Origin of the sequence: Aestuariirhabdus litorea (assembly GCF_003864255.1) — a bacterium.
GTDB lineage: Bacteria > Pseudomonadota > Gammaproteobacteria > Pseudomonadales > Aestuariirhabdaceae > Aestuariirhabdus > Aestuariirhabdus litorea.
In genome coordinates, this window is sequence record NZ_QWEZ01000001.1 from 448,481 (window position 1) to 675,812 (window position 227,332).

Sequence of the window (227,332 nt, forward strand, 5' to 3'; positions counted from 1 at the left end):
CCTCGTCGGGGCCGATCACCGTGCCCCGGGCGCTGCCTGACCAGATCACACTGGCCCCCGCCTTGCCCAGCGGCCCCAGTGCGGCCTTGCCGTAGCGGGCGTAGGCCTCTCGTCCGGAGCACTGGGTGCCGTCGGCGTAGTTGGCCTGATCGCGAAAGCTCAACAGGTTGAGCATCACCACCGGCACCCCCTTGGGGGCCTGGGCGATCACCGTCTGCAGTTGTTGGGGGCGGGGATCGATATAGGGCATGGCGGGCTTCCTCGGGCGGGTGGCTGGGCGGGTTTGGGTGGACGAAACAGTGCTAGCGGGCCAGGCTATAGCAGCGTTGAACAGAGCGGGTCGCGGTCCGCCCGTTGGCGTCTCGTCGCCTGCCAGCTTACCCCCTGGGGGCGTGGCGATCAAAAGTAAAGGTGAAAAGGGCTCGTTAGCCGGGGGTGGCCAGCTTGAGGCCAATGATGCCGGCAACGATCAGCCCCAGGCTCAACACCCGCAGGCTGCTGGCCGGGTCATCGAACAGCAGTATGCCCAGCAGGGCGGTTCCTACCGCTCCTACCCCCACCCACACCGCGTAGGCGGTGCCCACCGGCAGCGACTTCATGGCGATGCCCAGCAGGCCGAGGCTGATGATCATCGACACCACCGTGCCCACCGTGGGCCACAGGCGGGTAAAGCCTTCGGTGTATTTGAGGCCGATCGCCCAGCCGACCTCGAACAGGCCGGCGATAATCAGGAGGGTCCACTGCATGGGGTGTCTCCAGGGTGCGGGGGTGGCTTGCCCGCTGGATAGATACCCGCCGCCAGACGGGGTGGTATGGGTGCCGCTCTCCCCTGAATCTCGCACGGGGTGAGGGGAATGGCAAGGGTGCGCTCTTCCCAGGCGTCCCGCTTGCCAGTAGGCTAGAGCCATTGGCCCGGCACGGGACGCCGGGACAGGGGGAGCAAGCATGCGCGGAGAGCGACGTTCGGCCGCGGACAAAAACTACAGCCGTAGCCTGAACCGGCGCGAAGCCTGGCAGGTGATTAGCGAGATCTGGCCCTACCTGTGGGAGTTTCGCCGGCGCATGGCGCTCGCCTTTGTGCTGCTGGTGGCCGCCAAGGTGGCCACCGTTACCATGCCCTGGGCCCTGAAGCAGATTGTCGATGGCCTCGACGCTTCCCGCCAGAGCCTGCTGGTGGTGCCGGTGGCGCTGCTGATCTTCTACGGCCTGCTGCGTTTTTGCGCCGCCTTCTTCAACGATCTCAGGGACACCGTCTTCAGCCGGGTCACCGAACGGGCCATGCGGCGCATGGTGCTGCGGGTGTTTCGCCACCTGCACCGCCTCGACCTCGATTTCCACCTCTCACGCCAGACCGGCGGCATCTCCCGCGACATCGAGCGGGGCGGCAACGGCTTCGGCTTCCTGATGCGGATGCTGGTATTCAATATTGTGCCGACCCTGATCGAGATCACCCTGGTCGCGGCCATCCTGCTGATCAACTTCAGCCCCTGGTACGCGCTCATTATTCTCGCCTCGGTGGCGGTCTATATCGGCTTTACGGTCTGGACCACCGAGTGGCGCACCCGCTTCGTGCGGGAGATGAACGAGCTCGACAACCGCACCAACAGCCGCGCCATCGACAGCCTGCTCAACTACGAAACGGTCAAGTACTTCAATAACGAGGAGGTGGAGGCGAGCTACTACGACCAGAACCTGGCGGAGTGGGAGACCGCTCGCCTCAGGACCCGCCTCACCCTGATGCTGCTCAACGGCGGCCAGGTGCTGATCGTCTCCGCCGGCATGGTGGCGCTGCTGTGGCTGGCGGCCGGGGAGGTGGTGGCCGGCACCATCACCCTGGGCTCGCTGGTAATGATCAACGCCTACGTGCTGCAGCTGTTTTTGCCCCTTAACTTTCTCGGTACCGTGTACCGCGAGGTACGGCGGGCGCTGACCGATATCGAGAACATGATGGGACTGCTCAGGCGCGAGCCCCAGGTGCAGGATGCCCCCGGTGCCACCGACCTGGTGGTGAGCCGCGGGCGCATCGAGTTTCGTGAGCTGGGGTTTTATTACCACCCCCAGCGGCCCATCCTCAAGGGGGTCAGCTTCACCATTGAGCCCGGCGAGCGGGTGGCGATTGTGGGCCCCAGCGGGGCGGGCAAATCGACCCTGGCGCGGCTGCTGTTCCGTTTTTACGACGCCACCGAAGGGGCGATCCTGATCGATGGCCAGCCGCTGGCCTCGGTGACCCAGCAGAGCCTGCGCCGGGCGATCGGTGTGGTGCCCCAGGACACGGTGCTGTTTAACGATACCCTGGCCCGCAACGTCGCCTACGGCGATCCGTCGGCGCCGCCCGATGCGATTGCGCGGGCGATCGACATGGCCCACCTGCGCCACTTTGTCGAACAGCTGCCGGAGGGGGATCAGACCCCGGTAGGGGAGCGCGGGCTCAAGGTCTCCGGCGGCGAGAAGCAGCGCATCGCCATCGCCCGGGTTATCCTCAAGGATCCGCCGATCCTGGTCTTCGACGAGGCCACCTCGGCGCTCGACTCCGACGCCGAGCGCGCCATCCTCGAGGCGATGCGCGAACTGTCCACCAACCGCACCACCCTGGTGATCGCCCACCGCCTCTCCACTATTGTCGATGCCGACCGCATCCTGGTGCTGGACCAGGGGCGCATCGCCGAGAGCGGCAGCCACCCCCAGCTGATGGCGCAGGATGGTCACTACGCCCGCCTGTGGCGGCTGCAGCAGCGGGAGGCGAAAGGGGCAGTGGTGGCCGAGCGCTGATGGGGCTGTTGTTTGCCCGCAACCCAGGCGCAGGTTGCCAGGGATGCAAGCTGCTAAAAGGAAGGTAAAAGGTGATGGTTTTCCCCGTTTGTTCCGGATCGATCGACAGCCATTGCCCGCCACAGCCTGTATACTATGACGCCTGGCGCGTATGGACCCGAGCCTGAACCCTGTAGAGATAACGATGTTTTCGGCACTTAAAAAGTCGGTTCACAGTAAACCCCGTTTTCCCGAGATCCAGGCCAATGTGCTGGCCGGCTTAACGGTGGGTGTCATTGCCCTGCCGCTGTCGATGGCGCTGGCCATCGCCAGTGGGGTGGCGCCGCAGTACGGCCTTTATACGGCGATCGTGGCGGGCATTGTGATCGCCCTGTCGGGGGGCTCCAAGGTCAATATTTCCGGTCCTACCGCGGCGTTTGTCGTGGTGCTGTTGCCCATTGTCCAGCAATACGGCCTGGGTGGCCTGCTGATGAGTGGCCTGATGGCCGGGCTGATTCTGGTGCTGATGGGGGTGGGCAAGCTGGGCCGCTTGATCGAGATCGTCCCCTATCCGGTCACGGTGGGCTTTACCGCCGGTATCGGCGTGGTGATTGCCACCTTTCAGGTCAAGGATTTTTTGGGCCTTCATGTGGAGGCGACGGATGGTCACTACCTGGACCGGGTGTGGCTGATCGTCCAGGCACTGTCCAGTATCCGTTGGCAGGAAACCCTGATTGCGCTGTTGACCCTGGGGGTGCTGTTGCTGTGGCCAAGGCTCCGCTCGCGCATACCCGGCCACCTGGTTGCGCTGCTGGTGGGTAGCCTGGCGGCCTGGCTACTGGCTCAGCTGGTGCCTGGCTTTTCGGTGGCCACCATTGGCAGCCGTTTTTCCTTTGAACTGGGTGGGGTGACCGGCAGCGGTATTCCTCCTCTGCTGCCGGCGTTCGATTGGCCGTGGCATTTGCCCGGTGCCGATGGCCAGCCGATTGGCTTCAGCTTCGACCTGGTGCGCGAGCTGTTGCCCGCCGCCATTACTATTGCCATTCTGGGGGCGCTGGAGTCGCTGCTCTGTGCGGTGGTGGCCGATGGCATGTCCGGCAAGAAGCACAATCCCAATGATGAACTGATCGGGCAGGGCATTGGCAATCTGGTGGCCCCCTTCTTCGGGGCCATACCCGCCACCGCCGCCATTGCCCGCACCACCGCCAACATCAAATCCGGTGGCAGCCTGCCGCTGGCCTCGGTGGTCCACGCCCTGTTTATCCTGGTGAGTATCCTGCTGCTGGCCCCGATTCTCTCCTACATCCCCATGGCTTCCATGGCCGCGTTGCTGATGATGGTGGCCTGGAACATGAGCGAGGCCCGTCACTTCATACGCACCGCCAAGGTCGCCCCCAGGGATGATGTGGTGGTGCTGCTGATCTGCTTTTCACTGACGGTATTGTTCGACATGACCCTGGCGGTGGCCGTGGGGATGGGGTTGGCCGCGATGCTGTTTATCAAGCGCAGTATCAGGCTCACCCAGAGCGCCACGGTGGAGCGCGACCATGCGGGTTATGAGCTACCGGCCAGCGTGACCCTCTACGACATCAACGGCCCCCTGTTTTTCGGCAGCGCGCAGAAGGCGCTAAAAACCCTCTCGGAGGTGAGGCCGGAGGTGCGGGTGGTCGTGCTCGACATGACGGAGGTGACCATGCTGGATATGAGCGCCATTATTGCCATGGAGTCGATCCGCAACGACCTGCAGGCCAGGGGCACCGGCATGGTCATCAATGGCCTGCAGTCACGCATGATTCTGAAACTGCGCCGCGCCGGCATCCGTAAGCAAAGCGGCAGGATCGCCTTCTCCAGAACCCTTGAGGAGGGGTTGGCCAAAGCGCAGGCGATGCACTGATCGCCCTGGTGGAGCCAACTGTGAATACGGTGGCCTACCTGATCCACGAGCACCTGTGGGAGAGCGCGAAGGCGCAGCCACAGGCTGAGCCGGCGGTTCTGGGGGCTGGTTACGATGAAGTGGCGCAACCAGTTGGCCTCACTGCAGCCACTTAAGGAGCGGATAAAGGAGCAGTGAGGCCAGCCTGCAACGGGATCGCTCTAGCGGCCCGGCGCACAAAATAGCAGCCTTCAGGCGCCCTCTCAGGGGGGACTGAATCCCAGCAATGCCGAGCGCAACACCTGCTCGCCGGCCCCCGGATCGAGGGTGCCAACGCGCTTGCCGTCGGGGGTAAACAGTACCAGTACGGTGGTGCCCACCTTCTGTTGGCGGGTAAAGGCCCGCCCTTTGGGGCTGTTGACATCGACCACCAGAAACTCCATCCGGGGTTCAAAATCGGCGCGAATGCGGTTGAGCAGATCCATCGCCTCGATGCCTCCAACGGTGTTCTTGTCGTGGGTCAGCACCGCCACCGCCGCCCCCTGGCCGATACGGGTGAGGTCATCGCTGAAGCCTTTGGGCAGCAGCGCCACCGCAACGGCCAACACCGCGCCTACCAGCAGCAGGATAACAAGAGTAACCAGTCGTGAGTTGCCGCGTTGGGGGGAGGTCATGGAGGGCTCCTGTGGGTTCAACTGTGAAGGAATACCATTACTCTACAGGAACTCTGCAATGACTGTGTATAGGGCAGGGGGACAGTCATGGCGATAACGATCGAGGCAATCGTTGCAGAGGTAGACCTTTCCGAGGGCCAGTTTATTTTATATCGGCTGATATTGCTCGCCTAGGGCGCCCGCTGGTGAGCAAAGGGGAGTGCCGATGGCGCAGGATCGCAGCTATCGACCCCTGTTATCGTCCTCAGGAAGTCAGCCCCCCTGGGGCGGGTCTTCAGCGGTTGCCGGTAACTGGATAGAGGTTTGATTGCAAAAAGTCTATCGTGGTTATAGAGCTAATCGTCTTTAGCTATCATAAGGTCATCGTTATCCTGTGCAAAAGCCTGGAGGAAAAACGATGAGAACCGGTATCAAAACCTGCACCTTTGCGATGACGCACTTCTGCGTCGCCTTTTCGGTGGCCTGGTTATTGACGGGTAGCTGGGTGGTGGGAGGGCTGATCGCCCTGGTGGAGCCGGCCGTGAATACGCTGGCCTACCTGATCCACGAGCATCTGTGGGAGAGCAGGGGCAAATCAGGCAGCCGCTCCTCCAGGCTGGTAGCGGGATGCGCCTGCTGAGTGGCGCCCCGCTCAGGCCGCACCGCTTTGGCGATAAAAGCCGATGACCGTCTCCACCCAGCGTTCGGGGTCGCTGAGCTGGCCGAAGTGACCCACCCCGGGCATCAGGCTCAATTGCGCCTGGGGACAGACCTTCTCCTTGAGGTAGTACGCCATCTCCACCCGGGCGACGGCGTCGTCGGTGCCCCAGCAGAGGTGGATGGGGGTGCGGGTGTGGCGCAGAGCCTCCAGCCAGCGAGGGGCTTCCAACCGTCGCCGGTCCAGCAGGTAGCGGATCACCCGGTGATGGTTGCGATGTCCATCACCGAGCTGGATATTTTCCCACAGGTGCTCGAGATCAGCGTCGCTGAGACCGTCATTGCCATGGGCGCTGCGTACCTGGCTGGCCATCACCCGGTAGCTCGACCAGCGGGCGAGGAGGGGGCCCAGGGGGGAGAGCAGTAGTCGCTGGGTCAGGCGCAGTCGCGCCAGGGCGAGCACCATGCTGCCGTTGGTGAAGGTCACGCTGTTGAAGCCTTCGCTGAAGCCCGCCGGCAACAGCGCGCTCAGCTCCCGCGCCAACAGCTCGGTGGCGACGCTGGTGCCCATGTCGTGGGCCAGCAGGTGGCCTCCCTGCACCCCCAGGGCACGCCACACCTCCAGCGCCACATCTGCCTGCTCGTAGAGGCTGTAACCGTAGTGGGCAGGCTTGTCGCTGAGCCCATAGCCGATGAAATCAAACAGTACGATACGATCGAATCGCGCCAGCAGGGGGGAGACCACCTTGTGGAAGGAGTAGGAGGATTCGGGGAAACCGTGCAGCAGGAGCAGGGTTCTGTCCGGCGGGGCTTCGGGATCGCCCAGCTGCTTGAAAAAGACCCGGTGCTGGCCAATGGGGGTGTAAAGGTAGCGGCCAGCATCGGCCCAGGCTTGCAGTTCCGGTGACATAACCTCTCCTTTGGGCGGCGTCGGTGGTTAAACCATTGTGGCATGAACCAGCGCTGGGGGCATACCGTCCACCACTTGATCGCTATCGGCACCGTGTAAGGCGGGCATCCAGTGGGCTGAGCCACGCCGCTTCGCCATCTGTTAATGCAGGTATCCAGTGGGCTGAGACACGCCGCTTCGCCATCCGTTAAGCAGGCATCCAGTGTGCTGGGACGCGCCGCTCCTGGCCATCCGTGGCCACGCGGCATCCGACCCACAGGGATGTGGGGAGTGCCTGTATTGACGAAAGATAGCCGCAGGAGCGCAGCTATCGGCCCGTCCATCCTTTGGATCGCTATTGGCATCTGCTAAGGCGGAAATTCAGTAGGCTGGGCCACGCCAAGGCTGGCACCCAGTGGGCTGAGCCACGCCGCTCCTGGCCATCCATGGCCACGCGGCGTACCGTACGTCCTGTACATAAAAAAAGGCGCCCGAGGGCGCCTTAAGGTGTGGCCAGTTACCTAGCCGTTTTGTTTCACTCGCTCAACCCAAAGGCTGTGGTGCTGTTCGGCCCAGGCTTCGTCCACCTCGCCGGAGACCATCCCCTCGAGCGCACCCTCTACCCCCAGGGTGCCCATGTAGATATGGAACAGCGAGCCGCAGAACAGAACCACGGCCGAGATCGCGTGGATCAGGTTGGCGTTCTGCATGGTTTCACGGATCTGCCCGTAGTTGGGGAAATCCAGCACCAGGCCACTGCCGCTGACCACCAGCCCCAGCAGGACCAGCACCCAAAACCAGGCCTTTTCGCCGCCGTTGGTGAAATCGGCGGGCGCGTGCCCCTTGCCGATCATGCCGCCGAGGGTGGCAAACCACTTCATGTCCACGAGGGTGAAGAAGTTGTGCTTCAGCCACTTGATCGCCATCACCACAAGGGCAAGGCTAAAGAGCGGGCCCAGGTAGTTGTGAACATTCTTGGCCAGGTAGAGGAAGCTGGCGAAGGCATCCTTACCCATCATCGGAATCAGCACCGACTTGCCGTAGAGAATGCTCAGCCCGGTAACGCCCAAAAGCAGAAAGGTGATCGCCATGAACCAGTGGATGGTCCGGTCCATGCGGCTCCACCGCTCGATGGTCTTGCCGGAGCGTTCGGGCATGCGGTTGGTACCGATCAGCAGGTAGACCAGGGTCAGGGTGACCAGGCTCAGGGAGAGCGCCCAGGCGCCCCCCGGAGAGACCCACTGGTTGCGCCATTCGAGCCACCAGGTTCCCGACTCATTGATCAGCTGACCGCTTTCGGTGCCCTTGATCTGTGTAGCGCCGATGGTGCCGTGGCGAACATGGTCCCAGAACGCCGTGGCGGAGTCAGGGCTGACCGCCGCCAGGGTGTAGGGGACCAGGGGAGCCAGCAACAACACCAGCGCACAACAGACGAGCGCGAGGTTAACGCCGCGTAAGCGGCGTTTGATCCCCGGGTTCTCTGCTTGTGTTGATGATTTCATAAGCATCATTCCCGTAATGGGGGTTAACGGCAGAGCCGTTAACCCTTGGCTTTTAACCCTTGGCTTTGCGACCGTAGGCCATGGACTGGCCCCAGGCACCGGCATTGGAACCGCGATAGGTTACCCGCTCACGGAAGATGTCGGAGACATCGTTCGCATCACCGGCCAGCAGCGCCTTGGTTGCGCACATCTCGGCGCAAGAGGGCAGCTTGCCCTGGGCAATACGGTTGGCACCGTACTTCTCCCATTCGGCCTGGCTGTTGTCCTCTTCCGGTCCACCGGCGCAGAAGGTGCACTTGTCCATCTTGCCGCGAACGCCGAAGGCGTTTTCCATTGGGAACTGGGGCGCGCCGAAGGGGCAGGCCATCAGGCAGTAACCGCAGCCGATGCACTGGTCCTTGCTGTGCAGCACGATGCCGTCGTTGGCCTCGTAGATACAATCCACGGGACACACGGCGATGCAGGGTGCATCGGTACAGTGCATGCATGAGACGGAGATGGAGGCTTCATCCGGCTCGCCGTCGTTGATGGTCACTACGCGGCGACGGTTGATGCCCCAGGGCACCTCGTTGGTGTTTTTGCAGGCGGTAACGCAGCCGTTGCATTCGATGCAGCGCTCTGAATCACACAAAAATTTCATTCTAGCCATGATTTATGTTTCCTGTGCTATGCGGCTGCTTACGCCGGCAGAATTCGACAGAGACTCACCTTGGACTCCTGCATCTGTGTCACAGAGTCGTAGCCGTAAGTCATCGCGGTGTTAGCGGATTCGCCCAGTACGTAAGGGTCGGCACCCTCAGGGTACTTGCTGCGCAGGTCCTTGCCTTCGAGCACACCACCGAAGTGGAATGGCAGGAAAGCAACTCCGCGTTCGACGCGACGGGTCACAAGGGCTTTCACCTTGATCTTGGCGCCTTCCGGAGTCTCTACCCACATATCCTGTCCGTCACGGATGCCGGCATCGTTGGCATCGGCCGGATGGATCTCGGCGAACATCTCCTGCTGCAGCTCAGCCAGCCAGGGGTTGGAGCGGGTCTCGTCACCACCACCCTCGTACTCCACCAGACGGCCGGAGGTGAGGGTAACCGGGAACTGCTGGGTGAAGTCCTTGTCCTGGATCGACTTGTAGAGGGTCGGCAGGCGGTAATGGGACTTGCGGTCATCGTAGGTGGGATACTTCTCCACCAGATCGCGACGGCTGGTGTACAGCGGCTCACGGTGGACCGGCACCTTGTCGGGGAAGGTCCAGACCACGGCACGGGCCTTGGCGTTACCGAAGGGGGCGCAACCGTGCTTGATGGCAACACGCTGGATACCGCCGGAGAGGTCGGTCTTCCAGTTCTTGCCTTCGGCGGCGGCCTTCTCCTCGGCGGTCAGGTCATCCCACCAGCCCAGCTGCTTAAGCAGCTTGTCGGAGAACTCGGGGTGTCCATCCTTGATATCGGAGCCGACGTTGTGCGAGCCGTTGGCCAGCAGGCTGACCCCATCGCGCTCGACGCCGAAACGGGCGCGGAAGGTGAGACCACCCTCGGCCACGGTCTTGCTGTTATCGTACAGCAGTGGCGTACCCGGGTGCTTCTGCTCGGGGGTTCCCCAGCAGGGCCAGGGCATGCCGTAGAAATCGCCATCGGCGGGACCGCCCTCGGCCTTGAGGGTGTCGAAGTCGAAGGTGTGCCAGTTCAACTGGTGTTCCTTCAGACGCTCGGGGCTCTGGCCGGTGTAGCCGATGGTCCACATACCCTTGTTGAACTCGCGGGTGATGTCTTCCACCAGCGGCTCCTCGCCGTTCACCTTGATGTGCTTGCACAGTTCGTTCTCGAAGCCGAACTTCTTGGCAAACTTGTACATGATGGTGTGGTCGGGCAGTGACTCGAACAACGGCTCGATCACCTTGTCACGCCACTGCAGCGAGCGGTTGGAGGCGGTCACGGAACCGTAGGTTTCGAACTGGGTCGAAGCCGGCAGCAGGTAGATACCGTCCTGACGGTCGGGAAGGATCGCGCTGACGGTCGGATAGGGGTCGATGATGACCATCATATCCAGCTTCTCCATCGCCTTCTTCTGCTCCAGTCCCCGGGTCTGGCTGTTGGGGGCGTGGCCCCAGAACACCATAGCCCGCAGGTTGTCGTTCTGGGCGATATTGGCCTTGTCCTCCAGTACCCCATCGATCCAGCGGGAGACAGGAATACCGGCGGTGTTCATCGGGAACTTGGGCTTCTCGGCGGTACCTTCGTAGGCCTTGCGGTTGTCGAAACGACCCTTGACCCACTCGTAATCCAGGTCCCACACCTTGCTCCAGTGCTTCCAGGCACCGGCGGAGAGGGCGTAGTAGCCGGGCAGCGAGTGCGACAGCACGCACATATCGGTGGCGCCCTGCACGTTGTCGTGACCGCGGAAGATGTTGGCTCCGCCGCCGGACACGCCCATGTTGCCCAGGGCCAGCTGCAGGATGCAGTAGGCGCGGGTGTTGTTGTTACCGATGGTGTGCTGGGTACCACCCATGCACCAGACGATGGTGCCGGGCTTGTGCTCGGCCAGGGTCTGGGCAACGCGGCGCATCTGCTCTTCGCTGACGCCGGTGATGTTCTCTACCTCGGCGGGGGTGAACTTCTTCACCTCCTCACGCACCTCGTCCATGCCGTAGACGCGCTGCTCGATAAAGGTCTTGTCTTCCCAGCCGTTCTCAAAGATGTGCCACAGCAGGCCGTGGATGAAGGGAACGTCGGTACCGGGACGGATCCGCACGTACTCGGTGGATTTGGCCGCGGTACGGGTAAAGCGGGGATCGACCACAATCACCTTCGCCTTGTTGCGCTCCTTGGCGTGCAGGATATGCTGCATGGCCACCGGGTGCGCCTCGGCGGGGTTGGACCCGATCAGGATCATCGCCTTGGAGTGGTGCATATCGTTAAAGGAGTTGGTCATCGCACCGTAGCCCCAGGTGTTGGCCACACCGGCTACCGTGGTGGAGTGACAGATACGCGCCTGGTGATCCACGTTGTTGGTGCCCCACAGGGCAGCAAACTTGCGGAACAGGTAGGCCTGCTCGTTGCTGTACTTGGCGGAGCCGAGCCAGTAGACGGAATCGGGACCGCTCTCTTCGCGGATCTTCATCATCTTGGCGGTGATTTCGTCCATCGCCTCGTCCCAGGAGACGCGCTGCCACTTGCCGCCGACCAGTTTCATCGGGTACTTCAGGCGACGCTCGCCGTGGCCGTGCTCCCGTACGGAGGCACCCTTGGCGCAGTGGGCGCCGCGGTTGAAGGGATGGTCGAAAGCCGGCTCCTGGCCGGTCCATACCCCCTCCTGAACCTCGGCATAAATGCCGCAGCCGACGGAGCAGTGGGTGCAGATGGTGCGCTTGGTTTCAACCGGCTTGTTGCTCATGCTGGCGGCCTCGGCCTTCTGCATCATGCCGGGGCTCAGCAGTTGGCTGGCCGCCAATCCACCGGCCGCAACGCCACTGGCGCTGAGGAAGGAGCGGCGGCTGATGCCGCCGGCCTTGGCCTGGTCCTGCCCGCTTGAGGGGCTTACTTTGGTCAATTTCATTAGGATGTTGCCTCGTGTTAATCCGTGATCAGAACCCGATACGCCGCCTAGATACGGGCGGTGTCGTAGTAGGCCTTGACGTGATCTGACTTGCGATAACGTCCTGACTGCTGCTTTTCAAGCGGTTGCTCTGCAGCGGCTGCGGTGCCTGAGGCTCCGACAACAGCGGCAGCACTACCGGCGACGGCAACACCTTTCAGAAACTCGCGTCTCTGAAGTTGCTCCTGGCTCAGTGGTTTCTTGCTCATCGTGCTCTCCCCTTCGGGTTTGTCGTTATTGTGGTTGATTAAAACGGTTGATTTCAGTTTGCATCAGTGCTTCACCCAGCTGCCCTACGGCAATATAGAAGCTGGCATTGTTGGCGTTCTGCAGGTCTTCAAAGAAGCGTAGTATCCATCCCTGAATATGGGAGCGGAAAAAACGCTGTTGTTGTTCGTTTGAGTGCTCTTGCACCAGATAGGCCATCACTTCGCAGAGGGCGGCGACATGGTCTTCGGGCTCGTGGGTCTGCTGCTGGCGTTCAAACCCGAGCTCGGCCAGGTCCTGGCGCAACTTGATCAGCGGCTTCTCCATCATGAACCCGGTCTGGTACCAGGAGCCGAAGGGCAGCAGTTCGCCCCGGCCGATACCGATAAAGAGGCTCTGGTATTCCTGGCTCACGCTGGAGGCCTGGCTGTGGGACGCACTCTGCTGCAGGGTGCTGTAGGCATGTTCGATGGGGCTGCGGGCGCTGTCGATCTCGATTCCCGCCAACAGGTTCAAAAGCTCCTGGGAGGCGGGGGCTCGCAGCAGGGCGCCGAGCAGGGCATAGCCTTCGGCGCGCAGGCTGTCCTCGGCGCTCAGTGCCGGGGGCTGGGTGGTGGGCTCCAGGGCGCCGTCGGTGGTGATGATCTCAGCGCTCATGGCAGTAACTCCGAATCCTGTTTCATTAAGGCTTTAACCCGGCAATCGCCGCAGCGCTCCAGCAGCTGGGCGTTGCTGCCCTGGAACATGGGGCTGTCGGCGAGCTTGAGCTGCATCTTGCGGAACAGGCTCTGGGTGGCGAAGGGGGTGCCGCAGTCGACGCAGCACAGCGGGCTGTCCTCGTGCAGGGTCTGCTGGCTCTTGCGTGCGCTACGGTCGAGCTGGTAGCCGCTGCGCAGCTCCAGTACCTGCTCGGGGCAGGCGCTCACGCAGAGGTTGCACTGCACACAGTTGTGCTGGGTGAAGCGCAGGCGGGGTTCGTCGCCACCGGATTGCAGGGCCTGGGTCGGGCAGACGCCGGCGCAGGACATGCAAAGGGTGCAGTTATCACTGTCGATATTAAGGCCGCCCATCGGAAAACCGCTGGGCATGGCCAGCTCTGTGGCGGGCTGGGCGTTGGCCTGGGCCAGTTGGTCGATGGCCTGGTAGAGGGCCTCGCGACGCTTGTTATCGGGCAGGTAGGCGGCGCTCGACAGCGGTGCCAGCGGCTGGGCCAGCAGGCGGGGCAGAGACTCACCGTCGTGCTGCTCCACCAGGGTGATGCGTGGCTCCTCGATCCCCAGTCCACGCAGCAGGGCCCCGGCATAACCCAGTTGGGTGTTGAGGGCGTTGCGGGCGGTTTCGGGGTAGTCGGTCGGCGCGATGATCACCACCTGGGGAGCGCCCCAGGCCAGCGCGCTAAACCAAGTTTCGAGTCCGGCACAGTTGATCTCTTCCAGCTCCAGGGTGACCCGCGGCTCGGGGACTGTGGCCAGCAGGGCGGTCCCCTGGGCATCGTGAATCACCAGGGGGCTCGGTTGTCCGGCCTGCTGCAGCTGGTCACGTAGTTGCTGCAACAGCTGTTGGGGCGGGCTCTCCAGCAACTCGATGGCACCGGTGGGGCAGGCACTGGCGCAACCGCCGACACCGTGGCAGAGGTGGTGGTCCACCTCGATCTGGCCACTCGGGGCGCTGATGGCGTCGGCCGGGCACACCTCCAGGCAGCGGGTACAGCCGATGATGCCGCTGTTGCTGTGGGCGCAGAGGTCGCTGTTGACTCGCAGGTAAACGGGTTTGCTGAACTCGCCGACCAGTTGGGGAAGCTCCTCCAGGGCTCGCTCCAGGCTGGCCTGGTCCGGGCAGTGAAAGTAGCCGGCGGGGGGCTTTTCGCTCGCCAGCTGGGGGGTACGCCCCAGATCAAGCAGCAGGTCGAAGGCCTTCAGCTGGCTGAGGCTGGCCAGGGAGTTGCCGGTCAGGCCGCCGGGCAGTGAGACCTGTGCGTCAAAATGACCCAGGTAACCCCCGACGGACTGCAGTTTGTGATGGTGGATCGGGGCCTTGATCACAAGGCCTGCCGCACGTTCCATGTCGGCGTCGAGGCTGGCGGGCATCGCTTCGCTGATCAGCAGGGTACAGTGCAGGGCGCCCTCCAGCTCAGCCGCCGCCAGGCGGGCACGGTGCTCGGGCCCCAGGATCAGGAGCTGGCCAGAGCTCCGGTAGGTGATACTGCTGGTTGCAGGTTCAAATTGATGGGCAACTGAACCCTTGGGTTGGTGGATAACTGCAGTCATAGATCCTCGTCAGGCTGGTTAGAAGGCGCGCGCTTCTCTTTATATTTCGAATGGTTTGCCAGCCCGGCCTATCTATAGCAAATCCGGAACCGGCTCTGTGGGGATAAAAGTCCCGTTAAATCCTAAAGTGTCTGAAGATTATCGGGTTTCGTTGTTGGCTTTGCATACTTTTGTCCTCTCTGGTCACTAATGCCCGTTTGGGGCGGGGGGGTGGGACGGGTCCCGGGTGGAGGTGTTGTCGACAGCCTTCGGGGTGGTCTCCGATTGAGCGGGCACCGGCGGCGGCTCCACGGCGGCTTCAGAACCGCTCTCCAGCGCCTCGGGCGGATCGCTCTCGAGCGCTTCAGGTCCATCGCTTGCCTCAGTTGCTTCAGTCGTCGCTTCATCCGCTTCCTCTTCCTTTTCCGCTTGGCGCGGATGGGTGTTGTCGGGGTCGCGGTTGATCCACTGCTTCAGGTGTTCGCTGATGGTGTCGCCGAGGGGCTCGAAGACGCTGAAGTCATCGTCGTAATCGTCGAGCTTGTCGGTGATATTGAAATGAGCCTGGTGAAACAGCTGCTTGAGGGCCTTGCGCCGTAGCTCCTCGCTGACCCCTTCGCTGAGAAAGTCGGCGTAGCTGTCGTCACCCTGGAGGCTGGAGAGCTCCGGCATGTCGGCGTCGGTCTTGGGGGGCGGTGGCGGTTCGGCCGCCTCGGCAGTGGCTGTGGGCTCGTCGGTGGCGGGCAGCTGATCCTCTGCCTGCGGCGGGAGGTCGGTCTCCTGCGCTTGCAGTTTGCGCCGGCTCCAGCGACGGGCAAAGCCCTCGTTGTCGCGATCATCACTCATCGCGGACCCTCCGCATCGCGGTTAAAGCGGCTCTGTCCGCCGGCTTCGGTGGAGGGGGCTTCTTGCCGGTCGCCGCCTTTACCCTTGCCGCCCTTGCCGCGCAGGCGGCGCTTGCCGGAGTTGCTCTCATCCTCGCCATGGCGCGCCATAAAGGCTTCGATCCAGCACTGGATCGCCACCGGCATGGGGGCCGAGAAAACATCCTCTTCGCCGCCGTCCATATAGGAGGCGGCCAGATCCTGGCTGGCGCTGATAAAGCGGGGAAGCAGGGTCTCATCATCGTCGGCCAGCTCATCGATGTCGCACATAACAAAGAGCTTGGGGGCGCGGGAGCTGAGGTTCATGCGGTAGGCGGCGCGCTCATCCCGGTGCAGTTGTAGTTGCAGGGTGGCGCAGGTGGTGGCGTTGACCGGTGAGGCGTCGGCCGGGTGCAACTCGCACGACCAGCTGGCGGTGAGCCAGGGGCCAACCTGGCGTTCGCTGCGGATCATCGCCACCTTGAGGGGGTAGATCTCATCGGTTGGGGAGGGCTGTGGTTGCACGGGGTTCTCCTGCTGGATAAGGGGATTGACGGCTGGATATCCCGTTTGAGCATGCAAAGGATGTTCCTGAAAAAATCACCCAATAGTGGAGAGGGGGTTGGGACGTTTTGGGGCAGGGGGCATCGTTTTTGTGGGTAGGTGGGTCATATTGACCCAGTTTTGTGGCCCGAATGAGCCCCTTCGGGCAGGGTACGTTTTTTGCTGTTACCAGGCTAAGAGAGGGGTTATCCCCTGACCAGACCAGCCCGGAGCAACCCCTGCCATGAATGCGAAACCGCCCTACCGTCCACGCATGAGCCAGTCGGGCCTTGAGGCCACTCATCGAATCCTTGCCCTTGATGAGCAGGGGGCGGAGCGGGAGATCCATATTGCCGGTGAGCGGGCATTGACGATCTACATCGACAAGGTAGAGCTGCTGACCCTGATGACCATGGGGCGCCGTCCCGAGGAGCTGGTGCTGGGCTACCTGTTGAACCAGGGCATTATCGAGCGCCTGGAGCAGGTGCGTACCATCCAGGTTGAGTGGGATGTGGAGGCGGCCGCGGTGGTGACCGATGGGTCCATCGAGGGGTGGCAGGAGCGGCTGGGACGCAAGACGGTGACCACCGGCTGCGGGCAGGGCACCGTGTTTGCCAGCATGATGGACCGGTTTGACGCCATCCAGCTGGCATCCCATCGTTACACGCAGTCGATGATCTACGGATTGCTGGACTCCCTTGCCCGCCACAACGAGATCTATCGCCAGGCCGGTGCAGTGCATGGTTGCGCGCTGTGCCGGGGCACAGAAGTGATCGATTTTGTCGAGGATGTGGGGCGCCACAACGCGGTCGATACCCTGGCCGGTCGCATGCTGCTCGACGGTCTTACGGGGGAGGAGTTGATCTTTTACACCACCGGCCGCCTGACCTCGGAGATGGTGATCAAGGTGGCGCAGATGGGGATTCCCCTGTTGCTGTCGCGCTCCGGGCTGACCCAGATGGGGCTGGAGATGGCGCAGCGGGTGGGGCTTACCATGATCGGCCGGGCCAAGGGGAAGCACTTTCTGGTGTTCAATGGCCAGCAGGCGATCGAGTTTGACCAGCGCCCCGAGGATCGCCACCCGCGGGCGGGGCGTACGCACAGGGAGGAGGGATGATGCCGCAACAACAGGGGCAGCTGGTGGCCGAGCGGCCGGGGGAGCGCGGCGGAGGCGAGTTCCTCAATATCAAACAGGTGGCGGATTTTCTGCAGCTCAATGAGAAGAAGATCTACTCCATGGTCAGCGAGGGGGTGATCCCGGCCACCAAGATCACCGGCAAGTGGTTGTTTCCCAAGCGGCTGGTAGAGCGCTGGCTGCTGGAGTCCTGCCATGGTGGGGTGCTCGCCGACCGCCTGCTGGTGGTGGGCAGTGGCGACCTGCTGTTGCAACAGGCGTTGTCGCGCCAGCAGAGGGATATGCAGGATGCGGGTCTGGTCTCCATGTCGGTCACCGGTACTCGCCTCGGGCTGGCGATGCTCGACCGTGGTCGTGCCGACCTCTGCGTGATGCATTGGGGGCCCGCCGTCGAGAGTCGGGTGCGCCACCCGGCGCTGTTGCAACGCTACCGCAATTTCCGCCAGTGGGCCATGGTGCGCCTGTTTGAGCGCGAGGTGGGGATCGCCGCCAGGCCGGGTGTGGAACCCACTTCCGCAGCTGCCTGTCTCGGTCGCGGTAGCCGTTGGGCGCTGCGCCAGGGGGGCTCCGGGGCGCGTCGCCTGTTTGACGAGCAGATGGCGATTCACCACCGCTCCCTGGATGAGCTGGAGGTGGGGGAGGCGGCGCTTAGCGAGTGGGAGGTGGCGGTTCAGCTCAACGAGGGGCGGGCCGATTACGGAATTCTATCCCGCGCCTGCGCCCGCCAGCTGGATCTGCCCTTTCTGTCGCTCGGTAGCGAGGCGCTGGATATGGTGGTGCCCCAGCCGATCTATTTCCGTGTGCTGGTGCAGCAGATGATGGCGCAGTTCCGCACCCAGCCCCTGCAGCAGCAGGCGGCCTATTACGGGGGCTATGACCTGGGCCGTTGTGGGGAGATTCTGTGGACCCCCTGATGTTCGCGGGAAATTAGCGGCCGGCGTCAGTCGGTGTCGCTTGCCCAGGCCTGCAGTTTGCGCTCGAGGGTTTTGCGGGAGATGCCCAACTGGCGGGCCGCCTCGGACTTGTTGCCGCGGGTCTGCTGTAACACCTGCTCTGTGTGGTGGCGAATCACCCGCTCCAGGTCCCAGTCTCCGGGGTAGCCGGCACCGGGGGTGGTGAGCGGCGGGGCTTTCTGTTGGCGCAGGTAATTGAGGGGCAGCTTGCCGAGCAGCAGGCAACGCTCGATAAAATTGCGCAACTCGCGGATATTGCCGGGCCAGTCGTGTTGCTGCAGTTGGCTGAGGTCGGCGTGGGAGAGGGGAATCTCGGGCACGCTGAGCTCCATCGACAGCTTGCTGACAAAATGGTGCACCAGCGGCGGGATATCCTCGGGACGCTCGCGCAGCGGGGGCATGGTGAGGGTCAGTATATTGATGCGGTAGTAGAGATCCTCGCGGAAGTTGCCGTTCTGCGATTCCTTCTCCAGCTGGCGGTTGGTGGCGGCGACGATGCGAACATCCACCGGGATCTGTTTTTCGCCCCCGACCGGGCGGATACAGCGCTCCTCCAGCACCCGCAGCAGCTTGGCCTGCATGCTCAGCGGCATCTCGCCGATCTCGTCGAGGAAGAGGGTGCCGCCGTTGGCGTGCACAAAGAGTCCATCCCGCGCCTGTTGAGCCCCGGTAAAGGCGCCACGCTGGTGGCCAAACAGCTCGCTTTCCATCAGTTCCGGGGCGATCGCACTGCAGTTGATGGCGACAAAGGCCCCTTTGCGGCCGCTCTGCAGGTGGATGGCACGCGCGGCCAACTCCTTGCCGGTGCCGGACTCCCCTTCGATCAGGATGGTCGAGGGGGTGGGGGCCACGCGGCTGATGATGCCAGAGACCTCATTGATGGCGGCGCTGTCGCCGATCAGTTCGGAGTTGGCGAGTTTCTCCTGCTGCCAGGGGGAACGCAGGTAGCTCTGGCGCTCCTTGCTGCGGCGCTCCAGGCAGAACTGGACCGAGCGCATCACCTCGTTAACGGTGCAGGGTTTGTGCAGCAGGTCGGCGCCGCCGGCCCGTAACACCTGGATCGCCAGCTCCGAGTCGCGGCGTTGGCTGAGGCAGATAATGTCGGAGTGGTCGCTGTAGTGGCGTAAAATTCCCTCCCAGTCCTCGGTGAGGGAGGAGAACAGGTCCAGATTGACGATAATCAGGTCGAAGTGACAGCGCTTGAGCAGGGCGCGGGCGGTTTCCAGATCGGTGGTTTGCTCCAGCAGGCCGCTGCTCTGTTTGAGCGACTGCATGACCGCCTGCTGATCCTCTGCGGTATCGAGCAGCAAGATGGAGGAGATACGCGTATTGCACACCGGGATGCGGTGGAGGTTGTCCGCCGTACTCTCAACGATGGAAAATGGCAGCAGTTGGGCCACGTATCTAAACCTTAGCTTGTCGGGACCGCGGTAGGCGGTCACTGTGGTTGGGGGCCTGGGTTGTTGTCGGATTCATCCCGGCGGTGGTGCTCAGATCCCTCTGGCTGATCTGTTTGTGATCAAAATTGGTCAATTAACCCTATGCCATTCTGTCTCGGTCGTCCATAGGGCTGGGTCAATATGACGCGATACTCTATGGGGCGTTATGACCCAAATGGTTATAAATGGGACCCCTTTGCCTATGCCAGCGCCGCGCGGGCGGCCGGGTCAGTGTTACCTCTTTATACCGAGGGCGCGCAAGGCTGGGCATCCGACTTTGGTCTAAGGGTATGACCATTGATCTGTGAAGCCCGGGGGGGGATGGTGATCCACTGACCCAGATCGCTTTTCCGGCGGCAGGCGGGGTGTCATACTGGCACCCAAAGGTGCCCCCGCAACGGGTGTTGCGCCACCATGAATAATAAAACCCAAAGCAAGAGAGAGGAGGGTTCGTTGGACAACCCAGCTGTAGCAGTCGACGGTGTGGTTCTGGCCGGAGGGGAGGCCCGCCGGATGGGGGGCGAGGACAAGGGGTTGGTGACCCTGGCCGGAAAGACGATGATCGAGCACGTGATTGACCGGTTTGCCCCCCAGGTAGCGGGGCTGCGCATCAATGCCAATCGCAATCAGGCGCGCTACCAGGCGCTTGGTTTCCCCGTGGTCAGCGACCGCCAGTTGGGCGAATTCCCCGGTCCGCTGGCGGGTATGGCGGCGGGCCTCGCGGCCAGTGAAGCGGAGTGGGTGGCTTTTGTTCCCTGTGATGCTCCGTTATTGCCGCTGGACCTGGTGGCACGCCTGCAGCAGGCGTTAGAACAGGAGCAGGGGGAGATTGCGGTGGCCCATGATGGGGAGTACTGGCAGCCGGTGTTTGTACTGATGCGCCGCTCGCTGCTGCCCTCCCTCGAAGCCTTCCTGGCGGGTGACGGGCGCAAGATTATGCACTGGTTCCAGCAGCAGAAGCTGGTGCGGGTCCTGTTCGCGGACCAGGTGGGTGCTTTCGAAAATATCAACACCCCTGAACATTGCCAGCGTATCGAACAGCAGTTGGTGGAGGCCTAGGTCATGATTGAGTGTACGATTCCCCTGGTGGGATTTATTGCCCACAGTGGCACCGGCAAAACCACCCTGTTGTGCAAGCTGCTGCCGCTGCTGCGACTGCGGGGGCTGCGGGTGGGGATGGTGAAGCATGCCCACCACCGTTTCGAGATGGACACCCCCGGCAAGGACAGCTACGAGCTGCGTAAGGCGGGGGCTGAGCAGATGCTGATCTCCTCGCGCCAGCGCTGGGCGCTGCTGAGCGAGAACCTTGAGGAGGAGCCGCGTCTCAACGAGCTGCTGGCCAAGTTTGACCAGCAGCGCCTTGACCTGATTCTGGTGGAGGGGTTCAAGCCCGAGCCCTACCCCAAGATTGAGTGTCACCGCCCCTCCATGGGCAAGCCGCTGCTCCATACCCAGCACCCCAATGTAATTGCGGTGGCCTGCGATGAACTGCCGGCTGAGGGGATCGGTGACCTCGATCCCCTCGATCTCAACAACGTCGAGCAGATTGCCGATTACATCTGCCACCACTTCCTCCCCCAGTAACCCAACCCCTCGATAAGGATCTCCCCGCCATGAGCGATCACCCTCTCAACAGCTGTTGCAATGCTCAGGGCGAGCTGCCCGTGGACCTGGGCCGGCAGGCGATTCTGGAGCAGGTGGCTCCGCTGGCAATGGTGGAGAGCGTGCCGCTCATCCAGGCACTGGGTCGCGTACTGGCCGAGGCGGTGCACTCGCCGATCGCGGTGCCTGGCCACGACAACTCGGCGATGGATGGTTTTGCGCTGCGCTTTGCTGATCTCGCCGCAGCGGGGGAGACTCGCCTGCAGCTGGTGGGTGAGGCGCTGGCGGGACACCCCTATCTCGATGCGCTGCCGGCCGGTGGCGCTGTGCGCATCATGACCGGCGCCATGATGCCGGAGGGGGCCGATACCGTGGTGATGCAGGAGATCGTCCGCTGTGAGGCGGATGAGGTCACCATTCCCGAGGGGATCAAGCTGGGACAGAACCGTCGTCGCGCCGGTGAAGATATCGCCTGTGGTGCGGTGGCTTTAGCCAGTAACACCCAGGTCAAGGCGGCTGAACTGGGACTGCTGGCGTCGCTGGGGGTCGAGCGGGTGCTGGTGAAGCGGCGCCTGAGGGTGGCGGTGCTCTCCACCGGCGATGAGATCCGTGCCCCGGGCAGTGCGCTGCAGCAGGGGCAGATTTACGACAGTAACCGCTTTAGCCTGCACGGCTTGCTGGAGCCCCTTGGCGTCGAGCTGATCGATCTGGGGATCATCCCCGACCAGCCGGCGCTGCTGGAAACGGCCTTTACCGAGGCCGCCGCAAGCGCAGACCTGATACTCACCTCCGGCGGTGTGTCGGTGGGAGAAGCCGATTACGTCAAGGATACTCTGGAGCGGGTGGGGGCGATCCATTTCTGGAAGATGGCGATGAAACCGGGACGCCCCCTGGCCTTCGGTCGTATTGGCTCATCGGTTTTCTTCGGCCTGCCGGGAAACCCGGTGGCGGTGATGGTGACCTTCCTGCAGTTTGTGCTTCCGGCGATCCGCAAGCTGCAGGGGGTCGAGCGCTGGCAGCCCTTGACGCTGCCGGCGACACTGAGCGAACCCCTTAAAAAGCGCGCCGGGCGTACCGAGTTCCAGCGCGGGGTTTTCCACCGTAACGAAAGGGGCCAGCTCTGCGTGCGCAGCACGGGCACCCAGGGCTCTGGGGTGCTCAGCTCCATGAGCCGCGCCAACTGCCTGATCATTCTGCCCGCTGAGCTGGAGCAAGCGGAGTCCGGGGCGATGTTGGATATCCAGCCCCTGCTGCTCTAACTAGCCTCCGGGTTAGCGCGCCGCTTTTTGTACCCGCTGCCGCAACCCGATATGATCGCTGTAAAGGGGGCGCTGGCCCCCCCCCTCCATTGAGCTGTTACGGAACCCGCTATGATCACCAAGTTTCTGGTTACCGCCGCCATCATTATCGGCGTGGTACTTTACCTGCGCCACCGCGGCCAGGGCGCGGCCAGTGCCGCCCCCGCCCTGCCCCCGGGGAGCGCGGCAGCCCCCTTTCCGGTTCCCTTTCGCTGGCTCTCCTACGCGCTTGCCGCCCTGGTGACCCTGGGGGCGGCCGGTTACCTGCTGTACGACTACCACGACAGCCATCGCCTGCTTTCGATTCGGGTGGTGAATCCGGTCAATGGGGAGGAGGTGGAATACAAGGTGCTCAAGGGCAAGCTGGAAAATCGCCGCTTCGAAACCGTTAATGGACAGCAGATTCGGGTATCGGACAGCGAGCGGCTGGTGATCGAGGCGATCGATTAGCGAGCCGTCCCAGAGAGGCGACGCAATGCGCAACAGGGATACCGCGATAGACCCGGACCTGCCCTGCCTGCTGGCGGACATCGGCGCCACCCATGCGCGCTTTGCCCAACGGCGCCCCGGTCATGACGCCCTGCACCAACATCGGGTGCTGCCGATGGCGGAGCTGGCCTCCCTCGATGCGGCACTGCAGCGCTACCGCGAGCAGAGTGGTGAACCCCTGCCTCGCCAGCTGGTGCTGGCGATCGCCGCCCCGGTCAGTGGGGACGGGGTGGCCATGACCAATAGCGGCTGGCGATTCAGTATCGACGCGCTGCAGCAACGCTGGGGCTTCCGGGCGCTGCGGGTTTGCAACGATCTCTGCGCCCAGGTGCTGGCGCTGGCCTCCACCGACCCCCAACAGTTCCACCCGCTGGGCGGGGCGGGGCAGCGCCGGTGCGGGCAGCCGCTGGTATTGCTGGGGGTGGGCAGCGGCCTCGGGGTGGGTGTCGCTCTTCCCTCCGCTCGGGGGTGGCTGGCCCTGCCCAGCGAAGGGGGACACAGCGATTTTGCCCCGGCGGATGAACTGGAACGGGAGCTGCTGGCGCTGTTGTGGCAGCGCTATCCCCACCTATCCTGCGAGCGTCTGCTGTCGGGCCCGGGGCTGGTGCTGCTCCACCAGGCACTGCAACTGCACGCTGGCAGGGCAGTAGAGGCGATAACACCGCACCAGCTGGGTGCCCGGGCGCTGGCGCAGGCGGGGGAGGAGCGGGAAACGGTGCTTCGCTTCGGTGCAATGCTGGGATCGGTGGCTGGAAACCTGGCCCTGACCCTGGGGGCGGGAGGCGGGCTCTACCTGGGCGGTGGTATAGTAGAAAAACTCTACCCGTTGCTGCAGGCGAGCGGGTTTCGACAACGTTTCGAGGACAAGGGGCGTTACCGGGAGTACCTGCAGCAGATTCCTACCCGGGCCCTGCTGGACCCGGATAGTGGGCTGAAGGGCGCCGCGCTGCTGGCACAAGGGAGCGGGGCGCTGGTGGGAGAGGCCGCCCAGGGTGGCCCCACAACACAGGAGTGATGAACGCATGAGCCGAACAGAGGACACCCGGGCCTTGAGCCTGCTGTCGCAGACGCCGGTACTGCCGGTACTGGTGATCGATAACTGGCGTCACGCCGTCCCCCTGGCCCGGGCGCTGCTGGCCGGTGGCATTTCGGTACTGGAGGTGACCCTGCGCACCGACCAGGGGCTTTCCGCGATCCGTGCGATTCGCGATGAGGTGGGTGAGGTGGTGGTGGGGGCCGGTACCCTGACCCGTCCCGCCCAGTTTGCCGAAGTGGCGGCCGCCGGCGCCCAGTTTGCCATCAGTCCCGGGCTTACCCCGGCGCTGCTGGAGGCGGCCCGGGAGCAACCCTTGCCCTACGTGCCGGCGGTGGCCAGCGCCTCGGAGCTGATGATGGGGATGGAGCGCGGATTTCACCTGTTCAAGCTCTTTCCCGCCGCCAGTTGCGGTGGCACCGCGATGCTCAAATCCCTGGCCGGCCCCTTTCCCGAGGCGCGCTTCTGCCCGACGGGGGGAATCGGCGCCGACAACTTCTGCGACTACCTGGGGCTGCCCTCGGTGGTGACGGTGGGGGGCTCCTGGGTCGCGCCGGCTTCGCTGATCGCCGGTGAGGCCTGGCAAGAGATTGAAGCCCGCGCGCGCCGCGCCTGTGAGGCGGCTCGCGAGGCGGGAGTGTACCCCCAATGATGCAGACCGACACCGAACTGGCCCCCTGCGACCTGATCCTCTTTGGCTGCGTCGGCGACCTCTCGCTGCGCAAGCTGTTTCCCGCCCTCTACCATCTGCAGGCGGCGGGGCTGCTGCATGAGCAGTCGCGCATCATCGGCCTGGCCCGCAAGCCCCTCGACGACGAGAGTTTTGCCGCCCAGGTGGAGGCGGCGGTGCGGCGCGCGGTCGGCAGTGCTTTCAAGGAGAGCCACTGGCAGGCGCTGCTCAAGCGCATCCGCTACCTGCGCCTGGAGCTGTCGGAGCCGAAGGACTACCTGGCGATCAAAACCCTGGTGGTCGACCTTTCCCCCACGGTGATCTATTACCTGGCGACCCCGCCCGAGCTTTACGGCACCGTCTGCGAGAATCTCAACGCCAGCGACGCCATCGTCCCCGGCGGACGCATCGCGCTGGAGAAGCCGGTGGGGCACGACCTGGAGAGCTCGCGTTGCATCAACGATACCGTGAGCCGCTACTTCAGCGAGTCGCAGATCTACCGCATCGATCACTATCTGGGTAAGGAGACGGTGCAGAACCTGATCGCCTTGCGCTTTGCCAACAACCTGTTCGGCTCGCAGTGGGACCAGAACCACATCGATCATGTGCAGATCACCCTCGCCGAGGAGGTGGGGATCGAGGGGCGCTGGGGCTACTACGACCGGGTCGGGCAGATGCGCGACATGGTGCAGAACCACCTGATCCAGCTGCTGTGCATGGTGGCAATGGATCCCCCCACCCAGCTCACCGCCGACAGTATCCGCGACGAGAAGCTCAACGTGCTGCGGGCACTGCGGCCGATTACCGCCAAAAACGTGGCTCGCCGCTCGGTTCGGGGCCAGTACCGGGCCGGACAGATCGACGGGGTCCCTTGTCCCGGTTACCTGGAGGAGCAGGGGGGGCGAAGTAACAGCGATACCGAAACCTTTGTCGCCCTGCGGGTGAGCATCGACAACTGGCGCTGGTCGGGGGTTCCGTTTTACCTGCGCACCGGCAAGCGGCTGGCCGACAAGGTGTCGGAGATCGTGATCCACTACAAGTCGCAACGGCACTACATCTTTGACCCGCGCCAGCGCTCAATGGTGCAGAACAAGCTGATTATCCGCCTGCAGCCCGACGAGGGGATTCGTCTGCGGGTGGCCACCAAGGAGCAGAGCCTGCAGCAGGGGATGGCATTGCAGTCGCAGGCGCTGGACTTGGACTTCGGCGGTGGCCAGCAGGGACGTATTCCCGATGCCTACGAGCGGCTGCTGCTGGAGCTGATGCGGGGCAACTCCTCGCTGTTTGTGCGCCGCGACGAGATCGAGGCCTCCTGGGAGTGGTGTGATAACCTGATCGACGCCTGGCACCAGTGCCAGACGCCGCTGGAACCCTACGCTGCCGGTAGTTGGGGCCCCGACTCCGCTGACGCCCTGATATCGGGGCGCGGTCGCGCCTGGCACCAGCGGGTCGATTAGGCCCCAGAAAGAGCCCTACAGTAGCTGGCTGCGGGCCAGGGCATTGTGGATCTTGCGGCTGCGCTGGGCCAGCGAACGCAGGTCCCCCAGGTTGGGGATCTCGCCCTGGTTGAGGCGAATCTCCCACTCCTCCAGCTCCCGATCGAGGTAGTCGAGCAGCTTCTTCGAGCAGCCCCGGCAGGTGCCGGAGCAGATCTCCGCTTCGCTGAGCCCGAAGGGGATCTGGCGGCGGATCTCGTCGATCAGCGCTCGCATCGCTGCGGGGGTGCGAGGGCGGGAAGTGGCAGGGGAGGTGTTAATAACCGTACCCGACTGTGCAGTGGTCGATCGCCCATTGTAGCTTCAATTCCGCCTGCTCGCACCGGCCTGGGAAGGCGGCATTCGGGGGCTGTACTGCTGCTGGATCAGGGCGCGCAGCTCCGGCAGGCAGGAGCCGCAGTTGGTACCCGCCTTGAGGGCCTGGCCGAGGGCGTCCACTGAGTTGAGCCCCCGGGTGCGGATCGCCTCCAGCAGGGTGTTCTTGCCCACCCCGAAGCAGGCGCAGACAGTGGCGCCACCGCAGCGGGTTCCCTGGGGGGGCAGTCCACTGAGCAGCGCCCGGCGTTGCTCGGGCTCCAGTGGCTCTGCGTCCAGCAGCGCGCCCAGCCACTGGGTGTCCGGCAGCTCGGGATCGGGGTCCACCCACAGCAGCGCCTGCAAGCGACCCTCGCGCAGCCGAGCGAGGCGGTACACCCCTTGCGAGCGATCCTCGTACTCAATCCACTCTTGCGCAGCCCCGGTCTCAGCCTCCCCCCCCAGCCAGCGACGGGCGGTGGAGGGCCAGTCCGGCTCTTCGCCGCTTCCCGCCAGCATCAGCCGCTCGCCACGGGCCTCACAGATGCGCGTGCGGTAGTCGGCGCTGTCCGCGGCAGCGGGCAGCGGATTGCGGCTCAGCAGTATGCCGTACCAGCGGGCATCCAGCGCTTCGATCGCCACCGGTGTGTGCTTGCTCTCGGGTTGACCCGAGAGGGGGTCGGTGGCGGGGTTGACCAGCGCCCCCACCCTTCCTTCGCGGGCGAACTGGTCGTTCCAGTGCATGGGGACAAAGAGCTCCCCCGGGCGCATCTGGTCACTGAGGGCCACCCGCGCAAGCAGGCGGCCCCAGCGCGAGCGCAGGCGTGCAATTTCCCGGGGGCGCAGCCCGTAGCGGGCGGCATCGTCGGGGTGCAGGCTGACCTCGGGCTCCGGGCGGTGGCCCGAGAGGCTGGGGCTGAGGCCGGTGCGGGTCATGGTGTGCCACTGGTCCCGAACCCGTCCCGTATTGAGCACCAGGGGGTAGGCGTGGTCGCAGCGGTAGTGGGGCGGGCGCGGCTGGATGGGGACGAAGCGGGCACGGCCGTTGTCGGTATCGAAGCGGCCGTCGTCGAAGCGCCGTGCACTGCCGGCCGGGGCTTCCATGCTGACCGGCCACTGGATGGGGGCCAGCGCCTCATAGCTCGTTGAGTTGATATGGGCCAGCGGCCCCAGGTTAAAGCCTCGGGGCAGGACGTCGGGGCGGTTGTCGAGGACGCTGAGGGCGGCGTGTTCGCGGAAGATCTGCCAGGGGGCCTGGTAGTCGAAGGCGGCGCCGAAGCCCAGTCGCCGCGCCAGCTGGCAGATGATCCACCAGTCGGGCCGCGACTCGCCGGCGGAAGGCTGCAGGGGGCGCTGGCGACTGATGCAGCGCTCGGCGTTGGTGACGGTGCCATCACGCTCCCCCCAGGCAGTGGCGGGAAAACGGATATGAGCGCTGGCGGCGGTGTCGGTCCGGTCCATGCAGTCGGAGAGGATCACCAGCTCGCAGCGCTCGAGGGCGGCACGCACCCGGTCGGCGTCGGGGAGGCTGTCGACCGGGTTGGTGGCCATGACCCAGACCGCCTTGACCCGCCCTGCCTCGATCGCCTCGAACAGCTCCACCGCTTTCAGCCCGGCCTGCTCGGGGACCCGCTCGCTGCCCCAGAACTGCGCCACCAGTGCACGGTGGCGAGGATCCTCAAGGTTCATGTGAGCGGCCAGCTGGTTGGCCAGCCCCCCCACCTCGCGCCCGCCCATGGCGTTGGGCTGGCCGGTGAGGGAGAAGGGGGAGGCGCCGGGGCGGCCCACCCGGCCGGTGGCCAGGTGCACATTGATGATGGCATTGACCTTGTCGCTGCCGGCGCTCGACTGGTTGACCCCCTGACTGAAGGCGGTGAGGGTTTTGGGAGTCTCGGCAAACCAGCGGAAGAAATGCTCCACCGCCGCCACCTCCAGCTCACAGGCCGCGGCCACCGTGGCGATATCGGGGGCGCTGGAGCGGGCCGCCGCGAGGGCGCTGTCGAACTGCTCGGTGTGGCGGGCGATGTAGTCCGGGTCGATCGCCTGCTGCTCGGCCAGCCAGTTGAGCAGGCCGTTGAAGAGCAGGGCATCGGTACCGGGTTTGATCGGCAGGTGCAGGTCGGCGTCGTCGCAGCTGGCGGTTCGGCGTGGGTCGATCACCACCAGCCGCTTGCCCGGATGTGCCTGTTTGGCGGCGCGGATGCGCTGGAACAGAATGGGGTGGCACCAGGCGGCATTGGAGCCGGTCAGCACCACCAGGTCGGCCAGCTCCAGGTCCAGGTAGCAGGCGGGCACGCTGTCGCTGCCGAAGGCGCGCTTGTGGCCGACCACCGCCGAGGACATGCAGAGGCGGGAGTTGGTGTCGATGTTGGCGCTGCCGATAAACCCCTTCATCAGTTTGTTGGCGACGTAGTAGTCCTCGGTGAGCAGCTGGCCGGAACAGTAGAAGGCGACGGCGTCGGGGCCGTGCGTCTCGATGATGGCACCGAGGCGCTCAGCCGCGGCGTCCAGGGCCTGCTCCCAGTGGCAGGGTTGGCCGTCGAGTTCAGGACGAAGCAGGCGCCCGCGGGTGGAGAGGGTCTCCCCCAGGTGGCTGCCTTTGGAGCAGAGTGAGCCGCTGTTGGTGGGGTGGAGGCGGTCTCCCTCGATGGTGGCGACTGCGCGGCTGTCGAGGTCGGCGGGGAGGCGCGCGTCGATCCCGCAGCCGGTGCCGCAGTAAGGGCAGGTGGTGCGCACGCAACGGCTGGCCGGCGTTCGGTCGGAGGCATCGGCACGGACCGGGGTAATAAGGGCGCTCATGCGGCCTCCTCGGCGGTAACGGGGGGGCGTGTCCGCTGCAGGCGCTCGCAGCAGGCCTGGCCAAAGATGAGCTGCGCCCGCAGCGCACTGAGGTCTTGACCGGTGCGCATCAGTTCAAAGTACCAGGGGCCGTCGGCTACCTCGCCATAAAGCACGGCTCCCACCAGGCGGTTATCCCGCAGCAGCAGCTTGCGGTAGATACCCCCGGCCGGGTCCCGGTAGACCAGGGCCTGCGGGGGACTGTCGGTGGCGGCTGGTTCCAGCTCCCCGAGGGAGAAGAGCTGGATACCGGAGACCTTGAGGCGGGTGGGCGGCGGCGTGAAGCGATAACGGCCGGTGCCGATCCCGGCCAGCTGGTTGGCGCAGACCCGGGCCTGCTGGAACAGCGGCTCCACCAGGCCGAAGGTAAGCCCACGGTGTTCGACACATTCACCGACGGCGTAGATCCGCGGGTCATAGGTTTGCAGGCAGTCGTTGACCAGAACCCCTTGCCGGCAGGCCAGGCCGCAGGCCGCGGCCAGCTCGATATTGGGCCGGATGCCGGTGGTAACCACCAGCAGGTCGGCGGCCAGGCGCTGGCCATCCTCCAGCTCCAGGGCGGCCACTTTGTCGGCTCCATCCGCATCAGTGTGATGGCGCACCGCCCGGCTCCGGCCTGCCAGCACAAAGCGGATGCCGCGGGACTCCAGCTCCCGTTGAAGCAGGGCGGCGGCTTCGGGGTCGAGCTGGCGGTTGAGCAGGTAGGGGGCGCGGTGCACCAGGGTGACCCGCATCCCCAGGCAGTTGAGGCCGTGGGCGGCCTCCAGTCCCAGCAGGCCACCGCCGATCACCACCGCCTCGTTCCCCGCACGGGCGGCTTGGGTCATCTGTTCCACGTCCGCCAGGTCGCGAAACCCCAGTACCCCCTTCAGGGGGTTGCCCCCGGGGCTCAGCCCCTCAAGCTCGGGGAGGGCGGGGAGCGAGCCGGTGGCGATCAGCAGGCGGTCGTAGTGGATCTGCTGGCCGTTTGCGCACTGCACGCGGCAGCGATGGCGATCGATGCGGGTGACCTGGTAACCGGTGCCGGTCAGCAACTCGATCCCCTGCTGGTGGTACCAGTCGCGGTCGTGCAGGCGGATCTGCTCCAGCTCGATCTCGCCGGCCAGTAGCGGGGAGAGCAGGATGCGGTTGTAGGCCGGACCGGGTTCGCGCCCGAGCAGGGTGATACGGTAGTGGTCGGGAGCGATGGCCAGCAGCTCATCGAGGGTGCGGGTTGCGGCCATGCCGTTGCCGATCACCACCAGTCGCGGGCGCTCTCCCTGCCGCGCCGGGGAGCGGCTGCCGGGCGCCTGCATCAGGCTACCACCTCGACCCGGTTATCCCTGAGGCGCACCGGGTAGGTGGGCACCCGCAGGTTGCTGTCCTCCTGGCAGACGCCGGTGCTGAGGCAGAAGTGGTGCTTGTAGAGGGGGGAGGCCACGCTGGTCACCTCCCCCAGCTGGGCGATCAGCCCACGGGAGAGCACATTGGCCCCACCCACCGGGTCGTAGTTGCCGATCGCGAACAGCTGGTCGCCCTGCGCCAGGCGAAAGAGCGCCACCTGGTGTCCGTTTACCAGCGCGCAGACGCCGGTATTGGGATCGATGTCATCCAGCAGGCAGACCGCTTTCCAGTTCATAACCGCTCCTTGCTTATCCGTTAAATAAGAGACTAACTCGCTTGTGCGATCAGCTGCTCGCGTTCTGTGGCGCTGGCGGGACGGCGCTGGTGACGCTCCTCGACAAAGGCCAGGTGATCGTCGGTGGCGTCGCTGTTGATAAAGTGGCTGAAGCGTTTGAGCTTCTGCTCATCCGCAAGGGTGGTGGCCCATTCGCACTGGTAATTGGCAATGTTATGGGCCATCTCCGCCTCCAGATCAGAGCCGAGTCCAAGGCTGTCCTCGAGGATCACCTGGCGCAGGTAGTCGAGCCCCCCCTCCAGGTTTTCCATCCACACCGAGGTGCGCTGCAGGCGGTCGGCGGTGCGAATGTAGAACATCAGCAGGCGGTCAATGGTGGCGATCAGGCGGTCGTGGTCGAGGTCAGTGGCAAAGAGGTCGGCATGGCGGGGCTTCATGCCGCCGTTGCCGCAGACATAGAGGTTCCACCCGTTCTCAGTGGCGATCACGCCGATGTCCTTGCTTTGGGCTTCGGCGCATTCGCGGGTGCAGCCGGAGACGGCAAACTTGAGCTTGTGGGGAGAGCGCAACCCCTTGTAGCGATTCTCGATCTCGATCGCCAGCCCCACGCTGTCATTCACGCCGTAGCGGCACCAGCTGCTGCCAACGCAGGATTTAACGGTACGTACCGATTTGCCGTAAGCGTGGCCGGTTTCAAAACCGGCGTCGACCAGCACCCGCCAGATAGCCGGTAGCTCGTGCAGCTGGGCGCCGAACAGGTCGATGCGCTGGCCACCGGTGATCTTGGTGTAGAGGCCATACTCGCGGGCTACCTCCCCCAGCACGATCAACTTGTCCGGGGTGATCTCGCCACCGGCAATCCGTGGCACGATCGAGTAGGTGCCATCTTTTTGCATGTTGCCGAGGTAGAGATCGTTGGTGTCTTGCAGGCCGATATGGTCGCGCTTGAGTACGTACTGGTTCCAGCAGCTGGCGAGAATGTTGGCGACGGTGGGCTTGCAGATTTCGCAGCCCTGGCCGGAGCCGTGACGGACCAGCAACTGGTCGAAGGTGGTGATCTCGCCGACCCTCACCAGGTGGTAGAGCTCCTGGCGGCTGTAGGGGAAGTGCTCGCAGAGGTCGCGGCTGACCGCCATCCCGAGCTCCTCCAGTTCATGGTTGACCAGCGAGCCGAGCAGCTGGGCGCAGCCCCCGCAGCCGGTGGCGGCGCGGGTCTCCCCCTTGACCTCGGCCAGCGAGCAGCAGCCGGCGTCGATGGCGGCGCGAATATCCCCTTTGGAGACAGCGTGGCAGGAGCAGATCTGCGCGCTTTCCGGCAGCGCACCCACGCCGAGTCCGGTCTGGGCATCATCGCCACGGTAGGGCAGGATCAGGGCGTCGGGGTGCTCCGGCAGTGGAATGGCGTTGAGCAGGTACTGCAACAGGGTGCCGTACTGCTCGGCGTCCCCCACCAGTACCGCCCCCAGCAGGTGACGCCGGTCGCTGCTGACCACCAGCTTTTTGTACACCTCGGCGGGTTCGTCGAACCAGGTGTAGGTACGTGCCCCCGGGGTTCTGGCCTGGGCATCACCGATACTGGCAACATCGACCCCCATCAGTTTGAGTTTGGTACTCATGTCGGCGCCGGTGAAGGCGGCTTCTGCTCCCGTAATATGAGATACCGCCACTTTTGCCATCTGGTAGCCGGGGGCTACGAGGCCGAAAATCTGCTGGTTCCACAGTGCACACTCGCCGATGGCGTAGATATCGGGGTCGGAGGTCTGGCACTGGTTGTTGATGCAGATACCGCCGCGCTCGCCGACCTTTAGTTCGCAGTCACGGGCGAGATCGTCCCGTGGGCGGATGCCGGCGGAAAAGATCACCAGGTCGGTTTCCAGTGCGCTGCCATCGGCAAAGGCCATGCGGTGCTGGTGCTGCTCGCCGTCGACGATGGCGGAGGTGGCTTTGGAGAGATGCACCCCCACCCCCAGCGCCTCAATCTTGTGTTTGAGCAGGGCGCCGCCCCCCTCGTCGAGCTGCACCGCCATCAGGCGGGGAGCAAACTCCACCACGTGGGCTTCCAGCCCCAGGTCGGTCAGCGCCTTGGCCGCCTCCAGCCCCAACAGACCGCCGCCTACCACCGCCCCCACCCGCGCACCGCGGTCACCGCAGGCGGCGATCGCCTCCAGGTCCTCAATGGTGCGGTAGACAAAGCAGTCCGGGCGATCGTTGCCCTCGATGGGAGGAACAAAGGGGAAGGATCCGGTCGCCAGCACCAGTTTGTCGTACCCCAGCACCCCCCCCTGGGCGGAGTGCACTTGACGACGTTCGCGGTCGATCTTGACTACCCGGTCGTTGAGGTGGAGCTGCACTCCCGACTCGCGGTAGCGGGCTGCGCTGGTCAGGGCCAGGGGCTCGGCACTGCGCTGGGCAAAAAACTCCGTCAGGTGAACGCGGTCGTAGGCGGGGCGGGGCTCTTCGCAAAAGCTGGTAATCCGGTAAGACTCCGCTCCATCGCTGGTCAGCAGGGCGTCAATAAACTGGTGCCCAACCATGCCGTTGCCAATGACAATGATTCGCTGCGGTGAGGTGTTGTTCATTGAGGGTCCCTGCCATGTTGGAGTGGTGGGTGATACCCGGGGGGGTTCACCCGTTTCGGAGCTCACATAGCAGGATGCGTACCAGTTGATTGGCTTGTTTTTAAGGTGCTGAAATTAAAAGAAAAATTTAAAAGCGAAAGATTATCGCCTTATTGTGGGGCCGCTTCAGTGAGGGGGTGGGCTCCGCTGTGGTGCAACGAGACGTGAGGGAGGGTTCGGTTTGGTGCGCTACTTCGGTGCCATCAACGTGCACCGGAGTGCACGTTTGCGGGGCGTTGCCGACCAGGGAGCCCAGGAGGCGGAGAGGATCAAGGGGTGGTGTCAGACCGATCGGCGTCGTCTGTGGCGCCCTGCAACTCTTCGTTGATGTAGCGCTGTACGTAGCCGAGGCCATTGCGGGTGGTGCTGAAGGTCCAGGCGATAAAGAGTACGCCGGTAACAATAAAGGCGAGGGCAAACTGCGGCAGTAGCAGGGCGGGGATCAGGGCGCAGGGGATCGCCCCCAGAATCATCCACTTGCCGCGCTGGCGAATATTGTTGAGTAGCGCCTGCCCCGCCTCAACCGTGGTGACATCGGAGCCCTGGAGGGACTGGCGCACAACCTCGTACTCACGCTGGCGTTTGGTTGCCATACGGCCAAAGGGATCATTTAACTGCATTTGCTGGGTTTCCCGGGGGTTGGGTGTGGATGGAATCAGTGGTTCGGCTCGAGATTGTACTCGCCCCGGGCCAGGGCATCAAAGTAGCGCTCCAGTTGACCGCTGTCGCGCAGTTTTGCCAGCCCCCGGTTGAAGGCATCGATCAGCGCCTGGCTGCGTGGGTGGTGGCGGTAAATCAGAAGCTGGTCACGATGGCTGCCGAAGGGCTTTTCGTGATGGGTAAAGAGGCGCTGCTGCTGCGGGCTGAAGAGTTGGCGAATCTGGTAGTAGCCCACCTCCCGTAATTGGGGAAAGAGTTCGAAGCGGCCGGCCAGCAGCTTGCGAAAGCCAACATCGTCGGAGGGGCCGCGGTCGAGGGTCACAATCCCGGCGGTTTCCGCTTCCCGGAACTCGGGGGTGTACATATAGCCGACCGTTCCACCGATGCGGTGGTAACGCAGGCTGGCGAGGTCGCTCCAGTCGAAGGGGGTGGTGACCCGATGGAAAAAGACCCAGGGCGATTCCCACACCACGTCACTGGCGATCAGGTAGCGGCTGCGCTCCTCGTTCAGCTCCCAGCCTACGGTGCCATCAAAGGTGCCGTTCTTGGCCAGCTCCAGCGCCCGGCGGGCGGGGAAGAACTGGTACTCGACCCGGACCCCCTCCAGGGCAAAGGCCTCGCTGACGATGTGGGAGCCGATGCCATCGTGTTTCTGGGTTTCGGAAAAATAGGGTGGCCACTCGCTGTTGGAGAGGCGAACCACCTCGCTGGCCTGGGCCCTGAGGCTGGGCAGTAGAAGCAGCAGCCCTATTAGCGCCAGCAGGGGGCGCAGGTACCACTGCACTCGTGCCGGGGTGCGCGGGCAGCGGGCGAACAGGCGGGGGGCTAGCCGGGGGAACATGGTGGTGAACTACTTCTGACGCAGGTTTCCATTAAGCCTATGTAGGCCCGGGGGGAGCGTCAAGCCGGCCATTCGAGGGGGACAACGTCCCGCGGTCTCGGTGGGGACGGGTGCGGGAGGGCACACAGGAGGCCGGCTGCCACCGCCGTTGGGCGATGGCAGCTGGGGAGGGTTACTGACCCAGTACGTTGTCGATGGCTGCCTGGGCGCAGGCCTGGTCGAGGTGACCGCCGGGGGCACCGCCCACACCGATGCCGCCGATCTTCTCGTCACCGGCTTTCAGGGGCAGGCCACCGCCCAGCATCAGCAAGTTGGGGTCCATATCCCGCAGGCCATCGAGCTCGGGCATCTTCTTGATCAGCGCCGCCAGGTCGCCGCTGGGACGTCCCATGCTGGCAGAGGTAAAGGCCTTCTTGCGGCTGCTCTCCAGGGTGTGGGGGCCGGCCTTGTCGGCGCGCAGCTGGGCACGGGTCAGGCCCGCGGCGTCCACTACGGTGACGCTGACGCTGTAGCCTTCGGCGGTGCAGCTTTTCATGGCGGCGTTGGCCAGTGCCTGTGCGGTGTCCAGCGGCAGGTAGGTCTGGGTGGGCAGCTCGGCCGCGGAAAGGCTGAGGGAAGCGCCCAGGGTGGCGCAGGCAAACAGAGCAGTAGCGGTCGTCTTCATATTGGTATCCTTATGGTGGTTGATTGTGTTCGTCGCTAGGTTACCCCCCGATCCTTGCCCCAGGATTGCGGCAAGATTACAGATTGGTAAGGTTGCTCGTTCCCCCGCTGCCGGCGTGGTAATTTGGTACCCGGGAAACGCCAGGAAACCGCCATGAAGCTGCTTTTGATCGAAGACGACGACACTATCGCCCGCTATGTCTGCAAGGGGTTGCAGCAGTCGGGTTATGGGGTGGATCGGGTCGGTGACGGTGAGGAGGGGCTGGCACTGGCGATTGAGGCGGAGTACGACCTGGCGATTGTCGATCTCATGTTGCCGGGGCGCGATGGACTGTCGGTGATCGCCGAGCTGAGGGCGCGCGGAAGTGCCATGCCGGTACTGGTGCTGAGCGCCAGGCGCTCGGTGGAAGATCGGGTTCGGGGGCTGGAGACCGGCGGCGACGACTACCTCACCAAACCCTTCTCCTTCTCCGAACTGCTGGCGCGGGTGCAGGCGTTGCTGCGGCGCAGCCAGGCGGTGGCGCAATCCGCCTCGCCGGCCCGCTTGGGGTTGGCGGACCTGGAACTGGACAGCCAGCGCAAGAGCGTGACCCGAGGCGGGCAGAAGATCCACCTGCAGCCGCGGGAGTTCCAGTTGCTGGAGTACCTGCTGCGCCATCCGGGGAGAGTGGTGACCAAAACCATGATACTGGAGCAGGTGTGGGATTACGGTTTCGACCCCCAGACCAATGTGGTGGATGTGCTGGTGTGCCGACTGCGCAGCAAGATCGATAAGGGGTTTGAGCCGCGCCTGCTGCATACCCTGAGGGGGGTGGGTTATGTCCTTAAGCTGGATTAATCGGGGGCTCGCCTCGATTCGGCGCAACACCGCCCTCGACCTGACCCTGCGTTACGCGGCGGTGTTCCTGCTGTGCGTCTGTGCCCTCTTTGTGATTGTGGACCGCCTGCTGGCCAGCTCCCAGTTGGAGCAGGACCAGCGCCTGCTGGATACCTGGCTGGAGAACTACCAGCGTCTGGAAAGCCAGGTCGGATTGCACAAACTGGAGCAGGTGATCGAGCGCGATGCGGCCTTTTTCCAGCGCAGCGCGATGCGTCTCGAACTGCTGGATGGTGGCGACAACCGCCTGGTGCTGGTGCAACCCGAGGGCTGGACCCGCACCACCAGGCTGGAGCCGCAGGGCGGGGGCTGGTTCAGCCAGCAGGTGACACGAGAGAGTGCTCCCCCCATTGAGCTGTTAACCGGTTCAGTGGCGCTGGGAGAGGGACGCAGACTCCAGCTCGGGCTTTCGGCCGAGCCCCGTGAGCAGCGCCTGCAGGCCAATCGCCAGCTGATGGTGCAGGTGATGGCGCCACTGTTTCTGTTGGGGTTACTGCTCAGCGCCTATTTCAACTGGCGTGCCCTGCGCCCGGTTCGGGATCTGGTTGAGACGGTGCGTACCGTCAGGGCGCGGGAGATGAGCGCCCGGGTGGTTATTCGCAACCCCAGCAGCGAGCTGGGGGAACTGGCCCAGCTGTTTAACGAGATGTTGGGGCGCATCGAGGGGCTGATCAACGCCATGCAGCAGTCTCTCGACTCGGTCGCCCATGACCTGCGCACACCGCTGGCGCGTATGCGCCTGAGCCTGGAGAGCGCCCTCACCCGAGACCCGCGGGAGGCCGGCCGCGCCGAGGGGTTGCGCGAGGCCCTGCTCGATTGCGCCGAAGAGAGTGAACGCATCGAGGGGATGCTGCGCCTGCTACTGGATCTGTCGGCGGCCCAGAGTGGCACCCTCAACCTGCAGCCGGAGCCGGTCGATCTGGTGGAGCTGTTGCAGGAGAGCCAGGCACTCTATGAGGACGTGGCCCAGGACAAGGCGATCCGCCTGCGGCTGGAGGCGCCCGCTCACCTCCGTTTCAGCAGCGATAGCGTGCGCCTCAGGCAAGTGCTGGCCAACCTGGTCGACAATGCCATCAAATACACCCCGGCCGGGGGCTGGGTGGAGATCGGTTGCCGACAGCAGGGCGCGGTGGCCGAGTTATGGGTGGCCGACAGCGGCATCGGCATCGCCGAAGCGGACCAGGCGCAGATCTTTGAGCGCCTTTACCGCGCGGACCAGAGCCGCCATGAGCCGGGCATGGGGCTGGGGCTGAGCCTGGTGAAGGCGTTGGTCGAAGCGTTGGGGGGGACGGTCTCCGTCAGCAGCCAGCCGGGGCAGGGGAGCCGCTTTCGGGTGCAGCTGCCAGCACCGCCTGTGGCGGGGCCCGAGGGGGCCGAGATGGGGGGATCGAGCAGAAAATGATCGTATCCGGCGCCGCTTTAGGCTATGATGCGCGCCACACGAGCCTCGGGCTTGATGACATTCTTCCCAGTAAGCGCGGTTTTCTACCGCCAGGACACACCACCCTATGACGTTTTCCTCCCTCGGTCTGGCCGAGCCGCTGTTGCGTGCGGTCGCCGACAAAGGCTATTCCTCCCCTTCCCCCATTCAGGAGAAGGCGATTCCTGTTGTACTCAGCGGCCACGACCTGATGGCCGCCGCCCAGACCGGTACCGGCAAGACCGCCGGCTTTACCCTGCCCCTGCTGCACCGTTTGGCCGAGGGCAAACCGGCCCGCCCCAACCATGTGCGTACCCTGATCCTCACCCCGACCCGCGAGCTGGCGGCCCAGGTGGGTGAGAGCGTCAGCGATTACGGGCGCTACCTTAACCTGCGCTCAACCGTGGTGTTTGGCGGCGTCAAGATCAACCCGCAGATGATGGCCCTGCGTAAAGGGGTCGATGTGCTGGTGGCAACCCCCGGCCGCCTGCTCGATCTCCACAGCCAGAACGCGGTCAAGTTTGACCACCTCGAGTGCCTGGTGCTGGACGAGGCGGACCGTATGCTCGATATGGGCTTTATTCACGATATCCGCCGTATCCTCAAGCTGCTGCCGGCCAAACGCCAGAACCTGCTGTTTTCGGCGACCTTCTCCGAGGAGATCAAGCGCCTCGCCGGGGGCATCCTCCACAACCCCCAGAGTGTGGCCGTTTCTCCCCCCAACAGTACCGCTGAGCGGGTGGAGCAGTGGATGCATCCGGTGGACAAATCCCGCAAGCCGGCACTGCTAAGCCACCTGATCCGTTCCGAGCAGTGGGGGCAAGTGCTGGTCTTTACCCGCACCAAGCACGGTGCCAACCGCCTGGCGGAGAAACTCTGCAAGGATGGCATCCAGTCGATGGCGATCCACGGCAACAAGAGCCAGGGGGCGCGCACCCGTGCCCTGTCCGGTTTCAAGGCCGGTGAGGTGCAGGTGCTGGTGGCGACCGATATTGCCGCCCGCGGACTGGATATCGACCAGCTGCCACGGGTAGTGAACTTCGAGCTGCCCAACGTGGCCGAGGATTATGTGCACCGTATCGGCCGTACCGGTCGTGCGGGGGCCAGCGGCCAGGCGGTCTCTCTGGTGTGCTCCGAAGAGGTCAAGGAACTGGTGTCGATCGAGCGCCTGATCCAGCGCAAGCTGGAGCGTCAGATGGTGGTTAATTTTGAGCCCGCCCAGGCGCTGCCGGACCAGCCGCTGAAGACACCGCCGAAAGCGAAAAAACCGAAGAAGGCGAAGCCGGCCCAGGGCGCGGATGCTCGCGCACCCCGCCAGGCGGAGGGTGGACGCAGCTCCAAAACGGAGCATCGTGCTGGACGTCCGGCCCAGCGGGTATCACGTCCCGCCAGTGCCGAGCAGCCGGCTGCCCGTGAGGGGGCGCCCAAAGCGCCTCGCAACAAGGCTTCGGTGGGGCTGGGTAAACCCGGACGTCGTTCCAGCCGCCGCAGCGCCAGCAAGGTGAGCGCCTGACAGGCCATCGCTGAGCGCTAAAAAAGCCCCGTACCGGGTACTCCGGTACGGGGCTTTTTTAATGGCGTGGGGCCGCCCTAGAGGGGCGCAATCACCGTCACCTCCACCCGTAGCTCGGGCCCGGCCAGCCTCGCCTCGACGCAGGTCCGGACCGGTGCGCACAGATAGCCCCGGTTGTTGTGAATCAGGATACGGCACATGCGCTGGTTGCTGTCCAGACGTTGAACGGTCATCGTCAGTGCTCCCTAACTCACAGCGGTTGGTGTAGAGGGTGGGGCCGTTAGCGGGTCGATGACCTCGGCGGGCGGGGTCTCCTGCAGCGCCGCCAGCTCACCGAGGGTGAGGGGCTTGACGGGGGCGCGTACGCGGTAGTGCCCCACCTGTCCGGGGGGCAGGCCCAGCTCGTTAGCGATCAGCTCGGTCACACTGAGGCTGCACTGGCGCCCCTGGCAGGAGCCCATGCCGCAGCGGGTAAAACTCTTCAGCTGGTTGGGGCCGACGCAGCCCTGGGCCAGGGCTGCGCGGATATCGGCGACCCGTACCTCTTCGCAGCGGCACACCAGGGCATTATCTCCCTGGGGAAGGCGCAGGGTGACGGCGGGGCGGTAGAGGGTCTCAAGGAAGGGACGCCAGCCCAGTTCACGCCCCAGGGCCCGGAACAGGGGGGCGCACTGGCGATCGCGGCGGCCCTGCTCCTGCAACCCCAAGCGACAGGCGATCTGCTGCGCGGCCAAGCGTCCCTGCAGCGCCGAGGCGCGGGCGCCGCCGATACCGCTGCCATCGCCGGCGATACTGATATGGGGGAGGGAGCTCTGGCCAAAAGGGTCTCGCTCCGGGAGCCAGCAGAGCTGGGTCTCGCTCCAGTGGTGGCGGCAGCCGCTGGCCATGGCGAGGTTGCTGTTGGGGATCACCCCCTGGTGCAAAAACAGGTGCTCGGTTGCCAGCTCCCGGGTTGCTCCCCGGGTGCGGTAGCGCACCCGCTCAAGCAGCCCGTTGGCACCGGCCAGGGCCTCGACCCCGGTCACTCCGCGGACCAGGGGAACCCCCGATCGTTGCAGCTGGACCAGCAGGGAGATCCCTTTGGCGAGGTAACCCAGCCCCCGCAGGGCCTGGGGGAGTCTGGCCAGGGCCCGCAGGTAGTTGGACAGGGGGGTGGTATCCAGCACCGCCTGTATCTTCACCCCCGCCCTGAGGTACTGGTTGGCCACCAAGTAGAGCAGGGGGCCGCTGCCCGCAAAGACCGCTCCCTGGGCCAACAGGCCGGGACTCTTTAGCAGGATCTGCGCGGCGCCGGCGGTCATCACCCCCGGCAGCTCCCAGCCGGGGATGGGCATGGGGCGCTCCTGGGCGCCGGTGGCGATGAGGATGTGGCGGGGCTGGAGCTGGAAGGCCCGGCCGCCACTGGTGTAGTAGAGCGCGCCTTCGGGATCGATCTGCCACACCGTGGCACCGGGGCTGTAGCGGGTGCCGCTGCGATGGAGCTGCTCGGCCAGCGGGCGCCCCGCCAGATAATCGGGGCCCAGCAGCTGCTGTTCACGCTCCCCGGCGCGTTCGATATTGCGGTAGATCTGTCCCCCGACCCGAGCCTGTTCATCCAGCAGCTGGGTACTGAGCCCCAGCGCCTGCGCCTCGATAGCGGCCGCCATGCCGGCCGGTCCGGCACCAATGATCGCCAGGTCAGTGCCCATGGTCGAGCGCCTCCGGGGTGGGACCGTCTTGCTGACCGGCGGCTCGCTGGCGCCGGATCACCATACCCGCCTCCACTTCGGTCATGCAGGCCTGGCGGTTTTCAATGCCGTCGATCTCCACCAGGCACTCATAGCAGACCCCCATCATGCAGTAGGTCCCGCGCGGGCGACCCGACAGCAGGGAGTCGCGCTGGTGCCGGTGGCCGGCGAGCAGCAGGGCAGCGGCGACGCTGTAGCCGCACGGAACCCGCACCGGCTGCTGGTCGATCCAGATCTCCAGCGAGGCGCTGTCGGCGTCGGGGGACAGTGGTTGAAACATGGTTAACCTTCGAAACGTTGCGGTGAAAACGCCGACACGGGCTGCGGTATGCCGTCGCGCAGTAGCTGGGGGGCCAACTCCAGGGCGTGGATGGCGGCCAGGGTGACGCCACTGTGGGCGCTGAAGGCGAAAGCCCGGGCACGGCCCAGGGACGGATCCTCGGCGGCGTAGAGCGGGTAGCCATCGGGGCTGAGGATGCGCAGGGCCCCCCAGCCGCGCACGATGCGGCGATGCTCCAGCATCGGCAGCAGGAGCAGGGCGCGCCGGGCCAGCTCGGCCATCACTTCAGGGGTATTGCGGTCGTCGTGGGCGTCGGGTTCGGCCGAATCACCAATCTGCAGGGTGCCGTCGCCGGTCTGGCGCAGGTAGATGGAGGGGTAGTTGAGCAGGGGCGGCAGTCGCTCGGTGATCAGCAGCTGTCCTCGCTGTGACAGCAGGGGCTGCTGCAGCCCCACCATGGGTGCCAGGCGTGCATTATCCAGGCCCGCCGTGAGGATCAGCCGTTCGGTACGCAGTTCCCCCTGCTCGGTGTGCAGTACAAACCCCTCGCGGGTGCGCAGGATCGATTGCACCTGATGGTTGGGGCGGTAGCGGCCACCGCGGGCAATAAAGCCGGCGTGCAGCGCGCGCAGCAGATAGAGAGGGTTTACATGGCCATCGTTGGGGGAGTAAGCGCCCCCGGGGACGGAGCGGCCAATGTGGGGCTCCAGCTTGCGCAGCCCTTCATTGTCCAGCAGCCGGTAGTCGAAGGCCCCCTGGCTGAGGGCCGCCTGCTGGGCCAGCTCGCGGCCGTAGGCCTCCTGCTCCTGTTCGCTGAGGCAGTAGTGGATGCCACCCTGTTGCCGTAGCTGCAGGTCGATCCCGGTCAGGGCCTGCAGTTCGCGGGCAAACTCGGGCCACAGGCGGCAGGAGCGCAGGGTCCAGTCGGCGTAGGCGGGCAGGGAGGCCCCCTTGCCCTGGGCCCACAGCAGACCAAAATTGCCTCGCGCCGCCCTCAGGCTGCTGTCGCCCTGATCGAGCATCAGCACCCCGTCGGCGCTGCCGACCCGACTCAGGCCGAAAGCCAGCGCCGAGCCGAGCATGCCGCCACCGACGATCAAGGTCTGGCAGTCGTTCATGGAGCTGACACCAGTGGGTGGGTTGGGGGGCGGCGGCGAAGCGGTGTGGGGTCAGCCACCATAAATGTCGAAGTCAAAGTACTTGCTTTGGATCTTCTGGTACACGCCCTTGGCGCGGATGGCCTGAATCGCCTGGTTCAGGTCGCTGCGCAGCTGCGGGCTGTTCTTGCGGATCGCAATGCCCACCCCTTCGCCGAACCACTCGCGGTCGCTGATCAGGGGGCCGACAAAAGCAAAGGCATCACCGCCCTCCTTCTTCAGCAGGCCGCTGTCGATGGCAGGAATATTGTTGATGACCAGGTCGATACGGCCGGACTTGAGGTCCAGGAAGGCCTCGTCCTGGGCACCGTAACGCAGGATCTCGGCGCCCGGAAAGTTGGCGGTAACGTACTTGTCGTGGGTGGTGGCGCGCTGTACTCCCACCTTTTTGCCCTTAAGTCCCTCAGGGGTGAAGGTCAGGTTGGTGTTCTTGCGGGCCACGAAGCGAGAGGGGATCTGGTAATACTTGTCGGTGAAGTCCACCTTCTGCTTGCGCTCGTCGGTGATCGACATGGAGGCCACGATGGCGTCGAACTTGCGGGACACCAGAGCCGGAATCATGCCGTCCCAATCCTGCGGGACCAGCTTGCAGGTGACCTGCATCTCATTGCACAGGGCCTGGGCGATGTCGATATCAAAGCCTGCCAACTCCCCCTCGGGGGTGAGCCAGCTGTAGGGGGGGTAGGCCCCTTCGACACCGATGCGGAGGGTCTGGCTATCCCCGGCCTGGGCAAGTGGTGCCCCCGCGGCCAGGAGCAGCGACAGCGACAGTAGCAGTTTTTTCATAGGGAGGTCCTTTGTGTTTATTGTTCGTTACCCGGCCAGTGCATAGAGCGCGAGGGCTTCGGGGGCGGAGGCCGCCAATCAGGCAGAGCCTAGTGCACGTTACGAACAGCGGCGCCGCAGCGCCAATTCCAATCCCGTCCCAGGCTATGTGCAAATGTTATAGGCTGGGAAGGGCCCCGGTGCGTCAGGGAAGCGGCGCTCAGGAGGGCTCCATTCGCAGCGCAATGCCGGCCGCGGCGGCCTCGCTCAGGAAAAACTCGCTAAACGCCAGTGCCGTCGGCGAGATGGGGCGAAGGGACGGAAACAGCAGGTGAAACTGGAAGGGGAGGCCGGGCTCGAAGGGGCGCACCGCGATGTTCAGTTGGCTCTGTTGTGCGTGGAGCGCGGTAAAGGGGTCGACGGCGGCCACCCCCACCCCCTCGCTGACCAGGGTCGCAGCGACGTTGGCGAAGGAGACCTCAAGCAGATCATGGCAACGAACCCCGTGGCGCTCGAGTAGCTGGTCCAGGGCCTGCTGGGTAGAGTCGTCCTGCTCGTAGCGGATCAGGGGGGCGCTGGCCAGGTCCTCGGGGCACAGGCTGGATTTGAGGGCCAGCGGGCTGTCGGCCGGTACGATGCAGACGCAGTCGCCCTCCAGCCGGCGACTCTGCACACTGGGACCGGGACTGAAGCCATCGACCAGGGCGAAGCCGATATCGCAGGACTGGATCTCCGTGCGCCGCAGCACCTCCTCGGAACGGTAGCTTTTGAGCGAGGCACTGAGGCTCCCGGCCGCCTTCAGGAAGCGGCCCAGCAGCGCCGGCAGGAAACTGTTGGAGAGCATGGGGAAGGCGGTGATGTGCAGGCTGCCGTGGTGGCATGTGCCAATATCCCGCGCACTCTCCTCCAGACTATCGAGTGCGAAGAAGGCCTTGCTGACTTCGAAGTAGAACGCCTTGCCCCGCGCGGTGGGCACCAGGCGTCCCTTGATGCGCTCGAACAGGGGAAAACTGAGCTGGTGCTCGAGGCTGGCGATCAGGCGGCTGATGGCGGGCTGGGTGATGTGGATCTGCTCGGCCGCGGCCGTCATGGTGCCCAGCTCGTAGACCGCTTTGAAGGCACTCAGTTGTTGGAATTTCAGCATGGCGATCGTAAGGCGCTTTGGGGTGTCCATAGTCGCCAATCCGCCGGGCGGGCGCAAGGGGGCAGGGGCCCCGGATACCGAGCACTCCAAGCCTAAGGTGGTAGTTTGCCTGCGGGCCCAGATCACCTACTATAAAGCCTCAGGCAGGGATTAAGGAGTGCGGTCAGGGTGATGGCAGTCGGGATGTACGCTGACAGGAGGGGCGCAGAAGTGCGGTCTTACACAGGAGTGGTTCCCTGCTGGGGTGGGGTAACAGGGCCGGTTGCTGCCAGTGACAGCGGGTTGGGCAGCGCGTGCCGATGCTGAACAGGGCGATAGCGCAGGAGGCTTTTGTGCTGGCCCTGTCGATGGTGGTCAGCTACGGCATCGCCCTGGAGATGGACCTGGATCGGCCCTACTGGACTGCTTTAACGATCGCCCTTGTGGTTACAACCAGTGTTGGTCATGCCCTCAACCGGGGGGCTGAGCGGGTGGTTGGGACCCTCCTGGGAGGAGGGGTTGCCCTGGTGCTGGTGGCTCTTTTTCCACAGGACCGGTGGTTATTCTTTATTGCCTTAACCCTTTACGGTTCCGCCTGTTGTTTTCAGAGCCCCTACGCCAAGCACCCATACATCTGGCAGTGCAGTTGGGTGGTCTGCGCGATTGTCAGCCCCCTGGCGCTCTCCAATACCGATACGGCCTTTATGATTGCTATCGCGCGTATTCAGGAAACTACGCTGGGGGTGGTCGTCTACAGTGTGATCTCCATATTGGTCTTACCGGTTAGCCGGCAGGGGCGTTTTAACGACAGCTGTCTGCAGCTTTTCAAGCTTCAGCGCCAGTATTTTGAGGAGGGCGCGAATCGTCTTCGCCAGGCGACTTCGACAGTAGACCTGAACGCTCTTTCCAGCCAGCTGTTGGCCCAGCAGGCTCAGTTTGCGGATGCGTTGGTCGCGGCTGAAACCGACACCTACCGGGTGGCCGAAGTGAGCGGTCTATGGCACCGGCTGAAGGCCCAGCAAACCCAGTTGCAGGTGGCCTTGGAGGAGTGGGCAGATAGCTTTGAGGGGCTGCCTGGCTCGGGGCCCTCCTCTCTTCTGCCTGACCTGGTTCGCTACCTCGACTGGTTGGGGGAAGGTTTTAAGGATATGGAGCGAGTGCTGTGTCATGAAGCTTCAGAGTGGCAGCCATTGGAGTGCGATCTGAATATGAATCGCAACCCCCAGCTAGAGTTTACCCTGTTCCAAAAGGCGGCTGTGATGGTGATGCGCGAGCGGCTGCTGCACGTGGGGGAGCAGCTTCGTGAGTTGCACGAGCGGCTGCTGGAAATCCGTAGCAGCGGCGCACGTATTGCCAAGAGTGGTACAGAGACCCGGCATCAAGGCTTCGTGCTGGACCCCGAGCGGTGGAAAACGTTGGTGCGCTTTTTATTAATTAACTGGTCGATTTTTCTGTTGGCACTCTATTTTAATGATATGCCCACTCCAGCCGGTACCCTCAGTATGGTGGCGGCCATCAGCCTGCAGGTAGTCTCTATACCCCAGGCACGGGCCAGCTGGATGGTAAAACCTATTCTGGTGACTTCGGTCGTCTCCTCCTTGTTCTACTATCTGGTTATGCCTCAGCTGAACAGCTTTATCGAGCTGGGAATCCTGCTGTTTGTCTACTTCTTTATCGTCGCGTATCTCTTCATTTCACCAACGAAGATGCTTTCCAAGGCTTTGGGGCTGTCTCTGTTTGCCTTGATTGTAGGTATTGATAACCCGCAAACCTACACGTTTATTCACCCCCTTAATAATGCCGCTATGTTTCTGATATTCACCGTGCTGATCAGTCTGGTGACCTATTTCCCGTTTAACCTGATGGAGGAGCGGGTGGTGCTGGATTTTCTGCGTCGTTTTTTTCGCAGCGCCGGCAGCATGCTTGATGCAGAGCCCGGCTTTTCGGGTGGCTTTGTGCAGCGAAACGTCGAGGCTTACCATCGCTATGAGGTGTCCAGCCTGCCGGTCAAGTTGGCGGGCTGGATCCCCTTTCTGCCCTATGGACACCTGACAGGAAGTAATATGGCCAAGCTACAGGCGCTGATGTTCAGCATCAAACAAGTGTCGGTTCGCTTGCAACGCTGGCAGTCGCTGGCCGAGGCAGAGGTGAGCTGGTTGGAGCATCCCCTGACGAAGCCGGCGGTGGAGCGCTGGGTGGCCGGGTTGCAGGGCATTGTCGAAGATCTGGCAGAGGATCCGGGTCAGGGCTCGCAGGCCGTGTACCGGCAACGGTTGGACCGTTTCTGTGATGAGTTCGAGCAGCAGGTCAACCGTACCCTGAGCGAGGATCCTGACGCCCGCCCCAGCGATGAGGCCGTGGAGGTCTTGAGTCGACAACTGAATGCGCTGCGATCGCTATCGGAGGCGCTGGTAAACTATGCTGGCGTTGCCGCCGAGATCGATTGGCGGCCCTGGCGCGAGGAGCGTTTTGTATGAAAAGGGAGTGTCAACCGCCATGTTGCCGGTAGCCCACGAGTTTTCGCTGGGAGGGGTGTATCTTTCGCCCTCTCTGGTGGCCGCCTTTCTTGGATTTCTCGCCGCGCTGGCGACCGCCAGGGCGCTCAACCATTTTCGGCTCTCGAAATATTTTTTTTACCCTCCACTCGTTATGCTGGCGCTGGTGGTTATCTATGGCCTGTTAATTGGTGTCTTTTTTATTGGAGTCTGATAGGTGATACATATTCATAAATATCTGCTAACTGGACTCGTCATTGCCCTTGCCGTTATCGGTTTGGTGTACAAGTACTGGGACTATGTGGTGAACCCCTGGACGCGGGATGGTCAGGTACGGGCCGAGGTGGTACAGGTCACGCCTCGAGTATCGGGTCCGATCGTCGAGCTGGCGGTTAAGGATAACCAGTTTGTGCAGCAGGGGGCATTGCTGTTCCGGGTGGACCCGCGCACTTATCAGGCGGCTTTTGACCAGGCCCAGGCCCAGTACGACAAGGCGTTGGATAACTACCAGTCGATGCTCAAGCAGGTTGACGCCGCCGCTGCACGGGTGGAGGTCGCCCGGGCCGCGGTCGCCCAGGCCCAAAGCGCCATCAAGGAGAGCGAGTCGGAGATTGCCAAGGATCGAGCTGAGTTCAGGCGCCAGCAGGAGCTGCTGCCACAGCGGGCAACCTCTCAGCGTTCCCTCGACCTGGCGCGTGCCAGCTATGAGGTGTCAGTTGAAAAACGCGAAGGCGCCCTGGCCAGCCTGACGCAGTCACAGGCCTCGCTGTCGCAGGCGCAGGCGGATCTCGGGGTGGCCCGTGCCAACCTGGGGGCGCCGGGCGAGTCCAATGCCGGTATTCGCACCGCCAGGGCTGCGCTGGAAGAGGCACGACTCAACCTGCAGTTCACCGAGGTGAGGGCACCGGTCAGCGGCTTTGTGACCAACCTGACGCTGCGCATTGGCACTCAGGCGGTGGCCAATCAGCCGATGGTAGCGCTGATCGACAGCAACAGCTTCTGGGTGCAGGGTTTTTTCCGCGAGACCCTGATGGAGCAGATTCGGGTGGGAAATCCCGCTGTGGTCACCCTGATGTCCTACCCGGATAAACCCCTGGTCGGAGTAGTGGACAGTATCGGCTGGGGGATCGCCCAGCAGGATGGCAGTACGGGCTATGAGCTGTTGCCTGCGGTAAATCCAAGCTTCGAATGGATTCGCCTGGCCGAGCGTATTCCGGTACGTATACACCTCACGGAAATACCCAAGGGTGTCTCACTTCGGGCGGGAACCACTGCTTCGGTGTTAATTCGAACCGGTAGTGGACGCTCCAGTCCTCCGGTGGCGCTGCCCACCCCTCTGCAGTAGGAAATCATCATGATACGGATTGCGAGACGCGCTTCTCTCTCCTTGCTGGCGTTGGGTATGGGAGGCTGTACCCTGCTGGGACCGGATTACCAGGCGCCGGAACCGCAGCTGATGGAGCAGTGGAGCAGCCCTCAGCCGCCACCGGTTTCCTCCCAGTCCCCGACGGATCCTCGGTGGTGGCGCACGGCATTCAATGATCCGGTGCTGGACCGGCTGGTGGAGCAGGCCCTTGAGCAGAACCTTGACTTGCGCTCGGCGGCGTTGCGGGTATTGCAATCCCAGCAGCAGTTGGCGATTGCCATCGGCAGCCAGTATCCCCAGCAGCAGCGGATAACCGCCAGTGCCGCCAGGGAACGGCAAAACAATGTGATCTTTAATGACTACAACACCGGGTTTAACCTGAGCTGGGAGTTGGACCTGTGGGGGCGCTTCAGTCGCCAGATAGAGTCAGCGGAAGCTGCACTGGAGGCGAGTGTTGCCGATTACGATGGTGCGATGGTATCGCTGGTGGCCCAGGTGGCGCAGAATTACCTGTTGATCCGCACCGCACAAAGCCGTATCGACGTGGCCCTAACCAATATCCGCTTGCAGGAGGAGGGGCTCAGGATCGCCACTGCCAAGCTGCGCGCGGGGGAGGTGAGTGAACTCGATCAGGACCAGGCCGCCAGCCTGTTGGCCAATACCCAGGCTAGCCTGCCGGCGCTGGACAGCGAGTTGCAGCAGCTGAAAAACTCCCTCGCGGTGCTGTTGGGTACGCCACCCCAGCAGATGAACTTATTGTTGACGGAACGAGGGCCGATACCGGTTACCGAGCCGCAGATAGCGCTGGGGATGCCGCAGAACCTGGTTCGCCAGCGCCCCGACCTGAGATCGGCTGAGCGGCAACTGGCCGCGCAAAGTGCGCGGATCGGGGTAGCGGAAACCGACCTCTACCCCTCACTGACCCTGGGGGGCACCATCGGCAGCGAAGCGGCACAAACCAACCAGCTATTTGAGAGTGACACCAAAACCTGGTCTGTGGTGGGTGGCTTCAGCTGGAATATTCTCAACTACGGACGCCTGAAGAGTAATGTGCGCCTGCAGGATGCGCGCTTCCAGCAACTGCTGGAGGACTACCAAAGCAGTGTCCTAAAGGCCCAGGCTGAAGTCGAGAGCGCCATCGTGGCTTATCTGAAGTCCTACGAGCAACTCACCTACTACCAGCAAGCAGCGGACGCCTCAGGGCGGTCGGTCGATATCTCCATAGCCCAGTACCAGAACGGTGCGATCGACTTTAACCGGGTGATCAGCACCCTCAGCTCGGATGCCCGTCAGCAGGACCAGCTGACCATCGCCAAAGGCAATACAGTGACCAGTCTGGTGCAGCTCTACCGGGCGTTGGGGGGCGGCTGGGAAATTCGCGAAAAGCTCAATCCCGTGGAACTGCTGCCGGAGCCTCTCCGGCAGCAGATGCGCGAACGTACAGATGCCTGGGAAGGCGTATTGCAGTAATACACCTCAATACAGTTCCCTATATCTTGAAGCGGGCAACCAGGTCCTGGAGTGTGCCGGCCTGCCGGGCCAGCTCGCGACTGGACTCGGAGGTCTGGTTGACCGCGCTCACCGCCTGACTGGCCTGGTTATCGATATCGATCACACTGAGGTTAATCTCTTCGGTGGCCGCCTCCTGCTGACACATTGCGGCAGCGATCTGTGTATTTTGTTCGTTGATCAACTCCACTTCGGCGGCTATACGGTTCAGGGCTTCGCCCGTCTTCGTCACACGTGAAGTACTCTCATCCACCTGGGCTTCACTGCTACGCATCGCTTCATGTGCCTGTTGGGTACGCTGTTGCAGCCCCTGGATCACCGTCTGAATCTCCTGGGTTGACTCCTGGGTTCGCTGTGCAAGCGTGCGCACTTCATCGGCCACCACCGCAAAGCCTCTCCCCTGTTCACCGGCACGTGCCGCCTCAATAGCTGCATTCAGTGCCAGCAGGTTGGTCTGTTCGGCGATGCCCCGAATCACATCCAGCACTTTACCGATCTTCTCGCTGTCCTGGGTGAGGACCTCGATCACATTGGCGGTTTCCGACACCTTCGTCGCCAGGGAGCGAATGGTGGTCACTGTCTCATCGACCACCTCGCGGCCCTGCAGTGATACCTCCTGCGCCCGTTCGGCAGACTCTTTTGCTGATACTGTGTTTTCGGCCACCTCTCGGCTGGAGGCGGTCATCTCAGTGATGGCGGATGCCACCGAGGTGGTGCGTTTTTGCTGCTCGAGAACGCTGTCTTTGGTTTCGTTGGCTACCATCGACAGCTCTTCGGCCTGGGAGGCGAGCATGCTTGAGGTGGTTGCAACCTGACTGATGGTGTCGCGCAGGCCATCGGCCATGCGCCCCATGTTGTGGTTGAGCTGCGCCAGCTCGTCGTTGGTGGCATTCTGGCCCGGACGGCACATCTGGATCGTCAGGTCACCGTCGGCAATTTGGGTGCTGGCATAGGACATCCCCTCGATAGCGTGGATGATTTCGCGCACCACGAAGTACATGACTGCAGCGGCGAGAATGATACTGACTGCCAGTGCGATCAGCATAAGGCTGAAGGAGATGGTTTTTGCGCTGGTGACGGCGCCCAACTGTCCCTCCACCTTGGAGTCGGCGGACTCCTCTATCACACCAATGGTATCCAACAGCTCGGCAGCAATCTGCTGGTACTGGACGTTGGCGGTTCTGAACGACTCAAATGCATCAATGGCTGCTTGCGAGTCTCTTTCATGTTGATCCAGGGCGGTCTTGATGCTGCTGGCGAAATCCTGGCCCTGAAACTGTCCACTCGCGACCTGCTCCTGCATAAACAGGGGGTGTATGGCGATCTCTCCGACCTTCTCTCGTAGCCCTTCAAGGGAGTCGCTAAGTCCCTCGCGTATGGACTTCTCACTGGCGGTTTTGCTGGGGTCCAGCAGCTCTATCAGGCTCTGGTAATAGAAGAAACGCGATAGCATCTCGATCTGAGTCTCCATTCCCCCATCGGCGGCGGACCATTTTTCCGCGAGGCCGCTGTTCCAGCTGGTCAGCTGGTTGGGGTTGTTCTCAAGCGACTCCACGGCGGAGTCACCCAGCTCCTCGGCTTGCACCATCAGGGCCTGGAACGCACTGAAACTGTTTCGCAAAGCCTGGTCGGCGCCAGCAAACTGCTGGTGGCTGCTAAGCAGCTCGTCCTGAGCCCGGTTGAAGGCCGACTGCTGGCGGTTGAGGGTCTCAATATCGGCATCGTTCAGCAGGCCGGCATTGATCATGCGCCCCAGCGCTTCCTTGGCGGTTGCTGTGCCTTCGTCGATGATCGCCATTGCCACCGAGGTGTCGGCCTGCCCCGAGATCGCCAGGCCAACGCCAATCATCTCCGCTTCGATACCGATGCTTCCCTCCATGGCGCCATCGGCGGTATCCCAGGCGGGACCGGTAATAAAATCCAGCAGGCTAGACAGCCTGTTAACCCCATAGAGTCCGGCAGAGGTGCACAATATCACCATCAACACCATCAGAAGGTAGCCACCACCTAATTTTTTGCTGATCTTCATCCGCGTCTCTCATGTTTGTTGATATTTATCAATAGTAGAAGCGATTAGTTAAAGCACAACCGCGTATCACAAATTGAGTTACGTAGATGCCAACAGGATGGATCACCCGGTTGGGCTGTTTTTCAGACCAGGTCGGTCAGTTGAAGAGGGGCAGGTCGAGGATAAACTGGATCACGGCGGCGTTCACCAGGTCAATAAAGAAGGCGCCGACCAGCGGCACCACCAGCAGGGCCTTGACCGAAGGACCGTGTTCATCGGAGATGGCGGCCATATTGGCCAGAGCCACCGGCGTGGCCCCCAGGCCAATGCCCAGAAAGCCACCCGTGATGACGGCGGCATCGTAATCTTTGCCCATCACACGATAGACCACAAACGCGGCCAGCAGGACCGCCACCAGGGTTTGGGCAAACATGATCAGGGCCAGTGCACCGATCACACCCGACAGCGACAGCAGGCTCATGCTCATCAGGCTCATGGTGAGAAAGAGCTGCAGGCTGACACTGCCGGCGATGTTGATGGCGCGGGGATTGAGCTGCAGGCGCAGCCCTGTCTTGACTCGTTGGGGCAGATTAGCAATCAGCACGCCGACCATCATCGCGGTGAGAAAACCGGGGAGGTTGATGTTTCCCCCGCTGAACAGTTGGTTCACCCCGTCACCCACCGCCAGGCAGAGACCCAGGGCCAGGATGGTGCCGATGAAGTCTTCGGCCGTTGCCGGTCGATGGGGAATGCTCTGTGCGACCGGCAGCGCTTCCTCCTCGGTCTCCGGTGCCCGCAGTCGGTGGCGGCGAATCAGGCTTCCGGCCACCGGCCCTCCCACCAGACCGCCGAGAATAAGGCCCAGGGTAGCCGCGGCAATGCCAAACTCCGCCGCGCCCTCAAAGCCATGCGCGCGTGCAACCTCTCCCCAGGCGATGGCGGTACCGTGTCCGCCAATCAAGGAAATACTACCGGCAAACAGTCCCAGTACCGGGCCCTCGCCCAACAGCATGGAAAGGGAGATACCGACTGCATTTTGCAACAATATGAGTGCGGTACAGAGCATAACCAACAGCACGATCGCCTGACCTCCGGCCAGCAACGCGCTGAAGCGAGCGGTCAGACCAATAGTGCTGAAAAAGATCAGCAGAAGCAGGTTGCGCAGCTCCAGGTCGAAGCTGAGGTTGAGCCATCCCTGGTAGGAGAGCAGTGCCAGCACGATGCTGCACAGGAGGCCTCCGGTCACCGAGGCGGGAATATTGTTTTGCTGCAGGAAGCGGGAGCGTGAGGTGAGATACTCACCCCCGTAGAGCACCACAATGGCCATGATCACCAGGTATCGTCCCGCGACCAGGACCTCGGTGTCGGGAAGACTTTGGAGCCAGCTGATGAGTCCATCCATGTGCGGTAAAAAATCCTTGGGGAGTGAGCCTGAGCGAGGGCTAATTATGCCTGAGCCCCACTCGGTTTGCGAACCGGCCCGGGGCGGTGGCAGGGCCCCTGCTAGAGACATACCCTGTCATTAATGCAGGTGATGATCGTTTCCAGGATGCCGGCGAGGCTGGTAGGGTGGGGTTACCAATAACAATAATGATGGAATTAATATGCCGCAGCCCCCCCTTGTGCCACCCTCGAGTGGCTACCGCCGTTATGTATTGATTCTTCTTACCTTCGTCTACGCCCTCAATTTTATTGACCGCCAGATCCTGGTGATCCTGCAGGAGTCGATCAAGCAGGATATGGATCTGTCGGACTCCCAGTTGGGGCTGTTGACCGGATTTGCCTTTGCGATCTTCTACGTCAGTGTGGGTATCCCCATCGCGCGCTGGGCGGATGTCGGCAACCGGCGCAATATCGTCTCCATTGCCCTGGCGTTGTGGAGTGGCATGACCGCCCTGTCGGGTTTGACACAGAACTACCTGCAGCTGTTGCTGGCCCGTATCGGTGTGGGTGTCGGCGAGGCCGGTGGTAGCCCGCCCGCCCACTCCATTATCTCTGACTACTACCCGCCGGCCCAACGGGGAAGAGCGCTGTCGTTTTATTCAATGGGGGTCTATGTGGGTATCCTGTTGGGCTTCCTGGTGGGGGGGTGGATCAACCAGCATTATGGCTGGCGGATCGCCTTCTTCGCGGTGGGGCTGCCGGGTATTCTGGTGGCGCTGCTGGTACGGTTCAGCGTCCGTGAGCCCCATCGAGGGGCTTCCGATGGCCTCACTCAGCAGGACCCCGTGAGCCTGTCGGTCACCCTGGGCACCCTGTGGAAGCTGAGATCCTTTCGCTACTTTTCACTGGCCGCCGGACTCACCGCCTTTACCAGCTACGGGGCAGGTAACTTCCTGCCCTCCTTCCTGATTCGCTCCCATGGCCTGAGCGTGATGGAGGTGGGGGTCAGTTTGTCGTTGATCGTCGGTGTTGGTGGTGCCATTGGCACCTACCTGGGGGGCTTTATTGCGGACCGGTTGGGTCAGCAAGAGCCCCGCTGGTACCTCTGGGTGTCGGCGATCATGTGCCTGCTGGGGGTTCCGCTGACGATAGTGGCCTGCTTTGCGGGCAACAGTTCGCTGGTGCTCGGCCTGCTGTTTTTCTCTACCCTGTTTGGCGCCTGCTACCTGGGGCCCACCATCGCCATTACCCACAGCCTGGTTAGCCCGGGAATGCGGGCGATCGCCTCGGCTGTGCTGTTCTTCATCCTCAATCTGGTGGGGTTGGGGTTGGGGCCACTGGCGGTGGGTGTGATCAGCGACCTCCTGGCGCCCTCCCTGGGCAGCGACTCCCTGCGCTATGCCATCGCCATCGCCATGGGGGCGGGGGTGCTGGCCAGCGCCGGATTTGCCATCGCCGCCGCCCGTCTGCCGGAAGACCTTAAACGCTCTGCTGCACCCTCGATGGCCGGGGCGGAGGAGGGGACCCCCTTGCCCCAGACGACCTAAGGCGACAGGCGACTTTGCACAGCGGGCGTCGCCGCCGGGGGTGGCGCCATCAGCGTCTGCACGCCTAGGCTGCCCGCTCATCCCCTGCTATAGTCAGTGTCTGGATTGGCGCTAGATTCAAGGGATACTGATGATGAGGGTTTTATCAATACGCCCCCGACAGGGTTTCGTCTGCGCGGGGCTTGCACCCGTGCTGCTTTTGCTGCTGGCTGGCTGTCAGCCCTCCTCCCCACCCCCTCAACAAGCGGTGCCCGAGGTGTCGGTGATCACTCTCAAACCGCAAACCCTGGATGTTACCCTGCCTCGACTGGCGCAACTGGAAAGCTCCCGGGAGGTCAAGGTGGTGGCCCGGGTCTCTGGCTTTCTGGAGAAGATCAGTTACCAGGAGGGGGCGCTGTTAAAAGAGGGGGAGGAGATGTTCGTTATGGACAAGCGCCCCTTTGAAGCCCAATTGGCCGCCGCCAAGGGTGAACTGGCCGCCGCCGAGGCGAGGTTGTGGACCGCGGAGGCCAACCTCAAGCGCATTCGCCCCCTGACCGAAGCGGACGCCATGAGCCAAAGTGACCTGGATCAGGCGATCGGCAGCCAGCGCTCCGCCCAGGCGGCGGTCTATGCCGCTCGGGCCAAGGTTGACAGCGCCCGGCTGGAGCTGGGCTACACCACCCTGCACGCCCCCGTCACCGGACTCAGTGGTGACGCCTTGCAGCGAGAGGGGGCCTATCTCAACAGCTCCGGCGACTCCGCCTATCTCTCCTATGTGGCACAGATCGATCCCATCTGGGTCAACTTCTCCATCTCGCAGAATGAGCTGGAGCAGTATCGACGCCTGGAACAGGAGAAACTGCTGATCACCCCTGAGCTCAACCAATACAGCTTCGAACTGGTGATGAGCGATGGTTCGCTCTACCCCCTGAAAGGAAAGCTGGACTTTGCCTCTCCCATCTTTGATTCCACCACCGCGACCTTCCAGGTGCGGGCCGTGGTGCCCAATCCCGATTTCCTGCTGCGCCCGGGGATGTTTGTAAAAGCCAATATTCTTGGTGGCAAGCGTCCCAACGCGATCCTGGTGCCACAGAAGGCGGTGATCCAGCAGGGTAACGACCAGGTGGTGATGTTGGTTAACAGCAACAGCGAAATTAGGGTCCAGCCGGTGACGACCGGCAACTGGCAGGGTGACCAGTGGATCATCGAGAAGGGGCTCAAGGGCGGCGAGCAGCTGGTGGTCAGCGGCTACCAGAAGGTACGCCCCGGAATGCGGGTGAAGGCGCTCCACTATCTGCCGCCCGACCGGGACGCGCAGTCGGCGCAGCCAAGTCCACCCATGACCACTAAGCCGTAGGGGGATCGCCATGGGACCCTCGTTCTTTATCGATCGACCGATCTTCTCGGCGGTTATCTCCATTGTGATTGTGCTGGGGGGGGCGGTTTCCATGAGCGCGACCCCGATCTCCCAGTTCCCCGAGATCGCTCCTCCCACGGTGACCGTCAGCGCCACCTACCCCGGCGCCTCGGCGGAGGTGGTGGCCAATACGGTGGCGGCACCGATCGAACAGGAGGTCAATGGGGTGGACAATATGATCTACATGTCCTCCACCAGTGCCTCCTCCGGGAATATGAGCCTGACGGTGACCTTCGAGCCGGGCACCGACCCCGATATTGCCCAGGTCAACACCCAGAACCGGGTCAACCAGGCCCTGGCCAAGCTACCCACCGTGGTGGCGGCCCAGGGCATTACCACCCAGAAGGTGTCGCAGTCGTTCATGATGGTGATCGCCTTCTCCACCCCCGGCGGGGAGATGGATGAGGTTGAGCTCAACAACTACGTCAACCTCCATGTCTGGGATGCGGTCAAACGGGTGCCGGGGGCCAACCTCTCCTCGGTTTATCCGCCGCCGGATGTGGCCATGCGGGTGTGGCTAAGGCCTGATCGCCTGGCGCAACTGGGGATTACCATTCCTGAGGTCAGTGATGCGGTCAGCGGCCAGAACCAGGCCTTCGGTATTGGCCAGATCGGACAGGAGCCCGCCCCTCCCGGGACGGTCCAGAATTTCCCCATTACCACCCAGGGGATGCTGGTCAAGCCCGAAGAGTTTGACCAGATCATCCTGCGGGCGAGTACCGCCGATGACTCGGCGATTGTCCGCCTGGGGGATGTGGGTCGCAGCGAGCTGGGCTCCAAGAGCTATAACCTGAAAAGCCAGATCAACGGCACGGAAGCCTCCTTCCTGGTGGTCTACCAGCAGCCCGGTTCCAACGCGATAGCGACCTCTGAGCGGGTGATGGCCCTGCTGGAGGAGCTCAAGCCGGGGTTCCCCGCCGGTCTCGAGTACTCCGTGGTCATGGATACCAGTAAATTTACCGCGGCCTCCATTGAAAAGGTGATCCACACCTTCTTCGAAGCGGTGGTGCTGGTGGTGCTGGTAGTGTTCCTGTTTCTGCAAAGTCTGCGCTCCACGGTGATTCCCATCATTGCGGTTCCGGTCGCTATTGTGGGCGCCTATTCGGGGATCTACCTGCTCGACTTCTCCACCAACATGCTCACCCTGTTCGGTATGATTCTGGCGATTGGCCTGGTGGTGGATGACGCCATCATCGTCGTGGAAGCGGTGGAGCACAAAATGGCCACCAAGGGGCTTTCGCCCAAGCAGGCCTCGAAGGAGGCGATGCAGGAGCTGACCGGAGCCCTGGTGGCTATCGTGCTGGTGCTCTCCTCGGTCTTTCTCCCGGTGGCCTTTTTGTCGGGCATGACGGGCACGCTCTACAAACAGTTTGCGGTCACCATTGCGATTGCCATGGTGTTGTCGGGGGTGGTGGCACTGACCCTCTCACCGGCCCTGTCGGCCATTATCCTGAAGCCTGCCCGGCATGAAAAACACGGCTTTTTCCTCTGGTTTGAACGTAGCTTTGAGCGTTTGACCGAAGGCTATTTGGTCGGGGTTCGCTGGCTGATCCGCCATCAGCTGATCGGGATGGCACTGTTTGCCGCTGTGGTGGTTGCCCTGGTGATGTTGTTTCGCATTATTCCCGGCAGCTTCGTTCCCGAGGAGGATCAGGGCTACCTGTTGGGAATCAGCATACAGCCGGATGCTGCCAGCCTGCAGCGGACGACGGCGGTTGGCGACAGCGTATCCGAGATTTTGCGCAAGGATCCTGCGGTATCCGGTGTTGGCCAGATGGACGGTTACAGCATCATCGACCAGCAGTTCCGTACCAATGCCGGAATGATGTTTGTACCCATGAAGGGGTTTGAGGAGCGCTCCGAACCGGGCCTCAGTACCTTCGATGTGTTGGGACGATCCCGCAGTACGCTGCAGTCCGTGGACGATGGCATCGCCTTTCTGGTGAACCCGCCCTCCATTCCCGGCCTGGGTTCCACCGGCGGGTTCGAGTTTTATATCCAGGATACCTCGGGTAAAGGGCCACTGGCCTTGCAGGAGGTGGTGAAACAGTATCTGGATGAGGCGAAGAAACGCGGGGAGCTGTCCAGTGTAAACAGCTCTTTTGTGGCCAGCGAACGTCAGCTCTACGTTGAACTGGACCGCTCGCGGGCCGAGTTGCTGCAGGTACCCGTTGAGTCGATCTACCAGACCTTGCAGGCCTATTTCGGCTCACTCTTTGTGTCCCAGTTCACCCAGAACGGGCGCGTGTGGCAGGTGATCCTGCAGGCCGAGCCTGAGTACCGCGATGACCCCGACGATTTCACCAACATCTACCTGCGCTCTACCACCGGGGAGCAGGTGCCACTGACCGCCGTAGCCACGCTGAGGTGGGCCTCCGGTCCCAATATACTGCCACGATTTAATGGCTTTACCGCCGCCAAGCTCACCGGCAGCGCCGCTGCGGGTTACAGCTCGGGACAGGCGATCGCTGCGATGGAGTCGGTGGCGGGTGAGGTGTTACCGGCGGGGTTCTCCTACGCCTGGTCAGGGCAGGCTTTCCAGGAAAAGCTGGCCGGCGGAACCTCGACCATCGCCTTTGTGTTCGGCCTCATTATGGTGTTTTTGATTCTTTCTGCTCAATATGAGATGTGGTCACTTCCTATCGGGGTCATGATGGCGGTGCCCTTTGCGATACTCGGGGCCCTGTTGATGACCTGGGGGAGGGGGCTGGAGAACGATGTCTATTTCCAGGTAGGCCTGGTGACTCTGGTGGGACTCTCCGCCAAGAATGCCATCCTCATCACCGAGTTTGCCCTTGAGAACTACCGCAAGGGCATGGAGCTGGCGGATGCCGCCGCCGAAGCCGCCCGCCTGCGCCTGCGGCCGATCGTGATGACCTCACTGGCCTTTATTCTGGGCTGTGTGCCCATGGCCATTGCCACCGGGCCGGGTGCCAACAGCCTGCACGCCATTGGTACCGGGGTAATCGGCGGAATGCTGGCCTCAACCCTGGTCTCTTCGTTTTTTGTACCCATGTTCTTCGTCATCGTGGAGACGCTGAGCAGTAAACTCAAAGGCTCCGCTGAGCAGCCGGCAACCGATGCGCCGCCGGCGCAGGAGGAGACGCCATGATCCCTCGTTATCCCCGCACCCTGTCGTTTTTGCTGCTTCTGTTGTTGGGGGGCTGTGTAGTCGGGCCTGACTACCAGCGTCCCGAAGTGGTACTACCTGAGCAGTGGCGGGTCAGCTTCGCCGATGCCAGCGAACTGTCCAACCTGCGCTGGTGGCAACAGCTCAACGATCCGGTACTGGACTCCCTGCTGGAAACGGCGTTACAGCAGAACCAGGATATTCGCCAGGCTGCGGCCCGGGTGGCCCAGTTCCAGGGGGTGCTGACCAGCACCCGCAGCGCCTTCTATCCGCAAACCGGCTACGATGCCGAGGCAAGCCGTAACCGGCTGTCGGAGCAGGCGCCCGGTTTTGTGGGGGGGGACCCCTACTACAACCTTTATCAGGCGGCTCTGGGGGCCAGCTGGCAACTGGACCTGTTCGGTCGGGTGCAGCGCCAGAGTGAGGCCGCCGCTGCCCAGGTCTATGCCTCTGAACAGGGGCGTCGAGGGGTATTGCTGTCTGTGGTGACCGGGGTTGCCGCGGGTTACGTCACCCTGCGCGGGCTGGATGAGCAGCGGGTGATCGCCCGTCGAACCGCCGAGCAGTACCGGGATACCCTGACCCTGTTCCAGCTGCGTCACCGCTATGGCACCGTCTCCCAGCTGGAGGTGTCCCAGATCGAATCCCAGTATCAACAGGCGCTGGCGGCGATTCCCCGTATCGAATCGCGGATTGCCCTGCAGGAGAACCTGCTGTCGGTGTTGCTGGGGCAGGATCCCGGGCCCATTGAACGCGGGCTCAGCCTGGCCGAGATGCCGCTCCCCAGGGTTCCCTCCGGGCTGCCTTCGACGCTTCTGACACGACGTCCCGACCTGCTGCAGGCCGAGTATGAGTTGATGGCCGCCAATGCGCAGGTGGGGGTAGCGGAATCGCTCTACTACCCGGATATCAGCCTGTCCGGCAGTATTGGCCAGGGCAGCAGCGAGCTCAATGATCTCCTCAACGGCAGCGCACGCCTGTGGGGGCTGGGTGCCAGCATTACCGGCCCCATCTTCACCTTTGGCCGCATTGAAGGGCAGGTGGCTTCCGCTGAAGCCGCGCGGGATGCCGCGGAGGCGCGCTATCGACAGACCCTTTTTGTGGCCCTGCAGGAGGTGAACGACGCCCTGACCCAGACCCAGAAAAACCAGCAGACTTACAGTGCGCTCGAGCGCAGGACCCGGGCCCTGCGCGAGTACGCGCGGTTGGCGATGATGCGTTTTGAAAGCGGCGCTGCCAGCTACCTGGAGGTGCTCTACGCCAACACCGAGCTGTTCCAGGCCGATCTCGACGGGGTGGCCGCCCAGGTTGACCAGTACCGCGCCCTGATCAGTGTTTACCAGTCCATGGGCGGCGGCTGGCTCGATGCCCTGGCCGAGCCCCAGTCCCCCCCGGGCTCGGCCCTTTAGGGGGTAACCATACGCTGGGTGGTGTCAGTCTATTGCGCTCACCGCCCACTCTTTCCTGTGCCTGGCCGGTCGCCGCCACCGATTATGTCTATACTGGATCGAACCTATCCAAAGGGGGGACCTGTTAGATGAATATTGATTGGGAGGGCTACGATCCCGGGCCGTTTTACGATGAACTGATCAGTGCACCGGGAAAAGCGCGTGGTCCTGCCGGGAAACTGGTGAGCTACCTACAGTCGCAGACGCTGGAGAAGCTGAAACGGCGACAACAGGCCGCCGAAGCCGCGATCAAGACGCTGGGGATTACCTTTACCGTATACAGTGATGGCGAAAACATCGACCGCGAATGGCCGTTCGACATCCTGCCGCGTGTGATTTCCGAAAAGGAGTGGCAAAAGACCGAGCAGGGTCTGGAGCAGCGCCTGCGGGCATTGAACTGCTTTATTGACGACGTTTACAACGAGCAGAAGATCTTCAAGGACAAGGTGATCCCCAGGGACCTGCTCAATAACTCGGCCAACTTCCGCCCCCAGTGTGTGGGCATGAAGCCGCTCTTTGGGGTGTGGGCCCACGTGTGTGGCACCGACCTGGTGCGTGATAATGATGGCCAGTTTTATGTGCTGGAAGATAACCTGCGGGTGCCCTCGGGTGTCTCCTACATGCTGGAAAACCGCAGTATCACAAAGCGGGCATTTCCGGAGCTGTTCAATGACCACCGCATACGGCCAGTGTCGGAATACCCTTCGAGGTTGTTCGACATGCTGGCCTCGCTATCACCGCGGCCACTGGATTACCCCGAAGTAGTGGTACTGACGCCGGGCATCTATAACTCGGCCTATTTCGAGCACTCTTACCTGGCCCAGCGTATGGGCGCGGAGCTGGTCGAGGGCAACGACCTGGTGGTGGGCGACGATGATTGTGTCTATATGCGTACCATCAACGGGCTGTCACGGGTGGATGTGATCTACCGTCGTATCGATGATATGTTCCTTGACCCACAGGCGTTCAACCCGGATTCGGTGCTGGGGGTGCCGGGGTTGATGCGGTCCTGGCTTAAAGGCAAGGTGGCGCTGGCCAATGCCCCGGGCGCCGGCGTCGCTGATGACAAGGTGGTCTACACCTACGTACCCAAGATGATTGAGTATTACCTGGGTGAGCAGCCGATCATCCCCAACGTGCCGAGCTACCTCTGTATGGACGATCAGCAACGGCAGTATGTGCTGGACAACCTCGACAAGCTGGTGGTCAAGCCGGCCAATGAGTCGGGCGGTTACGGCATGCTTATCGGCCCCCAGGCGACCAGGAAGGAGCTCGCCGCCTTTGCCGAGCGGATCAAGGCCGATCCGCGCAATTACATCGCACAGCCGCTGTTGGCGCTGTCGACCTCGCCGATCCTGACCAAAACCGGGGTGGAGCCCCGGCACCTGGACCTTCGCCCCTTCATCCTGCAAGCCAGGGACACCTACGTAACGGCGGGTGGATTGACGCGGGTGGCGCTGGTTAAGGGGTCCTATGTGGTCAACTCCTCTCAGGGTGGTGGTAGTAAAGATACCTGGATTGTTAAGGATCAGTAGACGAGGATAAGCTTATGTTATCGAGAGTTGCAGAACGCGTTTACTGGATGGGGCGTTACCTTGAGCGGGCCGAAAATACCGCCCGCATGATCAGCGTCTATTTTCATGTGCAGATGGATATTCCCAACGAAACCAGCCTCAGTTGGCACCATATGCTTGATATTGTCGGTACGGACATTAACCAGGTCCTTAGCCGAAAACCTGCCAGTCCCAAGGCTAAAAGTAGTGGGGAGCAGCAGGCCGGAGTATCGCTCGCGCAAGAAAAGGCGGTAATGAAATACCTGGTTTCCGATGCAAGGAGCCCCTCGTCCATTCTCAGCTTCTTGCAACAGGCGCGGGAGAACGCGCGAACGGCACGGGAGATCATTCCATCTGAGGCTTGGGAGCTGATTAACAATCTCTATCTCTATGCCAAGGAGCGCGCTCCCCGCTCGTTGTCGCGCTCGGCACGGCAAAAGTTTCTGCAGCATGTGATTGAGCGTACCCAGCAGTGCGCCGGGCTGCTGTCCGGTACCATGAGCGCAACGCCGGCCTATGACTTTATCTGTCTGGGACGTTCGCTGGAGCGGGCGGATATGACCTCACGTATTGTCGATGTCGGGGCACGAACGCTGTTTGAAAAGCAAAAAACCGAGAAAAAGATCCTCTCCCCCTATGTCAACGTGCTGTGGATGAGTGTGTTGCAGTCGCTCAGCGCCTACCAGATGTATCGCCAGCACATGATGAACCGCGTCAACGGTGAGTCTGTGGTGACCTTCCTGCTGCAGGACAGCCGTTTTCCGCGCTCCATGACCGCTTGCCTGGGCAGCCTCAAGACCTATCTGTCGAGCCTGCCGAATAATGAGGAGGCCCTACGCGCATTGGGGGCTGCGCAGCGACGCATTGACGCCATTGATGTCGCAGATTCGCTTGCGACGGCCAGCCTCTATGAGTCGATCGATCTGGTGCAGCTGGACCTGATCGGTATCCATAACGAGATTGCCAATGCCTGGTTTTTACCAAGCAGGGCCAGTGAGCCTGCTGAGCCGGAGGCTGTGACGTGAGCCGCCTGCCTCCTGCTGCGGCCGGCACAGGGTAAGGCCGGATGCGCTTTTTTAACTGCGACTGTGGCCAAACACTCTACTTTGACAATACGGGTTGCCTGGCCTGCGGGCAGGCGGCTGGCTTTGACCCTGAACAGTTGCAGCTGTTGAGCCTGACAGAAGAGGGCAACGGAAGCTGGCGCGCGGCGGATGGCAGGGCGTTTCGCTACTGCCAGAACCACGCCCACTTCGGGGTCTGTAACTGGCTGGTCGCGGCTGACTCTCCTGCTCTTTACTGCCGCTCCTGCGAGTTGAACCAAATCGTCCCCCAGGTGACCGAACCGGATCGGTGCAGTTCGTGGCATATATTGGAACAGGCCAAGCGGCGATTGATCTACAGTCTGCTGCAGCTAGGATTACCGGTGCAGCCGCGCTCTCGGTATGCGAACGGGCTGGCGTTCGCCTTTCTTGAAGACCAGCGGATCAATCCGCAGGTGCAGGAGGAGATTGTCAGCACCGGCCACGGCCACGGCCTGATTACGATCAATCTGGCCGAGGCGGACGATGTGATGCGCGAGACGATGCGGGTATCGATGGGAGAAAAGTACCGCACACTGCTGGGCCATTTTCGCCACGAGAGCGGACACTACTTTTTTGACCGGCTGGTGTCCGGCACGCCCTGGCACCAGGCGTTCAGGGAGCTGTTCGGTGATGATACACTCAACTACGCCGATGCACTGGCCCACTACTACAGCGGGTCTGTGCCCAGTGACCTTAGCGGCCAGTTCATCACGGACTACGCCCAGAGCCACCCGCTGGAAGACTGGGCCGAGTGCTGGGCGCATTACCTGCATATGATGGACGGGCTGGAAACGGCCCATGCGCTGGAATTGCTGGAACAGCCCCCGCTCGAGGTGCCCTTTGAAGAAAACCTGCGGCGCTGGCCCGAGCTGACCCGGATATTGAACCAGCTCAACCGCAGTCTGGGGTTAAAAGATGCCTACCCCTTCGTGCTGTCTGATCCGGTCATGAGGAAGCTTCACCTGATTCATCGGGTGATTGATCCCAGTTCTCCGACCACTTGATGGGAGGCAGGTTGCGGAAGGCCTCCTGCAGCAGGTGATCCCAGGATTTGTTCAGCTCCCGCAGGAAGGCACTGTCGGCCTGGAACTGGTAATGGCGGTTTAGCTTCAGGCTGCCCTTTTCATAGATCACCGTTTCGATCGGCGGACCCACTGTCAGGTTGCTGCGCATGGTCGAGTCCATGGAGACCAGCGCACAGAGCGCCGAGGTATCCAGGGATGTTTCCGGCGTCAAAATCCGGTCCAGAATCGGCTTGCCGTACTTGCTTTCACCGATCTGCAGGTAGGGCGTGGTGTCGGATGAGGTGATGTAGTTGCCCTGCGGGTAGATCATGATGATCGCGGGCGTTTTATCCCCGATCTGGCCACCAACGATAAAGCTGGCTTCGTGGTTGACAGTACTACCCTCAATATCGTGCTTTTTCTGCTGGGCAACGCTGATTTCGCCCAGATAATCCGCCGCTTCCTCCAGATCCGCCACATTCATCAGGTTGACCGGCTCATTGTTCTTGATATCGGCACGAACGCGCTTGATCACCCCCTGGGTGGTAGCCAGGTTGCCGGCGCTCATGATAACCAGCTGACGCTGGCCGTCGATGCCAAAGCGGTGCATCTTGCTGTAGGTGCTGATCTGGTCAACGCCGGCGTTGGTACGGGAATCAGAGGTAAAAATGATGCCATCGTTGACAGAGATGGCGACACAGTAAGTCATAACAGCTCAAACCCATGGTATTTTGCTGCATTAAACACCCTTTCCCCGGTTAAAGATAGAGCCCCCTCTACGGACCCACAAACATCATTGCGAGGACTATGGTTTCTCTCAGGCCTGGCCTCGGCTGCCGGGGCTGGCATGGGCATTCAGCCACCGCCAGGCTAAGGCGTTGATGATGGGTTAGTGTGTCAGGGGGCGGCCCGGCAGGCTCCATTCGCAGTGGTAGAGCGTGCCCTCGTCGCGGTCGATCCGCTCGAACCGGTGCGCACCGAAGAAGTCTCGCTGGGCCTGCAGCAGGTTGGCCGGTAACACCGCGGTGCGGTAAGCGTCGTAATAGCTGAGGGCTGAACCCAGGGCGGCGATTGGGATACCCGACAGGGCCGCGTGGGCGACCGCCTGGCGCCAGTTGTGCTGGCGGGCGGCGAGCTGTTTGGCAAAGTAGGGGGCCAGCAGCAGGTTTTGCAGGTCGGGATCGCAGGCGAAGGCCTCACGGATGGCGTGCAGAAAGCGGGCGCGGATAATACAGCCGGCACGCCAGATGCTGGCGATCGCGGCAAAGTTCAGGGTCCAGCCCTGTTCCCTGGCCGCGCATCTCATTAACTGGAAGCCCTGGGCGTAGACGCAGAGCTTGGCGCAGTAGAGCGCATCGTGGAGCGCCTCGATATGGGCGTGTTTCTGGTGGTCGGGAGGGGGCGCTGCCTGGGGGCCGGCGAGGACTCCGGAAGCGATCATCCGCTCCGGTTTCAGTGCCGACAGCGAGCGGGCGGCCACCGCCTCGGCGATGGAGGGGGCGGGGATGCCAAGCTGCAGGCTGCTGACGGCGGTCCACAGGCCGGTCCCCTTCTGGCCCGCCTTGTCGAGGATGATATCAACCAGCGGCAAGCCGCTGTCGGCGTCGGTGGTGGCCAGGATCTCGGCGCTGATCTCGATCAGGTAGCTGTTTAACACCCCCCGGTTCCACTGCGCAAACACCGCGGCGATGGCGGCCGGTTGCATCCCCAGCGCGTCGCGCATGATCTGGTAGGCCTCGCAGATCATCTGCATATCCGCGTACTCGATGCCGTTGTGCACCATCTTGACGTAGTGACCGGAGCCGCCGGGACCGATATAGGCCGCGCAGGGCTCGCCCCCCGTTACCGGCTTGCCCGGCACCCGGGATTCGATGGGCTGGCCGGATTCAGGGTCTACCTTGGCGGCGATTGCCTCCCAGATCGGCTGCAGGCGGGACCAGGCGGCGGGGCAGCCGCTGGGCATCAGGGAGGGGCCGAAGCGGGCACCCACCTCACCGCCGGAGACGGCGGTGCTGAAGAAGATAAAGTGGCTGCGGTAGTGCTGCTCGCGCGCCTGGGAGTCGCTCCAGAGGCTGTTGCCGGTATCGACGACGATATCCTCTGTGCCGATCCCGGCCGCGATCAGCCGCTGGCACACCTCATCCACCGGTTTACCGGCGGGGATCGACAGCAGGATGATGCGTGGAGTGGGCAGTTGAGCGAGCAGCTGGGGGTAGGTGCTGCAACCGTGCAGGCGGGTAGGCCGGTCGCCTCGCTCGGCCGCATCCTGGTCATGCAGGGCGTCAAGCCGGTTGGGGTCCCGGTCAAACACCGCTACCCGATAGCCATGGTCCGCGAGGTTCAGGGTCAGGCTTTTCCCCATCACCCCGGCACCGATCAAACCGATATCACAGCCTGCTGTCGCCTCATTCATCCCTGCCCCCGCGTGCTTTTTAGAAAATGGCGGATCGGCACGCGCCGTCCCATCCTCGCTACTCGTAAGACAATAGCACACCCGGCTTTTGTGAGGTTTGCTAATGAATGGGGGCCGGTGGCCGCTTCCCGGGCCAGACTATCGGCACTCTATAACGGGAATATCACTCCAGCGCGTGGTGTAAGCGGGGGATAGGCGGCGGCGAAGCATGGCCCAGTCACGCGGGGCCCACTGGTCGGCTAACCGCAGACTGTTGCTGCCGTATTTGTGGTTGATGCGGTCGATGACAGCGTTGAGGCGAGGGTTGGAGGAGGCGGTAAACAGATCGGCCTGGTGCTGGCTGGCGGGTACCAGGTCCAGCAGGCTGACGCTGGCCTTGGCATAGTCGTAACCGGGCCGGTAGAGGCGCCGGGTCAGTTGCCTGGCGTAGCGGCACAGAGTGGCACCCTCGTCGGTGCCACCGGCGATCGGCGTGGCCAGTCCCTGGCTGTAGGGAAAGGGGGCGAAGCGGCTGGTATTGATCCAGACCATCAGCCCCATGGCGATCGAACCCTGTTGGCGAAGCTTCTCTCCGGCGCGCCAGGCATGCTGGGCCACCGCCCGTTCTAACTCCTTCTGGCTGCGAATCTTGCGGCCAAAGGAGCGGCTGCTGACAATCTGCTGTTTGGGAGGGGGGGCCTCCTCCAGCGGCAGGCAGGAGAGGCCATTGAGCTCCCGTACCGTGCGCTCCAGGGTGACGCTGAATTGCTGTCGCACCACCTCGGGCGGCAGCGCCGCCAGATCCGCCCCCGTCACCACACCGAGCCCAGCCAGCTGTGAGGCCAACCGGCGGCCGATGCCCCAGACTGTGTTCACCGCGGTTCGCTGCAGCACCCAGTTCCACTTCTCGGGGGTATCCAGTACGCAGACGCCCTGCGCACGGGGCAAGCGTTTGGCAACCTGGTTGGCGAGCTTGGCCAGGGTCTTGGTCGGGGCGATGCCGACGCCCACCCCAACCCGCTGTTCGCGCCAGATACGCTTGCGGATACGGTGGCCAAAACCGCTGAGGTCGCCCAGGTTGGTGCAATCCAGGAACGCTTCGTCGATGGAGTAGATCTCCAGGTGCGGGGTTTCGGTGGCGAGGCTCTGCATGATACGCCGGCTGATGTCACCGTAGAGGCTGTAGTTGGAGCTGAACACCTCGACTCCGAACGCGTCCAGCTGCTTGCGGAGTTTGAAGTAGGGCTCCAGGTCGGGGATGGCCAACGCCTTGGCCTCACTGCTTCGGGCCACGATGCAGCCATCGTTGTTGGAGAGCACGACAATAGGCTTGCCCCGCAGGTCGGGACGAAAGATCGCCTCGCAGGAGGCGTAGCAGGCGTTAACATCGACCAGGGCCAACATGGCTAGGGGGCGCGCAGGTGATGGATGGCGTGGATCACCACCCCTTCAATGACCAGGTCTGCCTCCTCGGGCAGGGCGACGGGGGGGTAGGCGGGGTTGGCCGAACAGAGCTGGCGCTGGCGCAGGTCCAGGATCTTGCAGCACAGCTCGCCGTCAATGGCGGCGACCACCAGGTCGCCATGCAGGGGACGAAGGCTGCGATCCACCACCAGCAGGTCGCGGTCAAAGATCCCCCGGCCGTTGAGGGAGTCGCCATTGGCGCGGGCAAAATAGGTGGCCGCCGGGTGCTTGATCAGGTGCTCATTGAGGTCCAGCGGACGGTCAATATAGTCGTCAGCGGGCGACGGGAAGCCCGCAGCGACCCCGTGGGAGAGCAGCGGCAGAGAAAGCGTACTGGGGGCGGTGCAGGCTTTTGTGATGGCGATTTTCATACCGCATACTGTATATAAAAACAGTATCCGGGGGAAGGTTTTTAAGGAGGGTAGTGGCCTGGACTTACTCCAGCGGGCACTGGACCTGCGGGCAGTCGGACGCCGTCGATGGCAGCGGGAGCCGCTTGCGGAGCTCGGCCTCGCTCTCTTGTATGGCCGGATTGCCCGGTGCCTGTTTGACCGCACAGCCAATGGCGGCCAGGGCCTGGGAGCGGCACTCCAGTGCGACCAGGCTGTAAGCCAGGTTGTTCCAGCCGGCAGCGGCCGAGGGTTGCTGGCGCAGGTAGGCTGAAAAAAAGCGCTGTGAGGCCCGGTATTGGCCCAATGCGTAGGCGCTGTTGCCGGCACCGAAATAGGCGGTATCGGCATCGGGCCAGCGCTCGATGATCGACTGGTAAACCTGCAACGCCGCACGGCTCTCTCCCACCTGCTCCAGGTCATTGGCCGCCCGCAGGGTGGCCGTGCGCCGGGCGGTCGCGGGGAGCTGCCCGGCCGGTAGCGCCACCATCGCCCAGGAATCGGCGCGGCGCCAGATCTTTAAAAACAGTTCGAAGCCGATCTCATGGTTCAGCTCCTCGCCACTACGCAGGCTGATGGTCTGGCGGGGCAGGTCATACCCCACCACGACACTGAAGTGCCAGCGCGGCATCCAGTCGAAGGCAAGGTTTTGCAGGACCAGCACCGGGTGGCCGGCGTCCACCTCCATCAGCAGGTCGGATAACTCGGGCCGCAGTACATAGGTCAGCATGCCGTAGCGCCGAGCCCGCGCAATCATCTCGGTGGTGACTGCGCCCTCCTTGCCGGGAATATAGACCTTGCCCCGCAACGCCTCGGCGCTTATATCCACCCCCTGGGCCGCGAGCAGGGTCGCCAGGGAGGCGGGTCCGCACTGATCCTCGATCTGGGGAAAGTAGGGAATATTGTCCAGCTGGCGGTGCGGGGTGAGCGATGCGAGCCCGGTCGTATCGATGCTGTCCGGGCGACTGGCACAGCCCATCAGAAGGGCGATGGCGAGCAGTGCCGCCACCCGGGCAAGGGCCCCGGCCATCACCGTTCCCGTAACGGGGCAAGGCGGCCTGGGCATCGGGGTTAGTTGATACACCGCACGAAGGTAAAGAGGTCAGTGGCGCACAGCATATCGGTGACCACAAAGACAATGAAGATAACGAGCAGTACACCGATGATCCCCCCGGCCGGCTGCTGCTCCAGCTCTGCGTTAAGCTGCTGGATCTCATCGGGGGTCAGGCTTGAAATACGGTCGCTTAACTGCTCGCTATCGACCCCCAGGTCGGCCAGCTGCTGCTTCAGCTCATCGGAGGCCAGCGCCGCTTGCAGTTGCTGCTGGCTGTACTGCGCCCCTCCTGAATGGATGAGGTCCGTGGTAGGGATCATCTTCGCCTGGGCATGACCGGCCCCCAGGCTGATCACAAACAGCATGGAGATCATTAATGAGTGGATCAGTCGAGACTTTGCTAGTTGCTTCATCGCTACACTCCCCTGCTTGATAAGGATTCTAAGGTTACAAATGAGCGCTTATTTAGCACTCCCCGGCCGCGGGCTGCCGGGCATAGTTAACATTTAAGCCATACCGCGCGGCGAATCGTATCAGGCACACTACCTTGCCAACGGCACGGTAGCGCTCTGCGCGGATAACGATGGGTCATAACTAAGGCTAGTTCAAAAGTGTGTAAATCGATAATTTTGTGAACTGGATGCCATCGAAAGCGGTAACCGATTTTTTGTTAAGGGTGAAGATGTTTAAAGCGGTTAAAGGTGACCTACCTTCACATAGATAAGCGCCCCTTCATCCATCGTGTAGGGTTTATGTTCACTTAGGTGGGGGCTGCGAATCCAGGTGCCAGCGGGATAGGTGCCATGTTCGTCGTAGAACGTGCCCTCCAGTACCAGAATCTCTTCGCCCCCCCAGTGTTTGTGGGCATTAAACCGGGTATTGGGTGCCCAGCGCACCAAGGCAACCTGTTCCTGGTCAAACCCATGCAGCGGCATGACGCTCAACCCCTCCACCAGTCCTGGGCGCCAGGGCTCACTGAGCGTATCGATCGAAAACTGTCGTTGGTCGCTTTTGTCGAACTGATGCAGTTTAACGAAGATGGTGGCTCCCGCCTCACCGATCCGAGGGCTGTGCGCGGTACCGATGGGGTTGCGGACATAGGTTCCGGCCGGGTATTGGCCATGCTCATCGGCGAACACTCCCTCCAGCACCAGAAACTCCTCGCCGCCATCGTGGGCGTGAGGAGAGAACGTGCTGTTGGGAGCATAACGTACGATAGAGGTTGCACGAGCCACCTCGCCCCCGATGCGGTCCAGCTTCATTCTCTCGACCCCCGGCATCGGAGAGGGCACCCAGCGGTACTCCTCGGGACGTATGACAACGCGCTGCTGAAAGTCGGCGTTATAACGGGATTCCGTGTTGAGGCTGTCCATATTGCACCTATCGATAGCGTATCAACCGTCGGTTGATTGAGTTGAGGTGAGTGGTGGCGCGCGAAGCGTCACGATATCCGACTTTATGACCTCAGCCGCCTTATTGGCAAGGCCGGGATGATCGCAGGTGCCTTCTGGATTCACAATAAGGGGGGAGGAGTCCGGTTCGAACGGACGACCTTCGCCGGTCTATAGGAGAGCTGAGCCCGACCCGCTTTCCTTGCAGGCAACAAAAAAGGCCTACCTTTCGGTAAGCCTTTTTCGTCGTTACTGGGTAGCGGGGGCCCGGTTCGAACGGACGACCTTCGCCGGTCTATAGGAGAGATGAGCCCGACCCGCTTTCCGTGCAGGCAACAAAAAAGGCCTACCTTTCGGTAAGCCTTTTTCGTCGTTACTGGGTAGCGGGGGCCCGGTTCGAACGGACGACCTTCGCCGGTCTATAGGAGAGCTGAGCCCGACCCGCTTTCCTTGCAGGCAACAAAAAAGGCCTACCTTTCGGTAAGCCTTTTTCGTCGTTACTGGGTAGCGGGGGCCCGGTTCGAACGGACGACCTTCGCCGGTCTATAGGAGAGCTGAGCCCGACCCGCTTTCCTTGCAGGCAACAAAAAAGGCCTACCTTTCGGTAAGCCTTTTTCGTCGTTATTTGGTAGCGGGGGCCAGATTCGAACTGACGACCTTCGGGTTATGAGCCCGACGAGCTACCAGGCTGCTCCACCCCGCATCAACGTGCTGCGCATTGTAGGGATCGGAGGGGGGAGTGTCAACGCATTGCCCGGGTTATTGGGAAAATAGTTTGTTGTTGGCCTGCCGGTTGAGGGCGGGCAGCTGCTGGACGAGCAGTTCGAAGGTGAGCGGTTTGCTGTAGAAGTAGCCCTGGGCGTAGCTGCACAGTTGCTGGCGCAGGAAGTCCTGCTGCTCGGCGGTTTCCACCCCCTCGGCCACGACCCGCAGGTTGAGGCGGTGGGCCATGGCGATGACGGCGGCGGTGATCTCCATGTCGCCGCTGTTGTAGGGGATATCCTGTACGAAGGAGCGGTCGACCTTGATCAGGTCGATCGGGAACTGGCGCAGGTAGGCGAGGGAGGAGTAGCCGGTGCCGAAATCGTCGATCGACAGGGTAACGCCGATGCGTTTGAGCTGGTTCATCTGCTCGATCGCCTGGTCGACCTTGTCCATCAGCATGCTTTCGGTGATCTCGAACTCCAGCTGGGTGGGGTCGATGCCCGACTCGCAGATCGCCATCTTGATGGTTTCGATCAGGCTGGGCTCGCGGAACTGGCGCGCGGAAAGGTTGACCGCAATGTTGAGGTGGCCGTAGCCCTCCTCGGTCAGGCGCACAATGTAGTCACAGCAGGTGCGGATGATCCAGTTGCCGATCTCGATGATCTGCCCTGTATCCTCGGCGATGGGGATAAAGTGGTCCGGCGGGATCATGCCCCGCTCCGGGTGGTTCCAGCGCAGCAGGGCCTCCATCCCGCAGATGGTCCCATCGGCCAGGTCAACCTTGGGCTGCAGGTTCAGGTAGAGTTCTTCATTGGCCATGGCGTTGCGCAGTTCGTTTTCGAGGAACAGGCGCAGCTGCGCCTCCTCGTTCATGGTCTCGGTAAAGAACTGGAGGGTGTTTTTGCCCTGGGCCTTGGCCTTGTACATCGCCAGGTCGGCGTGGCGCATGATGCTGTTGATGTCGCTGCCATCGCCGGGGGCGAGGGTAATACCCAGACTGGCCGACACCATGATCTGGTGGTCGTCGATGTAAAACGGTTTGCTGATGATGGTAAGGATATTCTTGGCGACGGCACCGGCATCAGAGGGCTTCTCCACCTCGTGCAGGAGGATGGTGAACTCGTCCCCACCGATGCGGGCCACGCCATCGCTGGTGCGGACGCAGGCCTTGATGCGGGTAGCGACCTGGATCAGCAGCTGATCCCCGGTGCGGTGGCCGAGGCTGTCGTTAATGCGCTTGAAGTTGTCGATATCGAGGAACAACAGGGCGATCTGTGAACCGCTGCGCTCGCAGTTGAGCAGCGCCTGCTGCAGCTTCTCCTGAAACAGCTGGCGGTTTTCCAGGCCGGTCAGGGGGTCGCTGAAGGCGAGTTTCTCGATATGGGCCTGGGCATCCTTCTGGCCCGTGGTATCCAGGTACACCCCCATGAACTGGCACAGCTGTTTGCGCTCATCGAGCACGGGGGTGAGGGTCATATGGGCCCAATAGAGGTTGCCCTGTTTGCTGCGGGCACGCACCTCGCCCTGCCAGAGCGCCTGTTGCTCGAACAGGCTCTCCCTGATCTGGCTGTCGAGGCTCTGTTGCACAAGCTGCAGGCGCTCCAGCAAGGGTTGCCCGATCAGCTCGTCGGCCTGGAAGCCGGTGATGTTGGAGAACGCGTGGTTGACGTAGACGAACTCGCCGTTGCGGTTCAGCATCATCACCCCACTGTTACTCTGCTCGACGGCGTTACGGAAGGCGCGCAGCTCGTCCAGTAGCCCCTGTTTCTGCTGATTCATGATCTGCAGCTCCAGGAAGTCGGCGACCGAAGCGAGGAAAAAACGCTCGTCGCTGTGCCAGGTACGGCGACGGTTATCGCAATCGGCGATCAACACGCCACAGATGGTCTGGTTGGAGCCGGTCAGGGGAGCGAAGATCAGCCGGTTGTCAGCGGCGGAGGGCAGGGTCTCCTGCAGCTCGTTCACCACCTCGGGGTGGTCCCCCTGGTGCAGGATCAGGATGCGCTGCTGGCGAAGGAACTCGAGCAGCTGCGGGTGGCTGTCGGGGCGGATGGTTGCCGGGGGGCTGAAGGCGTCGGTGGCGGTGTCGTAGAGCAGGTCTGAGACCGCTGCGTTATCCTCAAACATCCAGATACCGAGGCGGTCGGTACGCAGGATACGGCAGCAGAGGTGGCAGATCTCCTTGAGAAGCTGGTGGAAGTCGTAGCGCTTGCTCGATGCCATATCCACCAGGCGGCTGAGGGTTTGTTGCTGGCCCTGAATGCGCTGGAGTTCGGTGGAGCGAGCCTCCTGCAGCTCGATCTGGGTGAGCAGGGCCCGTTTCAGCTCCTGGTTGGCCAGTTGCAGCTTGGAGGCGCTCAGTTTGAGCTCTCCCTGCAGCTGCGAATGCTGGGTGCGAAGCTGCTCCTCCCGGTTGACGCGGTCGCTGATGTCGAGCCAGAGCCCTTCGATCATCTGGGCGTTGTCAGGCGCACGCTGGCCCCGATCCTGTATCCAGCGGATGGAGCCATCCTTGTGGCGAATCGAGTACTCGATGGAGAACCGGTTTTGCTCCCTGAGCTGGCGCTCGATCTGCTGCTGCAGCTCCTGCTGGCGCGAAAGCGGGATGACGGAGAGTAGCTGGGCGCTGTCATCCGCTCCCCGGGGCCGGTAGCCACAGAGTGCCTGCAGGCCATCGTTGAGCCACTCGGGTTGCCAGGGGGGAGTGATGTTTCGGCGATAGATCACGCCCGGCAGCAGGTTGAGCCCACTGTCACTGAAACTGGGGGTAGCGCGATCACGGCTTAGGGTCATTCCCGGCGATATCTCCTTAGGGGGTACTGGGCACGGCATCCTGCCGTGCCCAGGCATTGAGTTTATATCAGTTTAGTCGCCGTCGATGGCGGACTGGATGTTGGCATCATATAACTTTTGAGACCTAAAAAAAAACCCAGCCAAATGGCTGGGTATAAGAGTTACGATTACTTAGAGGTCAGTTCTTATTCAGGCGCGGCGGTTGGCCCGATCGGCGATCAGGTTGTCCACCACGGAGGGGTCGGCAAGGGTGGAGGTGTCTCCCAGGTTTTCGCACTCGTCAGCGGCGATCTTGCGCAGGATACGACGCATGATCTTGCCGGAGCGGGTCTTGGGCAGTCCGGGAGCCCACTGGATGATATCCGGTGTGGCGATGGGGCCGATTTCACGGCGTACCCACTGGCGCAGCTCCTTTTTCAGCTCTTCACTGTCATCGATTCCGGCGTTGAGGGTGACGTAGACGTAAATCCCCTGACCCTTGATGTCGTGCGGGTAACCCACCACGGCGGCCTCGGCTACGTGCTCATGGGCCACCATCGCGCTTTCGATCTCGGCAGTCCCCATGCGGTGCCCGGAAACGTTGAGCACGTCGTCCACCCGGCCGGTGATCCAGTAGTAGCCATCCTCGTCGCGACGGGCGCCGTCGCCGGTGGTGTACATCCCCTTGAAGGTGGTGAAGTAGGTCTGCACAAAACGCTCGTGGTCGCCATAGACGGTACGGGACTGGCCAGGCCAGCTGTCGAGGATCACCAGATTGCCCTCGGTGGCTCCCTCGATGATGTTGCCCATGTTATCGACCAGTGCCGGTAGCACGCCGAAGAAGGGACGGGTGGCGGAGCCCGGCTTGAGGGCGGTGGCCCCCGGCAACGGGGTGATCATGATGCCGCCGGTCTCGGTCTGCCACCAGGTGTCCACGATCGGGCAGCGCTCATCGCCGATGGTTTTGTAATACCACTCCCAGGCTTCCGGGTTGATCGGCTCACCCACGCTGCCCAGCAGCTTGAGGCTGGAGCGGTTGGTGCCGGCGATGGGGGCGTTGCCCTCGGCCATCAGGGCCCGTATAGCGGTGGGGGCGGTGTAGAGGATATTGACCTGGTGCTTGTCGACGATCTGGCTCATGCGGCTGCTGTCGGGCCAGTTGGGCAGCCCTTCGCACATCAGGGTGGTACCGCCGTTGGCCAGCGGGCCATAGATCAGGTAGGTGTGGCCAGTGATCCAGCCGACATCGGCGGTACACCAGTAAACATCCCCATCCTTGTAATCAAACACGTACTGGTGGGTCATGGAGGCGTACACCAGGTAGCCGCCGCTGGTGTGTACCACCCCTTTGGGGGTTCCGGTGGAGCCGGAGGTGTAGAGGATAAAGAGTGGGTCCTCGGCGTTCATCTCTTCGGCGGGGCAGTGGGGAGAGGCAAGCTGGGTGAGCTCGTGCCACCACACATCGCGATGTGAGTGCCACTCGACATCTCCTCCGGTGCGCTGGAAGACGATCACCTTTTCGACGGTCTTGACCGCCGGGTTGGTGAGCGCTTCATCGACATTTTTCTTCAGGGCTACCCGGCGACCACCGCGCACCCCCTCGTCGGCGGTGATCACCAGTTTGGAGTTGCAGTCGATAATGCGACCGGCGATGGCGTCGGGGGAGAAACCACCAAACACCACCGAGTGGATAGCACCGATACGGGCGCAGGCGAGCATCGCTACCGCCGCCTCGACCACCATCGGCATGTAGATGGTGACCACGTCACCCTTGCGGATGCCCTGGCTCTTGAGGGCGTTGGCAAAGCGGCACACCTGTTCGTGCAGTTCGCGGTAGCTGACCTGCTTGTCATCGGCCGGGTCGTCCCCCTCCCAGATGATGGCGGTCTGGTCACCACGGGTGTCGAGGTGACGGTCGAGACAGTTAGCGGCAACATTGAGGGTGCCATCCTTGAACCAGCTGATCTCCACGCGATGGTAATCGAAGGAGACATCCTTGACGCGGGTGAAGGGCTTGATCCAGTCGACCCGCTGGCCGTGCTCACGCCAGAACCCCTCGGGGTTGACCACCGACTGCTGGTACATCTCGCGGTAGGTGGTTTCATCGGCCCAGGCCTGCTGGGCGATGTCGGCCCTGACGGGGTAGCTGTTGTTGTCGCTCATCGTGCGTACCTTTTGCTGTAATTGATTCGTGTTATTTGTAGTGCGGAGAGAGAAACCCGCCCCCTGGCCGGGGGTTCAGGGTTCCTCCCAACGGCACCTTTATCGGGGGGCAATTCAAGCTGGTGCTATTTTGGACAGCCCCCCTTCGGGCAACCATTAGACATTGGTATATCGGCGAGTCGGGTCAGTCGAGGGCGCTGAAACCCCCGTTCCAGAGCGCTTCTAAGGCACCTGTCTTTTTGTCTTGCAATACCGGTTAAGGGGGCGAAGTGAGGGGGAGGCAGAGCGCTATCGGCCGTCAAACGCTCGGTGGCGGGCCGTATTTCAGGCGCACATACATGAGGGCGGTGGTGAGGGCGTCGCCATAAGCGGTATGGCGCTCCGTGACCGGCAGCTTGAGCTGGCTGGCAATGGTTTCAAAGCGCGCGTCCACCTCCATATCGGGGTGCTGGCGCCGCACCTTTTTCAGGTAATAATGGCTCAGCTCGATACTGCGGTTGGGGAGGCTGAAGCCCAGCAGCTCCTTGTAGTGGCGATTAAGGACGCCGATATCGAAGCTGATGTAGTAACCGAGGATCGGCCGGTTACCAATAAAGTGGAGCAGGTCCCGCAGGGCCTGCTCGGTGTCCATCTGGCCCTGCAGGTCGATGGTTCTTAATTTGTGAATCAGTATCGCTTCCGGGTCCATCTCCTTGGGGGCGTTGAGCTTGACGTCAAACCGGCGGCTGGTGAGGATCTCGTTGCCCCTCACCGGCACCGCACCGATCGACAGTATATGGGCCGTCTTGGGGTCGAGGTTGGTGGTTTCCATATCGAGGGAGATGTATTCGTCCCCCTCGTAGCGCTCAAACAGGTAGCTGAATTCGCTGTTGCGAAAGCGGTAGCTGTTGATGTGGCGTAGCACGGAGCTGTTAAACATGCTCATGATGTTCAAGGGTTCTCCAGATGGAAGTGCACTTCCAGGTACTGCTTGAACTTCTTCACCACGTGCAGGGCATGACGCAGCAGGTCGCGCTGGCTGCGGGAGTGGGTCCCGAGATCGAGCAGCTGCGCATCGGGTTGCTGGTCTCCGCTTCGCTGCTGTTCAAGCTGTAGCTGCAGGAACAACTGCAGGGCTTCGGCCAGGTTACCGGCCAGCCCCTTGTCGAGCACGCCGTTGTGGGCCAGCTCATCGATGCGCTCGAAAGTGTTGCTCAGCGGCAGCCGCTGCTCCATCGCCAGCGCACGAACCCCCTGTACAATCGGGAACACCCCTCCGCGGTTCAGGTCCAGGCTGTGCCAGGAGAGTTTGAGCTGGCCAAAAAAGGTGAGGGGAGTATGGAACTGCAGTGCCGGGCGGGTGAAGTTGCGAACAAACAGGTGGTCGGAGGAGATCTGCCGCAGTTGCCGCTGCTGGAAATCATGGGACAGCCCCAGCTTGCCGGCCACTCCGTGGACATCAAACACGGTGGCAATCTTCTGGATATTCTCGCTGGAGGGGTCGAGGATCCAGCGATTGCTCTGGTCCAGCCACTGCTTCAATGGCTTTGCCCACATCGGGTTGCCGACGCAGACTTCCCCCTTGCTCGGGGTGTAGCCCAGGCTGACCAGCTCGGCGTGCATCGCCTGCATGGTGGGCTGGCAGGCCTCCCACGCATAGTTGTCTTCGATAATCAGGCCATAATCGAGGGGACCTTTAAGGATCTGCTCGTTGCGCCCGGCGCTGCCCATGAACACCAGGCAGCAGTGCTGTTGCACCTCGGTGGGGACATGGCGATCGAATACCTTGCTGACCACCTGCTCGTGCAGTGTCGATAGCAGCTTGCTGATAAAGCGGCTCTTGATGCCGTTGGTCATCAGGCGCTCGATCAGCTCATCGAGACTTTCCACGGCTCGTTTCAGGTCGGCTGCATCGTTGGCACGGGCAATACGCAGTGCCAGAATGTGAGAGTGTGTCGATAGCAGGCTGAGGATGTGGGTCAGGGTCAGCACCCCGAGCACCTTATCCGGGGTGAGGCTGTCGTACACCACTACCCGCTCGATCTTGTGGCGGGTCATCAGCAGCATGGCATCGAAGAGAAAATCCCCGGTCTGCACCGAGATCAGCTCGTAGTGGGCGAGGCTGGCGACCGGGGTGTCGACCGACATCCGCTCCAGCACAGAAGCGTGCAGCAGGTCGGTGCCGGTGAGCATGCCGTAGCCGCGGTCACTCTTGATCAGCGCACAGTCGGTGTGGGTCTGTTTCATCTGCAGGGTGACTTCGGCGATGGTCGCATCGGCGTCCACGATCTGCAGGGGCAATATGTTGTCGGGCTCAATCTTGTTGAGGATAAACTCGGAGAGGTTCTGTTGTCCCTCCTGCTTCATCAGCTGCTGCTTGTCCACCAGGTCGGTCTGGAAGTAGCGGCGGAAGCGGGTGTTCTGCGAACTCAGCTGGTCAAAGGTAGTACGGGGGAGCTGGTAGCAGATGGTCTCTTCCAGGCAGACATATTCGTGCTTGCTGGTGCCCGAAAAAAGCGAGCGGATATCGAACATGTCGTCGTGGGTATAGTGGGCGTAGATATCCTCGTGATCGGTGCCGTTACGCTCCTCGACCACCCCCTTGTGGATAATATGCAGCCCCTTGGTGGGCTGCTGGGCCTGAACGATGATATCGCCATCGGCGTGGTAGCTGAGATCAAGGTTGTTGATCACCAACTGGCGCTCACTCTCGCTCAGGGTGTCGAAGGGGGGGTTGTTAAAATTGAAACTGCCGGGCATCGCTTTTACCTAAAGGTCAGAGTGTCGCCGCAGGACTTGATCACTCCTGTCTTATCGTTCTTGTTAGCCCTCGAATTTATGCCAGCAGGGGGGCAAACTCCAGCCGACCTTAGTAGTAAGCTGGCCCCCGCATGCCCGGGAAGGAGCAGCGGGCTGCAGGAATCGGGTGCATCCCTTGACGGCATCGCCAAATCCCTGAACCATGAGCCTTTTGTGGTGTGTTAAGCAGGAAGGCGACATGTTCCAGGGTTGGCTGATCGCGGTGATCTCCGTGGTCTATATATTGGTGCTCTTTGTGGTTGCCTTTTACGGCGACAAGAAGCTGGGCGATGACAGTCGTTTGCGCTGGCTGGTCTACAGCCTTTCGCTGACCGTTTACTGCACCTCCTGGACCTTTTTCGGCGCCGTCGGACAGGCGGCCCACAGTCTGTGGTCCTTCCTGCCCATCTATCTGGGTCCGATCCTGATGTTCCTGTTTGGCTCGAAATTGATCGCCCGTATCATCCGCATCAGTAAACAGGAGAACATCACCTCCATCGCCGACTTCATCGCCGCCCGTTATGGCAAATCGCAGATGCTGGCGGTGTGTGTCACCCTGATCGCGGTGTTCGGGGTGCTGCCTTACATCGCACTGCAGCTCAAAGCGATCATGATGGGCTACAACCTGCTCAGTGCCGGTAGCGAGGATCAGCTGGTGTCGGGGTTTGCCCTCGACTTTGGCCAGGACACCGCGCTGTTGGTGACCCTCACCCTGGGGGCCTTTACCCTGCTCTTTGGTACCCGCCACCTTGATGCCACCGAGCACCACCGGGGGATGATGCTGGCGATCTCCTTCGAGTCGATCATCAAGCTGGTGGCGATCCTGGTGGTGGGGATCTACATCACCTACGTGGTCAACGACGGGTACGCCGATATCTGGCAGAAGGCGCAGGCGGTAGAGCATACCCGTAGCCTGATCGAAAGGGGCTCCAATATCTGGATCATGTTGGCGCAAACGGTACTGGCGGGGCTGGTGATCCTCTGCCTGCCGCGCCAGTTCCACGTTACCGTGGTGGAGAACCTGGAGCCCGATGACCTCAACAGGGCGCGCTGGCTGTTTCCGGCCTACCTTATCGGGGCGGTGATCTTCGTGGTGCCGATCGCCCTGGCCGGGCAGTTGATCTTCAGTGGCGGCGGCGTGGTAGCCGACACCTTCGTGATGAACCTGCCGCTGGCCATGGGACAGAAGCAGATTGCGCTGCTGGCCTTTGTGGGGGGGGCGTCGGCGGCGATCAGTATGGTGATCGTGGCCACCATTGCCCTTAGCACCATGGTCAGTAATGACATCGTGCTGCCCCTGATCATGCGTCGCAACCGGTTCAACAAGACCAGCTTCGATGAGTTCAGCGGCCTGCTGCTGTATGTGCGGCGCACCACCATCATGGTGATCGTGCTGATGGCCTACTTCTACTACCGGATACTGGGGGGGGTAGACTCGCTGGCCTCCACCGGCCTGCTCTCTTTCGCCGCCGTGGCCCAGTTTGCTCCGGCCATGATCGGCGGGGTCTACTGGAAGCAGGCCAACAAGAAGGGGGTGATGGCGGGCCTGATCGCCGGCGTTGGCCTCTGGTTCTACACCATGGTGATCCCAACCCTGGTGCGGGCCGGTGCAATCTCCGAGAGCCTGCTGTCGGAGGGACCCTGGGGGATCGCGGCGCTGAGCCCCGAGGCGATCTTCCGCATCTCGGTACTCGATAGCACCACCAATGGCATCGTGGTCAGCCTGGTCGCCAACCTGCTCTGCTTTCTGGTGGTCTCCTGGCTCAGCGAGCCGCGCCTGTCGGAAAAGATGCAGGCGGCGATTTTTGTGGGGGCACCGGTCAGCGGGGGCGATGAACTCTCCAGTATCAAGGTGACGGTGGCGGATCTCAGCGCGCTGGCGTCCCGTTTTGTTGGCCAGCGGCGGGTAACCAACAGCTTCGAGCACTTTGCCTTCCGCTTCCAGCAGAGCCTGGCTCCCAACCGCTATGCCTCGCGGGAGTTGCTGGAACACACCGAGCGACTGCTGGCGGGGGTGATCGGCACCTCTTCGGCGCGGGTGGTGCTGCGCTCGGCGGTCAGCGGCCGGCGCATGCAACTGGACGATGTGGTCTCCATCGTCGATGAGGCGACCGAGGCGCTGCAGTTCAGCCGCGAGCTGCTGCAGGGGGCGATCGAGAACATCAGCCAGGGAATCAGCGTGGTGGACCGTGACCTGCACCTGGTGGCCTGGAATCGTCGCTACCTGGATTTCTTCGACTACCCCGAGGGGTTGATCCGGGTGGGGCGCCCGATCGCCGATATCATTCGCTACAACGCCTCGCGGGGACTCTGCGGCCCGGGGGATATCGAGGCCCATGTCGCCAAGCGGGTCGATTATATGCGCCAGGGCACGGCCCACTGTTTCGAGCGGGTGATGCCCTCGGGGCAGGTGGTGGAGATGCAGGGTAATCCGATGCCGGGCGGGGGCTTCGTCACCAGTTTCACTGACATTACCCCCTACCGCAAGGTGACCCGCGAGCTGAAGCAGATCAACGAGGAGCTGGAGCAGCGGGTGGGTCAGCGCACCAGCGAACTCTCCACCGTCAACCGGCAGCTGGTGGGGGCGATGGCCGATGCGGCCGCGGCCACCCAGAGCAAGACACGCTTTTTGGCCGCCGCCAGCCACGACCTGATGCAGCCGCTGAACGCCGCGCGCCTGTTCGCGGCCTCGCTGGTGCAGCAGGCCGAGGGCAGCGATCAGGAACTGGCGAAAAATATCGACAGCTCCCTGCGGGCCGCCGAGGAGCTGCTCACCGACCTGCTGGATATCTCCAAGCTGGATGCCGGCGGCTTCCACCCCGAGCTGAGTGACTTCCCTGTATCGGACCTGCTGTCGGCGCTGGCGGTGGAGTTTTCTGCGATGGCAGAAAATTCACAGATGCAGTTCAGTTTGGTGGACTGCCGGGCCGTCATTCGCAGCGACAAGAAGCTGCTGCGGCGCATCGTACAGAACTTCCTCACCAATGCTTTCCGTTACGCTCGCCGCGGCCGGGTGGTGTTGGGTTGCCGCCGGCTCGGGGATCGGTTGCGGATCGAGATCTGGGATAACGGCCCGGGTATTCCCCAGAGCCGCCTGACCGAGATCTTCGAGGAGTTCCGGCGCCTCGACAGCCATGTTACCCAGGAGGTGAAGGGGGTGGGGCTGGGGTTGGCGATCGCCGACCGCATCAGCAAGATACTGGACCACCCCCTGGCGGTGCGCTCCAGTGAGGGCAAGGGGTCGGTGTTTTCGGTCGAAGTGCCGCTGGGGGATCCCGAGCGGGTGGCGGTGAGCGCGCCGGTCCGCGCCAGTGCCGGCAACGCCCTGCAGGGGCGGCGGGTGCTCTGTATCGACAACGAAGAGACCATACTGGCGGGTATGAAAGCCCTGCTGGAGCGCTGGCAGTGCGAGGTGTTCGTCAGCCGTGACCTGACCGGCGGACTGCGGTTGCTGGAGAGTGGGATCGAGTTTGATATGCTGCTGGCGGATTACCACCTTGACGATGGCAAGACCGGCCTGGAGGCGATCCTGGCGCTGCGGCAGCAGATGGGGGTGCCGATACCGGCGGTGCTGATCACCGCCGATGGCCGTCAGGAGTTGCAGGAGCAGGCCCGGGAAGAGGGGGTGGCGTACCTGGCCAAGCCGGTCAAGCCGGCGGCCCTGCGGGCGTTAATGACCAGTATCCAGCGACGTTAGCTGAAGGCAGCCCGGTTCGGAGGTGTTAGCGGTTGCGTTGGCGCCTAGTCGGCGTCCTGCTCGCTACCCAGCTGGGGCGGTTCGATCTCCAGCTGCTGCACCGCAATCACCGCCTGGGTACGGTTGCGGACCCCCAGCTTCTTGAAGATGGCGGTGGCGTGGGCCTTGATGGTGGCCTCGGAGACATTGAGATCGTAGGCGATCTGCTTGTTGAGCATCCCCTCGGTCAGCATGCCCAGTACCTTGAACTGCTGTGGGGTCAGCGATGCGATACGCTGGGCCAGGTCCTGGCTGGTTTCGCGCCGGGTGGTGGCGCCTATGGAACCTTCGGGTTGCCAGACATCCCCCTCGAGCACGGTGCGAATCGCTTCACCGATGGTTTGTTGGGAGGACGACTTGGGAATAAAACCGGAGGCGCCGTATTCGATCGCCTGGTTGATGACGTAGCCATCCTCAGTGGCCGATACCATCACCACCGGGATCTGGGGGTACTGGCCGCGCAGGTAGATAAGACCGGAGTAACCGTGTGCGCCCGGCATATGCAGGTCGAGCAGTACGAGGTCGGTATCGCCGTGCTCCTCCAGCACCTGCTGCAGGGATTCGATGGACTCAGCCTCGAGCAGGGTTACCTCCTCCACGGCCTGGTTGACGGCCTGCTGGAGGGCTGTGCGAAACAGCGGGTGGTCGTCGGCAACAATAATCTTATAGCTACTTATCATGACTAAGTCCCTGTTATAACAGGGTGATAGTGCCAGCCACCTCGAAGCGAGTCAAATGCCAGAAGGGGGCGACGACGAGCCCTGACCCCTCAAGCCTCGGCGGTGAGGCGTGAGGGGGTCGAGGCCTGGCGATAGCGGTTGCGCCCGGCCTCCTTGGCGTCGTACATGGCGCTGTCCGCCGCTTTCATCAGTGCCTCGCTGTGGGTCCCGTGCAGCGGATAGATGGCGATACCAATACTGGCGCCGACCTGCACGGGGCGTCCCGCGATGGAGGTGATGCCCGCGATCGCATCAATCAGTTGCTGGGCCAGTTTCTGTGCCTGGGAGACCTCGATTAACCCGGTGTAGATGGCAACAAACTCATCGCCGGCAAAGCGTCCCAGGGTATCCGCCTCGCGGGAGCAGCCTTTCATACGTGCGGCCACCTCCTGCAGCAACAGGTCACCGCTGTCGTGGCCCAGGGTGTCGTTGATCGCCTTAAAGCCGTCGAGGTCGATGAACATCAGGGTAAAGCGCAGGCCATAGCGGTGTGAGCGGTGGATCTCCTGCTCCAGACGGTCACGAATCAGCAGGCGGTTGGGGAGCTGGGTGAGGGGGTCATGGTAGGCGAGCCGGGAGAGTGTCGCCTCCTTGGCTTTGTGGGGTGAGATGTCGTGTACCGTCACTATCTGGTACTCCTCCCCATTGATGTTGACGGCGTGGCTCACCCGGGAGGCATCAAAGGTGGTGCCGTCGAGTCGGACCCCCTGGCTGGCTTCGGAGTCGATGAACAGGCGCGCCAGCTTCTTCCCCCGCAGCGTTTCCTTGTCGCAGCGGTAGAGGCGGGTGGCGGTCTGGTTGCAGTTGATGATGGCGTCGTTGGCCTGGGTGACGAAGACACTGGAGTCGATGTTGTCGGTCACCTGGGAGAGCATCGACAGGTTCAGGTGGCTATGGTTCAGGTGGGAGAGCACCAGGCGCAGAATCACCAGCGCGTTGAGCATTGCCAGCAGCAGGATCAGGCTTTGGAAGTTGCGCATCTTCTCACTGGTTTCCTGCGCGGAGTGCTCCAGAGAGAGGGTTAACCGGTTCATGTCGCGCAGCAGTAAATCGTCCTGTACCAGTGCCAGCCGACGGGTGTCGTCGATGAAAGCGGAAGCGGGGGACTCTCCGGCGGCCAGCAAGCGCCCGATGGAGTGGTTTAAGGGGGCCCAGTTCTGCAGCGCGGCTTCGATCAGCTGCCGGTCGGGGGCTGAGGTAAGGCGCTGCAGCGCGATGGTTTCGCCATCGGCCCCTGTGGTGGTGCCTCCATTCGCAAAGGCCTGCAGGGTCTGGTCAAACAGTCGGTGAGCCTGGCGGATCTCGGTCAATGCATCGGAGTGTTGTTCACCTTCCTGCGATAGGGTCAGGATGGACTTGGAGATCATCTGGGAGAGCATGCGCTGGCGGCCTGCAGTATTGATCGCGGCCGCATCGCGTTCGACCTGGCGGGAGAGCCAGATATCCGCCCCCAGTGCCGTCAGCTCGAGGGCCAGAAAGACTCCGATCAGCAGTAACAGTGATCCCACCGGTTTGGGTCTGACGTGCACTTAGTGCCCCCTCTCGGTGGAGTGGCAAGTGATGGTCATGGCCGTTTTTTTCTGCACGGGGGATCTCCTGTCGAGCCAGTTTTCGGCACGCCGGTGCTAATGTACTGGAAATGGGTCGCTCAATACAACGCTCGATCCAGGGCGGCGGTTGCAGTCAGGCTGTTGATTTATACAGTGTGAGGGCTGAAAATAACGCGAATAGGGTCCCATTTCGAGACACGGGTGTGCCACGGCCATGCTGCCATCTCTCCAGCGAAAGATTATCCATATCGATTGCGACTGCTTTTATGCCGCCATCGAGATGCGCGATGACCCCTCGCTGCGGGGGATCCCCATCGCGGTAGGGGGGAGCCCCGACCGCCGGGGGGTGGTCGCTACCTGCAACTACGAGGCCCGCCGCTACGGTATCCATTCGGCGATGGCGGCGGCTACCGCCCGTAAGCTCTGCCCCTCGCTGCGCTTTATCCGCCCGCGTATGGAGGCCTACCGCGAGGCCTCGCGGGAGATACACGCGATCTTTGCCGATTACAGCGACCGCATCGAGCCCCTCTCCCTGGACGAGGCCTACCTGGATGTGAGCCACTGCCCCCGGCTGCAGGGCAGCGCCACCCGCATTGCCGAGCAGATTCGCCAACGGGTGCGTGAACGGGTGGGGATCACCGTCTCGGCGGGAGTGGCCCCCAACAAGTTCCTGGCCAAGGTCGCCAGCGACTGGAACAAGCCTGACGGCCTATTTGTGGTGCGGCCCGAGCAGGTCGATGATTTTGTCGAGCAGCTACCGGTCAAGCGCCTGCATGGGGTGGGACGGGTTACCGCCAACAAGTTGAAGCGCCTGGGTATCGAAACCTGTGGACAATTACGGGTGTTCAGCCAGCTCGACCTGGTGGCTTACTTTGGCAGTTTTGGGGAGCGCCTCTTTCAGTTGGCGCGGGGGGTGGATGAGCGCGAGGTGCAGAGCATCCGGCGCCGTAAATCCCTCAGTGTGGAACACACCTTCGAACAGGACCTACCCTCCCTGGAAGCGGTGCTGGAGCGGTTGCCGGAGCTACTGAATGAGCTGGAGCGACGGCTGGAGGGAAAGCTCAGCGAGGGCTACGCGCTTAGCAAGCGGTTTGTGAAGGTGAAGTTTGCCGACTTCACCCAGACCACCCTCGAAACCCTGATCAGCGGTGACCCCGAACAGCGGCTCCAGGCGCTGCAGTTCGCCCCGCTGATGAGCCAGGCCTGGCAACGCGGCGCACGGCCGGTGCGCCTGCTGGGGGTTGGGGTTCGGCTGCGGGATCTGCAACAGGAGAACACCCGCGAGCAGCTTAGCCTGTTTTAGTCGTGAGGGAAGGCCCCCTTAGTGCAGTGTCGTTGGCGCCGGCGCGGGTGCCCCCAGGCTCAGGAACCCCCCTATGGCCTGGCCCAGCGCCTCGGAGCGCTCGGGATTGCGGAACTGAGCCATGATAAGCGCCTGCAGGTTGGGCAGCATCATCAGGTCGAGCAGAACGCGGTTAAAGCAGTCGGCACCGGCGCTGTTGAGGGCCAGTTGCTCGAGAAACCGTTGCAGACGCCCGGGCTCTTCGAGGTCGGTCCAGCAGCGGCTGGCGATGGCCGCCAGGATCTCGGTATCCCGCCCGATCGGGCTGGCCAGCAGTTGGTCGATCAGCGGTTGGCGGATCCGGGGTGCCTGGCTGTGGGAGAGTCCTCGCAAGAGGGCGGCGATCAAGCCGCTGGGCGCCTCTTCCTCCAACAAACCCAGGGCCCGTTGACGAATCGCCCCGGTCAGCTCCGCATCGATCGCTTCGTTCTCCAGGCAGCAGCAAAGCAGCTCCAGCGGCACCGCCGGTAGCACCGGCAGGAGTCGTTGCAGGTGATCGGCGTTGTGATCCTGGTCGAGGCGGGCGCAGAGGTCGGCGATCCCCTGCAGTCCCAGCGCAGGCCAGTTTTCCAGTGCGGTGCCGGCGAAGTAGTCGCGGGCGGCGGGATAGAAACTGGAGGGGGGAAGACCGAGGCTTCGGGCGGCGCGGGCATGGAAGCAGGCCATCCGCTCGGGCTCGGGCTTGAAGGCGTAGGGGGTCTCCTTGAGGGCATCGACGCTGGGGTCGACGCTGCCCAGCTCCAGTTTTTCGCCGACGCTCTTGATAATCCGCAGCAGGAAATCATCGCGGCAGGCCTCCACCAGTTTGCCCTCCCGGTCGAGGGGGAACTTGAGGAACCAGATCACCGGCACTGCCCCTTCACGCTGGTCGCTGAGCAGGAAGCCGAGCCAGGCCTGCTGCAGGAAGGGATAGGGGTAGGGGCGTTGGCGCAGCTCCACCTCCAGCAGCTGCTGGCGTGGCAACGGGCAGATGCGCCGGCCCATATCAAAGACCTGCAAGCGGATCTCGCTTTGCTCAAGAAATTCGGTGAGGGTTCCGGTGGCGTTCATGGTGGGGGCCCGGTTGCGGTTCAGGGGGCGCCCATTGTAGGCAGTTGCCCCGGCAGTCTCAAGAAAGCGGGCCGCAGAGGGAAGCCGGTGATTCGGCTCCCTCGGTCGGTTCAGCTGATGATCAGCCGTTGATTAGCCATTGATCAGAAAGTGCACGTAGATACTGGCGGCGTAGCCAAGGGCGATCACCGGGGTCCACTTCAGGTGGCCGAAGAAGGTGTAGTGGCCACGGGCCTGCCCCATCAGGGCCACGCCAGCGGCGGAGCCGATGGATAGGAGGCTACCACCGACACCGGCGGTCATGGTCACCAGCAGCCACTGCAGGTCGCTCATAGCGGGGTTCATGGTCAACACCGCAAACATCACCGGAATGTTGTCCACAATCGCCGACATGATGCCCACCAGAATGTTGGCGGTGGTCGCCCCTAACTCGCCGTAGATGAACTCGGAGGCCATGCTCAGGTAGCCGAGGAAGCCGAGTCCGCCCACCGCCAGGATTACTCCGTAGAAGAAGAACAGGGTGTCCCACTCGGCCTGGGCGATCTGGGAGAAGATGTCAAAACGCGCGCCACGGTGACCCCCGGGCACGTCGGTGCGGTCGGACCCCTCGTCACCTACACGGCTGAGGTAGTAGCTGAACAGCTTGAGGTAGGCCAGCCCCGTCATCATGCCGAACACCGGCGGGATGTGGAGGAAGTTGTGGAAACAGACGGCGGTTACGATGGTCAGCAGAAACAGCCCCACAATCACCAGGCCGCCGTGCTTGATGGAAACCGCCTCGGTGTTTTGGGGGGTGGGTTTGCCCTTGGGCAGGGCGAACTGCATGATCGCTGCGGGTATCAGGAAGTTGACCACTGCGGGAATAAAGAGCGCAAAGAACTCGGTGAACTGGAGGATACCCTTCTGCCACACCATCAAGGTGGTGATGTCGCCGAAGGGGCTGAAAGCGCCGCCGGCATTGGCTCCGACCACAATATTGACGCATGCGATGCTGATAAAGACGGGCTTGTCCTTACCCACCGCCATCACCACCGCGCACATGATCAGGGCGGTGGTGAGGTTATCGGCGATTGGCGAGATAAAGAAGGCAAGGATACCGGTCAGCCAGAACAGGGCGCGATAGCTGAACCCCCTGGCCACCAGCCAGTCACGCAGGGCGTCAAAGACGTTGCGCTCGAGCATGACGTTGATGTAGGTCATGGCCACCAACAGGAAGAAAAACAGCTCTGCGTACTCGAGGAAGTTATGGCGGATGGCACTTTCCACCTCGTGGGGGGCGCCCATGCTGTTGTAGGCGATGGCGATGATGGCCCAGATCACACCGGCGGCCAGCAGCACCGGCTTGGATTTGCGCAGGTGCAGCTGCTCCTCAAAGATCACCAGGATGTAGGCGAGGGCAAAGAGGATCAGGGCGGCGTAGCCCACCCAGCTGTCGGTCAGGTTGATGGGCTGGGTAGCGGATTCGCTGGACCAGGCCAGGGTTGATCCCAGGGAAAGGGTCAGCAGTGTTAACAGTTTTATCATTATGGTCTCCGAGTAGTGGCCCCGCCCGGTCAGGCGATTGCTTGGGCCAAAAATTAAAATCGGTAAAGAGAAACAGCAGAGTGCCGCGCGGGTACGCGGGAAGGGGCTGGTCAGGGGGCGCAGGGCTGGTGCTTAAAGTCCGCCAGGGCCACGGACACGGCTCGGCTGCGGCAATGGGCCAGAAAACGGTTGAGGGCTGGAATACCCACCACCGCGGGGGCCGGCAGTCCGGCGATGCCCTGGTTTTGAAGCGAGGGGATGAGGCTGATGATCAGGGCGGCTGTGGAGCCGGCAGGGGGGGAGTGGGTGTCCCTGCCCCAGGGGATCAGCAGGCAGGCCACCATCGCGGTGTAGAGGTCGTACTCGGCCGGCAGGCCGCAGGCAACTGCCAGGCTGATGGCGAGGATGCCGATACCGGCCCCCATCAGGTTGACGAGCGCATTGTGACTGCCGTATCGATCCTGCTGGAAGGCGTCTTTTAGCGCGGGACCGATGCGCAGGATGAGTAGATGAGCGCGATGAGTCATCGCCAACCCCAATCCATGCCGTGTGATTAAGGCGTGCATTATGCTCTCAATAAAGCAGAATTCAATGCCCATCCCCTGGGCATTGTTGATGGAGGTCAGGGGAGGACCTATTAGAGGTCGCCGGGTGGGCGGAGGCGGGTTAGGTAGTGATGGCGGTGGCAGGAATGAACCCCGGATGACGGGGTCCGCGTTAATACCTATAGCCCCCCGGATACACCGGTGATAAAGTGCCGGTTATGCGATTACTAACGCCGCTACTGTTGATGTTGAGCCTGCTGCTGACCCCCTTCACGGTGGCCAGTGGCAGCGCCCCTCTGACGGGGGTGGGGGATGCCCTCCACGCGTCGATGGCACCGCCCTGTGGGTCCGCTGCCGCCTATGAGGGCGCAGCGATGGCGAATACCCCGGAAACGCTGGTCGACTGCGTGGGTTGCGACAGCCCCGCCACCGGTTGTTGCCAGTTATCGGTCGTTGCCCTGCTGGATTCGTCCCCTATTGAACTGGCCAGCCTGGCCTCGGGTCCCGGGGCACCCATCAGTTGCGGTGCGCCCGACTCTCCCTGTTACCCCATCGAGCATCCACCCCAGTAGTTCACTCCTGACCCCTGTGTTGTTCCGGGCCCATGGCCCATCGCTTTATTTCAGGAGAAATCATCATGACGATTCGTAAACTGTTGGGCGCCCTTGTCGCCGCTGTTCTATTACCGCTTTCCATTACCCCTGCCGCAGCCGAATCCCGACTGCCGTTGATGACGGTGTACAAGTCTCCCACCTGTGGTTGTTGTGGGGACTGGGTCAAGCATATGGAGGCCAATGGGTTTGAGGTGCAGGTGCACGATACCGATAACCTCAACCCGATCAAGCTGAAGGCGGGTCTAACCCCGGCGTTGGCCTCCTGCCATACCGCCTTTATTGATGGCTACGTGGTGGAGGGCCATGTGCCCGCCAGCGACGTCAAGCGGATGCTGAGTGAGCGCCCCGCCATCAAGGGGATCTCAGCCCCGGGTATGCCCGTGGGTTCTCCCGGTATGGAGATGGGGGACCGGGTAGACCCCTATGAGGTGGTCAGCTTCGACGAGAAGGGTAACGCCCGACTCTATCAGTCCTACCCCTAAAACCCGCGCCTCCCCGGCAGGCTTGCCTTTGTAGTGAGCCTGCCGGCCCTCTATCTCCGCCGATTCCTTTTCCGGTTAGCTCTTGCCGGCTAGCTCTCCCCGTTTCCCTTTCCCTGAACCCCTTAATGTTCCGTTAAGGCGGGCGGCCGATACTGCGCCCATCAAGGGCTCGGCTGTCCTGCGGGCAGCCGGCGTCACTCAGGGGAGGTGGATCATGGCGTTCTCCAATACCGTTAAACACTCTTCCGGCAGCCGCACCGGCGGCCGGCTGGCGCGACTCTTTCCCTCGCTACTGCTCCTGCTGGCCATGGCCGCTTCCCTGTGGATGAGCTGGGCCTGCTACAGCGAGCTGGCCGATCCCCTGTGGCACCTGTTGCACCTTGAGTGGTGGTAAGGGGTTAAGTCTTTGTTAAGGAACCCGGTTTAGTCTGTGATCGTGCGACCAGGAGAGGTGATGCCATGTTAGCGCTGCGTGATGAAGGGGTGAGGGGGCCGGGAGTGCGTCCTGTGCTAATTGAAAATCCGGCCAACCAGGCGCTGATTCGCCGCTTTATCCAGCGCAGTTTCCGCGAGCGATACGGGGCCCATATCAACGTCTATTCCCGCCATTTGTTGAGTCTGGTGGACCATCAGGGGGGTATCCGTGCGGCCATGGGGTACCAGGATGGCGCAGAGGGGCCTCTCTTTCTCGAACAGTACCTGGGCCGACCGATCGAGCGGTTACTGGCGGAGCATACCGGCAAGCCGGTTGACCGTGCCGCCATTCTCGAAGTGGGCAACCTGGCCTCTACCTCGGGGGGGCGCACCCGCCAGCTGATCACCGCCCTGGCCCCCTTCTTCTGTGCCCGGGGGTATGAGTGGCTGGTGGTGACCGCCACCCCCGCCGTATTGAACGCCTTCCACCGTATGGGGGTGGGGATCGAACTGATTCCCCTGGCGGCCGCCTCGGCCGATGCCCTCGGAAAGGAGGCGCAGTGCTGGGGCAGCTATTACAACGAGGAGCCGGTGGTGGTGGCGGGGCGCCTGCGTAAGGGGCTGCGGCGCCTGCTGACGGGGGCCGCCCGCGGGCTGGTTCGACAGTGGCCCCAACCACAAACCGACCATCAAATAACCTTGCAGGAGATCAACGCCTGATGCAGAGCCTATTCCAGCAGATTGAGCAACACGCTTTTGATACCCCCTGGCGCACGGCGCTGGAGGGCAGCCAGGAGTCACTGAGTTATGCCGAGTTGCAGCAGGCTATTGAACTGCTGGCCGAACAGCTGCGGGGGACCGGTTGCCGGCACCTCGGCCTGATGCTGGAAAACGGCCCCCGCTGGCTGGTGTGGCAGCTGGCCGCCTGGAAGGCGGGTATGGTGGTGGTGCCGATTCCACTGTTTTTCACCCGTCAGCAGATCCGCTATCAGCTGGACCGCTGCGGTATCGAGCTACTGGTCGGGGGGGAGGCCGCCGGGGTGCAGGCGCTGGACCCCGACTTTGAGGCCGGCTGCCTGATCGCCGAAACGGGGGGGGAGGAGACCTGGGTGCGCCGGGTGGCGCCGGTCGCACTGCCCCAGGGTACCCTTCTGGTGACCTTTACCTCCGGCACGACCGGTGAGCCCAAGGGGGTGTGCCTCGGAGCTGAACAGCTGACCGCCCTGTGCGATGCGCTCTGGAGTGTGGTGGGGGACCAGGGGATCGAGCGTCACCTGTCGCTGCTGCCCCTGCCGGTGCTGCTGGAAAATATTGCCGGCTGCCTGATGGCGCTGCGTGCCGGGGCCTGCTGTGTGATTCCCGATGCCTGTGAGTCGGGGCTGCGGGGCTCAGCAATGCCCGACCTTGCCAGCCTGGCCGCCTGCCTGCAGCGACGGCAGCCCGATAGCCTGATTCTGGTGCCGGAGCTGCTGCGGGCACTGCTGTGGTCGGTCACCCTCGGCGGCTACCAGCCGTCGTTGAAGTTTGTTGCCGTGGGGGGCGGCGTGATTGGCAGGCCGGTACTGGAAATGGCCGAGCAGCTCGGATTGCCGGTTTACCAGGGCTATGGCCTCTCCGAGTGTGGCTCGGTGGTGGCGCTGAATCGTCCCGGCTGTAATCGACCGGCCACCGTGGGCAAACCTCTGGCCCACTGCCGTGTCTCCCTGGCCGCCGACGGTGAAATCCTGATTGAGGGCAACACCATGCTCGGTTACGTCGGGGAGGTCTCGCCGGCGTGCGGGCCGGTAAAAACCGGCGACCTCGGACGCTTCGACGAGGCGGGCGCATTGATCATCAATGGCCGCAAGAAGAACCTCTTTATCAACAGCTACGGTCGCAACTTCTCCCCCGAGTGGGTGGAAGCCGAGCTGTGCGCCAGCCCCCTGGTGGCCCAGGTCTGCCTGGTGGGGGACGGCCGGCCTTTCAACCTTGCGCTGGTGACCCCCATGAACGGGGTGAGCCAGGCGGGGCTGGACCAGTGGCTGCGCACCCTTAACCGGAGCCTGCCGGATTATGCCCGGGTGCGTGAGTGCATCCTCACCCGGGAACCCTTTTCGGCCGCCAACGGCCTGTTAACCCCCAATGGCCGCCTGCGGCGTGCACAGATCGAAGCCAGTTACGGCGATGAGATAGAAGCCTGTTTTTGTAGTGAGGTAGCCCTATGAGCTTTTTCCAGCAGTTACAGCATGAGACCGAGGCCGAGCGTCAGCAGATGCTGAGCCTGCCCGTCATCCGCGAGACCATGGAGGGGCAGTTGACCCTGGAGCGGTACCTGGCCTTCCTGACCCAGGCTTACCACCATGTTCGTCATACGGTCCCCCTGATGATGGCCTGTGGATCGCGCCTGAGCGAGTCCCAGAACTGGATGCAGCCGGCATTGGTCGAGTACATCGAGGAGGAGGTGGGTCACGAGAAGTGGATCCTCAACGACGTGCGGGCGATCGGTGGCTCCGCCGAGGATGTGATCGGCCAGGGGCCGGCCTTTGAAACCGAGATGATGGTGGCCTACGCCTACTACTCCATTGAACGCATCAACCCCATCTGCTTCTTCGGCATGGTGCTGGTGCTGGAGGGGACCAGTATTGCGTTGGCGGATCGGGTAGCCGACGCGGTGCAGGGGAAGCTGGGGTTGCCGGCCAAGGCCTTCAGCTACCTGCGCTCCCACGGCTCCCTCGATCAGGAGCACATCAAACTCTATGAGGAGCTGGTGAACCGCATCGAATCAACTCAGGACCAACAGGACCTGATCCATGCGGCTCGCCGCCACTACCGCCTTTACGGTGCAGTACTCAACAGCCTCGCTTAGGGAGTGTCTATGAAGATTAAAGAGATGCAGGTGCTATTGACCGGCGCGACGGGCGGAATCGGGCGGGAGACCGCCCTGCAGCTGGCCAGCGCCGGAGCGAGGGTACTGGCGTTGGGGCGCAATGAGCAGGAGCTGCGCGAGTTGCTGGTTGAACTGCCGCAGCTCAACCCGTTGCCCCATCGCTACCTGTGCCTGGATATTTGCGAGGCGCAGCAGCGCCAGGACCTGATCGATCAGCTCGGGGTGATCGGGGCGCAGCCCAGCGTGTTGATCAATATGGCGGGCTTGTGCGAGCTGGCCCTGTTCGAGGAGCAATCGGAGTCCTGCGTCGAGCGCATCATCAACACCAATGTGACCGCGACCCTGCTGCTGACCCAATCCCTGCTGCCCCTGTTGCGACAGGCCCCCGAGGCGCACATTGTCAACGTGGGCTCCATTTTCGGCAGTATCGGCTACCCCGGCTATGTGGCCTACAGCACCAGCAAGTTTGCCCTGCGGGGGTTCAGTCAGGCGCTGCAACGAGAGCTGGCCGACAGTTCGGTGCGGGTACAGTACTTTGCCCCCCGGGCCACCGCGACGGCGCTCAACAGCGATGCCGCCACGCGCCTTAACGAGGAGTTGGGCAATCGAGTCGACAGCCCCCAGCGGGTGGCGCAGGAGCTGGTTGAGCTGCTGCGAGAAGGCAAGCACACCACCCGCTACCTGGGCTGGCCGGAGCGTTTTTTTGTGCGCTTTAACGATCTGTTTCCCTCTCTGGTGGGAGGCTCTATCCAGCGCCAGCTGGGAATCATCCGGCAGTTCGCCGGTTCCAAATAGGAGGATATCCGATGAAAAAGTTAAGTGTCATCTTCGCCCTGCTGCTCTCCTTGCCGGCCTTTGCTGGCGACGACAGCGAGGCGCTTAAGCAGGTGGCCGAACTGCAGCAGCAGTGGGCCAGTATCAAGTATGGAGTGGAAACGGATAAGCAGGAGGCCCCCCTCAAGGCGCTCTCGGAGCAGGCCGATGCCGCCGTTGCGAGACATCACAAGAGCCCGGAACTGTTGATCTGGCGCGGGATTATCCTCAGCACCTACGCTGGCGCCAAAGGCGGGCTGGGTGCCCTGACACTGGTGGGCCAGGCCCGCGAGAGCCTGGAGCAGGCGCTGGTGCTGAATCCCAACGCCTTGTCCGGTTCGGCCTACACCAGCCTCGGCGCGCTCTATTACCAGGTACCGGGGTGGCCGATCAGCTTTGGCAGTAACAGCAAGGCGCGTGAGCTGCTGACAAAAGCGCTGACCATCAATCCCGACGGCATCGACAGTAACTACTTCTACGCGGACTACCTGATCAGCGAGAATGATTATGACGGTGCGCGCGAAGCGCTGAACCGTGCCCTCAAGGCGCCCGGTCGTGAGGGGCGAGAGCTGGCCGACCGCGGGCGACGCGAAGAGATCAAGCAGCTGCTGCAGCGCATTGAAGGCAAACACTCCAGCTAGCGCTTGTTTGGGGAATCCTAAACGCTGTTGTCCTGTGGGTGATGGCATTAGTATAGAGATCAGGTGATCGGGAAAGGGTGCGCAGGCGATGAGATTGTTGCTGGTAGAGGATGATCCCTTGATAGGGCAGGGGGTCAGTGACGCCCTTAATGGTGACGGAACCCTGCTGGAGTGGGTGACCTGTGCCGAGCACGCCGAATCGGCGCTGCTCGATGGAGAGTTTGACCTGGTGATCCTCGACCTGGGGTTGCCCGGTATGGACGGCTTGACCCTGTTGTCCCGTATACGCCAGCAGGGAAACGGGATTCCGGTGCTGATTCTGACCGCTCGCGACCAGGTCAGCGACCGGGTTGCGGGACTGGACAGCGGCGCCGACGACTATCTGGTCAAGCCCTTCGACCTGGAGGAGCTGAGCGCGCGGATTCGCGCGCTGGTCCGCCGTCGCAGCGGCTACACCAGCCCGGTGATCCAGTACCGCCACCTCGAAGTGAACCCCAGCTCCCGCGAGGTGCTCTCCAACGGCGTTCCCGTCAGCCTCTCCCGGCGTGAGTACGCGCTCCTGATGGAGTTTCTGCACCACCCCGGCAAGGTCTTTACCCGCGACCAGCTGGGGGAGCGCCTGTACGGCTGGAACGAGGGGGTGGAAAGCAATAGCCTGGAGGTGCATATCCACCACCTGCGCAAGAAGATCGGCGATGGCCTGATCCACACGGTACGGGGTGTTGGCTACCGTATCGAGCCACTCTCATGAGATCGATTCGGCGGTTTTTGCTGGTCAGCCTGTTGGGGGCGGTGGTGTTGATCACCGGGTTGGCGGCTTTTCGCAGTTACGAGGATGCCAGCCACGAGGTGGATGAGCTGTTCGATGCCGAGCTGGCGCAGATGGCGCGGGTGCTGCAGAGCCTGCTCACCGTCCAGCTCAAGCGCACACAGCTGGACAGTTTACGAGATTCCCTCAGCTACAAGCCTTACCCCGGAGAGGAACGGCCGTCAGACCCTTTTGCCGAGTATGGCGAGGCCACTGCGCTGGGACACAAGTATGAGCGCAAGCTGGCTTTTGCGGTCTGGAACAATGAGGGCCGTGAACTGCTGGGTTCGGGCTCTCCGGACGGTGGTTTTCCCTTCGTGGCCGAGGTGGGGTACGGCGATACTGACCTGGCCGGTGCTCCCTGGCGTACCTTCAGCCTCTACGATCCGGAGCTGGAGATCTGGATCAAGGTGGGGCAGCGCTTCGATGTGCGCAGCGAACTGACCGATGAGATCGTGCTCCATGCGCTGTTGCCGCTGCTGCTGATTATACCCCTCTTGCTGGTGGTGATCTGGTGGGTGGTCGGGCGTGGATTGTCGCCTCTGTTGCGGGTTTCCCGGCAGGTCACCTCGCGGGACCAGCACAACCTGGCGCCGCTGGACACCGAGCAGGTCCCGGAAGAGGTGGAGGGTGTGGTGAGCGCCATCAATGCGCTGCTCAAGCGGCTCGACGATGCGCTCTCTCGTGAGCGCCAGTTTACCGCTAATGCGGCCCATGAGTTGCGAACCCCCCTGGCGGGTATCCGCATCCATGCCCAGAATCTGCAACGACAACTGGGCAGCCAGGGTGACCGTGGCGAGGAGTCCGGGGCGGGCGCTACGCCGGAGCGGCGTCTACCCAGGGCCCCCGATCATATTCTGGAGGGGGTGGACCAGATGACCCACGTGGTGGAGCAGCTGCTGCGGCTGAGCCGCCTGGAGCATGAGCAGTCCCTCAGCTTCCAGAAGCTGGACCTGGTGCCTCTGGTGCAGCGGGTGGTGGCTTCCCTTGCCCCCCTCGCCCTCAAGAAGCAGCAGACCTTCGGCCTCGACGTCGATGAGGGGGCGGTGCTGGCGATTCGCGCCGATGAAACCTCGCTGGAGATGATGTGCCGTAACCTGGTCGACAATGCGGTGCGTTACACCCCGGCCGGAGGCGAGGTACGTATCCGCCTGCAACCGCTGAACGGGGCGGTGGAGCTGGGGGTGGAGGACAGCGGCCCGGGCATTCCCAGCGCCGAACGGGAACGGGTATTTGAGCGCTTCTATCGCCTGGGGAGCCAGGGCTCGCGGGGCAGTGGTATTGGTTTGGCGATCGTTCGACAGGTCGCTTCCAGTCACCAGGTCCGGGTTGAACTCGGCGAGAGCTCGCTGGCCGAAACCGGTCTGTCGGTGCGGGTACAGTTTCCGCTAAATCCTTTAAAAGGTTAAGGGTACTTTAAGGTTGCTTGAATAACCTGTGCACTCCTACTTCTTTGGACCTGGAGTGTTTTATGAGTAACTACCGTCTCACCGCCAATATTGAATGGACCAGCAAGTGCAACGCCAAGTGCGCGATGTGCCCGCGTCATGTGATCGACCGTCCAAAGCTGATGACCCGCGAAATTTACCGCGCCATGATGTCTCGCCTGGAGCAGCGCGACCTGGTGCGGGCCATTGTTGCCGGATTCGGTGAGCCCACCACCCACCCCCTGTTCATGGAGTTTGTCGAGGGCACCCGCGACCACCCTGTACACTTCGATATGGTCAGTAACGGCGAGCGACTCGATGCAGAGAAAGTGCGTCACCTCGATGGCGCCCTCGGCATGGTGATGGTCTCTTTCTCCAGTATTGATCCCGATGTCTACAAATCGGTGCACACCAACCTGGATCAGCAGCGGGTGATGGAGAACCTGAAGTTTGCCCAGCGTGAGCTGAAACAGACCCACCTGTCGGTCAGCCTGACGCCGATGCCCGAGTGCCTGGATACCCTGCCGGAGACCATCGAGTGGTTTCACCAGCAGGGGATTACCGATCTGAGGATGTCCCCCAACTTCTACAACCGTGCCGGCAGCATTGAGGAGCAGGATATACAGACCCGTACCCTGCGCCAGATCATCGAGCGCTATAAGCTCAAGGCGCTGGACCTGGATTTCGTACCGGGGGCGATGGATGTGGTCAAGCAGCTGCGCAGCAACAAGTTCAACTGCATCCCCCGCAACAGTTCGATGTTTATCACCTCAGACGGTAACTACCTCTACTGTTATAACGATATGTCCCACCACCACAGCCTGGGCAACGTTCGTGAGATGAGTGTGCGCGAAGCGATCGAGCGCCGCGAGCTGACCGGTGTACGGGGTGAGCTGTGTGACCAGTGTAATATGCGCGGGCGTTACCAGGGGGTCGAGCTGGCGCAGATGGCGGCCAAATATATGGGCTCACGGTTGATCGCCGCGGTCGGCTAACGCAGAGAGGGCTCGACCTGAGCTCCGGCTCGATATACCCTACTGAAAAAGACGGGTATGGAGCCAGAGCATGTCAATAACCCCTTTTCACATCGCGGTGCCGGTGCGCAACCTGGCCGAGGCCCGCAGCTTCTATGGTGGTTTGCTGGGCTTTTCCGAGGGGCGCAGCGATACTCACTGGATCGACTACAACATGTATGGCCACCAGTTTGTGGTGCACCTGAACGAGTCCCTGGGGGCTGACGGCAAGGTGCCCCTGTGCCATAACGAGGTGGATGGCCATGGCGTACCGGTACCCCACTGCGGGGTGGTATTGACCATGCTGCAGTGGCAGACCCTGGCCGACCGCCTGCGCAGTGCCGGGGTAAAGTTTGTGATCGAACCCTACATCCGGTTTGCCGGCCAGCCCGGCGAGCAGGCCACCATGTTCTTTATGGACCCGAGCGGCAACGCCCTCGAGTTCAAGGCGTTCGCCGACATTGATCGACAGCTGTTTGCCAGCTGAACCCGGTGAACACTGGAGCCGCGGATGAGCTATCGATCTCTGCAGTACACGGGTGAACGCCTCGACCGCGCTGACCACCGCCGTAGTGATGCCGACTGGCTGGCCTCCCGCCGGGGGCACCCCGCTACCCGGCTGGTGGTGCTGTGGCGCAACCAGCACCTGTTTGATGAAGCCCCCACACCGACTCCCCGTTTGCTGCAAGGAGCCCTGGCAGCTGAGCTGATGGCGCAGGGCGAGGCCCTGACCTTTCTTGGGGAAGCCGGCGGCGAGGCCCTCTTTACCGTTGACCTGTCGGCACTGGAGGCGGAAGAGCTGCTGGCGCGAGTGGACGGGGGGCGGCTGCTGGACCTGCGTCTGGTGGGCCCCTTGCTGGAGCGGGAGCTGGCCGCGCAGCTGGCCTACGCCCGGGGCATCCTGTACTGGCATCGACAGCACCGTTTCTGTGGTCGCTGCGGTGCCCCCACCCTCAGCGTCCGCGGGGGCCATGTCCGCCGCTGCAGCGATGCCGGCTGTGGTCGTGAAAGTTATCCTCGCACCGACCCCGCCGTGATTATGCTGGTGGAGCTGCCCGCCGCAGGCGGCCAGCCGGCGCGCTGCCTGCTGGGGCGCCAGCGCAGCTGGCCGGCGGGGGTGTTCTCTACCCTCGCCGGTTTTGTCGAGCCGGGAGAGTCGCTGGAGGTGGCGGTGGCCCGTGAGGTGGCCGAAGAGGCGTCGGTACCGGTCACCGACGTACGCTACCAGGCATCGCAGCCCTGGCCCTTTCCCTCTTCGCTGATGCTGGGCTTCCGCGCCCGCGCCCTGAGCGAGGAGATCCGGGTGGACGGGATTGAGCTGGAACAGGCCCACTGGTTCACCGCCGACCAGCTGCGGGCGGCGGGTGAGTGGAACAGCGAAGGGGAGGGGCTCAAGCTGCCTCGACGTGACTCCATCTCCCGGGCGCTGGTGGAGGCCTGGATCGCCGAACAGCCCTAGGTGGAGGGCCCTGCGGCTAACAGCGACACCAGTTCGGGCACCACCCCGTCGCCGCGCTCGGCCAGCCCACTGCGATAGGTCTCCAGAATGCTGTGGGCGATCTGGTCGACCTGTCCACCCTGTTGGGTCATCTCGGTGTAGTAGCCCAGGTCCTTGGCGGCGTTAGCGAGAGAGAAGCGAAACCCGCTGCTGTCACCGCTTTCAATAAAGGGGCGCAGGCGCTCGAACACCACGCCGCCGCCGCCCCCCTTGCCCAGCACCTCCAGCAGGGCACCGGTGTCGATCCCCGCCCGGGCCGCCCCCGCCGCCGCTTCGGCCAGCACCGCTGAAAAGCCGAGGGAGACAAAATTGTGGACCAGTTTGAGGCGGTGGCCGGCGCCGATCGGGCCGGCGTGGGTGATGTTTTCGGCAAAGCTCATCAGCAGCGGGCGCACCCGCTCCAGGAGGGCGGCGTCGCCGCCCACGATCAGGTTGAGGCGACCCTCGGCCGCCTCCTTGGGGGTACGGGTCATGGGGGCATCCAGAAAGTCGATACCGCCTTGTGCGAGGCGTCGGGCCACCGCTTCGCTGGTCGCAGGGAGTGAGGTGGAACAGTCGATCACCAGGGCTCCGGGCTTGAGGTGCGCCGCCAGCCCCTCGCCCTCGAACAGTGCCGACTCCACCTCGGGAGCGCCGGTCACGCAGAGGATCAGTATGTCGGCCCCCTGCGCCAACCGGGGGCGGTCAGGACAAGCCTGGGCGCCGGCCCTGACCAGCGCGGCGGTGGGCTGGTTGCCCTCTCGATCCAGAAAACGCAGGGCATAACCGGCTTTGAGAAGGTTGCTGGCGATGCCGATGCCCATATGGCCGACGCCGGCGAGGGCGATCCGGGGTTGTGGGGTCATTGGGGTTCCTCAGGTTTTTTCTTGTTATGGGAACTCCCAGTCTACCCCAGAGACAAGCGCCTGCAATGGGGTATAATGCCGCGCTTGCCTGGCCGCCTGTTTTTCGCCTCCGATCACCCATGTCCCATACCCCCGACTACTACATTGCCCCTCCCTGTCACGAGCCCTTGCAGATTCTGCGGGAGACGGCGGGATTCTGGGTGGTCAGCAAACCTTCCGGACTGTTGTCGGTACCGGGGCGGGCGCCGGAGAACCAAGACTCGGTGATCACCCGCTTACAGGCACTCAGTGGCGAAGCCTGGGCCGTACACCGGCTGGACATGGATACCTCGGGGCTGCTGGTGGTGGCGCGTAATAAAGCCTCGCTGAGCGCCCTGAGCCGCCAGTTCCAGCAGCGCTCGGTGAGTAAGCTTTACCAGGCGCTGGTATTCGGTTTGCCGGAGGCAGAGGAGGGGACTATCGAACTGCCCCTGATCTGCGACTGGCCCAATCGGCCGCGACAGAAGGTGGATTGGCAGCAGGGCAAACCCAGCCTCACCCACTGGCGGGTGCTGGCACGTGACCCCGGGCGACACTGTTCGCTGTTGGCGCTGACCCCGGTGACCGGACGTTCGCACCAGTTGCGCGTTCACCTGGCGGAGATCGGCCATCCGATTCTGGGATGCCGTTTCTATGGGCATGGGGATTCCATCGCTGCCGCCGAGCGCCTGATGCTGCATGCCGGCCAGCTGGCTTTCGACGATCCCGAGCAGGGCGGGCGGGTTGAGACCCACTGCGACAGTGGTTTTGGCGATCGGCTGGCGAGCTGATCCTTTTCTTTTGATAACCAGTGTGGACAATGGCGCCGCCAGCGCCTCTGCCTGGTGTTAGGTTGTGACCAAGGAGTGACTATGAGTACCAAACACACCCCCTTTGAAGATCTCCAGGCGATGGTGACGGCCACGGCCCTGGTATCGCTGGGCGTGTTCCTGCTGAACTTTGCCGGCTTGCTAGCCGGGGGCACGACGGGTTTGGCGCTGCTACTGCAAAAGTTGACCGGGGTGACCTTTGGCGTGCTCTTTGTGGCCCTCAACCTGCCCTTCTTTTATCTGGCCCTCAAGCAGATGGGGTGGCAGTTCACCCTTAAGACCTTCGCTTCCATTATTATGGTGGCGCTGGCCACGGAGTTTCTCTCTCGCGTAATCCGTGTCGAGTCGGCCAACCCGCTCTACTGCGCTGTCATGGGGGGATTGTTGATCGGCTGTGGCCTGCTGATTCTGTTTCGCCACCAGGCGAGCCTGGGCGGCTTCAATATACTGGCGCTCTATATGCAAAATCGCTACGGCATCAGCGCGGGCAAGTTCCAGATGGGGCTAGACGGTGGTATTGTGGTGGCCTCCTTTTTTGTGGTTACCCCCTGGGTCCTCCTGGTCTCCATGATCGGCGCGGTGGCCGTCAACCTGGCGATCGCCGTTAACCACAAGCCGGGCCGCTATGTGACCTCCTGAAGCGGCTCCCGACAAGGGGGCCGGGATCCAAAAAAAAAGCCGCACGGGAAACCGAGCGGCTTTTTTAGCAGTGGAAAACCACTTACAGGTTTTCGATACGTGCTTCGAGTTCGGCGATCTTGTTGGAGACCACCTTCTCCAGATGCTTGAGCTCGTGCAGGATCTCTTTTTTGGCATCCTTGGAGCGCGTCTCCTGCTGGGTGATCTTGTCAAGTTCGGCGACCACCTGACGCAGGGCGGGGGAGATTTCGGTGACGTTACGGAACTTGTGGGTGCCGCTGTCCACCATCAACGTCTTCTTCTGGCGGGGGAACTTGAACTTCTCGCTCTTGGCGAACAGGTCTCCCTTCTGCTTGTGGTAGTAAACCTTGAGGATATCGAAGTCGGCTTCGGAGCGGAGCAGGTAGCGTTCAATCTGCTCGTAGTGCTTGATGCCCATGCTCTTTAAGTGTTCGTACATTTCAGTACTTCCCTTACTTGGGCCAGGGTCCGATAGGGCACACTGGCAATGGATAGATATGATGCCGTTAGTGTGGCAAAAAAAAACGCACCCGTAGATACGCATTTATACCCATTAGCTGCGTATAAAGCGTGCCAAAGCTCGACTCTGTCGCAGCTTGACTGTGTCTGGCTTCACGCTTTTGAACAAGCCTTCCGGGGGGTTAGTCTTTGATGATCAACAGGTTGGTTTTGCAGTGCTCGGCCACCTTGGAGGTGACCGAACCAAGGAAAAAGTGATCGATCTTTCGACTGTCGTGGTTGGCCATGATCACCAGGTCAACCCCCTCCCTTTCGATCTCCTTGAGGATTCTTTTGTAGGCGGTGCCCTCGGTAACCGCCAGGGTGCAGTCGATCTCGTCCGGTATGTATTTTTCGGCAAAGGCCCTGAGGCGGGTTTTGACCTCGGAGTGGGCCTTGCTCATCAGGTCCCGGGGCATGTAGGTGGAGACCATCGGCATGCTGAAACCGGGGATAACGGCGAGCAGGTGCAGGGAGGCGTTACTGGCCCGCGCCTGAAAAATCGCAGCATCCAGCGCCTTTTGTGAGGGGTGATCATTGCTTAGGTCGACCGGCAAGAGGATTTTTGTGAACATATAAGCTCCGACTCAGGCGTTGTTCAGGGCAGATTGCTGATGTTGGTAACGGCGACGCTGGCTGAAAAAGACGGCGGCCAGCAACAGCAGCGCAGGAATGAACATCAGTTGTTTGGGAGGGCGCTCATTGGGCAGCTGCACCTCAAGAATCTGCCAGTCGAAGTCGATGCCGTTTTTGTGGGCGGGCCCACCAAACTCGACGTTGTCGACGATGACCGAGCCCTCCTCGATCAGCAGCGTCATGCCGGTGTTGGCGATACGGGTTTCACCCTCGGCCTTGTCCCCCAGCGGGAGCAGGACGATCTTCTCAATCTGTTTGCCATCGAGATTCTCACCGCTGACCCGCAGGCGAAGATCGGCCTCATCCGGTAGCTGTCCGGCAATTTCAACCACTTCCGCGGCCGGGTGTGAGCCCAGCTCCGGGTAGGCGAACTCCCACCAGAATCCGGGCCTGAAAAGGGTAAAGGCGACCAGCAGCAGCCCGATCACCTCGAACCAGCGGGTACGCACAAACCAGAACCCCTGGGTGGCGATGGCAAACACCAGCATGGCGGCTAACGCGCTGGTGACCGTTAACACCAGCTCGAGCACCGAGTGCACACCGATTAGCAGCAGCTGGGTGTTGAAGATAAACATGAAGGGCAGGATGGCGGTGCGAATGTCGTAGATGAAGCCCTGAATACCGGTGCGGATGGGGTCGCTCTGGGCGATGGCGGCGGCGGCAAAGGCGGCCAGCCCGACCGGCGGTGTATCGTCGGCCAGAATACCGAAATAGAAAACAAACAGGTGGACGGCGATCAGTGGAACGATCAGCCCGTTCTGGGCGCCGAGGGCGACGATGACCGGTGCCATCAGGGTGGAGACCACGATGTAGTTGGCCGTGGTGGGGAGTCCCATCCCCAGGATCAAGCTAATCACCGCCGTGAAAAACAGCATAAGCATAACGTTGCCACCGGAGATGAACTCGACAAACTCGGTCATCACCAAGCCCACCCCGGTGAGGGTCACCGCGCCCACTACAATACCGGCCGCGGCGGTGGCGACGCCGATGGCGATCATGTTGCGCGCGCCGCTGGCCAGCCCCTGTACCAGGTCCTGGGTGCCGGCTGCGAAGGCTCCAGCGAGGGAGCCCTGGTGGCGAAACAGCGCCAGCAGGGGGCGGTGGCTGACAACAATGAGGATCATAAAGAGGGTAGCCCAGAACGCCGACAGGCCAGGCGAGAAGCGTTCGACGGTCAGGCACCAGACCAGCACAACAATGGGCAGCAGGAAGTAAAGTCCGCTCTTGAGGGTGGGCCCGACCGGCGGCATCTCCAGGGTTTCCGAGTTGGGGTCATCGACCTCCAGCGGCGGAACACTGGCGGCGTAGCGAACCAGAGCAACGTAGGCCAGCAGCACCGCGATACCCAGTACCCAGGTGGCGGCGGCGCCAAACATATCCTTGCTCCAGCCCACGCCGTAGTAGACCAGCGCGGTCAGCAGGCAGAGGCCGACGATGGTGCCGGAGAAGTTCATCAACGATTGCGCCAGAGTGGGTTTGTAGGGGCGTGGCAGCCCCTGCATGCCCGCCTTGACCGCTTCCAGGTGGACAATGTAAAAAAGCGCTACGTAGGAGATAGCGGCGGGCAGGATGGCGTGCTTGATCACCTCGATGTAGGAGATGCCCACGTACTCCACCATCAGGAAAGCCGCAGCTCCCATGATTGGAGGTGTCAGCTGGCCATTGGTGGAGGCGGCGACCTCGATGGCTCCGGCCTTGGTGGCCGGAAAACCGACCCGCTTCATTAACGGAATGGTGAAGGTTCCGGTGGTGACCACGTTGGCAATGGAGGAGCCGGAGATGATGCCGCTCAACCCTGAAGAGACGACGGCGGCCTTGGCCGGGCCGCCGCGGTAGTGACCCAGCAATGAGAAGGCCACCTTGATGAAATAGTTACCAGCGCCGGCACGGTCGAGCAGGGCACCGAACAGTACAAACAGGAATACAAAGTTGGTGGAGACGCCCAGGGCTACCCCGAACACCCCTTCTGTGGTGAGCCAGAAATGGGACATCCCCTTGGCAAAGCTGGCCCCCTTATGGGCGATCACATCGGGCATATAGGCGCCGGCAAAGGTGTAGACCAGGAAGACACCGGCGACCACCATCAGGGGTGGCCCCAGAGCGCGTCGAGTGGCCTCCAGCAGCAGTACCATACCGGTGGCCGCGACCCACAGGTCCAGCGTAGTGGGGGCGCCTGAGCGCCCGGCCAGTTCCGCATAAAAGAGGAAGAGATAGGCCGCGCAAAAAGCGCCCACCAGTGCAAACAGCCAGTCCTGCACCGGAATTCGGTCGCGGGGGGAACTGCTGAGGGCAGGGTAGGCGGTGTAGGAGAGGAAGATGGCAAAGGCCAGGTGCACCGCACGGGCTTCGGTATCGTTCAGCACGCCAAAGTGAAGAATAAAGGGCAGGGGGGAGCTGTACCAAAGCTGGAACAGGGACCAGGCAATGGGGACCAGCAACAGCATGGAGCCGGGTAACCCCTTGGGAGAGCGGGATCCGCTATCGGCTTCTGCGACCAGTTGTTGCAGTTCTTCGTCGGTGGTGAGTTCTTCCTTGGGGAGGGGCATGGTTAAATCCCTTCGAGGTCAACACGGAGCATTAAATCCGGGTGGGGCGCATAGCCCCACCCGTTTCAGCGAACTAACCGATTGGGTTACATGAACCCCGCTTCACGATAGTAGCGTGCAGCCCCGTCGTGGATAGGGGCAGACAGGCCATCCTTTACCATCTCCTCCTTTTTCAGGTGAGCAAAGGCCTGGTGCAGCTTTTTGAAGTCCTCGAAGTTATCAAACACCGCCTTGACCACTTCATAAACGGTATCGGCGCTGGTGTTGGTTGAGCTGACAAAGGTGGCACCCACACCGAAGGTGGTGACGTCATTGGGGCTGCCGCTATACATCTCACCGGGAATGACCGCCTTGCGGTAGTAAGCGTTATCGGCCACCAGTTTATCCACCTCCGGCCCCTCTACCGGCACCAGAACGGTGTCGCAGCTGGTGGTGGCTTCCTTGATGGAGCCGCTGGGGTGGCCCACGGTGAAGACGATGGCATCGACCTTGTTGTCGCACAGCGCTTTTGCCTGCTCCGCGGATTTCAGCTCAGAGGCGTAGGCAAAGTCGTTGAGGGTCCAGCCCTTGGTGCGCATCAGCACCTCCATGGTGCCTCGCTGGCCGGAGCCTGGGTTACCGATATTGACCCGCTTGCCCTTGAGATCGTCGAAACTGGAGATACCTGAGTCACGCCGCGCCACCACGGTGAAGGGCTCGGCATGCACAGAGAAGACAGCCCGCAGATCCTTGTTGGCTCCCTGCTCGGCAAACTTGTCGGTGCCATTGTAGGCGTGGTACTGCCAGTCGGACTGGGCAACGCCCATATCCAGTTCACCGGCTTTGATGGTGTTGAGGTTGTAGATAGATCCACCGGTGCTCTCCACCGAGCAGCGGATACCGTGCTCCTTGCGTCGCTTGTTCACCAGTCGACAAATCGCCCCGCCGGTGGGGTAGTAAACACCCGTCACCCCGCCGGTACCGATGGTGATAAACTGCTGTTCCGCCAGTACCGGGGTGCTGGACAGCGTCGCCACACCGAGTCCGAATGCGGCAAGAGTATGGGTGCATGTTTTAAAAAGTGACATAGTAGCCTCGTTCCTTTTTCCTATTGTGCTTATGGGTGTGATGAGTCTGAGTAGAGTGCGTCCAGCCAGGAGGGGATGCATGGCCTTAACCCCATCCGCTCTTCCCTGGGAGACGCTCAACTGCTGACCCGGAAGCCAGAGTACATAGACCACTATAGTCGATTACTGGGCGCTGTGGGGAGATCGCTGCCCGGAGCCACGGGAGCTAGAGATCGGCGCAGCAGCGTTTGAACTTTTTGCCGCTGCCGCAGGGGCAGGGACTGTTGCGGCCCGGTGCCCTGGGCTTGACCGTCGGATCGACAAAGACCCAGTTACCCGCCTCGCGGATGAAGCGGGAAGATTCATGGTGGCAGAGCAGTTCCCCCTGCCCGTCGAGCTGGTACCAGGCGTTAAATTCAACCCGGCCCAGACTGTCATCGGAACCGCCTGCTTCGGTGGCAAGAATCTCCAGCCGTTGCCAGTGGCTGTGGCTTAACCAGTCGCTGAGGGCAGCGCGGTCCAGTAGGTGGCGTTGCGAGAGCTGGGTGGTGGTGATCAGGTAATCGACCAGCCCGAGGGCGCAGGCACTGTAGCGCGAGCGCATCAGTTGCTCGGCGCTACCGGCCTGTTTCTGGCCCCGGTGCAAGGGGGCGCAGCAGCGGCTGTACAGCTGCCCGCTGAGGCAGGGGCAAGTGGCGGTGGGGTCTGGGGAGGGCACGCAAACGGCTCCTTGAGGTTCTGTGCAGCTGGGCGGCGCCGTGAAAAATAGCACATTCGGCCGCGCTTTGGTTAGCCTGGGAAGGGGACGCTGTTACCGCTGTGGGCCATGCAGTAGAATGGTCGGCCGTTTTTCTGCCTGTCCCGGAGACTGCATGCCCACCCTGGTTTTTTACCCTGTACATTGCTGTCTGCAGGGCCACGCCTGATGCTGAGCAACGACCTCAAGCAGAGTATTCAGCAGGCTTATCGCCAGTTTCTCGACAACAAAGGCCTAAAACCCCGTTACGGGCAGAAGCTGATGATCGCCGAAATTGCGCGCACCCTGGGGGCGATCAAGAGCGATGACGAGGGCAAGCGCACCTCGGATCCCGCGGTGGCAGTGGTGGAGGCGGGAACCGGTACCGGCAAAACCGTAGCCTACGCGCTGGCCGCCATTCCCATCGCCCAGGCCGCCGACAAGCGCCTTATTATCTCCACCGCGACGGTTGCGCTGCAGGAGCAGATCGTCTTTAAAGACCTGCCCGACATCCGTCAGCAGAGCGGTCTCAAGTTCAGCTTTACCCTGGCCAAGGGACGGGGTCGTTACGTCTGCCTCAGCAAGCTGGACCACCTGCTGCAGTCCGGGCAGGAGAATGTGGCCACCATGGAGCTGTTTGCCCAGGAGGGGTTTCATATTGATGTGGATGAGGGCGCGGTCAAACTCTACCAGGAGATGGTGGAGCAGCTGGCCACCAACCGCTGGGACGGCGACCGCGACAACTGGAAAGGGGAGCTCGACGAGGGGCTGTGGCGCACCGTGACTACGGACCATGGCCAGTGCAGCGGTCGCCGCTGCACCAACTTTGGCCAGTGTGCCTTTTACAAGGCGCGTGAGGAGCTGACCCGGGCCGATGTGGTGGTCGCGAACCATGACCTGGTGCTGGCGGACCTGGCCCTCGGTGGGGGGGCCATCCTCAGTGCCCCGGGTGATAGCATCTACATCTTCGACGAGGGGCATCACCTGCCGGACAAAGCGATTAACCACTTTGCCCACCACGGCCGTCTGCACGGCACTGAAAGTTGGCTGGAACAGAGCAGTAAACAGGTCAGCAAACTGGTGGCCCAGAATGCCCTGCCGGGGGATCTGGGGCGCTGGCTTGAACAGTTGCCTCCGCGCCTGCAGGAGGCGCTGGAGAGCCAGCGGCAGATGTATGCACTGATGGAGTCGGCCACCGAATTTCCCAACCCTGATGGTTACCGCCCCAGCTACCGTTTTCCCAACGGTGTGGTGCCCGCTCCCGTGCGGGAGTTGGCGGGGCACCTCAAAGCCCACTTCTCGACGATCTGCGAGCTGCTGACTCGCTTGTGCGACGAACTCAAGGAGGCGATGGACGGTAAGGTGGACGGGGTCGATGTGATCGATGCCGAGGCCTGGTATCCCTTGCTCGGCGCCATGCTTTCCCGCGCCGAATCCGCCTTTGGCCTGTGGCAGCTCTACAGCATTGAAGACCCCGAGGGGGAGCCCCCCATCGCGCGCTGGGTGCAGCTGCTGGATCAGGAGGGGCACTACGACCTGGAGGTGGCCTGCAGTCCGATCCTGGCGGCTCGCACCCTGCGCCAAAGCCTGTGGAACTGTTGTTACGGGGCGGTGGTGACCTCCGCCACCCTGACGGCCCTGGGGCGCTTCGACCGCATTCAGATGCGGGCCGGGATTCCCGACAGCGCCAGTTGCGCGGTTGTGCCCAGCCCCTTTTACCACAGCGATGCTGCGACCCTGCGCATTCCGGCGATGAGCGCAGATCCCAAGCTGCCCGACCAGCATACCGAGGCGGTCATCGAGTGCCTGCCGGCGATGCTCGAGGAGCAGCCGGGCACTCTGGTGCTCTTCTCCTCGCGGCGCCAGATGCTGGATGTATTTGCCGGCGTTGGGCGCCAGTGGCAGCAACGTATTCTGGTGCAGGGGGATCGCTCCAAGCAGGAGCTATTAACCCAGCACCGCAAGCGGATCGATGACGACAAGCCCAGCGTTATCTTCGGCCTCGCCAGCTTCGCCGAGGGGGTCGACCTGCCCGGTCGCTACTGTGAGCAGGTGATCATCGCCAAGATCCCCTTTGCGGTGCCGGACGACCCGGTGGAGGCGGCGCTGGGGGAGTGGATCGAGTCCCGCGGCGGCAACTCCTTTATGGAGATCAGCGTACCGGACGCTTCGGTTCGCCTGGTGCAGGCTTGCGGCCGCCTGCTGCGCACCGAAAGTGACCGCGGACTGATTACCATTTTGGACCGACGCCTGGTGACCGCCCGTTACGGACGGGCCCTGCTGGATGCCCTGCCGCCCTTTCAGCGGCGTATTGACTGACCCGCTACTACTTCAGGAGAACGATGCCACAATGAGCACCCTACAGGGATATTTTGACCTTCGATTCGAGCCGCTGCGTGACTGCTTCGCGGAACTCTTTGCCGAAGGGGAGGAGGTGGGGGCGGCCCTGAGTGTGAGTATCGGGGGGGAGCTGGCGGTGGATCTGTGGGCCGGGCATACCGACGCCGAGCAGACCCGCTGCTGGGAGCAGGATACCCTGGTCAACCTCTTCTCCTGTACCAAGGGGCTGGCCAGTACCGCCGCCCTGATGCTGGTGGAGCGGGGGCTGCTGTCGCTGGAGGAGCGGGTCGCCCACTACTGGCCCGAGTTTGGTTGTAACGGCAAGCAGGATATTCGTGTTGAGCAGCTGCTCTGCCACAGTGCAGGACTGTCGGCCATTCATCCGCGGGTGCCCGATGAGGCGCTGTTCGACTGGGGGGCGATGGTGCACTACATCGAGCAGGAGCAGCCCTGGTGGGAGCCTGGCACTCGCCACGGCTACGCGCCGGTCACGTTCGGCTGGACCCTGGGGGAGCTGTTCCGGCGGGTGGCCGGCGAAACCATCGGCCACTTTGTACAGCGTGAGCTGATGGAGCCCCTTGGGCAGGAGCTCTACATCGGCCTGCCCGAAGTCCTCGACCCGCGGGTTGCGCGTATTGTCCGTGCCCCCCTCACGGCGCTGCCCGACAGTCCGGTATTACGGGAGATCATGTCCCACCCCGAGGGGGTCACGGCCCACGCCTTTACCAACCCGATGTCGGTGATGAACTCAACCAACAAGCCCCAGTGGCGCCGGATGGAGCTTTGCTCGGCCAACGGTCATGGCACGGCGCGCTCGCTGGCGGTGTTGTACGATATGCTCGCCAACGGAGGGCGTTACCGCGGGCACTCGCTGTTGGCGCCGGAACTGATCGAGCGGGCCAGGCGGGAGCAGGTGAGGGGGGAGGATGCGGTGCTGGGCTGCGAGAGTCGCTTCGGGCTGGGCTTTTTACTGCACCAGCCCCGTCCCCTGGCGGAACTGGGGGGGGAGGGTAACTTTGGTCATCAGGGGGCCAGTGGCGCGCTGGGGTTTGCCGATCCGGAGCGGGGGATCGGCTTTGGCTATCTGTGTAACCGCATGGGCAGCGAAGTGCTGGTCGACCCGCGGGCCGATCGTCTGCTCAAGGCACTCTATCGCTGCCTGTAGTGAGCAGGCCTAGTCTAGGTAGAGGGTTTTGAGCTGTTCCACCAGTATCTGCGCTTTTTCCAGCTGCATCGGATTAAGCTCGGCGGCCACCTTTTGTTGGATGGATTGAGCCTCCTGTTGAACCGGTGATGGCTGCTCGCCACTGAGGGTGAGCCAAAGGTAGGCGCTGATCAGGTTGCGGTCGGTCCCGCGCCCCAGGAAGTAGGCCTCGCCGATAAAAAACTGCCCCAGCGGATCCCGTACATGGGCCGATTCGCTGAACAGCTCAAACGCTCGCTCCAGATCCTTGTCGACGCCACTGCCGGTGGCGTAGGCCTTGCCCAGCAGCGCCTTGGCGCCGGCGTCTCCGGCACTGGCAGCCTGTTCCAGCAGGCTAACCGCCTCGCTGTTGCTACCGGCGGCAAACAGGGCCTGTGATTCGCTGTAGAGGTCGGCCTGGGCGGCGCTGGCCAGTGTCAGCAAACTGCAGAGGAAAAGGCCGGGCAGGGAGTATCGGGTCATGGTGGTGCGGCTCCATTAAAAGTGATCGTTCCTGATTGTGCCCGCGAGTCCGTTATCAGCAGAGCCGGCCGGGGCGAGTGGCTGCCGCGCATTATAGGGTATTCGACCCTGAATCCCAATGCGCCGAAGCTGAGCGCTGAAAGAGGAGGGCCATCGTGCGGCTGCCGTTTTTTTTACAAAGAGTCACCACCCCATAGCAGATTCGGCGGCCCCGAACCGTTATAATCCGCCCCCGGAACTGGCGGGCCTCGCGACCCTTAGCCCCGCCCTCGCTCACTGCTTGAATCGGTACGTTGATGGATACCTACAAGGATATAAGACCCTATCGAGATCACGAAGTCCGTGAAGTCCTCGACCGCCTGCTGCAGGATGAGGCCTTTATCGGCACCCTCAGCCGTTTTCGTTTTCCGCGCCTGAGCCGCTGGTGCGCGCCACTGCTGAATCCGCTGGTGCGCTCTATTCTGGGTCGGGAGCTGTCCGGGGTAAATGATGTCCACAGCCTGCAGGTCAAGGTGGAGGGCTATGTCGACCGTACCCTGCGCAAGACCACAGCGGCGGTCAGTTACGAGGGACTGGAGCGGTTGCAGAAGGATCGCCCCTACCTCTTTATGGCCAACCACCGCGATATCGTGATGGATCCCACCTTTGTCAACTTCGCAGTCTACCACCAGGGGCTGAAAACCCCTCACATTGCAATCGGTGACAACCTGCTCAAGCAGCCCTTTGTCAGTGACCTGATGCGCCTGAACAAGAGCTTTATTGTAAACCGCTCGGCCCAGGGGCGACGTGAAAAACTGGCGGCATTCCAGCAGCTGTCGGGGTACATCAACGATACCATCGCAGGCGGCGATTCGATCTGGATCGCCCAGCGGGAAGGGCGCGCCAAAGATGGCAACGACCAGACCGACAGCGCCATCATCAAAATGCTGGCGATGAGCCAGAAGGGCAAACCCTTCAGCGAGGTGATCGAGCAGCTGCACATAGTCCCGGTTTCGATCTCTTACGAGTTCGACCCCTGTGACCTGCTCAAGGCGCGCGAGCTCTACGAAACCGAACGCCATGGCAGCTACACCAAGCAGGAAAATGAGGACGATCGCAGTATCGTCACCGGTATCGTGGGTTTCAAGGGACGGGTGCACCTGGCCTTTGGCGAGCCCCTGGGGGCCGGGTTCGAGGATGCCCGCCAGGTGGCAGCCGCCGTGGACCAGCACGTGTGGAGTGCCTACCGACTGTTCCCGATCAACTACCGTGCTTTCAAATTTCTGCAGGCCGAATACGAGGATATAGAACCGGTCAGCTTCACGGCGGCCCAGCTGGGATCCTCACAGGACGAGAAGGCGTTCGAGGAGCGCTTGCGCCTGTGCCCGGTCGAGCACCGCCATTGGTGGTTGAAGATGTACGCGGCGCCGGTCGCTAACCGCCTGCGGCTTGACCAGCAGGGCTAAGCGCCCTGAGCCTCATCGCTGCGGTCGTCGCGCAGGCGTTTCTGTCGCAGCAGGTCGTGGTCCGCCTCGCGCAGTAGCTCTTTGACGCTGGTGGCCTCCTCCGGCGAGGGGGCGCTGATGCCGCAGGTGACCCGGATGGGCACCAGTTTACGGTTCATCAGCAGCGGGTTGGCTGCGAAGTAGGCCTCCACGCGCTGGCGCACATGGCGCGCGTCGTAGCGGCTCTGGTTGGCCAGCGCCACCACAAACTCATCGCCGGCGAAACGAAACACCCGGTCATTGGCGCGCACCAGGTGGTTCAACCCCTTGGCCACGTGGACCAACACGGCGTCGCCGTAGTCGTGCCCGTACTGGTCGTTGATCTGCTTGAACCGGTCGCAATCGATAAAAAGCAGGGACATCGAGGCCTGGTAGCGTTCGCAACGCTCCAGCTCCTGCTGCAGGTGGGATTCCATTTCGCGCCGGTTGAGTAGCCCCGTCAGTGGGTCCCGGGTGGCCAGGTACTCGAGCCGCTCGCGGGAGATGACGTTTGACAGGCAGAGTGAGGCCTTGACCGACAACTGCTCCAGGTGAAAGGTGCCGAGGCCGGGATGATAGCGTTCAGCATCGTTGTCACCCAGCATAATGGCACCGACCAGCACCCGGTCAAGAATCAGTGGCACAGCGGCCATCGATCTCACCTCGCCGAAGTAGCGGGCGGGAATCAGGTGGCTCAGCTCCTCCATGGAGTTGCTCAGCAGGGGCTGGTTGCCCTTGCTCTCCAGCGCGCTGAGCTGGTTGCTCTCCAGGTGATGCAGGTGTTGTTGGAGCCAGTAGGAGTTGCTGAAGCGCTCGCTGAGGTCGGGAATCGGCGAATCCTTGAGCAGGGTGAGCCAGGCAAACGGGATGTTGAAGCTGGATTTGATCAGTTTGATCAGCTTTTCGAACAGGTCGTCGCTGTAGTCGCTGGAGAGGATAGAGACCTCAATATCGAACAGCTTGCGGGCGATCTCCTCGTTCGCCTTCAGGGTTTCGATCAGGGTCTGCATATCACTCACGATCAAGGGTCTCCGCCGGTGGGCTAGTGGGCGCGCTGCTGGTCGTACTCCCGGGACAGGGTCTCGAAATGCGACTCAAACTGCTCACGCTTTAAACGCTTGGATTTCACGTTAGCATACTCGCTGAGGAGAAACTGCAGTTTTTCCTCGTTGTCCTCGCACAAGGATCGCAGGAAATCCTGTCGTACCCAGCCGGTAATCAGGCGATAGAGGTAGAGGTGAAACAGCACAGCGCTGAGAGTGGAGACAATGATAATCAGGTAGACCATCGGGCTTGCGCGCTCCTCGTTCGGTAAACTGGTTCGGGAGGAGTATACTGCAGGTAATAAACGACAGGCGAGATGCCTTTTTGGGGCAATGGGAGGTGTAGCATGATTCGACACTACGGCGTGGTTCTGGTGGTGAGCCTCCTGGCGTTAGGAGGCTGTATGTCCAACCTGTCCGGTACCAGTTACTCCAGGGATGAGGCGCGGCAGATCCAGCAGGTCAAGCTGGGCGTTGTACTGGATGTGCAGCTGGTACAGATCGAGGGCACCAAATCCGGTGTGGGTGCCATCGCCGGCGCCGCGGCGGGTGGCATCGCCGGCTCCACCATTGGCAGCGGTAAGGGCAGTGATATTGCTGCCATTGCGGGCGCGGTCGCCGGTGGCCTGCTGGGGGGTAAAGGGGAAGAAGCCTATACCCGTGAGCAGGGGGTTCAGCTAACCATCGAGTTGCAGGATGGCACCTATATTTCGGTGGTGCAGCAGGTCGATCCAGGCGTAGTGTTCAACAAAGGGGATTCGGTCAAGGTCCTCACCTCCAAAGGGGTCTCCCGTGTGATTCAGTAGCGGTTCGCCCCTTCTGGCCAGGGGCGATGGGGAAAAGGGGCGCGTGTCGCCCCTTTTTTATCGCTAGGGTTTGAAAGAATAGTGGCCTAAGGACTGTCCCCTATCCCATGAACAGACAACAGATGCTCTTTAACTCGCTGGTGGAGGCGTACCAGAAGCCGCTGTACCGCTACGGTTACTGGTTGTGCGGAGATCGCGCCATCGCTGAAGACCTGGTACAGGAGACCTTCCTGAGGGCTTGGCGTGGGCTGGCCTCGCTGCATAATCCGGAGGCGGCCAAGCCCTGGCTGATCACGATCCTGCGGCGGGAAAATGCCCGTCGCTTCCAGCGCAAATCCCTGGACTACAGTGACCTGCCGATGGAGACGATTGCCGATGAGCGCAGCGGCTCCGGTTTTTCGGCTGAGATCGAGAGTTTGCGGGTGGGCATTGCCGGTCTCGAGCCGCTTTACCGTGAGCCGCTACTGCTGCAGATGGTGATGGGGTTTACCCAGGAGGAGATCGCCCGGGCGATGGAGCTGCCTAGCAACACCGTGGCCACCCGCCTGCGCCGGGCGCGGCTGCAGTTACGGGATCTGTTGATGGACGATGAGACGAGGGGAGGCATTCCGCTATGAATTGTATGGAGTTTCGTCGGTTATCCCTTGAGGACCCGCAACGGTTGCCGGTCCTCGCGGAGCAGCATCGGCAGCAGTGCCCCTCCTGCCAGGGCTACTATCGCAAGTTGCTGCAGCAGGAGCGGCTGTTAGAGCAGGCGTTTACGGTGTCAGTACCGGAGGAGCTGGGCGCGCGGATTATCCTGCGCCAGCAGTTGGCGCTGCGGGAGGAGAGGGGTCGCCTGCCGGAGGCAAAGCGCCGAACAGCTACTTCCGGGCGGGCCCAGGCTGTTCGCCAGCGCCTGCTTGGTGCCGCATTAGCGGCCTCCCTACTGGCCGTTGCGGTGGGTCTGCTGCTGCCACGGGCTGAGGCGCCGGACAGTATCGCCCGTATGCTCGTTAACCACGTGGCGGAGGAGGCCTTCAGCCTGGAGTCCAGTGAGCGGGTCACCCGGGGACGCCTGGTGGATACTCTTCATGCCGTGGATCTTGAGTCCCTGGCCCCCCTCGACGGGGTCACCTTCGCGGGCAACTGCCTGCTGGACGGTCAGCTTATCGCCCATCTGGTGGTGCAGACCCCGCAGGGGGCGGTGACGGTGCTGATGATGCCTAATCGGCGCTTGCGCTCGATCGATGTGGAGGCGCAGGCCGGGGCGCGGGTGCAGACGGTTGCCTTTAACGAGGGGGCGATGGCGCTGATCGGGCCCCGCGATGGGAATCTGGACCAGATCCGCGAGCGGGTACTCAGCTCGGTTCGTGTGCTGCGGATTTAGCCTCGCGATCCTTGACGCCCCGATAGGCGGTTGCCAGCCCCCGCAGTGCCAGCACGGCGTTGTGCACCTCCTGCTTGAGCTCCGCTTCCAGTGCTTCGCGGGCTTCATCCTGGTGGCGCCGCTCCTGGCTCGGCAGGGCGCGGCGGGCCTGATGGGTGGCGAAGCCGCGGGAGCGTTCGTAGATCTGCTCGATAACACGGTACTCTGGGGATTGCAGCAGCTCCGGGTCGAGCTTCTCCAGCAGCACCTTGAGGCGAATACAGCCCTCGGTGGGGTTCAGTTCCTGTCGTTCCATGCTGAGGGAGATGATCTGGATCGCCTCCATCAGCTGTTGTCGCTGTTGCTGTTGCAACTCCCGAATACGGCGGGTGTTGAGATAGACCTGGCGCCACAGGTAACAGGCATAAATTGACAGGCCGATAATGACGAGGGTGCCCAGCAGGACAAAGAGTTCGGTCGCTGATTCGCTCATGAGTCGGCCTCCAGTAATGCACGAATGACGGGCTGCAGTGAGGCCGTGACAGCGGCCGGCAGCACCAGGTTATGGGGGGTGCCCGGATCGATCACCAGGCTGACGGCGCTGTCCAGCTCCAACAGGGGCCAGTAACCCGGCACCGCCAGGGGAGCGCATTCGAGCTGCAGCTGACGGGCCATCTCCAGCGCCTGATCGGCACTGCTGAACAGGGCCAGCGCGCCTTCGCCGGGGCTCACTTCCAGTTGCAGCAGTTGCGGCTCCTCCTCCTCGGAGTGGGGCAGCGACAGCAGCTGTATCTCGCCGATTACCAGGCACTCAAGAACCGCATCCAGGCTATCCTGGTCTCCGGCGGCGCGGGCCTGCAGGGCTTCAATCAAGGTCATAAGGGGCTCCTCAGGCGGGCGACATAACGCCCGCAATAGCTTAGGGCCGGCTCCGCTTCCTCACCGATAATGACCTTAAGCTGCAAGCTGGCCCGTCCCTGCGCCGCAAGGCGCGCCAGGAATTGCTCGAGCAGGTGGGGATCATCCATCTCGCACCGGCTCTGCAGCCGTCCCTCCACCGGGGCCAGATAACTCATCTGGCTCTCGGCCACCACCACCTCGTTGGCGCCGATCCGGTCGGCGAGCAGGGTGGTGTAACACCAGCCGGTGATGGTCGCCAGGGTGGCAAGGCTGCCGCCAAAGGCGGTGCCCTTGTCGTTGATGTTGGGTGCCAGGGGGGCGCTCAACCTTAGCCGCTGGCCATCGTACTCATCGAAGCACAGCTGCATGGCCGCCAACAGGGGGATCTGCTGCACAATGCGCGCCTCAAGCCGTTCGGCAAGCTGCTGGGGCTTCTGGCAATCCATAGTGTCAGGAAGCATCCTGGTCCTGGGCGCGGGCACTGGCGTTTTGCTGGATACGGCTCAATACACCGCGAAGTATATTGAGTTCCTGCTTGTCGGGTCGGGCCCGGTTGAACAGTCGCTTGAGGCGGGCCATCGCCTGGCCGGGGTGGTTGGTGACGATAAAACCCACCTGGTCGAGGGTCTGCTCCAGGTGGTCATAGAAATAACCCAGCTCCCGGCTTTCGGGTAACTCGGGGGTTGGCGACCCCTGCGCGGGGAAGGCGCAGAGGGACTGGTAGACCTCATAGCTGAGCAGTTGCACCGCGGCGGCCAGGTTCAGCACCGGGTACTCGGGGTTGGCCGGGATATAGACATGGTAGTTGCACTGCTGCAGCTCCTCGTTGTGGAGACCCATGGTTTCGCGCCCGAATACCAGCGCGATGCGGTTGCTAGCGGATTCGCGGGCCACCATCTCCCCGCACTGGCGGGCATCGAGCTGGGGCAGGGAGAGGGTGCGGTTGCGGGCGCTGGTGCCGATCACCACAGAGCAGTCTGCGATCGCCTCCTCCAGGCTACTCACCACCACCGCCGAGGCGAGCAGGTCCTTGGCCCCGGCGGCCATCGCCTCTGACTGGGGGGAGGGGTGCTCCTCAGGATCCACCAGATAGAGGTGGCGTAACCCCATGGTTTTCATGGCGCGAGCGGCGGAGCCAATGTTGCCCGGATGGAAGGTGTTGATGAGAACAATTCGAACGTTATCAAGCATGGCGGTCCACTGCGGCCTGGCGGCAAAAGCCCCATTATAACCGGATTAGGGGGCATCGCGGGGAGTAATTGCGCCCCTTGCCCCCGGTTACTTCAACATCCCCAGTACCCGCTTGGCGTTGTAGAGGCTGATGTGCCAGCTGTTACGGGTAAAGGGGATCTTGACCGAGGTGGCGTTGAGGGGAGAGTAGGTACCACTGTAGGGCGCTTCGTGTTCGGCAATAAAGTTAAGCCGCTCACGGCTGGCGTTGTAGGTGTTGACCAGGAAGTTGATGGTGCCCTGGGAGAGGGGAACCCGGTAGTAGCGGATCAGGTTTTGAGCCAGCCGCTCGGCCGCCTGGGCCAGGTCCTTTTCCACTTCCAGCGACAAGGCCTCCCCCAGGCCCGCTTTGGTCTTGGCGCTGGCACCCGGGGCGATGGTACTGATAAGGGCGGAGTGGGCGCTGTAGATGGCGCGCTGAACCTGGGGCGAGTGCAGCTTGATATAAGGCTCCAGGGCCAGGGTTACCTCGATGGCGATCTCCTTGGCCTTGGTGACGGTAAGGCGTCGTTGGCTGGGGAGGACCGGGTTTTGGCCGTGCTTATGGCCGAACAGGATGCTGGCCTCGCTGAAATAGTTCGCCAGGTGCAGGGCCAGTTTCAGCTTTTCCTCCGGGTCCAGGCTGATGATGCACTCGGAGATCATCAGCGAGCGCTTGAGGTTTTCTCGCGCCTGCAGGTCGCTGTGGTGAACCCGGGTGAGCTTTTGCCAGCGCTGCATCGCCTTGCTGAAGTTCTCATGGTTGCGGTTCAGGTGCAGGTAGGCACGACGGGCTTCATTGTAAAGCTCGACCGCTTTCTCAAGCTGGTTGGTACGAATCTGTAACGCCAGGGCGTGGCGGTTATCCCCGAGGGTCTGGTTGCGTAACTCGTTGACCGCCTGGGTCAGGTTATCGATCGCTTCGATCGAGGCGTTGAGCAGGGTTTGTGGACTCAGGCCGGCGGCGTTGCTGATGTCTTCGTTGGCATCGCAGTAGTTGAGGTAGGAGGCCAACGCCCGCAGGCGACTGTAGACCCGGGCGCGGCTGAGGCGATAGTCGTTGCGATCCTCCTCGAGCCGATCGAAGGCCTTGGCGATATCCCAGTCGCCGGTGTAATCGAATTTTAGGTAGGCAATTTCGCGACCACAGATCAGCTCGAAGCAGAGGGTCAGCATCTCCTCCACATCCCTGAGGGTCATCAACTCGGCGTTGTCATTCTCGATGGCGGAAAGAATACGCTCAATAAACAGCGGATCCCGGGGGCGTCCGCGCTTCGAACTGGGGGCGATGCCCTGCATGCGTTGCATAAGGTTGTGGGCGATCTGCGGGTGGGTCTGGCGCAGGGTGTCGGCGGCTTGCTCCGCAGTGGGGGCCGCCTCGCGGATCACATCCTGCATGCGCTGGTAGAGGCCGGCGCGGCGGAAGATCTCGATCTTGCGTGCCTGCCCGGCCAGCTCCAGGTTGCCACTCAGGTCCTCGACGGCGGTGCTGATCCACTCGGGGCCCAAGTCGAGCTTGTTGAGCAGCATGCCGGCGGCTTCGATGGTGCGCGTCTCCTCGCTGAGGTTTTCCAGTTGCAGGTCCCGCACCCGGTGGATGATATCGGGCAGCTTATCGATGGTTTCGGTGAGTTTGCGCTTTTGAGTCTCTTCGCGGTTACCGGCCGTGACGTTGTAGAACAGCTTGAAGGTCAGGCCAAGGATACCGGCGATCACCGAGTAGCCGATGAAGTAGAGGGTGCGGTCAAAGGAGATCATCTCCCCGTAACCGATGTAGTATCCCCCGAGGGCAGCCAGGTAGGTGGCAGGCCCTGCGGTCCAGGCAAGACTCGCCAGGGTAACGCCCCAGGGCTCCTTATTGGGCGCCGAGACAATGCGATTGAGCCAGTGCTGGCCCTTCTCCTCCAGCATTACCGGCCGGGGCGCATCGGAGGCGCGGCGGTTGCGAAATAGTGCCATGGCTTAGAAAATTATGTTAGGCGAGTGTCGCGCCTCTCGGCGCAGTCGCTACTATTGTAGAGGGCAGCCAGCGGCATGGGGTAGTGCGTATTTATACGCATACTGTGAGACTGTCTCAGGGTTTTGCGGTCAACGGAATCTCTCCCGTCTCCTCGACGCGCACACTGGGTACCCACCAGTTGCTGAGGTCGAGGCGTCCCTTGAAACTGTAGTCGAGCTTGTCCCTGGGGCTGGACAACAACTGGTGCAGCAGGCGAGCGCCGTTGAGCACATCGGTGGCCGCGGTGACACTGAAATCTTTCTCGCCGTAGGCGGGTACTGTACCGATCTGGCCACTGGCACCGCTCAGTAATTCGTACCCCTCCAAGCTCATACTGTAAAAGATACCCGACAATGCCAACTCGCTCGGATTGGGGTTGAGGATACGCAGGCCGATTTTGAATCGCTGGCTCAGGCCATCGGCTGGCAGCAGCTGGATGCTGGTGACGCTGAGGCGCGGCTTTTCGTAATCCGGTTGCAGCGAGGCGCAGCCTCCCAGAACCAGCAGGAGCAGAAACAGGACCAGCCTGTGCAGGGGGGCAGTGCTCATTGGGGTAACCTTGGCTGTGATTGGGGGTTGGGTGCCAGGGCGTTGTCCAGCCCGGGCACCGTCAAAGTTTAGTACTTTTCGGGGATAAAGGTCTGCTCATCCATCGGGGTCCTGATGTAACCCTCCTTGTTAATGGGAGGCAGGTCGATGGAGGGGTAATCGAGGTCCTGGTAGGGGACCATGCTGAGCAGGTGGGCGATACAGTTAAGGCGAGCCTTTTTCTTTTTATCTGCGTTCACCACATACCAGGGGCTGTGCTTGGTGTCGGTGTAGGCAAACATGGTGTCCTTGGCCTGGGAGTACTCCGCCCACCGGCTGCGGGATTCGAGGTCCATCGGGCTGAACTTCCAGCGCTTGATGGGGGTGGTTACCCGCTCCCGGAAGCGTTTCTCCTGCACCTCGTCGGAGACCGAAAACCAGTACTTGATCAGCAAAATACCGGAACGGATCAACATACGCTCGAACTCGGGGCACGAGCGCATGAACTCGTCGTATTCCTCTTCGCTGCAAAATTCCATTACCCGCTCAACACCGGCGCGGTTATACCAGCTGCGATCGAACAGCACGATCTCGCCGGCGGAGGGGAGCTCGGAAACGTAGCGCTGGAAATACCATTGGGTTTTCTCCTTTTCGGTCGGGACCCCGAGTGCAACCACCCGGCAAACCCGCGGGTTGAGCTTTTCGGTAATGCGTTTGATGACGCCACCCTTGCCCGCGGCATCGCGCCCCTCGAACAGAACGACCACCTTCAGACCCTCTTTTTTGACCCACTCCTGCATTTTGACCAGCTCAGTCTGCAGACGAGAGAGCTCCTTTTCGTAATCGAACTGATCCAGCTTCTGATCTGCAACTTCCATCCATATCTCCTGCTTACTGCTTAATCTCGAGGGAAAAGGGGTTATGCCTTGTTCCGGGGGCTGCTCAGGCGCTCGCCATATGGCGATCCCCCTCCAGTGTCAAAGGCTGCAGGTGTCGTGTCAACCTTTCCAGGGTATCGGTCGGCTGCCTTTGGTGGGCAACACTGACCTCTAGCGAGAGGTCGAAATGCGCTCCATGCTGCTGCTGCAGTTGCAGCAGCAGGTCATCGTAGAGCTGCTGGAGCAGCGCCTCGGCGCTGACGGGGTCGTGACCCGGCAGCAGCATCATAATCTCATTCTGGCCGTAACGTCCCACAATACAGGATCGCTGCAGGCGCGCGTGGCAGCACTCCACCAGCGTTTTTAATAGTGCGGTCTGCCCCTCGTCATTGAGTGGGTGCCGGTTGAGCAGGCTGTCACCCAGGGTCCACTGGGCGATACAGAGCGGCTCTTCGTGCTTATTCCACTGGCGCAGGACGCGCTGTGCGTGCTTGAGCAGGGCGGTACGGGTCAGCACCCCCGACTCTTCGGTTTCGGTGCCATCGACGGTCACACGATAGCGGCGGTAATTGAGGATCTGCTCTTTGATGATTTCGCAAAAATGAGAGGCCTGGCGCAGCTCGGTCTGAGAAAACTCCTGCGACGGCTCGGGCTGAATGAGGATAACCGACCATTCACGGCGCCAGCTGTAGAGGGGAATCACCACCAATGCAGAGTCGTTGTAGGCGGTATCGCCCGGACTGTGGCTGCGATGCTGGAGAATCATCGCCTCCCCCTGGCAGGAGACCCCCTCCAGCAGTTTGAGTCGTCCGCTGATCTCCTGGCTGAACATCTCCTCCATGGCCGGGCCGAGGCTATAGACCCGGATGCTTCCGGTGTTGCTGTGCAGGAGCGCGCAGTGACGTATTTCCATTACCTGGGAGAGGGTACTGACCAGCTCGCGGTAGAGTTCCGCCTCTGAGCTGCGCGAGTGGATCGAAGCCAGATAGCGGGTGATGGCATCGGACTTGTGGCGGCGTTTCCTCTCGCTCGTGACCCGGTGATCCACCTCGCGGGAGATCTGCTCCGCCTGGTCCCGCTCGCGGCGAATGATGTTGATGCGGTCTGCCAGGCCGATGGAGAGGATGATCGCCTCCATCGCGGCAGCGACATGAATCCCATAGAGGGTAAAGAGATTCTGGCCGATCAGCCCCAGTGCGCTTAGCGAGGCGATAAAGGTGGCGCTGATCAGCAGCAACCAGCCGGCCAGGAACCAGCGGGCCTGGCGGTTGCCTTTGCGCAGGGCGATGAAGGAGGCCAGCACCATCAGGGGGGCGAGGATAAAGTTGGCCCAGTTATGGATGCTGGCGGTGATCGAGTCGAGTTCGCGGATATTAAACAGGCAGAGGGCTGCGATGCAGAGCAAAAAGCCCAGGGTAAAGGAGATCGCCCGGTTGAGGCCCGGCGCATAGTGGGCCAGGTTGACAAAGCCCTGGTTGAAACGCGCCGCTGTAGCCGCCGCCAGGCAGGCGCAGAAGACCAGTTGCTGGACACCCCACTGGGGCCAGGAGATCCAGCTCAACTGGTAAATGGTGGCATCGCGGGTCATCAGAAACAGGCACTGGGCCAGCATGTAGAGGCTGTAGCGCAGGTAGTTGCTATCGTGCAGAAAGCTAAACAGCAGCAGGTTGTAGAGGGCAAAGGCCAGCATGGTGGTGAAGATCGCCGTGAGGAACACGGTCATGTTGCTGTCCTGGCGAGCAAGCGCATCGGCTTGCCAGAGTTTGACCGGAACGCGAATGGTCAGGCTGTCTTCGAGGTAGAGGTAGTAGGGACGCAGATCGTTATGACGCAGGCGGACCGGCACTTCGTTGTGGTTGAGGGCCGGCGCCGGGTCGTTGCTCAGGTAATCGTAGCCGCGGGAATAACGCTGGTAGCCGGAGTCGGTTGGCACATAGAGTTGCATCCGGTCGTAGAGGGTGCGGCGAAACTCGAGAATGCGATCGAGGGAGGCTCCCTCCCTGGGGGTGAGGATAAAGCGGAGCCAGATGCCATCGCGGGTGCGCGGCAGGCTGAAGGGGGAACCGTTATTTTCGTTAAACAGCCCGCGCTGGTAGGCGCGCTCGACCTGCTCGATCCCCAACGCACCGCGGTTGGTGCGCCAGTACATCAAGTGGGGCACGATATCGATCACCGCCTGGTCATCGACGCTAATAGGCGGTTGCTCAGCGGCACCAGCGGGCTCGAGGCATAACAGGGCGAGCAGGGCCAGCGGCGCAACCAGGCGGTCCAGCCAAATCCTTGGCAACGAGGTGAACATGGTTCCATCCCTGAAGTTAGCCATGGGACTCTAGCACGGTGCCTGAGGGGGCTCTAGCAGGACAGCGGTTACTGTGGTGCAGTTCTAGTTTTGCCGCTCAGGGGGCGACAGTCTGAAGCCGGTGGGCACTACCCGGCCGGGCGTTCACCAAACTGCTCGACGGCCCAGGTTACCCGCTCCGCGACCTCCATGTCCGGATGGGAGAGTGCTTCGATCGCCCGCAGCCTGGGCAGCAGGCCCGTGCCATTGGCAATCTGTACCGCCAGACCCGGGCGCGCATTGAGCTCAAGGATCATCGGGCCCTGATGCACATCCAGAACGATGTCGGCACCAATGTACCCTAAGCCGGTCATCTCGTAGCTGGACGCCGCCAGCGGCAAAATGCGATCCCAGTGGGGCACCTGCAGGGTGGCAAAATGGGCACCGGTGTCGGGGTGGTGCGAGACCGGACGATCGTGTTGCACCGCGTGCAGTGCCTTGCCCGAGGCCAGGTCGATGCCGACCCCTACCGCCCCCTGATGGAGGTTGGCCTTGCCATCGGAGGCTTTGGTTGAACAGCGCATCATCGCCATGACGGGAAACCCCTTGAAGATGATGACCCGGATATCGGGAACCCCCTCGTGGCTGAACTCGTCAAATACGTGGTCAAAGTGCACCAGCGATTCGACCATGGCGACGTCGGGCTTGCCCCCTAGGCTGTAGAGCCCGCTGAGAATATTGGAGGCGTGGCGAGATATCTCGGCTGGTGAGACACGCTCACCACTGGGTTTGAGGTAATGGTCACCATCGCGGCCGGTGATCACCAGGATTCCCTTGCCCTGGCTTCCCTGCGCCGGCTTGATCACAAACTCGGAGTAGAGTTCGAGCACCTGCTGTAACCTATTGACCTGATGCTGTTGCTCAACCACCGCCAGCAGCCGCGGAGTGGCCGCACGGGCTTTCTCAGCCACCAGCTTGGTCTTGAGTTTGTTATCCACCAGTGGATAGAAGCGGCGGTTGTTGTAGCGTGAGATGTAGGCGACGTTGCGCCGGTTCATGCCCAGCATACCGTGGGCACGAAGTTTGGAAGGAGTGGTAAAAAACACCTAGCGACCCTCAACCATGGGCTGGAAGCGGCGCAACTCGCTGAGTCGGTAACCGGTGTACTGTCCCACCAGCAGGATGATGCCCAACAGCACAAGCAGCAGTTCGGGGAAGTTGAAGGTCAGGTGCTCGACCAGGCGGTTGGTCATCGCCAGATAAGCAATCACCGCCACCAGCAGGCTGCCGCCCCCCTGCATCACCACCTCCTTGGGGCCATCCTCTTCCCACAGGATCGACATCCGCTCAATGGTCCAGGCAAGAATGATCATGGGGAAGAAGGTGACGGTGAGGGCCTGGGTGAGTCCCAGTTTGTTACTCAGGATACTCATGGCGGCCATCAGCAGGATGACCACGATCACCACGGCGGATATTCGTGCCACCAGAAGCAGGTTGAGGTTGCTCAGGTAGGAGCGAATCCAGAGGCCGATGCTGACGATGATCAGAAAGATAGCCAGCCCGGTAAACAGGGTCGTCTGGATCAGTGCAAGGGCGATCAGGATCGGCATAAAGGTGCCGGAGGTTTTGATGCCCACCAGAATCCTGAGCAGCACGACCACCAGCGCACCAATGGGAACCAGTAGAATATGCTTGAAGGTATTCTGGATTTCGATCGGCAGGCTGTAGATGGAGAAATCCACCAGCGTTGCTTGTTGCTCCCTGCCTTGGGCGATGGCAATCGCCTTGGCTGGGCGGATATTCTCGATGATGGAGAAGGTTACACGGGAGTTGGACCCTCCTTCGACGTCCAGCAGGGAGACGCCCCCCCGTTGCCAGAGTAGAAAGTTTTCGGGGTGACCGGTTTCCCCTGTGGTGGGATTAAACAACACCCAGTGTTTACCATCGTGAATCTCCACCAGTTCTGAGAGGGGCACCCGGCGGCGGCCGTCCTCCAGCTTGATCCCGCGCACGATGCGGGAGGGGACTCCCGCCGTTGCCAGCACTCTCAGCATCAGGTAAACCTTCTTGTCGATGGTTGAGTCGTGGGGGGCATTGAGCAGTGAGCTAAGGTTCATGCCACTGCCAGGGTTGTTGATTAACCTTACCAGCTCATTGGTGAAGGTCTTGTTGTCCGATGAACGCTCCTTTACCAAATCGATCACGGCGTTGATCGCCGTGCGAGTAGAGGCATCCATCTCGGGTGCCGTCGGCGGCTCTGGTGCCTCGGAAGTGGGTGGTGCAGGATTCTTTGCGGCGTGGAACAGTTGCAGACGGTAGAAAATGGATTGAGGGCCGGAAGCCTCTCGCCGGGCCCATTCCGCGCGACGCTCTGCACCCTGGCCATCCCAGCCGAAACCGTATCCCGGTGAGGTGAAGTCCTGACTGAGAATAATATCCCCCGGGCCGGTATTCGGTAATGCCAGGGATACCTTGACGGGTTTATCCTCGGCATCAAAAGTGACCTTGGCTTCAACCGTCCAAACGGGGCGCTGCTCTCCGGGTAGCAGAGGAAAGCCGAGCTCAATGCGCTTATAGATGGTCAGTCCCAGACCGATAACGATGCAGATCATGGCCAGCAGGTATACCTGTGCACGTGCATTCATCTCTTATTTTCCTGTTTTCGAAGGGTTGCCGGCTGCGTGCTTCTTACTCACATCCACCACGAAGAGGTCGGTAAGCAGGTTGCGTCCGACCAGCACCTTGTAGTCAAACTCGCTGCGATCGGCGAGGGTCACCTCAATGCGTTCACTGATGTTCCCAATGGTCACCCGCATGCGCACTGCATAGCGCTTGACGTCCTCGGCACCGTGGCGCTTGATGGAGGCGATGCGTGTGATGGGGCGCTCCAAAATCTGCGAGCCATCTCCCTCGGCGGCCAGGGTCTTGAATTTGACCCAGCGCTGCCCGTCCCGCTCGAACTCGACGGTATCCCAGGCGTGAATCGAAGTGGTGGTTGCGCCGGTATCGATACGGGCATCGGTGACAAAGTTGCCGGGAGTTACACGCACCTGCTCGACCTCTCCAATCACCAGCTTCTGGTGGATATCCGGCTTGGCCGTAATGGGCGGGTTCGCCGGAGCCGGTTCGACAGCCGGAGCTGCAGGCTCGCTGGCAGGGGCCGGCTCAATCGCTGGCGGTGCCGGTACTTTGGCCGCTGCGGACGATTCGCTGGCAGTTGCCGGTTGAGCGGTCAATTCACTGTCGTTGCCTGGAGAAGAGCCGGGTTGCAGGGCTTGGCAGCCAGATAAAATCAGGGAGAGACACAGCAGTACAGTTGGGGAAATTCGCATCGAGATATCCTTGGGAGAAGTGTCATCCTGATTGGGAGCGGCTGACTCCCTAGATCCTAGCAAATAATTGCGCGTCGGTGGGTAACAAACCGCAACAGGCTGAAACGGGATGCTGCTGGCAGCGAGAGGGGACGGGCACGTACAATAGAGGCTGACACTTGGCTGTCATCAAACCTGGTTAGGCTCTGTAGCCGCTGCTCTCTGGAGACCCTATGAACGCATCCCCTGCCCGGATTGGAAGCCCCTGGGCACTCATGCCCCTGCTCTGCTTTTTACTGATTTTTTTTGGGTCGGGGCTCTATTTTCACAGTATCGGAACCGAGTTTGCCTTCTACCAGGTGAAAGCCCCGGTCGCCATTATTCCTGCCATCGTGCTGGCCCTATTGCTGGGGCGGGAAGCGTTGTCGCAGCAGGTCGAGCGCTTTCTCCAGGGGGTCGGCGACAGCAATATCATCATGATGTGCCTGGTGTTCCTGCTGGCCGGTGCTTTTACTGCGGTCTCCAAGGCGATTGGTGGGGTGGACGCAACGGTGAGCCTTGGTCTGCAATGGATCCCGGCGCAGTGGGTGTTGCCGGGCCTGTTTGTGATCGCCGCCTTTATCGCCACCGCCATGGGAACCTCCATGGGCACCATTGCCGCAGTGGCGCCGATCGCCATCGGCGTAGCCGAGGGAGCCAGCCTCCCCTTGCCGCTGACGGTGGGGGCTGTGATCGGCGGGGCGATGTTTGGTGATAACCTCTCCATTATTTCGGATACCACCATCGCCGCCACCCGAACCCAGGGCTGTGAGATGCGCGACAAGTTTCGCCTTAACGTGCTGATTGCCGCCCCCGCTGCACTGTTGACCATCGTCCTGCTGTTCGTGCTCGGCAGCGCCGCCGAGGTGGGCGAACCCGACGCTGTGAAGTGGTGGCTGGTGCTGCCCTATCTTGCGGTACTGGTGATGGCACTGGCGGGGATCAATGTACTGGTGGTGCTGTTCAGCGGCATCCTTTTTTCGGGAATGATCGGGCTGGTGCAGGGCAGCTTCTCCTTGTCCGGGTTCGCCAACAGTATCTACAGCGGTTATGAATCGATGCTGGAGATCATGCTGCTGTCGATGTTTATCGGCGGCCTGGGCGCGCTGATGAAACAGCAGGGGGGGCTCAGTTTTCTCACCCACTGGATCCTCCGTTTCAGCCAACGCGGGGGGCTGATGGCCACCCGGCGCGCGGGAGAGGGGGCGATCAGTGCGCTGGTGGCCTTCAGTAATCTCTTCATCGCCAACAATACCGTGGCTATCGTTTTGAGTGGTGGGGTGGCCAAACAGATCGCCGAGCAGCACGGGGTTGACCCGCGCCGAAGCGCCAGCCTGCTGGATATCTTCTCCTGCGTGGTGCAAGGGCTACTGCCCTACGGCGCCCAGATTCTGCTGGCCGCTTCCCTGTCGGGGCTCTCGCCCCTGAGCCTGGCAGGCAGTATCTGGTATTGTTGGCTGCTGGCCGCAGCGGCGCTGTTAGCGGTGGTGTTCGGAGTGCCCCGCGTCGGAAGCCCGGCGGTGAGTGACCGCTAAACCGGGTGCACCCCCGGATCAATTTAACCAATGGGAGAGTTCTAATGATGATAAGACGGACCAAGATTGTTGCTACCCTGGGGCCGGCCACTGACGATCCGGTGGTGCTGGAGCGGTTGCTGCTGGCGGGGGTCAATATGGTGCGCCTGAACTTCTCCCACGGAGATGCCGACTCCCACCGCCAGCGTGCCCGCCAGGTGCGGGAGATCTGCCAGCGACTGGGGATCAGCGTGGCGGTGCTGGGCGACCTGCAGGGTCCCAAGATCCGTATCTCCCGCTTTCGCACCGGCAAGGTGGTGCTTAAGCGAGACGCCCCCTTCTGCCTCGATGCCGGGCTGGAGAAGGAGGCCGGCGATGAGGGGAGTGTCGGCATCGCCTACAAGGAGCTGCCCGCGGACAGCAAGCCCGGGGATATCCTGCTGCTGGACGACGGCCGCATTGTGCTGGAGGTGGAGCGGATCGAGGGCAGCCGTATCCACACCCGGGTGCGGGTTGGGGGCGAGCTCTCCAACAACAAGGGAATCAACCGGCAGGGGGGCGGTCTCTCGGCGCCCGCCCTGACCGACAAGGACAAACAGGATATCGTGCTCGCCGCCGAGATCGATATCGACTACCTGGCGGTCTCCTTTCCCCGCAGTGCCGAGGATATCGAGCAGGCTCGGAGCCTGCTGCGAGAGGCCGGTGGCAGTGCCTTCCTGATGGCCAAGATTGAGCGCGCCGAGGCGGTAGCCGATGATGACACCCTCGACAGCATCATCTGCGCCTCCGATGCAGTGATGGTAGCGCGGGGCGATCTGGGGGTGGAGATCGGCGATGCTGAGCTGATCGGCAAGCAGAAAGAGATCATTGCTCGTGCCCGCAAGCTTAACCGGGTGGTGGTCACGGCGACGCAGATGATGGAGAGTATGATCCATAACAGTTTGCCCACCCGTGCCGAGGTGTTCGACGTGGCCAATGCCGTACTCGACGGCACGGATGCGGTGATGCTGTCGGCGGAGACCGCTACCGGCGATGACCCCTGTGGCGTGGTCGAAGCGATGTCACGTATCTGTATCGGGGCCCAGACTCACCGTTCGGTGACCATCTCTCGCCACCGGGTGGATACCACCTTCTCCACGGTGGAGGAGGCCATCGCCATGGCCGCGATGTACAGCGCCAACCACCTCGAAGGGGTCTCCGCCATCGTCTGCCTGACCGAGTCCGGGACCACCCCGCTGCTGATGTCCCGTATCAGCTCCGGCTTGCCGATCTATGCCATGACCCCCCACCCCGCTACCCAGCGTCGAGTGGCCCTCTATCGGGGGGTTGAACCGGTCCCCTTTACCATCGAGGAGCTGCCGGAAGGGGAGCTGGCACTGCGCGCCCTGAACCTGTTGCGTGAGCGCGGTGCGATCCGGGAGGGTGAGTTGGTAATCCTTACCCGGGGTGACCAGCTGGGCGTTGGGGGGGGCACCAACAGCTTGCGGATCTATCGCGCCTGACCCAACGCCCTTTGCGCTGCAGGGCTTTTCCACTCTGTAGAAAGGCCCTTTGCCGCCGACTTGAAATGGCGTCGGGGATACCGCACACTCGCCTGCCGCTGTTGTCGCCACGGGGAAGCGGTGGCGCGCAGCCGATTCAAGGGATGAGGGGGTCATCGTGGAGTATGAGCTGAATCTGGTCGTTATCCTGGCGCTGGTGGGGGCCGGGCTGGTATCCGGCTTTATCAATACCCTGGCCGGCGGTGGCTCGATGCTCAGCCTGCCTGCCCTGATGCTGGTGGGGATGCCGCCGGAGATTGCCAACGCTACCAATCGGGTGGCGGTGCTGCTGCAGTCCCTGACCGGTTCCAGCGGCTTTAATAAACAGGGGATGTTGGAGCGAAGCGCCATCGTGCCGATTCTGGTGCCCACCCTGCTGGGCTCCCTGGCGGGCGCACTGATCGCCTCCTACCTGCCCTCGGTGGTCCTCAAACCGGTGCTGTTGACCACCATGGTGATCATGGCGCTGGTCATGCTGTTCAAGCCGGCGACCATTGTGCCCGAGCTGGGCACAGAGCCCTTCAGCTTAGCCGAGCGGCCCATGGCCTGGGGCGGCATGTTTGTCGCCGGGCTCTACGGCGGATTTGTGCAGGCGGGGGTAGGGTTTATTTTGCTGGCGGCCCTCGCCGGAGGCCTGCGCTATGACCTGGTTCGCTCCAACGCCCTTAAAAATGTCTGCACCGCCGCCCTCAGTGTGGTGGCGCTGGGGGTCTTTGTCGCCCGCGACCAGGTGCTCTGGGTGCCCGGCCTGGTGCTGGCCGTCGGCAGCATGAGCGGAGCCTACCTGAGTGTGAAATTTGCCATCCGCGCCAGCCAGCGCACCCTCAAGTGGATCCTGCTGGTCATGGTGTTACTGGCCTGTGGGGCGGCGTTAATGAGCAGTTAGTCCCCGGCTCGTCCGGAGGGCTGGTCGCCGCTCTCCCAATACTGATCTTGTCCTCACAAAGCGCTGGCGGATGCCACCGGGATTCATCGGGTTTGTGACAAATGTCCAATAAAAACTACAAACTGTAAAAAATAGCAGAGATGTTCTACGCCGATTTCGCTACACTGGACCGGTTAACTGACTTTTTTACTCTGCTATTGCGTCGGTATTTCCGGCATTGAAGGTGTTTATGAACGCTCTTTCCACCCTGATGGGAGCCTTGGTGCTCCTGCTGGCCCTGCCGTTGCAAGCGGCTACCCTGCGGGTACTGAACTGGTCTGACTACGTCGATGAGGCGATGCTGGAGCAGTTCAAACAGGAGCAGGGGATCGAACTGGTTTACGAGCTGTTCGAGAGCGAAGATGAGTTTCTGGACAAGCTCTTTAACGCCAGGGAGCCCTGGGATGTGATTGTCCCCCCCAGCGCCATGATCCCTTTCCTCAGCGAGCGTCAGCTGATCGTCCCGCTGGACCTTCAACTGCTGCCAATGCGTGCGGGGCTCGACCAGGGAATCATGAAGCAGTTGGAGATGCAGGATCCCGGTAACCGTTATGCGGTGCCCTACATGTGGGGAACCACGGGGCTGGGGGTCAACGAGAAGATGCTCTCCACCCTCGGCATTCCCGCGAATAAGATGGACAGCTGGTCGTTGCTCTACGACGATGAGTTACGCCACAAGGCCTCTGGCTGTGGCATTGCATTGCTGAACGAATCATCCGAACTCTTTGCCTCTGCGCTGGTCTATCTGGGCCACTCGGTCAACACCACCAACGATGCCGAACTGCAGGAGGCGGCTGACCTGCTCAAGCGTGCCGTTGGCGATACCCGCTACCTCCACACCTCGCAGTACAGTAGCGACCTGGCGTCGGGCAAACTGTGCGTGGCGGTGGGTTACTCCGGTGATATCCTGGCCGATGTGGGTGAGGCGGAAAATGCTGATGTGCTCTACCACGTTCCCGTCGAGGGGGCCGCGGTCTGGTTTGATGTGATGGCGATCCCTGCCGCCAGCAAGCAGAAAGCGCTGGCCCACCGCTTTATCAACTTTATGATCCAGCCGGAAACCGCAGCCGCCAACACCAATTATGTGGCTTACCCCAACGCGGTTCCTGCCAGCCTCAGGCTGGTGGATGCCGAGGTGAGGGAGGATCCGGCGGTTTACCCCTCCGCCAAGGTCCAGTCCCGTTTGCAGGGGGTGCGCTCTGCGGATCGCAAGACCCGCCGCATCAAACGCAAGCTGTGGGTGGCGGTCAACTGTCATTCCGGTCGCTTCTGCCAGATTCCAATGAAAAACCCCTACGGTTATTAACGCTCTCCTGCTCCCGCCCCTGTGGCGGGAGCGTGGCTGTTGTCTCCGGGAGAGGGGGCGGGGGTGAGTACTTCTCATCTCCCACCCTTTCTCTTGTTCTCTACCCCCCCTTTTTTTCGAGTGGATGCGGCTCATCCTGCCCGGGCGTCCCTTTCGGTGACAAAGTTACATACAGGTTGTCGCACTGCTCCTACACTGCCCGGCCTATTCCCAACTGCCGGAGAAATCCCATGAACCCCAGAATACTGACTCTGGTTGCTGCCTTGACCAGCCTGCCCCTGTCGGCCGCAGAAATCGATCAAGAGCAGGCCGCTGCGCGCGCCATTGCCGCCAGCTTCGGCGGCCAGCTGCAGGCTGCCCTGAAACCGGCGTTGCAACAGAAGGGGGCGGTGGCAGCCATCGACCTGTGCCATACCGAAGCGGCGCCGATTGCCGCCGAACAGGCCCGTCGAAGTGGCTGGGCGGTGGGTCGCACCTCACTGCGGGTGCGCAACCCGGACAACCAGCCCGATGGCTGGGAGCAAGCGGTGCTGGAGCAGTTTGAGGCGCGCAAGCGGGCAGGCGAAGCGCCCGCCAGCCTGGAGTGGTTCGAGCGGGTGGCGGTGGAGGGGGGGACGGAGTTGCGTTACATGAAAGCGATCCCCACCGGCCCCGTTTGCCTTAACTGTCACGGACAGCAGCTGGCGCCTGAGGTCAGTGCCCGCCTTGACCAGCTCTACCCCGACGACCGCGCGCGGGGTTTTGCCGAGGGTGACCTGCGGGGCGCCTTCAGCCTGCGCAAGCGACTGGACTAGCCCGGCTCAGTGAATCAGACGCTCAAGCTGCTGGCAGGTGGCGCCGGCCAGCGTTTTCAACAGGGAAGGGCCCGACTGTCGACGGTAGAGGCGATCCTCCCAGCTGAACAGGCTGAGAATGGTGCGGTAGGTCAGCCAGCGAATCGGCTCCGGCTCCCAGCGCCGTAACGCCTGCCGGTGGCTGGCGGGGGTGAAGACCCAGGGCATGCGGGTGCGCTCGCTCTCCTGCCCCAGGATCAGGTCCGCCAGGGTGCGCCCGAACAGGTTGGTGGCCCCCACCCCCTCTCCACCGTAGCCGCCGGCGCTGGCGATACCGGTGGCGGGATCGAAGAGGGCGAAGGGGGCAAAGTTGCGCGCCATGCCAAGGCTGCCGCCCCAGCCGTGGGTCACTCGGGCTTGCTGCAGCGGCGGAAACAGCTCCCGCATCAGCTCCTCGCGCAGGCGAAACTCCGGGTCGGACAGAGAGAACCGGTGCCGCACCTTGCCGCCAAAGCAGTAGCCCCCGCGGGCACCAAAGATCAGCCGGTTATCGGCCGAGCGGTGGCCGTAGGTGGTGAGGCGGCCACCATCGCTAAAGGCGGGGCGCCGCTCCATGCCGATCTCCTCCCACTGCGAAGGGGCCAGGGGCTCGGTGGCGATAATCAGGCTCTGCACCGGCAGCACGTAGCGGTTGATGCCCATCAGTGAATCACTGAAGCCCTCGGTCGCGGGCACCAGTATTGAGGCACGGAGACGGCCCTGGGCGGTTCTAAGGTCAGTGCCTTCAACCGCCGTCACGGGGCTGTTTTCTAAGATCTGTACCCCCAGCCTTTCGACACAGTCGGCCAGTCCGCGCACCAGCTTGCCCGGCTGGATCACTGCGCAATGGGGGCTGTAGATGCCGCCGTAGCCGTTGTGCATACGCATCTGTTTCGACAACTCGTCAGCGTCCATCCAGCGGAAATCCTCCTCCGTATGGCCATCGGCGTGGAGCCCCCTGAGCTCGGACTGGATACGCTTGAGCTGCTCCGGGTAGCGGGCCGCGGCGTAGATCATGCCACCGCGGGCGAGGTCGCAGTCGATCTGCTCCCGCTCCAGCACCCGCTCCACCTCATCGATGATGCCGTAGAGCTGGCGATAACCGGCGCGACAAGCCTCAGGCTCCAGCCGCGCCAGGTATTTCCCCTCACCGGCGATACCGCCAATCAGCCAACCGCCGTTGCGGCCGGAGGCGCCAAAACCCACCTGCTCGGCTTCGACAATCGCCACCGACAACTGGGGGGCCTGCTGCTTGAGGTAGTAGGCGGTCCAGAGCCCGGTGAAACCGGCGCCGATAATTGCCACATCGACATTGAGCTCCTGTTGCAGGGAGGCGCGCGCCGGGGTGCTGGGCAGGGTATCAAACCAGAAACTGATCGCCATGGGGTCTCCTCTGTGGTGGGGTAGGCTGAGCCACAGTCTATCCTGCCGATGGGGTACTTTTCCTGCGTGCGGGACCGGGCGAAAATCAGGACTTTCGCTGTTTGAGATAGGCGCCGGGGGTGAGGCCGGTGTGCTGCTTGAAGCACTTGTAGAGGGTGGAGGTCGAGCTGAAACCGGCGGACAGCGCGCTGTCGAGCACCTTGCAGCCGGGCTCCCGGTCCAGTATTTCGAGCAGGTGGTTGATGCGAGCTTTATTCACGTAATCGTAAAAGCTCGACCCCAATACCTGGTTCAGGGCGAAGGAGACCTGGTTGCGGGTATAGCCGGTATCGGCGGCCACCCTCGCCAGGTCGAGTTCCGCCTTAAGGTAGGGCTTCTGAGTATGGAAATAGCTCTCCAGATCCCGGATCAGCCGCTGCAGGCACAGGTCGGTGAGGCCGATACGTTGTGGCGGGTTGCCGTCACCACTGCGCAGGGGAGAGGCGTACTCATCAATGCGTATGATCAGGCCATCCTCCACCCTGATCGCCTCGCTCGAGCGGTAACTTTCCTGTTCACCTCGCGCATTGGTGAGACTGTAGATGTACTGGATAAAGGCGGTGTCACCGTCGGCTCGGATGCGGTCTGTGTGGGTAAGGCTCACGCGGTTGTGATGGGGTAGTGAAAAGGCGACGTAGTCTCGCAACTCGCTGGCGTCCATCTCCAGGTGGTTGAGGTAGTCGGCGTAGGTGATGCGGGGGTGGTACAGCGACAGTACCCCCTCAAGGTTGCCCTCGACCCAGTGGCGATGGTAACGACCCACCACGTCCAGAGTGGCGTCGCGCTGGGAGGGTTTGGTCGGGGGGGATGAGGGCTTCATGGAGCCATGCTACTGCAGGAAAGCGGGCATCGGCAATCTGCAGCGACACTGTGGCGATCAGCGAAACAGTTGCATCAGCAGGTCGGGGTCATCGAAGTGGCGCTCGGAGCTGAAGGCGATGGCGTGCTGCCCCCATTGGCGCAGTGCCCCCGGTGCTGTGATGCCGCTCGGCCACAACAGCACCTGCTCCCCGCGGCGGGTACCGGGTATCAAGCCATAGGGTGGGACGTAAAGGCTGCGGCGTTGCGCCCCGTCGGCCAGTCGGCGCAAGACGTCGTCCGACTGCCGCCGGTAGGGAGTTCCCGGGCGATCGGGGTCGACCCAGTCCGCCCCCACCAGCATATGGTCGCCGCTACTGATGGAGATCCGCAAACGCTTGCCCATCTCCACTGGCCGGGTTGGCAGCAGCAGCGGGGGCTCACCCAGCTCGCCCGCCGGGCGAAGCTGCAGGCCGGGTTGCAGCGGGATAAGGCTGTAGTAGCAGCCACAGGGATGGATGCTGTCGAGCAGCAGGGGGCGCCCCCGGCTGTCCAGGGTGATCCGCAGGTAGAGACCGTCCAGCCGGCCGGCATAGATATCCAGCCAGCCGCTGGGGGGGCGTTCGCTGAACCAGACCAGGTAGCTCAGTTGCAGCAGCCAGCGCCCCTGCCAGCGGCTATAGCCCAGCCGGCTGTAGGTGGTTGGGCTGGCGGTGTCGATGGCGGCCTGCCCTCCCTTCCAGAAGGGACGGCCGGGGCGATCGAAGGGGCCTCGCTGCTCGATTTGCCAAAGGGGAGCAAACTGCGCCAGCAGCTGCTGTTGTTGCTGTTCACTCAAGGTGGGTAGCCCCAGGGGGCTGGTGCGGTAGGCCTCCTCCAACCAGCGTGTTACCCGCGCTGGGTCGGGTCGGGCCGCGGCGGCGGGGCGGTAGTCTTCGGTGGGAGGCTGGGGGCCCTGCTCAAAGCGATGGCTGAGCTGGCGGTGCAGTGGTGCCAGCGGCAGGCGGATCAGTTGTTTACTGAGGGGGTAGAGCCCAAGAACCTGCAGCTCGCGACGATAGCTGGAGGGGTAGGGGTGGCTGGCCAGCGCCTGCGGCCAGTCCGGCACCTGCTCGAGCTGGGCGCTCTGCTGCGGCAGGCACCCCAGCAGCGCCCCAAGGTCGCTGGCGCTGCCCAGATTGGCGTGGTCGCTGCGCAGCGCCTGGGCCCCCAGCTGTGCACTCAGCTGCAACCACTGCTGGCGTTTGGGGGCGCTGTCGAGCTCCCCTAACAGGGACCAGAGGGTACGGTCGGCGCGCAGGTAGGGGTAGCCGGGTAAGGCCCGTTCCTGCTGGTCGGCCCGCCCTGCCTCGATCGCTTGTCGCTGCAGTTGCCCCAGCGCCTCGCCACAGTGGCTGAGTTTAGGAGGCGGGAGTGTGGGGCCCGTGGCGCAGGCGCTGAGTAGGAGGGCGGCGGCCAGCAGGGGGTAGAGGCGGCCCCGGGCAGCGCAGCGGTGGCTCACTGGCTGTTCTCCCCGGCCAGCTCCCTGGCGTGCGCCTGCAGGCGGACCAGCGCCTCGGCCGCCTCCGTCAGTGAAGAGCCATAACTGATCACCCCGTCCTCATGGCCAAGCATGGCGATGACGCCCGTCCCGGCGGTCAGCTGCTCGGCGATGGCGCGGGCCATGGCGGGGGTGCCGTAGGGGATCTGCGGGGCGGTACAGGGCAGTGCCAGCGCCTGTGCCCGTTGCCAGATCAGCGGACAATGCACATGGATCACGGCGTTGCACTCGGGCCGCTGCTGATAGATCACCGCATGACTAAGGGCCTCGGAGGAGGGGGCACAGTAACCCTGTGACCAGAGCCGGTTAAGCTCCGGTTCGGCGCGCTCCACCAGCGCCAGGCTGTCGGCATCCAGCTCGGCGAGGTGACCGGTCTGGGTGCCGCTGATGAGGAAGGCATCCTCTCCGGGAGCAAGGCGCTGGCTGATGTTGCCGAATCCGAGCCCGCCGTAGCGGGAGGGACTTTGGCCGATCATGCCGAGGGTGAGCATCCGCCGGCGGCAGTGGTTGAGCGCCTCCAGAGAACAATCGATGGCAAGCGGTGTGGGACGGTGGTGGTCCTGGTACTTGACGACACCTTCGCGTTCCATGGGGGCTCCTAATAGCGGATCAGCAGGGGTTGATAGCCAAACAGGGCATTGAGGTGGTGCAGCAGCGCATGCTGGCCCTCGGCTTGCCAAAGCTCGGTCAGTTGGCGGTTGATCCGGGCATAGCGGGGGCGGGCCTCGGCCAGGCTCTGTGGGGCGGGCGCCTGGGAGCGGTATTCACGAATCAACCCGAGCCAGAGCTCGCTGACGCCGGTGATGTAGGCGGGCCAGGCACGCTGCATTTCGGGGCTCCAGCTGGGATCGCTGCGGTCTTCCACTGCGGGTTCGCTGTTCTGGTTGATGCCCCGGTGGCGGATACGCTGGATATCGGTGGCCAGCAACTCGGCGGTCCAGGGGTGATCAAGCAGCTCCTGGTAGAGCTGGCGGGCGGTATTCCCATCGGTATAGAGCAGCAGGCTGAACTGGTGCCCCGCCGAATCGTTGGCGGCGCGGCGGTGGAAACGCCAGTAGCGCAGCCCGGGGCGGTGGCGGTCGATACTGGGCCCCAGTAGCTCGGCGGCGAGCAGGGGTTCCAGATTCCAATCAGGTGTGGTCTGGGGGTCCCAGCGCTGCTGGATCAGGATGCGGCGCCAGCCCAGCTGCTCATCACCTGCGCTGGCGGGGGCGTCGTGGAGCCCCGGGACAGGAGGCTGGCGGGTGGCACAGCCTCCCAACGCAAGCAGGCAGGTCAGGAGAAGAATCGAAAGGCGCATGGGCTCATTGTGGAAGGACCGGGCCGGCCACGCAACCCCATGAGCCGCTCCGATCAGGCGCTGGCTTTGCCCGCCTGGTAGACCAGTCGCACAATGTCCATGCTGGAGACGATGCCCACCACCTGGTTCTCATCGGTGACGAAGATCCGGTGGATGTTATTGCTGGCCATCACCTCCGTGATCTCCTGCACGGTGGCATCGGCCTCGATGGAGATGATCATCGGGGTCATGATGTCGCTGACCTGGCGTTCGCGGCAGAACTCAAGCTCCTCCACCTCGCTGGCCAGTTTGGCACCCTGCTCGTTATAGAAGCTGCGCTTGCGCACCACTTCGCTTTTGTACTGGGGGTTGTTGCTGTAGCGCAGGATGTCGGTGGTACTGACCACCCCCACCAGCTCGCCATCCTGGCTCAGTACCGGTGCCCCCGAGAGTTTGTATTCGGAGAAGAAGCTGGCCAGCTCGGCAACGCCCCAATGGGCGGAAACGCTGAGGACATCCGGGGTCATCAGCTGGCGAGCCGAGATCTCGAAGAGGGGGTTCGTGTTGGAGGTGCTCATCGCTTGGATCCTCGCTAAAGGGGGGCTGGGGGGGAATTCGGCCAGTGTCGAGGATATGGACGGCTGGGTCAACTGATGCATATCAACTCTCCTCGGCGGGAGCGGCCAGTTGCGCGGCCCGTTGCAGGGCCTGCAGGCGGTCGCTGTGGTTCCCGCTGCCCTCGATCATGCGGTAGACCCCCAGCTTGTTCAGCAGGTGGTCGATCGGTGGCGCCGCACCACTGACCAGCACCGTCTTGTGCTGGCTCCGAGCCTCGCGGATCACATCCTCCAGTGCCAGGGTGGCACTGACGTCCAGCAGGGGAACGGCGCTCAGGTCGAGCACCAGGCAGCGGTAACGTTCCACCCGGTTGAGGCTGTGGGCGATGCCCTTGGCGGCCCCAAAGCTCATCGGACCTACCGGCCTGAACAGCAGGATCTGCCCCTTGCAAGCGCGCATGATGTCGCGCTCCTGTTCGCTGAGGGGGAGCTCGGTCTCGAGCCCGGTGAGGGTTTGGATCGAACGGGTCTGCAGGTCGGTCAGCCGCTTGACGGTAATCATATTGGCGATAAAGACCCCCGCCGCCACCGCAGTAATAAGGTCGACAAAGACCGTTAGCAGGAGCACCCCGTACATCAGGGCCATGGCGATCAGGGGGGTCTTGTGGGCCCGTTTGAGGAATCGCCAGTCGATGATGTCGATCCCCACCTTGATGAGGATGCCCGCCAGCACGGCGTGGGGGATGGGTTCGGTAAGGAAGGCGGCGCCGGCGACGATCGCCAGCAGCACCAGGGCATGGATCACCCCCGAAAGGGGGGTTTTGCCGCCGGAGTGGATATTGATCACCGTGCGCATGGTCGCCCCTGCCCCCGGCAGTCCACCGACCAGGCCGGCCAGGGTGTTGCCGATCCCCTGGCCAATCAGCTCGCGGTCGGAGTCGTGGTCGGTGCGGGTCAGGCTATCGGCCACCAGCGAGGTCAGCAGGGAGTCGATCGACCCCAGGGTCGCCAGCAGCAGTGCAGAGCCCAGCATATGCTGCAGCAGCTCGCGGTCGATGGTGGGCATGACCAGCGAGGGAAAACCGGTGGGAATTTCGCCGATGCGGGGTACCGCATTTCCCTCAAACAGGGCGATGCTGAGCAGGGTAACCAGGATAAGCGCCGCCAGGGGGGCTGGCAGTATCCGGTTGATGCGGGCCGGCATGCCCAGCACGATGGCCAGGGCCAGGGCTCCGAGCAGCAGGGCCGAGGGGTTGGCCTGGGGGATCTGGCCCGGTAACGCCAGCAGGGAGGGCAGTACGCCGGCGACGGGGGGGAGTCCCATAAAGGGGGCCAGCTGCAAAATGATGATAATGACGCCGATCCCGGACATAAAGCCCGAGATCACCGGAAAGGGGATCAGGGTAATGTAGCGGCCAAACCGGAGCAGGCCGAACAGGATCTGCAGTACCCCGCCGAGCATGACCACGGTGAACGCGGTGGCCAGGCCATGTACCGGGTCGCGCGAGAGATAGTCGGTGAAGATGGCCACCATCACCACCGTCATGGGGCCGGTGGGTCCGGAGATCTGCGCCGGGGTACCGCCAAAGAGGGAAGCAAACAAACCCACTGCAATGGCGCCGTAGAGTCCGGCAATGGGGCCGGCCCCGGAGGAGACGCCAAAGGCCAGCGCCAGGGGCAGGGCAACGATCGCGGCCGTCAGGCCGCCGAGGAGGTCCCCCCTCAGGTGGTTTAGGTGCAATCCATGGATCAGGGCCACCGGTACGCTCCCGCTGCAGTTGTCGTTATTGTTGGGCCTGCTTGAGCTAACGAGCCATTCTAGGTCAGGTGGCGGACGCCGGATAATCGACTTTGGTGGTATAGGGGGGCTGTAGGTGGCGGTTAAAGCGCGGCCGCCGGCGTGCTAAAATGGGGATTCGTCCAGCATTAGCCGTGGCTTGTCCGTGTCCGACCTGATCACCTTTATTCACCGCCGCAGTGCCATCATGATCGGCTGGCTGGTGGTGCTGTTTCTGCTACTGGTGTGGATCAGTGGCTCGCTCGCCCGCCAGGTGGCTTATGATCACCTTCAGGAGAGCGCTTTAGCTCAGCTACAGCGTTATGAGAACTCCCTCGGCTCCATCCTCAGTCGCTACCAGTTTATCCCCGAACTTTTGGGGACCAACCCGCTGTTGAAAAATTTCCTGCAGGACAAACGCGATGAGCAGGTCTCCCTGCGACTCAACCGCTACCTGCAGAAGATGAACGAGATCAGCAATACCTCCGATATCTACCTGCTGGACAGCCAGGGCACGACGGTGGCGGCCAGCAACTGGAACCTGCCCACCACCTTTATCGGCAACAATTACAGCTTCCGCCCCTATTTTACCCAGGCGATGGAGGGGCGGGGCGGGCGCTACTATGCCCTGGGCATGGCGTCGGGCCAGCGTGGTTACTATTTCTCCTATCCCATTACCGACGCCGAGGACATCATCGGGGTGGTGGTGATCAAGATCAGCCTCAGCGACATTGAGTCCCAGTGGAGCAGTATTCGCCTGGCGGATGAGCCGGAGCTGTTGGTGACCGACCCCGACAGCATCGCCTTTATCTCGACCCGCCCGCAGTGGCTCTACCACTCCCTGCAGCCCCTGGGGGCGGTGGACTGGCAGCGCATTGGCCAGGAGCGCCGCTATGGGGACCAGCCCCTGGGAACCCTCAACGCAAGGCCGGGCGCTCTTCCGGACTCCCTGCTCGACTCCGGTGCCAAGGTGGTGACCATCATCGAAAACAACCGCACCCGCACCTATCTGGTCAACAGCCTGGCGATGGAGCGAGCCGGTTGGCAGCTGCACCTGCTCAGCCCGACCCAACCGGTACGCAACCAGGTGTTGACCACCGTGATCATCAGCGCCGCGCTATACATCATCGTGGTGTTGCTGCTGCTGTTTCTGGTGGAGCGTGTCCGCAATGTCAGCCGCCTGCGCCAGGCACACGACCTGCTGGAGAGCCGGGTCGTCAGCCGTACCGCGGACCTGTCCGAGACTAATCGTCGTCTGCTGGACGAGGTGGAGGAGCGGCAGCGGACCGAGCAACGGCTGCGAGAGACCCAGGATGAGCTGATCCAGGCGGCCAAACTGGCGGTGATGGGGCAGATGTCGGCGGGCATCAACCACGAACTGAACCAGCCCCTGGCGGCGATCCGCAGCTACGCAGAAAACGCCCGCAAGTTTCTGGAGCGTGGCCGCGAGCTGAACGCCCGCGCCAACCTCGACGAGATCGTGCAGTTGACCGCTCATATGAGCAAGATCGTGGCCCAGTTCAAGGTGTTTTCCCGCAAAAGCTCCGGCGCTCGCGTGTCGGTATCGGTCAACGCCTCCCTTAATGCCGCGATCAACATCATTGCCCCCCAGATGCGCCAGCAGGGGGTTGAGTGCCAGGTGGTAGGGGATGAGCTGGACCTCTATGTGATGGGGGATATGGTGCGCCTGGAGCAGGTGCTGATCAACCTCCTCTCCAATGCCCTGCAGGCGATGGAGGGCTGCCCCAGCCAGCAGCTGAGGGTCAGCCTTTCCAGCCAGTCGGGGCGGGTGATCATCGAGGTCCACGACAGCGGCGAGGGGATCGAGGAGACACTGCTTGAGCGTATCTTTGAGCCCTTTTTTACCACCAAGGGGGTCTCCCAGGGGCTGGGGCTGGGTTTGTCGATCTCCCATCGCATTATCGAGTCGATGCAGGGTACCATGGTGGCTGCCAACCACCCCTTAGGGGGCGCCGTTTTTCGTATCGAGCTTGAGCAGAGCCAGTTACAGGAAGGTATCCAGATCGCATGAGCGTAACCGAGCAGGACCACCTCAAGGGTCCCGTCATCTTCGTCGATGATGAGCACCATATCCGGGTAACTGTTCAGCAGACCCTCGAGCTGGAAGACTACTCTGTCCGCTGCTTCGGCTCGGGAGGCGAGGTACTGGATGAGTTGGGAATCGATTGGCCCGGTGTGATCGTCAGCGACATCAATATGCCGGGCATGGATGGTATCGAGCTGATGAAGCGGATTCGCGAGATCGATCCCGACCTGCCCGTGATCCTGGTGACCGGCCACGGAGATATCTCCATGGCGGTGGCCGCCATTCGCGATGGGGCCTACGATTTTATTGAAAAACCTTTCGCCTCCGAGTTGCTGGTGGATGTGGTCAAACGGGCGCTGGAGAAACGCAACCTCACCCTGGAGAACCGCAACCTGCGTCGTGAGATCGAGGCGCAAAGTGCTCCGGGTCCGCGCATACTGGGGAACACCCAGAGCATCCGCAACATGCGCCGCATTATCCACCAGGTGCTGAACGCCCCCACCGATATCCTTATCAATGGTGAAACCGGTACCGGCAAGGAGCTGGTGGCGCGTTACCTGCACGAGCACAGTGTCCGGCGTGAGAAAAACTTCGTCGCCATCAACTGTGGCGCGGTACCCGAAAACCTGATTGAAAGCGAACTGTTCGGCCATGAGGCCGGAGCCTTCACCGGCGCCGATAAGTCGCGGGTCGGCAAGTTTGAGTACGCCAATGGCGGTACCCTGTTCCTCGATGAGATCGAGAGTATGCCAATGGCGGTACAGGTCAAGCTGTTGCGGGTGATCGAGGAACGGATGGTGGAGCGGCTGGGATCGAACGAGTTGATCCCCCTCGATATCCGAATCGTGGCCGCGACCAAGGTGGACCTCAAGGAGCTCAGCGATGAGGGTAACTTTCGCAGTGATCTCTTTTACCGCCTCAACATTGTGACCATCGATATTCCCGCCCTGCGGGACCGCCTGGAAGACTTGCCGCTGCTGTTTGAGCACTTTGCCCTGATCGCCTCGGCCCGTTACCAGCAGGAGATTATTCCCCTGCCCGGCGAGCGCATGCAGCAGTTGTTGCAGCACGACTGGCCCGGTAATGTGAGGGAGTTACGCAATCTGGCGGAGCGCTATGTGCTGTTGGGTGATGAGGCCAACCTGGTATTGACGGAGCAGGGACAGTGCGACGAACTACAGAGTCGGCGTACCCTCTCGGAGCGGGTCGACCAGTTTGAACGCTCCCTCATCCATGAGGCACTGCAGCGTAATCGTGGTAGCATCAAGGAGACCATGGTCAGCCTCGGCCTGGCCCGCAAGACCCTCTACGATAAGATGAAAAAGCACGACCTGGATCGTCTCGACTACAAGTAGTCGAGCAAAGGTCGAGCTGAAACGGCGACCAACCTGACCCGCGCTCAGCGCCGGAGCGCACGAGAAAGCCATGTCTTCCGCTGATGAGGCGCAGGTGTTCCAGCATTGGCAGTTTGATAATGCCTTTGTGGAAGCGCTGCCCGCCGACCCCGAGTCCGCCAATTTTCGCCGCCAGGTGCCCGCGGCCTGCTACTCCTGGGTGACACCCGCATCGGTCCCGTCGCCCACACTGATCGCCTATTCCCCGGAGGTGGCTTCACTGCTCGACCTGGACTCCGCCGACTGTGAAAGCGAGGCGTTCCTGCAACTGTTCAGTGGTAACCGGCTGCTGCCGGGGATGACGCCCTGGGCCAACAACTATGGTGGTCACCAGTTTGGCCACTGGGCCGGGCAGCTGGGGGATGGCCGGGCCATCAACCTGGCAGAGGTGCGCAACCGGGCTGGAGAGCACCTGACCTTGCAGCTCAAGGGGGCAGGGCCCACCCCCTACTCCCGCAGCGCCGACGGGCTGGCGGTGCTGCGCTCCTCATTGCGGGAGTTTCTCTGCTCGGAAGCGATGCACCACCTGGGGGTTCCCACCACCCGTGCCCTGAGCCTGGTCAGCACCGGCCAGCCGGTGTTGCGCGATATGTTCTACGACGGCAATGCCGGCTATGAGCCGGGGGCGATTGTCTGTCGGGTGGCCCCCACCTTTACCCGCTTCGGCAGCTTCCAGATCCACGCCGCGCGCAACGAGATCGAGCTGCTTCGGCGCCTCGTTGATTTCACTATTGAGCGGGACTTTCCTGAACTGGGGGAGCCCTCCGCTAACGTCTATGAGCGCTGGTTTGATGAGGTGTGCCAGCGCACCGCCCAGCTGATGGTGCACTGGATGCGGGTGGGCTTTGTCCACGGGGTGATGAACACCGATAACCTGTCGGTACTGGGGTTGACCATCGACTACGGCCCCTACGGCTGGCTGGAGGGTTACGATCCGGACTGGACACCCAACACCACCGATGCCGGCCAGCGCCGCTACCGCTATGGCCAGCAACCCCAGGTGGCCCACTGGAATCTCTACCAGTTGGCCAACGCCATCGCCCCCCTGCTGGAGGGGACCGGTGGCTTGCAGGCGGCTCTGGATCGCTACGGGACCTGCTACCAGCAGCAGTGGCAGGCGATGATGGCCGCTAAACTTGGGTTTGACCGCTGGCGCGGCGAGGCCGATGAGCGGCTGGTGACCCGCCTGCAGGATCTGCTGCGGCTGACCGAAACCGATATGACAATCTTCTACCGCTCACTGGCCAACATCGACAGCAGCGATACGGCCCAGGCCCTGAGCGATGCCGAGCTGATGGAACCTTTGCGGGCGGCTTACTATCGCCCAGAAGAGTTGGGTGGAGCCATCGAGTCGCGTATTGCCCAGTGGCTGCGGGACTACCAGCGGCGCCTTCGTCAGCAGTCCGCCAGTGACAGCGAGCGGCGGGGGGCCATGAACCGCGTTAACCCCTGTTATGTGCTGCGTAATTACCTGGCCCAGCAGGCGATCGACAAGGCTGAGCAGGGGGACTACAGCGAGGTGGAAACACTGCTTGAACTGTTGCGCCATCCCTATCAGGAACAGCCGGGCAAAGCGGCCTATGCCCAGCGGCGCCCCGAATGGGCACGCCAGCGGGCAGGCTGCTCCATGCTTTCGTGCAGCTCCTGAAGCCGTAGCCTATTCGCCAAAACGGAGAGGGCTCCCTTTGGCCCCCGGTGAGGGGGCTTGTGGCTGGAGGTATTTGCGGGCAATGCGATCAAAGTGCTCGGATGTTCGAATCACCTTGATCTCATTCCATATGGCCTCGGCAAGGGCGGGGTTTTCCTCAACAAAACGGTGGGACAGCACCAGGTAGTAGGGTTTGGTCCTGATGGCGGGTTCAAGCTTGACGATGGACTTGAACTCCTCCGGGTGCGCTTGCAGCTGGTAGTCGGTCATTGTCTCTATGTCGGCAATGGCCGCTATCCTGCCGGCCACCAGCTTCCTGAGGTTTCCCTCCTGCGAGGTCGAGACCTCGACCGGAATGTTCATCTCCTCCAGGTCCCGGATAATGGCGTACTCGATGACCGCTCCTACGGCGCCGTTGAGTTGGCTCAAGCGGCTGCCGTCCCACTGCAGGGGCGAGCCCTCCGTCGTGTAGAAGTGATAGGACTGGCTCATGATCTTGCGATCGGCATCGGGCCAGCCATTGTTCATGGGGTAGCGCCCAATGACCATGCGCTGCCACTGGAAACTGCTATGGAAAATACCATCGACCCGATTGGTTCTGACCTCCTCTAGCCCGCGGGCCCAGGGACGGCGTATAAACTGAATCTCCAGCTTCAGGCGGCTTTCGAGTAGCTTCAGCATTTCCAGGGTGATGCCCGGCTTTTCCCAATCTATGGTGGTGCCGTTGCCGAGGTAGAACGGGGGGTTCGCTTTCACTTCATAGACCAGCGTAATCTGCTTGGGAGGCCGCTTTTCGGCCGCGAGCGCCAGGCCAGGCAGTAGGCAAAGCAATACGAAAGCGACTTTAACGATCATCCCTGTTCCTATGGTATCGCAGGAGCTAACGGTGCTGAGGATAACGGAGCAGGAGCCTATCCGAGCGGAGGGCGGCCTCCTGGCTGGTGGACCGTGATCATCCCCAACCATTTTAGCAGGGCGATGAAAAGAGAGTTTCTTTTTGCTGGCTGGGTTATTGCAAAAAAGCCCCCCCTTTGTTCATCAGGTGCGGAACTGGGCGACAAGCTCTTTCAGGTTACGGCTCTGTTGCTGCATCTCGTTACAGGCTGATGCGGTTTGTGAGGCTCCGGCGGCGGTCTGTTCAGCAACCTCTGCGATCACCAAAATATTCTTGTTGACCTCATCCGCCACATGCGATTGTTCCTGAGCTGAGGTGGCGATCAGTTCATTCATTCTGGATATCCGCTCTACGGCAGTAAGAATTGAACTCAATGCACTCCCGGCATCGCCAACCCGGACCGTGCCCTGAGTGGCTACGCGAGAGCCATTTTGCATCACGGAAACGGCTTTGTTCGACTGGCTCTGTAGTCGTTCGATGATCGCTTCGATCTCTTCAATAGAATTTTGCGTACGCTGGGCGAGGGCTCTTACCTCATCGGCCACGACAGCAAAGCCGCGACCACTTTCTCCTGCCCGAGCCGCTTCGATGGCGGCGTTAAGAGCGAGTAGATTGGTCTGCTCGGCTATATTACGAATCACGCCAAGCACAGAACCAACCTGATCGCTGTCTCTTGCCAGTTCTACGATGACCCCGGAGGCATTACTGACTTCGCCAGCCAACTGCTCGATGGTTTTGATGGTCTCTTCAATTAACTCCTGGCCATTGGTAGCCTGAAGCTGCGCATCGTTTGCCGCTTCGGCGGCCTCCATTGTGTTGCTGGCCACCTCGTTCACCGTAGCGGACATCTGGTTAATAGCAGAGGCCATCTGGTCAATCTGTGCCTGTTGCTGCAATACGCCTTGCTGGGTTTGTCGCGTGACTTGGTGGGATTCATCGACAATGGATGCAAGCTCATTGGTGGCAGCGGCGGTGGTGGTTATGATGCCTCTTATTTTCCTTACAAAGTCGTTGAAGGCAGCAGATAGTTGGGATATTTCGTCTGAACCGTCCACCTCCAGGGTCACCGTAAGATCGCCACCGCCGCTGGATATATCTTTTAAGCGACGAACGACCCTGCGGATGGGCCTAACAATGTGCTGTGAGGCCATGAAACTGGCGACCAGGACAGCGGCGATTGCCAGAGCCCCGATGAGCAGCGCCTGATTTTTCAGGCGGGTAACGGCTTGATAAGCGATGCGGGCATCGAGCATCTCATGAAGTTGCCAGCCCGGGTTACTGAATTCGCCGTGACCTCTACTGTGCTGGGTTGCGGTTAGGTATTGGCGACCATCAAAATCGATGGTTTTTATGCCGCTGCTGGCTGGTAAATCAACATTCCCAATCGGGGTGCCCTCGGCCGTCTGATAGAGCGTGACTCCATTGCTATCTCTGAGGACCAGCCGATGGTGCTGGTCCTGGGGTTCAGCGTTGACGGTCTGCGTGCTCAGTCTGGCGTTAATTTTTTCCCAGTCGACCACACCTATCAGCACCCCGATCACGGTATCGGGGTCGTAACTGGCACGGACGGAAACCCCTAAAAGCAGTACCGGGTGCCCCGACATAGGATCCCCGGTAACAGGACTTTGATAGAGGGGAGCGCTGGATGCGGTTTCAAACAGCGCCTCCTGATCGCTGAATGGAGTATCGCTTCGCTCGCTAAGCGAGGAGGAAACGATACGTCCCTCTCCGTTAAGTGCTGTGATTTCAGAGAAATGGGGGTAGCGGTTTTGCAGTCGGGCCAGCTCTGCCGAAAGCTCGCCCTCCTCATCATCGGTCAGCAGGTCCTGCATGATACCCAGATTTGACCAGGTGCGGACATCGGTAACTGACTCGGCGAAAAAGGTCTCCAGAAGCCGCATCCTATCCGAGCTGCTATTCAGAAGGCTCGCTTCCACCTGCGCGCCGAGCGCTTTTTGTGCATTTGTGTGCGAGATCCAGGCCAATGCAACCAGGGGGAGAAGGGAACAGGCCGTTATCGTTGCTATCAGTTTGGTGCGTAAGTTCATTGCGACTACCTACCTGCTTTCAAATGGCCTTCCCTTTATGAGTTATTGACTCACTCCACGGCAATCAGCGTCCAGTTTTCTACTGTTTTGTACGCGCCCTGATAGGATTTTCCTTCATGTTCGAGGGGAGTTTTTGCATCAATGGCGGCAATGATGCCTGCGAGGTCTTTACCGGCAAAGCTGAAGGGTGAGAAGTAGTCTGCGGGCTCCTCTTTTTCCCCTACCTTGTCAACCCCGATGGGGTTTGCACTGTCAGAGATCAGATAACCATCGGCATTAACGGCAAACAAGCGGGCACCGGAAACATCTTTATTGAGCGCATCCTGGTAAATGGACAAGCTGTGCTCATAGTGAAGAATGGCTTTTTTATCCTTACCCACCAGTACGGGAGTAACATAGGCTACTACCCATTTGTCGGCATCCGGAGACATGTAAATGGGTGAGATGAAGACGGTGCGGGGTTTCGCATCAAAACCCGGTCTAAAGAAGATGGCACTGGTTTCATCCTCTGATAGGTCGGTAGCAATCTGGTTTCCCACGATGCGTGCAAGCTCGGGACCGCCAACATCAATCAGGCACATCTCCTCGACTTCAAATTTCTTTTGTACGTTCAGGGACACCTCGTCGATTCGCCCTCTGAGGCTATGACGATGCTCTGGAGCAGCAGCTAGGAACTCGGAGTAGCTCTTGTCCTGGGCGGCATTGACCAGTGCCTTTTTTGCTTTTTTATGTACCTTCTCGACAATGGCGGCTTTTTTTGCCACCAAGGCATCGGTAGAGGCCGCAGTCGCCGGCACCGACAGCAAAAAAGTTGAAGTGGCGATAATTGCGGCTAGGCCTTTAATCATGATCGGTACCCCTCGGGTGGAATTTTTGTACGCTTTGATATCTGTTTTGATCTATCGGCTACCTGAGGCGTAACTTAAGTCACCCAGTTTGGTGCCTCTGGCTAGTAGCTGGCGCTAACAAGCCCGGTTGATAGACTAAACGGTTTCTTTAACGTTGCTACCTTTGTGAGGGTCAGGTATTGATATAAGTCAGCTTTCGCCAATGAAAGATGCAATACCTGTGTGAGTCGTCGCATCAACTGAGCCTACCGTGCTGGCCGTCACGCTTGCAGGCGTTGCCGGGGATTGATGGCGACTTCTTCGTAAGTCCTTAGTCTATTTGGCCGGCCGGGGCCGCTTATCCTGCGGGTATGGTGCTCTGGGTGAACTCCTGCCCGTAGATCAGCCAGTAGTCCACGCCGACCATGGAAACGGTCCACAGGAGCAGCCCGGCCAGGGCACTGAACCGCCGAGCCCAGCCTGGAAGGTCAAAATCGGCAGTGGCCACGGCAGGCTCATCAGGGTCGTCTGGCGCACGCCCCTAAGGCCGGTCATGCCTGAGGCAAACACCAGAACCTGCTAGAGGGCCGGGAAAAGCAGGAACAAAAGGTAGTAGTGCAGCAGGAGACAGCGGGCAATAGGACGGGTTGGACTGATCATGGTGGGTGCCTTGTGTTACAGGACAGCCTGACACCATGCCGTTGCTTTATTAGGGAACCCTTAATGGCCGCCGGTGGAGGGCGCGGCCGCCCTAGGGGAGGTCGAACCAAAGTGCTTCGATGGGCGCTTCCACCCGCAGCTCAGCCTGCGCCTGCCCTTCGACGACGGCTGCGTCCCCCGCCGCCAGCGACCGGTTGTCGAGGCTGAGTGTGCCCGAGATCAGGTGCAGGTAGCCGGTGCGGCCAGTCTCCAGCTCCAGCTTCTGTTTACCCGCCGGCAGTCGCAACTGGTAGAGGCGGGCATCCTGGTGGATCGGCAGGCTCTCCCCGCGGCCATCCCCGGAAACCAGCAGGGTGACCCCCCTGCTGTCGCCAAAATCTTTTTGCGCGTAGCGCGGGCTCACCCCCCGCTCCCGGGGTTGAATCCATATCTGCAGCAGCTTGAGGGGGGCGTCGGGGGAGGGGTTATGCTCGCTGTGGCGAATACCACTGCCGGCACTCATCACCTGTACCTCGCCTGCCCGCAGGGTGGTATGGAACCCCATGGTGTCGCGGTGCTCAATCGCCCCCTCCAGCATATAGGTAATGATCTCCATATCGCGGTGGGGGTGGGTGTCAAAACCGGCCGCCGGCGCGATCCAGTCATCGTTGATAACCCTGAGGGCGGAGACCCCCATCCGCTGGGGGTTGTAATAATCAGCGAAGGAGAAGCTGTAACGGGTTTTGAGCCAGCCGTAATCGCCACGGCCGCGCTCGCCGGATTTGAGAAGGGTGATCATAGTGGTCTCCTGGTCAGGACCCCTGGTAGGGGGCGGTTGTTTAACGGTGGCTGAGGAGGGCATCGACCGACAGGGCTCCGCCACCACTGACCGCGAGCGAGGCGGTAGCGGCCAGCAGGGCCAGGCCAAACTCGTAGCCGTTGTTGCTCAGGAACAGGCCGTTATCGATGTGCACGGCGAAAATGGCAACGACCATAGTGATCGCGCTGACCAGAGCGGCGGGTCGGGTCAGGAGACCGAGGATCAGTGCCAGGCCGCCGAAGAATTCGGCGCTGCCCGCCATCAGGGCCATCAGGTAACCGGGCCCCAGTCCGATGGAGGCCATCCACTGCCCGGTGCCCTCGAGTCCGTAGCCACCGAAGGCGCCAAACAGTTTCTGGGCGCCGTGGGCGGCGAGGATAATACCGACGGGGACGCGCAGCAGCAGGGCAGCAAGGCCCGCATCGCTGGCGAGAAGGCGTTGGATAAGGGGGGGGGGCATGGGATGGCTCCGAGGCTTTGGGGGGATGCTGGATCCCCCGGTTTAGGATAGCTCCAGACTACTGTGCTCCCCCCGTTCAGGATAGCGGAGTGTTTTGCGCGAGTTGTTCAAATCATTTGAAGTCGCGGACTAACTGTCCTCGAGGGCGAAGTGGCGCAACAGCTGGATCTCATCGGCCCAGAGGCTGTCGTCGATGGTCTCCAGCACCAGGGGTATGCCGTCGAAACGCGAGTCGCCCATGATATAGCGGAACACCTCCAGGCCGATCTCTCCCTTGCCCAGGCTCTGGTGGCGGTCAACTCGGCTGCCCAGCTTGATTTTGGCGTCGTTGAGGTGCATTCCCTTGAGGTATTGAAAGCCGACGATGCGCTCGAATTCGGCGAAGGTATGTTGGCAATCTTCGGTGCTGCGCAGGTCGTAACCCGCAGCGAAGGCGTGGCAGGTATCGAAGCAGACCCCCACCCGTGACTTATCCTCGACCCCCTCGATGATCTGGGCAATCTGCTCGAAGCGGTACCCCAGGTTGGAACCCTGGCCGGCGGTGTTTTCGATCACCGCGGTCACTCCGGAGGTGGCATCCAGCGCGCGGTTGATCGACTCCGAGATGCGCGCCAGGCAGTCGTCGATGGCGATCTTTTTGAGGTGGCTTCCGGGGTGGAAATTGAGGTACACCAGCCCCAGCTGCTGGCAACGCTGCATCTCATCGATGAAGGCGGTGCGGGATTTTTCCAGCGGCTCGGCCTCCGGATGTCCCAGGTTAATCAGGTAGCTGTCGTGGGGCAGGATCTGTTCGGCCACAAAGCCGAGTTGATCGCAGGTAGCCTGGAATTCATCGATCAGCTCCGTGGTCAGGGGCGGGGCGTCCCAGCGGCGCTGGTTTTTGGTGAACAGGGCAAAGGCGTTGGCGCCGATCGCCTTGGCATTCCGGGGGGCATTGGCGATGCCTCCGCTAGCACTTACATGGGCTCCGATGTACTTCAAGGGCCGCTCCTCGTCAGGTTGAGAAACGGCCTAGTATACCGATAAAGGGGGGGTATGGCAGCGGAGTACGCCCCTTTGCGGGGGGTTAGTTGCTGTCCCCACTGTGGATAAAACGGTCGAGGTCGATGGTTTCGGTCGGGTCTATGTTGAGGGCTGCACGCACCTTCTTGAACAGCATGTCGTAAGCTTTGGATTGCATAAAAATGGGGGAAGCATTGACCGCATGCTCACCGTGCCCGAGTACGCCCATTTTTTGCAGCTCCTCGCGGGTGCGGTGGGCAAAGTTAAAGGCCATATCCCGTCGCATGGTGAAACTGCTTTCCTGAGTCTGCCCATCGGCCATCTTGACCAGCAGATCGATCTTGACCGCGTTTTCCGTGTCGTCGGAATTGGCAGTGATGGTCACCTGTACCTCAGCATGAAGGCTGCGTCCGTCGGCTTTGACTAGCTGGTAGCTGACCGGGTCGAAGTGGGTAATCGCCATGGCTGTCTCCTTGTCATCATGGTGATGGAACGAATCTACATAGTAAGAGATACCTGCGGCGTTGTCAGTTCCCGCAGCAAGGCAAAAAAGAGAGCCTGTCTGCAGCACGGGGGAGGGTTTTTAATTCGGGAAGAGTTAAAAAAATGGATACTAAGACTTAACCGGTATTAATAATTGAGACCCATTGGTGAAAAAAACGCCAGAAAACGGAGTATACTCTCTCCTAGGGAATAGGGATTAACCAAGGCAACGAGCGAGGATTACGTTATGGCAGTAGAAGGTCTTTCCATATCGACGCCTGTCACCCCCACCAATACCAACCTGCAAAACCAGAGTCAGGATCGGGTGCAGCAACGTCAGCAACTGGAGGAGGCTCAGCAGGCTGAGCAGCGCCGGGAAGATGTGGCCCGGGTTCAGCAGGTTGAGCAGAGCCAGCAGGCGGAGCAGGAACAGCGGGTTCAGGATCAGGAAAACCGGGTGGGTACCCGTATCGACCTGAGCGCCTGAGTCTCAGCCCTCACCTCAAGGTGAGGCGTGCAGGGCCGGGGGTCAGCACCGGTTACTGCCTATCCGCAGGGAGCTTCGGCTCCCTTTTTTGTGGCTGCTAATCCTCCCTGCTACCCAGCCACTGACGAAGGCGGACAGGCGCAAAAAAATAATGCTGGATCATGACATCCTGAGTGTTTTACTTCATGCTGCTAGGCTGCACTGGACGCTTTCTGGGTAGGGGCTATAAGCCTTAAGACCAAAGGCTAGTGAGTGGCTGCCGGGGGAGGCAGGTAGAGTTACTGGAGGCACCAGACGCCACCCGCAGGGGGGGCGCCTCAGAAGAGTAACCTACCGGCTGCAGAGGCAGTGGCTCTGTCCTGAAAAGCGGTGGGCAGCTGACCAGAATCAAAACGAGAGAAAATGGAATGAAGGCATCTAGGTGGTTATTTCTGCTGGCGGGATTTTGCACCCTGGGGGTTCAAGCGGCCGAAGAGGTGGTGAAGGTGGGCCTTAACTACCCCAAAACCGGGCATTACAAAGAGCAGGGACTGGAGCAGATGCGCGGTGCCCTGATGGCGCTCGACGAGATCAATGCGTCCGGGGGGATTCTGGGTAAGCGGGTGGAGATGGTGAGCCGTAACACCTCCTCGGTTCCCGAAAAAAGCGTGCGTAATGTAGAGGACATGGTACGCAACGAGGGGGTGAAGATGTTGTTTGGGGGCTCCTCCAGCGCTGTCGCCATCGCCTCTGGCAAGAAGGCTCGGGCGTTGAACGTTCCCTACTTCGGCACCCTGACCTACTCCAACTCCACCACGGGCGAGGAAGCCCACAGCCATATGTTCAGGGAGACCTATAACGCCTGGATGTCCTCCAAGGTACTTTCCAAGCACCTCAATGAGCAGTATGCCGGCAAGAAGTTCTTTTATATTACCGCCGATTACACCTGGGGCTGGACCACCGAAGAGTCCCTGCGCATGTTTACCAATACCACCGATACCGGCGCGCACCCCGGTGTGAAAACCCCTTTCCCCAAATCCCGGGTTAAGCACTTTAAAGAGGCTCTGGCCGCAGCCCGTGACTCCAAGGCCGACGTGCTGGTGCTGGTGCTGTTTGGAAACGATATGGTGCGTGGCCTCACGCTGGCCTACGACATGGGGTTAAAGAAGCAGATGGCTATTGTGGTACCCAACCTGACCCTGGGTATGGCCCGTGATGCCGGCCCCACCGTGATGTCCGGCGTGCTGGGGGCGGTGCCCTGGAGCTGGAAAGTGCCCTATATCTACGACTATCCCCGGGGTAAGCAGTTTGTGGAGGAGTACGCGCGCCGCTATTCCAGCTACCCCTCCAGCTCCGCCGCGTCGGCTTACAGTATTTTGTACCAGTACAAGGACGCGGTAGAGCGGGCGCAGAGCTTTGACACCAAGGCGGTGATCCGTTCACTGGAGGGCCACAGTTACTCCTTGCTGAAAGATGAACAGATCTGGAGAAAGTTCGACCACCAGAATGTACAAACGGTTTATGCCGTACGTTGTCGCGATCTGGATGAGGTGTTTGCCGACCGGTACAACCTCGACTATTTCGAGGTGATCGACTCGTTGCCTGGCATCGAGGCTGCACGCACCTACGAGGAGTGGGCGGCGGTGCGCAAAAAGGCCAATCGACCCCTGCTGCTGAACTGATTCTTTACCCAAAAAAACGGGAGCCTGGCTCCCGTTTTTTTTGCTCGGAAAACGATCAAGCCATAAAGTTTTTGACGCCGGTAAAGAAGATCTGGGCGGCGATCGCCGAAACAAAGAGACCGGTTACCTTGGTGAGGATTACCTGGGTGTGAGGCCGGTTGAGGAAGCGCGCCCGGTTGGAGAGCCGCAGTAGCAGACCCACCGCCAAGACCGCGCAGAACAGGGCCAGGGCAACACTGACACGCTCCTGAGGCGTGTCCAGCTCGGCGCCGATGACCATCAATACCCCGATCACACCGGGTCCTACCGTAATGGGCATCGCCAGGGGGACGACCGCAATATCCTGGCCATGGTTAGCCGATACATCGGCACGCCCGTTGATCATCGACAGGGCCGAGAGGAAGAGCACCGCCCCGGCGCCGATGCGAAAGGCATCCAGGGTGATGCTGAACAGCTGGAAAATGGTTTCGCCGGCCAGAAAGATCACGAAGCTGCTGACCATGACGGCGATGGTGACCTTGTTGGCGATGCGATTCTTCTCCCCGTCGCCCAGGTCCTTGGTCAGGGAGGCGAACACCGATACCACAAAGAAAGGGGTAAAGATGAAGAAGATTTTCAGGAAATAGTGAATAAAAACAGGGGTCATCGTAGGTCAGCACCTTGGGTCGGGTTGTTCCCAGCATAGACGAGCAGGGGGCGCGAAGGGTAATGACAAGCGCCGCCGAGCGCAAGGGTTTTGCCGTCCCCGAACCCCCGCAGGCCTGCTGCAATCAGGGCCGATTGGGGGCGGCATCGGTGCATCCACAGCGGGTGTGTGTATGCCGGGCGGTCGCAGGCCGTGAAGGCGTCCCGAGCAGGCTGCCAGAGGGGGCGCCTCGGGGTACCACGGGCTACCCTGAAGGTGTCGCGTTAGGATACTATCGGCTGAGGTAGCATCGTCTTCCCGTCAGCGGGTTATTTCCGGACTCTATGGAGCCCTGCCGGTAAGGGGCGGGTTGCGGGTGGTTCATCTGCTGCCCACGGCCGGACAGTCATTTCACCGTCCGCACCAGGGGGGCGGTACTCAGTATCCTGGGCCGTGGCGTCGAGCAGCGGATCAAGAGGGAGGAATCAATGGTGACAGTTGGTTGCAAGTGTTCCTATCGCCTTAGGGGCGGGCTGTTGCATACCCTGCGGGGCGCTATTATTTTCGCGCTGTTGTGGGTGTCGACCACAGCCCTGGGTGACGGGGCCGTTTGGCGAGTGTCCAGCGCCTCCGGAGTCCTCTATATCGGTGGTACTCTGCACCTGCTCAGTGAGGAGGACTATCCGCTGCCCGATGCCTATGACCGGGCCTATGCCGAGGCGGATAGCCTGGTGCTGGAGGCGGACCTTAAGCTGATTGAGTCACCCGAGTTTCAGCAGCTACTGGCCTCGCGTATGCTTTACCCCCCCGGTGAGGCGCTGGCGATGCACCTCAGTCCAGAGGTTTATCGTCAGTTGGAGGAGTACTGCCGCTCGCGGGGTTATCCTATGGCGATGATTCAGAATTTCCGCCCCGGCATGGTATCGGTCACCCTTTCGGTGCTGGAGATGCAGCGCCTGGGGATGGCGGGGACCGGAGTCGACCAGCATTTTTACCAGCGGGCACTGGCGGATCGCAAACCGATAGATGTTCTGGAGTCGGTGGAGGAGCAGCTGGCGGCGATCGCCTCCATGGGTGAGGGGGAGGAAGATGAGATGATCCTCAACACCCTGAATGACCTGCAGATGCTGCCAACGGCCCTCAACAGTGTCAAACAGGCCTGGCGAGAGGGTGACCTTCTGCGGTTGGATGAGGAGGTGATGCAGCCCATGCAGCGGGACTACCCTCGCATCTACCGGCAACTGCTGGTGGATCGCAACAGCGCCTGGCTGGAAAAACTGGAGCGCCTGCTGGCCAGCCCACAACCGGAGCTGGTGTTGGTGGGCGCGCTTCACCTGGTCGGGGAGGCAGGGGTATTGCAGCGGCTTAGTAACCTGGGCTATCGCGTCGAGCGCTGGTAATTCCCGGCGGGATCGCCTGCTGGGCCTGAACCAGCTCCAGCAGTGCCTCGGGCCGCAGCAGCGTCAGTGAACCGTAGCCCAGCTCGATCCATTGTTGTTGCTGCCACTGCTTCAATACCCGGTAAAGGCTCTGGCGCGTAATGCCCAGCATGGAGGCGATCTCCTCCTGGGGAAGCTTCAGGCAGAGGTTCGCCTGGGGGCGGTGGATGCGGCACAGCCGCAGTAGCTGGCTGGCAACCCGCGTGGCCAGGTCGTAGAAAGCCGCCTCCTCCAACATCTGCCCCGCGATACGGATGCGTCGGCAGAGTATGCGGGTGAAGTGTCGGTAGAGCTCGGGGTGCTGCTCCAGCACGCTATCGAGGGCGTTTTGGGGAATCAACAGCAGTCGGCTCGGCTCCACCGCTGTTGCGGTCTGGGCATAGGGCTGGCCATCCAGTACGGGAATTTCACCGCACCACCAACCCGCCTCGATGGTACCAAACAGCAGTTGTTTTCCATGGCTGTCCTCCGCGCTCAGGCGCAGCTGTCCACTTACCAGCCCATAGAGTCCCCGCGGAACATCCCCTCGGTGGTAAAGCACCTCTCCAGGGGCGAGCTGTAGGGTGCGCCCCTTGGCGAGCAACGACTTCTGAATAGGGGCTTCGAGCGCCGCGAACAAGCCGGTCGTCGCGAGCTGGGATTGGTCCACAGGCTCCATCGCAGGGTCTCCTCATAGTGTAAATTTTTTAACGGTAGCCGTCAGAGCCAAAGGGTAGACTCCGGATATTCAACCATAACACGGCCCGTTGACAGGAGATGACATCCGATGAGTGCAAAAATACCCCGCGATAAGGTGCAGGATAATACCGAGTCGATGGCGACCACCCGCCGCGACTTTGTCGAGCAACAGACCGGGGTGAGGGTGGAGCACGTGGCGCACTACTCACTGCAACCCGAGTCGACCCGCGGCAATATCGAACACTTTACCGGTGTGGCCCAGGTTCCTATGGGGCTGGCCGGTCCGCTGCTGGTCAATGGCGAACATGCCCAGGGGGACTTTTATGTTCCCCTGGCCACTACCGAGGGCACCCTGGTGGCCAGTTACAACCGCGGCATGCGCCTGCTGCGGGACGCCGGCGGGGTGACGGTGTCGGTGGTGGATGATGCCATGCAGCGGGCACCGGTGTTTGTGTTCGACGACGCTCGCCAGGCGCGGGCGTTCGGTACCTGGGTGGAGCAGAACCTGGACGCTATCCGCGAGGTGGCGGAGGCGACCACCTCCAGTGGTAAGCTGTTGCGCATAGAGCAGTACGCCGCCGCCTGCCTGCGTTACCTGCGGTTTAATTTCAGTACCGGTGATGCGGCGGGCCAGAACATGGTGGGGCGGGCGACCTTCGCCGCCTGTGAGTGGATCATGAAAAACTACCCCGGTATCCGCCGCTATATGCTCTCCGGCAGCATGGATACCGACAAGAAGCACTCGCTGCTCAATACCCTCCACAGTCGCGGCAAGCGGGTGATCGCCGAGGCGGTGATTCCCGACCGTTTGCTGCGGGAGCAGATGGGGGTCAGTGCCGAGCTGCTGTTCCGTTCGCGCCAGATCAGCAACACCGGCTCCTTTATGGCAGGGGCGGTCAATAACGGCTCCCACTCCGCCAACGGTATTACCGCGCTCTTTATTGCCACCGGCCAAGATGTGGCCAACGTGGCCGAATCCTCGGCGGCGGTGGTCTACGCCACCCTCACGCCGGAGGGGGATTACTACTTCTCCATTACCCTGCCGTCATTGATCGTGGCGACCCACGGCGGCGGCACGGGCCTGGCCACCCAGCGGGAATGCCTGCAGTTAATGGGGTGTGAAGGCAAGGGCAAGGTCAACAAACTGGCCGAAATCATCGGCGCCACTGTGCTCTGCGGTGAGTTGTCTCTGGGGTCGGCGGTGATCGCCGGCGACTGGGTGACCAGCCACGAACAGTACGGCCGCAACCGCTAGCTTTAGCGCAGGGAGGGGTACAAACCCAGAGTTGGAAAATAGGGGAGGCCGAGGGCCTCCCCGCGAGGGGTTAGCCGCGGTAGTAACGCTGCTCGACAAAGGGGGTGCGAGCGACAGTCATGGGCAGTTGCTTGCCTCGAACCAGCGCAAACACCTGGGTGTCGATGGCGCTGTAGGCGGTGGCGACGTAGCCCATGGCAACCGGTGCGTTGATGCTGGGGCCAAAGCTACCGCTGGTCACCACGCCGATGGTTTCTCCCTCGGCATTGACCAGCTCCGCCCCCTCGCGAATCGGTGCCCGGCCTTCGGCCAGCAGCCCTACACGCTTGCGGGCGTAGCTCTTGTTGGCGATCTGCTCGAAGATGATCTCGGCGCCGGGGAAGCCGCCGGCGCGCTCACCGTCGGCGCGGCGGGATTTGCTGATCGCCCAGATCAGGCTGCCTTCGATGGGGGTCGTGGTGGTATCGATATCGTGGCCGTAGAGGCACAGCCCCGCCTCCAGGCGAAGCGAGTCGCGAGCACCGAGGCCAATTGCCTCCACTTCGGGTTGCTCGAGGAACAGGCGACACAGGCGCTCGGCCTCGGCGTTGGGGATGGAGATCTCGAAGCCGTCTTCGCCGGTGTAGCCAGAGCGGCTAACGAAGCAGTCGACCCCGTCGATGGTCAGGTGACGCGAGTCCATAAACACCATGTTGGCCACTTCCGGTGCGATGCGGCTGAGGGCGGTGACGGCGGTGGGTCCCTGCAGGGCCACCAGCGCACGGTCATCCAGACGCTCCAGCACCACATCATCCCCCAGGTTGGCTTGCATATGGGCGATATCCTGCTCCTTGCAAGCGGCGTTAACCACCACGTAGAGGTGGTCGCCGTAGTTGGTCACCATCAGGTCGTCGAGCAGTCCGCCCTGGTCATTGGTAAAAAGGGCATAGCGCTGCTTACCCGCCGGCAGGTCGATGATGTCGACCGGTACCAGGGTTTCCAGCGCTGCCGCCGCGCGCGGGCCGCTCAGTTTCACCTGGCCCATGTGGGAAACATCGAACAGACCCGCCTGTTCACGGGTGTGCAGGTGCTCTTTCTTGACGCCGAGGGGGTACTGTACGGGCATCTCGTAGCCGGCGAAAGGGACCATCTTGGCACCTAGTTCCAGGTGCAGGTTATAAAGGGGGGTCTTCAGGAGTGGCGTGTCGGACATAGGGTTCTCCGGAGGAGCTGGTTCAGCGGTATAAAGAGTTCAGGGCTATAACAGTAGACGATCGCCGCCCGATTTGCGCTTCGGTCACGGCGTCGGGTGACAGTCATGTATCCCAGCGATGTTTCCTATAGGAAGCAAAGTATACTCACAGGAAACGTGGGAAAAAAGTCTTTTGTGACTCCCCGCTCAGCCGTCAGCTCTCTACCTGAGGTGTCCCGGTTGCTGGTTGCAAAAACGGGTAGGAGTGGCTAGAGATTAGGGGGTATGATCCCTCACCCGCCCGTTAAGGAGCCCTGCCATGAACCCTCGTCAACGACTGTGGACCCCGCTGCTTGCCCTGATCGGGTTAACGCTGGGAGGCTGCCAGGCCCTGATGCCGGATAGCCGTGAGCAGATTGATACCCTGGTCTCCTACCGGGAGCGCATGATGCTTCCTCCGGAGGCCGAGGTGACGGTGTTGTTGCAGGATGTCTCCCGCGTAGATGCGCCGGCGGATATTGTGGATGAAGCGCGGCTGGTGGTCGGAGCCAAGGCGCCTCCCTACGCCCTGAGTGTTCGCTATGCGCCCGAGCAGATAGTGACGGGCCATCGCTACGCGATCCGCGCGGAGATTCACAGCGCCGGTAAGTTGATGTTTACCAGCACCGAGCATATTGACCCCTTTGCGGCCGGGGCTGAGCGGCCGCTCCCGCTGATGGTACGCCGGGTGGGGGGGCACAACCCCGCCCGGAATACGGTGAGCCTGACCAATACCTACTGGAAACTGGTGCGTCTGGACGATCAGGCAGTAGATGAAGGCTGGGTCGGCAAAGAGCTGTTTCTGCGCTTCGATGTCGAGGGGGGGCACGCCGGGGGCTATGGGGGGTGCAATCAGTTTAATGCCAGCTATCGGCAACAGGGAAACGATCTCAGCTTCGGTCCCCTGATCTCGACCCAGCGCGCCTGTGCCACCGGTATGGAGCAGGAGGACCGCTTCCTTAATCGGCTGGCGAGCGTGGTGGGTTTCAGTCTCAAGGGGGGAATACTGGCGCTGCTTAATGCAGAGCGCAAGGTGGTGGCGGTGTTTGAGGCACGGCCGGAGCCTTGATCACGGTAGTGTGAATCGTGCCCTTAAGAGTGAACAAACGCGCCGGATGGGCGCGTTTGTTCTGAAGCGGGTTACTCCAGCCCTTCGATCCCCCCCTCCGGGTTCAGGTGCATCCGCTCGGCGGCGGGGGATTTGGGGAGTCCCGGCATACGCATGATGTCCCCTGTCAGCACCACGATAAAACCGGCTCCCGAATTGACATGGAGGTTGCGAATGGTGACCTCGAAGTCCCGCGGTCGACCGTGCAGCAGGGGGTCATCGGAAAGGGAGCTGGGGGCCTTGGCGATGCAGATCGGCAACTCGCTGAGGCCGAGGGCTTCGATCTGGCGCAGGTCCTTTTCCGCCTGTTTGGTAAAGGCGATATCGTGGGCCCCGTACATCTGCCGGCATACTGCGCGGATCTTGCCCAGAATCGGCATCTCCAGGTCGTAAAGGGGGATAAAGGGGCGGTTTTTTTCCACACTTTCCATCACCAGTCGGGCCAGATCCAGCGCTCCCTTGCCGCCGTCGGCGTGGTGGCTGGTGACCGCGCAGGAGACACCGTGTTGCTCGCAGCGCTGCTTGATCAGCTCGAGCTCGGCTTCGGTGTCGCTGGCAAAGCGGTTGATGGCCACCACCGGCACCTTGTTGAAATGCTGCACGCTCTCGATGTGCTTATCGAGGTTTTCCAGCCCCAGTTCAAGGGCCTCGACGTCTTCACTGGCCAGCTCCGTTTTGGCCTTGCCTCCGTGCATCTTCAGCGCCCGTACGGTGGTGACCAGCACCACCGCGTCGGGGTCGAGTTCGCCCAGGCGGCATTTGATGTCAAAAAACTTCTCCGCCCCCAGGTCAAAACCAAAGCCCGCCTCGGTAATCGCCCAGTCGGCATAGTGCATCGCCATGCGGGTCGCCACCAGGCTGTTGCAGCCGTGGGCGATGTTGGCGAAGGGGCCGCCATGGACCAGGGCAGGGGTGCCCTCGAAACTCTGCACCAGGTTGGGGTGCAGCGCGTCGCGCAGCAGGGCCATCATGGCGCCGGTGATCTTGAGGTCACGGGCGTAGATCGGTTCACCGCCATAGTTGTAGGCCACCAGGGTGCGATCCAGTCGCTCCTGCAGGTCCTCAGCGGAGCTGGCCAGGCACAGCATCGCCATCACCTCGGAGGCCGCGGTGATGTCGAAGCCCCCCTCGCGGGGGATCCCCTGGCCCTTGCCGCCAAGCCCGACCACGATGTGGCGCAGCGAACGGTCGTTCATATCCATCACCCGCCGCCAGACGATCTGGCGAGGATCGATGCCGAGGGTATTGCCGTGAAAGATATGGTTGTCGATGCTGGCCGACAGCAGGTTATTGGCCGAGGTGATGGCGTGGAAGTCGCCGGTAAAGTGCAGGTTGATGCGATCGGCCGGCATGATCTGGCTGTATCCGCCACCGGTGGCGCCCCCCTTCATCCCCAGGCAGGGGCCGAGGGAGGGCTCACGCAGGGCCAGGCAAACCGACTCGCCCAGCTGGGTAAAGGCCTGTCCCAGCCCGATGGTGGTGGTGGTCTTGCCCTCGCCGGAGGCGGTGGGGGTAGTGGCCGATACCAGCACCAGGTGGCTTCTGCCCGAGCGGGGACGGGGAGACTTGAGGGCATTGAGGCTGACCTTGCAGATGTCGCGCCCGTAGTGCATGCGGTGGGCGGGGTCGATCTGCAGGGCATCGGCGATCTCATCGATCGGGCGAGCGCTGAATGTTTTGGCTATCTCGATATCACTGGGCATGGGATACTTCCGTCTGGAGGGGGGCGCCTTGGCCTCCCCGGGGTCATGATGGATTGCTCACAGGCTAGCGGTGGGCGACCCGCGGTGCAAGTTGTGGTTTTCCTCTACCCCATTTGGGTGGCGGGAGCTGAGATAAATGAGACTTATTAATTTTATAAGGCAGCGGTGTCAGCTGGGCCGCCCGGCGGCGCGAGCCCTGATTGTGGCTGGTCGGGTACGGGTTGATCAGCGGGTGCAGTGCGATGGCGGATACCGGGTTACCCCCTATAACCTGATCAGCTTGGATGACGACTGCTTGCAGCAGGGCACCCCCCTTTATCTGATGATGCACAAGCCGGCGGGGGTGGTGAGCGCCACCGAACACCCGCACCACCCCACCGTCATCGATCGGCTGCCCGCTGAGTACAGGCCCGGTTTACACCTGGCGGGGCGTCTCGATCTCACCACCACTGGCCTGCTATTGCTGACCAATGACGGCCTCTGGTCCAAACGCCTGTCGCGCCCGGAGCACAAAGTGGCCAAGGTCTATCGGGTGACCACGGCGCTGCCGATCACCGACGACTACGTGCGCCAGTTTGAGGAGGGGATCTACTTTGCCTACGAGGGGATCACCACCGCGCCGGCGCAGCTGCAACTGATCGACCCCTTCAATGCCCGGCTTACCCTGTTTGAGGGGCGTTACCACCAGGTGAAGCGCATGTTCGGCTTTTTCGACAACCCGGTGGTGGCTCTGCACCGCGAGCGGATTGGCGAGCTGGTGCTGGATCCCGTTCTGGCCCCCGGGCAGTACCGGCCCCTGTCGGAGGCCGAGATCGCCCTCTTTCCGGTTACCCCCTAGGGGCGGTAACGTCGCTTACTGTTGGCCTCCAGCATCGCGCGCTCAAGCATCAGGGGTTTCTCCTGCCAGCTGGCAAACAGCGGCGCCTGGTCGGCAAAGTGAGGGGAGCTCTCATCCAGGGTGGCGCTGCCATAGTTGTGTACCGAACGCGACTCTACGCCCCCGTCAGGGCCCCACTCGACAAACAGGATGTAGCTGTCCCCAACGCTGGCGACCTGCTCTCCCGTGTCGGGATTGGGGTCCCCGTAGACCGCCCGCACCGTGTCGGGGCCGCCATCCAGCGCCCAGCTCTGCTGGCCCCTTCGCAGCCGGTTGAACTGGCCGTATTCGGGGTCCAGGCGGCCGAAGTGGGTCTGCAGGCGGTTGATGGCCTCCTGCAGGTTGGCGAGCAGGTCCGGGGGACTCTGCTGGTGCTGGCGAAAATCGACCAGCGACCCCAGGGTCAATATCCCCAGCGCGGCGGAGCGGTTACTTCGGTTGGTGCGCAGGTCCCATTGGCGCAGCAGTTCAAGGGCATTATCCAACTCGGGTTCAGCCTTAATGAGGGCGGAGTGGTCTTGCGCAAGCAGGTCTTGCAGGGCGCTGACCGCAGGGTGCGCCTCGTCGTAGGCGAGATCGTATTTGATGCGGTGCAGGGCCTGGCTATCGATCTCCGGGGTCGACGAGAGCAGCCGCCTGAGACGCAGGGCACGATTGGTCATGGCGGTTTCGATGCCCAGGGTGGGGCTGAACTGTTCCGCACTGGGTTGGCCCTCGCCGCTGCTGGCAACGTAGGGGGTGTTATTGGCGTTGAACACAAAGCCGGCGGGTGGGTTACGGGTCATGGGCAGCTGTTCGAAGGGCAGGTAGCTGTCCCAGATCAGCTCCGAGCGGTCGCCGGGCAGGTCCTTGCTCCAGTCCCACCCCTCGGCGCGGCGCGGCATCATGGCGTTGTAGTAGTGGGCAATATTGCCGGCGCGGTCGGCGTAGACGTAGTTGATGCTGGGCATCGCCATCATCGCCATCGCGGCCTCGAACTCGGCCTGGGTGGTGGCCCGGTTCAGGCGGTAGAGTTGCTCCAGGGTGCGCATCTCCTCCATGCCCGCCCAGCGCAAGGCGAAGGCCTCCTGTCCCCGTTTGACCACCGGCCCGTGGGCTGAAAAATAGAGCGGCTCGCTGAACTCCCAGCGCAGGGGGCCGATCAACTTCACCAGGATGCGCGCCTCGCGCACCTCCAGCGCTCGCCACTGGCCATCGAGCAGGTACTGGTTGGGGTTATCCGGGTTGAGGGTCAACTGGTAAACATCCACCAGGTCGGGCTTGTTGACGGTGTTGGCCCATCCCAGCTGAGCGTTGTGGCCGTGCAGTATCAGCGGCGAACCGGGAAAGGTGGAGCCGACCATGTTCCATCCCTGCTCCGAGTGCAGGTGGGCCTCGTACCAGGCCACCGGCCCGCTCAGGGGCTGGTGGGAGTTGATCAGCAGCTGGGTAGTGCCATCCCCCGTGCGGTGGGGGGCCACGGCGACCCCCTGGCTGCCCAGCTCGGGTTGGGAAGCGGGCGTAAAGCTCAGCGCCTGCTCTCCCTGCTTGGCAAGCTGCCGCGGTGTTTGGGGGTCAAAGAGGGCGCCTATCACCCGGTCAAAGCCGTAAAAGAGCGGTGTCTTGAAGGTGAAGCCGGCCACCAGGTCCTGCCCCCGTACCGGCAGCAGGTAGGGCGAGACCGCATCGGGGTGGCGCGCGGCATAGAGGTTGATGCCATCGGCGTAGGCCTCGGCGAGGTTGCGGGTGGCCTGATCGATGCGCTGGTAGTAGCCGGCCTCGACCACCTCCCAGACTCGCATCAGGCGGATCAGGTAATCGGTTTTGGCGGCATCCGGCCCCTTGACGGCAGCGAGGGTGCCGCGGGTTGCCAGAATCACCTCCTGAATGGTGGCGAAGTCATCCTCTGCATGGGCGTAGGCCAGCCCGAAGGCGGTGTCGGGGTCGCTGCGCCCAAAGATATGGGGAACCCCAAACGAGTCACGGATAATCTCCACCTGGTAGTGGTTGGCGCGCTCCAGCAACGGCTCGAGGTCGACCGGATCAGGGGCATGGTAGTAAAGGGTGGCAACCAGTCCCAGGCTAAGGGGCATCATTAACCAGAGCAGCAGTTTGAGGAGCAGGCGCATGGAGAGCGGGTCTTTTTTGTTGTTGTGGGGGGTATGATGCCAGAACCCTGCCCAATGGACAGCTACCCGGTAGCCGCTCTTTACCCGGGGGGTGGCTGTTCAAGTGGCGAGCCACACCACATAATGGAAAGCTCTTGCTGAACACAGGGAGTCGTAAGATGGCGAAACGGGACAAACATGGGGCGTTGCGCGATGACGTGCGCCTGCTGGGTGAACTCTTGGGTGACACCATTCGCATACAGGCCGGGCAGGCGGTGTTTGACAAGATTGAGCAGATCCGTGCCCTCGCCAAGGCCGGGCGTCATGGCGAGGACAGCGAGGCGCTGCTGGCGGTGATGGCGGAGCTGGGTGAGGAGGAGCTGGTACCGGTGGCCCGTGCTTTTAGCCACTTTCTCAACTACGCCAACATCGCTGAGCAGCACCATCGGGTTCGCCGGCGCCGGGCGTATCAGTGTGATTCCAAAGCGCCACCGCAGGAGGGCTCCCTGGCCGAGCTGGTTCCCCGCCTGCTGGAGCAGGGGGTCGACCCTGAGCGGGTACAGCAGACCCTGTCCGAACTGCGGGTTGAGCTGGTACTGACCGCCCACCCCACCGAAGTGACCCGGCGCACCCTGTTGCGCAAATATGAGGATATCGGCGAGATCCTGGGGGCCCTGGACCACCCCGACCTCACCCTGCGCGAACGCGAGGCCCAGCTCAACCGCCTGCGTCGCCGGATCGTAGCCGCCTGGCACAGTGACGAGATTCGCCACCGTCGCCCGTCGCCGGTGGATGAGGCCAAATGGGGCTTTGCCGCCATCGAGGCCACGCTGTGGGAGGCGGTGCCCGAGACCCTGCGGGAGATCGATCGGGTGTTGCGGCAACACACCGGCCTGCGCCTGCCCCTGGCCTCGGTACCGCTGCGGATCGCCTCCTGGATGGGGGGGGACCGGGATGGCAATCCCAATGTCACCGCCGCGGTGACTGAGGAGGTGATCCTGCTGGCGCGCTGGAAAGCTGCCGACCTGCTGCTGCGTGATATTCGCGAGCTGCGCGCCGACCTCTCGATGGTGGATGCCAACGATGCCCTGAGGGCGCGGGTGGGCGATCACCCCGAACCCTATCGCGAGCTGCTGCGGGAGGTGCGAGCCCGGCTCGAGAACACCCGTGACTGGGCCGAGGCGCGGCTCAAGGGGGAGGAGCTGAATGTGCCGGTCTACCTCCATGATGCCGAGTTACTGGAACCCCTGGAGCTGATCCACCGCTCCCTGCTCGACTGCGACATGGAGGCGATTGCCGAGGGTAGCCTGGTCAATATTATCCGCCGGGTGCACTGCTTCGGACTGGCGTTGCTGCCGCTCGATGTGCGCCAGGAATCGACCCGCCATGCCGAGGCGATCAACGAGATTACCGAATACCTGGGGCTGGGCCGATACCTCGACTGGGACGAGGACCAAAAGCAGCGCTTCCTGCTGGCCGAGCTACAGAACCGCCGTCCGCTGATTCCCGCCGATCTGCCTGCCAGCGACGAGGTCGCGGAGGTGCTGGAGACCTTTCGCACCCTGGCAGGACAACCGGCCGCGGCGCTGGGAGCCTACATCATCTCCATGGCCACCGCCCCCTCCGATGTGCTCGCCGTCCGCCTGTTGCAGCAGAGTTGTGGTTGCCGGCAGCCGCAGCGCATTGTGCCGCTGTTTGAAACCCTGTCGGACCTGGAAGGGGCGGCTGATACCCTGGAGCAGTTGTTGGCGATCGACTGGTACCGGAAGGATATCCAGGGGCGCCATGAGGTGATGATCGGTTACTCGGACTCTGCCAAGGATGCCGGCTTTTTCGCTGCCTCCTGGGCCCAGTACCGGGTGCAGGAGCAGCTGAGCGAGGTGTGTCGGCGGCACGGGGTGCACCTGACCCTGTTCCACGGCCGCGGGGGCTCCGTCAGCCGCGGTGGCGGGCCGGCTCATGCGGCCTTGCTGTCGCAGCCGCCGGGTACCGTGAACGGCGCGGTACGGGTGACCGAGCAGGGGGAGATGATCCAGTTCAAATTCGGGGTGATGGGGTTGGCGCTGCGCAATCTGGAGCTCTACACCAGTGCCACCCTGGAGGCCACACTGGCGCCACCGCCGGCTCCCCGCCAGAGCTGGCGAGATATGATGCAGACCCTGGCCGAGCGCACGGTGGTGGAATATCGCCGCGTGGTGCGGGATGACCCGCGCTTCGTTCCCTACTTCCGCACCGTCACCCCCGAGCTGGAGCTGCGCCGCCTGGCGCTGGGCAGTCGCCCCGCCAAGCGCCATGTCAGCGGGGGTGTCGAAAGCCTGAGGGCCATTCCCTGGGTGTTCGCCTGGACCCAGATGCGGCTGATGCTGCCGGCCTGGCTGGGCACCGGTCGCTCGCTGGCGGAGCAGGTGGAGCAGGGGCGGCTGGAGCTGTTGCAGGAGATGGACCGTAACTGGAGCTTCTTCCGGATGCTGCTCGATATGCAGGAGATGGTACTGGCCAAGGCCGATAGCCGGGTGGCCGACCATTATGAGCGCTACCTGCTGCAGGAAGAGACGCTGGTTTCCCTCGGCGAGGAGCTGAGGTCTGGTCTGCGCGAAGCGGTTGAGGTGCTGCAGACCATCAGTGGGGAGTCGCTGTTGGCACGGATTCCGGTGTTGCGGCGCTCCATTGATGTCCGCAACCCTTATGTGGATCCCCTGCATATTCTGCAGGTGGAGCTGATGCGTCGCTTGCGTGAATTGGGGGAGCAGGGGGACAATACGCTTGAGCAGGGGCTGATGATCTCCATCGCCGGGATCGCCGCCGGCTTGCGCAATACCGGTTAGGGCCCGGGAAGCGGGCGGTTGTGCGTTACTGGATCTGTTGGATTTGATATATGTCATTTGTGAGGGGTGCGTTTTCTGATCTACTGCGTGTCTAACTTTTAATCACTCCCTCGGTCCTCGGCCGAGGAGAGCCCGGCAGGCGGTAAGAGGTCAGGAAGATGCTCAGTCGATTTACGATCAAACAGATGTTGATGGCGACCATTGGTTTTGCGGTGGTGGCCTTTGCTGCCCTCTATGCCACCAGTCATTCCCAGCTAACCAATACCAGCAAGGGGGTTGCCCACGAGCAACGCCAGGCGCAGGCGATTTTTGCCCTCAAGGATGCCCGTTACTACGTGGTCCAGGTGCAGCAGTTTTTGACTGATGTCGGCGCTACCCGCAACGATGAGGCCAAGGCTGAAGCCCGGGAGAGCCTGCAGGGCGCGCTGGCCAGCCTGGATCGTATGGTGCAGATCCTGCCAAACCAGGCCGCTTCTGCCCAACAGTTGAAGGCCCAGGTGGTTGAACTGCACCGGCAGGGGGAGCGGATGGCCGATGCCTACGTGGCCGAAGGCACCGAAGCGGGCAACACCTTGATGAAGGGCCGCGGCGGCTTCGATGATACCGCCGCGGTGCTGGCCGACAGCCTCGATCAGATGGCTGACCAGCTCGGTACCGGGATGGAGCGCGCATCGGCCCATACCCAGCATGCGTTGGGGCAGGCGGAGTCCGTCGTGCTCTGGTCGAGCGCGCTGATCTGCTTTGCCCTGACAGCCGTTTTCCTGCTGGTGTGCCGTCGCACTCTGGGCCCGTTGGCCCGCCTCGAAGCCTCCATGCGCAATATCGCCTCGGGCTCCCGTGACCTCACCCTGCGCCTTGATGAAAGCGGGGCCGATGAAGTGGCAGCGGTCTCCCGCAGCTTCAACCTGTTTGTGGATAACCTGGCCCAGCTGATTGCCGAGATCACCCGCGACACCGAACAGCTTTCCAGCGCCAGCGACCAGCTCTCGGCCGCCAGTCGGCAAACCCTGGACGGGATGCAGCGCCTGCAGCTGGAGACAGACCAGATCGCCACGGCGATTAACGAGATGCAGGCTACGGTGCACGATGTGGCCCGCAATGCCGAACAGGCGGCGGTGGCGGTATCGGAATCCGATGAGCAGGCCCGTGAGGGGGAGCAGGTCGTGCGCAGCACCATCTCGGCGATCAGCTCTTTGTCGAGCGAGGTGACCGCAGCCGCCTCGGTGATTCAGGCCCTCGAGGGGGACGCGGAGAATATCGGCACGGTGCTCGATGTGATCCGTGGGGTGGCCGAGCAGACCAACCTGTTGGCGCTTAACGCCGCCATCGAGGCGGCCCGTGCCGGCGAGCAGGGGAGGGGCTTTGCCGTGGTGGCCGACGAGGTGCGTACCCTGGCGCATCGTACCCGGGAGTCCACCGATGAGATCCAGCAGATGATCGAGCGGCTTCAGCAGGGGGCTAAGAATGCCGTCAGTGTGATGCAGCGCAGCAGCGAACTGGCCGAGGGCAGCACTCTTCAGGCCGCCAAAGCGGGGGAAGCGATCGCCATGATCACCGAGTCGGTGGCCAGTATTTCGGGGATGGCGGCGCAGATCGCCACCGCTGCCGAACAGCAAAGTGCGGTGGCGGAGGATATCAACCGCAACATCATCAACATCAGCGAAGAGGCCCATAACACCGTTGCCAACGCCCGCGAGTCCGATGCGGGTAGCAGCGAGGTGGGCGAGCTGGGGGTGGAGTTGAACAAGATGGTGGCCCAGTTTAAAACCCACTAATGTCGGACCGGGGTGTGAGGCGCAGGGTGCTCTGAGTCCTGACCCAGGCCGCCGGCCCGGTACTTCAAAAGACGGCCTCGCAGGCGGGTAAGCCTAGGTCGCACACCCATGCCCCTTCCTTTCCGCTCCCGGTTTGCCGGTAAGGGCGAGGGGTTCTCTTACCTCCCCACCCTCCCGCTTAACCCTCCCTCGGATAGCCTGAGGCCGCCCTTTTGCAGGCCACGTCCCGGGCTGCGCCAACCCCTTCTCCTACCTTAATTGGGCCCCTGCGGGCACTCCCAATAGCCGCTTTGGTGGGCCCACTGCCGGGGGCGATCTTCGGGTCAGGGATGGTCGCAGTTCCGTTGGACTGGCCCGTGCTCCAGGGCCTCAAAACGCCAGTTGGGGCAGGTTTTTAGTCTTTGCGAGCTGGCAGCATCCGCCTACGGAAAGGTGGTGGTTGCAAAAGCGCTGCGGAGTTCAGTGGAGCTCAGGTAATTACGGGGATTGGTTGTCTTTTGATCTTTCTGATCTACCTTTAACCATTGTACTAATAGGGATATTGCGAGGTAGGGACGATGAGCCTTGAAGGGATGAAGGTAGCCCACAAGCTGGGGGTTGGATTTGGTGTGTTGCTGGTGCTGATGATGGTCACCAGCCTGTCGGGATACAGCGGCATCCGTTTGCTGGACCGGGCGCTTTTCTCGGTCGGTAGCGAGGAGGCGCCTTTGGTGGAGATGGCTAATGAGATGAAGCTCTCTCTGATGGAGTCGCGCAATGCGCTGGAGGAGTTCAAAGGGGCGACCGCAAGGCTGTCGGCGTCCGATACCGTCGATACCGGTGCGCTGAGAGGCGAGTATGAAAATACCGTAGCCGAGTTTGACCAGCTGGTTTCGGCGGTGCTTGAAGGTGCCGAGTTTGAAAGCGGGCTGCGGGTGATCAAGACCGACAACCCGGAGCTGGCCAAGCTGGTGAGTCAGTCGGACTCGATCCACAATGACCGCTTCCAGGCGGCGGCCGCGGCCATGCTGGATGCGGGCGAGCGCCTGATGCAATCGGGCAAGCAAGCCTCAGCGGCCATGAGCTCAATGGAGCAGGAGTTTGATGCCGTGATGGTGGCCGCCGCAGATACCGAGACGGTGGTCAAGCAGCATATGCGCGCCCAGATTGAGCTGGCCCGCAACAGTGGCCTGAGTTCGTTGGTGGATGAGGATATTCCGCTGCTGGATGCCACCATGGGGATTATGCTTGCGATCGAGCGCAGCCGGATCTATCTGGAAGAGGTGTCGCAGCAAACCACCCTGGAGGCGATCGCTGAGTCTGAGGCGGAGTATCTGGCGACGATCAAAACCTTTGACCAGCTGGTCAACGCCGTCCTCAAGGGCGGTGATGTTGAAGGGGTGCGCATTGCGGCAACCCGCCAGGCGGAAGTTCGACGTGATGTGGAAAAACTCGATGCGGCCCATGCCCTGTTCCAACAGGCGGCTGCGGAGATGATCAAGCGTCAGCGCGAGCTGGTGGCCGAGACCGATGACTCGGAACAAGCCATGACTGAGCTTGATAAGTGGGGCGAGGAGGCCGCGAACCTGCTGGGGCAGGTTGAGGTGCTGGCAGGGCAGGAGATGGCCGCGGCCCGCAAGGCGGGAGAGGAAGCCGGTCACTCGGCGGTGTTCTACCTGATTCTGGTGACCTGCATCGCCCTGCTGCTGGGTATCCTGATGGGCTTTTTCATCTCGCGCTCGATTACCCGTCCCCTCGGCGGTGAACCGGTCGAGATCGAATCAATCGCACGGCAGATCGCGGAGGGTAACCTGGCGATCGGCTTCACGCGTGAGCCCGGCACCGGTATCTATCGGGCGATGCGGGAGATGACCCTGAAACTTCAGCACCTGGTGGGGGGGATCGTCAGTGCCTCCAACAGCATCGCAACCGCGGCCGAGGAGGCGGCGGCGATCAGTGAGCAGACCAACGTGGCCCTGCAGGAGCAGAAGGTGAACACCGAGCAGGTGGCCACGGCGATGAACGAGATGACCACCAGCGTGCACGATGTGGCGGAAAACGCCAACCGCAGCCACACTTCGGCTGAAGAGGCGATGGCCAATGCCCTGCGGGGGCGCGATGTGGTGCAGGGGACCATTCAGGCGATCGGTGAGATGGCCGCCAAGGTCAATGAGGCCAATACCATTATGGCCGAGCTGGAAAAGGGCAGCAGCGGAATCAGCACCGTGCTGGAGGTGATTCGCGGTATTTCGGAGCAGACCAACCTGTTGGCCCTGAACGCAGCGATCGAAGCGGCGCGTGCCGGCGAGCAGGGCCGGGGCTTTGCGGTGGTGGCCGATGAGGTCCGCGGTTTGGCGCGGCGTACCCAGGAGTCGACGGAGGATATCCAGTCGATGATTGAAGCCCTGCAACGAGGCACCCAGTCGGTGGTGACCACCATCAACAGCAGCCAGCAACAGGCCGAGGTCACGGTTGAAAAGGCCAAGGAAACCAGTGAGGCCCTGGCCTCCATTGTTGAAGCCTTTGACCGCATCAACGATATCAATGCCCAGGTGGCCAGTGCGGTGGAGCAGCAGTCGGCGGTGGCTGAGGAGATCAACGGTAACGTGGTGGCCATCAGCATGGCTTCCGAGCAGACCTCCAGCGGCTCCCACGAAACCGCCATGGCCAGCCAGGAACTGGCGACCCAGGCTGAAACGCTGCGCGATCTGGCATCGGAGTTCAAGTTGGCTTAGCGCGGTCCTGGATCTGGTGCAGGGTACTCTGGGTACCCTGCACTTTTTTCTTGTTCAATCCTTCGCTTTGTCGCCCATTTCCGCCTTTCAATCCTGCTTTTTGACCGTGTTTCAGGACCATTTTCCGGGTCAAGGGGCAAATCACTCCCCCCTCTTTTCTAATGCCCAAACGGCCGGGTTTTTCCTGGGTGCGGGATTATTTTGCGCTAAAAGAGCAAACGGTTATATGTGCGCCATCAAGCATAATTAAAGGGTTGTTTTAAACGTTGGTTGAGTTGACATGTATCACGAGCTTTGGGTTAAACGTTTGTTTGAATGGAGTTGTTTTTTTGACTCATCAGGAGAGATGTAAAATGAAAAAGTTGTTCTCTGGCTTGTTGATGGCCGTGGCCATGGTGTTTTCCAATGGAGTGATGGCGGAGGGGGAACAGCCAGCAACCATCCCCGGGGCTAAAACCGTAACTGCCGAGGAGCTGATTGCTCTGGTCGACGACCTCGACAATTTGGTGATTATTGACGCCCGTAGTCAGTCCGATTACGACAAAGGCCACATTCCCGACGTTGTCCGCATCAAGAACGACGATGTGACACCCGAGAAACTGGCAGAAGCGATCGACAGCAAGGACTCTCCGGTGGCGTTCTACTGCAACAGTATCACCTGCCCACGCAGTGCCGATGCAGCATCCAAGGCCTACGCGGCCGGTTACACCAATATCTACTGGTTCCGCGGTGGTATCGCCGAGTGGCGTGAAAAGGGTTACCCGGTAGAGATGTAAGGCCCTTGTTTTTTGCGTATGTCCGGGGGGATTTTACTACCTCCCATTCAGGTGTTTTTACGCTCGCGTACAAACACCTGAGCCTCGATTAACCTGCCTCACCAAGAAGTACGATCATGAATATTAAACAGCTTTCGATTCGATCCGTTACTCTCGGACTCTTGTGTTTCATTGGACTGATGTGCCTTGCAGCCACCCTGTACGTTAGCCAGAACTTTTTTCAGGCGGCGGTCGATTCGCAAAAGGCGACATTGGGGCGAGTGCTTCAGGTGGCGGTCGAGCAGGTGCAAGCCGAAGTCGCGGACCGGTCGGAAGAGTTGGCGGCGGGGCTGAGTAAACATAAAGCGGTGAAAAAAGCTGTCAAAGCAGAGGATGGCGGCAAGCTGTCATTGCTGATGGATGATTTCTTTTCGCAGAACCTGGTAACGGCCGGGTTGGTTGATCTGGCCAAGATTCGGTTTTATAGCGAGGATGGGCGTTTCATTGGCGAGTCAGCCAAGGGGCTGTCCGGACTCGGACGTGATATGCCTCTGGCGATGAAAGAAGCCTTCGCAGGCCGAGAAGGAGCGGAACGCTTCAAGCTGATACATGCAACCTGGATTGCAGAGGGAGAGAACTTTCACAGTGTACTGACCCCCCTGGGAGGCTTAAAGCTGGTCGGTTTTGCGGAAATTGTTTTGAGAGTCTCCCATAACCTGAGTCGTGTTGAAGAGTTGGTGCATGCGCCCATACAGATTCGCAACCTTCAAGGGCGAGAGCTGTATCGGAGTGATCGCTGGCAGCAGACACTCGAGGAGGGGCATGCCTTCGATGTTTCCTATGTCCTGCCCTCCGAGAGGGGGGATGCGGGCGTGACCCTGACCACCCTGGAAGACAACCGCGCCTTTATCGAACGCGCACGAACCCATGAGCAAGTGGGGGTGGCACTGACCCTGGGGGTCATTGTGCTGGGTGTGCTGCTGGCTATCTGGTTGTTGCAGCGGTATGTGTTTGCACCCATGACACACCTGCAGGAGCAGATGAAAGCCTGCACGGAGGGTGACCTTACCCTGGAGGTGGTGCCGGAAGGGTTAAAGGATACCCAGGATATGGCTAACTCGCTGCAGCAGCTGGTGTCCATGCTGCGCTCGCAGGTTCTCCTGATCAACCAGAGTGCGGGTGAGGTCTCGACGTCGAGTGGGCATATCGCAACGGTGGCGGCCCAGACCCGTGCCCACTCCGATATGCAGAAGCAGGAGATGGAGCAATCGGCTGAAGCGATCCACGAAATGACCAGCGCAGCCCAGGAGATTGCACGCAGTGCCCAGGATGCGGAAACCAGTGCCCATGAAACCCAGCAGGTGGCCGATGAGGGGGCGCTTGTGGTAGCCGAATCGATCGATATGGTCACTCAGCTCTCTGAGGAGGTGAATGGCGCCTCGGGCACCATCAGCCAGTTGGCCAGGGATGTGGAAAATATAGGCACCATTCTGGACGTGATTCGCGGGGTGGCTGAGCAGACCAACCTGCTGGCCCTGAATGCGGCGATCGAAGCGGCCAGGGCCGGTGAGCAGGGGCGTGGGTTTGCGGTGGTGGCCGATGAGGTTCGTAATCTGGCGGCACGCACCCAGGGGTCCACGGCCGAAATTCAGGGCATGATCGAAAGCCTGCAGGGGGGCAGCCTGGAGGCGGTCAATGCGATGAATGCCAGCGCTGAGCGGGCACAACGCTGTGTCGAGCAGATTGATAAAGCGGGGGAGGCCTTGAAAAGCATTAAACGCTCAACCGACGATATCTCGAGGGCCAATACCCAGATTGCCAGTGCGGCCGAGGAGCAAAGCGCTGTGACCGAGCAGATCAACCGCAGCGTGGATTCGGTCAAGGATGCGGCGATCGACCTGGCGGCGGGCTGTACACAGATGTCTGGGGCCTCGGGGGAGTTGAATGAGGCCTCTGAGCAGTTGCAGAAACTGGTGGCTCGTTTCAAGGTGTAGCCCGAAAAAAGCGATGGCGCGGGTTGTTCAAGGAGCGCTGAATAGTGGTATCGTTACTGCTTTCAGCGCTGACTTGTCAGGCTGTATTGCCAATCGACATACCATCAGGATCAAGGGTTCTCCATGCCGAGCGAAACAGAAAAGCAAAAAATCTACGAAATGGCCGACCAGTTTATTGATGTTGCCAATCGGCTGGCAGCGGAGCCGGGGCAGGATCTGGCCCTGGTAGGTGCCGCCATTCGTTATGCGGCGGCGCGCTTTAACGCCCACGAAGCCTCCCTGCAGACCGACGACCTGGCGGCAGAGCAGATGGAGGTTCTCTCCTGGTTTACCGACCAGTACCAGAAGATGCTGATCGACAATATCGACCAGCACATCGAGATCCAGAAGTCACGCCGATCCAAGGTGGTAAACTAGCCCGACCGGAGCGGGGCTGCCACGGCCTTACCAGATGGTTTTCGGGCGGCTAAGGCTGGCAAAAGCGGTAATGAACGCCACCTCCTGGAAGGCTTTGAGCCCGGTGTCTTCGAAGACGATGGGAACCGGGTTCTTGCTGAGGATCTCTTTGGCCTCATGGGGAGAGAGTATCTCGACCTCGATGTCGCTCAACAGTTGCAGGGCCGCCTCCATCTTGAACCCGATTGCGCCACCGGCAAACTTCCCCTTGGGAGGGCGCTGGCGGATGACGACTCTGTCCACCCGGTAATCGGCCATCAGTTTGGCGAAGGTGAACTGGAACTCCTGCAGTTTTTCACGACTGTTGATATCGGACAGGCTCAGTCGGCGCGCCCGGCAGTCAGGCAGGTCGAACAGGCCGTCGGATTTCGACAGCAGGCAGATATTGGCATCGTTGCCCTTTAACTCAACGCCACAGACTCTCATACTCAGCACCCCTAGGTTGGACGCGGCGCAGTATAGCCTAAAACCGGTAAGATGTGGCTGGCTTTGAACGCAGCCCGGGGGCTGGACTGGATACCGTCGCTAGCCTCCCCGGGTGCGATGGGGCAAGCATCAACAGAGGATCGGAACGAATGAACAAACGGGCGGATGAGTGGGTCGGTGTCGGATTGATCAACCCCAAAAGTCCCTCCAACGTCGGGGCCGTGATGCGGGCGGCCGGCTGTTATGGGGTGGATGCGGTGCACTACACTGGCGAGCGCTATGGTCGGGCGGCTCGCTTTCATACTGACACCAAGGCGGCGGCCCGTAGAATCCCCCTGACCGCCGTGGTCTCTCCCCTTGATGCCTTGCCTGCGGATACGGCCCTGGTCTGTGTCGAACTGGTGGAGGGGGCTACGGCCTTACCCCAATACCAGCACCCCGGGCGCGCGCTTTACCTCTTTGGCCCCGAAGATGGCACTATCCCCCAGCGGTTGATCGACCAGGCCGATGCGGTGGTGTACGTGCCCACCCGCGGTTGCATGAACCTGGCCGCCACGGTCAATGTGGTGCTCTACGACCGTCTCGCCAAACGGGGTAAAACTCCGGCCGATGATGGCTTGATTCTCAATAGCCGGGATACCAATAATCGGGTTCGGGTAAAACCACGGGCACGGGCCGCGGAAGAGGGCTAAAGCGGTGCCAGCCCCTCTTCCCGCAGGAGCGCCTACTTCACCCCGGTACTGGGTCTGGCCAGGCTGGTGGGCGGGCTGAAGTTCGACTCTCGTGCCGCACACCGGTGGCCGCTATAATGGACCTCCCGTCCCAAGGAGTTAGCACCATGCCTGTCGCCAGTGCCCGTCACATTCTGGTAAAAACCCAGGCCGAAGCCGAGAAGCTCAAGCAGGAGCTGGCCCGTGGCGTCGATTTCGGCAAGCTGGCCCGTAAGCACTCGCTCTGTCCGTCGGGAAAGCGGGGCGGCGACCTGGGTGAATTCCGCCCCGGACAGATGGTCAAGGCCTTCGATGATGTGGTGTTCAAAAAGGCGCTGCTGACCGTTCATGGCCCGGTAAAAACCCGCTTCGGCTACCATCTGATCGAAACCATCTACCGCCATTAAGCGACGTCTCCGGTTGACCCCGCCCAGCTCTTCCCGCAGGGCAGGGCCCCGCTTGCCCCAGGATCTTGTATGCTTAGGGCTGGATTGCGGTTGGCCGCTGGGACGCCGCATCGACTTTATAGCAGCAGGGAGAGAGATCGGATGATTAAATCACGCGCCGCCGTGGCCTGGGGCCCTAACCAACCCTTAACCATCGAGGAGGTGGAGGTGATGCCACCCCAGACGGGAGAGGTGCTGGTCCGCATAGTGGCCAGCGGGGTATGCCATACCGATGCTTTTACCCTGTCGGGGGAGGACCCCGAGGCGGTCTGGCCGGCCATTTTGGGACACGAAGGCGGAGGCATCGTCGAGCAGGTAGGTGAAGGGGTGACCAGTGTGGCGGTGGGGGATCACGTGATTCCTCTCTATACCCCCGAGTGTGGCGAATGCAAATTCTGCCGCTCCGGCAAAACCAACCTATGCCAGAAGATACGTGCCACCCAGGGGCAGGGGCTGATGCCTGACGGCACCACCCGTTTTTCCCTTAACGGCCAGCCCATCTACCACTACATGGGCTGCTCCACCTTCTCGGAATACACGGTGCTCCCGGAGATCTCACTGGCCAAGGTGAATCCCAGCGCGCCCCTCGAGGAGGTCTGTCTGTTGGGGTGCGGCGTCACCACCGGCATGGGGGCCGTACTGAAAACCGCCAAGGTAGAGGAGGGGGCCAGCGTGGCCATCTTCGGTTTGGGCGGGATCGGACTGTCGGCGGTCATCGGTGCGGTGATGGCCAAGGCGGGGAGGATCATTGCGATCGACCTCAACCCCCGCAAGTTTGAGCTGGCCCGTAAGTTGGGGGCCACCGACTGTATCAACCCCGCCGAATACGATAAGCCGATCCAGGAGGTGATCGTCGAGCTCACCGACGGGGGTGTCGATTACTCCTTCGAGTGCATCGGCAACGTCAATGTGATGCGTTCTGCGCTGGAGTGCTGCCACAAGGGGTGGGGCGAATCGGTGATAATCGGTGTCGCCGGCGCCGGCCAGGAGATCAGTACCCGCCCCTTCCAGCTGGTGACCGGGCGGGTGTGGCGGGGGACCGCCTTTGGCGGCGTCAAGGGACGCTCGGAGCTGCCCGGCATCGTCGAGCAGTACCTCAAGGGTGAGTTCAAGCTGGATGACTTTATCACCCACACCCTGGGGCTCGAGCAGGTCAATGAGGCGTTCGACCTGATGCATCGCGGTGAGAGCATCCGCACTGTCATCCACTTTTGAGGTCCGTTATGGTGCTTGAACCGATCAGCAGCAATTGCAGCTTTGGCGGCTGGCACCGCCAGTATGGCCATCACTCCAGCGTGCTTAACTGCGCCATGCGCTTTGCTCTCTATTTGCCCCCCGGGGCCAGTGCGGAGGCACCGGTGCCGGTGCTCTACTGGCTGTCGGGGCTCACCTGTAGCGATGAGAACTTTATGCAGAAGGCCGGGGCCCAGCGGGTCGCGGCCGAGCTGGGTATCGCCATCGTTGCCCCCGACACCAGCCCGCGCGGTGAAGGGGTGGCCGACGACCCCGAGGGGGCCTATGACCTCGGCCTGGGGGCCGGCTTTTATATCAATGCCACCGAGCCCCCCTGGTCCCGGCACTACCGGATGTATGACTACCTGCTGGAGGAGCTGCCGGCGCTGGTGGAGGCGGAGTTCCCGGTGACGGGCCAGCGCGCCATCAGTGGACATTCCATGGGGGGACACGGAGCCCTGGTGATAGGACTCAGAAACCCTGAGCGCTATCGCAGTATCAGTGCCTTCAGCCCCATCTGTAACCCCGTCAACTGCCCCTGGGGGCGCAAGGCCTTTAGTGCCTACCTGGGAGAGAACCAGCAAGCCTGGCGGGCTTACGATGCCTGCGAGCTGCTGGCCCATTTTGGTCACAGACCCCAGCCGCCTATTCTGGTGGACCAGGGCGATGCCGATAGTTTTCTGGTCGAACAACTGAAGCCCGACGCCCTCACCGAAGCGGCCCGCGAGGGGAAATACCCGATCCGTATGAGAATGCAGCCGGGCTACGACCACAGCTACTACTTCATCGCCAGTTTTATTGAGGAACACCTGCGGTTTCACCACTCGTATCTGGTTACCTAGGGCTGCCGCTCCTCCCCGGTATTTGCCTGCTACGGGGCGAGCGGGTGCTTTTTCTGCCACGGTGAACAGCGTATGATGGGCGCCCGAAATGCCTGTCAGGAACGCGTCACACGATGCTCTGGAGCCCCCTCTGGTTGCCCCTAATGATACTTGCCCTGTGGATGGACTGGCGTTGGGGGGAACCCCGCCGTTTTCATCCGCTGGTAGGGTTCGGGTGGCTGGCCAGCCAGCTTGAGCGGCATCTTAACCGGTTCGCCCTCTCCCCCCTGTCCATTGCGGGTGGTGGTGTTGCCCTGTTGCTTCTGTTGTTGCCACCCCTGTTGCTGATTGCCGCGCTGCTGACGGTGCCGGTGGTCGGAGAGCTGATGGGCGTGCTGCTGCTTTACCTCTGCCTCGGCGGTCGCAGCCTGATGGAGCACGGACGCGCTGTGATGGAGCCGCTGGCAGCCGGCGAGCTCGAAGTTGCGCGCCAGCGGGTGGCGATGATCGTCAGCCGCGATACCGCCGAGTTGGATGAGAGCGGGGTGTGCCGGGCCACCCTGGAATCGATACTGGAAAACGGAGCCGATGCGATTTTCGCTACCCTGTTCTGGTTTATGGTGGCCGGTCCCCTGGGGGCCGTTGCCCATCGCCTGGTCAACACCCTGGACGCCATGTGGGGGTATCGAAGCGATCGTTATCGCTATTTTGGTCGCATCGCCGCGCGGCTGGATGATGTCATGAACTATCTCCCCGCCCGACTCTGTGCCCTCTCCTATGCGGTGGCCGGCGCCTTTGGTGCAGCGATGCACTGCTGGCGTACCCAGGCCTCGCAACACGACAGCCCCAACGCCGGGGTGGTGATGGCGGCGGGAGCAGGTGCCCTGCGTTGCCAGCTGGGTGGTCCCGCCCGTTACCGCGGGCAGTGGCACAACCGTCCCCCGTTTGGCTGCGGGGCTGAACCCCGCCCCGGGGATATTGAGTGTGCGTTGCAACAGGTCTGGCAGGCCCTGCTGCTGTGGATTGGGGGGGCACTTTTCCTGTGGGTCGCGTTCTGGGGAGTGCCCGGGTGGTGAAGCCTCTGCTGCAACATGGCGGTGACCTGCAGCGAGCCTGCCGGGAGTACGGCACTGACCTGGCGGACTGGGTTGACCTCTCCACCGGTATTAACCCCCTGGGCTGGCCCGTTCCCGAGATCCCAGCGGCCATCTGGCAGCGGCTTCCCGAGACGCCAGCGTCCCTCTTCGGGGTGGCGGCTGATTACTACGGTTGTACCCCCGGGCAGCTGTTGCCCATCCCTGGCAGCCAGGCACTCATCCAGCGCTTACCTTCCCTGATCCAGGCCACCCGGGTCGCGCTGCCCGATCCGGGGTATGCGGAACATCGTTTGGCCTGGCAGCAGGCCGGGGCCGATCTGTTTCACTATCCGGCGGACAGCGATGCAAAAGCACTCTTTAAGGTAGCGGAGTCGGTGGAGTTGATGCTGGTGATCAACCCCAACAACCCCAGTGGAGACCGTTATACCCCTGAGCTGTTGGTTGAATTGGCCCGTTGTATGCGGGACCGCCAGGGTTGGCTAGTGGTGGATGAAGCCTTTATTGACCTCCACCCGGAGCAGAGCCTGGCCGCCGAGCTGGGGCTGGGTAACCTGATTCTGCTGCGTTCTCTGGGCAAGTTTTTTGGTTTGGCGGGAGCCCGTGCAGGCTTTCTGTTGGGCTCCCCCGAGCTGCTGGCGCAGGCCGCACAGGCGCTGGGCCCCTGGCCGGTCTCGGCACCGGCGCTCTATGTGTCGGAGCGGGCGCTGGCTGACCGCTGCTGGCAACAGGCCGCCCGGCAGCGGGTGCGGATGGCGGAGCAGAGGCTGGTTGAGCAGCTCGGTCGCCTCTGCGCAGGCAGGCTGGGGTGTGGTGGCCTGTTTGTCACCCTCTTTACTCCTGAGGCGGCTGGCTATCATAAGCAGTTGGCACAGCAGGCGATCTGGACCCGCTTGCTGGATGGTTCACAAGGGCTGCGCTTCGGCCTGCCGGGGGACGAAATCCAGTGGCAGCGACTGGAGGCGGCGCTCGAGCCCCTTAGCTGATCTCGAGCGCCTGGCACCCGGTTAATTCAGGGTAACCTGCAGATACTCGCTGAAGCGGCTCCAGGACTTGGCGTCGGCATCGGCGCGGTAGCGGTCAGAACCAAACACCGTAAAGGCATGGGGGGCACCGCTGTAGGTGATCATCTCGTGGTTAACGCCGCTGGCCTCGAGCTCCGTGGCCAGGGCGGCAAACTGGTCCATGGTGATCGCCGTATCAGCCGTGCCGTGCAGGATCAGCAGGCTGCCAGCGGTGCTGCTGTAATCCTGGCCTTCGGGCGTACCCAGTCCGCCGTGGAAAGTGACAAAGCCCTTCAGTGGGGCGCCGGACCGTGCCAGCTCCAGCACAGCGGCTCCGCCAAAGCAGTAGCCGGCGGCGACGGCGTTACCGGTGTTACCTCCCATTTTTTTGGCGCTGGCCAACGCACCGTTCAGCAGCGTCCGCATCTTATCCCGGTCCTTGTATAGCTCGCCGGTGTGCTGGCGTTTATCTTCCACCTTGGTGGGGCGAACACCGGCGCCAAACAGGTCGGCGGCAAAGACGCTGTAGCCCATCTCCGCCAGCATGTGGGCGCGCTTGACCTCATAATCGGTTAATCCATCCCAGTCATGGATTAACAGGATCAGTGGTGCGTTATCGCCGGCGCTGACGTAGTAGCCCTGATAGGGCTGGCCGTTGATCTCATAATCGACCGCTCCATCCTGGGCCCAGCTGGTGGCTGCCATCAGGCAGGCGGTGAGCGTTACAATCAGTGTTCGCATGGTGTTCTTCTCCCTCTTGGGTAGTGGACTGCTTGGGGGTAAATTCCGTTGGGTTTTATCACTCAAACGGTTCGGAATGGGTGCACAGCTGCAATAACCCATTAATGTACTCAGAAATATAGCCGCTGGATCACCCTTTTGCCGTAATGGAAGCCGGGCAGCAAGAGGGGTACTATCGGCAACGGGTTGATGGGGGTTAAAAGGGGGCGTAAACGTTGGCGGATATGACTATGGAGATAACCTGGACAGGGGACGCCCGCGCGCGTCTGGATCGTATCCCGGAAGGGCCCATGCGGGCGATGGTGCACAGGGTGATCGAGACGCTGGCCGGGGAGGCTCGCCTCAGTGTCGTCACTCTGGAGTACGTGGAGCAGGTACTGGCCATTTTTCAGCAGGGGGCCTCTGTGGTGGAGGAGCGGCTGCCCTGGGACGACAGTGCCCGCGAGGGGATCGCTCGAGCCCCGCAGATGATTCGCGGTATGCTGGTTCGGGAGATTGAGCAGCTGGCCCGGGAACGGGGGCAGGAGCGGGTGGATGAGACGGTGGTGAAGCAAGCGAAGGCGCGTTGGCAGCAGGGGGACGCTTTCCACCTTGATCCGGCTGATCCCCGTTCAAACAGCCAGTGTTGAGCCTGGGGCTGGGCACCTGAGACCAATGGCGAGTGGAGTCGGGTAAGTCTTCCCCCTATAGTTACCCGTCAGGGTGTGAAAGCCACCGACAGGGGCATTGATGGAGGCGTTATGGAGAGCTGCCGGGAGTATTTTTGCTGTCGCCGCACCAACTGTGTGATGTACCAGCGTGAGGATGGCGTCAATTGCTGGGAGATGGAGGGTACCCTCTGCAACAGTCCTGCGTTGCAGCAGATTGAAGAGGATACCCACAAGGACAAAGAGGCCAAGTGCGACTATTGCATCTACTATCGCCAGGCGCAAAAGGAGCTGGCCCTCAAGGGCAAACTTTAGCGGGTCAGCAGCATGACGCCGGAGAGAATCAGTCCCACCCCGGCCAGCTGTTTCCAGTCAAAGGTGCGTACCGTGCTGCCAAACCAGCCGAAGTGATCGATCAGTGCCGCCAGCAGGAACTGGGCGGCCAACAGTAAGGTAAAAGCTTTGGTCATCCCCATCCGCGGAATCGTGAAGCCGATGCTGGCTACAATCACCAGCCCCAACAGTCCTGAGGAGAGGGTATACCAGGGTACGTTGGCGATATTGGTGGCCAGTTGCCCCCCCTTCATCATCAGTATGATCAGCAAGGCGATCAGCGCACCCATGCCGTAGGTGATAAATACGCTCTCGGCGGTACCGATCTGGCGATCAAGTTGCCCCATGAACTGGCCCTGCAGGCTCACCGCCACACCGCCGATCAGGGCGACAGCCACCAATACTGCTTCGTTACTCATCTTCGCTTCCCTGGGAAAAGGCCATGCTAGCGGCGCAGCGAATTAAAGGTCAACTCCAGTTGATGATTTTTAGTGACAATCGCCTGCCGGCTGTTTAGGGGGAGGTGCCTTGCGCAGGCGCGCCATCGCAGCCAATGCCAGCGACGTCTGGCGGGAGAGTCCCGCGTTCGGTCCTAGCGAACCGGTATCCAGCGGGTGTCAGCGGCGCGGCAGGCGGTGTCCCTCCACTGCTGGTAGCGGCCATTGATCGCCAGGGTTTCCAGGTAATCACGACAGTAGGTACCATCCTGGCGACGGAAGGTGCGGGTCGGAGTGACCGATCCGCTGTGGTTGTTTTGCGGGTTGAGCCAGGTGCTTCCCTGGCCACTGGGCTGGGTTTCAAGGGCGCTGTCCAGGGCCTGGTTCGCGAGTGTGACGTCCTCCGGGGTCATCGACTTATAGAGGGGAGGCGACTTCAGGGTGGTGCAACCGGCCAGCAGTAACACCAGGCAGCTGTTGGCAATGGGGCTCCGTCGGTATGCCATCGGCATGGGGATTTACCTCCTTGTGGGCGGCCTGTGGGTACGAGCTAGCGCACAACCTTCAGCGGGTACTCCCGTAGCGGGGTTTCGGGGATCATCTCCTCCGTCGGGCCGTGGACCAGAAACCCACTGGAGATGATGATGCTTTCCCTGTCGAATACCAGACTGAACACCCGGGTGGCCGGAGAGGGGTGACGCTCTTCGATGTGATCAATATCGTAGGCATTGAACAGAGGAGCCGCCCGCAGTCCGGGAGCTTTTCCGGTGGATTTGCGATAGCCGTGGTTCCAGTGTAGTAGACGGCAGCCGCTGAGCAGTGGACCCAGGGTCGGGTACAGGTTACACGCCTCGCCGGGACTTGGTTTCAGGCAGCGCCAGCCATCGGTAGCCAGAAAGCGCAGCCCTTCAGTAAAGAAGGGGGGATCGGTGTTGAAGCCGCACAGAGCCCGGGGTCCCAGGCGTTGAACCAGCAGGCTAACCACCCGGGCGATGCCTCCCGAGTGGTTCTGCACCGGGTCGCCCCGTTGCAGGCACCAGATCGGCAACTGACGGCCATCGGCCATCAGAATGGTGGTGGGGGCAGTAAAGCCGGGGCGTAGTCCAGCCGGTTGGGGCGCGGCTGCGGGAGGCAGTGGTTGGGTGGGATGACGTCCTGTCATGATGCAGCTCCTGGTGCACGGTCTCTGCACGGCGGATTAAATGGCCACTGACCCTGTGGCTATGGGTTCTAGTTTGGTTGATTTTTATACGATGCGTGGTGATTAAAGTCACACAGCGGACGTGAGCAGAGCGCCCCTGTGAACCGGTTCTCCCTATTGGCTATCTGGGAATCTCCAGCGTGACTTTTCGGCGTCCGTAGCCATGCCGGCTGTCATGGACCCGGATGGTCACCTTCTCCAACCCCTGGGGCAGGCGCACGGCGCTGAGGCTGCGGGTGAAGGGTTGCTCATCGACATGGGGGTGTTGCAGTCGCCGGGTTGCCAACAGGTTGCCCTGCTCATCCACCAGCTCCCAGCGGTCGGCGTAATGGTCCCACCCCTCATCGGCGTGGCGCAGGGTCAGGCTGATACGGTAAAGGCCTGCGCCCTGGGCACTGATCGTGGCCGCCAGGGGCTCGGGCTCGTTGGCTTGGGAGAGGCCTGCCAGCATGAGGGTTAGCGCCACCCAGGCCGCTTGTCGTGTCAGGGGAGGGAAAAGGGTCATGCCTAGCGACCCCGGTAGTGACCGGGGCGTTTTTCCAGAAAGGCGTTGACCGCCTCCAGGTGGTCCTCGGTGTTATGGCACATCCCCTGGAAGCTGGCACAGAGGCCCAGGAAGTCTGCCAGGGGCTGGCGCTGGGCCACCTTCAGCAGGCGTTTGGTCATTCGCAGGGCCTGGGGGGGCTTCTCGGCCATGGTTCGGGCCAGCTCCAGGGCTCGGGGCAGCAACTGGTCGGCCTCAACCACCTCCAGCAGAATGCCCAGCTCAAGCGCCTCTTGCGCCTTGACCAGCCGCCCTGTCAGGGTCAGTTCGGCGGCGCGCTGGAAGCCGATCAGGCGTTGCAGGAACCAGGCACCGCCATCGCCGGGGATGATGCCCAGGTTGATAAAGGTCTCCCCCAACAGGGTGTTTTCGCAGCCGAGGCGAATATCGCACATGCAGCTGAGGTCAAACCCGGCGCCGATGGCCGGTCCATTAATGGCCGCGATGACAGGCAGCTCCGCGCTCTCCATGGCCAACGGCATACGCTGGATACCCTCGCGATACTTCTGCTGTACCTCGAATACCGAACCACCAAAGGCACCCCCGCGATGACGGCCTTCGCGCTCGGCCATCTCCTTGATATTACCGCCGGCTGAAAAGGCCGATCCGGCTCCGGTCATCACCAGCACCGATACCGCCGGGTTGCGGTTGGCCCATTCGATGGTGGCCACAATGTCGTCAACCAGCGCGGTGCCGGTGAGAGCGTTGCGAACATCGTGGCGGGCAAAGGTAAGCAGGGCTACGCGTCCATCGATCTCCAGGGTGGCGTCGGTCAGGGCGGGGAGGTTCATGGTGGCTTGGTCCTTGTTAAAGTGAGTCAGCGGATAGGTTTTTCGGTCAGCAGGATGCGCACATCCAGTATCTCCAGGCCGCTTTGATACAGCATCACCGGGTTGAGTTCCAGCTCGGCGATCTGCGGATGGGCCTGAAGCAGTCGGGAGAGACTGAGCATCAGCTCGATGAGGGCGTCATGGTCGACCGGTGGCTGCCCTCGCACCCCTTCCAGGATCCTGTGGGCACGGATTTCGGTGAGCATGGTGGCTGCATCGGCGGCATCCAGGGGCAGGGCGCGGAAGCTCACATCCCGCAGTACCTCCACGTGGATGCCCCCCAGCCCAAACATGATTACGGGGCCAAATTGCGGGTCGCGGGTAATACCCAGAATCACCTCTACCCCACCCGCAGGGGCCATAGGGGTCAGGAGCACTCCATCGATCCGGGCATCGTTGCGATAGCGCCGGCTGCTGTCGATAATGCGCTGGAAGGCTTGCAACAAGGCCTTTTCTCCCCTGAGGTTAAGGGCGACCCCTCCGGCATCGGATTTATGCACCACCTGGGGGCTCACCACCTTCATGGCCAGTGCTCGCTCCCCGAAATCGCGGGCGGCCGCTCGGAGTGCGGTTTCGTCTTGGATCAGGCAGGTTTCACCCGTGTCGATGCCATACAGTTTGAGCAGTGCCCGCCCTTTATCCTCGGTGACGACCCGCAGCTGCTCGGCGATCACGGCGTCCAGCATTTCAGCGGCGGCTTTCAACGGGGTGAGGGCCTCCCGTCTCAGGTTCGGAGCAGGGGATGGACGTTGTTGCACCTCGCCGTACTGACAGAGTGCGGCCATGCAGTGCACGGCAACCTCCAGCGAGTCCTGCACCGGAATTCCGCCGGCTTCCAGCCGTTGAAGGGCCTCGGTGTTGTGGTGCTTGTAGAGACTGTGCAGCACCAGTGGCTTGCCGTATTGCTTTTGCAGCCGGCAGAGGGTTTGTGCGGCCTGCTCTTCGACATCGGCGAGGGTGGTGGAAAAGCGCAGTTGGTAGCCACCAAAGAGGCCCACCACCAGCAGGCCGTCGACCCCCGGGTCCGCTAGCAGTAGCTCGCTGCAGTCGGCAAACAGGCCCGGTTCGGTATCGCTGGCGCCGGCAAAGTCCACCGGGTTATCGACCGGCGCCTGGGGGCCCAGTAATCCACGCAGGCGCTCTCGGGTTGCCGGTTCAAGCTCGGCCAGTTGCAATCCACGATCGCTCATCTCATCGGCGGTAATCGTGGCGTGCCCCCCGCCATCGGCCAGCACGGCAACCCGATAGCCCCGGGCGCTGGGTTGCGTTGCCAACGATTCGGCGACCGGCAGCAGGTGGTCGGAACGCTCCACGAGGATGACGCCCGCCTGGCGCATAAGGCCCCGGCACAGGGTAATGTCGCCGGCCAGTGCTCCGGTGTGGGAGCGAGCGGCGCTTTGGCCGCTGGGGGTACGTCCCGACTTGTAAAGTACCATTGGTTTGCGGGTGGAAAGCGCGCGAGCGCTTTGCAAAAACGCCTCCCCCTGACGCACCCCTTCGATGTAGGTTGCGACAACGCGGGTGTCACTATCATGAGCGAAGTAGTCGAGGTATTCGTGCAGCGCAATCTCCGCTTCGTTGCCGACGCCGATATAGGTACTGAAGCCGAGCGTCGGGTGGCGCCGGCTTTCGGTGATCATCGACAGGGCCATATTGCCCGATTGGGAAAGTATTCCGACACTGCCCTGCCTGAGGTCCTGGAAACCCACCAGGTTGCATTGTCGGGCGGTATTGAACATACCCGAGGTGTTGGGCCCCACCAGGCGGACACCGCTGCGCCGTGCCGCCTCGACGGCGGCCTGTTCGAGTCGTTCCCCGGCGGGACCGCTCTCGGAGAAACCGGTGGCCAGCACAATGGCGCCCTGGATGCCGGCTGCCCCGCACTGCTCGATAATCTCCGGCACGGTTGAAGCCGGGGTACAGATCAGGGCCAGGTCGACCGCTTCGGGAACCTCGGCAATGGAGGCGTAACAGGTCAGTCCCCTGAGTTCGGTGAGCTGGGGGTTAATCGGGTAGATCGGTCCATCAAAGCCGTCGGACAACAGGCGGGCGATGGCGTTGTAGCCGCGTTTGGCGGGGTTGGCGGAGGCGCCGACCACCATGATCGATCGCGGCGATAAAAAGTCGAGGGGGCGGTTTTTCATGACAGTACTCGCTGTGTGCAGTCGGTCGATGCTCTTAGTTGCCGGTAAAGCGGGGAGGGCGCTTTTCAGCGAAGGCATCCACCCCCTCCTGCCAGTCGTGGGTGGTGGCACAAAAGCACATCCCCTCCAGCTCGGAGGCAAGGGCCGCATCGATCGACTGGTTTCCCAGCAGGTTGAGGTGACGTTTTGCCAGCGCCATCGACAGAGGCGCCTTTTGAGCCAGTGCCTGGGCATACTCCAGCGCCTGCTCACGGAAGCACTCCTCGTCCAGGCAGCGGCTGGCGAGCCCCAGCTTGAGGGCGCGTTTGGCGCTGATGCGCTGGCCTCCGAAGATCAGCTCCCGGGCTCGTGCCAGCCCAACCAGACGGGGTAGCAGATAGCTCACCGCTCCACCGATAAAGGTGCCTATGCTCACTTCGGGCAGCCCGAGCTGGGCCTTTTTGCTCATCAGCAGGAAGTCACAGGCGATGGCAAGCTCGGCACCGGCACCGATGGCGTACCCCTGCACCACGCAGACGATCGGTTTTTCCAAACTGAACAGTCGCTTGCAGAGCTGCTGCTCGGCGGCCAGATACTGGCGTTTTTCGAAGGCGCTGCGCTCGCCACTGGCGTGGGCTTTCATGTCGGCCCCGACGCAGAAGGCACGGCCTTCGCCAGAGAGCATCAGAACGCGAATGGTCGGGTCCCGCTCTGCTGTTTCGAGGGCGTCGAGCAGCTCATCGTAGAGCGGTTTGATCACCGCGTTGAGCCGCTCCGGACGGTTGAGCCTGAGCTCCAGGATATTGTCGTGCCTTAGGGTTTGGATAGATTGGTAGGACATAACGCATTCTCGATCGGGTGCGGTCGAAGGTGGCCACGCGATGGCCTGCGTCGCAGGGTCCCTCTCTGGACAGCGAGGGAGCGAGTGGGAGCAGGTGTCAGCGCACGGGGCGATATACCCACTCTAGGCGGCGTTTGGGGTTGCTGCAAAGGCGATGCAGCGAGAAAAACGGGGGTGCAGTGGGGGCTTATCTCGCCTCGCTGTCAAAGAGCTGGTCCGCATCCACCGCTTCGGCGATCAGCGCCGCCCGAGCTCCGATCTCGACCTTGGCGTTGGGAAAGATAATGTAACCGGGGCTGCCGCTGAGGGTGTAGCAGCTCTCTTCATCGCGGCTGATCAGGCTGCCGGGCATAAAACGGCTGAAGTTGGGCAGGTCATCGGGGAACAGCAGCTCGAAACGCTCCCCTTTACGGATGATCTGGTCGCGAATGCGAAACAGCCGAAGCGACGCCAGCGCGCCCCGGCTTGGCTGACGCCCCTCAATCAACGCGCTGAGGTTGCTTTCCATTGCCATCAGGCGGCTCCCATCGTTCTCTCCAAAGGGGTGCACCTTGCCCAGCTCCAGGGTGAAGCCGTGGGCGTTATGCACCTCGCTGCTGTACCAGGAGAAGGTGGGAGAGTTACGGTCCTGAAACAGCACCGCCTCGATACCGGCGCCGGCCAGCCACTCAAGCTGACCCCTGTCCCAGTGTGGCGTCCGCTGGTTGTGGGGGTAGACGGCAAACTTCTCATATTCGCTGCCACGGATGGCGGTGTGCAGGTCGTAGTGCAGGCGAAGCCCTGACGCCTGGCTAAAAAAGCGATCCACCTGATTCATCAATCGCTGTGCCCGTTGGGGCTCGTAGCCACTTCCCTCGACCCCCTCGGTTTTAAACAGGCGGTTGAGGTTGGTGTCGACATAGCGTTCTGCCCGTCGCATGGCAGGAGGGTTGCCAAGAATCAGCAGCAGTCGCGCTTTTGGCACCAGCTGGCCCTTGAGCAGGCGGTCGACTAGCCGGTCCAGCAGCTCGATAGGGGCAGTCTCATTACCGTGGATACCGGCCGACAGCACAAGGCTGGTGGTGGCCGCCGGCGGCTCGACCAGCAATACCCCCTCGTCGACCAGGGCGATACAGACTCCGTCGCGTTCCCACCGATCCCGTTGGCTGGCATTGTTTGCAGCCAGGGTGTGGGGTAAAAATCGAAAGTCAGGGGTGCTGAGCAACGGGGTCGAGGTGGCTTCCATAGGGCTGTTCCAGATAATCTTGCCCGCATTGTAACCATTGCGATTCCCTTTGCGCAGGCATGCAGGGCAGCATGACGGGATTACGGCAGGGATCGGTCGCATCTGGGCAAGCCAACCACAGGGGGGATAACAGGGGAGGCAATCCAGGGAACAATAACTGAGCGGACTGTTGCGGTATTACGGGGCGATGGTGGTATTATCTCAGTCGCGAAAGCAGAGAAATGGCTCAGCAGCCCTGGCCACAGAAACACCACGAGGACGCCCTGCTTCCATGGCCACCGGTGAACAAAAACAGTCGTCAATGGACGCTGATCGGCAACAGTTTGAACTGTTTGATATCGACTCTCCCTGTCGAGGTATCTGCACCACCAATAACCGTGGCTACTGCGTGGGCTGTTTGCGCAGCCGGGATGAACGCTTCAACTGGAACCAGATGACCCAGGCGCAACGTGCCCGGGTAATGGCACTGTGCAAGCGCCGTCGCAGCCGCATCAAGGAGCACATGGCCCAACGTGAAGAGGTTCAGCTGGACCTGTTGTTGGACAGCCGTCACGCGCCCTTGATTGAGGACCTGTTTGACCCGCTACGCAGGGAGGACTGAGACTCGGCGGCCTGTTAGAGGGTGCTCACCGCGCCTGAGTTGCTCACCTTGTCTGTGTTCTTTCCGACACCTGCTCGCTTGTTGACCCACGTCTATAGTTATCAAACCGTTTTGCTGGAAAATTCATTCGTTACCCTGTTCTCAATGCTTCAGGCCCTGGGCCGATAAGTTGTGGTGAATGTCTCGAGTTTTCTCTTACAGTCGATATGATCCGGTGAGCTGGAATGTGGTCTGCACCGACTGCATGAACCCCCAGCGTATCGTGGCTCGATTCGACATCATGGCGTGTGATGCCCTGGCCGCCGAAATCGATGCCTACCGGCGGATTGACGCCAATCGCCAACGCTTCGGCATCAATGCCTGTGACGTTGATATCTGCGCCTATGAGCAGGGGGAGGAGGTCGAGCTGCGCCAGTCGGAATGTGTGGATGCGCTGCTGCATCACCGGGATCCCGGCCAGGAGCTGTTGCAGCACATCAATCAGCTCGAAGGCGCTTTGGAGCTGGGGTGACGGTCTATACTCTGGTTCCCCGTCGCCCATTCACCTGGAGCCAGCCATGGACCTGCTGAGAACCCCCGACAGTCGCTTTTCGGATCTTCCTGACTACCCTTTCGAGCCCCGGTATGCAGAATTGACCGACCCGGAGGGCAACCATCTACGGATGCACTATGTGGATGAAGGGCAAGGTGACGAAACCCTGTTGTTACTGCATGGGGAGCCCTCCTGGAGCTATCTTTATCGCCACATGATCCCTCCGCTGGTGGCGGCCGGTTACCGTGTACTGGCCCCCGACCTGATCGGGTTCGGGCGTTCGGATAAGCCTGCCCGGCGCGGCGATTACAGCTATCCGCGTCACCTTCAGTGGCTGCAGTGCTGGTTGGATCTGCTGCAGCTACAAGGCATTACCCTGTTTTGCCAGGATTGGGGGGGACTGCTGGGGCTGCGGCTGCTGGCGTCAGAGCCGGCGCGTTTTGCGAGGGTGGTCACCGCCAACACCTTCCTGCCAACGGCCGAGCGAGAAGCGAGCGAGGCGTTTCTCGGCTGGCGGCGTTACTCCCAGGAGGTGCACTGCTTCTCCGCCGGGGAGATCCTGCAACGGGGCACCCAGCGATCGCTCAGTAAGGCGGAGTCTGAGGCCTACGAGGCGCCCTTTCCCAATGAGTCGTACAAACAGGGAGCGAGGCAGTTTCCAATGCTGGTGCCGGTGGCGGCGGATGACCCCCAGGCGTTGGCTAACCGAGAGGCCTGGCAAAGCCTGATGGCTTTTCAAAGGCCCTGGTTAACCCTCTTTTCCGATGGGGACCCGATCACCGCTGGTGGGGACCGGGTGTTTCAGAAATTGATACCGGGCTGTCAGGGGCAGCCCCACCAGCTGATGCCCGGGGGGCACTTCCTGCAGGAGGATTGCAGTGAGGCGCTCAGTCGGGCCATCATAGACTTTATCAGGCAGAATCCTGTTGGCTAGTAGCAGGGTCCGCTGTTCTCTGGAGTTAAGTGCCGTTGATTCGCAGTGGGGGAGTCGCTTTGAGCGTTGATCAAAGCAGAATCGAGAAGTTAGTCGCCTGGCTGACCAAGCTGGAGCAGGGCAAGGACGGGCAGCTGTTGTCCGAAAAGGTGCTGGCGGTTTTCAACCAGCAGAAAGTTAAGCTTGCACCCAGTGAGGAGCAGGCGCTGCGCCTGTGCGCGATGTTTTTCGAATCGTTGCAGCGGTGGCCAGAGTTGCCTGGCGTAGTTCGGGAACCCCTGCGGCTTCTTGAGCTGCCACTGATGCAGCTTGCCCTGCAGGAGAGCCTTTTTGATCGCCAGCGGCTGCATCCGGCGATGGTGTTTGTTCGCAAACTCTGTCGCGCCGGTTATGGCATCGATGAAGAGGACAAACGCTCACCGATTGTGGTGCAGTTGACCCACCTGTGCGCCACCCTGCATGAAAGTGGGATGGCCAGCGCTGGTGACTTTGAAACCATGGGTGCCTTGATCGACCAGCAGCTGGACAGGATCGAGCAGCGCGCCGACAAGATCGTGCAGCGCATGAGTGACTCCGAGGTGGGGCACGCCCTTGCCCTGCAGGCCCAGCGCACCCTGAGTGAGACCTACAACAAAATTTTTTCGGATCGCGAGCTTCCCGCCGAGCTGGCATTGGCGATTGAGGAGCACTGGTGTAACTCCATGCGCCTGATCTGCCTGCAAAAGGGGGCCGCCAGCCCCGAGTGGACCCGCGGCGTGCGTTACGCCCAGTTTCTTGCCCGCATCATCAGCAGCCGCAACGATCCTGCCAAGAAACAGGCGCTCTACAACACCATTGACCTGGTGATCAAAAACTCCCACGACGTGTTCGTTTCGCTGCACCGTGACCCGGAAGACCTGGAGGCGCTCTGCGGCCAGATTTCGGACTGCCTGATGGGCATGCTACGGGGCGAGGCAGTTGAGCTGCAGCCGATGTTTCCCATGGAGGCACAGAGCTGTGATGAGTGGGTTCCCGACACCCTGCACCCCTCCCTGCTCAAGCAGGTGGATGAGCTGCGCGAGGGTGACTGGGTGAGTATGGCGGATGGGCAGGGCGGTTCGCGCTTTGGCCGCCTGGCTGTGCGTATCAACGAGGGGCAGCAGCTGATTTTTGTGAATCGCCAGGGAATGCGCATCAAGGATATGAGCCGTATCGAGCTGGCCATCGGCCTGCAGCAGGAGACGGTCACCCTGCTGGCCGGGATCGCCCGGGTAGAGCAGAACTTCGAGCAACTGCTGGAACACCTTGAGCAGGTTGCCGAACTGCACCAGCGGCGCCTGGCGGAAACCAAAAAACGGCTCGAGCAGGAGGAGCGTGAGCGTCTGGAGGCGGAGCAGCGACGAAGGGCTGAGCTGATGGCCCAGGCGCGAGCTGAAGCCAAGGCGCGGGCGATTGCCAAAGCGGAGGAGGAGAAGCGTCTGGCCGAGGAGCGCAAGCGCCAGGCCGCCGAGCAGAAACTCAAGGAGGAGACTGAGCGCCACCAGCGCAGCCTCAATCTTGCTCGCTCCCTGCCAACCGGATCCTGGCTGGAGCAGCGTTTGGGTGAAAAGCGGATGAAACTAAAACTGGCGGTGATCAACAAGATCGACCAGCAGCGTATTTTTGTGGACCGGGCCGGCAATAAGCAGCTGAGCCTGAGCGAAGCGGAAGTGGCGCTGGAGCTCCATGAAGGGCGACTGGTGGTGGTCGAGAGCGGGGGCAATTTCAGCTCCGCACTGGCCACCGTGGTTGGTGGTATCCGAAGCGAACAACAGCGGCGGCAGTAGGGGAGACGAGCCATGAAAACCGTGCAGGAGAACAAGCGTTTCCAGGATCGCCTTAACCGCAGTGTTGAGGTTTACGTGGAGTTGCCCGACCATTTGGGGGATGTGGAGATCGTGTTGTGCGAAACCCTCGATATATCCCCGGCCGGCTTTCGTATGAATATCCAGGACCCGCTGCCAACGGCGGTGGTGCTGGATGTGTGCGCCGATTTTGACGGCGAGCGCTACTTCCTCAAAGGCGAGGTCAAATGGCAGCACAAGGTGGGGGACATTCTCGAAACGGGGATGGAGCTGTACGATGCCATCGACAGTGATTTCGACCGCTGGCAGCAGCTGTTCCAGAACGACACCCCCTAGTCCGGCCGGGCCCGGTTGCTCCGAACCGGGCAGATACCCAATCCCATCTCGTGAGGTTCTTCTGGCCCTGGCCAGGTCGCCTTAAATTCCGTTTGTCTGCCCCCGTCCCACTTCGATAGACTGTCGCGATAATTATAAACCGACTAATCGACTGTGATGGGAGACCCGGATGACCCAAACCAAGATTTTACTGGATGAGAGCGAGATACCCCGCCAGTGGTATAACGTGGTGGCTGACCTGCCGACGCCGCCGGCGCCACCCCTGGGACCCGATGGTAACCCGCTCGACCCCTCTGCCATGTCGGCCATTTTCTGTGACCCCATCATTGAGCAGGAGGTTTCCGCCCAACGCTGGATCGATATCCCCGATGAGGTGAGAGAGATCTACGGCCAGTGGCGCCCTACGCCGATGTTCCGGGCGCACCGGCTCGAAAAGGCGCTCAACACTCCGGCCAAAATCTATTACAAATATGAGGGAGTCTCGGCAGCCGGATCCCATAAGCTGAATTCAGCAGTGGCCCAGGCCTATTACAACCGTCAGGCCGGTATTACCCGCCTGACCACCGAAACCGGCGCCGGGCAGTGGGGCTCCTCCCTGTCGCTGGCCGGGCAGATGTTCGGCATCGATGTGCGCGTCTATATGGTGAAGGTGAGTTACGGTCAAAAGCCCTTCCGTCGATCCATGATGCAGACCTGGGGAGGCGAGGTGCTGGCCAGCCCCACCGACCAGACTGAGGTGGGGCGCCGGATCCTGGCTAAGGACCCCGAGTGCCAGGGCTCCCTGGGGATTGCCATCTCCGAAGCGGTGGAGGAGGCAGTATCCCGCGCCGATACCAAGTACTCACTGGGGTCGGTATTGAACCATGTGTTGTTGCACCAGACCGTCATCGGCCTGGAGGCCAAGAAGCAGTTTGAAAAGGTGGGCGATTACCCCGACATGATCTTCGCCCCCTGTGGGGGGGGCTCCAATTTTGCCGGTGCGGCTTTCCCCTTCTTTGCCGATGTCGCCGCCGGCGGCAAGCCGGTGCGTATGGTGGCGGTTGAGCCCAGCTCCTGTCCCAGCCTGACCCGCGGCCACTACGCCTATGACTTCGGTGACTCCGAAGGCTTCACCCCGCTGACCCTGATGTACACCCTGGGACACGACTTTATGCCCCCCGGTATTCACGCCGGTGGCTTGCGTTACCACGGCGCCTCGGCGCTGGTGTCGCAGATGTACCAGGAAGGCTTGATCGAGGCGGTTGCAGTGCCCCAGGTGGCGACCTTCGAGGCGGGGGTGACCTTTGCCCGAGCGGAGGGGATTATCCCCGCGCCTGAATCCAATCATGCCATTCGCGCTACCATCGACGAGGCGCTTCGCTGCCGCGAGTCGGGAGAGCAGAAGACCCTGTTCCTGAACCTCTCCGGTCATGGTCATTTCGATATGGCCAGCTACGACCGTTACCTGGGTGGCCAGTTGGAGGATTATGAGTATCCCCAGCAGGCGATCGAGGAGGCGTTGACGCGCTTGCCCCAGGTGGCCATGGCCGAATAGCCATCGCTGCCGGATCCCTCTTAGGGGGAGTGGTGGTTAATGGGGGTCACTTCGGTGACCCTTTTTCTCTTTTTCCGACCCACAACCGCCGCCAGGGTAGTGCCCCGGTGGTGGATCGCTAACCTGACCCAGAGAGACAATCCATGAGACCGCTTCATATACAAACGCCTCTGTTGCAATCGCTGCCCTTGAGCCAGCAGCTCGGTACCCGGGTGTGGTTGAAGATGGAAGCCCTGCAGCCGAGTGGTTCCTTCAAGTGCCGGGGCGTTAGCCTTGCCTGCCAGCACTATGTGGCGCAGGGGGCGCGCTCCCTGGTTTCCTCGTCGGGAGGCAACGCCGGGCTGGCGGTCGCCTATGCCGGGCGCCAGTTGGGGGTGCCGGTGACCGTCGTGGTTCCTATCACCACCAGTGCCCGCGCCATCGAGCTGATCCGCCAGCAGGGGGCTGAGGTACGGGTTGAGGGGGCTCGTTGGAATGAGTCCCACGAGGTGGCGCTGGAGCTGGCCGAGCGAGGCGGGGCCTATATCCACCCCTTCGATGATCCCCTGCTGTGGCAGGGGCACGGGACCCTTATTGACGAGGTGGTCGAGGCGGGCGTGCAACCGGATCTGGTGGTGTTATCGGTGGGTGGTGGTGGGCTGCTGTGCGGTGCCATCGAGGGGCTGCGCCGCAACGGGGCTGAGCGGGTGCCGGTGTGGGCGGTGGAGACCGAGGGGGCGGCCTCCCTCAACCATGCGCTGGCGGCTGGGCGGCTGGAGGGGGTCGAGCGGATCGATTCGGTGGCGACCTCGCTGGGGGCACTCTGTGTCGCCGAGCGGGCCTTTGCGCTTTCCAGCCAGCACCCGGTGACGGCGAAAACGGTCAGCGATGGGCAGGCGATAGGTGCCTGCGATCGTTTTCTTGAGGAACAGCGCCTGCTGGTGGAGCCGGCCTGTGGGGCCAGCCTGGCGGCGCTGTATGATTTTGATGGGACGTTGCAGCCCTTCAGGGATGTGCTGGTGATTGTCTGTGGCGGCGTGGGGACCAGCCGCCAACAGTTGCAGCAGTGGTTAGAGCCGGCTTAACCGGTCTTGCGCTGGCTTTCGGGGATCTCGATGGTGATATCGCTCCGTGTCCTGCAGCAGCAGGGCAGGATGCGTCCCGGTGGCACAAAGGCTACCGGCTCCTGTTCATACTCCACTTCACCGGCCAGCAGTTCGACCTGGCAGGCGCCGCAGAACCCCTGCCGGCACTGGTAATCGATCTCGACCCGCTCGCTTTCCAGCGCCTCCAGCAGCGTCTGCCCCTCGCGGGGCATAAAGCTGAAGCCGTCCATCACTTTAACGATATGTGTCATAGACTCGGTTTCTGGCCGGTTATAGGGCGAAGTCGCCGAAGTCTTCACCATCCACATCGCGGTCGATGGCACCCACCAGGTAGGAGGTGATTTCGGTCTCCTGGGGAGCTACCTGCACATTATCGCTGACCAGCCAGGTGTTCATCCAGGGCAGAGGGTTGTTGGTCACCTGGTACTTGGGCGTCAGGCCAATCTGCTGCATGCGCTGGTTGGCAATGTACTCGACGTACTGCTTAAGGATCTCGGCGTTGAGACCGATCATGGAGCCATCCTTGAACAGGTACTCGGCCCAGGCTTTCTCGTCGCGCACCACCTCGTCAAACATCCGGTAGGCGAGGGTTTCGTTTTCGCGAATGATCTCTGCCATCTGCGGGTCATCCTTGCCGGCGCGCCAGGTGTTGATGACGTGCTGACCAGCGCTGGTGTGGAGGGCTTCGTCCCGTGCGATCAGCTTGATGATCTTGGCGTTGCCCTCCATCAGGCTGCGTTCGGCAAAGGCAAAACTGCAAGCGAAGCTGACGTAGAAGCGAACCCCCTCCATGATATTGAGGCTGAGGATGGCGAGGAACAGCTTTTTCTTCAGCTCCGGCAGTGAGATCACCTTGCGCTCACCGTTGACGGAATGGTTGCCTTCACCGAGCAGGTTGAACCAGCTGCTGTACTCGATCAGGTCGTCGTAGTAGCGGCAGATCTGGGTGGAACGCTCGACGATCTCCTCGATCTCGATAATGCCGTTGAAAATTTCGGTCGGATTATCGAAAACGTTGCGGATGATGTGGGAATAGGACTTGGAGTGGATCGCCGACTCCACCGCTGAAAACAGTTCGTACATCGCCTCCAGCTCGGGCAGGGAAACGGCCGGCAGGGTCGCCATGGCGATCGAGCGGCCAGCGGCTGCATCCGCCAGGGTCTGGAATCGCAGGTTGGCGAGGAAGATATGGCGCTCGTGCTCCGGCAGGGACTGGAAGTCGAGCCGGTCCTTGGAAACGTCGATCTCTTCCGGGCGCCAGAAGAAAGAGAGTTGCTTGTCGGTCAGCTTTTCGAAAATCGGGTAGCGCTGCTCGTCGAAGCGCAGCACGTTGACGGGCTGGCCGAGAAACATCGGCTCTTTCAGCTGGTCGTGCTTCTGGGTATTGAATGTGGTGTAACGCATGGTTTTATTCCGTTAGGTCGACCGGGATGCGCGGGGCGCATCCCTTCAATAGGGCGCGATAGTGACGCTATGGGTTAGATCTTGCAAGCCCCGCCCGCGCAACCATCATCCTCTTCGCCGTGGCTGTCCTCGGCACCGTCATGGGTGTTGTGGTAGTAGAGGGTCTTGACCCCCAGCTTGTAAGCGGTCAACAGGTCCTTGAGCAGCAGCTTCATGGGGACCTTGTTGCCCTCGAAGCGGGCGGGGTCGTAGTTGGTGTTGGCTGAGATGGTCTGGTCGATAAATTTCTGCATGATGGCCACCAGCTGCAGGTAGCCATCGTTGCTGGGAATATCCCACAGCAGCTCGTACTGGTTGCGGCAGTTTTCGTAGTCGGGCACCACCTGCTTGAGGATGCCGTCCTTGCTCTGCTTGACGCTGACAAAGCCCCGCGGTGGCTCGATGCCGTTGGTGGCGTTGCTGATCTGCGAGGAGGTTTCCGAAGGCATCAGGGCGCTCAGGGTGCTGTTACGCAGACCGTGTTGCTTGATGCTGTCGCGCAGGCTCTCCCAATCGTAGTGGAGCGGCTCGCTGCAGACGCCATCGAGATCCCTCTTGTAGGTGTCGATGGGGAGTACGCCTTCGGCGTAACGGGTATCACTGAACTTGGGGCAGGCTCCCTGCTCACGGGCCAGCTCGTTGGAGGCCTTGAGCAGATAGTACTGGATCGCCTCGAAGGTGCGGTGGGTAAGGCCGTTGGCGCTGCCGTCGGAGTATTTCACCCCGTTCTTGGCCAGGTAGTAGGCGTAGTTGATGACCCCCACACCGAGGGTGCGACGCGCCATGCTGGCACTGCGGGCGGCGGGGATCGGGTACTCCTGGTAGGTCAGCAGGCTGTCCAGTGCACGCACGATCAGGTCAGCCAGCTCGCCCAGCTCGTCGAGGTTCTCCAGCGCGCCCAGGTTGAAGGCCGCCAGGGTGCAGAGGGCGATCTCCCCCTCTTCGTCGTCGACGTGGTTGAGGGGTTTGGTGGGCAGTGCGATCTCCAGGCAGAGGTTGCTCTGGCGGATCGGTGCCTTCATCGGGTCGAAGGGGCTGTGGGTGTTGCAGTGGTCCACGTTCTGCAGGTAGATGCGGCCGGTGTTGGCGCGCTCGGCAGCAAACATCGAGAACAGCTCCACCGCCTTGATGGTCTTCTTGCGAATGCTCGGGTCCTGCTCGTACTTAACGTAGAGCTCATCGAACTTGTTCTGGTCCTGAAAGAAGGCGTCGTAGAGACCGGGTACATCGGAGGGGCTGAACAGGGTGATGTCGCCGCCCTGGATCAGGCGCTGGTACATCAGCTTGTTGAACTGGACCCCGTAGTCGAGGTGGCGCACCCGGTTCTCCTCAACTCCGCGGTTGTTTTTCAGTACCAGCAGTGACTCGACCTCAAGGTGCCACAGGGGGTAGAAGAGGGTCGCCGCGCCGCCACGAACACCGCCCTGGGAGCAGCTCTTGACCGCGGTCTGGAAGTGCTTGAAGAAGGGGATACAACCGGTGTGGAACGCCTCACCGTTGCGGATCGGGCTGCCAAGGGCGCGGATGCGGCCGGCGTTGATGCCAATACCGGCGCGCTGGCTGACGTATTTAACGATGGCGCTGGAGGTAGCGTTGATGGAGTCCAGCGAGTCGCCGCACTCGATCAGCACGCAGGAGCTGAACTGGCGGGTAGGGGTGCGCACCCCGGACATGATCGGGGTTGGCAGCGATAGCTTGAACAGGGAGACCGCATCGTAGAAACGGCGGATGTAGGCCATCCGCGTCTCTTTCGGGTAGCTGGAGAAGAGACAGGCGGCGATCAGTACGTAAAGGAACTGGGGGCTCTCGTAGTACTGGCCGGTGACCCGGTTCTTGACCAGGTATTTGCCTTCAAGCTGCTTGACCGCAGCGTAGCTGAAGTTCATATCGCGACGGTGGTCGATGAAGTTGTTCATCTCCTCGAATTCGTCGGCGCTGTAATCGGTCAGCAGGTGGGCGTCGTAACGCTTCATGTCCACCATCTTGCTGACGTGCTCGAGCAGGGTAGGGGGCTCGAAGGCTCCATAGGCTTTTTTGCGCAGGTGGTAGATCGCCAGGCGGGCGGCCAGGTACTGGTAATCGGGCGCTTCACGGGAAATCAGGTCGGCCGCCGACTTGATAATGGTCTCGTGAATTTCGGAGGTGGTAATCCCTTCATAAAACTGGATGTGGGACTTCATCTCTACCTGGGAGACAGAAACGTTGTTCAGCCCCTCGGCTGCCCAGTTGATAACCCGGTGGAGTTTCTCCCAGTCGAGGGATTCCTGGCGGCCGTCACGCTTGGTGACCAGTAGTTTGGTATTCATAGGATGTAGTACCTGCGGTTAAAAATGAAACACAACATATAGTGTTGTGAGCTCCCCCTGAAGTGTGCAAGGCGGGGTACAATTCCAGCGTTGCGGGCTGTCACACGGAAGGTGGCCCGGAAACGGCCTGGCGTGGTCTTTCCCCCGATCATTCCCGCGTAGCGCGGTGGCTGACTTGCTGCACTCCTGCCTGTAAAAAAGCAGCAATGCACATCGCAAAGGTGCTTGACATTTGTCAATGATTTTGTGCCAGGCACACAATATATAGTGTTTTAGTGATCAATGGACACAAGATAATAGGGATTGGTCTCGAATGCAAGGTGGGTAAGCTGGGTGTATCTTGTGGATAAGATGTGGGTTGCTGCGCAGGTAAGCGGTTACCAACAGCGCACGGTCGGTGAGGTGGACGTTTGCGGAAAAAGGGCCAAAACCTGTGGATTGCCGGGCAGGGCCGATTCGGTTGCCCGGGGCCGCATCCCGTAGGGCAGGAGTCGGTCTCTGGCGAAATCCTATACTATATATTGTGGTGTCAGCCCGGGGTGGCCAGCCGTGGTCAAGCCGCAGCGTGGCGCAAAATTCATTTCCTGGCGGAGGACCGTCTACATCGACCCGCAGCGTGTTGGCGGGGCTCTCCGCGGGAGTGTGACCGGGGGGGCTGTATGCGACCGCGGGATAGGATAATCTACCCTGCAAGGGGAGAGAGCCCGCCATAGCTGTGTCGAGCAACTCGCTAAATACCACTGTCTTCAAATAACTGTCGGGGATACATACGCACGTGGACACAACGGAAACCGGTCGAATTCTGATTGTCGAGGATGATGAGCGCCTGGCGGAGCTGACCAGGGAGTACCTGGAAAGCAATGGCCTGAGCGTGGGGGTCGAGGGCGATGGTGCCAAGGCGGTCGATCGTATCCTGGCCGAGCAACCTGATCTGGTGGTACTGGACCTGATGTTGCCGGGGGAGGACGGGGTCTCCATCTGTCGCCGGGTGCGTCAGGACTATCAGGGGCCCATCCTGATGCTGACCGCCCGTACCGACGACCTGGATCAGGTGCTGGGCCTGGAGATGGGCGCCGATGACTATGTATTCAAGCCCGTGCGTCCCCGGGTACTGCTGGCACGAGTGCGAGCGCTGTTGCGCCGCAGCAACACGCCGGCGGCGGGCAACGAGCCGGAGGGGAGCGGAGATCAGTCACGCCTCAGCTTCGGCAAATTGGTGGTCGATAGCGCGATGCGCGAGGCCTGGCTCAATGAGGAGAGTATCGAACTCACCAGCGCAGAGTTCGATCTGCTGTGGCTGCTGGCCAGCAACGCGGGTCGGGTTCTCAGCCGGGAGGAGATTTTCGCGGCACTGCGGGGTATCGAATACGACGGCCAGGATCGTTCCATTGATGTTCGGGTTTCCCGCATTCGCCCCAAGATCGGCGATGACCCGATGCATCCGCGCCTGATCAAGACGGTTCGCAGCAAAGGCTACCTTTTTGTCAAAGAGGCGGCGCCCGTCTGACCTGATGACGATCCGTAAGTGATCGCCGTTGCCCTCCTCTCCATAACCCGGGATCCATCGTGACCAGTATCTTTCTGCGTATCTATGGCGGCCTGCTGTTTACCCTGGTGTTGGTCGCGGTACTGTCGGGCCTGGCGGTAACCATCATCAACGGGGTTCGCCTGGCCGAGTACCGGCAGGAGATGGCCGAGGGGACCTTTAGCCTGGTGGCGGAGGAGTTGCAGCGGCTGCCTCCCGGTCAGAGGCCCGAGGCACTGGCCAGGCTCGAGTTGGTGCTGGGCATTGAGCTGGTTTTGCTCCCCCACTGGGAGTCCGGGCTGGATCACGAGCAGCTCGACCGCGCGGAGCGTCAAGGGGTACTGGTCGAGATCGCCCCCGATAACCGGGGACAGATTTTTATGCCGCTGAATGACGGCATGATGTTGCGCGCCGAGATCAACAGCCTTACCGAACAGCTGGCCTATGGCACCCTGCAGTTGCTGCTGGAACGGCTTTATCCCTTGCCACCGGAGGCGCGCGGCGGGGTGCTGGCGGAGTTACAGGTACATCGGTTTGGCTATGCCCTGGAGCTGGTCTCGCCTGAACAGTCACAGCTAAGTGAACCCCAACTGATCCGCCTGGCCAAGGGGGAAACCCTTACCCAGCTCGGGGAGGGCGCCGGCTCGGTGCTGTTCTTTTCCCCCCTCAAGGATGAGCCCCGCCTGCTCAAGGTAGGGCCGGTCAGGTTATTTGAGCTCTACCCGTTCAAGCTGCTGATGTCGATTGTGCTCTTTATGTCCACCTCGGTCTCTCTGGCGATCTATGTACTGGTGCGCGGACTCGAACGGCGCCTGAGGAAACTGGAGAGTGCAGCCACCCACATATCACGAGGTAACCTGGATGCCCGGGTAGAGGTTCGTGGTGCTGACTCGGTTGGACGGTTGGCAATGGCCTTCAACGGCATGGCCAGCCATATCCAGCGACTGCTCAGCATCCAGAAGGAGATGATTCGCGGTGTTTCCCACGAGCTGCGGACTCCGGTGGCACGCCTGCGTTTCGGGTTGGAGATGGTGGCCGATGCCACCTCCGAATCACAGCGGATGCGGCATCTGGAGGGGATGGATAATGATATTCAGGAGCTCGATACCCTGGTGGATGAGATCCTCACCTACGCCAATCTGGAGCAGGGGTCGCCGGTAATCCATTTTCGGCGTGAGGATATCGATGGCATCCTCGACCAGGTCACCCGGGAACAGAGCCAGACGAACCCGGATATCCAGATTGAGCACCGGCGCAGCCAGTTACCGGAGATGATGCGAAAAGCGGAGGTTGAACGCCGATACATGCATCGGGCCGTGCAAAACCTTGTGGGTAATGCCTGCCGCTACGCCCGTGGCAGGGTACGGGTCAGCTATCACCTCAACGCTGAAAACTGCCGTATTGATGTGGAGGACGATGGTCCGGGTATTCCGGAAGAGCAGTGGGAGCGAGTGTTTACCCCTTTTACCCGCCTGGACGACAGCCGCACCCGCGCTTCCGGTGGTTACGGGTTGGGGCTCTCCATTGTTCGACGTATTGTGTACTGGCATAACGGCCGGGCTCTGGTAGGACACAGTGATCTGGGGGGTGCCCGCTTCAGTATTGTCTGGCCCCGCAAGCAGCGTCGCTAGCAGATGAGACTCTTTGACTGGGTTGCCCTTGCCCCGATGCCCCTGCCGCCTATAATGCCCTTGGCGCTGTATCACTTCGGTACGGCGGGGTATCAATGGATTGAGTGTAACCCTGTTGAAAATTAGACGATTGAACACAACCCCATTATCGGTACGGAGTGCCGGGCTTTCTCTGTGGCTGTGGGGCGGGCTGTATCTGTTGTTCGCGAGTTTGCCCCTCAGGGCTGAGGAGCTGAGGGTGTCGATGGTGGCCGATACGCCGATGCAGATGATCGCCGAGCGTGTGATGACGCAGGTCTATGAGCGTTTAAATCTGGCCCTGACACCCGTTCCCCTGCCCGCCAAGCGGGCGCTTCAAGCCGCCGATAGCGGCCAGGTCGACGCCGAGCTGTTGCGGGTGGCCGATATCGTAACCCGCTACACGAACCTGCTACGGGTTCCTGAACCCTACCTTATGATGCAGGCGATGGCCTTCAGTCGGGCCGGCTTCCCACCCATCCGCCGCTGGGAAGACCTCAAGCCCTACCGGGTCGGTGTGATGCGGGGCGTTCACTACAGTGCCCAGGCAACGGAGGGGATGGACCGCCTGATTGCCAACGATATGGAGCAGTTGTTCGACCTGCTGCAAAAAGGGCGCGTTGATCTGGTGGTGACGGCTAAACTCAATGGGGCCATAGAGATGCGCCAGCGCAGTGGCCCCCCGCTGATGATGCACCCAACCCCCCTCTACGAGGCGCCCATGTACCATTTCATGAACCGCCGCCACGGCGCGCTGGTCGACGCGCTGAGCCGGGAGATCGCCGACCTCAAGGCGAGTGGCCAGTTGCAGCGCTGGGTGGATGAGGCAGTTGTAGAAACCGCCGTTGAGCTCAGTGCAACTCGGACCAAGGCCTTTGTCCAGCACAAGTAAGCTATAGTCAACAGGTTTGATGGCCCCTTTCCCCAACCGCTGGTCGATGGAGAGCCCCTTGTACGCTGTCATCTTTACCGCCACCCTTAAGTTGGTTGACGCTGATTACCTGAAAACCGCTGCTCGCCTCCGGGAGTTGGCGCTGTCCCGTTACGGTTGCCTGGCGTTTTCGTCGGTGACCGAGGGGAAACGCGAGATAGCGATCTCCTACTGGGAAACTGAGGCGGCCATCGCCGATTGGAAACGCGACCCCGAGCATCGGCAGGCGCAGCTGAGCGGGCGCGATCGCTGGTACGCCTCCTACCGGGTTGAGGTGGCCCGTATCGAGCGACAGTACGAGCAGAGCGAGGAGGGTGTATGAAACCGGTACTGAGCAAGGGCTTCTTCGCCCTGTTGGAGGAGGCGGAGCAGGCGGTTGAAAGCCTGACCCCTGAACAGCTGATGGAGTCGCGCGGGGATGATAAGGATCTGCTGCTGGTGGATCTGCGGGATATCCGAGAGCTGCAACGCGAAGGCAAGATCCCCGGAGCCTTCCACATGCCCCGGGGGATGATGGAGTTCTGGATCGACCCCGAGAGCCCGTATTTCAAAGGGATCTTCGCGGAGCATTCACGCTGGGTCTTTTACTGCAACAAGGGCTGGCGCTCGGCATTGACCACCCATACGGCGATGCAGATGGGGGTGACCCATATCGCCCACCTGGCAGGGGGATTCTCCGCCTGGGTGGACGCCGGGGGGGAGGTAGAGGAGGTCCCCAAGCGCTAGCACTGGTCGCTCACTCGGGAGGAGCTTATGAAACGCTTTAAACCTGCATCGGCTGGAGTGCTGGCCCTACTGGTCAGCAGTCTGCTGGGGGCAATCCATGCCCAGGCCGACGATGGGTTGCTTTGGGTCGGTAGCGCCCATAGTGTCGCCACCACCAGCGAGCGGCTGCAGGCGCTGTTGTCCCGCAAGGGGATTACCCTGTTTGCCCGCATTGACCATGGTGCCGGAGCGCGCTCGGTGGGGCGTAGCCTGCCCCCCACCGAGTTGCTGATCTTCGGTAACCCTAAACTGGGTACGCCGTTGATGGAGTGCCAGCCCAGTGTGGCGGTGGATTTGCCGCAGAAGATGCTGATCAGCGAGGACGAGGAGGGCAGGGTATGGCTCAGCTACACCGCACCCGCCTATCTGGCACAGCGTCACCGGATAGAGGGGTGTGACGCTGTGCTGCAGACGGTGTCCGGCGCGCTGGCTGCCCTGGCGCGGGCAGCCGCCTCTCCATGATATCGAGGGCTAGCGGGCGCGCTCGATCCCGCTCAGGGTATCGGCCGAAATGTCCTTGGCGGTGAGCAGGAAATCCTGCATGTAGGGGGTGTCCAGCTGGTCCTCCCTCACGGCGGCGAAGAGGGTGCCGGTCACCCCGTCCCTCCCCAGCGGGCGGGCACTGACGTAACCCTTCTCCAGATACTCGGCGAGCGCCCAGTTGGGCAGTGCCGATACCCCCCGGCCACTGGCCACCAATTGCATCATCATCACCGTCAGCTCCGAGGTGCGCACCGCCAGGGGCTCGACCCCGGCAGGATCAAGGAAACGGGTAAAGATATCCAGTCGGTGGCGCTCCACCGGATAGCTGATCAGTATCTCCTTGCTCAGGTCCTCCGGCTCGATGTGGTTGCGGGCGGCAAGGGGGTGCTGGTTAGCAACCGCCAACAAACTCTCGTAGCGAAACAGGGGAATATAGCTGACGCCCACCAGCTCCTCGGGGTCGGAGGTGACCACCAGGTCCAGGTCGCCACGCTGCAAGGCCGGGAGGGGGGCAAAATTGAAGCCGCTGGCCAGATCCAGTTCCACATCGGGCCAGTGGTTGCGAAACTCGTCGATGGTGGGCATCAGCCACTGGTAACAGCTGTGGCATTCGATCGCCAGGTGCAGGCGTCCCGCCTCGCCCCCCGCCAGCCGCTCCAGGTCCAGCTCGGCGCTGCGTACCATCGGCAGGATGTCGCTGGCCAGGTTGAGCAGGCGCTGGCCGGCGGTGGTAAAACGCAGGGGGCGGGTTTTGCGGATCACCAGCAGCGTACCGGTACGGTTTTCGAGGTCCTTCAGCTGGTGGGAGAGCGCCGACTGGGTCAGGTTCACACGCTCCGCCGCTTCGGCCATGCTGGTGCAGTCACGCAGGGCGATCAGGGTGCGCAGGTGGCGTAGCTCTATCACTATTAATAAACCTCAATAAAATTGTGCTATTCGTGATTTTTTCTCAATTTTACTGGGGCTCTATGGCGGCGTCCACCCGGGGGGCGGCGAAGGCCGCCGGGGATGGTATGCTCATGCACAGGAACAGCGAACAGGACGCGAGCATGACCCAGTATCTGATGGCGATCGACCAGGGGACAACCAGTACCCGGGCCATTATCTACAATACCCAGGGGGTCCCCCTGTGGCAGAGCCAGCGGGAGTTTGGCCAACACTATCCCGAGGATGGCTGGGTCGAGCACGACCCCGAGGAGATCTGGGAGACCACCCTGGAGGTATGCCGCCAGGTGCTGAAAAAGGGGCACCTGAAAGCAGGAGATATCGCCGGCATCGGTATCACCAACCAGCGTGAAACCACGCTGGTGTGGGATCGGGTCAGTGGTGAGCCGATCTACAACGCCATCGTCTGGCAGGATCGGCGAACTGCGGCCCATTGCGAAGCCCTTAAACAGCAGGGGCGGGAGGGGATGGTCGCTGCCAGGACCGGGCTGTTGCTGGACCCCTATTTTTCGGCTACCAAGATTGCCTGGATACTGGACAAGGTCGAGGGCGCGCGGGCCCGGGCCGAAGCCGGCGAACTGCTGTTCGGCACGGTGGACAGCTTCCTCCTGTGGCGGCTGACCGCGGGCAAAAGCCATAAGACCGATGCCACCAACGCCTCGCGTACCCTGCTGTTCGATATTCATCGCCAGTGTTGGGATGAGGCGTTGCTGGAACTGTTCCGGGTCCCGGCGGCGATGTTGCCGCAGGTGGAGGATTGCTGCGCTGATTTTGGGGTTACCGACGCCAGCCTCCTGGGGGCGGAGATCCCCCTGGTTGCCATCGCCGGCGACCAGCAGGCGGCGCTGGTGGGGCAGGCCTGCCTGCAACCCGGTATGGCCAAGAGCACTTATGGCACCGGCTGCTTCATGATGCTCAACACCGGTGAGGTAGCCGTGCAGTCCAGTAACCGCCTGCTCACTACCGTCGCCTACCGCCTCAAGGGGGAGGTCAGCTACGCCGTAGAGGGCAGTATCTTTATCGCCGGAGCGGCGGTGCAGTGGTTGCGGGACGGCATTCGCCTGATCCCCCACTCCAGCGTCACTGAGGCCCTGGCCCGCGAGGCACGGGAGTCGGGGGTCTACCTGGTACCCGCGTTTACCGGGCTGGGGGCACCCTACTGGGACCCCAACGCCCGAGGCGCGATTATGGGGCTGACCCGTGATACCGGCATCGCCGAAATCGTTGCCGCCGGATTGCAATCGGTCTGCTACCAGACCCGGGACCTGTTGCTGGCGATGCAGGCCGATGGCGCGCAGAAACCCGGGACCCTGCGGGTGGATGGCGGCATGGTGGTCAACAACTGGCTGGTGCAGTTTCTGGCCGATATGCTGGACGTTCCGGTGGAACGTCCGGAGGTCACCGAAACCACCGCCCTGGGTGTCGCCTACCTGGCGGGTTTACAGCTGGGCATCTACCAGACGCTGGAGGAGATAGGCAGCCTCTGGTACGGGGACCGGCGGTTTGAGGTTGAGATGGAGGAGCCCCAGCGGAAGGTGCTCTATGAGGGGTGGCTCAACGCGGTGGAGCGGGTGCGTACCAACCGCTAACCGCCCACTCCAGCGGGCGGGATTAACACGCATATTTAGTAAGGGTACTCTACACTTAGTGCAGGTGTGATTCGGAGTGTTGTGGCGCGCCAGGGAGGTGGCGAAATGGCCGAGCACGCAGAGAGAGTACCCGCGATCCCCCCGATCGGAGTGATCACTGAAGTCCAGGGTCCCGTAGTGGTGATCCGCTGTTCCCCCTTGCCCCCCCTGGGGCGTGCACTCTACTGCCGGCTGGCGGGTAGTCGTTGTGTGCTCGAGGTGCATCAGCATCTCGACTGCGACCGGGTTCGGGCCATTGCCCTGCAGGACACCGCTGGCCTTTCCCGTGGGCTAAGGGTCTACGACCAGGGGGGGCCGCTGAAGGTCCCGGTTGGCAAGGCGTGCCTGGGCCGGGTCCTGAACCTGTTTGGCGACCCCCTGGATGGCCAGCCACCGATGGTTGCCGAGCAGTGGCGCGCGCTCCATGGGGAGCCCTCACTCCTCGCCAGTGGAGGTCAGGGAGGGCAGATGCTGGAGTCCGGTATCAAGGTAATCGACCTCTTGTGCCCCTTTGTCCGGGGCGGCAAGACCGGGCTGTTTGGCGGTGCCGGGGTAGGCAAGACGGTACTGGTGATGGAGTTTATGCGGGCGATTGCCCAGATCCATCGTGGGGTCTCGGTATTTGCCGGGGTGGGTGAGCGCATTCGCGAGGCCCACGAGCTCTGGCATGAGCTGGAGGACTCGGGGATGCGCAACCGGGCCCTGATGCTGTTCGGGCAGATGGATGAGTCGCCCGGTGTCCGCTTCCGGGTCGCCCTCACAGGCATCACCTATGCCGAATACCTGCGCGATGAGCTGGCGACCGAGGTGCTGTTTGTGGTCGACAATGTTTTCCGCTTTGTACAGGCCGGCAGCGAGATCTCCAGCCTGCTGGGCCGGATGCCGGCAACGGTGGGCTATCAGCCCACCCTGAGTAGCGAAGTGGCCGAGCTGGAAGAGCGTATCTTCTCAACACCTAAAGGGGCTATTACCTCGGTGCAGGCGGTTTATGTGCCCGCCGATGACATGAGTGATCCGGCGGTCAGCACCATACTCAGTCACCTCGACAGCAGCGTAATCCTCTCCCGGCAGCAGGCCAGTCGGGGAATCTATCCGGCGGTCGACCCGCTTCTCTCCAGTTCCCGCATGCTGGATCGCCACCTGCTGGGGGATCGCCACTACCGGGTAGCCGAGGGGGTGCGCGAGCATCTGGCCCGCTATAAGGAGCTGGAGGATATCATCAGTATGCTCGGGATAGAGGAGCTGTCGCCTTCGGATCGCCGTATTGTTCTGCGAGCCAGACGTATCCAGAAATACCTGACCCAGCCCCTGTGGGTGACCGCACCGCACACCGGAATCGCCGGGCAAAGCGTGGCATTGGTGGACACCATCCGCGACTGCGATGCGCTGCTGTGTGGTCGCTACGATGAGTGGGATGAGTCGAGGTGTTACATGCGCGGTGCGTTGGAGGAGGCGTCATGAACTGCTTTGAGCTGCAGCTGATGGATGCGCAACAGACCCGTGTGGTCGACTCGGTGGAGTCTTTTGTCGGCAGTGATAGCAGCGGCAGCTTCTCCCTGTGGGCTCACCACCAGCGCTTTATTACGCTGCTCGAATTTGGCCTGGCCCGCTACCGGTGTCGCGACCAGACGTGGGTCTATATTGCCATGCCCGGTGCGCTGCTGCTGTTTGAGGACAACTGCCTGCAGCTGGTCAGTCGGCGCTTCCTGTTGGACCCCGACTATAGCAGCATCAGCGAACGCCTGACCCAGACCCTGTTGGTGGAGGAGCAGGCGTTGGAGAAGGCGCGCCAGAGCCTGCGCCATATGGAGGAGCGGGTGGTTCACGAACTGCTGAAAAATGCCCGGGGATTACCATGAACACGCAAAACCCCCATGACAAGTTGAAGCACCGGGTGGAGCAGCAGGCGCAGCGTATCCACAAGGCGGAGTCAGAGCGTTCAAGCCTGCTGGCGCAGACGGTGTTTATCGGCACCCTGGGACTGCTGTTTGTGGTGCCGATGGTGGCCGGTGCCTTTATCGGCGCCTGGATCGATCACCAGTCTTCAGGCTACTCCGCCAGCTGGACACTCAACCTGGTGGTGTTGGGTACCCTTCTGGGCGGTATCAATGTGTGCCTGTTTATCCGGAGGCATTAGATGAACCTTCAGGCTCAGGTGGTGTGGCAGATAGGTCCTTTAGCGATCAGCGATACGGTGATCACTACCTGGGGGCTGATGGCGGTGCTTGCCGGGCTCTGCTGGCTGTTGACCCGGCGCTTGAAGCGACAGCCCTCTACCCTGCAGGCGATGACCGAAGCGCTGGTGGGTGCCATTGAGGAGGCGGTTGGCCAGGTGATACCGGATCATGTCCAGCGGGTATTGCCACTGATCGGTACGCTGTGGATCTTTCTGGTATGCGCCAATCTGCTGGGACTTATCCCCGGCCTGCATTCGCCTACCCGAGACCTTTCCACGACCACGGCGCTGGCGATACTGGTGTTTTTTTCGGTGCACTGGTTTGGGATTCGCCACCTGGGGGTTAAGCGCTACCTGCGTCACTACCTTTCCCCCAGCCCGATCCTCTTGCCTTTCCATGTGATCGGGGAGATTACCCGTACCCTGGCCCTGGCGGTGCGCCTGTTTGGCAACATGATGAGCCTGGAGATGGCGGCGATGCTGGTGTTGTTGGTTGCCGGCTTCCTGGCGCCCATTCCGTTGTTGATGCTGCATATTATCGAGGCGCTGGTGCAGGCCTACATTTTCGGCATGCTGGCGTTGATGTACGTGGCCGGCAGTATGCAGTCCCAGAGCGAGTCCCAACGTCAATCCAAGGAGAATCGTGATGAATGATATGAGTTGGTTTGTGCTGATATCGACGGCGACCGTGGTGCTGGCCATTGCCTTTGGCATCGTGGGACCGGCAATCGCCATGGGGCGCGCGATTTCAAGTGCGATGGATGCCATGGCACGGCAACCTGAAGCGGAAAAATCGATTATGCGCACGCTCTTTATCGGCCTGGCGATGATCGAGTCGCTGGCGATCTACGTGCTGGTGATCGGCTTGATTGTACTGTTCAGGAATCCGCTGATTGAGTTTTTGCTGGGGTGAGGGAGGTTCGCGATGAGCTTTTCATGGACCACCTTCGGGTTCGAACTGCTTAACTTCCTGATCCTGATCTGGTTGCTCAAGCGTTTTCTCTATCGCCCGGTTCAGCAAGCCCTGCAACAGCGTCGCCAGTCCATTGAGAAGACACTCGAAGCCGCGACCCAAAAAGAGCAGCAGGCCGAGTCACTACTCAAGCAGTATGAGCAGCAGTGCCAGCAGTGGCGAGAGGAACAGCAGCATCAACTGGAAGCCTTGCAGCTTGAGCTGGAGGAGCGCCGGCGTGATGCCCTTAATGCACTGCACAAGGAGATGGGGGTGCTGAGCCAGAAACAGCGGGCGCTGGATGAGCGCCAGCGAGAGATGGAGCGGGAGCGGGAGCAGCAGCAGGCGATGGATAACGGCCGGCGTTTTGCCTCGCGTTTGCTGGCGCTCTGCCCTCTGCCCGAACTGGAAGCCCGACTATTGCAGCTGCTGGCGGAGGAGTTGGAGCGAGCCCCTGAGCCCCTCAAGTCGATGGTGCAACGGGAGCCGGTTGCGCCGTTGCTGCTGGAAACAGCCTTCCCTTTGCCAGCCGCAGCGGGTGGTCGCCTGCGCAGTGCCGCGGAGGGGGTTATGGGGCGCCCCGTTAGCTGGCAGACGGTCGTCAACCCTGACCTGAAGGCGGGCGGCCGCCTGACCGTTGGCGGTTGGATGCTGGGTGCCAACCTGGCGGATGAACTCTCCGCTTTCGTGCAGATGGCTCCCCATGAGGAGCTACAAAATGAGCTCTAATCGCTTACTCGAGCAGTCGCAATGGGTGGATGACTACCACCCCCGGCTGCGATTGATTGAGCGGGGCAAGGTGATCTCCATCGGTGATGGTATCGCCTGGGTCAGTGGGCTGCCATCGGCCGCGCTGTCCGATATCCTGGAGTTTGATGAGGGCAGCCGCGGAATGGTGTTTGACCTCTCCAGTGAGCGTATCGGCGTGGTATTGCTGCAGCAGCGGGGAGCCCTGGGAGCGGGTAGCGCCGTTGTACGGGTCCATAGGCACTGCCGTATTGGGGTTGGGGATGAGTTGCTGGGGCGGGTGGTTGATCCGCTGGGGGACCCCCTGGATGGAGAATCGCCCCCCCTGTGCCGATACCAGCAACCGCTGGATGGCCTCAGCCCTCCCATTACCGAGCGTGATTTCGTCAACCAGCCGCTTTACACCGGCAATCGCATTGTCGATACCCTGATCCCCATCGGCCGCGGTCAACGACAGCTCATTATCGGTGATGAGGGACTGGGTCGCAGCTCGCTGGCGCTCGACACGGTGATTCACCAACGGGAGCAGGGAGTACGCTGTGTCTATGTGCTGATTGGCCAGAAGCGCTCCACGGTGACCAACACTCTGGATATCCTGCGCCGTTATGGCGCCCTCGATTACACCACGGTGGTGGTAGCCCAGGCGAGGGCCCTGCCCGGGCTGCAATATCTGGCTCCCCTGGCAGGCTGTGCGATTGCCGAACACTGGATGAGGCGGGGCATCGATACCCTGGTGGTGTACGACGACCTGGGAACCCACGCCCGTCTCTATCGTGAGCTTTCGCTGCTGCTTCGCCGCCCTCCCGGGCGGGAGGCCTATCCGGGGGATATCTTCTCGATCCATGCCCGGCTGCTGGAGCGCTCCACCCGCCTGGCCAGTGAGCAGGGGGGAGGGAGCATGACCGCGCTGCCGATTGTCGGCACCCTGCAGGGGGAGATCGCTGCCTATATACCCACCAACCTGATCTCGATCACCGATGGCCAGATCTACCTGACCCAGGAGCTTTTTGCAGCGGGTATCAAACCGGCAATCGATATCAGCCGCTCGGTGTCACGCATCGGTGGCAAGGCCCAGCATGAGTCGATTAAGCAGCAGGCGGGGCGAATCAAACTGGATTATCTGCAGTTCCTTGAGTTGGAAGGGTTTACCCACATAGGTGCTCGTCTGGAGGCTTCCATGGAGCGGCAGCTCAAACGTGGGCGGGTGCTCCGGGAGCTGCTCAAGCAGCCCCTCTTTCAACCGGAACCCATAGGGGTACAGCTGGCCTGGCTGCTGGCCTATAACCAGGGCTGGCTGGACGATTGTGAACCGGATCGGGTGAAGGCGGTTATGGAACGTCTTCGAAGTGCGCAACCGCTCAGTCGCCTCACCCTGGATCACCCCCAGAAGAGCTGGTTGCAGGCGGTGGAGGGCTGGCTAGAGGAGGTAAAGACCGGTGAGCACAGTTCGGGAGCTTAAGGGCCAGATCCACCGTCTTAACGAGATCGGGGGGATCATGACGGCGATGAAAAACCTGGCCTTTATGGAACTCAGGAAACTGGAGCGGCACCTCGAAGCGCAGCAGATTCTGGTGGAGCGCATCCGTTACTGCGCCGGCCTCTGTCTCAGCCATTTTCCAGCAGCAGGGCTGGAGGGTCGACCGCCCCATCGGCTGTGCCTGATTCTGGGTTCCGAGCGCGGGTTTTGTGGAGATTTTAACCAGCAGCTGATTCTCAAGGGCCAGGCCATGCTGCCATCGGACGCAGCCTGCGGGCTGGTCACCCTGGGTCACCGACTGAACCAAAGGGACCTGGGTGGGCATGAGGTACTGGACCAGTTGGCGGGGGCCAGTGCCAGCGAAGAGGTCGAGCCGGTACTGATTGCGCTGGTGCACAGGCTTGGTCGCCTGGAGCAACTACGGGGCCCCTTTGAATTGACGGTACTGTTTCACCATCCCGAAGCGGGCGAGGTGCGGTTGGGGGAGGTACTCCCTCCCTTCGCTGATCTGGAACCGGACCCTCCTGCGGGCTCGCCCCCCCTGCTGGGGTTGGGCTTGCCGGAGCTGATGCTGGGGATCGGGGAGCAGTTCCTGATGGCTGAACTGCAGCGTGTGCTCTACTGTTCGCTGATGGCGGAGAACCAGCAGCGGGTGGTCCATTTGCAGGGCGCCATCCAGAAACTTGAGCAGCATGTAGAGTCGCTCAACCGACGCTCCAACCATCTGCGCCAGGAGGCGATCATTGAGGAGATTGAGATCATCCTGATGAACCAGGCGGAGCTGCTGGATCCGTAGCGGCGCCCCCTCCCTGATTGGGGCACCCCTTATTTCTCTCCGGTGTCAGCTCTCTCGGTAGGTACGGAAAAACTCGGGGTTGCCATCGGTGGGGGTGGCAAACACCACCAGGTGATCGGCCTCCACCCGGATGCCGGTCCTGTCGCCCAGTTTCAGGTCATGGTGGCTGGGGATCAAGGACTCGATGACGCTGCCGGTGGGCAGTTGCAGCTGGTATTGGCTGACCGCGCCCATAAAGGTCTTGCGCACGACGGTGGCAATGCAGTCGCTGGTTTCATCGAGCACGATATCATCGGGCCGCAAGAGCACCTCCACCGGAGTCCCCTCGGGCCAGTTGAAGACCCGGTTTCCGGCGAGCAGACCCAGCTCGGTGGTGATGCTCTCGGCATCGTTCATCTGGCCACGGATAAAGTGGCCCTGGCCAATAAAGTTCGCCACAAACGGGGAGTTGGGCTCGTGGTACAGCTCGTAGGGGGTGTCCCACTGCAGCAGGTTCCCCTCCTTAATCACCCCGACCTTGTCGGAAAAGGCGAACGCCTCCTCCTGGTCGTGGGTCACTAAAATAGCGCTGATCTTCTGCTCCTTCAGGATTTCGCGTACCTCCTGGCTGAGGCGTCGGCGAAGATCCACATCCAGGTTGGAGAAGGGCTCATCGAGCAGCAGCAGCCGCGGCTCTGGGGCCATGGCCCGTGCCAGGGCGACTCGTTGCTGCTGGCCACCGGAGAGCTCGTGGGGGTAGCGCCGGTCCATGCCAGGCAGGTTGACCATCTCCAGCAGGCGTTTAACGATTGCCCCCTTGTTGCGTTTTTGCTTGATGCCGAAGGCGATGTTTTCGTAGATGGTCAGGTGGGGGAAGAGGGCATAGTCCTGAAACACCATTCCGATCTGGCGTTGCTCTGGGGGGAGCTGCTCGGTGGCTGTGGAAAGCAGGCGGCCATCAAGGCGTATCTCGCCGCCCAGCGGGTTTTCAAAGCCGGCGATTGCCCGCAGGGTGGTGGTTTTGCCGCAGCCGCTGGGACCCAGCAGGCTGCAGATATCGCCATCGTTGATATGAAAGCTGAGGTCATTGACGATGACCTGTTGCTGGTAAGCCAGTTTCAGCTGGCTTACCTCAAGCAGTAAATTCATGGGACTCCCGTCACTTGCCCGCTCCGTGCTGCGGGTTCTGGCCAATGAGCGTTATCTTAAAGGCTGCAGCTGTAGTCGGCAATGAAACTCATTCGCATAACTGAGCCAGATCAATACTCTTGGTACGGGCTGGCCATCGAGTCGATTATCAGGTTGGTTAATGCACTGTTATTTGTACGGTGAACCCGGTTGCCCAGCGGGGCGCCGCAGCGCTAGGCTGGTCGAACCATTAACCTGATCAGAAACCGCCATTGGCGACGAGAGCCCTAACCATGTCGAGCAACGAGCAAACTCACTACCGTGCCTGCCACCTGTGTGAGGCGATCTGCGGCCTTAAAATCATTACCCGGGGCGAGCAGGTTGTCTCCATCAAAGGCGATGAGCAGGATCCGCTCGGGAGAGGCCATATCTGCCCCAAGGCGGTGGCTTTGCAGGATCTGCACGAAGACCCGGATCGGCTCGTTAAACCCCTCAAGCGCAACGGTGATCAGTGGTTAGAGATCGAGTGGGAGCAGGCATTCGAAGAGGCCGCCAAGGGGCTGGCAGCGGTACAGGAGCGTTACGGCGCGGATGCCATCGCCACCTATCAGGGCAACCCCAATGCCCACAACATTGGCGCCATTACCCACGCCAAGCTGGTGACCAAACAGATCAAAACCCGTAACCGCTACAGCGCCACCTCCGTTGACCAGCTGCCCCATCATCTCTCCTCGCTGTGGCTTTACGGCCATCAGTTCCTAATCCCTGTCCCCGACATCGACCGTACCGATTACCTGCTGATGCTGGGGGGGAACCCCATGGCTTCCAACGGCTCCATCATGACCGTCCCCGATTTTCGCAAGCGGGTCAAAGCCCTGCAGGCGCGAGGCGGGCAGATGGTAGTGGTGGACCCCCGTCGTACCGAGACCGCCGAAATTGCCAACCAGCACCACTTTATCCGCCCTGAGAGTGATGCACTGCTGCTGTTGGCGATTCTTAACCAGATGCTGGAGCAGGGGTGCCGTGGCCGGGGTGAAGTCGGTGAGCGACTTCGGGGGCTGGAGGCAGTGGCCCAACGTATCAAGGCGTTCACGCCGCAGCGGGTCAGCGAGCGCACCGGCATCGCGGCCACAGAGATCGAAGCGATGGCACGCGCCCTGCGTTCGGAGCGCGCCCTCTGCTATGGGCGCATGGGGGTATCGACCCAGCGATTTGGCGGACTGTGCCAGTGGCTGATTGCGCTCATCAACCTGGTGGGTGGGAATATCGACCAGCCCGGCGGTATGATGTTCCCGGCCCCGCCGATCGATTTCACTGCCATTGGCCCTGCGGGACACTACAACCGGCACCAGAGCCGGGTGCGTGGGCTCCCCGAGTTCGCTGGCGAACTGCCGGCTTCAGCCATGGCAGAGGAGATGCTTAGGCCCGGCGAGGGGCAGGTACGGGCACTGCTGACCATTGCCGGTAACCCGGTGCTCTCCACCCCGAACGGAGTGCAGCTGGAGCGGGCGCTGGACGGGCTCGACTTCATGGTCTCGATCGACCCCTACCTCAACGAGACAACCCGTTTTGCCGATCTCATATTGCCGCCGGCCTCCCCGCTGGCCCATGACCACTACGATATGGTGTTCCATCACTTTGCGGTCAGGGATACCCAGCGCTTCAGTGAGGCGATTTTTCCTCCCCGCGAGGGGGCCCTGCTCGACTGGGAGATCTTCAACGGGTTGGGCAAGGCACTGGCCAAGGCCCTTGATACCACTTTTCAGCCCCTGCCTTCACCTCGCCAGGTGGTGGACCATGGCCTGTCGGTGAGTGGCCTGAGTGTACAGCAGCTGTTGGAGTCTCCCAGCGGTATCGACCGGGGACCCTTGCGCAGCAACTTGCTGGAGCGGATTAAAACCCCTGATGGCCTGATCCATTGCGATGTGGCGGAGTGCCTGGCGGATATTGATCGTGTGGACCAGGGACTGCAGCAGCCCCCGACGGATGACCTGCTGTTGATCGGACGCCGCCATGTGCGCTGCAATAACTCATGGATGCACAACAGCCAGCGCCTGGTAAAGGGCAAGTCAAGAACGGCTCTGTTGATCCATCCGCAGGACGCTGAGCGTCTGGGCCTCAGTGAAGGGGCCTCGGCCCGTTTGAGCTCACGCGTTGGGGAGGCGACCGTCACCGTATCGATCACCGACAGCTTGATGGCGGGGGTAGTCAGCCTGCCTCACGGCTGGGGGCACCAACGCCCCGGTGTTCGGCTAGGGGTGGCGAGCCAGTATTCGGCCCCCAGCGCCAATGACCTGACCGATGACCGATGGCTCGATAGCCTGTCGGGGAATGCGGCCGTTAATGGGGTGCCGGTCAAGGTGCAGCCGCTCTCCGGGGACTAGTATGGCGTTGCCACTATTTGTTGTAGAATGGGCGATCAAAGCGGTAACGGGATGCTGGTTGGCAAGCCCTACCGATCACCCCCAGCTGATTTAAAGAGGTAACCTGATGGATATTATGGATCAGATCAAACAGCAGATAGAGAGCAATACAGTACTGCTGTTTATGAAGGGCACCCCCAACATGCCCCAGTGCGGTTTCTCCTCCAAGGCGGCCCAGGTCGTCATGGCGTGCGGCGAGCGCTTTGCTTACGTGAACATCCTTGAGCAGCCTGAAATTCGTGCCAACCTGCCAACCTACGCCAACTGGCCCACCTTCCCCCAGCTTTGGGTTGGCGGCGAGCTGGTCGGTGGTAGTGATATCCTGGTGGAGATGTACGAGTCCGGTGAACTGCAAACCCTGATCAAGGACGCAGTGGCCTCAGCGGCCGAGAAGGAAGCCGAGTAAGCGCGTTTCCAGGGGCGTTTCCCCCAAAAAAGGCCCGTATTGTACGGGCCTTTTTTTATGCTGTCCCTCCTAGGAAGCGGCGGATTGCAGGTAGTTTTGCAACCCCATCTTGTCGATCAGTTGCAGCTGGGTCTCCAGCCAATCGACATGCTCCTCCTCGGAGTCGAGTATTTTTTGCAACAGCTCGCGGCTGACGAAGTCACGCACTGATTCACAGTAAACGATCCCCTCGCGCAGGTCGGGTATGGCCCGCTTTACCTCCATATCCAGATCGCTTTGCAGCATTTCAGGGGTGTTTTCACCGATATTGAGCTTTCCCAGGTCCTGCAGGTTGGGTATCCCTTCAAGAAAGAGGATACGCTCGACCAGCCAGTCGGCGTGCTTCATCTCATCGATAGATTCGTGGTACTCCTTATCCGCCAGCTCGGATAGGCCCCAGTCCTTGTACATGCGAGCGTGCAGGAAATACTGGTTAATGGCGACCAGCTCGTTTCCCAGGCAGCGGTTAAGGTGCTCAATCACCTTGCTATCACCTTTCATTGGCCTCCTCCTCTGTATGTGCTCCGGTCTTTCAGTATGGACCAGAGCCTAGAGGGTGCAAAGCGAGGGAGATCAGAGGGCCGCGTAGTAATCGCACTGGGTGGCGGGCTGCTGGTCGCTGCCAGCCTGTCGCAGCAGGTCAAGGGCGGTGCGTGCACATTTGCCGCACTGGGTGCTTACCCCGAGGGTTTCGCGCAGGTCACGCAGGCTGTCGGCACCGGCATCAATGGTTTGCTGGATCTGGCTGCTGGTGATTCCTTTGCAGAGACATACGTACATAAAGAGTTCTCGCAAAACGTTTCGATGGATGCTTAAGTAGGCCTTATCATAACTATAACGAGAATCATTATCAATTGAAAGGTTCGCTATCTGCACTCGAATTACCAATAGTTAATCTCTATAGAGCCAACACATAAAATCAATCGTGATTGGGTGGGATGCAGCTTTTTCGAGGTGTACTATGATTACACCAGTTTTGAGGCCCCCTAAGCGTTGAGCCCTCTACACAGGGCGTTTAGCGGGTGCCAAGACCCTTTATGTAATCAATTTCATCACCTGAATCGGTTCCCCAGGGACCGGTCTTAATAACTAACACTGGAGAATATTCACCATGGGCGTATTAGTAGGAAAATCTGCACCTGACTTCACTGCCGCAGCCGTACTGGGCAACGGAGAGATCGTTGACAGCTTCACCCTGTCTGCTGCTATCAAGGGCAAGAAGGCGGTGGTCTTCTTCTACCCGCTGGACTTCACTTTCGTGTGTCCCTCTGAGCTGATCGCGTTTGATCACCGTATTGAGGAGTTCACCAGCCGTGGCGTTGAGGTGATCGGTGTTTCCATCGACTCCCAATTCAGCCATAACGCGTGGCGTAACACCCCCGTTAGCGAGGGCGGTATCGGCCCTGTTAAGTACACTCTGGTAGCGGACGTTAAGCACGAGATCTGCCGCGCTTATGACGTCGAAGCCGACGCCGGTGTTGCTTTCCGCGGCTCTTTCCTGATCGATGAAGATGGACTGGTACGTCACCAGGTGGTTAACGACCTGCCGCTGGGTCGTAACGTTGACGAGATGCTGCGTATGGTTGACGCCCTGGCGTTCCACCAGGAACACGGTGAGGTTTGCCCCGCCGGCTGGAGCAAGGGTGACAAGGGCATGAACGCCTCTCCTGATGGCGTAGCCAAGTACCTGAGTGAGAATGCCGACGCGCTTTAATAGGGTGTCGAGAAGAGAAGGGGGCTAACAGCCCCCTTTTTTTATGCCGCAAGCGCTATTTTTAGGCCCCCGCGTTGTGTCAAATACGCGGGTTACTGGAACGGGTTCCAGCCCCCCAGCTCCTGCCAGCGGTTGACGATGGCGCAGAACAGCTCGGCGGTTTTTTGGGTGTCGTAGAGCGCCGAGTGGGCTTCGCGGTTATCAAAGTCGATATCGGCGGCCTGGCAGGACTTGGCCAGCACTGTCTGGCCGTACGCCAGACCAGCCAGGGTGGCGGTGTCGAAGCTGGAGAAGGGGTGGAAGGGGTTGCGTTTGAGGTCGCAGCGGTTAACCGCCGCGTTCAGGAACCCCAAGTCGAAGGTGGCGTTGTGACCCACCAGGATAGCGCGGCTGCAACCGGTGCTCTTGACGGTTTTGCGCACCATGCGAAAGATCTTTTCCAGCGCCTCCTTCTCATCGACGGCACCGCGCAGCGGGCTGTCCGGGCGAATACCGGTAAACTCGAGGGCGGCCGGCTCGATGTTGGCCCCCTCAAAAGGGGTTACGTTAAAGGAGATCGCTTCATCGGGGTAGAGAAACCCCTCCTCGTCCATGCTCATGGTGACGGCGGCGATTTCGAGCAAGGCGTCGGTGGCGGCGTTAAAGCCCCCGGTTTCGACGTCGATTACTACCGGCAGAAAGCCCCTGAATCGGCCGGCCATCAGGGTTTTTGGCTGAATTTCTTCGTTCACGCGAAGCTCCCCGCCGTTACCTTCCAGCGCACAGTCTCTCCTGCTTTGAGGGGAACCAGGGGCTGCTCACCAAGCTCCAGTACCTGGGGAACCTGCCAGGGCTGGCGGCTCAGGGTGATCCGGTCACTGTTGCGGGGCAGGCGGTAGAAATCGGGACCGTTAAAGCTGGCAAAGGCCTCCAGCTTGTCCAGCACTCCCAGCTCTTCAAACACCTCTGCGTAGAGCTCGATGGCGGCGTGGGCGCTGTAACAGCCGGCACAGCCGCAGCTGCTCTCCTTGGCTGACTGGGCGTGGGGTGCCGAGTCGGTACCGAGGAAAAAGCGGGAGTCACCGCGGGTCACGACATCGCGCAGGGCTTGCTGGTGACGGTTGCGCTTGAGTACCGGCAAGCAGTAGAAGTGAGGTTTGATACCTCCGACCAGCAGGTGGTTACGGTTATACATCAGGTGCTGGGGGGTGATGGTGGCCCCCACATTGGACTCGGCGCTGAGTACAAACTGGGCTGCGTCGGCGGTGGTAATGTGTTCGAAAACGATACGCAGCTGAGGGTAGCGTACCCGCAGTGGCGCCAGCTGCTGGTCAATAAAAGCCGCCTCCCGGTCGAAGATGTCGATGCTGTCGTGAGTCACTTCTCCGTGCACCAGCAGTGGCATGCCGGTTTCGGCCATCGCCTCCAGTGCCGGGTAGATCCGTTCCAGGGAGGTGACGCCCGAAGCCGAATTGGTGGTGGCACCGGCGGGATAGAGTTTGGCGGCGGTCACCATACCACTGGCGTGGGCTTCGCGGATGTCGCCGGGGCTGGTGTTGTCGGTCAGGTAGAGCACCATCAGGGGTTGCCAGTCGCTGCCGTCCGGCCGTTGGGCCATGATCCGCTCCCGGTAGGCCAGTGCTCCCTCAAGCCGGGTGACGGGAGGCGTCAGGTTGGGCATCACAATAGCACGGCCAAAGTAGCGGGCGGCATCGGCAACGGTGTGCCTCAAGGCCGCACCATCGCGCAGGTGAAGATGCCAGTCGTCGGGGCGAATCAGGGTGAGTGTGTCGGTCATGACGGTGCCTTGGTTTCGATCAGTCAGCTGATGCGCATCCTACCGCAAAGAGGACCATTTCGATAGGCGCCAGCCGGCAGGGCTAACGTTCCTGGATAATAAAATGCAGGTAAAGTTTTTTTGCCCCAGGCCGATACTCCAGACGATAACAATTTTTCAGGGGTGGGCTGTGAGCCGTCACGTGCGTTTTTCTCATTGGTTGGGGGTGCTAGCGATGCTGGCACTGACGGGTATGCCCGCCTACGCTGTCACCTTCAGCGCGCCGATGGACAATTCGGTCTGGCGCCTCGAGGCCTCGGTGTTTGAATGTCGTCTCTCCCATGCCATCCCCAACTATGGTGAAGCGGTGTTTTCCCACCGCGCGGGTGAACGGGTCAGCTTCTATCTCGACAGCTGGCACCGCCCGATGCGCAAGGGGCGTGCAGAGATGACCTCGGAACCCCCTCCCTGGCGCATTGGTGCAGCGGTGCAGGAGCTGGGTTCGGTTCCGGTCAGTGGTGGTCGTCAGGCGGTAGCGCTACAGGGCCCCTTGCCGAGCTCCATGCTGGCCCAGCTCTACGGTGGCATGCAGCCGACCCTGCATAGGCTGGCCTGGTACGACAGTAAGCAGCCGGTTGCGGTGGAGCTGTCGCCGGTTAACTTCCAGCCCGTCTACCAGCAGTATGTGGGGTGCCTGTCGCAGCTTCTGCCGGTTAACTTCGACCAGATTCAACGCTCGACCGTACTCTTTGATACTGGGAAATCCCAGCTCAGGGATGATGCGCTGGAGACCCTTACCAATATTGTGATCTATGTGAAAGCGGACCCTACGGTCAGCACCATTTACATCGATGGCCATACCGACAACCGGGGGCGCCGCCTGGCGAACCGCGAACTGTCGAAGGAGCGTGCCGAGGCGGTGCGTGACTACCTGCAAAAGCGCGGCTTGCCAACCGATATGATCCTGTTGCGATTCCACGGTGAGCGCTATCCGGTTGCCAGTAACAGCACCGCAACCAACCGTGCCCGTAACCGCCGTGTCACCATCCGCCTCGATAAGGAGGAGAGCTTCGACAGCTAAGCGGATCGAAGCGCCTCCATCGCCGGGCCGGCCTCCCCCCCCCTCGGCCCCCAGTAACAAAAGAAAACCGGGAAAATGGCCCCGAATCCCCTGACGGGCTGGGATTTCCCGGCGTGGGCGTTTAGAATACTCTGCCTTTTATTGGGTGTTGGCGATCGGTAACCGCCTTATGTGCGCGTTTGGCCGCGGCGGATAGTCGACCCCAGGAGAGGAGAGAGGCTCGGAAACAAACAGTAGGGAGAGTGGGAAAACTCGATGAAAAGCATTAATAAAGTGGTCCTGGCGTACTCCGGGGGGTTGGATACCTCCGTTATCGCCAAGTGGCTGGAGGACACCTATCAGTGTGAAGTGGTCACCTTTACGGCTGACCTGGGGCAGGGCGAAGAGCTTGAGCCGGCCCGCCGCAAAGCAGAGGCAATGGGCATCAAGGAGATCTTCATTGATGACCTGCGAGAAGAGTTTGTCCGAGATTTCGTTTTCCCGATGTTCCGAGCCAATACCATCTACGAAGGTGAGTATCTGCTGGGCACCTCCATCGCACGTCCCCTGATTGCCAAGCGCCTGGTTGAGATCGCCAATGAGACCGGTGCCGATGCCATTGCCCATGGTGCGACCGGCAAGGGTAATGACCAGGTTCGATTTGAACTGGGTGCTTATGCCCTCAAGCCGGGTATTCAGGTGATCGCCCCCTGGCGCGACTGGGATCTCAATTCGCGGGAGAGCCTGCTGGCCTATTGCGAACAGCACAATATCCCGGTTGAGAACAAGCAGGGCAAAAAGTCGCCCTACTCCATGGATGCCAACCTGCTGCACATCTCCTACGAGGGTGGTTTGCTGGAGAGCCCCTGGAATGAGCCGGAAGAGGATATGTGGCTGTGGAGTGTATCGCCGGAGGAGGCGCCCAACGAGCCTACCTACATTGAGCTCGACTACCGTCATGGAGACATCGTGGCCATCAATGGCGAAAAGATGTCGCCTGCCCAGGTGCTGGCGCACCTCAATCAGGTGGGGGGTGCCAATGGCATCGGCCGTGTGGATATCGTCGAAAACCGTTACGTGGGAATGAAAGCCCGGGGCTGCTATGAAACCCCTGGCGGCACCATTATGCTGAAGGCGCACCGGGCGATCGAATCGATCACCCTCGACCGCGAGGTGGCTCACCTCAAAGACGAACTGATGCCCCGTTACGCGAAGCTGATCTACAACGGTTACTGGTGGTCTCCCGAGCGGGAGATGCTGCAGCAGATGATCGACAACTCCCAGCGCTATGTAAACGGTAAGGTTCGCCTGAAGCTCTACAAGGGGAATGTGATCGTGGTCGGGCGTAAGTCCAAGGATACGCTGTTCGATGAGAGCATTGCGACCTTTGAGGATGATGCCGGCGCTTATGACCAGGGCGATGCCGGTGGCTTCATCAAGCTGAACGCCTTGCGGATGCGGATTGCCGCCAAGAAGGGTCGTAGCCCCTTGAAGTGATTCTCTCCGATACGGAAAAAGGCCTCGTAAGAGGCCTTTTTTTATGTACAGGATGAACGGGCTGGCCAATGCTCCTGCCAGGCCGGCACTCCCCAAGTCCCTGTGGGTCGCGGTAGCAATCAAAGGATGTGCGGGCCGTTTTTTGTGCCCGGGAGGTTTCCCTACCCCTTTAATCCCTTGCTGGAGGATGAGCTGGCAATCAACTCGATGGCGTAACCATCGGGGTCGCGGACAAAGGCGATCTCGGTGGTCCCCCCCAGTACGGGGCCCGGTTCCCGGCTGATCACGCCGCCGGCCTCGCGGATGCGATCGCAGGTCGCATAGATATCATCCGCCGACAGGGCAATATGGCCGAAGGCGTTGCCGTGGTCGTAGCTGTCGGTTCCCCAGTTGTAGGTCAGCTCAATCACCGCCCCCTCGCTTTCATCACCGTAACCGACAAAGGCCAGGGTGTACTTGTACTCGGCATTGTCGGATTTTCGAAGCAGTTTCATGCCCAGGATGCGGGTGTAAAAGTCGATGGAGCGATCGAGGTCGCCAACGCGGAGCATGGTGTGTAAGAGGCGCATATGGATCTCCTTAGGGGGTGTTGGGGTTGGGGGGTGACAGGTGCGTACCGTCCAGTGTGGCCGACTTGAGCTCAAT

Annotated in this window: 210 protein-coding genes, 1 tRNA gene and 1 pseudogene (2 of these 212 cut by a window edge); 105 read left to right on the forward strand and 107 right to left on the reverse strand. The window is 61.8% G+C overall.

The annotated features are described in order from the left end of the window. Together D0544_RS02180 and sugE are read right to left on the reverse strand one after the other, a co-directional pair. Positions 1-250 carry the 5' portion of a DUF1330 domain-containing protein gene (locus tag D0544_RS02180; RefSeq protein ID WP_125014377.1) on the reverse strand. The gene continues 152 nt to the left of window position 1, outside the view, so only the first 250 of its 402 coding nucleotides appear in the window; it begins with the start codon at positions 248-250; the stop codon falls past the left edge of the window. A 175-nt stretch (positions 251-425) separates the two neighbouring features. Further along, positions 426-746 carry a quaternary ammonium compound efflux SMR transporter SugE gene (gene sugE, locus D0544_RS02185; RefSeq protein ID WP_125014378.1) on the reverse strand — a complete coding sequence of 107 codons (321 nt, stop codon included), beginning with the start codon at positions 744-746 and terminating at the stop codon, positions 426-428. Between the two features lie 199 nt (positions 747-945). On the opposite strand from sugE, the gene D0544_RS02190 reads away from it, so the two are divergent. The 3 genes from D0544_RS02190 (at position 946) to D0544_RS02200 (ending at position 4,797) form a co-directional block, all read left to right on the forward strand. Next, positions 946-2,769 carry an ABCB family ABC transporter ATP-binding protein/permease gene (locus D0544_RS02190; RefSeq protein ID WP_125014379.1) on the forward strand — a complete coding sequence of 608 codons (1,824 nt, stop codon included), beginning with the start codon at positions 946-948 and terminating at the stop codon, positions 2,767-2,769. A gap of 184 nt (positions 2,770-2,953) precedes the next feature. After that, a complete protein-coding gene (dauA, locus tag D0544_RS02195) occupies positions 2,954-4,642 on the forward strand; it encodes a C4-dicarboxylic acid transporter DauA (protein WP_125014380.1) in 1,689 nt (562 codons plus the stop codon). Between the two features lie 20 nt (positions 4,643-4,662). Then, on the forward strand, positions 4,663-4,797 hold the full coding sequence (locus D0544_RS02200) for a hypothetical protein (protein ID WP_164880795.1): 135 nt from the start codon (positions 4,663-4,665) through the stop codon (positions 4,795-4,797). Positions 4,798-4,884: 87 nt separating this feature from the next. On the opposite strand, the gene D0544_RS02205 is transcribed toward D0544_RS02200, so the two are convergent. After that, complete coding sequence (locus tag D0544_RS02205; RefSeq protein ID WP_125014382.1) at positions 4,885-5,295, reverse strand: hypothetical protein; 411 nt, start codon at positions 5,293-5,295, stop codon at positions 4,885-4,887. Between the two features lie 397 nt (positions 5,296-5,692). Here D0544_RS02205 and D0544_RS02210 point away from each other — a divergent pair, with 397 nt between their 5' ends. Continuing rightward, positions 5,693-5,914, forward strand: coding sequence for a DUF2061 domain-containing protein (locus D0544_RS02210; RefSeq protein WP_207905746.1), 222 nt, complete (start codon positions 5,693-5,695; stop codon positions 5,912-5,914). Positions 5,915-5,926: 12 nt separating this feature from the next. On the opposite strand, the gene D0544_RS02215 is transcribed toward D0544_RS02210, so the two are convergent. From D0544_RS02215 to D0544_RS02255, 9 genes are all read right to left on the reverse strand, one after another. Then, positions 5,927-6,841, reverse strand: coding sequence for an alpha/beta fold hydrolase (locus D0544_RS02215; RefSeq protein ID WP_125014383.1), 915 nt, complete (start codon positions 6,839-6,841; stop codon positions 5,927-5,929). Positions 6,842-7,341: 500 nt separating this feature from the next. Further along, positions 7,342-8,322 (reverse strand): formate dehydrogenase subunit gamma, encoded by a 981-nt coding sequence (locus D0544_RS02220; RefSeq protein ID WP_164880796.1) that lies wholly within the window; start codon positions 8,320-8,322, stop codon positions 7,342-7,344. Positions 8,323-8,374: 52 nt separating this feature from the next. Further along, a complete protein-coding gene (gene fdh3B / locus D0544_RS02225; protein ID WP_125014385.1) occupies positions 8,375-8,971 on the reverse strand; it encodes a formate dehydrogenase FDH3 subunit beta in 597 nt (198 codons plus the stop codon). Positions 8,972-9,000: 29 nt separating this feature from the next. Continuing rightward, positions 9,001-11,871, reverse strand: a complete 2,871-nt coding sequence (locus D0544_RS02230; protein WP_125014386.1) for a formate dehydrogenase subunit alpha — start codon at positions 11,869-11,871, stop codon at positions 9,001-9,003. Positions 11,872-11,918: 47 nt separating this feature from the next. Beyond that, a complete protein-coding gene (locus tag D0544_RS02235) occupies positions 11,919-12,119 on the reverse strand; it encodes a twin-arginine translocation signal domain-containing protein (RefSeq protein ID WP_125014387.1) in 201 nt (66 codons plus the stop codon). A gap of 25 nt (positions 12,120-12,144) precedes the next feature. Beyond that, the gene (locus tag D0544_RS02240) at positions 12,145-12,774 is read right to left on the reverse strand and encodes a TorD/DmsD family molecular chaperone (protein ID WP_125014388.1); all 630 of its coding nucleotides are present in this window, start codon (positions 12,772-12,774) and stop codon (positions 12,145-12,147) included. Next, the gene (locus D0544_RS02245; RefSeq protein ID WP_125014389.1) at positions 12,771-14,384 is read right to left on the reverse strand and encodes a 4Fe-4S dicluster domain-containing protein; all 1,614 of its coding nucleotides are present in this window, start codon (positions 14,382-14,384) and stop codon (positions 12,771-12,773) included. Before D0544_RS02245 ends, D0544_RS02240 begins: the two co-directional genes overlap by 4 nt. Positions 14,385-14,570: 186 nt before the next feature. Then, positions 14,571-15,209: a DUF3306 domain-containing protein gene (locus D0544_RS02250; protein ID WP_125014390.1), complete on the reverse strand. Its 639-nt coding sequence runs from the start codon at positions 15,207-15,209 to the stop codon at positions 14,571-14,573. Then, positions 15,206-15,751, reverse strand: coding sequence for a DUF3305 domain-containing protein (locus tag D0544_RS02255; RefSeq protein WP_125014391.1), 546 nt, complete (start codon positions 15,749-15,751; stop codon positions 15,206-15,208). The genes D0544_RS02250 and D0544_RS02255 overlap by 4 nt, the downstream gene beginning before the upstream one ends. Before the next feature lie 262 nt (positions 15,752-16,013). Here D0544_RS02255 and fdhD point away from each other — a divergent pair, with 262 nt between their 5' ends. Together fdhD and D0544_RS02265 are read left to right on the forward strand one after the other, a co-directional pair. Further along, on the forward strand, positions 16,014-16,886 hold the full coding sequence (gene fdhD / locus D0544_RS02260; protein WP_125014392.1) for a formate dehydrogenase accessory sulfurtransferase FdhD: 873 nt from the start codon (positions 16,014-16,016) through the stop codon (positions 16,884-16,886). Beyond that, positions 16,883-17,818, forward strand: a complete 936-nt coding sequence (locus D0544_RS02265) for a helix-turn-helix transcriptional regulator (protein ID WP_125014393.1) — start codon at positions 16,883-16,885, stop codon at positions 17,816-17,818. The genes fdhD and D0544_RS02265 overlap by 4 nt, the downstream gene beginning before the upstream one ends. Positions 17,819-17,844: 26 nt before the next feature. On the opposite strand, the gene D0544_RS02270 is transcribed toward D0544_RS02265, so the two are convergent. Further along, positions 17,845-19,257: a sigma-54-dependent transcriptional regulator gene (locus D0544_RS02270; RefSeq protein ID WP_243647222.1), complete on the reverse strand. Its 1,413-nt coding sequence runs from the start codon at positions 19,255-19,257 to the stop codon at positions 17,845-17,847. A 492-nt stretch (positions 19,258-19,749) separates the two neighbouring features. Here D0544_RS02270 and mobA point away from each other — a divergent pair, with 492 nt between their 5' ends. The 7 genes from mobA (at position 19,750) to zwf (ending at position 25,845) form a co-directional block, all read left to right on the forward strand. Further along, a complete protein-coding gene (mobA, locus tag D0544_RS02275) occupies positions 19,750-20,355 on the forward strand; it encodes a molybdenum cofactor guanylyltransferase MobA (protein ID WP_243647223.1) in 606 nt (201 codons plus the stop codon). A gap of 3 nt (positions 20,356-20,358) precedes the next feature. Continuing rightward, complete coding sequence (gene mobB / locus D0544_RS02280) at positions 20,359-20,880, forward strand: molybdopterin-guanine dinucleotide biosynthesis protein B (RefSeq protein ID WP_125014395.1); 522 nt, start codon at positions 20,359-20,361, stop codon at positions 20,878-20,880. 29 nt (positions 20,881-20,909) lie between these two features. Continuing rightward, entirely contained in the window at positions 20,910-22,157 is a 1,248-nt protein-coding gene (moeA, locus tag D0544_RS02285) for a molybdopterin molybdotransferase MoeA (RefSeq protein WP_125014396.1), read from the forward strand. A gap of 111 nt (positions 22,158-22,268) precedes the next feature. Beyond that, complete coding sequence (locus D0544_RS02290) at positions 22,269-22,646, forward strand: hypothetical protein (protein WP_125014397.1); 378 nt, start codon at positions 22,269-22,271, stop codon at positions 22,644-22,646. A gap of 25 nt (positions 22,647-22,671) precedes the next feature. Further along, entirely contained in the window at positions 22,672-23,700 is a 1,029-nt protein-coding gene (gene glk / locus D0544_RS02295) for a glucokinase (protein ID WP_125014398.1), read from the forward strand. A 7-nt stretch (positions 23,701-23,707) separates the two neighbouring features. Then, positions 23,708-24,370, forward strand: a complete 663-nt coding sequence (gene eda / locus D0544_RS02300) for a bifunctional 4-hydroxy-2-oxoglutarate aldolase/2-dehydro-3-deoxy-phosphogluconate aldolase (RefSeq protein WP_125014399.1) — start codon at positions 23,708-23,710, stop codon at positions 24,368-24,370. After that, complete coding sequence (gene zwf / locus D0544_RS02305) at positions 24,367-25,845, forward strand: glucose-6-phosphate dehydrogenase (RefSeq protein WP_243647224.1); 1,479 nt, start codon at positions 24,367-24,369, stop codon at positions 25,843-25,845. The genes eda and zwf overlap by 4 nt, the downstream gene beginning before the upstream one ends. Positions 25,846-25,860: 15 nt before the next feature. On the opposite strand, the gene D0544_RS02310 is transcribed toward zwf, so the two are convergent. The 8 genes from D0544_RS02310 to D0544_RS02345 form a co-directional block, all read right to left on the reverse strand. After that, positions 25,861-26,100: a hypothetical protein gene (locus tag D0544_RS02310; RefSeq protein ID WP_125014400.1), complete on the reverse strand. Its 240-nt coding sequence runs from the start codon at positions 26,098-26,100 to the stop codon at positions 25,861-25,863. Positions 26,101-26,187: 87 nt separating this feature from the next. Beyond that, the gene (locus D0544_RS02315) at positions 26,188-28,977 is read right to left on the reverse strand and encodes a nitrate reductase (protein ID WP_125014401.1); all 2,790 of its coding nucleotides are present in this window, start codon (positions 28,975-28,977) and stop codon (positions 26,188-26,190) included. Continuing rightward, positions 28,974-30,311 carry an NAD(P)/FAD-dependent oxidoreductase gene (locus D0544_RS02320; protein ID WP_125014402.1) on the reverse strand — a complete coding sequence of 446 codons (1,338 nt, stop codon included), beginning with the start codon at positions 30,309-30,311 and terminating at the stop codon, positions 28,974-28,976. The genes D0544_RS02315 and D0544_RS02320 overlap by 4 nt, the downstream gene beginning before the upstream one ends. After that, the gene (nirD, locus tag D0544_RS02325; protein ID WP_125014403.1) at positions 30,311-30,634 is read right to left on the reverse strand and encodes a nitrite reductase small subunit NirD; all 324 of its coding nucleotides are present in this window, start codon (positions 30,632-30,634) and stop codon (positions 30,311-30,313) included. Before nirD ends, D0544_RS02320 begins: the two co-directional genes overlap by 1 nt. Before the next feature lie 32 nt (positions 30,635-30,666). Next, positions 30,667-33,213 (reverse strand): nitrite reductase large subunit NirB, encoded by a 2,547-nt coding sequence (nirB, locus tag D0544_RS02330; protein WP_125014404.1) that lies wholly within the window; start codon positions 33,211-33,213, stop codon positions 30,667-30,669. 308 nt (positions 33,214-33,521) lie between these two features. Continuing rightward, the gene (locus D0544_RS02335) at positions 33,522-33,872 is read right to left on the reverse strand and encodes a hypothetical protein (RefSeq protein ID WP_125014405.1); all 351 of its coding nucleotides are present in this window, start codon (positions 33,870-33,872) and stop codon (positions 33,522-33,524) included. Positions 33,873-33,907: 35 nt separating this feature from the next. Continuing rightward, the gene (locus tag D0544_RS02340) at positions 33,908-34,753 is read right to left on the reverse strand and encodes a substrate-binding periplasmic protein (protein ID WP_125014406.1); all 846 of its coding nucleotides are present in this window, start codon (positions 34,751-34,753) and stop codon (positions 33,908-33,910) included. 172 nt (positions 34,754-34,925) lie between these two features. After that, positions 34,926-35,417, reverse strand: a complete 492-nt coding sequence (locus D0544_RS02345; protein ID WP_125014407.1) for a GlcG/HbpS family heme-binding protein — start codon at positions 35,415-35,417, stop codon at positions 34,926-34,928. A gap of 153 nt (positions 35,418-35,570) precedes the next feature. Here D0544_RS02345 and D0544_RS02350 point away from each other — a divergent pair, with 153 nt between their 5' ends. From D0544_RS02350 to D0544_RS02360, 3 genes are all read left to right on the forward strand, one after another. Further along, positions 35,571-36,254, forward strand: coding sequence for a winged helix-turn-helix domain-containing protein (locus tag D0544_RS02350; protein WP_125014408.1), 684 nt, complete (start codon positions 35,571-35,573; stop codon positions 36,252-36,254). Further along, positions 36,235-37,695 carry a sensor histidine kinase gene (locus D0544_RS02355; RefSeq protein WP_125014409.1) on the forward strand — a complete coding sequence of 487 codons (1,461 nt, stop codon included), beginning with the start codon at positions 36,235-36,237 and terminating at the stop codon, positions 37,693-37,695. The genes D0544_RS02350 and D0544_RS02355 overlap by 20 nt, the downstream gene beginning before the upstream one ends. 106 nt (positions 37,696-37,801) lie before the next feature. Next, a complete protein-coding gene (locus D0544_RS02360) occupies positions 37,802-39,226 on the forward strand; it encodes a DEAD/DEAH box helicase (RefSeq protein ID WP_125014410.1) in 1,425 nt (474 codons plus the stop codon). A 77-nt stretch (positions 39,227-39,303) separates the two neighbouring features. Here D0544_RS02360 and D0544_RS17070 read toward each other — a convergent pair whose 3' ends face one another. The 6 genes from D0544_RS17070 to D0544_RS02385 form a co-directional block, all read right to left on the reverse strand. Further along, a complete protein-coding gene (locus D0544_RS17070) occupies positions 39,304-39,459 on the reverse strand; it encodes a RidA family protein (protein ID WP_164880797.1) in 156 nt (51 codons plus the stop codon). A 12-nt stretch (positions 39,460-39,471) separates the two neighbouring features. Beyond that, a complete protein-coding gene (locus D0544_RS02365; protein ID WP_125014411.1) occupies positions 39,472-40,914 on the reverse strand; it encodes an FAD/NAD(P)-dependent oxidoreductase in 1,443 nt (480 codons plus the stop codon). Further along, positions 40,904-41,233: a (2Fe-2S)-binding protein gene (locus D0544_RS02370; protein ID WP_125014412.1), complete on the reverse strand. Its 330-nt coding sequence runs from the start codon at positions 41,231-41,233 to the stop codon at positions 40,904-40,906. The genes D0544_RS02365 and D0544_RS02370 overlap by 11 nt, the downstream gene beginning before the upstream one ends. Positions 41,234-41,235: 2 nt before the next feature. Further along, the gene (locus D0544_RS02375) at positions 41,236-42,351 is read right to left on the reverse strand and encodes an NAD(P)/FAD-dependent oxidoreductase (protein ID WP_125014413.1); all 1,116 of its coding nucleotides are present in this window, start codon (positions 42,349-42,351) and stop codon (positions 41,236-41,238) included. Positions 42,352-42,402: 51 nt separating this feature from the next. Then, complete coding sequence (locus D0544_RS02380; protein ID WP_125014414.1) at positions 42,403-43,176, reverse strand: ABC transporter substrate-binding protein; 774 nt, start codon at positions 43,174-43,176, stop codon at positions 42,403-42,405. A gap of 199 nt (positions 43,177-43,375) precedes the next feature. Next, positions 43,376-44,329 carry a LysR substrate-binding domain-containing protein gene (locus tag D0544_RS02385; RefSeq protein ID WP_125014415.1) on the reverse strand — a complete coding sequence of 318 codons (954 nt, stop codon included), beginning with the start codon at positions 44,327-44,329 and terminating at the stop codon, positions 43,376-43,378. A gap of 269 nt (positions 44,330-44,598) precedes the next feature. Here D0544_RS02385 and D0544_RS02390 point away from each other — a divergent pair, with 269 nt between their 5' ends. Genes D0544_RS02390 through D0544_RS02405 form a run of 4 tightly spaced genes read left to right on the forward strand, consistent with a single transcriptional unit; the run spans position 44,599 to position 49,609 of the window. Next, positions 44,599-46,755 (forward strand): FUSC family protein, encoded by a 2,157-nt coding sequence (locus tag D0544_RS02390; protein ID WP_243647287.1) that lies wholly within the window; start codon positions 44,599-44,601, stop codon positions 46,753-46,755. 19 nt (positions 46,756-46,774) lie between these two features. Next, positions 46,775-46,987, forward strand: a complete 213-nt coding sequence (locus tag D0544_RS02395) for a DUF1656 domain-containing protein (RefSeq protein ID WP_125014417.1) — start codon at positions 46,775-46,777, stop codon at positions 46,985-46,987. Positions 46,988-46,990: 3 nt separating this feature from the next. Further along, positions 46,991-48,118, forward strand: a complete 1,128-nt coding sequence (locus D0544_RS02400; protein WP_207905747.1) for an HlyD family secretion protein — start codon at positions 46,991-46,993, stop codon at positions 48,116-48,118. Positions 48,119-48,127: 9 nt separating this feature from the next. After that, entirely contained in the window at positions 48,128-49,609 is a 1,482-nt protein-coding gene (locus D0544_RS02405) for an efflux transporter outer membrane subunit (RefSeq protein WP_125014418.1), read from the forward strand. Positions 49,610-49,628: 19 nt separating this feature from the next. Here D0544_RS02405 and D0544_RS02410 read toward each other — a convergent pair whose 3' ends face one another. Both D0544_RS02410 and gltS read right to left on the reverse strand, forming a co-directional pair. Then, positions 49,629-51,677 carry a methyl-accepting chemotaxis protein gene (locus D0544_RS02410; protein WP_125014419.1) on the reverse strand — a complete coding sequence of 683 codons (2,049 nt, stop codon included), beginning with the start codon at positions 51,675-51,677 and terminating at the stop codon, positions 49,629-49,631. A gap of 136 nt (positions 51,678-51,813) precedes the next feature. Next, positions 51,814-53,058 carry a sodium/glutamate symporter gene (gene gltS / locus D0544_RS02415; RefSeq protein WP_125014420.1) on the reverse strand — a complete coding sequence of 415 codons (1,245 nt, stop codon included), beginning with the start codon at positions 53,056-53,058 and terminating at the stop codon, positions 51,814-51,816. A 202-nt stretch (positions 53,059-53,260) separates the two neighbouring features. Here gltS and D0544_RS02420 point away from each other — a divergent pair, with 202 nt between their 5' ends. From D0544_RS02420 to D0544_RS02450, 7 genes are all read left to right on the forward strand, one after another. Then, positions 53,261-54,586 (forward strand): spinster family MFS transporter, encoded by a 1,326-nt coding sequence (locus D0544_RS02420; RefSeq protein WP_125014421.1) that lies wholly within the window; start codon positions 53,261-53,263, stop codon positions 54,584-54,586. A 190-nt stretch (positions 54,587-54,776) separates the two neighbouring features. Then, on the forward strand, positions 54,777-55,925 hold the full coding sequence (locus tag D0544_RS02425) for an efflux RND transporter periplasmic adaptor subunit (protein ID WP_164880798.1): 1,149 nt from the start codon (positions 54,777-54,779) through the stop codon (positions 55,923-55,925). Between the two features lie 10 nt (positions 55,926-55,935). Continuing rightward, positions 55,936-59,097 carry an efflux RND transporter permease subunit gene (locus tag D0544_RS02430; protein ID WP_125014423.1) on the forward strand — a complete coding sequence of 1,054 codons (3,162 nt, stop codon included), beginning with the start codon at positions 55,936-55,938 and terminating at the stop codon, positions 59,095-59,097. After that, positions 59,094-60,524 carry an efflux transporter outer membrane subunit gene (locus D0544_RS02435; protein WP_125014424.1) on the forward strand — a complete coding sequence of 477 codons (1,431 nt, stop codon included), beginning with the start codon at positions 59,094-59,096 and terminating at the stop codon, positions 60,522-60,524. The genes D0544_RS02430 and D0544_RS02435 overlap by 4 nt, the downstream gene beginning before the upstream one ends. 128 nt (positions 60,525-60,652) lie before the next feature. Continuing rightward, complete coding sequence (locus tag D0544_RS02440) at positions 60,653-62,098, forward strand: circularly permuted type 2 ATP-grasp protein (RefSeq protein ID WP_125014425.1); 1,446 nt, start codon at positions 60,653-60,655, stop codon at positions 62,096-62,098. Between the two features lie 14 nt (positions 62,099-62,112). Continuing rightward, positions 62,113-63,141 carry an alpha-E domain-containing protein gene (locus D0544_RS02445; RefSeq protein WP_125014426.1) on the forward strand — a complete coding sequence of 343 codons (1,029 nt, stop codon included), beginning with the start codon at positions 62,113-62,115 and terminating at the stop codon, positions 63,139-63,141. 41 nt (positions 63,142-63,182) lie between these two features. Further along, positions 63,183-64,205: a zinc-binding metallopeptidase family protein gene (locus tag D0544_RS02450; RefSeq protein ID WP_125014427.1), complete on the forward strand. Its 1,023-nt coding sequence runs from the start codon at positions 63,183-63,185 to the stop codon at positions 64,203-64,205. Here D0544_RS02450 and D0544_RS02455 read toward each other — a convergent pair. From D0544_RS02455 to D0544_RS02510, 12 genes are all read right to left on the reverse strand, one after another. Beyond that, positions 64,147-64,914 carry a proteasome-type protease gene (locus D0544_RS02455; RefSeq protein ID WP_125014428.1) on the reverse strand — a complete coding sequence of 256 codons (768 nt, stop codon included), beginning with the start codon at positions 64,912-64,914 and terminating at the stop codon, positions 64,147-64,149. The two genes, D0544_RS02450 and D0544_RS02455, sit on opposite strands and share 59 nt — an antisense overlap. A 180-nt stretch (positions 64,915-65,094) precedes the next feature. Next, positions 65,095-66,618: an NADP-dependent phosphogluconate dehydrogenase gene (gene gndA / locus D0544_RS02460; RefSeq protein ID WP_125014429.1), complete on the reverse strand. Its 1,524-nt coding sequence runs from the start codon at positions 66,616-66,618 to the stop codon at positions 65,095-65,097. Positions 66,619-66,756: 138 nt separating this feature from the next. Beyond that, positions 66,757-68,001, reverse strand: coding sequence for a Y-family DNA polymerase (locus D0544_RS02465; RefSeq protein ID WP_125014430.1), 1,245 nt, complete (start codon positions 67,999-68,001; stop codon positions 66,757-66,759). Between the two features lie 2 nt (positions 68,002-68,003). After that, positions 68,004-68,432 carry a LexA family protein gene (locus D0544_RS02470; protein ID WP_125014431.1) on the reverse strand — a complete coding sequence of 143 codons (429 nt, stop codon included), beginning with the start codon at positions 68,430-68,432 and terminating at the stop codon, positions 68,004-68,006. A 64-nt stretch (positions 68,433-68,496) separates the two neighbouring features. Then, a complete protein-coding gene (locus D0544_RS02475) occupies positions 68,497-69,480 on the reverse strand; it encodes a PA2778 family cysteine peptidase (protein ID WP_164880799.1) in 984 nt (327 codons plus the stop codon). 41 nt (positions 69,481-69,521) lie between these two features. Then, positions 69,522-69,917 (reverse strand): PA2779 family protein, encoded by a 396-nt coding sequence (locus tag D0544_RS02480; RefSeq protein ID WP_125014433.1) that lies wholly within the window; start codon positions 69,915-69,917, stop codon positions 69,522-69,524. A 282-nt stretch (positions 69,918-70,199) separates the two neighbouring features. Continuing rightward, on the reverse strand, positions 70,200-70,877 hold the full coding sequence (locus D0544_RS02485) for a cupin domain-containing protein (RefSeq protein WP_125014434.1): 678 nt from the start codon (positions 70,875-70,877) through the stop codon (positions 70,200-70,202). A 644-nt stretch (positions 70,878-71,521) separates the two neighbouring features. Continuing rightward, positions 71,522-71,598, reverse strand: a tRNA-Met gene (locus D0544_RS02490). Between the two features lie 56 nt (positions 71,599-71,654). After that, on the reverse strand, positions 71,655-74,393 hold the full coding sequence (locus D0544_RS02495; protein WP_164880800.1) for a bifunctional diguanylate cyclase/phosphodiesterase: 2,739 nt from the start codon (positions 74,391-74,393) through the stop codon (positions 71,655-71,657). Positions 74,394-74,582: 189 nt separating this feature from the next. Then, a complete protein-coding gene (gene acs, locus D0544_RS02500) occupies positions 74,583-76,535 on the reverse strand; it encodes an acetate--CoA ligase (RefSeq protein WP_125014436.1) in 1,953 nt (650 codons plus the stop codon). A gap of 298 nt (positions 76,536-76,833) precedes the next feature. Continuing rightward, complete coding sequence (locus D0544_RS02505; protein ID WP_243647225.1) at positions 76,834-77,460, reverse strand: 3'-5' exonuclease; 627 nt, start codon at positions 77,458-77,460, stop codon at positions 76,834-76,836. 5 nt (positions 77,461-77,465) lie between these two features. Further along, positions 77,466-79,274, reverse strand: a complete 1,809-nt coding sequence (locus D0544_RS02510; RefSeq protein ID WP_125014437.1) for a putative nucleotidyltransferase substrate binding domain-containing protein — start codon at positions 79,272-79,274, stop codon at positions 77,466-77,468. Positions 79,275-79,512: 238 nt separating this feature from the next. Here D0544_RS02510 and D0544_RS02515 point away from each other — a divergent pair, with 238 nt between their 5' ends. After that, entirely contained in the window at positions 79,513-83,010 is a 3,498-nt protein-coding gene (locus tag D0544_RS02515) for a PAS domain-containing hybrid sensor histidine kinase/response regulator (RefSeq protein WP_125014438.1), read from the forward strand. Between the two features lie 44 nt (positions 83,011-83,054). Here D0544_RS02515 and D0544_RS02520 read toward each other — a convergent pair whose 3' ends face one another. Beyond that, positions 83,055-83,729: a response regulator transcription factor gene (locus D0544_RS02520; RefSeq protein WP_125014439.1), complete on the reverse strand. Its 675-nt coding sequence runs from the start codon at positions 83,727-83,729 to the stop codon at positions 83,055-83,057. 89 nt (positions 83,730-83,818) lie between these two features. After that, the gene (locus D0544_RS02525) at positions 83,819-85,297 is read right to left on the reverse strand and encodes a diguanylate cyclase domain-containing protein (RefSeq protein WP_125014440.1); all 1,479 of its coding nucleotides are present in this window, start codon (positions 85,295-85,297) and stop codon (positions 83,819-83,821) included. Positions 85,298-85,532: 235 nt separating this feature from the next. Between D0544_RS02525 and dinB the strand changes: the two genes are divergently transcribed. Next, complete coding sequence (dinB, locus tag D0544_RS02530; protein WP_125014441.1) at positions 85,533-86,621, forward strand: DNA polymerase IV; 1,089 nt, start codon at positions 85,533-85,535, stop codon at positions 86,619-86,621. Positions 86,622-86,639: 18 nt separating this feature from the next. Here the strand turns inward: dinB and D0544_RS02535 are convergent, their stop codons facing one another. The 3 genes from D0544_RS02535 to D0544_RS02545 all read right to left on the reverse strand — a co-directional run bounded on the left by D0544_RS02535 (position 86,640) and on the right by D0544_RS02545 (position 89,761). Continuing rightward, on the reverse strand, positions 86,640-87,710 hold the full coding sequence (locus tag D0544_RS02535; RefSeq protein ID WP_125014442.1) for a DUF3549 family protein: 1,071 nt from the start codon (positions 87,708-87,710) through the stop codon (positions 86,640-86,642). Between the two features lie 132 nt (positions 87,711-87,842). After that, positions 87,843-89,234 carry a sodium:proton antiporter NhaD gene (nhaD, locus tag D0544_RS02540; RefSeq protein WP_125014443.1) on the reverse strand — a complete coding sequence of 464 codons (1,392 nt, stop codon included), beginning with the start codon at positions 89,232-89,234 and terminating at the stop codon, positions 87,843-87,845. 110 nt (positions 89,235-89,344) lie between these two features. Next, complete coding sequence (locus D0544_RS02545) at positions 89,345-89,761, reverse strand: hypothetical protein (protein ID WP_125014444.1); 417 nt, start codon at positions 89,759-89,761, stop codon at positions 89,345-89,347. A 236-nt stretch (positions 89,762-89,997) separates the two neighbouring features. Here D0544_RS02545 and D0544_RS02550 point away from each other — a divergent pair, with 236 nt between their 5' ends. The 13 genes from D0544_RS02550 (at position 89,998) to nudC (ending at position 100,316) form a co-directional block, all read left to right on the forward strand. Further along, positions 89,998-90,351 carry a hypothetical protein gene (locus tag D0544_RS02550; protein ID WP_125014445.1) on the forward strand — a complete coding sequence of 118 codons (354 nt, stop codon included), beginning with the start codon at positions 89,998-90,000 and terminating at the stop codon, positions 90,349-90,351. 65 nt (positions 90,352-90,416) lie between these two features. Continuing rightward, positions 90,417-90,875: a DUF411 domain-containing protein gene (locus D0544_RS02555; RefSeq protein ID WP_125014446.1), complete on the forward strand. Its 459-nt coding sequence runs from the start codon at positions 90,417-90,419 to the stop codon at positions 90,873-90,875. Between the two features lie 214 nt (positions 90,876-91,089). Then, positions 91,090-91,269: a hypothetical protein gene (locus D0544_RS02560; protein ID WP_125014447.1), complete on the forward strand. Its 180-nt coding sequence runs from the start codon at positions 91,090-91,092 to the stop codon at positions 91,267-91,269. Positions 91,270-91,334: 65 nt separating this feature from the next. Further along, complete coding sequence (locus D0544_RS02565; RefSeq protein WP_125014448.1) at positions 91,335-92,009, forward strand: thermostable hemolysin; 675 nt, start codon at positions 91,335-91,337, stop codon at positions 92,007-92,009. Beyond that, positions 92,009-93,493, forward strand: coding sequence for an AMP-binding protein (locus D0544_RS02570; RefSeq protein WP_125014449.1), 1,485 nt, complete (start codon positions 92,009-92,011; stop codon positions 93,491-93,493). Before D0544_RS02565 ends, D0544_RS02570 begins: the two co-directional genes overlap by 1 nt. After that, a complete protein-coding gene (locus D0544_RS02575; RefSeq protein WP_125014450.1) occupies positions 93,490-94,134 on the forward strand; it encodes an iron-containing redox enzyme family protein in 645 nt (214 codons plus the stop codon). Before D0544_RS02570 ends, D0544_RS02575 begins: the two co-directional genes overlap by 4 nt. Before the next feature lie 9 nt (positions 94,135-94,143). Next, complete coding sequence (locus tag D0544_RS02580; RefSeq protein ID WP_125014451.1) at positions 94,144-94,950, forward strand: SDR family oxidoreductase; 807 nt, start codon at positions 94,144-94,146, stop codon at positions 94,948-94,950. Between the two features lie 11 nt (positions 94,951-94,961). Then, positions 94,962-95,609 (forward strand): tetratricopeptide repeat protein, encoded by a 648-nt coding sequence (locus D0544_RS02585; RefSeq protein WP_125014452.1) that lies wholly within the window; start codon positions 94,962-94,964, stop codon positions 95,607-95,609. Between the two features lie 88 nt (positions 95,610-95,697). Continuing rightward, the gene (locus D0544_RS02590) at positions 95,698-96,360 is read left to right on the forward strand and encodes a response regulator (RefSeq protein ID WP_125014453.1); all 663 of its coding nucleotides are present in this window, start codon (positions 95,698-95,700) and stop codon (positions 96,358-96,360) included. Continuing rightward, positions 96,357-97,826: an ATP-binding protein gene (locus tag D0544_RS02595; protein ID WP_125014454.1), complete on the forward strand. Its 1,470-nt coding sequence runs from the start codon at positions 96,357-96,359 to the stop codon at positions 97,824-97,826. Before D0544_RS02590 ends, D0544_RS02595 begins: the two co-directional genes overlap by 4 nt. 62 nt (positions 97,827-97,888) lie before the next feature. After that, complete coding sequence (locus D0544_RS02600; RefSeq protein ID WP_125014455.1) at positions 97,889-98,839, forward strand: radical SAM protein; 951 nt, start codon at positions 97,889-97,891, stop codon at positions 98,837-98,839. A gap of 70 nt (positions 98,840-98,909) precedes the next feature. After that, a complete protein-coding gene (locus D0544_RS02605) occupies positions 98,910-99,344 on the forward strand; it encodes a VOC family protein (RefSeq protein WP_125014456.1) in 435 nt (144 codons plus the stop codon). Positions 99,345-99,368: 24 nt separating this feature from the next. Beyond that, on the forward strand, positions 99,369-100,316 hold the full coding sequence (nudC, locus tag D0544_RS02610; RefSeq protein ID WP_125014457.1) for an NAD(+) diphosphatase: 948 nt from the start codon (positions 99,369-99,371) through the stop codon (positions 100,314-100,316). Here the strand turns inward: nudC and D0544_RS02615 are convergent. Then, complete coding sequence (locus D0544_RS02615) at positions 100,313-101,200, reverse strand: NAD(P)-dependent oxidoreductase (protein WP_125014458.1); 888 nt, start codon at positions 101,198-101,200, stop codon at positions 100,313-100,315. The two genes, nudC and D0544_RS02615, sit on opposite strands and share 4 nt — an antisense overlap. A 119-nt stretch (positions 101,201-101,319) precedes the next feature. Between D0544_RS02615 and D0544_RS02620 the strand changes: the two genes are divergently transcribed. After that, on the forward strand, positions 101,320-102,009 hold the full coding sequence (locus D0544_RS02620) for an RluA family pseudouridine synthase (protein WP_125014459.1): 690 nt from the start codon (positions 101,320-101,322) through the stop codon (positions 102,007-102,009). 81 nt (positions 102,010-102,090) lie between these two features. Then, positions 102,091-102,687, forward strand: a complete 597-nt coding sequence (locus D0544_RS02625) for a YitT family protein (RefSeq protein WP_125014460.1) — start codon at positions 102,091-102,093, stop codon at positions 102,685-102,687. A gap of 82 nt (positions 102,688-102,769) precedes the next feature. Here the strand turns inward: D0544_RS02625 and D0544_RS02630 are convergent, their stop codons facing one another. From D0544_RS02630 to D0544_RS02650, 5 genes are all read right to left on the reverse strand, one after another. Continuing rightward, a complete protein-coding gene (locus D0544_RS02630; RefSeq protein ID WP_125014461.1) occupies positions 102,770-103,147 on the reverse strand; it encodes a DUF3461 family protein in 378 nt (125 codons plus the stop codon). Between the two features lie 202 nt (positions 103,148-103,349). After that, entirely contained in the window at positions 103,350-103,781 is a 432-nt protein-coding gene (locus D0544_RS02635; protein ID WP_125014462.1) for a universal stress protein, read from the reverse strand. Between the two features lie 12 nt (positions 103,782-103,793). Continuing rightward, complete coding sequence (locus D0544_RS02640; protein WP_125014463.1) at positions 103,794-106,388, reverse strand: TRAP transporter permease; 2,595 nt, start codon at positions 106,386-106,388, stop codon at positions 103,794-103,796. A gap of 86 nt (positions 106,389-106,474) precedes the next feature. Beyond that, complete coding sequence (locus tag D0544_RS02645; RefSeq protein WP_125014464.1) at positions 106,475-107,455, reverse strand: TAXI family TRAP transporter solute-binding subunit; 981 nt, start codon at positions 107,453-107,455, stop codon at positions 106,475-106,477. A gap of 205 nt (positions 107,456-107,660) precedes the next feature. Then, the gene (locus D0544_RS02650; protein ID WP_125014465.1) at positions 107,661-108,152 is read right to left on the reverse strand and encodes a YchJ family protein; all 492 of its coding nucleotides are present in this window, start codon (positions 108,150-108,152) and stop codon (positions 107,661-107,663) included. A gap of 207 nt (positions 108,153-108,359) precedes the next feature. On the opposite strand from D0544_RS02650, the gene dinG reads away from it, so the two are divergent. Both dinG and D0544_RS02660 read left to right on the forward strand, forming a co-directional pair. After that, positions 108,360-110,489, forward strand: coding sequence for an ATP-dependent DNA helicase DinG (dinG, locus tag D0544_RS02655; RefSeq protein ID WP_125014466.1), 2,130 nt, complete (start codon positions 108,360-108,362; stop codon positions 110,487-110,489). Between the two features lie 31 nt (positions 110,490-110,520). Beyond that, positions 110,521-111,675 carry a serine hydrolase domain-containing protein gene (locus D0544_RS02660; protein ID WP_125014467.1) on the forward strand — a complete coding sequence of 385 codons (1,155 nt, stop codon included), beginning with the start codon at positions 110,521-110,523 and terminating at the stop codon, positions 111,673-111,675. 9 nt (positions 111,676-111,684) lie between these two features. On the opposite strand, the gene D0544_RS02665 is transcribed toward D0544_RS02660, so the two are convergent. Next, positions 111,685-112,176, reverse strand: coding sequence for a tetratricopeptide repeat protein (locus D0544_RS02665; RefSeq protein WP_125014468.1), 492 nt, complete (start codon positions 112,174-112,176; stop codon positions 111,685-111,687). 296 nt (positions 112,177-112,472) lie between these two features. Between D0544_RS02665 and D0544_RS02670 the strand changes: the two genes are divergently transcribed. After that, positions 112,473-113,621: a 1-acyl-sn-glycerol-3-phosphate acyltransferase gene (locus D0544_RS02670; protein ID WP_125014469.1), complete on the forward strand. Its 1,149-nt coding sequence runs from the start codon at positions 112,473-112,475 to the stop codon at positions 113,619-113,621. Here D0544_RS02670 and D0544_RS02675 read toward each other — a convergent pair. Both D0544_RS02675 and D0544_RS02680 read right to left on the reverse strand, forming a co-directional pair. Further along, on the reverse strand, positions 113,618-114,649 hold the full coding sequence (locus D0544_RS02675; RefSeq protein WP_243647288.1) for a GGDEF domain-containing protein: 1,032 nt from the start codon (positions 114,647-114,649) through the stop codon (positions 113,618-113,620). The genes D0544_RS02670 and D0544_RS02675 overlap by 4 nt on opposite strands. Positions 114,650-114,681: 32 nt before the next feature. After that, positions 114,682-114,927 (reverse strand): hypothetical protein, encoded by a 246-nt coding sequence (locus D0544_RS02680; protein ID WP_125014471.1) that lies wholly within the window; start codon positions 114,925-114,927, stop codon positions 114,682-114,684. Between the two features lie 102 nt (positions 114,928-115,029). On the opposite strand from D0544_RS02680, the gene D0544_RS02685 reads away from it, so the two are divergent. From D0544_RS02685 to D0544_RS02695, 3 genes and pseudogenes are all read left to right on the forward strand, one after another. Next, the gene (locus tag D0544_RS02685; protein ID WP_243647226.1) at positions 115,030-115,488 is read left to right on the forward strand and encodes an outer membrane lipoprotein; all 459 of its coding nucleotides are present in this window, start codon (positions 115,030-115,032) and stop codon (positions 115,486-115,488) included. 101 nt (positions 115,489-115,589) lie between these two features. Beyond that, positions 115,590-116,105, forward strand: a pseudogene (locus D0544_RS02690) (sigma-70 family RNA polymerase sigma factor); the annotation flags it as partial. Then, positions 116,102-116,857 (forward strand): DUF3379 family protein, encoded by a 756-nt coding sequence (locus D0544_RS02695; RefSeq protein ID WP_125014473.1) that lies wholly within the window; start codon positions 116,102-116,104, stop codon positions 116,855-116,857. The pseudogene D0544_RS02690 and the gene D0544_RS02695, both read left to right, overlap by 4 nt. Here the strand turns inward: D0544_RS02695 and D0544_RS02700 are convergent. The 11 genes from D0544_RS02700 to D0544_RS02750 form a co-directional block, all read right to left on the reverse strand. Then, complete coding sequence (locus tag D0544_RS02700) at positions 116,829-117,329, reverse strand: DUF2489 domain-containing protein (RefSeq protein WP_125014474.1); 501 nt, start codon at positions 117,327-117,329, stop codon at positions 116,829-116,831. The genes D0544_RS02695 and D0544_RS02700 overlap by 29 nt on opposite strands. Then, entirely contained in the window at positions 117,326-117,715 is a 390-nt protein-coding gene (locus D0544_RS02705; protein ID WP_125014475.1) for an SseB family protein, read from the reverse strand. The genes D0544_RS02700 and D0544_RS02705 overlap by 4 nt, the downstream gene beginning before the upstream one ends. After that, on the reverse strand, positions 117,712-118,197 hold the full coding sequence (locus D0544_RS02710) for a YiiD C-terminal domain-containing protein (protein WP_125014476.1): 486 nt from the start codon (positions 118,195-118,197) through the stop codon (positions 117,712-117,714). Before D0544_RS02710 ends, D0544_RS02705 begins: the two co-directional genes overlap by 4 nt. Further along, complete coding sequence (trmJ, locus tag D0544_RS02715) at positions 118,187-118,927, reverse strand: tRNA (cytosine(32)/uridine(32)-2'-O)-methyltransferase TrmJ (RefSeq protein ID WP_125014477.1); 741 nt, start codon at positions 118,925-118,927, stop codon at positions 118,187-118,189. Before trmJ ends, D0544_RS02710 begins: the two co-directional genes overlap by 11 nt. Before the next feature lie 87 nt (positions 118,928-119,014). After that, positions 119,015-120,904 carry a hypothetical protein gene (locus D0544_RS02720; protein WP_125014478.1) on the reverse strand — a complete coding sequence of 630 codons (1,890 nt, stop codon included), beginning with the start codon at positions 120,902-120,904 and terminating at the stop codon, positions 119,015-119,017. A gap of 115 nt (positions 120,905-121,019) precedes the next feature. Then, positions 121,020-121,493, reverse strand: a complete 474-nt coding sequence (locus D0544_RS02725) for an LEA/WHy family protein (RefSeq protein ID WP_125014479.1) — start codon at positions 121,491-121,493, stop codon at positions 121,020-121,022. 68 nt (positions 121,494-121,561) lie between these two features. Further along, positions 121,562-122,350, reverse strand: coding sequence for a polyphosphate kinase 2 (gene ppk2 / locus D0544_RS02730; RefSeq protein WP_125014480.1), 789 nt, complete (start codon positions 122,348-122,350; stop codon positions 121,562-121,564). Positions 122,351-122,414: 64 nt separating this feature from the next. Then, positions 122,415-124,649: a sensor domain-containing diguanylate cyclase gene (locus tag D0544_RS02735; protein WP_164880801.1), complete on the reverse strand. Its 2,235-nt coding sequence runs from the start codon at positions 124,647-124,649 to the stop codon at positions 122,415-122,417. A 128-nt stretch (positions 124,650-124,777) separates the two neighbouring features. Then, positions 124,778-125,734: an alpha-L-glutamate ligase-like protein gene (locus D0544_RS02740; protein ID WP_125014482.1), complete on the reverse strand. Its 957-nt coding sequence runs from the start codon at positions 125,732-125,734 to the stop codon at positions 124,778-124,780. Beyond that, positions 125,735-127,273, reverse strand: coding sequence for an inactive transglutaminase family protein (locus tag D0544_RS02745; RefSeq protein ID WP_125014483.1), 1,539 nt, complete (start codon positions 127,271-127,273; stop codon positions 125,735-125,737). Between the two features lie 3 nt (positions 127,274-127,276). Further along, positions 127,277-127,960 carry an ATP-dependent zinc protease family protein gene (locus D0544_RS02750; RefSeq protein WP_125014484.1) on the reverse strand — a complete coding sequence of 228 codons (684 nt, stop codon included), beginning with the start codon at positions 127,958-127,960 and terminating at the stop codon, positions 127,277-127,279. Between the two features lie 212 nt (positions 127,961-128,172). Here D0544_RS02750 and D0544_RS02755 point away from each other — a divergent pair, with 212 nt between their 5' ends. The 5 genes from D0544_RS02755 (at position 128,173) to D0544_RS02775 (ending at position 134,058) form a co-directional block, all read left to right on the forward strand. Further along, positions 128,173-129,513, forward strand: a complete 1,341-nt coding sequence (locus D0544_RS02755) for a Na+/H+ antiporter NhaC family protein (protein WP_125014485.1) — start codon at positions 128,173-128,175, stop codon at positions 129,511-129,513. A 47-nt stretch (positions 129,514-129,560) separates the two neighbouring features. Further along, complete coding sequence (pyk, locus tag D0544_RS02760; RefSeq protein ID WP_125015848.1) at positions 129,561-130,994, forward strand: pyruvate kinase; 1,434 nt, start codon at positions 129,561-129,563, stop codon at positions 130,992-130,994. 157 nt (positions 130,995-131,151) lie between these two features. Continuing rightward, positions 131,152-131,919, forward strand: coding sequence for a sulfite exporter TauE/SafE family protein (locus tag D0544_RS02765; RefSeq protein WP_125014486.1), 768 nt, complete (start codon positions 131,152-131,154; stop codon positions 131,917-131,919). A gap of 229 nt (positions 131,920-132,148) precedes the next feature. Next, complete coding sequence (locus D0544_RS02770; RefSeq protein ID WP_125014487.1) at positions 132,149-133,264, forward strand: extracellular solute-binding protein; 1,116 nt, start codon at positions 132,149-132,151, stop codon at positions 133,262-133,264. A gap of 230 nt (positions 133,265-133,494) precedes the next feature. Further along, positions 133,495-134,058 carry a Tll0287-like domain-containing protein gene (locus D0544_RS02775; RefSeq protein WP_125014488.1) on the forward strand — a complete coding sequence of 188 codons (564 nt, stop codon included), beginning with the start codon at positions 133,495-133,497 and terminating at the stop codon, positions 134,056-134,058. 6 nt (positions 134,059-134,064) lie between these two features. On the opposite strand, the gene D0544_RS02780 is transcribed toward D0544_RS02775, so the two are convergent. The 7 genes from D0544_RS02780 to D0544_RS02810 form a co-directional block, all read right to left on the reverse strand. Next, positions 134,065-135,459, reverse strand: a complete 1,395-nt coding sequence (locus D0544_RS02780; protein WP_125014489.1) for an NAD(P)/FAD-dependent oxidoreductase — start codon at positions 135,457-135,459, stop codon at positions 134,065-134,067. Between the two features lie 85 nt (positions 135,460-135,544). Beyond that, a complete protein-coding gene (locus D0544_RS02785; protein ID WP_125014490.1) occupies positions 135,545-136,318 on the reverse strand; it encodes a helix-turn-helix domain-containing protein in 774 nt (257 codons plus the stop codon). A gap of 57 nt (positions 136,319-136,375) precedes the next feature. After that, entirely contained in the window at positions 136,376-137,797 is a 1,422-nt protein-coding gene (locus tag D0544_RS02790) for a hypothetical protein (protein ID WP_125014491.1), read from the reverse strand. After that, on the reverse strand, positions 137,794-138,426 hold the full coding sequence (locus D0544_RS02795) for a class II aldolase/adducin family protein (RefSeq protein WP_125014492.1): 633 nt from the start codon (positions 138,424-138,426) through the stop codon (positions 137,794-137,796). The genes D0544_RS02790 and D0544_RS02795 overlap by 4 nt, the downstream gene beginning before the upstream one ends. Before the next feature lie 8 nt (positions 138,427-138,434). Next, the gene (locus D0544_RS02800; RefSeq protein WP_125014493.1) at positions 138,435-139,136 is read right to left on the reverse strand and encodes a hypothetical protein; all 702 of its coding nucleotides are present in this window, start codon (positions 139,134-139,136) and stop codon (positions 138,435-138,437) included. A gap of 53 nt (positions 139,137-139,189) precedes the next feature. Continuing rightward, on the reverse strand, positions 139,190-139,693 hold the full coding sequence (locus tag D0544_RS02805) for a CBS domain-containing protein (protein ID WP_164880802.1): 504 nt from the start codon (positions 139,691-139,693) through the stop codon (positions 139,190-139,192). Positions 139,694-139,775: 82 nt separating this feature from the next. Beyond that, positions 139,776-141,431, reverse strand: a complete 1,656-nt coding sequence (locus D0544_RS02810) for a SulP family inorganic anion transporter (RefSeq protein ID WP_125014495.1) — start codon at positions 141,429-141,431, stop codon at positions 139,776-139,778. A gap of 184 nt (positions 141,432-141,615) precedes the next feature. On the opposite strand from D0544_RS02810, the gene D0544_RS02815 reads away from it, so the two are divergent. The 3 genes from D0544_RS02815 (at position 141,616) to D0544_RS02825 (ending at position 146,538) form a co-directional block, all read left to right on the forward strand. Then, entirely contained in the window at positions 141,616-143,481 is a 1,866-nt protein-coding gene (locus D0544_RS02815) for a sensor histidine kinase (RefSeq protein WP_125014496.1), read from the forward strand. After that, positions 143,478-144,851, forward strand: a complete 1,374-nt coding sequence (locus D0544_RS02820) for a sigma-54-dependent transcriptional regulator (RefSeq protein WP_125014497.1) — start codon at positions 143,478-143,480, stop codon at positions 144,849-144,851. The genes D0544_RS02815 and D0544_RS02820 overlap by 4 nt, the downstream gene beginning before the upstream one ends. 70 nt (positions 144,852-144,921) lie before the next feature. Next, positions 144,922-146,538 (forward strand): protein adenylyltransferase SelO, encoded by a 1,617-nt coding sequence (locus D0544_RS02825; protein ID WP_125014498.1) that lies wholly within the window; start codon positions 144,922-144,924, stop codon positions 146,536-146,538. A 9-nt stretch (positions 146,539-146,547) separates the two neighbouring features. Here the strand turns inward: D0544_RS02825 and D0544_RS02830 are convergent, their stop codons facing one another. From D0544_RS02830 to D0544_RS02860, 8 genes are all read right to left on the reverse strand, one after another. Beyond that, complete coding sequence (locus D0544_RS02830) at positions 146,548-147,393, reverse strand: substrate-binding periplasmic protein (RefSeq protein ID WP_164880803.1); 846 nt, start codon at positions 147,391-147,393, stop codon at positions 146,548-146,550. A gap of 183 nt (positions 147,394-147,576) precedes the next feature. After that, entirely contained in the window at positions 147,577-149,481 is a 1,905-nt protein-coding gene (locus tag D0544_RS02835; protein WP_125014500.1) for a methyl-accepting chemotaxis protein, read from the reverse strand. A gap of 50 nt (positions 149,482-149,531) precedes the next feature. Then, positions 149,532-150,329, reverse strand: coding sequence for a PDC sensor domain-containing protein (locus D0544_RS02840; RefSeq protein ID WP_125014501.1), 798 nt, complete (start codon positions 150,327-150,329; stop codon positions 149,532-149,534). 337 nt (positions 150,330-150,666) lie between these two features. Continuing rightward, positions 150,667-150,816: a hypothetical protein gene (locus D0544_RS17075; protein WP_164880804.1), complete on the reverse strand. Its 150-nt coding sequence runs from the start codon at positions 150,814-150,816 to the stop codon at positions 150,667-150,669. Positions 150,817-151,059: 243 nt separating this feature from the next. Continuing rightward, a complete protein-coding gene (locus D0544_RS02845) occupies positions 151,060-151,746 on the reverse strand; it encodes a pirin family protein (protein WP_125014502.1) in 687 nt (228 codons plus the stop codon). 40 nt (positions 151,747-151,786) lie between these two features. Further along, positions 151,787-152,227 carry a DoxX family protein gene (locus D0544_RS02850; RefSeq protein ID WP_125014503.1) on the reverse strand — a complete coding sequence of 147 codons (441 nt, stop codon included), beginning with the start codon at positions 152,225-152,227 and terminating at the stop codon, positions 151,787-151,789. A gap of 129 nt (positions 152,228-152,356) precedes the next feature. Next, a complete protein-coding gene (nfo, locus tag D0544_RS02855; RefSeq protein ID WP_125014504.1) occupies positions 152,357-153,208 on the reverse strand; it encodes a deoxyribonuclease IV in 852 nt (283 codons plus the stop codon). A gap of 85 nt (positions 153,209-153,293) precedes the next feature. Further along, positions 153,294-153,692, reverse strand: coding sequence for a DUF5064 family protein (locus tag D0544_RS02860; protein ID WP_125014505.1), 399 nt, complete (start codon positions 153,690-153,692; stop codon positions 153,294-153,296). Between the two features lie 267 nt (positions 153,693-153,959). On the opposite strand from D0544_RS02860, the gene D0544_RS02865 reads away from it, so the two are divergent. Both D0544_RS02865 and D0544_RS02870 read left to right on the forward strand, forming a co-directional pair. Continuing rightward, the gene (locus D0544_RS02865) at positions 153,960-154,199 is read left to right on the forward strand and encodes a hypothetical protein (protein ID WP_125014506.1); all 240 of its coding nucleotides are present in this window, start codon (positions 153,960-153,962) and stop codon (positions 154,197-154,199) included. A 407-nt stretch (positions 154,200-154,606) separates the two neighbouring features. After that, complete coding sequence (locus tag D0544_RS02870) at positions 154,607-155,860, forward strand: ABC transporter substrate-binding protein (RefSeq protein ID WP_125014507.1); 1,254 nt, start codon at positions 154,607-154,609, stop codon at positions 155,858-155,860. Between the two features lie 55 nt (positions 155,861-155,915). Here D0544_RS02870 and D0544_RS02875 read toward each other — a convergent pair whose 3' ends face one another. After that, a complete protein-coding gene (locus tag D0544_RS02875) occupies positions 155,916-156,506 on the reverse strand; it encodes a MarC family protein (protein ID WP_125014508.1) in 591 nt (196 codons plus the stop codon). Between the two features lie 467 nt (positions 156,507-156,973). Here D0544_RS02875 and D0544_RS02880 point away from each other — a divergent pair, with 467 nt between their 5' ends. Beyond that, a complete protein-coding gene (locus D0544_RS02880; protein ID WP_125014509.1) occupies positions 156,974-157,885 on the forward strand; it encodes a TraB/GumN family protein in 912 nt (303 codons plus the stop codon). Here the strand turns inward: D0544_RS02880 and D0544_RS02885 are convergent. Beyond that, positions 157,851-158,582, reverse strand: a complete 732-nt coding sequence (locus D0544_RS02885) for a Crp/Fnr family transcriptional regulator (protein ID WP_125014510.1) — start codon at positions 158,580-158,582, stop codon at positions 157,851-157,853. The two genes, D0544_RS02880 and D0544_RS02885, sit on opposite strands and share 35 nt — an antisense overlap. Positions 158,583-158,690: 108 nt before the next feature. Here D0544_RS02885 and D0544_RS02890 point away from each other — a divergent pair, with 108 nt between their 5' ends. Then, positions 158,691-159,857: a hydroxymethylglutaryl-CoA reductase gene (locus D0544_RS02890; RefSeq protein WP_125014511.1), complete on the forward strand. Its 1,167-nt coding sequence runs from the start codon at positions 158,691-158,693 to the stop codon at positions 159,855-159,857. 70 nt (positions 159,858-159,927) lie between these two features. Here the strand turns inward: D0544_RS02890 and gcvT are convergent, their stop codons facing one another. Next, positions 159,928-161,049 (reverse strand): glycine cleavage system aminomethyltransferase GcvT, encoded by a 1,122-nt coding sequence (gcvT, locus tag D0544_RS02895; protein ID WP_125014512.1) that lies wholly within the window; start codon positions 161,047-161,049, stop codon positions 159,928-159,930. A gap of 298 nt (positions 161,050-161,347) precedes the next feature. On the opposite strand from gcvT, the gene D0544_RS02900 reads away from it, so the two are divergent. Next, positions 161,348-162,136: an META domain-containing protein gene (locus D0544_RS02900; RefSeq protein WP_125014513.1), complete on the forward strand. Its 789-nt coding sequence runs from the start codon at positions 161,348-161,350 to the stop codon at positions 162,134-162,136. A gap of 71 nt (positions 162,137-162,207) precedes the next feature. Here the strand turns inward: D0544_RS02900 and D0544_RS02905 are convergent, their stop codons facing one another. Then, the gene (locus D0544_RS02905) at positions 162,208-163,878 is read right to left on the reverse strand and encodes a formate--tetrahydrofolate ligase (protein ID WP_125014514.1); all 1,671 of its coding nucleotides are present in this window, start codon (positions 163,876-163,878) and stop codon (positions 162,208-162,210) included. A gap of 136 nt (positions 163,879-164,014) precedes the next feature. Between D0544_RS02905 and D0544_RS02910 the strand changes: the two genes are divergently transcribed. Continuing rightward, positions 164,015-164,716, forward strand: a complete 702-nt coding sequence (locus D0544_RS02910) for a 16S rRNA pseudouridine(516) synthase (RefSeq protein ID WP_125014515.1) — start codon at positions 164,015-164,017, stop codon at positions 164,714-164,716. Here the strand turns inward: D0544_RS02910 and D0544_RS02915 are convergent. Continuing rightward, the gene (locus D0544_RS02915) at positions 164,713-166,863 is read right to left on the reverse strand and encodes an acylase (protein ID WP_125014516.1); all 2,151 of its coding nucleotides are present in this window, start codon (positions 166,861-166,863) and stop codon (positions 164,713-164,715) included. The genes D0544_RS02910 and D0544_RS02915 overlap by 4 nt on opposite strands. 158 nt (positions 166,864-167,021) lie before the next feature. On the opposite strand from D0544_RS02915, the gene ppc reads away from it, so the two are divergent. From ppc to D0544_RS02945, 6 genes are all read left to right on the forward strand, one after another. Next, positions 167,022-169,667, forward strand: a complete 2,646-nt coding sequence (ppc, locus tag D0544_RS02920; RefSeq protein ID WP_125014517.1) for a phosphoenolpyruvate carboxylase — start codon at positions 167,022-167,024, stop codon at positions 169,665-169,667. Positions 169,668-169,825: 158 nt separating this feature from the next. Continuing rightward, on the forward strand, positions 169,826-171,442 hold the full coding sequence (locus tag D0544_RS02925) for a methyl-accepting chemotaxis protein (protein WP_125014518.1): 1,617 nt from the start codon (positions 169,826-169,828) through the stop codon (positions 171,440-171,442). Positions 171,443-171,999: 557 nt separating this feature from the next. Beyond that, positions 172,000-174,156, forward strand: coding sequence for a methyl-accepting chemotaxis protein (locus D0544_RS02930; RefSeq protein ID WP_125014519.1), 2,157 nt, complete (start codon positions 172,000-172,002; stop codon positions 174,154-174,156). Between the two features lie 353 nt (positions 174,157-174,509). Beyond that, positions 174,510-174,932, forward strand: a complete 423-nt coding sequence (locus tag D0544_RS02935) for a rhodanese-like domain-containing protein (RefSeq protein ID WP_125014520.1) — start codon at positions 174,510-174,512, stop codon at positions 174,930-174,932. A 116-nt stretch (positions 174,933-175,048) separates the two neighbouring features. Further along, positions 175,049-176,905: a methyl-accepting chemotaxis protein gene (locus D0544_RS02940; protein WP_125014521.1), complete on the forward strand. Its 1,857-nt coding sequence runs from the start codon at positions 175,049-175,051 to the stop codon at positions 176,903-176,905. A 123-nt stretch (positions 176,906-177,028) separates the two neighbouring features. Then, positions 177,029-177,322, forward strand: a complete 294-nt coding sequence (locus D0544_RS02945; RefSeq protein WP_125014522.1) for a DUF3144 domain-containing protein — start codon at positions 177,029-177,031, stop codon at positions 177,320-177,322. 27 nt (positions 177,323-177,349) lie between these two features. Here D0544_RS02945 and D0544_RS02950 read toward each other — a convergent pair whose 3' ends face one another. After that, positions 177,350-177,787, reverse strand: a complete 438-nt coding sequence (locus D0544_RS02950) for a DUF3010 family protein (RefSeq protein WP_125014523.1) — start codon at positions 177,785-177,787, stop codon at positions 177,350-177,352. A gap of 149 nt (positions 177,788-177,936) precedes the next feature. Between D0544_RS02950 and D0544_RS02955 the strand changes: the two genes are divergently transcribed. From D0544_RS02955 to cobD, 6 genes are all read left to right on the forward strand, one after another. Next, complete coding sequence (locus tag D0544_RS02955; RefSeq protein ID WP_125014524.1) at positions 177,937-178,479, forward strand: RNA methyltransferase; 543 nt, start codon at positions 177,937-177,939, stop codon at positions 178,477-178,479. 146 nt (positions 178,480-178,625) lie between these two features. Further along, positions 178,626-178,904 (forward strand): peptidylprolyl isomerase, encoded by a 279-nt coding sequence (locus tag D0544_RS02960; protein ID WP_125014525.1) that lies wholly within the window; start codon positions 178,626-178,628, stop codon positions 178,902-178,904. Positions 178,905-179,045: 141 nt separating this feature from the next. Then, entirely contained in the window at positions 179,046-180,158 is a 1,113-nt protein-coding gene (locus D0544_RS02965) for an S-(hydroxymethyl)glutathione dehydrogenase/class III alcohol dehydrogenase (protein WP_164880805.1), read from the forward strand. Between the two features lie 8 nt (positions 180,159-180,166). Continuing rightward, positions 180,167-181,018 (forward strand): S-formylglutathione hydrolase, encoded by an 852-nt coding sequence (gene fghA, locus D0544_RS02970; protein ID WP_125014527.1) that lies wholly within the window; start codon positions 180,167-180,169, stop codon positions 181,016-181,018. A gap of 143 nt (positions 181,019-181,161) precedes the next feature. Next, positions 181,162-182,073 (forward strand): adenosylcobinamide-phosphate synthase CbiB, encoded by a 912-nt coding sequence (gene cbiB / locus D0544_RS02975; RefSeq protein WP_243647227.1) that lies wholly within the window; start codon positions 181,162-181,164, stop codon positions 182,071-182,073. Beyond that, the gene (cobD, locus tag D0544_RS02980; RefSeq protein WP_207905748.1) at positions 182,067-183,077 is read left to right on the forward strand and encodes a threonine-phosphate decarboxylase CobD; all 1,011 of its coding nucleotides are present in this window, start codon (positions 182,067-182,069) and stop codon (positions 183,075-183,077) included. The genes cbiB and cobD overlap by 7 nt, the downstream gene beginning before the upstream one ends. A 21-nt stretch (positions 183,078-183,098) precedes the next feature. Here cobD and D0544_RS02985 read toward each other — a convergent pair whose 3' ends face one another. Next, positions 183,099-183,836: a dienelactone hydrolase family protein gene (locus D0544_RS02985; RefSeq protein WP_125014529.1), complete on the reverse strand. Its 738-nt coding sequence runs from the start codon at positions 183,834-183,836 to the stop codon at positions 183,099-183,101. A gap of 230 nt (positions 183,837-184,066) precedes the next feature. Here D0544_RS02985 and D0544_RS02990 point away from each other — a divergent pair, with 230 nt between their 5' ends. After that, entirely contained in the window at positions 184,067-184,465 is a 399-nt protein-coding gene (locus D0544_RS02990; RefSeq protein ID WP_164880806.1) for a PCP reductase family protein, read from the forward strand. 111 nt (positions 184,466-184,576) lie between these two features. Next, the gene (locus D0544_RS02995; RefSeq protein WP_125014531.1) at positions 184,577-184,798 is read left to right on the forward strand and encodes a hypothetical protein; all 222 of its coding nucleotides are present in this window, start codon (positions 184,577-184,579) and stop codon (positions 184,796-184,798) included. Here the strand turns inward: D0544_RS02995 and D0544_RS03000 are convergent. The 8 genes from D0544_RS03000 to astE form a co-directional block, all read right to left on the reverse strand. Next, complete coding sequence (locus D0544_RS03000; protein ID WP_125014532.1) at positions 184,795-185,235, reverse strand: DMT family transporter; 441 nt, start codon at positions 185,233-185,235, stop codon at positions 184,795-184,797. The genes D0544_RS02995 and D0544_RS03000 overlap by 4 nt on opposite strands. 173 nt (positions 185,236-185,408) lie before the next feature. Further along, entirely contained in the window at positions 185,409-185,765 is a 357-nt protein-coding gene (locus D0544_RS03005; protein WP_207905749.1) for an RT0821/Lpp0805 family surface protein, read from the reverse strand. Between the two features lie 38 nt (positions 185,766-185,803). Further along, positions 185,804-186,415: a hypothetical protein gene (locus D0544_RS03010; RefSeq protein ID WP_125014533.1), complete on the reverse strand. Its 612-nt coding sequence runs from the start codon at positions 186,413-186,415 to the stop codon at positions 185,804-185,806. Between the two features lie 160 nt (positions 186,416-186,575). Continuing rightward, a complete protein-coding gene (locus tag D0544_RS03015) occupies positions 186,576-186,959 on the reverse strand; it encodes a hypothetical protein (protein ID WP_243647228.1) in 384 nt (127 codons plus the stop codon). 2 nt (positions 186,960-186,961) lie between these two features. Next, the gene (locus tag D0544_RS03020; protein WP_125014534.1) at positions 186,962-187,789 is read right to left on the reverse strand and encodes an enoyl-CoA hydratase-related protein; all 828 of its coding nucleotides are present in this window, start codon (positions 187,787-187,789) and stop codon (positions 186,962-186,964) included. 26 nt (positions 187,790-187,815) lie between these two features. Then, positions 187,816-189,972, reverse strand: coding sequence for an acetate--CoA ligase family protein (locus tag D0544_RS03025; RefSeq protein ID WP_125014535.1), 2,157 nt, complete (start codon positions 189,970-189,972; stop codon positions 187,816-187,818). A 34-nt stretch (positions 189,973-190,006) separates the two neighbouring features. After that, entirely contained in the window at positions 190,007-190,792 is a 786-nt protein-coding gene (locus D0544_RS03030; RefSeq protein WP_125014536.1) for an enoyl-CoA hydratase/isomerase family protein, read from the reverse strand. Positions 190,793-190,979: 187 nt separating this feature from the next. After that, complete coding sequence (gene astE, locus D0544_RS03035) at positions 190,980-192,017, reverse strand: succinylglutamate desuccinylase (protein WP_164880807.1); 1,038 nt, start codon at positions 192,015-192,017, stop codon at positions 190,980-190,982. A gap of 271 nt (positions 192,018-192,288) precedes the next feature. Here astE and D0544_RS03040 point away from each other — a divergent pair, with 271 nt between their 5' ends. From D0544_RS03040 to D0544_RS03070, 7 genes are all read left to right on the forward strand, one after another. Continuing rightward, positions 192,289-192,618 carry a DUF1289 domain-containing protein gene (locus D0544_RS03040; RefSeq protein WP_243647229.1) on the forward strand — a complete coding sequence of 110 codons (330 nt, stop codon included), beginning with the start codon at positions 192,289-192,291 and terminating at the stop codon, positions 192,616-192,618. 178 nt (positions 192,619-192,796) lie between these two features. Then, positions 192,797-193,129 carry a hypothetical protein gene (locus tag D0544_RS03045; protein WP_125014538.1) on the forward strand — a complete coding sequence of 111 codons (333 nt, stop codon included), beginning with the start codon at positions 192,797-192,799 and terminating at the stop codon, positions 193,127-193,129. 46 nt (positions 193,130-193,175) lie between these two features. Further along, positions 193,176-194,084 carry a haloalkane dehalogenase gene (locus D0544_RS03050; RefSeq protein ID WP_125014539.1) on the forward strand — a complete coding sequence of 303 codons (909 nt, stop codon included), beginning with the start codon at positions 193,176-193,178 and terminating at the stop codon, positions 194,082-194,084. A gap of 59 nt (positions 194,085-194,143) precedes the next feature. Further along, positions 194,144-195,889, forward strand: coding sequence for a DUF1631 family protein (locus D0544_RS03055; RefSeq protein ID WP_164880808.1), 1,746 nt, complete (start codon positions 194,144-194,146; stop codon positions 195,887-195,889). Positions 195,890-195,901: 12 nt separating this feature from the next. Further along, positions 195,902-196,243 carry a PilZ domain-containing protein gene (locus D0544_RS03060; RefSeq protein WP_125014541.1) on the forward strand — a complete coding sequence of 114 codons (342 nt, stop codon included), beginning with the start codon at positions 195,902-195,904 and terminating at the stop codon, positions 196,241-196,243. Between the two features lie 169 nt (positions 196,244-196,412). Further along, entirely contained in the window at positions 196,413-197,777 is a 1,365-nt protein-coding gene (locus D0544_RS03065) for a TrpB-like pyridoxal phosphate-dependent enzyme (RefSeq protein ID WP_125014542.1), read from the forward strand. A 143-nt stretch (positions 197,778-197,920) separates the two neighbouring features. Then, positions 197,921-198,841, forward strand: coding sequence for a pyridoxal-phosphate dependent enzyme (locus tag D0544_RS03070; protein ID WP_125014543.1), 921 nt, complete (start codon positions 197,921-197,923; stop codon positions 198,839-198,841). On the opposite strand, the gene yfaE is transcribed toward D0544_RS03070, so the two are convergent. From yfaE to nrdA, 3 genes are all read right to left on the reverse strand, one after another. Further along, the gene (gene yfaE, locus D0544_RS03075; protein ID WP_125014544.1) at positions 198,838-199,113 is read right to left on the reverse strand and encodes a class I ribonucleotide reductase maintenance protein YfaE; all 276 of its coding nucleotides are present in this window, start codon (positions 199,111-199,113) and stop codon (positions 198,838-198,840) included. The two genes, D0544_RS03070 and yfaE, sit on opposite strands and share 4 nt — an antisense overlap. Positions 199,114-199,132: 19 nt before the next feature. Further along, complete coding sequence (gene nrdB, locus D0544_RS03080) at positions 199,133-200,266, reverse strand: class Ia ribonucleoside-diphosphate reductase subunit beta (RefSeq protein ID WP_125014545.1); 1,134 nt, start codon at positions 200,264-200,266, stop codon at positions 199,133-199,135. Between the two features lie 74 nt (positions 200,267-200,340). After that, positions 200,341-202,611 carry a class 1a ribonucleoside-diphosphate reductase subunit alpha gene (nrdA, locus tag D0544_RS03085; protein ID WP_125014546.1) on the reverse strand — a complete coding sequence of 757 codons (2,271 nt, stop codon included), beginning with the start codon at positions 202,609-202,611 and terminating at the stop codon, positions 200,341-200,343. A gap of 775 nt (positions 202,612-203,386) precedes the next feature. On the opposite strand from nrdA, the gene D0544_RS03090 reads away from it, so the two are divergent. From D0544_RS03090 to D0544_RS03115, 6 genes are all read left to right on the forward strand, one after another. After that, positions 203,387-204,118: a response regulator gene (locus D0544_RS03090; protein ID WP_125014547.1), complete on the forward strand. Its 732-nt coding sequence runs from the start codon at positions 203,387-203,389 to the stop codon at positions 204,116-204,118. A gap of 59 nt (positions 204,119-204,177) precedes the next feature. Then, a complete protein-coding gene (locus D0544_RS03095) occupies positions 204,178-205,767 on the forward strand; it encodes an ATP-binding protein (RefSeq protein ID WP_125014548.1) in 1,590 nt (529 codons plus the stop codon). A 238-nt stretch (positions 205,768-206,005) separates the two neighbouring features. Continuing rightward, positions 206,006-206,677, forward strand: coding sequence for a substrate-binding periplasmic protein (locus tag D0544_RS03100; RefSeq protein WP_125014549.1), 672 nt, complete (start codon positions 206,006-206,008; stop codon positions 206,675-206,677). A 19-nt stretch (positions 206,678-206,696) separates the two neighbouring features. Then, positions 206,697-207,038, forward strand: coding sequence for an antibiotic biosynthesis monooxygenase family protein (locus D0544_RS03105; protein WP_243647230.1), 342 nt, complete (start codon positions 206,697-206,699; stop codon positions 207,036-207,038). Then, on the forward strand, positions 207,035-207,442 hold the full coding sequence (locus D0544_RS03110) for a rhodanese-like domain-containing protein (RefSeq protein WP_125014550.1): 408 nt from the start codon (positions 207,035-207,037) through the stop codon (positions 207,440-207,442). The genes D0544_RS03105 and D0544_RS03110 overlap by 4 nt, the downstream gene beginning before the upstream one ends. Positions 207,443-207,469: 27 nt before the next feature. Continuing rightward, complete coding sequence (locus D0544_RS03115) at positions 207,470-207,943, forward strand: DUF302 domain-containing protein (protein ID WP_125014551.1); 474 nt, start codon at positions 207,470-207,472, stop codon at positions 207,941-207,943. A gap of 9 nt (positions 207,944-207,952) precedes the next feature. Here D0544_RS03115 and D0544_RS03120 read toward each other — a convergent pair whose 3' ends face one another. Beyond that, entirely contained in the window at positions 207,953-208,870 is a 918-nt protein-coding gene (locus D0544_RS03120) for a LysR family transcriptional regulator (protein WP_125014552.1), read from the reverse strand. 143 nt (positions 208,871-209,013) lie between these two features. Here D0544_RS03120 and glpK point away from each other — a divergent pair, with 143 nt between their 5' ends. The 9 genes from glpK to D0544_RS03165 all read left to right on the forward strand — a co-directional run bounded on the left by glpK (position 209,014) and on the right by D0544_RS03165 (position 216,685). Next, entirely contained in the window at positions 209,014-210,498 is a 1,485-nt protein-coding gene (gene glpK / locus D0544_RS03125; RefSeq protein WP_125014553.1) for a glycerol kinase GlpK, read from the forward strand. Between the two features lie 105 nt (positions 210,499-210,603). Continuing rightward, on the forward strand, positions 210,604-211,998 hold the full coding sequence (gene atpD / locus D0544_RS03130) for a F0F1 ATP synthase subunit beta (protein ID WP_125014554.1): 1,395 nt from the start codon (positions 210,604-210,606) through the stop codon (positions 211,996-211,998). Further along, a complete protein-coding gene (locus D0544_RS03135; RefSeq protein WP_125014555.1) occupies positions 211,995-212,396 on the forward strand; it encodes a F0F1 ATP synthase subunit delta/epsilon in 402 nt (133 codons plus the stop codon). The genes atpD and D0544_RS03135 overlap by 4 nt, the downstream gene beginning before the upstream one ends. After that, complete coding sequence (locus D0544_RS03140) at positions 212,393-212,674, forward strand: AtpZ/AtpI family protein (RefSeq protein ID WP_125014556.1); 282 nt, start codon at positions 212,393-212,395, stop codon at positions 212,672-212,674. Before D0544_RS03135 ends, D0544_RS03140 begins: the two co-directional genes overlap by 4 nt. After that, positions 212,675-213,367, forward strand: coding sequence for a F0F1 ATP synthase subunit A (locus D0544_RS03145; protein ID WP_125014557.1), 693 nt, complete (start codon positions 212,675-212,677; stop codon positions 213,365-213,367). Then, positions 213,360-213,626 (forward strand): ATP synthase F0 subunit C, encoded by a 267-nt coding sequence (gene atpE / locus D0544_RS03150; protein ID WP_125014558.1) that lies wholly within the window; start codon positions 213,360-213,362, stop codon positions 213,624-213,626. The genes D0544_RS03145 and atpE overlap by 8 nt, the downstream gene beginning before the upstream one ends. 12 nt (positions 213,627-213,638) lie before the next feature. Then, on the forward strand, positions 213,639-214,394 hold the full coding sequence (locus D0544_RS03155; RefSeq protein ID WP_125014559.1) for a F0F1 ATP synthase subunit B family protein: 756 nt from the start codon (positions 213,639-213,641) through the stop codon (positions 214,392-214,394). Then, positions 214,384-215,871 (forward strand): F0F1 ATP synthase subunit alpha, encoded by a 1,488-nt coding sequence (locus D0544_RS03160; RefSeq protein ID WP_243647231.1) that lies wholly within the window; start codon positions 214,384-214,386, stop codon positions 215,869-215,871. The genes D0544_RS03155 and D0544_RS03160 overlap by 11 nt, the downstream gene beginning before the upstream one ends. Continuing rightward, positions 215,849-216,685, forward strand: a complete 837-nt coding sequence (locus D0544_RS03165; protein ID WP_125014561.1) for a F0F1 ATP synthase subunit gamma — start codon at positions 215,849-215,851, stop codon at positions 216,683-216,685. The genes D0544_RS03160 and D0544_RS03165 overlap by 23 nt, the downstream gene beginning before the upstream one ends. Positions 216,686-216,730: 45 nt before the next feature. On the opposite strand, the gene D0544_RS03170 is transcribed toward D0544_RS03165, so the two are convergent. Then, entirely contained in the window at positions 216,731-217,813 is a 1,083-nt protein-coding gene (locus D0544_RS03170; RefSeq protein WP_125014562.1) for an ABC transporter ATP-binding protein, read from the reverse strand. A gap of 272 nt (positions 217,814-218,085) precedes the next feature. Between D0544_RS03170 and D0544_RS03175 the strand changes: the two genes are divergently transcribed. Both D0544_RS03175 and grxD read left to right on the forward strand, forming a co-directional pair. After that, positions 218,086-220,176, forward strand: coding sequence for a molybdopterin oxidoreductase family protein (locus D0544_RS03175; RefSeq protein WP_125014563.1), 2,091 nt, complete (start codon positions 218,086-218,088; stop codon positions 220,174-220,176). Between the two features lie 106 nt (positions 220,177-220,282). Further along, positions 220,283-220,621 (forward strand): Grx4 family monothiol glutaredoxin, encoded by a 339-nt coding sequence (gene grxD / locus D0544_RS03180; RefSeq protein WP_125014564.1) that lies wholly within the window; start codon positions 220,283-220,285, stop codon positions 220,619-220,621. Between the two features lie 69 nt (positions 220,622-220,690). Here grxD and bfr read toward each other — a convergent pair whose 3' ends face one another. Both bfr and D0544_RS03190 read right to left on the reverse strand, forming a co-directional pair. Further along, positions 220,691-221,161 (reverse strand): bacterioferritin, encoded by a 471-nt coding sequence (gene bfr, locus D0544_RS03185; protein WP_125014565.1) that lies wholly within the window; start codon positions 221,159-221,161, stop codon positions 220,691-220,693. A gap of 72 nt (positions 221,162-221,233) precedes the next feature. Next, the gene (locus D0544_RS03190) at positions 221,234-221,440 is read right to left on the reverse strand and encodes a (2Fe-2S)-binding protein (RefSeq protein ID WP_125014566.1); all 207 of its coding nucleotides are present in this window, start codon (positions 221,438-221,440) and stop codon (positions 221,234-221,236) included. A gap of 331 nt (positions 221,441-221,771) precedes the next feature. Between D0544_RS03190 and D0544_RS03195 the strand changes: the two genes are divergently transcribed. Beyond that, on the forward strand, positions 221,772-222,374 hold the full coding sequence (locus tag D0544_RS03195; protein ID WP_125014567.1) for a peroxiredoxin: 603 nt from the start codon (positions 221,772-221,774) through the stop codon (positions 222,372-222,374). Between the two features lie 92 nt (positions 222,375-222,466). On the opposite strand, the gene rnt is transcribed toward D0544_RS03195, so the two are convergent. Together rnt and pyrC are read right to left on the reverse strand one after the other, a co-directional pair. Continuing rightward, the gene (rnt, locus tag D0544_RS03200) at positions 222,467-223,075 is read right to left on the reverse strand and encodes a ribonuclease T (RefSeq protein ID WP_125015854.1); all 609 of its coding nucleotides are present in this window, start codon (positions 223,073-223,075) and stop codon (positions 222,467-222,469) included. Positions 223,076-223,101: 26 nt separating this feature from the next. Continuing rightward, positions 223,102-224,151 carry a dihydroorotase gene (pyrC, locus tag D0544_RS03205; RefSeq protein ID WP_125014568.1) on the reverse strand — a complete coding sequence of 350 codons (1,050 nt, stop codon included), beginning with the start codon at positions 224,149-224,151 and terminating at the stop codon, positions 223,102-223,104. Positions 224,152-224,320: 169 nt separating this feature from the next. On the opposite strand from pyrC, the gene D0544_RS03210 reads away from it, so the two are divergent. Together D0544_RS03210 and D0544_RS03215 are read left to right on the forward strand one after the other, a co-directional pair. Continuing rightward, the gene (locus D0544_RS03210) at positions 224,321-225,211 is read left to right on the forward strand and encodes a flagellar protein MotY (RefSeq protein ID WP_164880809.1); all 891 of its coding nucleotides are present in this window, start codon (positions 224,321-224,323) and stop codon (positions 225,209-225,211) included. Between the two features lie 255 nt (positions 225,212-225,466). Next, a complete protein-coding gene (locus D0544_RS03215) occupies positions 225,467-226,687 on the forward strand; it encodes an argininosuccinate synthase (protein ID WP_125014570.1) in 1,221 nt (406 codons plus the stop codon). A gap of 161 nt (positions 226,688-226,848) precedes the next feature. Here D0544_RS03215 and gloA read toward each other — a convergent pair whose 3' ends face one another. Beyond that, a complete protein-coding gene (gloA, locus tag D0544_RS03220; RefSeq protein WP_125014571.1) occupies positions 226,849-227,256 on the reverse strand; it encodes a lactoylglutathione lyase in 408 nt (135 codons plus the stop codon). A gap of 10 nt (positions 227,257-227,266) precedes the next feature. Continuing rightward, positions 227,267-227,332: the final stretch of a DUF3108 domain-containing protein gene (locus D0544_RS03225; RefSeq protein ID WP_164880810.1), read on the reverse strand. Its footprint extends 657 nt past the window's final position; 66 of the gene's 723 nt are visible here — the last part of the coding sequence; its start codon lies beyond the right edge, outside the window; its stop codon occupies positions 227,267-227,269.

Excerpts from the sequence above, each read along its gene's own strand:
- sugE (WP_125014378.1), bottom strand. The coding sequence starts at position 746 with ATGCAGTGGACCCTCCTGATTATCGCCGGCCTGTTCGAGGTCGGCTGG.
- D0544_RS02190 (WP_125014379.1), top strand. The coding sequence starts at position 946 with ATGCGCGGAGAGCGACGTTCGGCCGCGGACAAAAACTACAGCCGTAGC.
- dauA (WP_125014380.1), top strand. The coding sequence starts at position 2,954 with ATGTTTTCGGCACTTAAAAAGTCGGTTCACAGTAAACCCCGTTTTCCC.
- D0544_RS02205 (WP_125014382.1), bottom strand. The coding sequence starts at position 5,295 with ATGACCTCCCCCCAACGCGGCAACTCACGACTGGTTACTCTTGTTATC.
- D0544_RS02210 (WP_207905746.1), top strand. The coding sequence starts at position 5,693 with ATGAGAACCGGTATCAAAACCTGCACCTTTGCGATGACGCACTTCTGC.
- D0544_RS02215 (WP_125014383.1), bottom strand. The coding sequence starts at position 6,841 with ATGTCACCGGAACTGCAAGCCTGGGCCGATGCTGGCCGCTACCTTTAC.
- D0544_RS02220 (WP_164880796.1), bottom strand. The coding sequence starts at position 8,322 with ATGAAATCATCAACACAAGCAGAGAACCCGGGGATCAAACGCCGCTTA.
- fdh3B (WP_125014385.1), bottom strand. The coding sequence starts at position 8,971 with ATGGCTAGAATGAAATTTTTGTGTGATTCAGAGCGCTGCATCGAATGC.
- D0544_RS02230 (WP_125014386.1), bottom strand. The coding sequence starts at position 11,871 with ATGAAATTGACCAAAGTAAGCCCCTCAAGCGGGCAGGACCAGGCCAAG.
- D0544_RS02235 (WP_125014387.1), bottom strand. The coding sequence starts at position 12,119 with ATGAGCAAGAAACCACTGAGCCAGGAGCAACTTCAGAGACGCGAGTTT.
- D0544_RS02240 (WP_125014388.1), bottom strand. The coding sequence starts at position 12,774 with ATGAGCGCTGAGATCATCACCACCGACGGCGCCCTGGAGCCCACCACC.
- D0544_RS02245 (WP_125014389.1), bottom strand. The coding sequence starts at position 14,384 with ATGACTGCAGTTATCCACCAACCCAAGGGTTCAGTTGCCCATCAATTT.
- D0544_RS02250 (WP_125014390.1), bottom strand. The coding sequence starts at position 15,209 with ATGAGTGATGATCGCGACAACGAGGGCTTTGCCCGTCGCTGGAGCCGG.
- fdhD (WP_125014392.1), top strand. The coding sequence starts at position 16,014 with ATGAATGCGAAACCGCCCTACCGTCCACGCATGAGCCAGTCGGGCCTT.
- D0544_RS02265 (WP_125014393.1), top strand. The coding sequence starts at position 16,883 with ATGATGCCGCAACAACAGGGGCAGCTGGTGGCCGAGCGGCCGGGGGAG.
- mobB (WP_125014395.1), top strand. The coding sequence starts at position 20,359 with ATGATTGAGTGTACGATTCCCCTGGTGGGATTTATTGCCCACAGTGGC.
- moeA (WP_125014396.1), top strand. The coding sequence starts at position 20,910 with ATGAGCGATCACCCTCTCAACAGCTGTTGCAATGCTCAGGGCGAGCTG.
- D0544_RS02290 (WP_125014397.1), top strand. The coding sequence starts at position 22,269 with ATGATCACCAAGTTTCTGGTTACCGCCGCCATCATTATCGGCGTGGTA.
- glk (WP_125014398.1), top strand. The coding sequence starts at position 22,672 with ATGCGCAACAGGGATACCGCGATAGACCCGGACCTGCCCTGCCTGCTG.
- eda (WP_125014399.1), top strand. The coding sequence starts at position 23,708 with ATGAGCCGAACAGAGGACACCCGGGCCTTGAGCCTGCTGTCGCAGACG.
- zwf (WP_243647224.1), top strand. The coding sequence starts at position 24,367 with ATGATGCAGACCGACACCGAACTGGCCCCCTGCGACCTGATCCTCTTT.
- D0544_RS02310 (WP_125014400.1), bottom strand. The coding sequence starts at position 26,100 with ATGCGAGCGCTGATCGACGAGATCCGCCGCCAGATCCCCTTCGGGCTC.
- D0544_RS02315 (WP_125014401.1), bottom strand. The coding sequence starts at position 28,977 with ATGAGCGCCCTTATTACCCCGGTCCGTGCCGATGCCTCCGACCGAACG.
- D0544_RS02320 (WP_125014402.1), bottom strand. The coding sequence starts at position 30,311 with ATGCAGGCGCCCGGCAGCCGCTCCCCGGCGCGGCAGGGAGAGCGCCCG.
- nirD (WP_125014403.1), bottom strand. The coding sequence starts at position 30,634 with ATGAACTGGAAAGCGGTCTGCCTGCTGGATGACATCGATCCCAATACC.
- nirB (WP_125014404.1), bottom strand. The coding sequence starts at position 33,213 with ATGAACAACACCTCACCGCAGCGAATCATTGTCATTGGCAACGGCATG.
- D0544_RS02335 (WP_125014405.1), bottom strand. The coding sequence starts at position 33,872 with ATGCAGTTAAATGATCCCTTTGGCCGTATGGCAACCAAACGCCAGCGT.
- D0544_RS02340 (WP_125014406.1), bottom strand. The coding sequence starts at position 34,753 with ATGTTCCCCCGGCTAGCCCCCCGCCTGTTCGCCCGCTGCCCGCGCACC.
- D0544_RS02345 (WP_125014407.1), bottom strand. The coding sequence starts at position 35,417 with ATGAAGACGACCGCTACTGCTCTGTTTGCCTGCGCCACCCTGGGCGCT.
- D0544_RS02350 (WP_125014408.1), top strand. The coding sequence starts at position 35,571 with ATGAAGCTGCTTTTGATCGAAGACGACGACACTATCGCCCGCTATGTC.
- D0544_RS02355 (WP_125014409.1), top strand. The coding sequence starts at position 36,235 with ATGTCCTTAAGCTGGATTAATCGGGGGCTCGCCTCGATTCGGCGCAAC.
- D0544_RS02360 (WP_125014410.1), top strand. The coding sequence starts at position 37,802 with ATGACGTTTTCCTCCCTCGGTCTGGCCGAGCCGCTGTTGCGTGCGGTC.
- D0544_RS17070 (WP_164880797.1), bottom strand. The coding sequence starts at position 39,459 with ATGACCGTTCAACGTCTGGACAGCAACCAGCGCATGTGCCGTATCCTG.
- D0544_RS02365 (WP_125014411.1), bottom strand. The coding sequence starts at position 40,914 with ATGGGCACTGACCTGGCGATCATTGGTGCCGGACCGGCCGGCATGGCG.
- D0544_RS02370 (WP_125014412.1), bottom strand. The coding sequence starts at position 41,233 with ATGTTTCAACCACTGTCCCCCGACGCCGACAGCGCCTCGCTGGAGATC.
- D0544_RS02375 (WP_125014413.1), bottom strand. The coding sequence starts at position 42,351 with ATGAACGACTGCCAGACCTTGATCGTCGGTGGCGGCATGCTCGGCTCG.
- D0544_RS02380 (WP_125014414.1), bottom strand. The coding sequence starts at position 43,176 with ATGAAAAAACTGCTACTGTCGCTGTCGCTGCTCCTGGCCGCGGGGGCA.
- D0544_RS02385 (WP_125014415.1), bottom strand. The coding sequence starts at position 44,329 with ATGGACACCCCAAAGCGCCTTACGATCGCCATGCTGAAATTCCAACAA.
- D0544_RS02390 (WP_243647287.1), top strand. The coding sequence starts at position 44,599 with ATGCTGAACAGGGCGATAGCGCAGGAGGCTTTTGTGCTGGCCCTGTCG.
- D0544_RS02395 (WP_125014417.1), top strand. The coding sequence starts at position 46,775 with ATGTTGCCGGTAGCCCACGAGTTTTCGCTGGGAGGGGTGTATCTTTCG.
- D0544_RS02405 (WP_125014418.1), top strand. The coding sequence starts at position 48,128 with ATGATACGGATTGCGAGACGCGCTTCTCTCTCCTTGCTGGCGTTGGGT.
- D0544_RS02410 (WP_125014419.1), bottom strand. The coding sequence starts at position 51,677 with ATGAAGATCAGCAAAAAATTAGGTGGTGGCTACCTTCTGATGGTGTTG.
- gltS (WP_125014420.1), bottom strand. The coding sequence starts at position 53,058 with ATGGATGGACTCATCAGCTGGCTCCAAAGTCTTCCCGACACCGAGGTC.
- D0544_RS02420 (WP_125014421.1), top strand. The coding sequence starts at position 53,261 with ATGCCGCAGCCCCCCCTTGTGCCACCCTCGAGTGGCTACCGCCGTTAT.
- D0544_RS02430 (WP_125014423.1), top strand. The coding sequence starts at position 55,936 with ATGGGACCCTCGTTCTTTATCGATCGACCGATCTTCTCGGCGGTTATC.
- D0544_RS02435 (WP_125014424.1), top strand. The coding sequence starts at position 59,094 with ATGATCCCTCGTTATCCCCGCACCCTGTCGTTTTTGCTGCTTCTGTTG.
- D0544_RS02440 (WP_125014425.1), top strand. The coding sequence starts at position 60,653 with ATGAATATTGATTGGGAGGGCTACGATCCCGGGCCGTTTTACGATGAA.
- D0544_RS02445 (WP_125014426.1), top strand. The coding sequence starts at position 62,113 with ATGTTATCGAGAGTTGCAGAACGCGTTTACTGGATGGGGCGTTACCTT.
- D0544_RS02450 (WP_125014427.1), top strand. The coding sequence starts at position 63,183 with ATGCGCTTTTTTAACTGCGACTGTGGCCAAACACTCTACTTTGACAAT.
- D0544_RS02455 (WP_125014428.1), bottom strand. The coding sequence starts at position 64,914 with ATGACTTACTGTGTCGCCATCTCTGTCAACGATGGCATCATTTTTACC.
- gndA (WP_125014429.1), bottom strand. The coding sequence starts at position 66,618 with ATGAATGAGGCGACAGCAGGCTGTGATATCGGTTTGATCGGTGCCGGG.
- D0544_RS02465 (WP_125014430.1), bottom strand. The coding sequence starts at position 68,001 with ATGTTGGCCCTGGTCGATGTTAACGCCTGCTACGCCTCCTGCGAGGCG.
- D0544_RS02470 (WP_125014431.1), bottom strand. The coding sequence starts at position 68,432 with ATGAAAATCGCCATCACAAAAGCCTGCACCGCCCCCAGTACGCTTTCT.
- D0544_RS02475 (WP_164880799.1), bottom strand. The coding sequence starts at position 69,480 with ATGGCCGGGGCCCTTGCCCGGGTGGCGGCACTGCTCGCCATCGCCCTT.
- D0544_RS02480 (WP_125014433.1), bottom strand. The coding sequence starts at position 69,917 with ATGAAGCAACTAGCAAAGTCTCGACTGATCCACTCATTAATGATCTCC.
- D0544_RS02485 (WP_125014434.1), bottom strand. The coding sequence starts at position 70,877 with ATGGACAGCCTCAACACGGAATCCCGTTATAACGCCGACTTTCAGCAG.
- D0544_RS02495 (WP_164880800.1), bottom strand. The coding sequence starts at position 74,393 with ATGACCCTAAGCCGTGATCGCGCTACCCCCAGTTTCAGTGACAGTGGG.
- acs (WP_125014436.1), bottom strand. The coding sequence starts at position 76,535 with ATGAGCGACAACAACAGCTACCCCGTCAGGGCCGACATCGCCCAGCAG.
- D0544_RS02505 (WP_243647225.1), bottom strand. The coding sequence starts at position 77,460 with ATGAGCATGTTTAACAGCTCCGTGCTACGCCACATCAACAGCTACCGC.
- D0544_RS02510 (WP_125014437.1), bottom strand. The coding sequence starts at position 79,274 with ATGCCCGGCAGTTTCAATTTTAACAACCCCCCCTTCGACACCCTGAGC.
- D0544_RS02515 (WP_125014438.1), top strand. The coding sequence starts at position 79,513 with ATGTTCCAGGGTTGGCTGATCGCGGTGATCTCCGTGGTCTATATATTG.
- D0544_RS02520 (WP_125014439.1), bottom strand. The coding sequence starts at position 83,729 with ATGATAAGTAGCTATAAGATTATTGTTGCCGACGACCACCCGCTGTTT.
- dinB (WP_125014441.1), top strand. The coding sequence starts at position 85,533 with ATGCTGCCATCTCTCCAGCGAAAGATTATCCATATCGATTGCGACTGC.
- D0544_RS02535 (WP_125014442.1), bottom strand. The coding sequence starts at position 87,710 with ATGAACGCCACCGGAACCCTCACCGAATTTCTTGAGCAAAGCGAGATC.
- nhaD (WP_125014443.1), bottom strand. The coding sequence starts at position 89,234 with ATGATAAAACTGTTAACACTGCTGACCCTTTCCCTGGGATCAACCCTG.
- D0544_RS02545 (WP_125014444.1), bottom strand. The coding sequence starts at position 89,761 with ATGACTCATCGCGCTCATCTACTCATCCTGCGCATCGGTCCCGCGCTA.
- D0544_RS02550 (WP_125014445.1), top strand. The coding sequence starts at position 89,998 with ATGCGATTACTAACGCCGCTACTGTTGATGTTGAGCCTGCTGCTGACC.
- D0544_RS02555 (WP_125014446.1), top strand. The coding sequence starts at position 90,417 with ATGACGATTCGTAAACTGTTGGGCGCCCTTGTCGCCGCTGTTCTATTA.
- D0544_RS02560 (WP_125014447.1), top strand. The coding sequence starts at position 91,090 with ATGGCGTTCTCCAATACCGTTAAACACTCTTCCGGCAGCCGCACCGGC.
- D0544_RS02565 (WP_125014448.1), top strand. The coding sequence starts at position 91,335 with ATGTTAGCGCTGCGTGATGAAGGGGTGAGGGGGCCGGGAGTGCGTCCT.
- D0544_RS02570 (WP_125014449.1), top strand. The coding sequence starts at position 92,009 with ATGCAGAGCCTATTCCAGCAGATTGAGCAACACGCTTTTGATACCCCC.
- D0544_RS02575 (WP_125014450.1), top strand. The coding sequence starts at position 93,490 with ATGAGCTTTTTCCAGCAGTTACAGCATGAGACCGAGGCCGAGCGTCAG.
- D0544_RS02580 (WP_125014451.1), top strand. The coding sequence starts at position 94,144 with ATGAAGATTAAAGAGATGCAGGTGCTATTGACCGGCGCGACGGGCGGA.
- D0544_RS02585 (WP_125014452.1), top strand. The coding sequence starts at position 94,962 with ATGAAAAAGTTAAGTGTCATCTTCGCCCTGCTGCTCTCCTTGCCGGCC.
- D0544_RS02590 (WP_125014453.1), top strand. The coding sequence starts at position 95,698 with ATGAGATTGTTGCTGGTAGAGGATGATCCCTTGATAGGGCAGGGGGTC.
- D0544_RS02595 (WP_125014454.1), top strand. The coding sequence starts at position 96,357 with ATGAGATCGATTCGGCGGTTTTTGCTGGTCAGCCTGTTGGGGGCGGTG.
- D0544_RS02600 (WP_125014455.1), top strand. The coding sequence starts at position 97,889 with ATGAGTAACTACCGTCTCACCGCCAATATTGAATGGACCAGCAAGTGC.
- D0544_RS02605 (WP_125014456.1), top strand. The coding sequence starts at position 98,910 with ATGTCAATAACCCCTTTTCACATCGCGGTGCCGGTGCGCAACCTGGCC.
- nudC (WP_125014457.1), top strand. The coding sequence starts at position 99,369 with ATGAGCTATCGATCTCTGCAGTACACGGGTGAACGCCTCGACCGCGCT.
- D0544_RS02615 (WP_125014458.1), bottom strand. The coding sequence starts at position 101,200 with ATGACCCCACAACCCCGGATCGCCCTCGCCGGCGTCGGCCATATGGGC.
- D0544_RS02620 (WP_125014459.1), top strand. The coding sequence starts at position 101,320 with ATGTCCCATACCCCCGACTACTACATTGCCCCTCCCTGTCACGAGCCC.
- D0544_RS02625 (WP_125014460.1), top strand. The coding sequence starts at position 102,091 with ATGAGTACCAAACACACCCCCTTTGAAGATCTCCAGGCGATGGTGACG.
- D0544_RS02630 (WP_125014461.1), bottom strand. The coding sequence starts at position 103,147 with ATGTACGAACACTTAAAGAGCATGGGCATCAAGCACTACGAGCAGATT.
- D0544_RS02635 (WP_125014462.1), bottom strand. The coding sequence starts at position 103,781 with ATGTTCACAAAAATCCTCTTGCCGGTCGACCTAAGCAATGATCACCCC.
- D0544_RS02640 (WP_125014463.1), bottom strand. The coding sequence starts at position 106,388 with ATGCCCCTCCCCAAGGAAGAACTCACCACCGACGAAGAACTGCAACAA.
- D0544_RS02645 (WP_125014464.1), bottom strand. The coding sequence starts at position 107,455 with ATGTCACTTTTTAAAACATGCACCCATACTCTTGCCGCATTCGGACTC.
- dinG (WP_125014466.1), top strand. The coding sequence starts at position 108,360 with ATGCTGAGCAACGACCTCAAGCAGAGTATTCAGCAGGCTTATCGCCAG.
- D0544_RS02660 (WP_125014467.1), top strand. The coding sequence starts at position 110,521 with ATGAGCACCCTACAGGGATATTTTGACCTTCGATTCGAGCCGCTGCGT.
- D0544_RS02665 (WP_125014468.1), bottom strand. The coding sequence starts at position 112,176 with ATGACCCGATACTCCCTGCCCGGCCTTTTCCTCTGCAGTTTGCTGACA.
- D0544_RS02670 (WP_125014469.1), top strand. The coding sequence starts at position 112,473 with ATGGATACCTACAAGGATATAAGACCCTATCGAGATCACGAAGTCCGT.
- D0544_RS02675 (WP_243647288.1), bottom strand. The coding sequence starts at position 114,649 with ATGCAGACCCTGATCGAAACCCTGAAGGCGAACGAGGAGATCGCCCGC.
- D0544_RS02680 (WP_125014471.1), bottom strand. The coding sequence starts at position 114,927 with ATGGTCTACCTGATTATCATTGTCTCCACTCTCAGCGCTGTGCTGTTT.
- D0544_RS02685 (WP_243647226.1), top strand. The coding sequence starts at position 115,030 with ATGATTCGACACTACGGCGTGGTTCTGGTGGTGAGCCTCCTGGCGTTA.
- D0544_RS02695 (WP_125014473.1), top strand. The coding sequence starts at position 116,102 with ATGAATTGTATGGAGTTTCGTCGGTTATCCCTTGAGGACCCGCAACGG.
- D0544_RS02700 (WP_125014474.1), bottom strand. The coding sequence starts at position 117,329 with ATGAGCGAATCAGCGACCGAACTCTTTGTCCTGCTGGGCACCCTCGTC.
- D0544_RS02705 (WP_125014475.1), bottom strand. The coding sequence starts at position 117,715 with ATGACCTTGATTGAAGCCCTGCAGGCCCGCGCCGCCGGAGACCAGGAT.
- D0544_RS02710 (WP_125014476.1), bottom strand. The coding sequence starts at position 118,197 with ATGCTTCCTGACACTATGGATTGCCAGAAGCCCCAGCAGCTTGCCGAA.
- trmJ (WP_125014477.1), bottom strand. The coding sequence starts at position 118,927 with ATGCTTGATAACGTTCGAATTGTTCTCATCAACACCTTCCATCCGGGC.
- D0544_RS02720 (WP_125014478.1), bottom strand. The coding sequence starts at position 120,904 with ATGGCACTATTTCGCAACCGCCGCGCCTCCGATGCGCCCCGGCCGGTA.
- D0544_RS02725 (WP_125014479.1), bottom strand. The coding sequence starts at position 121,493 with ATGAGCACTGCCCCCCTGCACAGGCTGGTCCTGTTTCTGCTCCTGCTG.
- ppk2 (WP_125014480.1), bottom strand. The coding sequence starts at position 122,350 with ATGGAAGTTGCAGATCAGAAGCTGGATCAGTTCGATTACGAAAAGGAG.
- D0544_RS02735 (WP_164880801.1), bottom strand. The coding sequence starts at position 124,649 with ATGTTCACCTCGTTGCCAAGGATTTGGCTGGACCGCCTGGTTGCGCCG.
- D0544_RS02745 (WP_125014483.1), bottom strand. The coding sequence starts at position 127,273 with ATGAATGCACGTGCACAGGTATACCTGCTGGCCATGATCTGCATCGTT.
- D0544_RS02750 (WP_125014484.1), bottom strand. The coding sequence starts at position 127,960 with ATGCGAATTTCCCCAACTGTACTGCTGTGTCTCTCCCTGATTTTATCT.
- D0544_RS02755 (WP_125014485.1), top strand. The coding sequence starts at position 128,173 with ATGAACGCATCCCCTGCCCGGATTGGAAGCCCCTGGGCACTCATGCCC.
- pyk (WP_125015848.1), top strand. The coding sequence starts at position 129,561 with ATGATAAGACGGACCAAGATTGTTGCTACCCTGGGGCCGGCCACTGAC.
- D0544_RS02770 (WP_125014487.1), top strand. The coding sequence starts at position 132,149 with ATGAACGCTCTTTCCACCCTGATGGGAGCCTTGGTGCTCCTGCTGGCC.
- D0544_RS02775 (WP_125014488.1), top strand. The coding sequence starts at position 133,495 with ATGAACCCCAGAATACTGACTCTGGTTGCTGCCTTGACCAGCCTGCCC.
- D0544_RS02780 (WP_125014489.1), bottom strand. The coding sequence starts at position 135,459 with ATGGCGATCAGTTTCTGGTTTGATACCCTGCCCAGCACCCCGGCGCGC.
- D0544_RS02785 (WP_125014490.1), bottom strand. The coding sequence starts at position 136,318 with ATGAAGCCCTCATCCCCCCCGACCAAACCCTCCCAGCGCGACGCCACT.
- D0544_RS02795 (WP_125014492.1), bottom strand. The coding sequence starts at position 138,426 with ATGGAACGCGAAGGTGTCGTCAAGTACCAGGACCACCACCGTCCCACA.
- D0544_RS02800 (WP_125014493.1), bottom strand. The coding sequence starts at position 139,136 with ATGCGCCTTTCGATTCTTCTCCTGACCTGCCTGCTTGCGTTGGGAGGC.
- D0544_RS02805 (WP_164880802.1), bottom strand. The coding sequence starts at position 139,693 with ATGAGCACCTCCAACACGAACCCCCTCTTCGAGATCTCGGCTCGCCAG.
- D0544_RS02820 (WP_125014497.1), top strand. The coding sequence starts at position 143,478 with ATGAGCGTAACCGAGCAGGACCACCTCAAGGGTCCCGTCATCTTCGTC.
- D0544_RS02825 (WP_125014498.1), top strand. The coding sequence starts at position 144,922 with ATGTCTTCCGCTGATGAGGCGCAGGTGTTCCAGCATTGGCAGTTTGAT.
- D0544_RS02830 (WP_164880803.1), bottom strand. The coding sequence starts at position 147,393 with ATGATCGTTAAAGTCGCTTTCGTATTGCTTTGCCTACTGCCTGGCCTG.
- D0544_RS02835 (WP_125014500.1), bottom strand. The coding sequence starts at position 149,481 with ATGAACTTACGCACCAAACTGATAGCAACGATAACGGCCTGTTCCCTT.
- D0544_RS02840 (WP_125014501.1), bottom strand. The coding sequence starts at position 150,329 with ATGATTAAAGGCCTAGCCGCAATTATCGCCACTTCAACTTTTTTGCTG.
- D0544_RS02845 (WP_125014502.1), bottom strand. The coding sequence starts at position 151,746 with ATGATCACCCTTCTCAAATCCGGCGAGCGCGGCCGTGGCGATTACGGC.
- D0544_RS02850 (WP_125014503.1), bottom strand. The coding sequence starts at position 152,227 with ATGCCCCCCCCCCTTATCCAACGCCTTCTCGCCAGCGATGCGGGCCTT.
- D0544_RS02860 (WP_125014505.1), bottom strand. The coding sequence starts at position 153,692 with ATGGCGATTACCCACTTCGACCCGGTCAGCTACCAGCTAGTCAAAGCC.
- D0544_RS02865 (WP_125014506.1), top strand. The coding sequence starts at position 153,960 with ATGGCAGTAGAAGGTCTTTCCATATCGACGCCTGTCACCCCCACCAAT.
- D0544_RS02870 (WP_125014507.1), top strand. The coding sequence starts at position 154,607 with ATGAAGGCATCTAGGTGGTTATTTCTGCTGGCGGGATTTTGCACCCTG.
- D0544_RS02875 (WP_125014508.1), bottom strand. The coding sequence starts at position 156,506 with ATGACCCCTGTTTTTATTCACTATTTCCTGAAAATCTTCTTCATCTTT.
- D0544_RS02880 (WP_125014509.1), top strand. The coding sequence starts at position 156,974 with ATGGTGACAGTTGGTTGCAAGTGTTCCTATCGCCTTAGGGGCGGGCTG.
- D0544_RS02885 (WP_125014510.1), bottom strand. The coding sequence starts at position 158,582 with ATGGAGCCTGTGGACCAATCCCAGCTCGCGACGACCGGCTTGTTCGCG.
- D0544_RS02890 (WP_125014511.1), top strand. The coding sequence starts at position 158,691 with ATGAGTGCAAAAATACCCCGCGATAAGGTGCAGGATAATACCGAGTCG.
- gcvT (WP_125014512.1), bottom strand. The coding sequence starts at position 161,049 with ATGTCCGACACGCCACTCCTGAAGACCCCCCTTTATAACCTGCACCTG.
- D0544_RS02900 (WP_125014513.1), top strand. The coding sequence starts at position 161,348 with ATGAACCCTCGTCAACGACTGTGGACCCCGCTGCTTGCCCTGATCGGG.
- D0544_RS02905 (WP_125014514.1), bottom strand. The coding sequence starts at position 163,878 with ATGCCCAGTGATATCGAGATAGCCAAAACATTCAGCGCTCGCCCGATC.
- D0544_RS02910 (WP_125014515.1), top strand. The coding sequence starts at position 164,015 with ATGAGACTTATTAATTTTATAAGGCAGCGGTGTCAGCTGGGCCGCCCG.
- D0544_RS02915 (WP_125014516.1), bottom strand. The coding sequence starts at position 166,863 with ATGCGCCTGCTCCTCAAACTGCTGCTCTGGTTAATGATGCCCCTTAGC.
- ppc (WP_125014517.1), top strand. The coding sequence starts at position 167,022 with ATGGCGAAACGGGACAAACATGGGGCGTTGCGCGATGACGTGCGCCTG.
- D0544_RS02925 (WP_125014518.1), top strand. The coding sequence starts at position 169,826 with ATGCTCAGTCGATTTACGATCAAACAGATGTTGATGGCGACCATTGGT.
- D0544_RS02930 (WP_125014519.1), top strand. The coding sequence starts at position 172,000 with ATGAGCCTTGAAGGGATGAAGGTAGCCCACAAGCTGGGGGTTGGATTT.
- D0544_RS02935 (WP_125014520.1), top strand. The coding sequence starts at position 174,510 with ATGAAAAAGTTGTTCTCTGGCTTGTTGATGGCCGTGGCCATGGTGTTT.
- D0544_RS02940 (WP_125014521.1), top strand. The coding sequence starts at position 175,049 with ATGAATATTAAACAGCTTTCGATTCGATCCGTTACTCTCGGACTCTTG.
- D0544_RS02945 (WP_125014522.1), top strand. The coding sequence starts at position 177,029 with ATGCCGAGCGAAACAGAAAAGCAAAAAATCTACGAAATGGCCGACCAG.
- D0544_RS02950 (WP_125014523.1), bottom strand. The coding sequence starts at position 177,787 with ATGAGAGTCTGTGGCGTTGAGTTAAAGGGCAACGATGCCAATATCTGC.
- D0544_RS02955 (WP_125014524.1), top strand. The coding sequence starts at position 177,937 with ATGAACAAACGGGCGGATGAGTGGGTCGGTGTCGGATTGATCAACCCC.
- D0544_RS02960 (WP_125014525.1), top strand. The coding sequence starts at position 178,626 with ATGCCTGTCGCCAGTGCCCGTCACATTCTGGTAAAAACCCAGGCCGAA.
- D0544_RS02965 (WP_164880805.1), top strand. The coding sequence starts at position 179,046 with ATGATTAAATCACGCGCCGCCGTGGCCTGGGGCCCTAACCAACCCTTA.
- fghA (WP_125014527.1), top strand. The coding sequence starts at position 180,167 with ATGGTGCTTGAACCGATCAGCAGCAATTGCAGCTTTGGCGGCTGGCAC.
- cbiB (WP_243647227.1), top strand. The coding sequence starts at position 181,162 with ATGATACTTGCCCTGTGGATGGACTGGCGTTGGGGGGAACCCCGCCGT.
- D0544_RS02985 (WP_125014529.1), bottom strand. The coding sequence starts at position 183,836 with ATGCGAACACTGATTGTAACGCTCACCGCCTGCCTGATGGCAGCCACC.
- D0544_RS02990 (WP_164880806.1), top strand. The coding sequence starts at position 184,067 with ATGGAGATAACCTGGACAGGGGACGCCCGCGCGCGTCTGGATCGTATC.
- D0544_RS02995 (WP_125014531.1), top strand. The coding sequence starts at position 184,577 with ATGGAGAGCTGCCGGGAGTATTTTTGCTGTCGCCGCACCAACTGTGTG.
- D0544_RS03000 (WP_125014532.1), bottom strand. The coding sequence starts at position 185,235 with ATGAGTAACGAAGCAGTATTGGTGGCTGTCGCCCTGATCGGCGGTGTG.
- D0544_RS03005 (WP_207905749.1), bottom strand. The coding sequence starts at position 185,765 with ATGCCGATGGCATACCGACGGAGCCCCATTGCCAACAGCTGCCTGGTG.
- D0544_RS03010 (WP_125014533.1), bottom strand. The coding sequence starts at position 186,415 with ATGACAGGACGTCATCCCACCCAACCACTGCCTCCCGCAGCCGCGCCC.
- D0544_RS03015 (WP_243647228.1), bottom strand. The coding sequence starts at position 186,959 with ATGACCCTTTTCCCTCCCCTGACACGACAAGCGGCCTGGGTGGCGCTA.
- D0544_RS03020 (WP_125014534.1), bottom strand. The coding sequence starts at position 187,789 with ATGAACCTCCCCGCCCTGACCGACGCCACCCTGGAGATCGATGGACGC.
- D0544_RS03025 (WP_125014535.1), bottom strand. The coding sequence starts at position 189,972 with ATGAAAAACCGCCCCCTCGACTTTTTATCGCCGCGATCGATCATGGTG.
- D0544_RS03030 (WP_125014536.1), bottom strand. The coding sequence starts at position 190,792 with ATGTCCTACCAATCTATCCAAACCCTAAGGCACGACAATATCCTGGAG.
- astE (WP_164880807.1), bottom strand. The coding sequence starts at position 192,017 with ATGGAAGCCACCTCGACCCCGTTGCTCAGCACCCCTGACTTTCGATTT.
- D0544_RS03040 (WP_243647229.1), top strand. The coding sequence starts at position 192,289 with ATGGCCACCGGTGAACAAAAACAGTCGTCAATGGACGCTGATCGGCAA.
- D0544_RS03045 (WP_125014538.1), top strand. The coding sequence starts at position 192,797 with ATGTCTCGAGTTTTCTCTTACAGTCGATATGATCCGGTGAGCTGGAAT.
- D0544_RS03050 (WP_125014539.1), top strand. The coding sequence starts at position 193,176 with ATGGACCTGCTGAGAACCCCCGACAGTCGCTTTTCGGATCTTCCTGAC.
- D0544_RS03060 (WP_125014541.1), top strand. The coding sequence starts at position 195,902 with ATGAAAACCGTGCAGGAGAACAAGCGTTTCCAGGATCGCCTTAACCGC.
- D0544_RS03065 (WP_125014542.1), top strand. The coding sequence starts at position 196,413 with ATGACCCAAACCAAGATTTTACTGGATGAGAGCGAGATACCCCGCCAG.
- D0544_RS03070 (WP_125014543.1), top strand. The coding sequence starts at position 197,921 with ATGAGACCGCTTCATATACAAACGCCTCTGTTGCAATCGCTGCCCTTG.
- yfaE (WP_125014544.1), bottom strand. The coding sequence starts at position 199,113 with ATGACACATATCGTTAAAGTGATGGACGGCTTCAGCTTTATGCCCCGC.
- nrdB (WP_125014545.1), bottom strand. The coding sequence starts at position 200,266 with ATGCGTTACACCACATTCAATACCCAGAAGCACGACCAGCTGAAAGAG.
- nrdA (WP_125014546.1), bottom strand. The coding sequence starts at position 202,611 with ATGAATACCAAACTACTGGTCACCAAGCGTGACGGCCGCCAGGAATCC.
- D0544_RS03105 (WP_243647230.1), top strand. The coding sequence starts at position 206,697 with ATGGCCCCTTTCCCCAACCGCTGGTCGATGGAGAGCCCCTTGTACGCT.
- D0544_RS03110 (WP_125014550.1), top strand. The coding sequence starts at position 207,035 with ATGAAACCGGTACTGAGCAAGGGCTTCTTCGCCCTGTTGGAGGAGGCG.
- D0544_RS03115 (WP_125014551.1), top strand. The coding sequence starts at position 207,470 with ATGAAACGCTTTAAACCTGCATCGGCTGGAGTGCTGGCCCTACTGGTC.
- glpK (WP_125014553.1), top strand. The coding sequence starts at position 209,014 with ATGACCCAGTATCTGATGGCGATCGACCAGGGGACAACCAGTACCCGG.
- atpD (WP_125014554.1), top strand. The coding sequence starts at position 210,604 with ATGGCCGAGCACGCAGAGAGAGTACCCGCGATCCCCCCGATCGGAGTG.
- D0544_RS03135 (WP_125014555.1), top strand. The coding sequence starts at position 211,995 with ATGAACTGCTTTGAGCTGCAGCTGATGGATGCGCAACAGACCCGTGTG.
- D0544_RS03140 (WP_125014556.1), top strand. The coding sequence starts at position 212,393 with ATGAACACGCAAAACCCCCATGACAAGTTGAAGCACCGGGTGGAGCAG.
- D0544_RS03145 (WP_125014557.1), top strand. The coding sequence starts at position 212,675 with ATGAACCTTCAGGCTCAGGTGGTGTGGCAGATAGGTCCTTTAGCGATC.
- atpE (WP_125014558.1), top strand. The coding sequence starts at position 213,360 with ATGAATGATATGAGTTGGTTTGTGCTGATATCGACGGCGACCGTGGTG.
- D0544_RS03155 (WP_125014559.1), top strand. The coding sequence starts at position 213,639 with ATGAGCTTTTCATGGACCACCTTCGGGTTCGAACTGCTTAACTTCCTG.
- D0544_RS03160 (WP_243647231.1), top strand. The coding sequence starts at position 214,384 with ATGAGCTCTAATCGCTTACTCGAGCAGTCGCAATGGGTGGATGACTAC.
- D0544_RS03170 (WP_125014562.1), bottom strand. The coding sequence starts at position 217,813 with ATGAATTTACTGCTTGAGGTAAGCCAGCTGAAACTGGCTTACCAGCAA.
- D0544_RS03175 (WP_125014563.1), top strand. The coding sequence starts at position 218,086 with ATGTCGAGCAACGAGCAAACTCACTACCGTGCCTGCCACCTGTGTGAG.
- grxD (WP_125014564.1), top strand. The coding sequence starts at position 220,283 with ATGGATATTATGGATCAGATCAAACAGCAGATAGAGAGCAATACAGTA.
- bfr (WP_125014565.1), bottom strand. The coding sequence starts at position 221,161 with ATGAAAGGTGATAGCAAGGTGATTGAGCACCTTAACCGCTGCCTGGGA.
- D0544_RS03190 (WP_125014566.1), bottom strand. The coding sequence starts at position 221,440 with ATGTACGTATGTCTCTGCAAAGGAATCACCAGCAGCCAGATCCAGCAA.
- D0544_RS03195 (WP_125014567.1), top strand. The coding sequence starts at position 221,772 with ATGGGCGTATTAGTAGGAAAATCTGCACCTGACTTCACTGCCGCAGCC.
- rnt (WP_125015854.1), bottom strand. The coding sequence starts at position 223,075 with ATGGCCGGCCGATTCAGGGGCTTTCTGCCGGTAGTAATCGACGTCGAA.
- pyrC (WP_125014568.1), bottom strand. The coding sequence starts at position 224,151 with ATGACCGACACACTCACCCTGATTCGCCCCGACGACTGGCATCTTCAC.
- D0544_RS03215 (WP_125014570.1), top strand. The coding sequence starts at position 225,467 with ATGAAAAGCATTAATAAAGTGGTCCTGGCGTACTCCGGGGGGTTGGAT.
- gloA (WP_125014571.1), bottom strand. The coding sequence starts at position 227,256 with ATGCGCCTCTTACACACCATGCTCCGCGTTGGCGACCTCGATCGCTCC.